We start from the raw sequence: 230,686 nt of genomic DNA, 5'->3' as shown, positions 1-230,686 counted from the left end.
AACGCCGTTTGGCGGGTCCCAAATCTTCTTCCGGATACATGGGCCGCAGCAAGGGGTCCGCGGCCACGCCGTCGTAGAACACGTCGATCAACTTCACAAAAGTGTCGTGACCGCCCACGGCGGCATAGAAGCTGTCGGTATACGTTGGCTGGCTGAAGGGGTCGTTCTGCATCAGCTGGCGGCGAGGGCCGGCCTGCGGAGCGGGGACCTGCCCTGGTGTCATGTCACTCATTGGACTTCTCCTCGGCTTTTACGGCACGCGGTGCGCCGGCAGTAACGGTTGCGGCTGCGGCACCGGGCGCCGGATCTGCGCCGTCGTCGGGTTCTTCAAGGGGCACGTAGTCGCCCTGGGAGCGGTTTCCCACCCGAAGGATTTCGCCGTTGCGCAGGTACCAGATTGCTCCGTCTTCGGCCCGGACGCGGGTGATGCGCAGGCCCACGGATTCCACAGTGCCAATCACTTCGCTGGTGACGATCACATCGCCAATGCCGTACTGGTCTTCGATGGTGATGAAGATCCCCGCAAGGAAATCACGGATCAACTGCTGGGCACCGAAGCCGATCGCGACACCCAAAATACCCACACTGGTCAGCAGCGGTGCCACGTCCACGTTCATGAACTTAAGGATGTAGATGATGACAATCACCACCACCACTACGCTGACAAGGCTGGTGAGCAGTGTGCCGATGGTCTCGGCGCGCTGCGAGCGGCGTTCATGGTCCAGGGCCCGAATGGCCGGTTGAACCCATTTGAAGTGCGCTTTTTTGAAGAGGGTGCTGCCGGCTGAAACGCGGCGGGTGATCCGGAGGATGACGAAACGGGCGATGGTCCACACCAACAGTCCCACTCCGATGGTGATGAGGATGGAGACGAAGTCGATTTTCTCTGGTTCCAAGGTAAGGGTTTCCGCTAGGGGGATGGAGATCAAGGTGTAGTGGCTCCTTGTCGTCGGCCCGTGTTCGCCGGGCGCGGAACACTCTGTCCACCTACAACCCTAGCGCCGTAGCGTGGCCGTATGCGCATCCTGGTCCTTGGCGGCACCGCCTTCCTGTCAGCCCGGATTGCCGGGCAGGCTGTTGCTGCCGGGCATGATGTCACGTGTTTTGCCCGGGGTTCTTCACAGGACCCGCCCGACGGCGTGACGTGGGTCAGGGGCGACCGCGCCATGGGTGCCGGGGCGTATTCGGTGCTTGGTGGCACTTGGGATTCCGTGGTGGAGGTCTCCCGGGACCCCGTGCAGGCGGGCGAAGCCTTGGAGGCTCTGGGAAAGCAAACGGCGCACTGGACTTTCGTGTCCAGGTGTTCGGTGTATGCGGATCATTCCGTGCCGGGCGACGACGAAAGCGCGGCCCTGCTGGCGCCGCTTCCCGCGGGACAACCCGGCACTCAGGAGACCTACGGTGAGTCCAAATCGGCCATTGAGCAGCTCACTGCAGCGATGGTGGGGGACAAAGCCCACATTGTCCGGGCGGGACTGATCAGCGGGCCGGGGGATGGCACTGATCGGTATGGGTATTGGCCTGCGCGTTTCGCGGCCACGGAGCGGGGACCGGCCATTGTGCCGGACATGGGAGATGCCGCCACTCAGATTATCGATGTCCGGGACCTGTCAGCGTGGATACTGGAGGCGGCCGGTGGAGGACTGACCGGTACGTACAACGCTTTGGGCGACGTGGTGGGATTTACCGATTTTCTGGCCGAGTGCAGGACCGTGGCGGGTGCCCACGATCTTGAGATGGTCGCTTGCAGCCCTGACTGGTTGCTTGAGCATGGCGTGAATCATTGGTCCGGCCCGGAGTCGCTGCCCTTGTGGCTGCCCCTGGACACGAGGGCTTCCAGGCAAGGTCCAACCATGCCGCGCGCTCTGCGGGCATGAACCTTCGGCCGTGGCAGGAAACGCTTGCGGCGACGCTGGCGGACGAAAGACGCCGTGGGCTGGACAGGGATCGAAAGGCCGGGCTCTCCGCCGGTACCGAAAAGCGCCTGGTTGCCCTCAAGGGCGGGCTGCCTGCCTAGGCTTGTTCCGCCGTCGTGCTGGGCTGGTGGGCAACGGGGAAATTGACGCTGCGGGCAATGAAGCAGACCTGGTTGGCCTCATGGTGGAGTTCCTCCATCAGGCCAAGATGCTGGGGGTCGGCAACCGTGACGTGCGGTTTGAGGGTCACGCCCTCAAACTGGCCGCTGCCATCCTTGTTGAGCTTCATGAGGCCCTCCGCATGGTCTTCGTAGGCGGTGACCACCACTCCCCGCTTCACGGCTACATGGAGGAAGGACAACATGTGGCACTGCGAAAGGGCGGCGAGCAGCAACTGTTCCGGGTTGTAACGGGTTCTGTCTCCGTGGAAAGTGGGGTCGGCGGAGCCCTTCAGGGCAGGCAGGCCATCGATCTCAATGTCATGGTCCCGGGAGTATGCCCTGTAGCCTGAGGTGCCGGCGCCCAGGTTGCCTGTCCACCGGACAGTCAGCGCGTAATGGTGCTCGTTGAGGCTCATGCGGACAGTCTAGCCAGCGGGCCAGGCTGTCCGCCTGAGCATCAATATGTGTACGGCTTACGCGTCGGCCGTCCTGGCGCGCAAAGCCCGCGCCACGCCGTCGCGGTTCTCCAGCATCATCCTGCGCAAGGCCGCACTTTCCTCCGGAAGCCCCGCAAGGAAGGCATCAGTGCGGTCAACGGTGGCCTGCGTGGTCAGCTGGGCGGGATACAGTCCCACCACAACCTGCTGCGCCAGGGCGTGGGTGCGCTCCTTGACGATTCCTGGAACCGCTTCGAAGTACTTTTCAGCGTAAGGCTCCAGCAACGAGGTGTCCGTGACGCGCATGAACCCGGCCACTGCCGATGATTGCAGCGCGTTGGACATCTCGCCCGTTTCCACGATCGCTTGCCATGCGGCAGCCTTGGCCCCGGGCGTCGGAATGGCGGCGGTGGCTTGGGCAGCAGCGTTTTGGCCGTTGGATGTGTTGTCCCGTGCCAGTTCCTCGTCGATCCGTTCCTGTCCCTGCCGGCCACCAACCACCAGTGACGTCAGGAGCTCCCAGCGCATGTCCTGGTCAACAGAGAGACCGTTGAGTGTCTCTGTCCCGTCCAGCAGGGCCTGGATGCGGTCAAGCTGGGCGCTGCTGCGTGCGAGCTGCGCGAAGGACTTCGCGAATTGGAGTTGGGCATCCGAGCCTGGCTCCACGGAGGAAGCGAGCTCCCACAAGCGATCCGCGGCGGTGACGAGGGTGGCCTGCTTGTGTTCGGCGGCCACGTAGTAGGTCAGGGTGGTGGCGAGCTGCCGCAACTGCACCAGGATCACCGAGGAATCCGTCTCATGGGCAATGTTGGACAGCACCAGGTCCACGTACCCGCGGGCCGGTGTTTCGCCGTCGCGCGCTGCATCCCAGGCCGAGCCCCACACCAGGGTGCGCGGCAGGCTGTTGGCGAAATCCTTCAGGTGGGCCGTGGCCGTAGCGAGGCTGTCCGCATCCAGGCGGACCTTTGCGTAGGCGAGGTCATCATCGTTGAGCAGGATGAGGTCCGCGCGTTGACGGCCAACCAGGGCCGGCACTTCCGTCAGCGCCCCGTCAACGTCCAGCTCCTCCCGGTGGGTCCGCTCCAGGAGGCCGCTTTCGGCGATGTCGTAGAAGCCAACGGCCAGGCGGTGCGGCCGGAGCGTGGGCTGTTCCGCGATGGCGGTCTGCCTGATGGCAAAGGCGGTGATGGTTCCTTCGGAATCCACGGTCAGCTCGGGGGCCAGCGTATTGACGCCGGCGGTCTCCAGCCATACCTTGCCCCACTGGTCCAGCTCGCGTCCGCTGGCGGCTTCCAGTTCCACCATGAGGTCGGAGAGCTCAGTGTTCTTCCACGCGTGTTTGGCGAAATAGCTGCGGACTCCGGCCATGAACTGTTCGGGTCCCACCCAGGCCACCAGCTGCCGCAGTACCGAAGCGCCCTTGGCGTAGGTAATGCCGTCGAAGTTCACTTCCACGTCTTCAAGATTGTTGATCTCCGCGAAGATCGGGTGTGTGGTGGGCAGCTGATCCTGCTTGTACGCCCAGGACTTCTCCACGGAAGCGAACGTTGTCCATGCGCGGTCGAATTCGGTGTTCTCCACCGCAGCCAGGTGCGACATGTATTCGGCGAAGGACTCGTTCAGCCAGAGATCGTTCCACCAGCGCATGGTCACCAGGTCGCCGAACCACATGTGCGCCAACTCGTGCAGGACGGTGATGGCACGGCGTTCAATCTGGGCACCCGTCACCTTTCCTCGGAAAACGTATCCCTCAAGGATGGTCACCGCGCCGGCGTTCTCCATGGCGCCAGCATTGAATTCGGGAACGAACAGCTGATCGTATTTTTCAAACGGATAGGGGCAACCGAACTGGGCCTCGAAAAACTCAAAACCCTGCCGCGTCAGTTCAAAGATATTGTCCGCGTCCAGGTACTGCATCAGGGACTTCCTGGCGAACACACCCAGCGGGATGACGCGCCCATCGGAGCTGGTGACCTCGGAACGGACGGACTGGTACGGGCCGGCAATCAGTGCCGTGACGTAGGAGGAAAGCCGCGGGGTGGGTGCGAAGTGCCACGTTGACCGGGCGGCGCCGTCGTCCCCGGCGGCAGCGTCCACGGGCTTGGGAGTGGGCGAGTTGGAAATGACATCCCAATGGGACGGCGCGGTCACCGTGAACGTGAAGCTGGCTTTCAGGTCCGGCTGCTCGAACACTGCAAACATGCGGCGGGAGTCCGGCACTTCGAACTGGGTGTAGAGGTAGGCCTCACCGTCCACGGGGTCCACAAACCGGTGCAGCCCCTCGCCCGTGTTCATGTACGGAGCGTCAGCCACCACCGTGAGCTCGTTGTCCGCTGCGAGATCGGGGAGTTGGATGCGGATACCGTCGGCCACGGTTGCCGGGTCCAAATCAACGCCGTTGAGAGTCACTTTATGAACGGCTGCGGTGATCGCGTCGATGAACGACGACGACCCGGGCTGTGCGGAGAACTTCACCACGGTGGTGGAACTGAAGACGTCCGGGCCCTTTGTCAGGTCCAAAGTGACGTCATATGACTCGACGTTGAGCAGTTCTGCGCGGTTCGCCGCTTCATCGCGCGTGAGATTCAGGCCTGGCAAGTGGAGCCTCCGAAAAGTGTGGATGACCGACCGGCCACGCCGGTCGCTGGTGTGAAGCCATTCTTTCACTCTGCGGCAGTATGGCAAGGAGCAATCGGCACAGTGTCGCACCACGGAGTAGCTTTGGATCATGGCACGCTTCAGGGAGACCCTCGATGTTCGCGCTTTGAGATTCGCAGTGGGTTTCCCCCTTGTTCTCGCCGCGGGTTTTGTCCTGTGCGCCTTCATGGTGCGGAACAGCCTGCCCAACCCTGTGGCCGTGATGTGGAATGCCGACGGCGGCAGTTCTTTTGCGCCGTTCGGCGCCTATGTGGGCGGTGGTGCAGCTCTCATAGTCCTCTGTGGCTGGGCCGGTTTCCTCCAAGCGGTGCCGCTGTCGCGGCCGGTGATCATGCGGCGGCTCATGATGGGGCTCGGCCTCATGCTGAGCCTCTTCATCACAACGGTCCTGGCCGCGGGCCTGGCCGGCCAGTCAGGTGCAGCCGACGCCAGGGTTTCCCACGTGGATCCAATTGTTCTGGCCATGGGAAGCGGTGCGGCGCTGGCCATGGGCGTCGTGATGATGTTCGCGTTCAAGCCCGATCCCCATTGGACTCCGGAGGACGACGCAGCTTTGCAGTCGGAGCTCCGGCTGCTGGAGGACCCGGACCTGCCCAATGACACACTAAGGATCTGGGTCCATGCCCGCAGCTCCGTGTTCGTCATGATCATTGTTTCGGCGTTGTTCCCCGCCGCCCTGATTGCGGTGGTGGTCCCATGGCTCGGAGCCCTGGTGGCAGCCGCTGCCTTGGTGGGAGCGGGATTCCTTTTCGCCAGGGTCCGTGCGGACAGGGCCGGCCTGCAGGTTTTTGCCGGTGGCGTCCTGCGCGTCCTGACCGTTCCCGCCGTCGAGATCGCCGCTGCGGCCCCGGCAGACGTCAAAGCTGCCGACTACGGCGGGTGGGGGTTGCGGCACCACGATGACGCAACCGCCATGCTGGTGAGCAGTGGACCTGCGGTGGTGGTCCGGAAGCAGAACGGAGGCCGGGTAGCGCTGAGCGCAGGTACGCGGTCTTCGGCAGACCGGTTGGCCGGAGTTCTGAACCGGGCAGCAAGCAGGGCGCACGACGACGGTCAACCCCAGCAACCCGGGTAGCGGTACCCTAGGTAGCGCATCCCCACACATCGCGCCCGGCCCATGCCGCATGAGCGCGCCAAAAGAATGGACTTCCTGTGACAACACCCCGCGTCCACATCGCCACTGACCACGCCGGCATGGAACTGAGCGCCCACTTGGTCAGCCACCTCAGCGCCAAGGGCTACGAAGTGGTGGATCACGGGCCCAGGGAATACGACGCCCTGGACGACTACCCGTCCTTCTGCATCAATGCCGCCGCAGCGGTGGTGGCTGACCAGGAAGCCGGTGTGCACGCTTTGGGAATCGTGCTGGGTGGATCCGGCAACGGCGAGCAGATTGCTGCCAACAAGGTCAGGGGCGTCCGTGCCGCCCTGGCATGGAACTTGTCCACAGCCAAGCTTGCCCGTGAGCATAACGACGCCAACGTTGTGGCAGTGGGCGGCCGTCAGCACACGGTGGAGGAAGCCACTGAGCTGATCGAGGCTTTCCTGTCTGAGCCGTTCAGCCAGGATGAGCGCCACGTCCGCCGGATCGGCAAGATTGCGGTCTACGAAACCACCGGCGAAATTGTCCAGTAGTGCCTGAGGGGCATTCGGTCCACAGGCTGGCCCGCCAATTCCAGGACGTTTTTGGCGGCCAGCTCCTGGAGGTCTCCAGCCCGCAGGGGCGGTTCACCGCCGGCGCTGCACAGCTGACCGGCCACACCATGGAACAGGCCATGGCCCACGGTAAGCAGTTCTTCCTCCGGTTTGACCATGGGTTGTTCCTGCACGTCCATCTGGGTTTGTACGGGGCGTGGAGCTTTGGTGGTGACAGCTCCTTCGTGGGTGCGTCCAGCATCGGGGCGCCCCGGCGCATGGGTGAAAACGAGACAGGGCCAGGCGACACCGCAGGGGAGTACGCAGGGCCTCCCCAACCGGTGGGTGCCGTGCGTGTTCGTCTGGTTTCCGCCCATGGATGGGCCGATCTGCGGGGTGCCACCACGTGCGCGGCCATCACCGGAGCCGAGGTTGAAGCAGTGCTGAACCGGTTGGGACCGGACCCCCTTCACAACCTGCCTGGTGACCGGGATGAATTTGTTGGGCGATTGCGGCGGCGCAAAACCCCCGTGGGCCTCCTGCTGATGGATCAATCCGTGCTGGCTGGCGTTGGAAACATTTACAGGGCAGAGGTTCTTTTTCGCCAAGCGATGAATCCCTGGACTCCAGGCAACGCCGTAGACGCAGAGGCGGCAGGCCGTCTGTGGGATGACACGGTGCTGACAATGCGGGACGGCGTCCGTGACGGACGGATTGTGACGACGCCGCGGTCACTGTGGAAGCCCGGTGCCGCAAGGGCGCATAAAGCTGATGCCCACTTTGTCTATAAACGTGAGGGGATGCCCTGCCGGGTGTGCGGCAGCACTGTGGCCGTCACCGAGGCAGCGGCCCGCAAGTTGTACTGGTGCCCTGGCTGCCAGGGGCCGGCGCGTTAGCTCCGGGTGGTCCAATCCAGCGGATGGTCCAGTCAGCCTTACACCGCATAGAGCCCTGTTCAATGCAAAGAACCCCGTTCAATGCAAAGAACCCCGGTCCGCGGACCGGGGTTCTTTTTCTGGAGGGGACGACGGGAATCGAACCCGCGTAATCAGTTTGGAAGACTGAGGCTTTACCATTAAGCTACGTCCCCAGGAGGACTTCCCGTTTCCGGGTTTCTTCCTGCTGGCTGTTCAAGCCGGGTATAACTAAACCTAATTCCGGCGGCGGTGTCAAATGTGCATTTCCGGCCCGCATGCCCGTAGACTGTCCTGTGCATTCGGGGTGTAGCTCAGCTTGGCTAGAGCACCTGCTTTGGGAGCAGGAAGTCGCAGGTTCAAATCCTGTCACCCCGACTCTGTGTTTGCGTCCGTAACTGGATACAACAGAAACCCATACCCACAAAATCAGGAGTACTTAGACTGTGAAGAGCGCTGTCGAGAACCTCACCGCAACGCGGGTCAAGCTCAACGTTGAGGTTCCCTTTGAGGAACTGAAGCCGAGCATCGATGCCGCGTACAAGACCGTTGCTTCGCAGATCCAGGTCCCCGGATTCCGCAAGGGCAAAGTTCCCTCCAAGCTCATTGACCAGCGCGTAGGCCGCGGTTACGTTCTGGAGACCGCCATCAACGATGGCCTCAACGGCTGGTACCAGGCTGCAGTTCAGGAAACAGGCGTACGCCCCCTGAGCCGTCCTGAGGTTGAAATCACCGAGGTTCCGGACCCGGCCTCCACTGATGGAGAGCTCAAGTTCCAGGTGGAGATCGATGTCCGCCCCGAAATCGAACTGCCGGAATACTCCGGTATCAAGGTTGAGGTAGCCGCTGCGGAGTCCTCCGACGCTGACATCGACAAGGCACTGGATGAGCTGCGTGGCCGCTTCGGCACGTTGAAGTCCGTTGAGCGCCCTGCGAAGAACGATGACTTCCTGACCATCGATATCACCGCAACCATTGACGGCGAAGAGATCGATTCGGCTGCAGGCCTCTCCTACCAGGTAGGCGCAGGCACCATGCTTGAGGGCCTCGACGAAGCCGTCACCGGCTTGTCCGCTGATGAAGAAGCCATCTTCGACACCAAGCTCGTCGGCGGCGACCACGCCGGCGAAGACGCCCAGGTGAAGGTTGCCGTCAAGGCAGTCAAGGAGCGCGAGCTTCCCGAGGCAAACGATGACTTCGCCCAGCTGGCTTCCGAGTTCGACACCATTGCAGAGCTCCGCGAGGACCTCGCCAAGCAGGCAGCTGACTCCAAGGTAGTGGAGCAGGGTGTAGAGGCCCGCGACAAGGTCCTGGACAAGCTCGTTGAACTGGTGGAGGTTCCGGTTCCGGACTCCGTGGTTGAAGAGCAGATCGAAGCGCACTTCAACCCGGAGAATGCCCACGGCGAAGGTGACCACGACACCGAGGAGCACCGCGCCGAGGTCAAGGCCAACACCGAGCGCGCTTTCCAGAACGAGATCATCCTTGACGCCATTGCGGACAAGGAAGAGGTTGATGTCAGCCAGAATGAGCTCATCGACTACATCGTCACCACGGCCAGCCAGTACGGCATGGACCCGAACCAGTTCGCTCAGATCATCGACCAGAGCGGTCAGGTTCCCATGATGGTTTCCGAGGTTCGCCGCCGCAAGGCACTGGCAGTGGTACTCGGCCAGGCTGAGGTTGTGGACTCCGAGGGCAACAAGGTTGATCTCACCGACTTCGTCCGCCCTGCAGGTGAAGCAGCAGTTGAAGAGCCCGCAGCCGGCGATGCCGCTGAGGACGCTGAGACCGCCGCGAACGATGACCCAGCAGCAGTGAAGTTCTAATAAGCATTCTCCAACCGGCCCCGGATCCCACGATCCGGGGCCGGTTTTGTTTTAAGCCCGGACCCGGGAGCCGGACACAGGCGTGCGCCGTCAGCGAACAGCGCGATTCCGGCGAACAAAACGCCCCTGAAAACGGTTAGTGTCCAAGTAGTGAAGTTCAGTGATGTCACTGGCACCAGCGAGAGGTAAGTACTTATGTCACAGCAATCAGAGGCTCCCCGGATGGCAACTGTCGATCCCGCAGCCCAGGACAACTACATCTACAACCGCCTGCTGAAAGAGCGCATCATCTGGCTCGGCTCTGAAGTTCGCGACGAGAATGCCAACGCCATCTGCTCGCAGCTCCTCCTGCTCTCGGCTGAAGACCCGGAGAAGGATATCTACCTGTACATCAACTCGCCGGGTGGCTCGGTCACAGCGGGCATGGCCATCTACGACACCATGCAGTTCATTCCCAACGATGTCGTGACGGTAGCAACGGGGCTCGCAGCCTCGATGGGCCAGTTCCTGTTGTCCTCCGGCACCAAGGGCAAGCGCTACGCGACGCCGAACGCCCGCATTCTGATGCACCAGCCGTCCGGTGGAATTGGCGGGACGGCCTCGGACATCAAGATCCAGGCTGAACTCATCCTGCACATGAAGAAGGTCATGGCTGAATTGACGGCCGAGCAGACGGGCCAGACCGTGGAGACCATCCTCAAGGACAATGACCGCGATAAGTGGTTCACTGCCGCTGAGGCCCTGGAATACGGCTTCTTTGACAAGATCTCCGCGCACGCAGGCTCCGTGGCAGGCGGCGGCGGAACTGCCAACCAGTCGAGCTCCGATAACTGACCGGCACCAAGAACCACTGAAACCCAGGAGTAATGAACATGAACTACAACTTCGGATGGTCTGCCGGTAATCTCCCGTCCAGCCGCTACGTCCTGCCCCAGTTCGAAGAGCGCACGCCCTATGGCTTCAAGCGCCAGGACCCCTACACCAAGCTGTTTGAGGACAGGATCATCTTCCTGGGCGTCCAGGTTGACGATGCCTCCGCGGACGACATCATGGCCCAGCTTCTGGTCCTTGAGTCGACGGACCCGGACCGCGACATCACCCTGTACATCAACTCGCCGGGTGGGTCCTTCACCGCGATGACTGCCATTTACGACACCATGCAGTACATCCGCCCGGAGATCCAGACTGTATGCCTCGGCCAGGCGGCCAGCGCTGCTGCAGTTCTCCTGGCAGCAGGCACTCCCGGCAAGCGTTTGGCCCTGCCGAACGCCCGTGTGTTGATCCACCAGCCCGCCCTCTCCGGTGGCCAGGGCGGTCAGGCCTCGGACTTGGAGATCCAGGCAGCCGAGGTCATGCGGATGCGCACCTGGTTGGAGGACACGCTGGCGCACCACTCCGGCCGTACCTCCGAACAGGTGAACAACGACATTGAGCGCGACAAGATCCTGACGGCCGCGGAAGCCCTGAACTACGGATTGATTGACCAGGTTCTTGATTCCCGCAAGATCAAGCCCCAGGCTATTGCCCGCTAGAACGTGAGAAATGGACGCCGGTGCGGTTCACGAAATATGAACCGCACCGGCGTTCGCTTTCCCCCCAAGCGGCTCATTGTGTCCTAGAGTGGATGGTGCCGCACCACCCGATTGCAACGAAGGGATTCCCACATGGCTCGGATAGGCGAGAGCACGGATCTGCTGAAGTGTTCTTTCTGTGGCAAGAGCCAGAAGCAGGTGCGGAAGCTGATCGCTGGTCCCGGTGTGTACATCTGCGACGAGTGCATCGAGCTGTGCAACGAGATCATTGAAGAGGAGCTGGCCGAGGTTTCCGATCTGGGCAGCTTCGAGTTGCCTAAGCCGCGCGAGATTTTCGATTTCCTTCAGGAATACGTCATTGGGCAAGAACCCGCCAAACGATCCTTGGCAGTGGCTGTTTACAACCACTACAAGCGCATCCAGGCAGGGCATTCGCCCAAACCAGGCAGCCTCGGCGAGGGCTCGCATCATGAGGATGTGGAGATCGCCAAGTCCAACATCCTGCTGATTGGACCCACGGGCTGCGGAAAGACCTACTTGGCCCAGACCCTGGCCCGGCGCCTCAATGTTCCCTTCGCTGTTGCCGACGCCACCGCCTTGACGGAAGCCGGCTACGTGGGGGAGGACGTGGAGAACATCCTCCTGAAGCTTATCCAGGCCGCCGACTACGACGTCAAGAAGGCCGAGCAGGGCATCATCTACATCGATGAGATCGACAAGATTTCCCGCAAGAGCGAGAACCCTTCCATCACCAGGGACGTCTCCGGCGAGGGCGTTCAACAAGCACTCTTGAAAATTCTTGAAGGCACTGTGGCATCGGTGCCGCCCCAAGGTGGCCGGAAGCACCCCCACCAGGAATTCATTCAAATCGACACCACCAATGTCCTCTTCATCGTGGCGGGCGCATTTGCCGGACTGGAGGAGATCATTGGATCCCGTTCCGGCCGCAAGGGCATCGGTTTTGGTGCGCCCCTGAACGAGGCACGCGACACCGTGGACAGTTACGGGGAGGTCATGCCCGAGGATCTGTTGAAGTTCGGTCTGATCCCGGAGTTCATCGGCCGCCTGCCGGTGATCACCACTGTGTCCCACTTGGACAGGCCGGCGCTGATCCAGATTCTTTCCACCCCCAAGAACGCGCTGGTGAAGCAGTACCAGAAGATGTTCCATCTGGATGGTGTGGAGCTGCAGTTCGACGACGACGCCCTGGATGCCATCGCGGACCAGGCCCTGGAACGGGGAACAGGTGCCCGTGGCCTCCGCGCCATCATGGAGGAAGTACTTCTTCCGGTGATGTTCGATCTCCCCAGCCGTGATGACATCGCTACCGTGGTCATCACTGCGGACGTCGTGGCAAAGAAAGCCCAGCCAACCATGATCGCCCACGATGTTGTTGCCAAACGACGGAATAAGTCCGCGTAGGCTCCCGTTTCCTTCAGGGAGAGCCACTTGTTGTGTGGGTGGCGCGCTAATCATCACCCCTTGCTTAGGAGACCCCTGTGACTGAACAAGACACGTCCGCACCCGTATCCAGCGTGAACAAGGCTGATTTCTGGTTTGACCCCGTATGCCCCTTCGCGTGGATCACTTCACGGTGGATCGGTGAAGTGGAGCAGGTCCGCGGCATTGAAACCGAATGGCACGTCATGAGCCTCTCGGTGCTCAACGAGGGCCGCGATCTTCCTGACGAATACCGGGCCATGATGGATGACAGCTGGGGACCGGTCCGGGTGATCATTGCGGCCCAGGAACTGCACGGCAGCAGCTACGTCAAGGCCCTGTACGACGCCATGGGTGAGCAGATCCACCATCAGGGCAACAAGGACCGTACGTCCGTCATCCAGAAGTCGCTGGCGGAGGTGGGCCTGCCCGCAGAGCTGGCCCGGTTCGCTGAGTCCGACGAGTACGACGCAAAGCTCCGCGCCAGCCATGAAGAGGGAATCTCCAAGGTGGGCCAGGATGTGGGGACACCCGTGGTTGCCTTCAACGGCACCGCATTCTTTGGTCCCGTGCTGACGCGCATTCCCCGCGGTGAGGATGCCGGAAGGCTGTGGGACGCCACGGTAACGTTGGCCGGTTTCCCGCACTTCTTTGAGCTCAAGAGGAGCCGCACGGAGAACCCGGAGTTCAGCTAAGGGGCTTGGCGGTTTCCCAATGAGCTACAGGTCCATTCCAGTCACGTGCTCATTTTAGGAACCGTGAGGTCCGTCGGTCCGCCAGGATTTTTCCGCCCGTCTGGCACGTAGCGCAGTACTGCAGGGAGGTGTCTGCGAAGGACACCTCCCTTACTGTGTCCCCGCATACCGGACAGGGTTGGCCCGTTCTTGCGTGGACGCGGAAATTGCTGCGCTTGGTGTCCTTCAACTCATTGGATGGTTTTCCCGCCGCAGCATTGACGGCGCCTACCAGTACTTCCTGCATTGCTTGATAGAGGAGTTCCACGGTCTGCCGGTCCAATGACTTGGCGCTGGCGAAGGGGGAAAGTTTGGCGGCATGCAGTATTTCGTCGCTGTAGGCGTTGCCTATGCCGGCTATGACGCCTTGGTTCCTCAACAGTCCCTTGATCTGCATGGAGCTTGAGGACAAAATCGACGCCAGAGACTCAACGTCGAAATCGGGGCTCAGAGGTTCCGGGCCGAGGCTCGCCAGGCCAGGCACTTCCTGGGGATCCCGGACAACGTAGATCGCCAGGCTCTTCTTGGTCCCCGCTTCAGTGAGGTCAATTCCAATGTGGGCGTCGTCGCTGGCGCGATGCAGCAGAATACGCGCCGAGATGTTGCTTTTGCCCATGCGCAGGCCGGCTGAGGACGGATGCTCGGTGTAGCGGACCCAACCGGCTTTTGCCAGATGAAAAACCAAAGAGAGGCCATCCAGGTCAATGCAGATGAACTTGCCGAAACGCTGCACGCCCTGGACTATGTGTCCTTCCAGGGCGCTGTAAGGCGGATCGGCTGTCTTGAGTGCCGAGAAGGAATTGATCTTCAGCTGGGTCACTGTGGCACCGCGGAGTTGGGTATCCAGGTACATGCACAGTCCGTGCACTTCGGGCAGTTCCGGCATGGTCAACACTCTGCCATAAAGAGCTTCCTGCGCGAAGGATAACTACAGGTTTGTAGTTCGCACGAAGCTCTTGTGCATGGCTTCCAGCAGGACAACAATGGTTCTTACCCACATCGAAAGGTGAGGGACACGGAAACCAAAGATCCAGTGATTGCAGACAACGGAGCCAACGGCAAAGTTGAAGGCAGGCTACCTGTGACGGGGTAGGAAGACCTGGAAGTCCAAGGATTCCGCCAGACTGTCAGGACGTCACCAGACAGCCGAAAAGTCGAAGCCCCACCAACGGCAAAACGCTGATGGGGCTTCCCCTTTGCCCTGAAACGGGCTGCCGGATTACAACTATGGGGCCGGGACTTCCTCGGCCGGTGCCAGCACGACGTCACTGACTGCCAGCTCACCATCTCCCGACTGGAGGGTGATGTCCTGGGCGTTCGCAGCAGCCTTCAAATCGCCGAGGCCCGCCTTCAGTTGTGACACCAGAACCTCCGGAGCCGTGATGGTAGCTGAGGTAACACCGGTGCGCTGCTTTACCTTGGCTTCGGACTTCGCTTTCCGGATGCCGCTGAGGGCCACGCCCACAGTACCGAGCATGGTGGTGTCGCCGTCGGTGATTTCCAGCGCAGCGGGCCACTGGGACCGGTGGACGGATCCCGTGCGCCACCAGCCCCAGACCTCTTCGGTTGCGAAGGGAAGGAACGGTGCAAAGAGGCGTAGGAGCGAGTCCAGCGTTGTCGCCAAGGCTGCCAGGACTGATGCTTGTTCGGTCTCGCCAGCGGCACCGTAGGCGCGGTCCTTGATGAGCTCCACATAGTCGTCCGTGAACTGCCAGAAGAAGGATTCTGTGATCTGCAGTGCACGGGCGTAGTCGTAGTTCTCGAACGCCTTGGTGGACTGGGCAACGACGTCGGACAGTTGCGCGAGCAGCGCACGGTCCAGGGGGTTGGTCAGCACCGAGAGGTCGCTGGACACCACCGAGTTCTCGGTGGCGCCGAGGTTCAGCACGAACTTCGAAGCGTTGAGCAGCTTGATGGCCAGACGGCGGCCGATCTTCATCTGGGCGATCTCGTAGGCTGTGTCCGCACCGAGCTTGGCCGAAGCGGCCCAGTAACGTACAGCGTCCGAGCCGAACTCCTTCAGCACATCCGTGGGGACAACCACATTGCCCTTGGACTTGGACATTTTCTTGCGGTCCGGGTCCAGGATCCAGCCGGAGATGGCTGCGTGCTTCCACGGGGCGCTCTTCTGGAGTGCGTCGGCGCGGACAGCGGAGGAGAACAGCCAGGTGCGGATGATGTCGTGGCCCTGCGGCCTGAGGTCGAACGGGTAAACCTTGGAGAACAGGTCCTCGTCACGGCTCCAGCCGCCCACAATCTGCGGTGTGAGTGAGGATGTAGCCCAGGTGTCCAGGACGTCTGCGTCACCCGTGAAGCCGTTGGCCTGGTCGCGCTGCGATTCCTCAAACCCAGGCGCAGCGTCTGCGGCAGGGTCAACGGGGAGCATCTCGTCGGAGGGAATGATCGGGTTGTCGTAGTCCGGGTTGCCCTGGGCGTCCAGCGGGTACCAGACGGGGATGGGAACGCCGAAGAAGCGCTGGCGGGATACCAGCCAGTCGCCGTTCAGGCCCGCGATCCAGTTCTCATAGCGTGAGCGCATGAAGGCCGGGTGGAACGTGATCTCCTGACCACGTCCGATCAGGCGTTCACGGCGTTCCTCGTCGCGGCCGCCGTTTCGGATGTACCACTGACGGGACGTGACAACTTCGAGGGGCTTGTCTCCCTTTTCGAAGAAGTTAACCGGGTGGGTGATCTTCTTGGGTTCGCCATCAAGCAGGTCCGCTGCCTTGAGCAGTTCAACCACGGCTTCCTTGGCGGAGAAGGCAGTCTTGCCGGCGATCGCGGCGTAAGCTTCCTTGCCGGCCTCGGTGGTGATCCACTCCGGGGCGTCGGCAATGATGCGTCCGTCGCGGCCCATGATGGCGCGGGTAGGCAGCTGGAGTTCGCGCCACCAGGTGACGTCGGTCAGGTCGCCGAACGTACACACCATGGCGATTCCTGAGCCCTTGTCCGCCTTGGCGAGCGGGTGGGCTTTAACCTCGAGTTCCACGTCGAACAGCGGGGACTTCACGGTCTTGCCGAACAACGGCTGGTACCGCTCGTCGTCGGGGTTTGCCACCAGGGCCGCGCATGCCGCGAGCAGTTCCGGACGCGTGGTCTCGATGAAAATCTTTTCGCCATCTTCAGTAAAGAAGGGATAGCGGTAGTAGGCGCCAGCGACTTCGCGGTCCTCAAGCTCAGCCTGCGCCACAGCGGTACGGAAGGTCACGTCCCACAAGGTGGGTGCCTCGGCCATGTAGGCGTCACCGGCAGACAGGTTGGCGAGGAAGGCGCGCTGGGATACCGCACGTGACGTGTCGTCAATGGTTCGGTAGGTCAGGTCCCAGTCCACCGACAGGCCAAGGGTCTGGAACAGGTTCTCGAAGACTTTCTCGTCCTCAACGGCGAGTTCCTCGCACAGTTCGATGAAGTTCTGGCGCGATACGACGTCGAAATCGCGCTGGTTCTTGGCCGGTTGTGCCGGGGGCGTGTAGTCGGCCTTGTAGGGGATGGCGGGATCGCAGCGGACACCGTAGTAGTTCTGCACCCGGCGCTCGGTGGGCAGGCCGTTGTCATCCCAGCCCATGGGGTAGAAGACGTTCTTTCCGGTCATACGCATGTAGCGCGCCTGGACGTCCGTCTGGGTGAAGGAGAACATGTGGCCCACGTGGAGCGAGCCCGAGGCAGTGGGAGGGGGAGTGTCGATCGAGTAGACCTGCTCCCGGGTGGTGTCCGGATCGAACTTGTAGGTTCCTTCCGCAAGCCAGCGCTGCGTCAGAGCAGCCTCCAGGCCCTCAAGGGCCGGCTTGTCGGGAACGTTGATGGGGGCGGTGGCGGGCGTGTCTGTACCCTGCGTTGATTCAGCCATGGACCAATTGTTTCATGGCCTGGCGTTACGCCCCGCCGCTCCGGCCTGTCCGCACGCCGGATATGGTGGTGCCATGACTTCCGGAGCAGAGAACACCCTGGCAGGACAGAACAACGCGGCAGTGGTTACCGGTGCCAGCACGGGCATCGGGGAAGCGACAGTGAAAGCGCTGGCGGCCGCAGGATGGAAGGTCTTCGCGGTGGCACGCAGGGCCGATCGGTTGGACGCACTCGCTGCCGCCACCGGCGCCGTCCCGTTCCCCGCTGATATCACGTCCGACGACGACGTTGCAGCGTTGCTGGCGGCCGTCACCGAAGGCGGCGGAGCCGGCACCCTCATCAACATTGCAGGGGGCGCCCGTGGAGCAGACACCATCGCCAATGCCGATACCGGGGACTGGGATTGGATGTACCAGGTGAACGTCCTGGGGACCATGAAGATCACCCGCGCGTTCCTTCCCATGCTTCGCGAGAACGGCGAGGGCACGGTCCTCAACCTGACCTCAACAGCCGGACTCAGCGCTTACGAGGGCGGAGCCGGCTACAACGCGGCCAAGTTTGCCCAGCACGCCATGAACAACGCGCTGCGGCTTGAAGAGGTAGGGAACAACGTCAGGGTCATTGAGGTGGCGCCCGGCCTGGTGCACACCGAGGAATTCGCGCTCAACCGCCTGGGTGACCAGGAAGCTGCCGCCAAGGTGTACGCCGGTGTGGAGAAGCCCTTGACTGCAGATGATGTGGCGGACGTCGTCAAGTACGCCGTGTCGTTGCCGCACCACATCAACCTGGACCACATCACGGTCCGCCCCGTGGCCCAGGCCGCCAACCACAAACTGGTCCGCAAGGAAGGCTAAAGCCGTTGCCAAGCCGCTGAACCGTCGCTGGCCGGCGACGGTACAGCGGCTTGGCAACGTGCTAACCGGCAGGAATGATCAGCCGGGCCATGATGGCTGCGTGATCGCTGCCGGGCACCCGGTGGACCGAGTAGTCGCTGCTGCTGATCCGGGACGACGTGACCACGTGATCAAGCACAATTCCGGGCAGCAGCGGACCCTCCATGGGCCACGTGGGCATGAACCTGCCAAAAGAAACCGTTCCCACATCCACAAGTTTCCGACCGTCCCCTCCGGAATCCAGGAATTCCCGGAACTCCGAATGGTCATAGGTGGCGTTGTAGTCACCCATCAGCAGGTGGTTGCCCGGACGGGAGCCCTGCCGGGCAAGCTTTTGCAAGTCACTGCGCCATTGCCCGATCCTCTCGTCAACCGGCGGCAGGGTGTGCACAGTGGTCAGGGTCAGGGTGGCCCGGGATCCGGTGCCGGAATCGGTGGCGAGGATCCTGGTCACGTCCATCCGGAACGGCGTGTCAGGGAGAAGGCCCTCCGCCTCCAGAGGAAAGACGGAATACACAGCGCCGCCGGAAGCGTCGTCGTTCGGGACGCTGATGACGTTCGGCAAGAGATCCTCCAAGCCCTCGGCCCGCAAACGATCCTGCAGGGACTGGGTGAACTCCTGTATGGCCAGCAATTGGACGCCGTTGCTGCGGACCAGGTCAACAATGCCGGCCGCATCCGCCTCGCCGTACTCGGAATTCAAACTCATGACCTTCACCGGAACCGTGCCCGTCCCAGGCGGCAACGTCTCCGCTTTTCCCGCATCGAAGGGAAAGAGCCAGAAGAGCTGCACAGCCAGGAGCGCCGCCGTCGCTGCCACCGCCCATCGGCGCCGCCCCACCAGAGCCAGGACGAACGCAACCGACGCCGGCAGCACCATCCAGGGTGTGAAGGACAACAACTGAACAACAAGCAACGGCCATTCAACAGGCACAGCCCGGAACATCGAAAAACCCGCCACTGGCAGCGCTGCCAACAACGCCAGCACCGTCCATGCCAAGGAAGCTTGGCCTCGTGCCGGGCGGGTTTGCGGCAGGGCTGGGGTGGGGTGCGTCATGGGGTCGAGTCTATTCACCGCAGAGCCCGCCGGGCCTCACCATGGGATGAACGTCCGGGTAGAGCGATCCGCTCAGCTGCCGCTAGACTTGGATCACCAGCTTTGACCCGGCCATCACCGGTGAGCTTCCGGAAGAACAGCACCGACTGCCTTGATGGGCACAAGTGACCCAGTAGAACCGGACGGGTACGCCCGTCACAGCAGTAATGAGCGGCCGGAGCGTCATGCCCCGGTAAGTGAGGTGGTACCGCGGTACCCGTGACGCTGACAAGCGTTACAGGAGCCGTCCTCGCATCCTGACAGTCAACCAGCTATCACAGGATATGAGATGACCCACTACCCCAAGGCCTCAGCGTCTCCTTCAGGCACGCGCGGCGTGTCCACCTCCGTGAAGTTCCCGGACATCGAAGAGCGCATCCTCAAATACTGGGATGAAGACGGTACCTTCCAGGCCAGCATCGACCAGCGCGTCAGCGACCTCCCCGGCGGCGCCCCCGGAAGCAACGAGTTCGTCTTTTATGACGGCCCTCCCTTCGCCAACGGGCTTCCCCACTACGGGCACCTGCTGACCGGTTACGCCAAAGACCTCGTGGGCCGCTACCAGACCCAGCGCGGCAAGCGCGTGGAGCGCCGCTTCGGCTGGGACACCCACGGACTTCCGGCAGAGCTTGAGGCCATGAAGCAGCTGGGTATGACGGACAAAACCCAGATCGAGGCCATGGGCATCGACAAATTCAATGACGCCTGCCGCGCCTCCGTCATGAAGTATGCCGACGAGTGGAAGGCCTACGTCACCCGCCAGGCACGCTGGGTGGACTTCGAGAACGACTACAAGACGCTCAACGTGGAGTACATGGAGTCCGTTCTCTGGGCCTTCAAGCAGCTCCATGAGAAGGGCCTCACCTACAACGGCTACCGCGTCCTTCCCTACTGCTGGAAGGACGAGACACCCCTCTCCAACCATGAACTCCGCATGGATGATGACGTTTACAAGAACCGCCAGGACCAGACCGTCACGGTGACGTTCCCCATCAAGGCGGGGGAGAGCCAGCTTTCCAAGGACCTCGACGGCGTCCAGGCCCTCGCCTGGACCACCACGCCGTGGACGCTGCCCACCAACGCTGCGCTCGCCGTCGGGCCTGACATCTCCTATGCCGTGCTGCCCGCAGGACCCAACGGAGTCAAGGCAGCGTCCGCTGAGGCTCCCGTGACGGGCAGCTTCCTGCTCGCGGCTGACCTGTTGGGGTCCTACGCCAAGGACCTGGGTTACGGCGACGGTGCCGACGGCGTTGCTGCCGCCGCTGCCGCCGTGGTGTCCACCTACACGGGCACCCAGTTGGAAGGCCTTGAGTACGAACCGCTGTGGGACGATTTCGCCGACGCTGAAAAGTACGGAACCCAGAATGCCTGGCGTGTCCTTGTGGCCGATTACGTCACCACCACCGACGGTACGGGCATCGTCCACCAGGCACCTGCCTACGGTGAAGATGACCAGAAAGTCTGTGAAGAAGCAGGCATTCCGGTGGTTCTTTCCGTGGATGAAGGTGCTAAATTCCTTCCGCTGTTCTCGCAAGGCCGCTTGGCGGACATCGTGGGTCTCCAGGTCTTCGAGGCCAACAAGCCGATCACGCAGGTGCTCCGCGCCGATGGCCGCCTGGTCCGCCAGGCAAGCTACGAGCACAGCTACCCGCACTGCTGGCGCTGCCGGAACCCCTTGATCTATCGTGCTGTCTCTTCCTGGTACGTGGAAGTGACCAAGTTCAAGGACCGTATGTCCGAGCTGAACCAGGAGATCAACTGGATCCCGGGCAACGTCAAGGACGGACAGTTCGGTAAGTGGCTGGACAACGCCCGCGACTGGTCCATCAGTCGCAACCGCTACTGGGGTTCGCCCATCCCGGTGTGGCAGTCGGACGACCCCGAGTACCCGCGCACGGACGTTTACGGTTCGCTGGCCGAGATGGAAGCCGACTTCGGCCGTCTGCCGGTCAACAACGAAGGACAGGTTGACCTGCACCGCCCGTTCATCGATGAGTTGACACGTCCCAACCCGGACGACCCCACAGGCAAATCCACCATGCGCCGCGTGGAGGATGTGCTGGACGTGTGGTTCGATTCCGGATCGATGCCGTACGGCCAGGTCCATTACCCGTTCCAGAACGAGGAATGGTTCGACACCCACAACCCCGCCGACTTCATTGTGGAGTACATCGGGCAGACCCGTGGCTGGTTCTACATGCTGCACATCCTGTCCACGGCACTTTTTGACCGCCCCGCATTCCGCAACGTCATCAGCCACGGCATCGTGCTTGGCTCGGACGGCCAAAAGATGTCAAAGAGCCTGCGCAACTACCCCGACGTTTCGGAAGTACTGGACCGTGACGGCTCGGACGCCATGCGCTGGTTCCTCATGTCCAGCCCCATCCTTCGTGGCGGCAACCTGATCGTCACCGAGCAGGGCATCCGCGATGGGGTCCGTCAGGTCATCCTGCCGTTGTGGAATGTGTACAGCTTCTTCACGCTGTACACGAATGCCGCCAACGGAGGGGAGGGGTACGAGGCGAAGCTGCGCTACGACGGTTACGCCGACACGTTGGATCAGTACCTCTTGGCCAACACCGGGGACCTGGTCCGGAACATCACCGCCAGCCTGGACAGCTACGACATCTCCGGCGCCTGCGATGAGCTGCGCAGCTACTTGGACATGCTCACCAACTGGTACGTCCGCCGGAGCCGCCAGCGCTTCTTTGACGAGAACGTTGACGCCTTCGACGCACTGTACACCGCCCTCGAAGCAGTGTGCCGCGTCTCGGCCTCCCTGTTGCCCTTGGTTACCGAGGAGATCTGGCGCGGACTCACGGGTGGCCGCTCCGTGCACCTGGCCGACTGGCCCGATGCAGATCTCTTCCCGGCCAATGCGCCCCTGGTGGAGGCCATGGACCGCGTCCAGCAGATCTGCTCCACGGGATCGAGCCTGCGGAAGGCAGCGAACCTGCGCGTCCGCTTGCCCCTGCAGGGACTGACTGTGGTGGCACCCGGTGCTGACGCGCTGGAAGGTTTTGCCGCCGTCGTCGCCGATGAGCTGAACCTGCGCTCGGTGCGGTTGCTGGACGCCGCCAAGGCGTCGCCGGAGGAATTCGGCATCGAGCAGAAGCTCGTGGTCAATGCACGTGCAGCAGGTCCCCGCCTGGGCAAGAACGTGCAGCAGGCCATCAAGGGCTCCAAGTCCGGCGACTGGTCAGTCAGCGACGCCGGCGTAGTGGTGGCCGGTGGACTCGAGCTTGAGCCGCAGGAATACACGCTGGAGACAGTGGTGGCACAAGCGGCCGACGGCGGTTCGGCTGCGGTTGCGGTGCTGCCCGGCGGCGGCTTCGTGGTCCTGAACACCGAAGTCACCCCGGAACTTGCGGCCGAGGGGCTGGCGCGCGACATGGTCCGCGCCATCCAGCAGGCACGCAAGGACGCCGGACTGAACGTCAGCGACCGTATCAAGACCACCGTGGAGGCGGCGCAGGACGTAGTGGATGCATTGAATGCCAATGCTGAGCTCGTCAAGACAGAAACACTGACACTGGAATTGGAAGTGCTGCTGGCCGGCGTTGACGAGCCCCAGGTAGCTGTGACCAAGGCAGGAGCCTGATGACTGACGAATTTTCGGTGGAGAGTGTTTACGCCGAGCTCCTGGGACGTGCCCCGGAGAACAAGATGGAACCGCGCCTGGCGCCGCTCTTCCGGGCCATGGACGTATTGGGCGAGCCCAACAAGGCTTTCCCGATCATCCACATCACCGGCACCAATGGAAAGACGTCCACTGCCAGGATGATCGAGGCCGGCTTGAGGGCCCACGGACTGAGCACCGGCCGGTACACCAGCCCGCACCTGTCCAAGGTCACCGAGCGCATCAGCATCAACGGTGAACCTGTGGCGGACGAGACCTTTGTGCGCATCTGGGATGAGATCCGGCCGTACCTCGAGATTGTGGACAGTGAACTCGTTGCCGACAACCAGCCGCGGTTGACCTACTTTGAGTGCGTCACGATCCTTGGATTCGCGATTTTTGCGGATCAGCCGGTTGATGTTGCCGTCATGGAAGTCGGCCTGGGCGGTATCACTGACGCCACCAACGTTGGAGACGGACAGGTCTCGGTCATCACCCCGATTTCCCTGGACCATACCGACCTACTGGGCGACACCACCGAGGACATCGCGTACGAGAAAGCGGGCATCATCAAGCCCGGGGGATTCCTGGTGAGCGCGGCCCAACCCGTGGACGCGGCACAGGTCCTGCTGGAGAAGGCCCGTGAAGTTGACGTGCCCTTCCGCTTTGAAGGTGTGGAGTTCGGAGTCGAGTCCCGCAGTGTTGCCGTAGGTGGCCAGGTCATCACCATCCAGGGGCTCGCCGGCCGCTACGAGGACCTGCTGCTTCCCCTGCATGGAGCACACCAAGCGGAGAACGCCGCCGTGGCGATCGCCGCTTTGGAGGCATTCTTTGGTGGCGGGGAGAAAGAACTCGACGCCGACGTCCTCAAGGAAGCTTTCGGCACCGTGACGTCGCCGGGCCGGCTTGAAGTAGTGCGCACTGCTCCCACCGTGGTGGTGGACGCAGCCCACAACCCCGACGGCATCCGCGTTTCCGCCGAAGCAATCCAGGAGGCTTTCAGCTTCAGTAAGCTCGTGGTGGTTGTAGGAGTCCTTAGGGAAAAGGACGCCGAAGAGATCCTGAAAACCCTGAAGGAATCCTTGGGTGGCTTGGCTGGAGAGTTCTGTTTCACCCAGTCAAACTCGGCCCGGGCAGTTCCCGCTGCGGAACTGGCCGAACTCGCCGTCGACCTCGGCTTCGGCGAGGACAACGTCCACATCGCGGAGAAGCTTGATGACGCCCTTGAATGGGCCGTGGAGCGCGCTGAATCCAATGACGACCTGGCCGGCGGCGTGTTGGTGACCGGTTCCATTACGGTGGTGGCCGAGGCCCGCATTCTCCTCGGAAAGGCGGGTGCTTGATCATGGCGAAGTTGACCAAGGCACAGCGCGAGTGGCGGCCCGGCATGCCCAAAAAGCGCCGGTCCACCAAAGTCATGTTCGCGTCCACGGTGCTGCTCCTTGAGGCGTTCGTTGCCTTCTTTGGCACCCTGGTGGTCTTCGGCCTGCGCCGTGGGGAAGTGGACCCGGTGATCATCCTGGGAATGGGCATCACCTTGAGCGTGGTGCTGGTCCTTGCCTGCGCGGTCCTGTCGAAGCCATGGGGCCTGGGCCTTGGCTGGGCTCTTCAGCTGGTGTTGATCCTGACCGGCCTGGCCGAGCCCACCATGTATGTGGTGGGCGTCCTGTTCGCTATCTGCTGGTGGTACGGCATCCGTGCGGGCATGAAGATTGACCGTGAGGTGGTTCAACGGGATCGCGAACAGGCTGAATGGAACGCGGCGCACGGTGACCAAGCCGGCCCGGAAACACCGTAAACTGGCTGGGAAAACCACCAACCCATCACATTGGAGCAACTGTGAGCATTGAACGGACCCTCGTCCTGGTCAAGCCCGACGGCGTCGCCCGCAACCTCAGCGGAAGCATCCTGGCCCGGATTGAAGCCAAGGGTTACACCTTGGCTGAGCTGAAGAAGGTCAACGCAACCCGGGAGCTGCTGGAGCAGCACTATGAGGAACACGTTGGCAAGCCGTTCTACGAACCGCTGGTTGAGTTCATGCTGAGCGGCCCGGTTGTGGCTGCAGTCTTCGAAGGTCACCGGGTCATTGAAGGGTTCCGTTCCCTGGCAGGAACCACGGATCCGACGACGGCGGCACCGGGCACGATCCGCGGCGACTTTGGCCGCGATTGGGGCACGAAGGTCCAGCAGAACCTCGTCCATGGCTCCGACTCCGTTGAGTCCGCCGAGCGTGAGATCGGCATCTGGTTCGCCGGCTAGGGAAGCTTCACCGTTTGACAGTTAAGGCCAATGTTCGACTCGAACATTGGCCTTAACTGTCATATTGCGATTGTCATCCCGCAGCGGTTGTTGGCTCCTAGTAGCCGGACGTCCCGGCGAAGACCTGGAGGAACGCGAAGAAGATGGTGGCTGCCACTGCCACGTACAGCAGGGCAACGATGATCCACCCGGAGTCACCCAGGACCTTGGTTACTCCCGGGGGAGCCTTGATGACCCCGTGGGTGATGTTCCTGATGGTGACCCAGACGAACATGGGAATCATCATGGCCCAGACCACCATGCAGAACGGGCACAGGACGTTGATGACATACAGGGCCTGGGACCAGAGCCACACCACGAAGGCAAAGCCCAGGGTGACTCCCGCCTGCAGGCCCAACCAGTAACCACGCGAGAATTTTGCCCCGGAGAGCAGTCCCATGGCCGTGGTGATGATGACCGCGAAGGCCACAATGCCGATGAACATGTTGGGGAAACCGAACACGGAGCTTTGGGCGGTCTGCATGACCTTCCCGCAGGAAACCCAGGGGTTCACGTCACAGACGGTGATGTGGTTGGGATCCTTCAACACTTCAAGCTTTTCCAGGACCAATGCGCCTGATGCCAGCCAGCCGATCATGCCGGTGATCAGCAGGAGCCATCCAAAGGGCTTGTCCCGCACGATCTTGGGCAGCACGGAATGCGCGGCGGGGGAGTCCTGCGCCGGTGTGGACGTTTGGTGGGCCAGGTTTTCCCTGGCGGTGCTCGGCATCGCGGATCTGATCCTTTTCGACTCGGTGCCCGGCTGGCCGGGAAGTGCTCTTGGGAGGATTGTAACGCCGCAGGCTGGGCGCGGGCCCTGATGCAGCCGCCGGAGCGCGACACAACCGCTTACCCGGCGAAAGCGCGGGGGTATGAGAGAATGGGCATGGCTGGAATTCGATCCACATTCGAAAACCGGTCCGGTGACTTGTTCCCAAGACCGCCAGTATGAGCTGGGCATGCCAGGATCACGTGATCCGCGGTAGGCCCGCCATCACAATGGACGGCACCTGGTTGTGGCAGCAGAACAACGGGTTTCAGAACAAACCGCCGGCTTTCCAGGGCTGCCGCACCCCAATGATGGTGCGAACCGGAAGGCATACAATCGACTTCCGTCAGAGCCTGCGGGTTCTGGCAATATTTGCCCCACAAGGCGCCGGATGTGGCGGTGTTCTTGGGGCAGGAGTGTCGCCACATATGGATAAAGACCAGGTTATAGCCGTTAATGAAGAGGCAGTTCCCGCAGAAACAGCGGAAGCGCCCAAGAAGACCACACGCACGCGTCGCAAGGTTGCGCCAAAAGCAGTTCCAGACGCCGGGACTGCGGTAACGGGGGAAAGTGCGGTCCCGGAAGAATCCGGTACTGCCGACGCTCCCGCCGCACCGGTCCGCCGCACCCGGGCCCGCAAAAAGGTGGAACCTGCTGCGACCCTGCCGGGTCTGGGCGAGGAAGCACCCGCGGAGGAAGCACCGCCGGTCGAGTCCGCCCCGAACGCAAACCAGGCTGAAGTGGCAGCCGAGCCTGTTCCCGAAAAGCCGGTCCGCCGTCGTCGCACCGCCAAGCCCAAGGTTGCTGCCGAGGAGTCGCCTGCAGCGCTTGAAACCGCTGACGTTGTCCAGTCGATTGTTGCCGTTGAAACGTCCGGAGACAGCGCCACAACCGAGGCCCCTTCCACGCCTGAGGCGATCGTTGAATCTCCAGCAGCCCCCGTTGCAGCCTCAGACACTGCTGAATCGACTGAAGATGCTGACGATTCCGCAGTTCCTTCGTTGTTCCTGGAGCCGGTGTCCATCACTTCCATGATCTTCCAGGCCCCGGACCTTACTACCGTTGCCCGCCCCGCCGTAGCGGAGGAAGTCGAAGAAGAAAGCGCTGACGAAACCGTCTCCGAAGCTGATGCTGAGGCGGACGACGCCGGAAGTCGCCGTCGGCGTCGCAGCCGCGGGCGCAGGGGTCGCCGTGGAAACGAACGTGACGAGAACGAGGGTGATGACAGCGCCGAGTCCGAGGACGAAGAAGCTGCGGCACCCGAGCCGTTGGAGGACGGTGTCACGTCGCGTCGTCGCCGCCGTCGCCGTCGTGGGGACCAGGATCTGGAGTTGACCGGCGGTACTGACGACGATCCGCCCAACACGGTGACCAGGGTCCGTGCTCCCAGGCCCATCGCGGAAACTGCCCCCTCCAACCGTGTCACCAGCGTCAAGGGTTCCACCCGGCTCGAAGCGAAGAAGCAGCGCCGCCGGGAATCCCGCGAAACGGGACGCCGCCGCCAAGTGATCACCGAGGCCGAGTTCCTGGCACGCCGTGAATCCGTGGACCGCCAAATGATCGTCCGCCAGCGCGACGACAGAATTCAGATCGGTGTTCTTGAAGACGGCGTGCTCGCCGAGCACTTCGTGTCCAAGACCCAGCAGGACTCCCTGATCGGCAACGTCTACCTGGGCAAGGTCCAGAACGTCCTGCCGTCCATGGAAGCTGCCTTCGTTGACATCGGACGTGGCCGCAATGCTGTGCTCTACGCCGGTGAAGTGAACTGGGATGCGGTGAACCTCCAGGGCCAGCCGCGCCGGATCGAGAACGCGCTCAAGTCCGGAGACTCGGTCCTTGTCCAGGTCACCAAGGATCCCGTGGGACACAAGGGTGCCCGCCTCACCAGCCAGATCTCCCTGCCCGGCCGCTACCTGGTGTACGTGCCCGGTGGTTCCATGACCGGAATCTCCCGTAAGCTTCCCGACGTCGAACGCAACCGCCTCAAGCGCATCCTCAAGGATCGTTTGCCGGAAAACGCGGGCGTCATTGTCCGCACCGCTGCGGAAGGCGCTTCCGAGGAAGAGCTGACCCACGACATCAACCGTTTGCGCGCCCAGTGGGAAGGCATTGAGGGACAGGTTTCCTCTACCAAGATCCTGGCTCCGGAACTGCTCTACGGGGAACCGGACCTCACCATCAAGGTTGTCCGTGACGTTTTCAATGAGGACTTCTCCAAGCTGATCGTTTCCGGTGACGACGCCTGGGACACCATTGAGGCCTATGTCACCTACGTTGCTCCCGACCTTGTTGGCCGCCTCGAAAAGTGGACCAAGGACCAGGACATCTTCTCTGCGTGGCGGATTGACGAGCAGATCCACAAGGCACTGGAACGCAAGGTGTTCCTGCCGTCCGGTGGTTCGCTGGTCATCGACCGCACCGAAGCCATGACGGTTGTTGACGTCAACACGGGCAAGTTCACCGGCAGCGGCGGCAACCTCGAGGAAACTGTTACCAAGAACAACCTTGAAGCAGCCGAGGAAGTAGTCCGTCAGCTGCGCCTGCGCGACATCGGCGGAATCATCGTTATCGACTTCATCGACATGGTCCTGGAGTCCAACCGCGATCTGGTCCTCCGGCGCATGGTGGAATGCCTGGGCCGTGACCGCACCAAGCACCAGGTGGCAGAGGTAACGTCCCTGGGCCTTGTCCAAATGACGCGCAAGCGTATGGGCACAGGGCTCCTTGAGGTCTTCGGCGAGCAGTGCGAGCACTGTGCAGGACGCGGTGTGGTCACCCATGACGAGCCCGTTGAACACCGCAGGGCCAACACGCCTACTGCCGACTCACACCGTCCCCACAGCGAGACGCAGCAACAGCAGCAGCAGCCTGCGGCCCGCACGGAACGCAAGCGTCGGCGCGGCAAGGGCGGCGGGCAACCCGGCGCTGAAACCGCTGCTCCTGTGAACGCCCAGCCTGCCGTCCAGCCTGCGCCGTCCGCGCCGGTTGAGCCTCAGGATCCGGCGCGCCAAGCCAAGGCCGAGGCAACCCGGGCTGCGTTGGCATCAATTGCAGCTGCCGCCCACGCCGCGCATCTCCACGATGACGAACTGCACCGCTCCGAGGAACTTGCCCGCACGGAACAGCCTGCTCCCGCGGCTCCGGCCGATACCCACGGCGGGGAACCGGCAGCCCATGAAGAGGCTGCCCGGGAAGACGCCGTCCGGGAATCGCGCTCCATGCCGGTTCTTCGGTTCGGTGGCGAAGAGGTTGCCCTCCCCATGGGTGAACACCATGAGGAACCAGCTGCCAAGCCCGCTATGAGCCTTGACCTGTTGGCTGAGGCGTTCTCCCACCTGGGAGCGGCTCCAGAGCCGGCAACGGCACCGAAGGCCAGTGAGGCGCAGCCGACCACGGCTGCTCCGGCCTCAGCTGCCGCGCCCGCAACTGCGACAGCCGACCCGGCCACGGCGTCGAAGAGTCGTCGTGGGCGCCGCAACCGCAGCGCCAGCCGCGCGCAGGGCGCAGCCAACGAAACCAGCGTGCAACACCACGAAGCGGCCCCGGCAGCACAGGGCACCTCACACGAGGCCAAGGCTCCGGCTGCACAGGCGGTGAAGGCTCCTGCGCAGGAACCGATCATCCTGGGCGTTGGGGTACCGGCATCAGAGCTCTGATCTTCAGGCGCTGAGGCGTCGTCTCAGATACACAAACAGGGGACCCCCGGAGGCTTAGGCCGCCGGGGGTCCTTTGTGTTTCCACAAGTAAGGGCGGGCGGGACCGGGGGAGTCATATCCAGGTGCGAAGGCGAAGCGGTTGTTCCCGGATGGCTGTTCACGGCTAGGCTGTGTGACTGACACGGGGTGCCGGGCGAGAGGTCCGGCTGAGATCCAAACCCGTTGAACCTGTCCGGTTAGCACCGGCGAAGGGATGTCCTCATGACCACATTGCCGTCTACCATTGCACCCCACTCCGCTCCGGAAACCCGGGGCTCTTCCGTTTACCCTGTGGCCGCTCGACGACGGCCCGTCCCCAGGGTGCTGAGCATCGCCGGTTCGGATCCCTCTGGAGGAGCGGGTATCCAGGCCGACCTGAAGAGCATTGCCGCTCACGGTGGCTATGGAATGGCCGCCATCACGGCGCTGACAGTCCAGAACACCCAAGGTGTTACAGCCCTCCACATCCCACCTGCAGGGTTCCTGCGCCAGCAGTTGGATGCCATCAGCGGCGACATCGGCATCGACGCCGTCAAGATCGGAATGCTGGGCGAGGCTGCCGTCATTGAGGAGGTCCGCGGCTGGCTCCAAACGGTGCGCCCCGCCGTCGTGGTCCTTGATCCTGTGATGGTTGCTACCAGCGGAGACCGTCTCCTGCGGGAGTCCGCCGAGCGGGCTTTGCGGACTTTGCTGCCACTTGCGGACCTCATCACTCCCAACATTCCGGAACTTGCCATGCTGCTGGGTGAGGACGAGGCCTCCGAATGGCAGGCCGCGTTGGACCAGGGCAAGCGCCTGGCCGCTGAATACGGCACCACAGTGCTGGTCAAAGGTGGTCACCTGTCGGGAGCCGGCTGCCCAGATGCGCTGGTTAACACCAGCGGGCTCCTGAGCAAGGACGTCATCGAGGTGTCCGGGCCGCGGGTGGACACCACAAACAGCCACGGAACAGGGTGTTCCCTGTCTTCGGCACTGGCAACGGTCCAAGCGTCCACCGGCGATTGGGAAGCATCCCTTCGGGAGGTGAAGCCGTGGCTTGTCAAAGCCCTTGAACAATCGGATCTCTTGGAGGCGGGGCGGGGAAGTGGCCCTATCCACCATTTCCACCACCTGCGCGGGACGAAGAACCAGGAGAGCTTCGCCACAATCATGTGGGCCCAGGCTGCCCGGGAACTGGAAGCCATCCATGATCTCAGCTTCATCAGGGAGCTGCAGACGGGGGATCTGGCGGAATCACGCTTCAACTACTACCTTGCGCAGGACGCGATCTACCTCAATGGATATTCACGGGTCCTGGCACGTGCCAGTGCTCTGGCGCCCACCGAAGAAGAGCAATTGTTCTGGGCACAGGGCGCCAGGACCTGCCTGGACGTCGAATCGGCCCTCCACCGCGACTGGCTCAGCACCCGTGACGTCCCCTCCGGAACCGGGCCGGTGACCAAGGCCTACGTGGACCACTTGCTGGCGGCGTCGACGGCGGGCAGTTACGCCGTGGTGGTTGCGGCTGTCCTCCCGTGCTATTGGCTCTACGCGGAAGTCGGGCAGCGGCTGCATGAGTCCTATCTCGAGGCGGGGGCGCCGGATGGCCACCCGTACGCCGCGTGGCTCCGCACCTACGCGGACCCGGACTTTGCCGCGGCCACCAGGACTGCCATCGCCTTCACTGAGGAAGCCGCGGCCAATGCTTCTGAACGTGAGCGGGCAGCAATGCTGGAAGCGTTCAGCGACTCCTGCCGCTACGAGACCGCCTTCTTTGATGCACCCCGGCACCACGCCTGAAAAGCGTGGTCGGGTAAATCCCGTGCCTCGCGGCGCGCGTCGATCCCGCGAACCCCGGCAAATACCTGTAGGCTGTATGGGCACGGTGCCGGGAGAGTCCGTTTCATCTGGTGGCGCAAGTCACTTGGTAGCCTCCGGACCCGGCCTCATTTGCGACCGAAGGTCAAACTAGCGTAATCTTGATCTTCGGTGCTTACGCCAACACTTGGGTTATGCCCCGTGGAATCGTTCATGGGATGACTCGCGGACTTCGAACCAGAAGTCCACGGCGTTGAGGCACAGCGAGAACCAAACCCGATTCCGGCTCAGGTTCAGCACGCAAATTTAGTAATAGACGTCGAGAGAAGTGAGTACCCAAGTGGTGTACGCGATTGTCCGCGCAGGCGGCCGCCAAGAAAAAGTTTCCGTTGGAGACTACGTAACGCTTAACCGCGTCCCCGGTGGAGCCGGCAGCACTCTTGAGCTGCCCGCCTTGCTCCTGGTTGACGGCGACAAGGTCACCTCCGCAGCAGCGGAACTGGCCAACGTCAAGGTAACGGCTGAGATCCTTGAGGACCTCCGTGGCCCCAAGATCGTCATCCAGAAGTTCAAGAACAAGACCGGTTACCGTAAGCGTCAGGGTCACCGTCAGGAACTGACCAAGATCAAGATCACCAGCATCGCGTAACTTTCGTTACCGCTGTTCAGGTTTTTTCGGTTTCCCCAGAAATTTTGAAGGCAGGCATTTCACATGGCACACAAAAAAGGCGCGAGCTCCACTCGCAACGGTCGTGACTCCAACGCTCAGTACCTTGGCGTCAAGCGCTTCGGCGGTCAGGTAGTCTCCGCAGGCGAAATCATCGTTCGCCAGCGTGGCACCCACTTCCACCCCGGTGCAGGCGTTGGCCGCGGTGGCGACGACACCCTGTTCGCCCTGCAGGCCGGTGCGGTTGAGTTTGGTACTCGCCGCGGCCGTCGCGTAGTGAACATCGTTGCTGCTGCAGCTGCAGAGTAACAACAAGTTCTGAACCGGTGGAGCGGGCCAAACGGCCCGCTCCACCGTTCTTTTAACCGCATTACAATCGACTGGGACGCCTAAGGGCGTTTTGGAGATGCAACAGCGCTGGCAACAGCAATAGAGGAGATCCACGTGGCTAGCTTTGTAGACCGGGTAGTACTGCACGTATCCGGCGGAACCGGCGGCCACGGATGTGTCTCCGTCAAGCGCGAGAAGTTCAAGCCGCTCGGCGGTCCCGACGGTGGCAACGGTGGCAACGGCGGCGACGTCATACTCCGGGTGTCCTCCCAGACCACGACGCTGCTGGATTACCACCACGCGCCGCACCGCCACGCCACCAATGGCGGTCCCGGCATGGGTGACTGGCGCGGGGGAAAGAACGGCGAAACCCTGATTCTTCCGGTACCCGACGGCACCGTGGTGAAAACCAAGGATGGCCAACTTCTTGCCGACCTGGTTGGAGAAGGCGCGGAGTACATTGCCGCAGCCGGCGGCCAGGGCGGTTTGGGAAATGCTTCGTTGTCATCCCAGAAGCGTCGCGCTCCCGGTTTTGCCCTGCTGGGCATCGAGGGCGAATCCAGCGACATTGTCCTGGAGCTCAAGTCCATTGCTGACATCGCCTTGGTCGGATTCCCTTCAGCGGGCAAATCAAGCCTTATTGCCGCGATGTCCGCTGCCCGCCCCAAAATTGCGGACTACCCCTTCACCACCCTCATTCCCAACCTGGGCGTCGTCCAGGCCGGCGACATCCGCTTTACCATCGCCGACGTCCCCGGACTCATCGAGGGCGCCAGCGACGGCAAGGGCCTGGGGCACAACTTCCTCCGTCACGTGGAACGCTGCGCTGCTTTGGTGCACGTTTTGGACTGCGGAACGTTGGAAGCCGACCGCGATCCCCTGTCCGATCTGGCCATCATTGAAGCTGAGCTGGACAAGTACGCCGTGGACATGAGCTACGCCGGCGTGGACGGCGAAGTGGTTCCCCTGAACCAACGGCCCAAGCTGGTTGTCCTGAACAAGGTGGATCTGCCCGACGGCAAGGACATGGCGGAGTTTGTCCGCCCCGACCTTGAAGAGCGTGGCTACCGCGTCTTCGAAGTCTCGGCCACCAGCCACGAGGGCCTGCGCCAGCTTGGATTTGCCATGGCCGAAATCGTCAAGGCTGCACGTGACGCAGTGGCAACTGCGCCTCCCAAGGTGGCACCGCCGGTGCTGCGTCCGCGCGCTGTCAACGAGTCCGGCTTCAAGATCCGCCGCGAGGAAAAGAACCTGGAGCCGTTGTTCCGCGTTCTGGGCGAAAAGCCGGTGCGCTGGGTCAAGCAGACCGATTTCACCAACGAAGAAGCCATTGGCTACCTTGCCGACCGCCTGGCAAAACTGGGTGTGGAAAATGAGCTGTTCAAGGTGGGTGCCAAGCCCGGCGATACCGTGGTCATCGGCGAGGACGATGGCGTGGTGTTCGATTGGGAGCCCACCATGATGGCCGGCGCAGAGCTTCTTGCCACCCCCAGGGGTACGGACATCCGTGTTGCCGACATCGGCGACCGGCCCACACGTACGCAGAAGCGTGAAGAGCAGATCGAGCGACGTGAAGCGAAAGCTGCTGCACGCGCCGAGCTTGAAGCCGAGCGCAAGGCGGGCATCTGGACGGAGTCCGTCAATGGCCGGCGTGCCCAGGCTCAGAAGGAAAGCACTGTGGACGCCGGTGATGACGACTAGTACTGCTGACGTTCCGGAAACTGCAGAGGCACGTGAGCGGCATGCTCTGACCTCTGCCAAACGGATAGTAGTCAAGGTTGGCTCGTCGTCGCTGACCAGCATCAAGGGTGGAATTTCCGAGAAATCCCTTGCCCGCCTGGTGGACGCACTGGCTGAGAAGCGCAATGCAGGTACCGAGATCATCCTGGTTTCCTCCGGAGCCATCGCGGCGGGCCTGGCTCCCTTGGGCCTTGCCAAACGGCCCAGGGATCTGGCAACGCAGCAAGCTGCGGCCAGCGTGGGTCAGGGCCTCCTGATGGCCCGGTACACCCAGGCCTTCAGCGCCCACGGCGTCACAGTGAGCCAAGTACTGCTCACTGCCGATGACCTCATGCGGCGCACCCAGCACACCAACGCCTTCAGGGCTTTGGACCGCCTGCTGAACCTTGGAGTGGTTCCCGTCGTCAATGAGAACGACACCGTGGCCACCCACGAGATCAGGTTCGGCGACAACGACAGGCTTGCTGCTTTGGTGGCACACCTGGTCCGCGCAGACGCGCTGGTGCTGCTGTCCGACGTTGACGCCCTGTACGACGGTCCGCCGTCGCAGGGTGCCACGCGGATTCCCCTGGTCCGCGGGCCTGAGGACCTGGCCGATGTGACCATTGGCAAGGCAGGCAAGGCCGGCGTCGGTACCGGGGGAATGACCACCAAGGTGGAGGCGGCGTCCATCGCCGCAGGTTCCGGTATCCATGCGCTGGTCACGTCCACCGCAAATGCCGCAGCTGCCTTGGCAGGTCAGGACGTGGGAACCTGGTTCGCCGTCAACGGCAACCGCAAGCCGGTCCGCCTTTTGTGGTTGGCCCACCTTGCCACCGTCCAAGGACGCCTGGTGCTCGACGACGGCGCGGTGAACGCCGTGCGCCACCGGCATCGCTCGCTCCTTCCAGCAGGGATATCGGAAATCAGTGGTGACTTCGAAGCCGGCGATCCGGTGGAAGTGGTGGCACTCGATGGCACAGTGGTAGCACGGGGCCTGGTGAATTACTCCTCGGAGGAGCTTCCGCGCATGTTGGGGAGAACCACGCAGGAGTTGGGCCAAACGCTGGGCCGTGGCTATGACCGGGAAGTTGTTCATGTTGACGACTTGGTGCTGGTCTGAACGTCCCGCTCAACTAAACTTGGAGCATGACTGAAGCGCTGACACCTGACGCCCCCGTGATCTCGGACGTTTCCGGTACTGCCGGCCAGACGCCGGCGACCCCAGCGGCCGGCAGTGTCCCGTTGTCGCCCGAGGACGTCCAGGCTGCCGTGCACTCGATTGCCGACCGTTCCCGGAAGGCCGCCCGACGTATGGGACAGGCAAACCGTGCTTGGAAGGACCGCGCCTTGCGCGCCATCGGCTCGGCCCTCCTGGAGAACCGGACCCACGTTCTGGAAGCCAATGCCAAGGACGTCGCTGCCGGCCGTGCCAACGGAACGTCCGTTGCCTTGCTTGACCGGTTGACCCTGACACCGGCACGCATCGATGGCCTCGTGGCTGCCTTGGAAAACCTCGCTGGACTGCCGGATCCTGTGGGCAACGTGGTCCGCGGACAGACGCTGCCCAATGGTTTGCGGCTCCGCCAGGTCAACGTGCCCATGGGAGTAGTGGCCGCCATCTACGAGGCCCGTCCCAACGTGACCGTGGACATCGCCGGGCTTGCGCTCAAGAGCGGCAACGCTGTGATTCTTCGTGGTGGTTCCGCCGCTGCGCACACCAACGCAGCCCTGGTGCAGATCCTCCGTGAAGCCTTGGATTCCGTGGGCTTGCCGGCCGACGCCGTGCAAAGCGTCGACCAGTACGGCCGTGAAGGCGGAAACGTGTTGATGCGTGCCCGCGGACGCGTGGATGTGCTGATTCCCCGTGGTGGACGCGACCTCATCCAAACAGTGGTCAACAACTCTTCTGTGCCTGTGATCGAGACGGGTGAAGGCAATGTCCACATCTTCATCGACGAGTCCGCCGGCGAGGAAATGGCGGTGGAGATCCTCCTGAACGCCAAGACGCAGCGGCCCAGCGTGTGCAACACCGTTGAGACACTGCTGGTGCACTCGGCTTCACCGGTACTGCCTGCCGTAGCGGCTGCCTTGCGTGCGGCCGGCGTGACACTGCATGTGGACGGCCGGGTCGCTGCTGCGCTGGGACCCTCTGTTGAGACGGTCCCCGCTGACGACGACGATTGGGCCACCGAATACATGGACCTGGATCTTGCCGTGGCCATGGTGGACAGCCTGGATGATGCCGTTCGACACATCCGGACCTGGACCACCGGACATACGGAAGCCATCCTGACGAACAACCTCGCCAACGCCGAGAAGTTCATCGCTGAGATCGACTCGGCCGCGGTGATTGTCAACGCTTCCACGCGTTTTACCGACGGCGGCGAGCTGGGTCTGGGGGCTGAGGTAGGAATCTCCACGCAGAAGCTGCACGCCCGTGGCCCCATGGGGCTGACCGAACTGACCACCACGAAGTGGATCGTGCAGGGCGAGGGCCAAGTCCGCAGCTAGCAACGCGGTAACATAGTACAGAAGTCCGATGGCGGCGGGGAGTCCCGCCGTCGAAATTTTGAGAACCAACTAGGGGAGAAGATGCTGTCTCAGCAGATCGCCACGTCCATTGCCGCTGCCACCGAAGGCGGGCACGAGGAACTTGCTCCGCTATGGGCCGAGCCGTGGGTCTTCGGTATCTGCATGTTCGTGCTTCTGCTGATCCTCATGTTCGTCACGCTCTCCTACACCAACCTGGGCAACCGCCACGAGGCAGTGGAAGAGCACGCGGATCCGCACCGCCAGCACCCGAACAAGCACACGCACGGCCAAGGCCACTGACATTATCGCCGCAATTCCACGCGGGGAGTCGGAGCGCAGGCTTCGACTGGGCGTGATGGGTGGAACGTTTGATCCCATCCATCACGGCCACCTTGTGGCTGCCAGTGAAGTGGCGGCCAAGTTCGACCTTGACGAAGTGGTTTTTGTACCCACTGGACAGCCATGGCAGAAGTCACACAAGCAGGTCAGTGAGCCCGAGCACCGGTACCTGATGACGGTGATTGCCACGGCTTCCAACCCCCGGTTTACCGTGAGCCGTGTGGACGTGGACCGGCCCGGCCCCACTTTCACCATCGATACCCTCCGTGATTTGAGGGCACTGCGCCCGGATGCGGATCTGTTCTTCATCACCGGCGCGGATGCCTTGGCGCAGATCCTGTCGTGGAAGGACGTCGACGAACTGTGGTCCCTGGCGCATTTTGTAGGTGTTACCCGTCCGGGACACGAGCTCAACGATCTGGGGAGGACTGACGACGTCAGCCTCCTTGAAGTTCCCGCCATGGCGATTTCGTCCACTGATTGCCGGGTTCGCGTGGCCGACGGGAATCCTGTGTGGTACTTGGTGCCGGACGGTGTTGTCCAGTACATCGCGAAGTATGGGCTCTACTCGCAACAGCAATCAACGGCGGAATTGTCCCCCGCATTATCCGGATCAGACGACCAAGCACGTACTGAGTGAGTTTTTAACATGAGCAGCCAGGAACAGCGACCTATCCGCAGCAGGCGTGAGCTTCGCCGTGCCCGCGAACAGCAGCCCGACGTTCAGCAAGAGCAGCAGCCAGGCCAGCAGGAGCCAGCCCAGCCGAAGCAGGAGCAGCTAAACCAGGAACCGGAACAGTCCGCCCAGGAGCCGGCGCGCGCCAACGGACGCAACCGCCGTGCAGCCAATGTTCCGGTGGATGCAGTTGGCCCGGCTGCGCAGGAACGGTCGTCGCAAACACGTGCCCGGGACCGTGCTGCATTGCGGACCATCAAGGACCTGGCTGATAAAGAGGAGCAGTTGTCCGGCGGTGGCCCGCCCACAAGGCGCCAGCTCCGACTCCAGCAGCTTCAGGCCGAAGTTGCCACGTCCATGAATCCGATCGTCCCTCCCGCGGCCACCAGCAACGTGCCCGTGGCAGGCAACAAAGCGGAGCCCGCCAAGCCCCAACCTGTTGCTTCGGGTGAGTCCGTGACGGACGCTCCCGCGAAGGACGCCACTGACGAAGCGGACATGTCCGTGGAGCAGGCCCTTGCCGTCCGGGAATTGATCGCGGCGCAGGTGCAGAATCAGACGGCAAAGTTGGAACACATAGCGGAGCAGGATCCGCTGGCTGTTGATCCGGAGGTCCTGGCGCAGCAGATCGCCCTTGCCGAACGGGCTGCTGTCCTGAACAAACGTGCCGCCGCGAAGCAAAAGCTTGCCGAGCAGACTGCTGCAAAACAGGGTAAGGATCCGGCCCGCAAGGCTCCTCCGGAAAACAAGCCCGTGGATCCTGTTCCGTCAGCGTCGTCCTCGGGACCGTCGACGGCCAACAACCTGGCCATGGTGACTCCGCTGGAGTTCGTCAAAATGCCAGGTGTTGAACGTCCCGTGATGAAGCGGCCGAGCACTACCTTCGTTCCAGTCATTACCTCTGCCGGACCAAAGCTTGATTCGGACGGCGCGACCGGCAGGAAAGCACCATCGCGTGGACGCTCCGGCGTCCTGGCCAGGGCAGAGGCTGCGGCCCGTTCCGCCCGAAAGAAACCCCTTCCTGCGGAAGCCCCGCGGGATCAGGACCAACGTCCTCCGATCTCCGCTATTGCCGCCTACGGTCTGGACCCCCTGGACGCAGGTACAGCGGGCTTGGCCAGGGCTCAGCGCAACCGGCTGGTGCAATACGGCGTTCTTGCCTTGGGCGTCGTTGCGCTCATTATCGGCATCATCATGATTACCAGCGGCTAGTACCGCCACACAACGGCCCACGCCACAACAGGCTTCAAGCCACTATGAGGAGTTCCCTTTGTCTGCACATGAACAATCAATCACCCTGGCCCGCCACGCTGCGCGTGCCGCATCCGACAAGCTTGCTGAGGACATCGTGGCCTTGGATGTCAGCGAACGCTTGGCCCTGACGGATATTTTCCTGATCGCTTCTGCTCCCACGGAGCGTCAGGTCAACGCCATCGTGGACGGCATCGAGGAAGAGCTGTTGAAGCAGGACCTTCGCCCTGTTCGCCGTGAAGGCAGGTCCGAGGGCCGTTGGGTCCTTCTTGATTACGCGGACATCGTCATCCACGTGCAGCATTCCGAGGACCGTGTCTTTTACGCTCTGGAGCGCCTGTGGAAGGACTGCCCCGTAGTGGACCTGCAGTTGGAAGATGAGGTTTCCACGGAAGCAGTCACGGCCGAAGATTCAGAGGTCTAGGCTCCTTCAACAGTAAATATGCCGGATTTGGAATTATCGGAAATGCTGTTCTAAGATATTTGAGTTGCTTCGGCGCGGAGGGCTGAAAAGCCTGGGGCGGAGCATCGCAAGTATGGGGCTGTGGCGCAGCTGGTAGCGCACCTGCATGGCATGCAGGGGGTCAGGGGTTCGAGTCCCCTCAGCTCCACTGAAAGACCCTGCTTCCCACGGATTCGTGGCGAGGCAGGGTCTCTTTCGTTTTAAGCGGCGCCGCCGGTTTCTTCGGTCAGCGGCGGCAAGTCCGTTGCGGCGAGTCCCAGGGCAGGCAGGAGGAACTCCCACATCTGATCGATGCGGGTCAGCACATCCCGGCGGGAGGTAAGTACCTCGGAAACCATTTGGACGCCGGTGAATGACGCAATCAGAAGCCGGGCAAAGGCTGCCGGATCCACATCCGCGCGGATGTGTCCCTCGTCTACGGCTTGCTTCAACAACTGCTCTGCGGTGTTGATCCAATCCGAATAGGGTCCTGAGACGTCGGCGTCAAAGGCGGAGGCTTCAAAAGTGAGGCGGATGCCGCCTTGGACGATTGGTTCCTCCAGCAGGAACCGGCCGAACATCCGGCACAGCGCAATGAGTTTTTCAAGTGGGGGCAAGCCCGACCCAATGATGTTCGAGCCGGATCTCAGCACCACGGCGTGCTGCTCGTCGATGACTGCCAACGCGAGTTCCCGCTTGGAGGCGAAGTGGAAGTAGAGGGCACCCTTGGTTACCCCTGAGCGTTTGGTGATGTCACTCAGGCTGGCGTTCCCGAAGCCAACCTCCGCGAAAACCTCTGCGGCTCCTGCGATCACTGCCAGCCGGGTCTCTTGGGCGCGCTGTTGCATCGAAGGGGATGGGCCTCTCGGTGTTGGGACAGGTGGCGATTTGGGTCCACTTGTACCAACACGTTATCACCGCGCCTGGTCAACATCTCATGAAAACCGGCCGCACGGTTTGGTTTGCAACGCAGGAGAACCTAGAATTTGTGAGGAGCCGGCGGGAAGCTGTCCGGCTCTCCGGCAGCCAGTTTGGGGGGAGGTGCGGCGGGTTCAACCCGGCGCACCTTGGCTGCTGTGAATTTCTGGTTGTGTCACTACGGCTATGGTGTGTGAGTCAGCTCACGCTGTGATGATTTCGCTTCGCGGTGGATTGTGGTTAGTATTGACGAGTTGCTTCGGCCGGTAGGGAAAATCCTTCCAGTTGGGGACAATGATTTGGGGCTGTGGCGCAGCTGGTAGCGCACCTGCATGGCATGCAGGGGGTCAGGGGTTCGAGTCCCCTCAGCTCCACTTCGGAAAAGACCTCGCTCGGTTGAGCGGGGTCTTTTTGTATGGAAGGCGGGAACCGGGAGTGAGCCTGATGGACCTTGATGACCTGTTCAACTCGTTGAGCAGGCTTCCCGATGTTGAAGCCGACAACCTGCAGGCATATGACGCGACTGATCGGCTGCTGCTGGAAACGGCCGTGGACCTGGCAGGACCCCACACCGACGTTGTGGTTATTGGCGACCGATATGGAGCGTTGACCCTGGGGGCCTTGGCTGGCCTGGGTGTTGAACGGATCCGTGTCCACCAGGACCTCTCTACCGGCCGCGCCGCGCTGCAACTCAATGCCGCCAGGGCAGGATTGGCAGGGCGTTTCAGACAGCACGAACTGAACGCTGAACTCCTTGGCGGTGCGGACCTGGTATTGATCCAGCTCCCCAAGTCCCTGGCCGAACTGGAAGAAACAGCTGACGCCATTGCGCGGCATGCGGGGCCGGGAACAGTGGTCCTTGCAGGCGGCAGGGTCAAACACATGTCCGTCGGGATGAACGCAGTCCTGGGGAAGTACTTCGCGGAGGTTCAGCCCCAATTGGCGCAGCGCAAGTCAAGGGTGCTGCTGGCCCGCAACCCCCGACCGGTGACGGCTGGGCCGCCGTTTCCCGTGCTGGAACCCAACCCCGAACTTGGTATCACGGTAGGTGCGCACGGCGCCGTGTTTTCCGGTTCCCGGCTCGATATAGGGACCCGCTTTCTTTTGACGTTCTTCGACCGTTTGCCGTCAGCACGGACAGTTGTTGACCTGGGGTGCGGAACGGGCATTCTAGCCGTGATGTATGCCCGGCTTCATGGCGACGCCCGTGTCGTCGCTACTGACCAATCGGCAGCAGCGGTCGCTTCGGCACGCGCGACGGCTGCGGCCAGCGGCTTGGGGGAGCACGTCCGGGTCATCCACGATGACGCCATGAGCACCCTTGAGCCACGCAGCGCCGACCTCATCCTGCTCAATCCGCCCTTCCATCTGGGTGCCAGCGTCCATGCAGGAGCGGGCTTGAAGATGTTCGAGGCGGCAGCCAGGGTACTTGCCCCGGAAGGAGAGTTGTGGACTGTTTTCAACAGCCATCTCCAGTACAGACCCGCCTTGGAACGGATCATCGGACCCACCGTGGAAGAAGGCAGGAACGCCAAGTTCACGGTGACCCGCAGCCGCAGGTCCTGACCGGGCTTTTCCTCCAGTGATCGCCAGCGCATGAAACGCCCCATTGTTGTCAAGCGATGACCCCTGCGCCAGCGTGGGGGCGTCCCTGAAGCGGCAGGGTGTCGTACGATTCACACAGAGACCAGTTTGACGACGTTGAGTTATGACGAGGGGCATCAGTGACCGAGATCCGGCAGCCAACACCCAGGCGCGGGACCAACCTTCCCCGTATGGGGGACTTCAATCTGACCGTCATCCTGGAGGCCATCAGGCGATCTCCCGGAGGACTCAGCCGTGTGGAGTTGGCTCAGATTGTTGGGCTTTCACCCCAGACGATTTCCAACATTTCCCGTCGTTTGCTGGATCAACACCTCATTGTGGAAGCGGGCAAGGAAGGTTCCGGGCCGGGAAAACCACGCACCATCCTCCGGTTGAATCCGGCCGGCATGTACGCCATCGGCGTCCACTTGGATCCTGCCGTGATCACCTTCGTGGTGTTGGATCTGGTGGGAGAGGTGGTCAAGCATTCACGGATGGCCACCCCGGGGGGAGACCCGGCAGGAGTCATCACCAGCATCGCTGCACAAATCGAGGTACTCATTGAGGAGTCCGGTGTAGATGCGTCCAAGATCGCCGGGCTGGGAGTTGCTGTTCCGGGCCCCATTGATCTTGATGAGGGCTCGGTGGTGGAACCCCCGCTGCTCACCCGGTGGAACCGCGTACGTATCCGGGAGGCGCTGACGGAAGCCACCGGCCTGGAAACACTGGTGGACAAGGACGTGACCAGCGCCGCGGTGGCTGAAACATGGGCCGGCGGTGCCAGTGGTGCCGGGAGTTTCGTGTTCATGTACATGGGTACCGGCATTGGCTGCGGCATTGTCCTCAATGACGAAGTTGTCCGGGGAACCTCAGGCAATGCGGGCGAGATCGGCCACATTGTGGTTGATCCCGATGGTCCTTTGTGCGATTGCGGGCAACGGGGCTGCGTCAAGTCCTCCTGTATCCCGCAAGTGGTTGTTGCCGAGGCTGAGGCTGCCGGCGTCCTGGGCAGTGGACGCCAGGGTGCCGATGGCCCTGAAGTTCAGGAACGCTTTGCCGAATTGTGCGACAAGGCCGATGCCGGGGACGCCGGGGCCATCGCCGTCCTGGATAAGTCCGCCACGCTGGTGTCACGTGCGGTCTCTGTAGTCACCAACACGCTGGACGTTGAGAGGGTGGTATTCGGTGGCCCGTTCTGGGGACGGATGGCTCCTTATTTCATGGATCGCGTTCCTGCGCTTTTGGATAAGAGCAACGCGGCCCGGGCCATCCATGGACTGGAAGTAGTGGGCAGTGGCGTGGGTGAGGACGTGGGAGCCATTGGTGCTGCGTGCCTGGTGCTCGAACACATGCTCGCGCCGCGGGCGCAGCGCTTGCTCCTGGAGGGTTAGTATTCCTTTCCGGAATCAGTCGATGTCTTCAACTATTTCTCCGTAGGGTATTGCTTCGTCCAAGTGTGCTTGGTGTCCGGTGGATCCGGTGTTGTAGATGATCCGGACACCATGGCGTTGGTCTGCAGCTGACTGCAGGAGCACCGGCCGGATGGCATCAATGACATGCGGATCCTGTGTTGCAAGGTAGTTCTGGTAGGCGGCTGGTAGTTGGTGCATGGCAAAAGGATAGACCTCCATTGACTGCATGGGGAGGCCTGCCCATTGCGGCATTCACGGGAGACGATTTGGATAGAGTGGCCATATAACGCCAGCGAGGAGACCCGAGTGCAACTCACCACCGTCACGGCAGGAATAGAAGCCCCGGACATGGCCAGGGCCCAGCAGTTGGTGGGCGGCATCTCACGGAGCTTCGAAGGCAAAGTGGTGGGACAATCCCGGCTTCGCGAGACCTTGCTGCTGGGTCTCCTCACCGGCGGACATGTCTTGCTGGAGAGCGTCCCAGGCCTGGCCAAGACCACCGCGGCGCAGGCAATCGCCGAGTCGGTGAGTGCGGAATTCCGCCGCATCCAATGCACGCCGGACCTTCTTCCCAGCGATATTGCCGGAACCCAGATCTTCGACGCCGCCAAAGGTACCTTCGTCACACAGTTGGGGCCGGTCCACGCCAACATTGTTCTCCTGGACGAGATCAACCGTTCCAGTGCCAAGACCCAGAGCGCCATGCTGGAAGCCATGCAGGAGAGGCAGACGTCCATTGGGGGCCAGTCCTATCCTTTGCCCAGCCCGTTCTTGGTGCTGGCTACCCAGAACCCTATTGAGCAGGAGGGAACGTACCGTCTTCCGGAAGCGCAGATGGACCGCTTCATGCTCAAGGACATCCTGGACTACCCCAGCCCGGCTGAGGAAGCGGAAGTGATCAGGCGGATGGATGCCGGCGTCTTCAGCCCGGACCAGAAGCAACCGGCGGCCGCCTCCCTCGATGCAGTGGTCCGGGTACAGGAACTGGTGCGCCGCGTCTATATTGATCCCGCGATCGTCCGGTACATCGTGGGATTGGCCTACGTCACCCGGAACGCCCAGCAGTACCTCGAACCTGAGTTGGCCTCCGTCATTGAGTTCGGCGCGAGCCCCAGGGCCAGTATCGCTTTCAGTCAGGCGTCCCGGGCCCTGGCGCTGCTCAATGGTCGTGACCACGTCATTCCGGAGGACATCAAGAGCCTGGCACACAGAATCCTCAGGCACCGGATCATTCTGGGCTTCGATGCCGTGGTTGAAGGCATCGCCGTGGAGACCGTTATTGACGCCGTCCTGGCGTCTGTCCAGACACCGTAGGGGCCTCGGTATGCCCAGCCTCCTTCGCCGGGTGAAGTCGAAGATGTTCATCGCTGCCCACCGCAGGACCCTCCGATTGCTCGACGGCGAGTACGGGTCTGTCTTCAAGGGCAGGAGCCTGGACTTCGATGAATTGCGGGCGTACGTACCCGGCGACGAAGTGAGGGACATCGACTGGAAGGCGACGGCCCGGCACGGCGCCCCGTTGGTCAAGCGCTATGTAGCCGTGAAGCGCCATTCCGTGCTCCTCCTGGTGGACACGGGGAGGAACATGGCAGCGCAGTCGCTCACGGGAGAGCCGAAGAAGGACATCGCAATCGACGCTGCCGGGGTACTTGGATTCCTGGCGTCCCGCCACGGTGACGACGTGGGGCTCGTGCACGGCTCGGCTGCGGCGTCGGTGTTCATGCGTCCCCGCAGCGGTGAGGAACATCTGGAGTTGATGCTCAGGTCCGTGGATTCCAGCGTTTCCCTGGACAGTCCGCCCAGCAGCATCTCGGGGCCTGTTGAATATGTGCTGAAGAACATCAGGCAGAGGATGCTGATTACTGTGGTGGCGGACGAGGTACTGCCGGACGCCCATACCCAGAACCTCCTGCGCCGGCTCCGGGCGCGCCACGAAGTGCTGTGGATGACAATCCGCGACGCAGAGCTGGCCCCCGAACCGGGAGCGCACCCCGGCGACAGCGAGGACGTGGGAACCGGCGGGAGCATACCCCGGTACCTGGCCACGGACAGCCGACTCCGCGAGGCATACGCCGCTGCCATGCATCAACGGAACCATCAGCGACTCGACGTCTTCCGTCGGCTGGGTATTGCCCACTCGGAAGTGGCAAGCACCCAGGACGTCTTGTCCGCGGTCCTTGAGCTCCTTGAAAAGCACCGCTCGGCCAGCCCCCGAGCCAAAGCGGCCGTCAGGGCGGGCCATGCAGGATAACTCCGGTTTCTACCTCCCCTTGAACTATCAAGCCCAATGGTTGTGGCTTGGGCTGGGGATCGTCCTGGCGGTGATTGCCTGGTACGCCTGGATACTGTGGCCCGTCCGCGCCCCAAAGAGTGCATCGAAGGAAAAACAGGTGCCTCCGTCCCTGGCCGGTTTGCGGTCGGCCTGCCTGGCCGCCATTGAGGCCACCGTGATGGATTCCGACGCCGGCCGTTTGCCTGAGCGCGCCGCTCACCAAAAGCTCAGTGCCTTAACCAGGGGTTTCGCCGGCAGCGCCACCGGCCTGCCCGTTACGTCAATGACCCTCGCGGAGCTGCGAGAGCACAAGATGGACCACCTGGCCTGGGCAATAGAGGGCATCTATCCCAATGAATTCGCGCCCGCCCCACCCCATACCGTGGCTGAGTCCGCTGATGCTGCACGCAAGGTGGTGCTCGAATGGAGCTGAGCTTCTGGTGGATACTCCCGCTCGCCGCAGCAGCGGTGGCGCTCAGCGCGTGGCTGTACCGCCGTCGTCGAGCGCCCGGCCGCCGTCCCATAGCGCACGGTGAACGCCTCACTGCCTTGCCCGAGTACCAACGGGCACTTCGTCAGTACCGCACCAGGTTGGCAATGGCGGTGGCCCTGGGCGCGCTGTTCCTGGCCGCCACGGCCGTTGCCGCGGCCAGGCCTACGGAACGCACCACCGTCCAGCCTGACATCCGCAACAGGGACATTGTGCTGTGCCTGGACGTCTCCGGATCCATGACGAGTACGGACGCTGCGTTGGCAGGTGTCTTCGAGCAACTGGCCAAAGAGTTCGACGGCGAGCGAATCGGCATGGTGATGTTCGACAACAGCGGTGTCCAACTGTTTCCCCTCACCGATGACTATGACTACGCTGCCGATCAGTTGTCCAAGGCCAAAGATGCTTTTGACAGCGGGGCGGGTTCCTTCTTCGACGGCACATGGAACGGGGAGGGCTCATCCCTCATAGGTGACGGGCTGGCTTCATGCGTCCAGAGTTTCCCGGACGATTCCATCGCCGGGGAAGGCCCCAGGTCCCGCACCGTGGTGCTCGCTACGGACAACTACCTGTCCGGGGAACCGATCTTCACCTTGAAAGAGGCAGCCGGCCTTGCCGCGGGCAAGGGAGTCAAAGTCTTCGCCCTCAACCCGGGGGATATGGATTACGGCAAGGGCGCCGACCAGCCTGGCGCGCAGCTGCGGGCAGCGGCTGAAGGCACCGGTGGCGCCTACTTCACGTTGGACGACGCGGGGGCCGTCCCGGGAATCGTGCAAAAAGTGCAGGACACGCAGGCAACCAGCTACCGGTCGGCGCCCCAGGCAGTGGTGGCGGATGTGCCCGGGATTGCTTTGGGCGTCGCGGTTCTGTCAGGCATGGGGATGATGGTCCTGGGATGGCGGTTGGAGCCATGACATTTATGCCGGTTGTGCCGTGGCCGGTCCTTGCCGTCCTCATGGTTGTCGTGGCCGTATTCACCGGGTGGCTCATCGCCAGGCCTGGTGGGGACCGATCCCACCGTCCAGTCCGCGCAACCGTCCTGCGGGGCGCCGCCGTCGTGGTTCTGCTCCTTGCACTTCTTCGTCCCGGGTTCCCCGGGGGCAACGCAGCCAGGGCCACAACGGACCTGGACGTCTTCTTTGTTGTGGACACCAGTACCAGCATGGCCGCAGAGGACTATCGCGGGAACGGTACGCGCCTGTCCGGGGTGAAGGAGGATGTCATGGCCATTGCCAAGGAGTTGGCGGGCGCCAAGTTCTCACTCATCACATTCGACAGCCAAGCAAGCGTCCGCATGCCACTGACCCGGGACTCGTCCGCCCTGCAAACGGCAATGACAACGCTGGAACCCCAGCGTGCCCGCTACGCCACCGGAAGCAGCGTGACGGCAGCTGCGAAGCTCATGAAGGAGCGGCTGCAGGCTGCACAGGACCAACATGCCGGACGGCCGGCACTGGTGTTCTACGCAGGTGACGGTGAAGCGACCAGCTCGGCACAGCCCGAACCCCTGTCCGCAGACAACGTGGCAGGGGGAGCGGTTCTGGGGTACGGAACCAGCCAAGGCGGGCGCATGAAGGAGTCTTCGGACAAGGACGCCAAGTACGTCCAGGACAGAACGTCCGGCAATCCCGCCGATGCGGTGTCCATCATCGATGAAAGCCGACTCCACACCATCGCCGATCAACTGCACCTGCCCTATGCCCACCGCACAGGGACGGAGCCCACCACGGATATGTTGGGCAAGGCTCAACCGGCGGCGGTGACCGCAACCGACGGTGAAGGGCCAGGCAGAGTGGAACTCTATTGGCTCTTGGCCTTGGCGGCCTTTGGCCTGGCCGTACCGGAAACGCTGGGACGCCTTCACACCCTCCGTGGCTTGGCGCGTCCCATCTCCCAGGGGAAGAGGCCATGAAAGAGGTGAATGCCCAGCGGTCCGGGGATGAACGCCGTGAGGGTCAACGCCGTGATGGTCGACGGCGGAAGGGGCGCCTTGCGCTGTGGTCCGCACTGCCAGCCATCGCTGCGCTCGCGGTTGCCACAAAGTTGATCAGCGTCGGGTTCCTTGGTTCCGCAGCAGTGGATGGGTACAGCGCTGGTCACGGAGACGATGTGGCCGCCGCTGCGTCGTGGCTGGGCGCGGCGAATGTTGTGGAGCCGTACAAAGCTGTTTTTGCCGCCGGGGACGCTCAGGTACTGGCAGGTGACTTCGCGTCGGCCAGGCGGGACTTCGAAGAAGCCCTGCGTTTGGGCGCCGGGGTGGATGAGTGCAAAGTACGGGTGAATCTGGTGCTGAGCGTGGAAAAGCTGGGGGAGGCGGCTGCAGACAAGGGCTCCGCTGATGCACTCTTCCGTGACGCGCTGGCAATGATCGAGTCAGCGCCCGCCACCTGCGGGGCACCGGGAAAAGCCAACGAAAATGGTGAAGGGGAAAGCCTGCAGGAGGCCAAGCACAGGCTGGAGGCGCAGCTGTCCGGGGGTGCGGACGGTGGCCAGAGCGGCGCCAAAGACCCCGGAGAGGCGGACCCGACCCCTGATGCCTCCCAGCTGAAGCAGCTCGAGCAGAGCTCCCAGCAGGCTGCCAAGGAACGGGCCGAGGGAATGAAGCGGGACGAGTATCTGCGCGGGCCCGATGAGGGGCCGCGCGTGGACAAGCCGTGGTGACTGCCGTCGTCGGCGTCTAAAACGTCGCTACTCCCAGAGGATCTCGTCATCCACTACGCCGTCTTCGTCGGCGGCCACCACCAGGAGCTCGTCCGTAAATTTGGAACCCAGGGTGAAGTCCAGCACAAAATAGCGTTCAGGCTGCCCCGGGTAGATGGCAACATGTCCCAGCTTGAGTGCTTTCAGGAAGACATCGTTGGTGAGCTGCTCCTTCTCCTTGACGCCGAAGACCGACTCCAGCTGCTCTTCCTTGAGCTGGGAGCAATGGAAGTGCAGGAACTGTTGTGGATTGGTGCCGTCCTGGTCGAGTTCCTCGGCGATCATTTCCCGCACTTGGTCCACCAGTTCGGGGAGGAACCGCAGGCGGTAGTCCACTTTGCGCAGGGCAACTTCATCGAAGTGGTCCTGCGCGGTGACATTGAGGTCAAGTTCCAGTTGATGGTCGCCCAATTCATGTTTGGCCACGAAGAAATGATCACGTCCGTGGTTGAGCTCGACTTCCCCAAAATGTTTGCTCGCTACCTTGCCCATGTGATCAATCTAACCCCAAGGACGGGCGGGTTCCAGCAAATGCGGAGAATCAGATGCGGCGTCCGGATCCCTTGACAGACGCGGTTTTCAGGGGGTGCAGCCCACTCTTGTCGGACGAATCCTTAAGGGTGTCCGCAAGCAACTGGTTGAACAATTGGACTTGGGCCGTGCGTTTTTCGTTGATCAGAAGGGCGAACACGTTGCGTGCCAGCCGAATGTCCGGCACGTCAAGAACCACGACGCCGGAGGGCCGGTTTCTCAGCGCAAGTTCCGGTACAAGCGAAGCACCCAGACCTGCCGCAGTCATCTCGAGGCTGGCATGAAAATCATCACTGTAGGCCACCACCCTGGGGTGGAGGTTGCAGCTGGCGAACAAGCGCTCAATCACCAGGGCGTCGCTGGTGCCGGGGTGGTGGATGATCCAGGGCATATCAGACAGGTGGGCCGCCTCTATTTCCGCATCCTCGCGGATTTTCCATGACGCCGGCAGGACCACCCGGAAGTCGTCATCACCGATCCATTGCCGCTCCAGGGAATGTGGCCACGCCAGGCCCGACTGCCCCACTTGGTACACCAAGGCCACATCAAGTTCGCCACCGCTGCGGAGGCCCTGAATGGTTTGGGCAGGTTCGGCCACTGAGACTTTCAACTCAATGCCCAGGCCCTTCCATCGGTGATCGCGCAGGATGTCGGGAAGGACGTAGGTGGCCAGGCTGGGGAAGATGCCCAACCGAAGTTCCTGGGCGGGGGAGTCGTTGGTCCTGGATGCGGCCGCCATCAATGCTTCAACGTCGGTGAGGACCTTGGAGGCGTGCCGTGTCATGGTCACCGCTGCCTCTGTGGGGACCACGCTGCGTGCCGAGCGGTGGAAGAGTTCGACGCCGGTATCGCGTTCCAGCGCAGCCATTTGTTGGGAGACTGCCGAGGCTGTGTAACCGAGTTGGGCCGCTGCTGCCGCGAAGGAGCCAAGCCGGGTCACCTCCATGAGGGTGCGGAGGTGCAGGAGGTTGACCATCAGCAAATTTTAGCTGTTCGCCACGCCACATTTTCAAACTGTCACGACACGCCGTACTCCGGCGACACGCTGGAGATTAAATGTGGCTAAGTAGTCCACAGGGTGTGGATGAGTGGACCAATTTTGCCGGAATCACGGACATTTTGAAGGCCTCCTCCTGTGGACGAGCAGTGGATTGAATGACATACTTGTAATACATCATCTTGGGGTTCCAGTTCGGCGCTTGCACTACATGTAGTATCGATTTACGGATTGAGCGGGAAACCAGCACAAGACAAAATCAGAGCGTGTTGGCTGTCACGGCAGCCCGCGGGCCGGTATCGGATTCAGTAGTTAGTTCCGGTTGAGCCCGCCAAATACGAAGAGAATCAGACTTCAACTTAGGGGACAGGGATCATGACCGTAACGGTTTACACAAAGCCGGCCTGTGTTCAGTGCAACGCAACCTACCGGGCACTCGACAAGAAGGGCATTGCCTACCAGAGTGTCGACATCTCCCAGGATGCCGAGGCCCTCGAGCGCCTCAAGGCACTGGGCTACATGCAGGCTCCCGTGGTTGTTACCGAGCAGGACCACTGGTCCGGGTTCCGTCCGGACAAGATCGAGGAACTGGCGCAGGCCGTTTCCTCCGTGGCCTGACCTTCCCTTCGAACCACGCCACCAACACGCCAACAAATTTTCTCAGTAGTTGAGGTGACTCCCATGACACCGCTGGCAGCGGCCACCGCGTACAAAGCGCCAGAGGCTGTCACTACCAGGAGTCACCTCATCTACTTTTCCTCCACGTCGGAGAACACCCAACGATTCGTGCGGAAACTGGGCAGGGATGCAGCCCGCATCCCCCTTTATGCCTACGAGGCCCCGCTTCAGGCCCTGGAACCCTTTGTCCTTGTGTTGCCAACATATGGCGGAACCAACGGCGAGGGATCAGTGCCCAAGCAGGTCATCAGATTTCTGAACGACCCTGGGAACAGGGAGCTGATCCGCGGTGTTATCGGAGCGGGGAACACAAATTTCGCGGACAACTACTGTGCAGCCGGAGACATTGTCTCCGTCAAGTGCAAGGTACCGCACCTCTATCGGTTCGAACTCATGGGAACTCCCGAAGACGTAGACCGAGTGAATCAAGGATTGGAAGAGTTTTGGACACAACTGTCGCAGAAACAGAAGTAGCCGGGGGCGCTGTGGACACGGTCAAAATGCCATTGCCGGAGGCCTATAAGGGCTTGGGTTACCACGAGTTGAACGCCATGCTGAATCTGTATGGGCCCAATGGTGAGATCCAGTTCGAGGCTGACCGCGAAGCTGCCCACCAGTACTTCCTGCAGCATGTGAACAACAACACCGTGTTCTTCCACGACTTGGAAGAGAAGCTCGATTACCTGGTGAAGAACCAGTACTACGAGCGCGAGACGCTTGACCAGTACACGATGAACTTCATCCGCGACCTCTTCAACCGCGCGTACAAGAAGAAGTTCCGCTTTGAGACCTTCCTTGGCGCCTTCAAGTTCTACACGTCCTACACGCTGAAGACTTTTGACGGCAAGCGTTTCCTGGAGCGCTACGAAGACCGCGTCTGCATGGTCGCCCTGCACCTGGCACGCGGCGACGAAGACCTGGCCAACCGCCTTGTCGATGAAATCATTGACGGCCGTTTCCAGCCTGCTACGCCCACGTTCCTCAATGCCGGCAAGGCACAGCGCGGCGAGCTCGTCTCCTGCTTCCTGCTCCGCATCGAAGACAACATGGAGTCGATCGCCCGCGCCATCAACTCTGCGCTCCAGCTTTCCAAGCGTGGCGGCGGTGTAGCGCTTTCGCTCACCAACATCCGCGAGCACGGCGCGCCGATCAAGCAGATCGAAAACCAGTCCTCCGGCGTCATCCCCGTGATGAAGCTCCTCGAAGACAGCTTCTCCTACGCCAACCAGCTCGGTGCCCGCCAGGGTGCAGGTGCGGTGTACTTGCACGCCCACCACCCGGACATCCACCGCTTCCTGGACACCAAGCGTGAGAACGCCGACGAGAAGATCCGCATCAAGACCCTCTCCTTGGGCGTTGTGGTTCCGGACATCACGTTCGAGCTCGCCAAGAAGAACGAGGACATGTACCTGTTCTCGCCGTATGACGTGGAAAAGGTCTACGGTGTTCCGTTCTCCGATATTTCGGTGACCGAGAAGTACTACGAGATGGTTGACGATTCGCGGATCAAGAAGACCAAGATCAGCGCCCGCGAGTTCTTCCAGACCCTCGCCGAGATCCAGTTCGAGTCCGGCTACCCATACATCATGTTCGAGGACACCGTGAACCGGGCCAACCCGATCGACGGCAAGATCACCATGAGCAACCTGTGCTCGGAGATCCTACAGGTTTCCTCGCCGTCCATTTACGCCGAGGACCTCAGCTACGAGACCGTGGGCAAGGACATTTCCTGCAACCTCGGTTCCATGAACATTGCCAAGACCATGGATTCGCCGGACTTTGGCCGCTCCATCGAGACGTCCATCCGCGCCCTCAGCGCTGTGTCCGACATGTCCTACATCAACTCGGTGCCGTCCATCGCCCAGGGCAACGCCCAGAGCCACGCGATTGGCCTCGGCCAGATGAACCTCCACGGCTACCTCGCCCGTGAGCACGTGCACTACGGCTCCGAAGAGGGCCTGGACTTCACCAACATCTATTTCTACACGGTGCTGTTCCACGCTCTGCGCGCTTCCAACCGCCTCGCTATCGAGACCGGCCAGAAGTTCGGCGGCTTCGAGAAGTCCACCTACGCTTCCGGTGAGTTCTTCGACAAGTACACCGAGCAGGAATGGGTCCCGGCAACGGAGCGCGTCAGCGAGCTCTTTGCTGGCCACCACATCCCTACCCAGGATGACTGGCGTGAGCTGAAGGCTTCCGTCATGGAGCACGGTATCTACAACCAGAACCTGCAGGCCGTACCGCCTACCGGTTCCATCAGCTACATCAACAACTCCACGTCCTCCATCCACCCGGTGGCCGCCAAGATCGAAATCCGCAAGGAAGGCAAGATCGGTCGCGTCTACTACCCGGCTCCGTACCTGACCAACGACAACCTGGAGTACTACCAGGATGCCTACGAAATCGGCTACGAGAAGATCATCGACACCTACGCAGCTGCTACGCAGCACGTGGACCAGGGCCTGTCCCTGACGCTGTTCTTCAAGGACACCGCCACCACGCGCGATATCAACAAGGCGCAGATCTACGCATGGCGCAAGGGCATCAAGACCCTCTACTACATCCGTCTCCGCCAGCTCGCGCTGGAGGGCACGGAGGTTGAGGGTTGCGTCAGCTGCATGCTCTGATCAGCTGATATCGGTTGATATTTTGCGGCTGTTGCCGCGCTGAAACCCAAGATTACGACGGCGGGCCACCACCCGCCGTCGTAGGCTTACCTCAAGAACTACCCACCGCTTAAGGGGATGACATGACCGAGAAGGTCAAGCTGCTGACACACGTCGAGGCCATCAACTGGAACAAGATCCAGGACGATAAGGACGTGGAAGTCTGGAACCGACTGGTCAACAACTTCTGGCTGCCGGAGAAGGTGCCGCTGTCCAACGACGTTCAGTCGTGGCACACGCTGACCCCGGAAGAGCAGCAGCTCACCATGCGCGTCTTCACGGGCCTCACCCTGTTGGACACCATCCAGGGTACCGTTGGCGCCGTCTCGCTGATCCCGGACGCGATCACCCCGCACGAAGAGGCGGTGTACACCAACATCGCCTTCATGGAGTCGGTGCACGCCAAGTCCTACTCGTCCATCTTCTCCACCCTGTGCTCCACCAAGGAGATTGACGACGCCTTCCGCTGGTCCCTCGAAAACGAGAACCTGCAGAAGAAGGCCCAGATCGTCATGGACTACTACCAGGGTGACGATCCCCTGAAGCGCAAGGTGGCCTCCACGCTGCTGGAGAGCTTCCTGTTCTACTCGGGCTTCTACCTGCCCATGTACTGGTCCTCACGCGCCAAGCTCACGAACACGGCTGACCTTATCCGCCTCATCATCCGCGACGAGGCCGTGCACGGCTACTACATCGGCTACAAGTTCCAGAAGGGCCTGGAGAAGGTTTCCGAGGCCCGCAAGCAGGAAATAAAGGACTACACCTTCGAGCTCCTCTTCGAGCTCTACGAAAACGAAGTCCAGTACACGCACGATCTCTATGACGGAGTCGGCCTGGCCGAGGACGTCAAGAAGTTCCTGCACTACAACGCCAACAAGGCGCTCATGAACCTTGGCTACGAGGCCATGTTCCCGGCATCCGTCACCGACGTGAACCCGGCCATCCTCTCCGCCCTGTCCCCGAACGCCGACGAGAACCACGACTTCTTCTCCGGCTCGGGCTCCTCCTACGTGATCGGCAAGGCTGTGAACACGGAAGACGAAGACTGGGAGTTCTAAGCGTCATCACGTCTCTGAAGAGGGCGGGCAGCGAGCAATCGCTGCCCGCCCTCTTTCTGTCGTAGCCCTATCCCTAGCCCCGCAACCGCGCCGCCTCGCTCGCCAGCTCTGCCTCCAAGGTCTGGATACTGGGCAAGCTCGACACCAAGTCCTCGGGCAAGGAATCCGCGAGCGAGGTCTTCCACTCGGCGATGCCCACCGGTGCATTGAACCCCCGCAGGGCGTACTCGGCCACCACACTGTTCTTTTCTTTGCACAGCAGCAATCCGATGGTGGGTTTGTCATCGGGGTGCGCCATGAGATCGTCAACAGCCGCCATGTACATGCCCAGTTGGCCCAGGAATCCGGGCTCAAACTTCACGGCCTTCAATTCGATGACCATGTAGCAGCGGAGCTTCAAGTGGTAGAAGAGGAGGTCGGCGAAGAACTCGTCACCGGCGATTTCCAGCCTGACCTGTTCGCCAACAAAGGCGAATCCCTGTCCCAGCTCCAGCAGGAACTTCTCCACATGCTTGACCAATTGCACCTCCAGGTCCCGTTCTGTGTGCCGCTCCGTCATTGCCAGGAAGTCGAACACGTATGGATCTTTGGTGGCCTGCTGTGCAAGGTCGGAATCGGCCGGGACCATGGTGGAGGCGAAGTTGGTGATGGCTTGCCCGGAACGTTCGTGCAAGCGTGTGGAGATCTGGTGCGTCAGGACGTTGCGCGACCATCCGTGCTGGGCAGCCGCCGCTGCGTACCAAAGCCGGGTGGCGGCGTCGTCGAGTTTTTCCAGCAAGGCGATCTGGTGGTACCAGGGCAATGTTGCAAGCGGTGCTTGCAACATTGGAAAGTCCGGCCATGCCTGGGCGAAGCTCTTCATGTACCGAAGGTTCCTGGGGGAGAACCCTTTGGCTTCAGGAAACCGGGTCCGGATGTCCGCAGACAAGCGGGTGACCACCTTGGCCCCCCACCCTTGGTGGGATTCGCGATCCACCAGCTGCCTTCCGATACTCCAATAGGAATTCAGGAGCTCGCTGTTGGCTGCTGCGGCCGCGCGGGTTCGCCCGGTACGCACTTCGCGGGCCACGGTGTCCAGCAGGCTTGGGTACCAGTCGGGCATGGACGACACTGCGGGCACCCCCGGGAAGGAGGCCTCGGCGGCGAGCTCGTGGGACGGCATGTTTCTCCTGTCGGTGGCTGGTGAAGCCACAGTATGGGCAGGCACTGACAAAATAGACGGGTGAGTGAAGCAGGCGAGTTTATCGATGACACGTTGCAGCGGGAGTCGTCCTGGGAGAAGGCGGCGGAAACCAGCGCCCGGCTCGGTGAAGGGGTAAAGGTGTATGGGGCATCAGTGGGCGCTGTCCGCGGAACAGTCCGTGACGCGCTGAGGAAGTTCAAGAACCTGGGGCACGATGACATCACTGCATTGAGTTCGGAGCTGTGGGCGGACGCGGTCTTTGAGCGCAGGCTCGCGGCTGTTGTCCTGCTGCAGAGCCGGGTGAAGATGTTGGTCAACACGGACCTCACCCGCATTGAGGGATTCATCCGCCAAGCCGGCACCCGGGAGTTGGTGGATCCGTTGGCCAGGGACGTTGTCCGTCCCTTGCTGGGTCAATTGGCTGGTTCTGCCAGGGACCGGGCGGATCGTGTCATGGACAGGTGGGCTGGGGACAGCGACCCGGAATTGAATCGTGCCGCGGCCCTCGCCGCGGCACCTGGCGGCAAGGAAGCGCCCTAGTTTAAGCGGTCGACGCGTCGCTGGGCCTGATCAGCGACGCGTCGAAGCTGGGTGGCTGCCCTCACGGCCAGCTTCTTTTCCGACTCCGCGGCCTCCTGGTCCCGGGTGATGCCGATGAGTTCAGCTTCCAGTGATGCCAGTTTCTTTCGGACGTCCTCGATGGCGTCCTGGACCCCGGAACGCCTGCGGGTCAGTTCGTGGACTGCGTTCCATGATGAGGACGCCGACTCCTCGGCCTGCCGGGCGGCATGGTCGGCGGCGGTGAATTCGGCCTCCGCTTCATCCAGCGCCGCTTTCTTCTTGGCCGCCCTTCTCGCAGCAAGGGAAGTGGCTTCACTCCTGGGACCACTGGGCGCTTCTTTTGCGGAAGCTGCCGGCCGCCTGACGGTGACCTGACGCTCAGGTTCACTGGTCCCGTTAGCTTGTCCGACCGCATCCGGACCTCCTGCGGCTATGGCGCCCGTGAGATCAACGGATTCGAAGCCGCTGCCACTCAATCCCTTCACCAATCGGCAGGTTCCCACGGCTTGCGCGGCACCGGCATCGGCCATGGCGGCCCGCATTGTCTGTTCCACCTCGGCCGTTGCTGCTGAGCTGAGGGCTGCTCCGAGCTGGTCCGACAACTCCTTGGCAGCATGTACTGCCGCGGCCAGATGGCCTTGACGTTGCTGTCCCAGTTCGCGGAGCGCATCACTGTCGCCGTCCACTTGCGCTGTGCGCAAGGAAGCGCCGAAACGAACGACGGCGTCAATCACCTCAGGTTGGTGGCTTGCCAGCATGTTGACCGCCCAAGCCCCTGCTGATGGTTTGGTGAGGGCGCCGATCTCCTTGGCCAGTTCCTTGCTGCCGGCGTCCTTGGCCCGGCGTACCAGCGAGGCGCGTTCGGAGGTGAAGTCCTTCGGAAGTACGGCGTACAACTCCCGGGCAGCGTCAAGGAGGTCCATGACTTCATCCTATGGTTTGGAGGCCACGCCTGGAGGGATCTTAGGATAGCCTAACTTGGTGGATCAGATCATGAGCTTGCCCTTCGGCGTCGCCTTGGCGGCGCTCTTTGCCATCGTCATGATCCGGGTCAACGTCACCTATTGGATTGGTCGGGGAGCCGTTGCCGGGTTTGCCCATACCCGGTTCGGTGCTGCACTCAGCCGCCCCAAAGCAGCCCGGGCCCAACTGCTGATCCAACGGTGGGGACCGTACGCCGTCGTTCTTTCCTTCCTGACCGTGGGACTTCAAACCGCCATCAATCTGGCGGCAGGCGCCGGGCGCATGCCTCTGCGCCGCTACCTTCCGGCCGCGGTTGCAGGCTCTGTATTGTGGGCCGTGTTGTACGCCACCATTGGTCTGGCAGCGTTGGAAGCCTGGCTGGCTGTGGCCGCGGCATCGCCTGTGGGCGCCGTCCTTGCAGCTGCTGCTGCGGCTGCAGTAATTGTTTGTTTGGTTGTGATCCGCAGGCGTCGGGCGGCAGCCAGATCAGCAGATACAGTGGTCTGAGTTTCACTGCTGGATCTGCGAAAGGCTCGGGTTGACTACTGCATTACCGGAACTGGCCGAAGGCCCTTTCTACTACGAACACCTGGGTGATGGCCGCTACCGTTCCACGATCCACGCCCAAGGTGCGTGGAATCCCCATGAGCAACACATGGCTCCCGCCTCGGGCATCATTGCCGATGCCCTGGTGCGCCATGAGCCCCGGGACGATGTGCGGCTTGCCCGTATCAGTTATGAAATCCTTGGGCTCATTCCCGGGGGCGAATTCCAGGTAAACACCTCAACGGTGAGGCCCGGGAGAACCATTGAACTGATCCAGGCGGAACTTTCCGCCGGGGGACGTGTGGCCATCAGGGCAAATGCCTGGCGGATGATCACCAGCGACACCAGTGCCGTCGCCGCCACCGAAGATGAGCCGATGCCTGGCCCGGACGAATGCAAACCCTGGGACGGCGCCACAGTCTGGCCCGGGGGCTACATCCGTTCCCTCGAAATGAGGCTGGCCGAGGGCCACCGGCCGGGTTCCGGACGAGTGTGGATCCGCACGTCCCATCCACTCACCGACCGCGAAGACAGCACCGACCTTGCCCGGCTGATGGGGCTGGTGGACACGGCCAACGGTATTGCGGCAAGGGTTCCTCCCGGTGAGGACAGCTACATCTTTCCCAACGTTGACCTGCAGATCCACATGTACAGGCAGCCGTCCGGCGAATGGCTGGGCTTGGACAACAAGGTGTCCTTCGGTTCGGATGGCATTGGCTTGACCTCCACCGTTCTTCACGATGTGGACGGCCCCTTCGGGCGGGCCGAACAGATCCTGACATTGAGGAAAAGCTGATGTCCGGTGGCTCGGGCCTCACGGTTTACCGCCAGCCCGAGTCGCTGGGGGCAGCTGAGGATCTCGATTTCGCGTTGGAACTCCTTCGGCGCGCACGCAGCGGCCGGCAGGGCGCCTGCCTGCGGTTGTATCGGCCCAGGCCGACTGTTGCTTTTGGCCAACGGGACGCCAACCTGTCCGGCTTTGCAGCGGCAGAAGCCGCCTGCCGGGAGCTCGGATTTGAACCCTTGGTTCGGAAGGCAGGGGGGCGTGCCGCGGCCTACCATGAGGGCTCCCTCATCATCGATCACATCGAGCCGCATCCCGATGCCATCGTCCGGGCCAAGGCACGCTTTTCCGAGTTCGGCGAGCTCCTTGCCGGTGCCCTCAGGACCATTGGTGTCCACGCTGCGGTAGGGGAGATCCCCGGAGAGTACTGCCCGGGCGAGTTCAGCGTCCACGGCGAGGATCCCGATTTCCCGGCTCACAGGGTCAAACTGATCGGTACAGCCCAGCGCGTGGTCTCAGGAGGCTGGCTTTTCAGCTCGGTAATTGTGGTGGAAAACTCAACTCCCATCAGGGAGGTCCTGACTGCCAGTTACTCCGCGCTGGGCCTTGAATGGGACCCGGCCACTGCAGGTTCAGTGAGTGACCTTGTTCCCCACCTGGATGTGGGGGCCGTGGAAGAAGCCGTGATTGATGCGTACCGCGGGTACGCGGATGTGGTGGAAGGCAACTTCAAGGACCTGTTGACTGGCGCATCCTGATCCTTGCCAGTGCTTACAGATGCGGCGGATACCTGTTCCCGGTATCCGCCGCATTTTTGTCCCTCAGGGCGCTGTTTAGTGCCCGCGTGCAATCCATTCGTCCAAGTGCGGTTTTTCTCCACCCACAGTGGTGGAGTCACCGTGGCCCGTCCGGACGATCGTCTCTTCCGGCAGCGTCAGGATGCGGGTCCGGATGGACTCGATGATGGTGGGGAAGTCGCTGTAGGAGCGGCCTGTTGCGCCCGGACCACCATTGAACAAGGTGTCTCCGCTGAAGAGGGTCCCTTCGCTGGGCAGGTGGAACGAGACGGACCCGGGTGAATGCCCCGGCGTGTGGAGGGCCTCCACAGTAGTTCCGGCAACGGTGAACTTCTCGCCGTCGGTTATTGCTGCATCCGGTTCAGCCTCGGGGAAGACGGCGTTCCACAGCATCCAGTCGTCCCGGTGAAGGTGAACGGGGGCTTTGACGGCGTCCGCGAAGGCCTTGGCTGAACTGATGTGATCGTCGTGGCCGTGTGTCAGGAGAATGGCCTTGACGTTGCGGCCTGCCACGGCTTCTTCGATGGCTGGCGGGTTGTGGGCAGGGTCGATGACTATGCAGTCGGTGTCATCGCCAATGATCCATACATTGTTGTCGACATCCCACGTTCCTCCGTCCAGGGAGAAAGTCCCGGATGTCACCACGTGGTCTATCCGCAGGCCGTTCCGGGTGCTCACAGTTCAACCACCGATCGCAGCACTGAGCCGTGGTGCATCTTGTCGAAGGCCTCTTCCACTTGGTCAATGGTGATCCGCTCCGTCACGAAGGCATCCAGGTCCAGCTTTCCCTGCTTGTACAGGTCCACCAGCATGGGGAAGTCGCGGGATGGGAGGCAGTCGCCGTACCAGGACGACTTGAGGGAACCGCCACGACCGAAGACGTCCAGCAGGGGAAGTTCCAGCGTCATTTCCGGTGTGGGTACACCCACCAGAACAACGGTGCCTGCGAGGTCACGCGCGTAGAAGGCCTGCTTGTAGGTTTCAGGACGTCCGACGGCGTCGATCACCACGTCAGCGCCGAAACCGTTGGTGAGGGCGCGGATTTCCTCCACGGGATCACCGGCGGAGGAATCGACGGTGTGCGTGGCGCCCAGGTCCTTGGCCCTTTCCAGCTTCTTCGCGTCGATGTCCACGGCAATGATGGTGGTGGCTCCTGCGAGCGCAGCGCCTGCAATGGCGGCAACGCCAACTCCACCACAGCCGATGACGGCAACGGAGTCGCCGCGCTTGACGCCACCGGTGTTGATGGCGGCGCCCAGTCCGGCCATGACGCCGCAGCCGAGCAGGCCGACGGCGGCGGGATCGGCGTCGGGGTCAACTTTGGTGCACTGTCCCGCGGCCACGAGTGTTTTTTCGATGAAGGCGCCGATTCCCAGTGCCGGGGAAAGCTCGGTGCCGTCCTCCAGCGTCATTTTCTGGGTGGCATTGTGGGTGTTGAAGCAGTATTGCGCCTGTCCGCGCTTGCAGGCCCGGCAGTTGCCGCACACTGCGCGCCAGTTCAGTACAACGCGGTCTCCGGGTGCCACGTCAGTGACGTCAGGGCCTACGGCGCTGACGACGCCCGTGGCCTCGTGGCCCAGCAGGAACGGGAAATCGTCGCTGATTCCGCCGAGCTTGTAGTGGAGATCAGTGTGGCAGACGCCGCTGGTGAGGATGTCCACCAGGGCTTCGCCCGGACCGGGCTCAGGAACGAGGACGGTTTCGAGGGTTGCGGGTGCGCCTTTGGATCGGACGACGACGCCTTTGACTGCGTGGACCATGGATGTGTTCCCTTCGTGACGGTTGTTTGGGCCGTTAAACACGGCAGGGCCTGCTACGGACTTCCAATCTGTCTATCACAGGTGTGTGACAGGGGACGGATGTTCCGGGCGGGCCCGCGTATATGTCGGTGACCTACGCTGCCAACCGGCTTTCAACCTCGGATGCCGAGGGATTGGTGGCTGCTGTGCCGTCGGGGAAGAGCACTGTGGGTACGGTGCGGTTTCCGCCGTTAAGCTGCTCCACGAGTTCGGCGGTGCCTTCCACCTCTTCGATATTGATTTCCGTGTACCCGATGCCCTTGGCATCAAGTTGCTTCTTCAATCGGTTGCAGTAGCCGCACCAGGTGGTTGAGAACATGGTGATGGTGCCGGAGTCGGGAGTGAAGTCCACAGAGCTCTCCTCAGGGTTGGGTCGCTTGCGCGGGGATGTTTCAATGCTGTCAACGGTAACGTGCCGGCAGATATTTCCTGGCTTGCGGTTGTTTCCGCTGAGCAGGGTTCCGCGCAGGGCTGTTCCGCTGGTGGCTTTGGGCTGGAAAGGGCAGACTGTTCGCATGTGCGGACGTTATGTGATGGCCAGGGCGGTGGGGGACTTGCTCGCTGAGTTCGATGCTGAGCTTGAAAACGAGATCCTAGTGGGGAAGTCATGGAACGTGGCCCCTACTGACGCTGTTCCGATTGTGCTGGAGCGCCTTGTTGAGGACGACACCAAGAGGCAACTTCACCTCGCCAAATGGGGTCTGGTTCCTTCATGGGCGAAGGATGCCAAGGCCGGCGCCCGGTTGATCAACGCCCGGAGCGAAACGGTCCTTGAAAAGCCGTCTTTCAGGAAAGCTGCCATCTCCCGGCGTTGCGCTGTTCCGGCTGACGGCTATTACGAGTGGAAAAAGGGCGATGGAAAGTCCAAGCAACCTTATTATGTCCACCCCGGAGACGGACATGGCCTGGTTTTTGCCGGTTTGTACGAGTGGTGGAAAGACCCGGCGGCTGCCAGTGACGATCCCGGCCGCTGGTTGCTGTCCATGTCCATTCTGACGGCGGACACCCCTACGGCAGAATCAGCCGGCACCCGACGCAGCGCTTCGGTCTTTGATGAGCTGACATCCCTGCATGATCGCGTCCCATTGCCCATGAATGCCGAGACCATGCAGGCTTGGCTGGATCCCCGCGAGAAGGATGCTGAAGGTCTGGTGGAGTTGGTCCGGTCCAGGGCCCATGAGACAGCCGCTGATTGGACGCTGGACCCAGTGGGCTCAGCCGTAGGGAACGTGCGGAACAACTCTCCCGAACTCATCGAACCTGTGGAGGGGCTCTTCTAGCCTCACAGCACCCTCCAAGTACTACAGGGCTTCGTGAACGGGAACCCCGGCCTGGAAGTCCCGGCCGTCGGCTTCACTGAAGGCGGTCATGACGTGGCCTTTGCTGAGCCCATGGATGGCTGAGAGGGGGAAATTGCCAGTAATGACGTTCCCCGAATGCTGCACTCCCTTGAGGTCGTAGTTCTCCTCGGCGCTGAGGGCATGGTTGAACGAATAGAAGGAAATCGCTTCACCGTTCATGAACTCAATGCCCAGCCTGCGCTGTGATGAGTAGTCTTCGCTGGCTGCCACCAGGCCAACAACGTACGCCCCGGAACCCGGGATGTTGCCGTCGATTTCAAAGTGCGCAACGAGCTGATCGTCCGCTGCGGAGATGTTGACCTTCTTCAAAAGTGCGTCATGGGTGCTCATGGCACAATCCTGCTCTGTGGCCCACCTGCCGTCCACCCCTTGACTTTCATCACTGAAGGATCAGGCCGGCGTCGGCTGGAACTTCGAAGTAGGTTTTGCCCCTGCCTCGGCGTAAACTGAATTTATTCGAACATACTTTCGAATGTATCCGGCTCGGTGTGATTGAGGTGTGAAATGGGGCTGTTCAGCGAGTCCGTCGGAGTGACCAGCGCGGAATCAGGCCAGCCGCACGAAGTCCAATGGAAAGGCACGCGCTACACAGTCATCAATGAACCCATCCGTTGGTACGAACGACGCCAATGGTGGATAGAAGAACACCGCGCCCCCATTGGCTCAGGCGCAGGAATGGTGGACCACGAAATCTGGCGGGTCCAGCTTCAACCGGTCCCCACCGACCCCAACCCCAGCGAATCCATCACCCTGGACCTGGTCCGGCACGTCAGCAGCGGCCGATGGCGGCTCCTCCGAATCCACGACGCCGCACCAGCACGCGCCGTCGAACCCGACGAAGCAGCGTGAACCGTTGAGCTTCACCCATCTGCACGTCTCAACAGCTTTCAGCGCCCACTACGGCGTTTCCTGGCCGGAGGAACTCGCCGGTTCAGCTGCAGCGGACGGCGCAACAGCGCTCGCCTGCACGGACCGTGACGGACTCTACGGAACCGTCAAACACATCAAAGCCTGCATGGACGCCGGTATAGACCCCATCGTGGGCGTGGACCTTGCGGTCTTTGACGACGACGGCGACCACCGCACCCAAGTGTCGGGCCGCGTCGTCGTTCTCGCCCACGGCAACACCAACGGAGCAGGCTACAAAGCACTCTGCCGCCTCATCTCCGACGCCCACGCCCGCACCTCCGGCAAAGCAGGGGGAGCAATACCAGTTGCTGTAACAAGGGGTGAGCTCGCCTCACGAACCTTGGATCCCCTCACCCTGAAACCGGTACTCACGGTCCTGATCGGCCCTGACTCGGACGTGGGACACGCAATGGGCGGCCATAAGTACCTCAGGCCAAGAACATTGTTCAAACAATGGATAGACGCCATGCCCCCAGGAACCATCGTGGCCGAAACCGTTTCCCACCTCAGCGCCCCCGGAGAACCACTGAGCACCCCGCACTCCGTGCGCATGCTGAAACTAGCCTTGGAATACAACATCCCGGCAATCCTCACCAACGCAGTCCGCTACTGCGCACAAGACGGAGCCGCAACTGCAGACGTTTTGGACTCGGCAAGAACACTCAAATCGCTGCCGGAACTCTTCAATGCCCCCAGCCTCCAACCCACAGGGCAGGGCTGGCTGAAAACAAAGCACCAGATGATCCAGCTGGGCAAAGAAATCATGAACGCCGCTGGCTTGGGAAAGAACGAGCTCAACAAACTCCTCGCCAATACCGAAGCGCTCGCCGATAAATGCCGTATCAACCCGGCTGTGGACATGGGATGGAAAAAGCCGGTGGTCCCGGAGGCATCCATCATCGGCATCGAGGGTGACCCCATGGAGGAATTGACCCAGCGCTGCGCTGCGGGGATCTACCGGAGGTTCCCGGGAATCCACGGCAGGGCAGAGGAGCAGCTAAGGTCCCGGCTGGACCATGAATTGGGCATCATCGGAAATCTTGGTTTTGGTTCCTACTTCCTGACCGTTGCCGAGGTGTCAAAAATGATCCTTGACATGGGGGTTCGTGTGGCTGCGCGTGGCTCGGGAGCTTCCAGCTTGGTCAACTACCTGATCGATATCAGCCAGGTGGATCCCATCCGCCACGACCTGATTTTCGAACGTTTCCTTTCCGGACGGCGGTCCACCCTCCCTGACATAGACATCGATGTTGAAAGCGCGGAGAGGCACAACGTCTACCGGAAGATTTTCGACCGTTTCGGAGCCGAGCGGGTCACCCTGATGAGCATGCAGAACGGGTACCGGGCACGCGGCGCAGTCCGGGATGCCGGTATGGCGTTGGGAATGGATGAAGGCGAAGTCAGTGACATTGCCAAGCAGCTGTGGCGGTTTTCTGCCAGGAAGTTTCGGGAAGCCTTGGTGGAGAAACCCGAGCTGAAGGAATTCGCAGGCCGGGTTGAGCGGGAGGCAGCTGACCAGAACCAGCAGTTGGATCTCCTGGTGGATCTCACCGAGAGGTTGGACCGCCTGCCCAGGCATATCTCGATGCACCCCTGTGGTGTGATCCTGGGTGACACCACCCTCCGCGACAGGACGCCGGTCCAGCCAAGCGGTTTGGGGCTGCCCATGAGCCAATTTGATAAGCACGACATGGACCCTATGGGCATGTTGAAACTTGATGTCCTGGGGGTCAGGATGCAAAGCGCCATGGCCTTTGCTGTCAGGGAGGTCATCAGGTTGCACCCTTCCAAGGAGGAAGTGGTGGCAGCGGGCAAGCATCCCGTGGGCTCTGACGGAAACGGGCCGGACTATATTGCGTCGGACGGAAGAATCGATCTCAACGCTGTGCCCTTTGACGATCAACCTACATATGATCTGATCCGAAGCACCCACACCCTTGGCTGCTTCCAGATCGAATCACCAGGGCAGCGGGAGCTGATAGGGAAGATGGCTCCCCGGGAGTTCAACGATCTCATCATCGACATTTCCCTGTTCAGGCCTGGACCCATGAAGTCGGATATGGTTCGGCCCTTCCTTGAGCACAGGCACGGTTTTGCTCCCGAAAGATATCCCCACCCGGACCTTAAGCCAGTACTTGAGGAAACCCATGGGGTGACGGTATTCCATGAACAAATCCTGAAGACGTTCAACGTGATGACCGGTTGCGGTTTGGACAGGGCAGACGAATTCCGCAGGGCTTTGGGGGATGAGGTCCACGAACCTGGGGTGGAGTCATTCTTCCGGCGTGAAGCCATCAGGAAGTATCCGGCGGACGTTGTGGACAAGGTATGGGGGACCTTGAAGGCGTTTGGCAGCTTTGGTTTCTGCAAAGCCCACGGTGCTGCCTTTGCTGTGCCCACCTACCAGTCTGCGTGGCTCAAAACCCACCATCCGGAAGCTTTCCTCGCGGGACTTTGGGAGCATGATCCCGGGATGTATCCCAAGAGGTTGTTGGTGGCAGAGGCCAGGAGGCTGGGTATTCCCATCCTTCCCTTGGACATCAACAGGAGCCAGGCTGAATACCGGGTAGAGAAAATCGCAGAAGGTCCCACCGTGGGAAAGCTTGGAATCCGTCTCAGCTTCACCGGTATCTACGGGCTATCCGGAGCTGAGCTCAAGAGGATCGTGGCTGGTCAGCCTTATGATTCCCTTGCTGACCTCAGGACCAGGGCCCGCGTCAGCAAACCCAATATCAAAAGGCTCGCCCAGCTCGGTGCCTTTGATGCCTTGCATCATGACTCCGGAGGCAAGGCCAACAGGGCTGATCTGGTCCAGCATTTGCAGGCGCTCCATTCCAAGCCCGCCAAGAAGACCCTGGATGTCATGGATGGCCAATTGTCATTCCCTTTGGGTGATGTGGAACTGAAGAATCTGGCTCCTGTGCTGCCTCCGCCAACCGTGGTGGAAAATGTCCGTGCAGAGTTGGATCTCATGGCTATGGATGTCAGCGAACACTTGATGGATAGTCACCGCCCATTGCTGGAGAAGCTTGGTGTCATTACTGCGGACAAGCTGTTACGCCTCCGGAACGGGACCGAAGTCCTGGTTGCCGGCGTCCGGGTGGCCACCCAAACCCCACCCATGCGGGGCGGGCGGCGGGTGGTGTTCATCAGCATCGATGACGGTACGGGGTGCGTAGACTCAGTGTTTTTCCATGAAGCCCAGGAAGATTCAGGCCCCCTCCTGTTTGGAACCCGGCTCCTGCTGATCCGCGGAACCACCAGGAGAACCGGACCCAAGGGGATAAGCCTGAGCGCCAGCAAAGCATGGGACCTCAGCAAACCTGAATCACTGCCTTTCGCCGATCTCCTGCCCACCGGCACGGGTTTGCCTCCCGAAGTAAGCCACCAAGGACCGCTGCATGGCATTTCCAGGAACCTGGCAATCACCGGGATGGGGAGCTGATTTCCATTTCGGAACGCCCCCTCAGCGGCTCCAGCCGATCACCGGCGCGCTGCTTTGGCCCCCTCCGCCCCAGCAGATAGCATTGACGATGGCTGGCTGTGGTCCCCGTACGCCACAAGCTATGAAGCTTCACTATGAATAGGAGACACCCGTGTCAGATGCCCAACAGATCACCCTCATCGTCGATGGCGAAGAGAAAAAGGTGACGGAAGGGACCACCGGCGCGGAGCTCTTCTTCGAGCGCCGCGATGTTGTTGTAGCCCGTGTCAACGGAGAGCTGAAAGACCTCGATCAGGTACTTCCCTCCGGTGCTGACATTGAAGGCGTCACCATCGATTCCCCCGACGGGCTCAACGTCCTCCGACACTCCACTGCACACGTCATGGCGCAGGCGGTCCAGCAGCTGCGTCCCGAGGCGAAGCTTGGCATTGGTCCCTACATCACGGATGGCTTCTATTTCGACTTTGACGTCGCCGAGCCCTTCACCCCTGAAGATCTCCGCCAGCTGGAAAAGATGATGCAGAAGATCATAAACCAGAACCAAAAGTTCGTCCGCCGCGTGGTTAATGAAGACGAAGCCCGCGCTGCCATGGCCAATGAGCCCTACAAGTTGGAGCTCCTGGGCAAGAAGAACGACGCCGCCGACGCCGGCGAAGGTGTCAACGTCGAGGTGGGCGCAGGCGACATCACCATCTACGACAACGTGGACAGGAAAAGCGGTGAAAGCGTTTGGTGCGATCTTTGCCGCGGCCCGCACCTGCCCAACACCAAGATCATTTCCAACGCTTTCGCATTGACCCGTTCGTCCGCGGCCTACTGGTTGGGAAACCAGAACAACCAGCAACTGCAGCGTATCTACGGCACCGCCTGGCCCACCAAGGAAGCCCTGAAGGCCTACCAGGAACGCATCGCCGAGGCCGAACGGCGCGACCACCGCAAGTTGGGCGTCGAGCTGGACCTGTTCTCCTTCCCGGACGAGCTGGGTTCCGGCCTGCCCGTCTTCCACCCCAAGGGCGGAATCATCCGCAAGGCGATGGAAGACTACTCACGCCAGCGGCACGTTGATGCCGGCTACGAGTTTGTCTACACCCCGCACATCACCAAGGGTCACCTTTATGAGGTTTCCGGCCACCTTGACTGGTACAAGGACGGCATGTTCCCGGCCATGCAGGTGGATGCCGAGTTCAACGACGACGGCACGGTCCGCAAGCCGGCCCAGGACTATTACCTGAAGCCGATGAACTGCCCCATGCACAACCTGATCTTCCGTTCGCGCGGCCGTTCCTACCGTGAACTTCCCTTGCGGCTGTTCGAATTTGGATCCGTGTACCGCTATGAGAAGTCCGGCGTGGTCCACGGCCTGACCCGTGTCCGCGGGATGACACAGGATGACGCCCACATCTACTGCACACGCGAGCAGATGAAGGACGAGCTGACCACCACCTTGAACTTTGTCCTGGGGCTGCTGAAGGACTACGGCCTGGACGACTTCTACTTGGAACTCTCCACCAAGAACGAAGAGAAGTTTGTGGGTGACGATGCCGCGTGGGAAGAGGCCACGCGCACTCTCTCCGAGGTTGCTGCGGCTTCCGGTTTGGAACTGGTCCCGGATCCGGGTGGAGCTGCCTTCTACGGCCCCAAGATCTCCGTCCAGGCAAAGGACGCTCTGGGCCGCACCTGGCAAATGTCCACCATCCAGCTGGACTTCAACCTGCCGGAACGGTTTGAACTCGAATACCAGGCGGCCGACGGTACGCGCCAGCGTCCCGTGATGATCCACCGGGCCCTCTTTGGTTCAGTGGAACGCTTCATGGGCGTCCTCACCGAACACTACGCCGGGGCCTTCCCTGCGTGGCTGGCACCTGTCCAAGTTGTCGGTATCCCGGTAGCAGAGGCTTTCAATGACTACATGTTCGATGTCGTTGGCCAGTTGAAGGCTGCAGGGATCAGGGCTGAAGTGGACATCTCCTCAGACCGCTTCCCCAAGAAGATCCGCACCGCCAGCAAGGACAAGATTCCGTTTGTCCTGATTGCCGGCGGTGAGGACGCTGAAGCCGGCGCCGTGTCCTTCCGCTTCCGGGATGGAAGCCAGGACAACGGAGTGCCGGTAGCCGAGGCGGTCCGCAGAATTGTGGATGCCGTCAAGAACCGCGAGAGCTGACGGAACGGACTGGTAACGGTGCAGGAGAACACAGGCGCGGCAGCAGGCTATTCCGGCGATGCCGACGTCACCGATGACTTCGGATTGGCAGGTGTCCCGGATTCCTTCCAACGCCTGTGGACTCCGCACCGCATGGCCTACATCAAGGGTGGGCAGGATCAGTTCAAAAACAAGGATGACTGCCCGTTCTGCGTAGGTCCCACCCGTTCCGATGACGAATCATTGATCGTTCACCGGGGCAAGACTTGCTATGTGGTGCTCAACTTGTTTCCCTACAATCCCGGGCATCTGCTGATCTGCCCCTACCGCCATGTCCCCGATTACACGGACATCACAGTGGAAGAGACGGCGGAGTTTGCGGACCTGACCCAAACAGCCATGCGTGTTCTGCGTAAGGTGTCCAACCCCAGTGGTTTCAACCTTGGCATGAACCAGGGAGTGACCGGTGGGGCCGGCATCGCTGCCCATCTCCACCAACACGTTGTTCCGCGGTGGGGTGGCGACGGTAACTTCTTCCCCATCATCGCCCAGACCAAAGCCATCACCCAGACCCTCGACGAGGTACGTCAACTGGTGGCCGACGCCTGGCCGGGGGAGTCGAATGCTCAATAAGCACGCGCGGGGCTTCTTCACATCACTTTTCACCCCGTTGGCGCGCCGGCTCCTCAAGATGGGTGTGTCTCCGGACGCAGTCACCATGGTGGGTACAGCCGGTGTGGTCGTCGGAGGCTTGGTCCTCTACCCCATGGGCCATTTGTGGTGGGGATCAGTGGTCATTGCGGTCTTTGCATTCTCTGATGTGGTGGACGGGATCATGGCCCGCATGCAGGGTCCGGGTGGGGGATGGGGCAACTTCCTTGATTCCACGCTGGACCGCTTGGCTGACGGAGCCATCTTTGCGGGCCTGACCATCTGGTTCTTCACCAAGGGTGGCGATTCAGCGATCGCTGCGGCGTCCGTCATATGCCTGGTCCTTGGAATGGTGGTTTCCTACGCCCGTGCCAAGGCTGAATCTTTGGGCTATCACGCCAGCGTGGGGATTGCTGAGCGTGCCGAACGCCTGGTGTCAGTACTGCTGGTCGCCGGTCTCACTGGCCTCGGACTTCCGCCGATCGTCCTGTTTGCCACCCTTATACTTCTGGCGCTGGCCAGCGTGGTCACCATCATTCAACGGATGGCCGCTGTTCGCCGCCAAGCCATGGCAGAGGCGAAGGGAACTGGCATCTGACCAGAGCTGCGCGGAGCCAATTGTGCAGTTGCCCTGCAAAGGCTCCGGTATTGCCATCAACGGCAGTAATGAAAGTACTTCCGCCCTGTGTCCTGCGACTACTATTACTTGTACTTGGTCACCTTGACCTGAAACCCGGTGTGCGCTGATTGCGGTCGTGTGGCTGCACGTGCCACCGGCATGAGGTCGCTTATCTACCCATAGGGGTTTTTGTGTCTACACCAGATGTAAGCAACGAAGCCGGTTCGTCCGCGAACAGCGTCACGGGCAGCAGCCGCGTCAAGCGCGGCATGGCGGAGATGCTCAAGGGCGGCGTCATCATGGACGTCGTCAACGTCGAGCAGGCCCGTATCGCCGAGGATGCCGGTGCAGTGGCCGTCATGGCACTGGAACGTGTGCCTGCCGATATCCGCGCCCAGGGTGGCGTGTCCCGCATGTCGGACCCGGACATGATCGATCAGATCATCGCCGCCGTGTCCATCCCGGTGATGGCCAAGGCACGCATCGGCCACTTCGTCGAAGCCCAGGTCCTGCAGTCCCTCGGTGTTGACTACATCGATGAGTCCGAGGTCCTGACCCCGGCCGACTACATCAACCACATCGACAAGTGGAACTTCACTGTGCCGTTCGTCTGTGGTGCCACCAACCTTGGTGAGGCTCTGCGCCGTATCAACGAGGGCGCGGCGATGATCCGTTCCAAGGGCGAGGCCGGGACCGGCGATGTTTCCAACGCCACCGGGCACATGCGCAAGATCCGCTCGGAAATTGCCAAGCTGGCCGCTCTTCCCGAGGACGAGCTGTATGTTGCGGCCAAAGAGCTGCAGGCCCCGTACGAGCTCGTGAAGGAAATCGCTTCAACGGGCAAGCTGCCGGTGGTGTTGTTCACCGCTGGCGGCATCGCGACCCCGGCTGATGCTGCGATGATGATGCAGCTGGGCGCCGACGGCGTGTTCGTTGGCTCCGGTATCTTCAAGTCCGGCAATCCGGCCGAGCGTGCCGCCGCCGTCGTGAAGGCCACCACCTTCTACGACGATCCCGATGTGATCGCCAAGGTCTCCCGCGGACTGGGCGAAGCCATGGTGGGCATCAACGTCGATGAAATCCCGCAGCCGCACCGCCTCGCAGAGCGCGGCTGGTAAAAGCAAAAGAAGCACGACGCCGGGCCGGTCACCTCACCAGGTGACCGGCCCGGCGTCGTATTACTCCAGTCCCCTCCGCTTCAGCAGAGGCCGTAGTTCGGCGTCCCGGCCACGGAACGCGCGGAACGACTCCAGTGGATCACGGCTGTTTCCGCGGGACAGCAGTTCGTTCCTGAAGTGTTCGCCGTTTGCCCTGGTCAGGCCACCGTTTTCCCTGAACCACTCGACGGTGTCCGCATCCAGGACCTCGCTCCAGATATAGGAGTAATACCCGGCGGCGTACCCGGCACCGGCGAAAATGTGCTGGAAATAGCCGGTCCGGTAACGCGGTGGGATCAGGGGATGGGCAACACCGGCGCCCGTCAGGGCTGTCGACTCGAAGGCGGGAACATCATCCGGTACCTCCGGTCCGGACACCACGTGCCATGCCAGGTCCAGGAGCGCAGCCCCCAAGTACTCTGTGGTTGCGAATCCCTCGCCCCACATCATGGACTCGTTGATCTTGTCCACGGTGTCCTGCGGCAGCGCCTCTCCGGTGGAGTAGTGCCGTGCATAGTTGGACAGAACTTCCGGCCACATGATCCACATCTCGTTCACCTGGGACGGGTATTCCACAAAGTCCCGCGGTACTGACGTTCCTGAGAACCTCGGGTAAGTGACGTTGGAGAACAGGCCGTGCAGCGCGTGGCCGAACTCGTGAAACACGGTCCGCACTTCATCCAGGGTCAACAGCGTTGGCTCGCCGTTCCCCGGCTTGGTGATGTTGAGGTTGTTGATGACAACGGATTGCGTTTCCAGCAGACCGGACTGCTCCACGAGCGAGTTCATCCAGGCACCCCCGCGTTTGGACTCCCGCGTGTAATAGTCGCCCAGGAAGAGCCCCAGGCCGCTGCCGTCGTCGTTCTTGACTTCCCAGATCCGGACGTCCGGATGGTATCCCTCGAGGTCGTGTCGTTCGGTGAATGTGACGCCGTACAGCTGGGTGGCAGCCGCGAACACCCCGTCAGCCAGGACGGACTCCAAGCTGAAGTATGGCTTCAGTGCCGACTCGTCCACCTGGAACTTTTCCCGGCGCACTTTGGCCGAATAGTAGGCCCAGTCCCAGGGTTCCAACTCATGACCTGCGGATTGGGCGAGGACGTCGGCTTCGGCTTCGGCGTTCTTCACTGCTGCCGGTGCCAGCCTGGTCAGCATGTCCTGGACCTTGCCAAAGTCCGGGGCGGTTTGCTGATCCACCACCAGTTCCGCGTAGTGGGCAAAGCCAAGCAACGCGGCCTTTTCGGCCCGCAACTTTGCGGTCTCTGTGACCACGTGGCGCACATCGAGGTCGTTGCCGTCGGTTCCCCGTGCAAGTGATGCTTCGAAGAGGCGACGCCGGATGGCCCGGTTTTCCAATGACGCCAACGCGGGCTGGTTGCTGGGCTGGATCAGGGTGAGGAGGTATTTGCCGGCGTGACCGGCCGCGGTGGCAGCCGCCCCGGCCCCTGCAACTGCATCCGGGGACAGTCCCGCCAATTCCTGGGGGTCGTCCACCAGCAGGGCAGCCCGCTTCATGGCCTCTTTGACCTTTTGACCGAATTCCGTGCCCAGGAGCGACAATTCTGCGTTGATCCCACGCAGTCGTTGCTGCCCGGCATCGTCCAACTGTATGCCGGACTGGCGGAATTCCTTGAGGTAGTCCTCCACCAGCCGTGCGGATTCGGAATCCAGGCCGGTGGTGTCGATCGCCGCGAAGCGTTCGTACAAGCGACGGTCCAGGAACACGGCATCCTGGTGGGCGGAAAGTTTGGGAGACAGCTCAGTCTCCAAGGAGCGTATGGCGTCTGAGGCATCAGCGGAGACCAGTGTGAAGAAGGAGGCAGCGGCCCTTGCCAGGAGCCGTCCGGATTTTTCCATGGCGACGGCGGTGTTGGCGAAGGTTGCAGGCTCCGGGTTCGCGGTGATCGTCCTGATTTCCCCCAGATGCGCGGACAGGCCCGCTTCGATGGCTTCGGCATAGTGCTCATCACGCAACGTGGCGAAGGGTGGCAGCCCGTAGGGCAGCCTGCTGGGACTCATGAGGGCATTGGTCATGAAGCGACTCTTTCATGTATGGGACACGGCCTCAAGGGTGCCGCGCCCGCGATAACCGGTCCTCCAGTCGTAGGATTGCGGGCATGGGGACTGTTGCTCAAAGAGCCAGAAGGTTGCATGGAACCATGCTGCTCCTCGCTGTGGCCGCGGTGTTGCCCTTGGGTTCCTGTGGACTCGTGGCTGAAAACGACAACAGGGTCTCCGGCAGTGCCGCGCCTGCGCCCACCCCGGGGACAGCCACGCCGCGGACGGCAACACCCACGCCAACACCAACTCCCACGCCGGGCAAGGGCCCGGCCTGTCCGGAGCTGAGGTGCACGTCCATCACGGTTACCGGGGACATGTTGGTCCACACGCAACTCTGGCAGCAGGCAAAAGTGGACGCCACTGCTGCGGGCAAGCCCGGATACGACTTCCTGCCCCTGCTGGAAGGCCAGCGGCGCTACATCGCCAACAGCGACCTCGCGATCTGCCATCAGGAAACCCCTGTAGCGGGCCCGGAAGGTCCCTTCTCCGCATACCCGTCCTTCAACGTACCGCCGCAGATCATCACCGCGTCCAAGGCTGTCGGCTACCAAGCCTGCACCACCGCAAGCAACCACACCATCGACAGGGGGACAGCGGGCCTGCTCCGCACGCTGGACGCCATGGATGCTGCGGGCCTCAAGCACACCGGTTCCTACCGCACGGAAGCGGCATCAGGGGAGATCCTGATGCTCCAAACGGAGGCGGCGAAGGTGGCGGTGATCATTGGCACTTACGGCCTCAACGGGCAAATCCCGGAGTACCCATGGCTGGTTGATGCCTTGGATCCTGCCGCGATGATCGCCAAAGCCACCAAAGCCAAGGCCTTGGGTGCCGACATCGTGCTGGGTGTCATGCACGCTGGTGATGAATATGCCAGCGAGCCCAATGCCCAGCAGCAGGAGGTGGCCCATGCCTTGGTGGACAGCGGCCAGTTCAGCATGATCTACGGACACCACACGCATTCGGTGTTGCCGATCGAAAAATACAAGGGCACCTGGATTGTCTATGGGCTGGGGAACGGCATCACGGAGCTGTCACCCTGGTACGTGGTCAACAATGAGGGTTTGCTGGTGCGCGCCGGTTTCAGCCAAAACGCTGCGGGTACCTGGACAGCGACGGACCTGGCGTGGGCGCCTTCCGTTATTGTGCGTGATCCCTACCGTTGGTGCTCGGTGGCCAGCGACGCACCCCAGGGAGTGTGCGCTACGCCGGCTGCGGACGCGGAAACTCACCAGCGGACCAAGGCCGTGGTTGAAGCCATGGGAGCGGCCACAGCCGGAGCGCACGAGCTCCTCATCACCAAGGAGAAGTAGCTTCTAGCGGGGCCTGCGGGCTGCGTGTTCGCGCGCCAGGTGGGCGTAGTCGTCGTCGGGCGTTCCCGGTACGAAAGTACCGAACTTCCGTTCGGCTGCGGTCCGGATCAGGAAGTCTGCGATAGCCGGGTTCTTCGGCAGCAGGGAACCGTGCAGGTAGCTGGCTACAACGTTGTTGTACCGGGCCCCTTCATGGCCGTCCTTGCTGTTGTTGCCCGCGCCCTTGGTCACGGAACCCAGGGGTTCGACGCCGGGTCCCAGGGTGGTCTGCCCGCTGTGGTTCTCGTACCCCATGATGTCGCCGAACTCGGCCGACTTCATGATCACGTTGCCGATCAGGCGTTCATCAGTGCCGTGGGTTTCCACGTCAAGGATGCCGATACCCGGAATGACCGGTCCGGCGCTGGTTTTGAAGTACTTTCCGAACAGTTGGTAGAGGCCGCAGATTACCAGCATGGGCGCCCCTTGGTCGGCGAGGTCCTTGAGGACTCCGGCCCGGCCCTGCAGGTCATCCTGGATCACCAGCTGCCCGCTGTCCTGTCCGCCGCCGCCCACAATGATGTCCACGTCGTCCGGGAATTCGTCGCCCACGTTGTATTCGAGCAATTCCGGGGTATAGCCGTGCCACTTGATGCGTTGCTTCAGCACCAGGGCGTTGCCCCAGTCCCCGTAGATGTTCATTTCCCGGGGGTACAGCTGGAGGACGCGCAGCGTTCCCTTGCTGGACTGCTGCGCGGGCTTGGAGGGGTCTGCCGGGGCGGATGGATTTTCGTGGGTCATGAGACCACCTCAACTATGGTGATTTTTGCCAGCTCGCGCCGGATGGCCAGCATGGAAGTGTAAGTGCAGAAAATGCGCTTGGGTTTCCCGCGCGAACCGTCAATGAAGGTTCGCAACGCCGAGGTGATGTCCGGCTCCACAGCGCCGAAGTTGACGTCGTCATACTGGAGCCGCAGCGCCATGTCATAGGCGCGGACTCCCGTCAGGACTTCCACACCGCCCTCCCGGAGCGAATCAAACTCGACATCCCACAGCCAGGACATGTCCCGGCCATCGGCGTAGTTGTCATTGATCGCAATCATGGTGGCGTAGCCGCCTGCAGGGAAGGATTTCAGGCCCAGCCTGAAGCCGCTGGGATTCTTCACCAGCACCAGCTCCAGGGGCTGCCCGTCAACCGTGAGGCTTTCCCCGCGGCCGAACGCCGGAGCAACCTCACCCAGGGCCTTGACCAGCTTGGGAGTATCCACTGAACCGGTTCCCAGGACTGCCCGGGCCAAGGACAGCGCGGCGGCAGCGTTGAAGATGTTGTACACCCCGCGCAGCTTCATGGTGGTGGTCACCGTCTTGCCGTCGAACTCGAAGTCCGCATCCTGGGCACCTACCCGGCGGAGAACGACGTCGGCTTCCGGAAGGTCCACCGAGTCACCCGTGGCTGCGGCAACGGAAGTGCCGGAGGGGGAGGGGCCGCTGCCTGTCCGCATTTCGTCGTCGTTGGGGAAAGTACTGCGGAGCGATTCGTCCAGGCCGAAGTACCTCACCGCAGGGTGGTTGACAGCCTTGACGTCATTAACGACGTCGGAAATCCGGGCCACGCGGGGGTCCTCACGGTTCAGGACAACCGTGTCAGTGGTCTTCGAGGCAATGTGCTCCAGGAGGCGTGCCGTCTTGTCGATCTCGCCGAAGCGGTCCAACTGGTCGCGAAGAACGTTCAGCAACAGGCTGTACCTGGGTTGGACCTTGTTCACAAAGTGGACGGCATGGGCTTCGTCCAGTTCAAGGATGGCAATGTCGGCATCAAGGTTGCCGCGCCAGTCCACGTCGCCCAGGAGGGAAGCAGCAACGCCCCGGGTGAAGTTGCTGCCGGAACGGTTGGTGAAAACCTTCAGTCCCTGGCTTTCCAGAAGTTCAACCACCATCTTCGTGGTGGTTGTTTTGCCGTTGGTTCCACTCACCACCGCCACTCCGTGCGGAAGGGATGCCAGTGTTCGCTGCATGAAGCCGGGGTCGATTTTTTCAACCACCAGCCCTGGAAACGCCGAGCCACCACCACGAAGCCGGGAGAGTGTTCGGACCAGCTTGCCGAGGGGGACGCTGTAGGAAAGCATGCTCTGTAATATATCCCAGTTACGGCATGGAACCGGGCGCTTTCAAGCACCGGGGAACGTTGCCGAAGCACGGGACCCTATGATGGTCCAATGACAAATCCCCTTTCCGACGCTTCGCTGCGCGTGGGTTCAGGGCTCCGGATCGGTGTCCTGGCCCTTCAGGGCGATTTCCGCGAGCACATCCAGGCCGTCGAGGCTGCCGGTGCTGCCGGCGTCGGTATCCGCAGGCCCTCAGAGCTGGACAGCATCGATGGACTGATCATCCCCGGTGGGGAATCCACCACCATCGACAAGCTTTCGCGGATCTTTGAACTCCGTGAACCACTGCAGCAGCGCATTGCCGGCGGACTCCCCGTTTATGGCTCCTGTGCGGGCATGATTCTGCTGGCGGACCAGATCGCCGATCCTGCCACCGATCTTGCGGGTAACCCGCAGCAGACATTCGGCGGCCTGGATATTACCGTCCGCAGGAACGCCTTTGGCCGCCAGCGGGAATCGTTCGAAACAGACCTGGACTTCAAGGGCCTGGAATTCAGTGCCGACGACAACGGAGTGGAGCCTGTCCACGCGGTGTTCATCCGTGGCCCCTGGGTTGAACGGGTCGGCCCGGACGTTGAAGTCCTGGCCCAAGTGGATCCTGACCACGCGGCCCATTCAGCCGCTTTGCAGGGAGTCGCTAGAATTGTTGCAGTGCGCTCCGGCCAGCTGCTGGCTACCTCCTTCCATCCGGAAGTGACGGGAGAGAAGCGTGTGCATGAACTCTTTATTCGAATGATCAGAGGAGAAGCGTAAAGCATGTCAGGCCACTCCAAATGGGCGACCACCAAGCACAAGAAAGCCATCATTGATAGCAGGCGTGCAAAGTCGTTCGCGAAGCTGATCAAGAACATCGAAGTTGCTGCCCGCATGGGTGGTCCGGACCTTGCCGGCAACCCGGGACTCGAACTGGCCGTCACCAAGGCCAAGAAGACGTCTGTTCCCAACGACAACATCGATCGCGCCATCAAGCGCGGAGCCGGTCTGACGGGCGAGGTTGTTGACTACACCGAGATCATGTACGAGGCCCGCGGGCCCCAGGGTTCGGCCTTGTTGATCGAATGTCTGACAGACAACAAGAACCGTGCCGCCTCGGAAGTGCGGTTGGCGATTTCCCGCAACGGCGGAACCATTGCCGATCCCGGTTCGGTCAGCTACCTCTTTGCCCGCAAGGGTGTTGTGGTCCTGCCGAAGAACGGCCTGAGCGAAGATGACATTCTCATGGCGGTTCTTGAGGCCGGCGCCGAGGAAGTCAAAGACAGCGGCGAGAACTGGGAGATCCACTCCGAGCCCTCCGATCTTCAGGCCATCCGCGATGCCCTCAAGGAAGCCGGAATCGACTACGAGACCGATGAAGCCGAGTTCGTCCCCTCCATGCAGGTTGACCTGGATGTTGACGGTGCCCGGAAGTTCATGAAGCTCGTCGATGCCCTGGAAGACCTGGACGACGTCCAGAACGTCTACAGCAACGCCGATCTCAGCGAGGAAGTCCAGGCTGCCCTCGACGCCGACTAGGCGCCATAAGCCCATTCATTGATACATCACAGGAAGGCCCGGAATTGACTCTTCGCGTATTGGGAGTTGATCCGGGCCTTACCCGTTGCGGGATCGGCGTAGTGGACATTGAACGGAACCGACGTGCCACCATGGTTGCCGTGGGAGTCGTCGGCACCTCGGCGGAACTCACACTGGACAAGCGACTGCTGGTCATTGCCCAGGCAATTGATGAATGGCTCGATCTTCATTCACCTGACGTGGTAGCGGTGGAACGCGTTTTCTCCCAAATGAACGTCAGCACAGTGATGGGCGTGGCCCAGGCGTCCGGCGTCGTCATCGCGGCAGCTGCCCGCAGGGGTATTCCGGTGGCCTTGCACACTCCCTCGGAGGTCAAGGCAGCGGTGACGGGCAGCGGCACCGCCAACAAGGATGCCGTGACAAAACTGGTTACCAAAATCCTTCGCCTGGACGCCCCGCCGAAGCCCGCGGATGCTGCCGATGCCTTGGCCCTGGCGCTCACCCACGCATGGCGGGCCGGCAGCGGCATGGGCGCCGGCGGTGGTGCCGGGGGCAAAGGGTCCCTCACTCCGGCCCAAAAGGCTTGGGCCGATGCCGAGGCCAAAGCGCGCCGCGGACGCTGAAAGAGCGCCGCCCTTGCTAGGCTGTTCGTAGATATGTTCGGATAAGCCTGCCGGTGCACATTCTTTCCGGTGGCAATGCCGGATGCTACAGCGAGCAGCAATACAGGAGTCGGGTCTTGATCAGTTTTCTTCGCGGGACAGTGGCACACGTGGGTTTGTCCACCGCCGTAATAGACCTCAACGGCGCCGGCATGAGTGTCTTCGCGACGCCGCAGACGCTGAGCCACCTTATCGTGGGATCCGAAGCGAAGCTCTTCACCTCATTGATTGTCAAGGAAGACTCCCTGACGCTGTTCGGCTTCGCTGACGACGACGAACGTGAAGTTTTCGATGTCCTGCTCAGTGTCAGCGGCGTCGGACCGCGTTTGGCCCTCGCGGTCCTGGCAGTCCACGAACCTGAAGCAATCCGGGTGGCGGCACATACCGGAGACGGCAAAGCATTCACCAAGGTCCCCGGAATCGGCCCAAAGGTTGCCGGCCGCATTGTGCTGGAACTGAAGGGAAAGCTGGTTCCGCATGGAACGGGAACCGCATCGGCTCCCTCTGCCGTGATCAAGGCAGAGTGGAAGCCCCAGGTCATCGCCGCGATGACCAGCCTGGGCTGGTCGGAGAAGGACGCCACAGGCAGCATCGACAAGGCCATGGCTGATTCACCGGAACTGGTGGAGGAGGGCAACGTTGCCCACATTCTCCGGGCAACCCTGCGGTGGCTCGGTCAAGACGGCGCACGCGCCGGCAACCGCGTAGGCAGCCGTGGCTGAGAACTCACTGGTGGCCGGGGGAGAGGAGCCGGAGGAGCGCGTCATCGAGGCGGCCCTTCGCCCCAAGAACCTCCACGACTTTGTAGGGCAGCACCGCGTCCGCAAGCAGTTGGCACTGGTGCTCGAGGCCTCCAAAATGCGGGGGCGCAGCGCCGATCACGTCCTGATGTCAGGGCCTCCCGGTCTGGGAAAAACCACCCTGGCCATGATCATCGCGGCGGAAATGAATGCACCGCTGCGGATCAGCAGCGGTCCCGCCATCCAGCATGCAGGCGATCTCGCCGCCATTCTCTCGTCCCTAACGGAGGGCGAGGTGCTCTTCCTCGACGAGATTCACCGCATGTCCCGTCCTGCGGAAGAAATGCTGTACATGGCCATGGAGGACTTCCGGGTGGACATTGTGGTTGGCAAGGGAGCCGGGGCCACCGCCATTCCACTGGAACTTCCGCCGTTTACCCTGGTAGGCGCCACCACCCGCGCCGGCCTCCTTCCGGGTCCATTGCGGGACAGGTTCGGGTTCACGGGACACCTCGAGTTTTACTCTGTTGCGGAGCTTGAGCTTGTTCTCCGCAGGTCTGCCGGCTTGTTGGATCTCAAGGTCAACTCGGCCGGGTTTACCGAGATTGCGGGCAGGTCCCGTGGAACACCGCGTATTGCCAACAGGTTGCTGCGGCGTGTGCGCGACTGGGCTCTTGTCCACGGCATCGACCAGATTGATGCCCGCTCGGCTTCAGCTGCACTGGACATGTATGAGGTGGACGAGCGGGGCCTGGACCGCCTGGACCGCTCGGTGTTGGAAGCACTGATCACCAAGTTCAATGGCGGCCCGGTGGGGTTGTCTACCCTGGCGATCGCGGTGGGGGAGGAACCAGAAACGGTGGAGACCGTGGCGGAACCATTCCTTGTGCGTGAGGGCCTGCTGGGCCGGACGCCCCGGGGCAGGATCGCCATGGCCTCTGCCTGGACACATTTGGGCTATGCGGTGCCTGCGGGCGTCTTTGGCCAGGAACAACTTGTCCTGTTCGGGGAAGACGAAAACCACGCCGAAAGCGTAGATACAGTCGGTTAAGACGCTGCGTTCAGCTTTTCCCTTTAGACTGGTATGACGCTCGGCACGTTCGGGTCCTTGATGCATGCGACCGCTTCGCGGATCCGCCAGGGACGTTGCCTTGACCCAAAACGTAAGTACAGAACGGAACTTCCCTGTGGATCCAATGACCATATTGCTGTTCGTCATGCTGGGACTCTTTGTCTTCATGATGTTCCGCCGCAACAAGAAGACCCAGCAGCAACAGGCTGAAATGCAGTCCAAGTTCGCTCCGGGCGTGGATGTCATGACGAGCTTTGGTCTCTTCGGTCGGATCGTTTCCATCGATGAGGCTGAGAACAAGGTTGTCATTGAGCTTTCCCCGGGCAACGAGGCCACGGTTCACCGCCAGGCTGTCACCAAGGTGGTGGATGCTCCCGTGGAGGAGGCCGCCGTTGTTCCCGACGATGCTTCTTCGCTGACCGCTTCCGACGCCGGCGCTCCCGCCGCTGTTGAGACGCCCGAAGAAACCATCGCGCGCCTGAACAAAGAGGGCAAGAAGGACATCTAGGACCGTTGTTCGCGCAGAGGCGCAACGCAACTTTCTACGGCAGCGGAGAGCCGCCGGCAGGCGCTGAAAAGCGCCCGCCGGCGGCTGTCCGGCGATAACAGGAAGATCACTAATGGCAAGGACCGGCCCCAAAAACTCAGCCCGCCGGGTGCTGACATGGCTAGGCGCAATATTCGTTGTACTCACAGTTGTCTTGGGCGGCGGGGTGTTGACTGGCCACGCCAGTTGGGCGCCCAAGCTTGCCCTGGACCTCGAAGGCGGAACCCAGATGATCCTGGCGCCCCGGGTTGAGGGCTCCGGTGAGATCAATGAGGAACAACTGAACCAGGCAGTCGCCATCATCCGGCAACGCGTGGATGGTTCAGGCGTTGCTGAAGCGGAAATCAGTACCCAGTCCGGGCGCAACGTGGTGGTGAGCCTCCCAGGTACACCGTCAAAGGAAACCAGGGACCTGATCCAGGCTTCTGCCGACATGAACTTCAGGCCGGTCATTGCTGCCGGCGATCCCGCAGCCATTCCGGTGGAATCACGAACCCCTGACGACCAGCTGCAAAAGCCCACGGCGGCTCCCGCGAATGCCAGTGACATCAACTGGGTAACCGCCGATGTCCAAAAAGAGTTCGAAGCACTCGATTGCGTCAACCCGTCCACGGAAAAGCGTGAGCGGTCCGACCCCGCCAAGCCCTTGGTCACCTGCGAGGCCGCCACTGCGGAAACTCCCGCAGTGAAGTACATCCTTGGACCGGTTGAGGTCAAGGGACAGGACATTACCGGTTCCTCCTTCGATCCCGTCCAGGGTGCCCAGGGCTCCGTGACGAACTCGTGGGGCGTCACCATCACGTTCAACTCCGAGGCGACCGCAAAGTTCAAGGAAGTCACGGAACGCCTCAACCAGTTCTACGTGGCAGCCCAAGCGCAGGGCACCAACGATCCGAAGTCGCAGTTTGCGATCGTCCTGGACGACAAAGTCATTTCCGCGCCGCGTTCCCTCGCAGTAATCACTGATGGCAAGCCGCAGATCACGGGCAACTTCACCCAGGCGTCCGCGAAGGCACTGTCCGACCAGCTCCGTTACGGCGCGCTGCCCATCAGCTTCGAGATCCAGTCGCAAGAGCAGATTTCCGCCACACTCGGTGGCGACCAGCTCCGCCTGGGCCTGCTGGCCGGCGTGATTGGCCTCCTGCTTGTGGTGGTGTATTCGCTCTTCCAATACCGGGCCCTGGGCTTCGTGACCATTGCCTCCCTGGTGGTGGCAGGTGCGCTCACGTACCTGGCCATCGCGATTCTTGGATGGACGGAAAATTACCGCCTTTCCCTTGCCGGCGTCGCCGGTTTGATCGTGGCCATTGGCCAGACCGCAGACTCGTTCATCGTCTACTTTGAACGTATCCGCGATGAACTGCGCGATGGGCGCGGACTGGTGTCCGCCGTCGAAAACGGCTGGAAGCGCGCCAAGCGCACGGTTCTTGCCTCGAAGGCCGTCAACCTCCTTGCCGCCCTAGTGCTTTACTTCGTAGCCGTTGGCAACGTCCGTGGCTTCGCTTTCACCCTGGGACTGACGGCACTTGCCGACCTCCTGGTGGTCTTCATGTTCACCCACCCGATGCTCCAGGTACTGGCCCGGACCAAGTTCTTCGGCGAGGGGCACCGGTTCTCCGGACTGTCCCCGGACCGTCTTGGTGCGGTTCCGCTGTACCGCGGCGCAGGCCGTTTGCGTACGCCTGAGGAGAAGCCGGCCCCTGCTCGGGGACGCAATGCGGGCGCCGCAGCCGAGGCTGAACGCCGTATGACCATTGCCGAGAGGCGCCTTGCCGAGAAGGGCCAACTGACAGGCTCCTCGAAGGCCACCAAGGAGGAGAAGTAAATGACAACGAGCTTCGCAACCTTTGGCCATGAGCTGTACACGGGCAAGCGCTCGTACAACTTCGTCAACTCCAAGAAGATCTGGTTCACCATCGCGGCAGTTGCCGTGGCGTTGTCAATCCTGATCCCGGTTCTCAAGGGCGGATTCAACCTCGGTATCGAATTCCGTGGCGGCTCCGAATTCACTGTGTCCAACGTCAGCACCACTGACCCGGCACTGGGTGAGAAGGCTGTCCACGATGTTGTGCCTGAGGCTGTACCCCGCGTTGCCAACGTGGCCGGCAACACCATGCGGATCCAAACGGATCAGCTCAGTGATGACGAGACCAACCGGATCAAGGATGGCCTCACCAGCGCCTACGGAGTCACCGACAACGAGGTGACTTCCAACTTTGTTGGACCCACCTGGGGGCAGGACGTCACACGGCAGGCCCTGATTGGCCTGGTGGTGTTTGTCGGTTTGGCAGCGGTTCTCATGGCCCTGTACTTCAGGACCTGGAAAATGTCGCTGTCAGCCCTGGTGGGCATGCTGGTCACCATGTTCACAACGGCCGGTGTGTACGCGCTCAGCGACTTCGAAGTGACGCCGTCCGCCATCATTGGCTTCCTCACAGTGCTCAGCTACTCGCTTTACGACACTGTGGTGGTGTTCGACAAGATCCGTGAGAACACAGCAGACATTTCCACGTCCACGCGCCGTACCTTTGGCGAGGAGGTCAACCTCGCGGTGAACCAAACCCTGGTGCGCTCCATCAACACCATGATGGTGGCGGTGCTGCCTGTTGCGGCCATCCTCTTCATCGGTGCCGGACTCCTGGGGGCCGGCACTTTGCGCGACCTTTCGCTGGCGCTGTTTGTCGGCATCCTGATTGGCACGGCGGCAACCATCTTCATCGCGGCCCCGCTGTACGCCTGGCTGCGGCAGGGTGAGCCCGAGCTCGCCAAGCAGGCAAAGAAGGTTACCCACCGCCGGGCTGAGGCCACGGTGTAGGGCTTCCCAGAGCTGTTTTCCATCAAAGAGCCGGCCTCCGCAGCAATGCGGAGGCCGGCTCTTTGACTTGCCCGGGAAATGCCCATGTGCTCCGGATTGCAGAAGCATTCACTGACGGGAATAGACTGGGATAATTAAACGGGTTGTGAGGGGTGCTTCTGTGGAAGAACGTGCGACGTCGGCACCACCGGCGGGCGGGGACGATGGCCGCAACGCTGTGGCCGTCCCGGCAACAAGCGTGTCCGAAAAGGCCGTTGAAGCAGTGCCGATCGACACTCCTGGCGTTCGCCCCACATTCCCGGGGCGAAGGGAACGCACGCGCTCACGCCTGGCCCGCCTGACCGGCCGGGGTGTAGCGCCGTATTCACCCATCCTTGAGCCGCTGCTCAGGACCGTCAGGGCCAACAATCCCAAAGAGGATTTTGACCTCATCCAACGTGCTTTCACGGTTGCGGAGCGCAGTCACCAAGGACAAAAGCGCAAGAGCGGTGACCCGTACATCACCCACCCGGTAGCGGTGGCCACCATCCTCGCCGAACTGGGAATGACCGGCACCACCCTGGCAGCAGCGTTGCTGCACGACACGGTTGAAGACACCCCCTACACCTTGAACGACCTCACCAGGGATTTCGGTCCCGAGGTAGCCATGTTGGTGGATGGCGTCACCAAGCTGGACAAGGTCAGCTTCGGCGAGGCAGCGCAATCGGAAACTGTCCGCAAAATGGTCGTGGCCATGGCCAAGGACATCCGGGTACTGATGATCAAGCTGGCCGACCGCCTCCACAATGCGCGGACATGGCGGTTCGTTTCCGCGGAGTCATCGTCTCGCAAGGCCCGTGAGACACTCGAAATTTTCGCCCCGCTGGCCCATCGATTGGGCATGAACACCATCAAGTGGGAACTCGAAGATCTTTCCTTCGCCGCTCTTTACCCCAAGGTGTATGAGGAAATCGTGCGGATGGTGGGCGACAGGACGCCCGAACGCGAGAAGAGCCTGAGCGTCATCCGGAACCAGATCGCCGATGACCTGCGCACGTCCCGGATCAAGGCCACCATCACCGGCCGGCCCAAGCATTATTACTCGATCTACCAAAAGATGATCGTCAGGGACAAGGACTTTGACGACATCAACGACCTCATGGGCGTCCGGGTGCTGGTGGACTCTGTCCGCGACTGCTACGCGGCACTTGGCACGCTCCACTCGCGGTGGAACCCCCTCCCCGGGCGGTTCAAGGACTACATCGCCATGCCCAAGTTCAACATGTACCAGTCGCTTCACACCACGGTGATTGGTCCCGGCGGCAAGCCTGTGGAAATCCAGATCCGCACGCATGAGATGCACCGGCGCGCTGAATACGGTGTGGCCGCGCACTGGAAGTACAAGGACCAGCCCAACCGGACGGCCCAGGGCCCCGGAAGCCCCCGCGACGGTGACATGGGGTGGCTGCGTTCACTGGTGGATTGGCAGCAGGAAACCTCTGATCCCGGAGAGTTCCTGGATTCCCTGCGCTATGAGATCAATGCGCGTGAGGTCTTCGTTTTCACCCCCAAGGGCGAGGTCATGGCCTTGCCAGCGGGATCCACGCCGGTGGACTTCGCCTATGCAGTCCACACCGAGGTGGGACATCGGACCATCGGTGCCCGCGTCAACGGCAAGCTGGTCCCGCTGAACAGTGAGCTCAACCATGGTGACTGGGTGGAGATCTTCACCTCCAAGGCCGAAGGTGCCGGCCCCAGCCAGGACTGGCAGCACTTCGTCAAGTCGGCCAGGGCCAGGAACAAGATCCGTCAGTGGTTCACCAAGGAGCGCCGCGAAGAAGCGATCGATCGTGGAAAGGACATGCTCACCCGCGCCATGCGGAAGCAGAACCTTCCCCTGCAGCGGCTGATGACCCACGATGCTTTGTCTGCTGTGGCCGAGGCCTTCCACTACGTTGACATCTCCGGCCTCTACGCCGGAGTGGGCGACGGGCACACGTCGGCCCAGTCCGTCATGGAGAAGCTCGTGGAGCACCTGGGCGGCCAAGAGACTCCGGATGAGGACCTGGAAGAGGTCAGCATCCCCACGCAGGTGGCCAAGTCGAAGTTCTCCGACTCCGGCGTCATCGTTCGCGGTGTAGGGGATGTGTGGGTCAAGTTGGCCCGCTGTTGCACCCCCGTTCCGCCGGATCCCATCCTGGGTTTCGTTACCCGCGGCTCGGGTGTCTCCGTGCACCGAACGGACTGCACCAACGTGTCCGGGCTCCGGGATCAACCGGACCGCATCGTTGAAGTCGAGTGGGCTCCCACCCAGTCCAGCGTGTTCCTGGTGGAAATCCAGGTGGAAGCATTGGACCGCAAGTCCCTCTTGTCCGACGTCACCCGGATCCTCTCCGAAAACCACGTCAACATCCTTGCTGCCTCTGTTCACACGTCCAGCGACCGGGTGGCGATTTCCAAGTTTGCCTTCGAGATGGGCGATCCAAAGTACCTGCACCACGTCCTTAACGCTGTCCGACGCATCGACGGAGTCTTTGACGTCTACCGGACAACAGGGAACAAGCGCCGCAGCTAGCCCTTGTCCTCGGCCAGCCGGGCCAGGGTGGCCAACGCCCGGTTCTTGTGTGGCAACCGTGGCGCCGCCTCCACTGCAAGGACCAGGAGACGGAGGCGGATTCCAAGGTCCTCCCTCGACAGCAGGCGCCTCAGCGCCGGGATGGCGCGCTCTGCATCCACGTGGAGTGCAATGTCCGCTGCCGTGCGGAGTGGGCTGCTCACCATGAGTCCGCCCATGCTGACCACGTCCATCTGGCCCAGGCGGACCTCGTGAAGGTTGCAGGGTGTGATGCCCCTGAGGCTGGATATCCTGTGCTTCGCATCCACCAGAAGGGACAGCCGCTCCGGCTGTTTCGCGCAGCCGTAGATCCAGGCAGCAGTCATCCTTCCAGCCACCACCTTGGGCCGTACCCGCTCGGGTACGTTCATTGCTGCCGCCCTGGCCCGGAGACGGTGCGTAACCGCTACCCCGGGAGCGGCGTAGCTCTTGCCGTAAACGGGGAGCAAAACGCCGTCGATTGCCATGCCCTGGAGCTCGTTCCAGGAAAAGATCCGGTTGGGGGAGTAGAGCTCGGATAATTCCGGCTCCAGCAAGGCGGAGGCTGTTGCGATGGAGACCATTTGTTGATCATTCCGTGCCGCCCGCATACGAGTACAGGCCCCCACCCGGTCATGTGGATAACCGGGTGGGAGCCTGCGGGAAAACCAAGCAGTACCTACGCGAGGTCGCTTGCTGAGCGCTGGATCTGGTCCAACCATGCCTGACGGGCGTCCAGGGCTTCCTGGGCGGCCTTGATGCGGCGTTGATCGCCGGCCTTCTCCGCCTTCGCCAGATCGTCCTTCAGCCCAGCAATGGCAGCTTCGAGCTGGGACAGGGCACTGTTGGTGCGTGCCTTGGTTTCAGGGTTGCTCCGGCGCCACTTCTCTTCCTCGGCTTCCCGGACGGCGTCCTCCACCTTTCGGAGCCCTGCCTCGATGCGACCCATGTCGGCCCGGGGAACCTTGCCTGCATCTTCCCAGCGGTCACGGATGGACTGCAGGCTCTTCTTGGCGGCGTTGAGGTCGTTGATGGGCAGGAGCGCCTGGGCCTCCGTGACCAACTGTTCCTTGACGGCAAGGTTGGCGGTGTATTCCTGGTCGATTTGCTCGTTGGCAGCCTGGCGGTTGCTGAAGAACACATCCTGCGCAGCCCGGAAACGGCCCCACAACGCGTCGTCATCCTTGCGGCTGGCCCGCGGTGTTGCCTTCCACTGGTCCATGAGCCGGCGGTACTCGCCCGCAGCGTAGCCCCAATCCGTGGAAGAGGAGAGTGCTTCGGCCTCGGCGATCAGCGCTTCCTTGGCAGATTTGGCAGCAGAGTTGTTGCTGTCCAGCTGGGAGAAGTACGCCCGGCGGTGACGGTCAAAAACAGTGCGGGCGGAGCGGAACCTCTTCCACAGGGCGTCCTCGTTGCTTCGTCCCAGACGTACGCCGCTCTTCTGGGCGGCCTTCCACGTCTCGAAGAGCTCGTTCATCCGTGCGCTGGAGGTCTTCCACTGGATGTGGGCAGGATCCTGGCCGGCAATGGTCTCGGCTTCGGCAACGATTGCTTCACGAGCGGCAAGCTCGTTTGCCCGCACCGCGTCGTGGGCGGCTTTCTCGGACTTCTCCAACTCCACAATCTGGCCGGAAAGTGCGTCCAGTCGTGCTTCCGCGGAGCGGATGTCGCCCACCATGTTGCGTTCCGCAAGCTGTTCACGCAGATGCGTCACGGTCTTCTGCATATCCGTTGCCGGCGCTTTGGACTCCACACGGTGTTCCAGGAGAACCACCTGCGCAATGATGTCGTCAAACTTGCGGGCGAAGTAACCCAAGGCCTCGTCAGGGCTGACGCCCGGGTACTGGCCCACGGCGATTTCTTCGCTGTCGATCGTCAGAAATACGTGTCCGTCGCCCTCTGCGCGGCCCCATTTGGCAGCTTCCGCCAACGAAGCGGCAGAGACCGCAGGCGCCGCAGGAACGACGGCGGCAGGGGTCTTGGGCCGGGCAGCGAAGGCCGCGGGGGAAGGAACCGCAGCCGGCGTCGGCCGGGGAGCGGAAGGAGCTGACTCAGCTGCGGGTGCGTCCTCGTGGGCTGCTGGTGTTTCTTCAGCTGCCGCTGGGGCATCGGCCGTAGTGGGCTCTGTGGCTGCTTCTTCTGCAGGGGTGGAACTGCCTGCTTCGGTTGCCTCGTGGTTGGCCACTGCTGCTGTTTCGTCGGATTTTTGACTGTCTGTCACCGCTAAAAGTCTTTCGCTTGGAGGGACTGCTAAGGTCATGCACCCCGCGCTGGGGCCCGAAGCTGGTTACTTCAGAGAAAACGAGTCTATCGTGACAGGTGCCACAGGGGCGCCGTCTCCCGTGGTTACGTCTGGTTTAAGGCCCGCAGCGGCGATCTTTGTCACAACATCGAGGCCGCTGGTGACTTTGCCAACCACTGTGTAGCCACCGGCTGAATCCGCTGGAATGGTGGTGTCCTTATAAACAATGAAGAACTGGTGGCCGTTTCCGTAGGCGTTGTTGCCGGACCGTGCTACTGCAATTGTTCCGGCCGGGTATTTGTTGTCCGCGGGCGTGTTTTCCAAGGGGCCCCAGCGGTAGTTGGCGTCATCGGCACCGTTCGCCGACTTGGCACCGCACTGCAGAAGACCGAATGTCTCGGACGTGGTCAGGCGGTGGCAGAGGGCTCCGGTGTAGTAACTGGAATCTGCCAGGGACTTGAAGACCGCTGCAGCCTGTGGAGCGGCGGTGCCATTAAGTTCGACGTCGAGCACGCCGCCGTTCAGGGACAGCTGGCCCGTAAAGGTTTTTCCGGCTGCGGTATCCGCGCTGGGGATGTCCGCGCTGTTGGAGGCAGCGGGGGAGGCGCTTGGCGAGCTCAGTCCGGCTTCCAACGCCGCGAACTCGGCCTCGGTGGGGTTGGAGCTGAAAACCGTCAGCTGCAGTGTGACCGCCAGGGCAACGGCAGTGGCCCCGGCGGCGATCGCCAAGGTGTTGTCGCGCGTGCGCCGCTTGCCCTGTTCCTGGCGCAGGGCGCGCTTGGCTTCCATCTGCCTGATGCGCCGTTTAGCTTCGCGGTCATCCCGCGACCTTGTTGCCAAGAGTCCTCCTGAGTGGTTCCACATTCACCGATGGCCTGCAGCAACCGGCACGCTGCATTGGTTGTGCACGCGCGGAAAGCATAAACTGACTGCCGCACATAGTTTATGCATGACCGGCTGGACGCTTGCCCCGGGACACCCTCACCGTGTTCTTTATGGCGATGCCGGAACCAGCATTGGCCTTTCTTTGAGGAGAACATTCCACCATGGCACGCACCGCCTCCCTGTCCGGATTCCCCGAGTGGCTTCCCCAGGAGCGGTTGGTGGAGCTTCATGTGCTGGACACCCTCCGCAAGATCTTCGAGCTCCACGGGTTTTCCTCCATTGAAACCAGGGCCGTGGAAACCGTCGGCCAGTTGCTCCGCAAGGGCGAGATCGACAAAGAGGTCTATGGCCTCAGCCGCCTGCAGGATGACGACGGCGATGCTGCGAAGTCTGATCCCAACGCCTTGGCCCTGCACTTTGACCTGACCGTCCCCTTCGCGCGGTATGTGGTGGAGAACGCCGGCTACCTTGCCTTCCCTTTCCGCCGGTACCAGATCCAAAAGGTGTGGCGTGGCGAGCGTCCCCAGGAGGGACGGGCCCGCGAGTTCACCCAGGCCGACATTGACGTAGTGGGAGACGGCGAACTGCCCTTCCGCTATGACGTTGAGATCGCCCTGGTGATCGCCGAGGCACTGAGCGCTTTGCCGATTCCGGACTTCCGCCTCCGGATCAACAACCGAAAGCTGGCCGAGGGTTTCTACCGCGGCATCGGCCTGACGGATACCGCTGGAGTACTGCGCAGCATCGACAAACTCGAGAAAATCGGTGAAGCGAAGGTCGCTGGGCTGCTCAAGAGCGAGCTCGGCGCCACTGATGAGCAAGCAGCCCTCGCCTTGAAGCTGGCCACCATCCGCACCGAGGACACGTCGTTTGTGGAGCAGGTGCGCGCACTGGGCGTGACGGACGATCTTCTGGAGGAGGGCCTCAGTGAGCTGCAGCAAGTGATCGAGGCTGCCGTCCAGCGGGCACCCGGGAAAGTAGTGGCAGACCTCAGCATCGCCCGGGGCCTGGACTACTACACGGGCACGGTTGTTGAGACTGTGCTGGTGGGGCACGAGCAGCTGGGCTCCATCTGTTCGGGAGGCCGGTACGACGCTTTGGCCAGCAAGGGCAACCGCAAGTTCCCCGGCGTCGGACTTTCCATTGGCGTTACCCGCCTGGTCTCCCGCATCCTCAGCCAGGAACTGGCGTCTGCCTCGCGCGCCGTACCCACAGCTGTCCTGGTGGCCCTCAACACCGACGACAGCTGGTCGGCCGCCCAGGACATTGCCGCGCAATTGCGTGGGCGCGGGATAGCCACCGAGGTGGCTGCGAAGGCTGAGAAGTTTGGAAAGCAGATCAAGTTCGCTGACCGACGGGGCATTCCGTTTGTTTGGTTTACCGATGACGACGGCAAACACCAAGTCAAGGACATCCGGTCCGGCGAACAGGTGGACGCCGATCCCGCCAGCTGGACACCGTCCGATGACGATCTCCATGTCAGGGTTACCACCGCCTGAGGCAACGCTTGCCAGTTCCGCCCCGTGGCGGAAGCCGCGACCGGGGCGGGTAAACTCGGACGGGATCGTTGCTGCAACGGTCTCCTTAGAATTCACGCTGAAAGGAATGCTGTGCTGCGCACACATGACCTCGGATCCCTGCGATCCGAGCACATTGGACAAACCGTTACCTTGGCCGGCTGGGTGGGCCGCCGCCGTGATCACGGTGGTGTTGCATTCGTTGACCTGCGTGACGCGTCCGGTGTCGCCCAGGTGGTTGTCCGCGAGGAAGAGGTCTTCCACGGGCTGCGGAACGAGTACGTCCTCCAGGTGACGGGCACCGTCAGCAAGCGTCCTGAAGGCAATGAGAACGCTGCCTTGGCAACCGGGGAGATCGAGGTCATCGCGGAAGACGTGGTGATCCTCAACACTTCCGAGCCGCTTCCCTTCCAGATCGACGAGCACGTTGAAGTCGGCGAGGAAGCACGCCTCAAGCACCGTTACCTGGACCTTCGCCGTCCCGGCCCCTCGCGGAACCTTCGCCTTCGCTCGGAGGCGAACCGCATTGCCCGCGACATCCTCCACCAGCGCGGTTACGTGGAAATCGAAACCCCCACGCTGACGCGTTCGACGCCGGAAGGCGCCCGCGACTTCGTTGTACCGGCACGCCTGGCCCCGGGTTCCTGGTATGCCCTGCCGCAGTCGCCGCAGCTTTTCAAGCAGCTCCTCCAGGTGGGCGGCTTCGAGAAGTACTACCAGATTGCGCGTTGCTACCGTGACGAAGACTTCCGGGCCGACCGCCAGCCCGAATTCACGCAGCTGGACATCGAGGCGAGCTTCGTGGACCAGGACGACGTCATTGAACTCGGCGAAGCCATTGTCAAAGCCCTGTGGCAGCTGATCGACGTCGAGATCCCCACTCCGATCCGCCGCATGACGTACTTGGACGCCATGGCCAAGTACGGATCGGACAAGCCGGACCTCCGGTTCGGTGTTGAGCTGACGGAGCTGACCGAATTCTTCAAGGACACCGACTTCGGCGTGTTCAAGGCTCCGTACGTGGGCGCCGTGGTGATGCCGGGCGGCGCTTCGCAGCCCCGCCGCACGCTGGATGGTTGGCAGGAATTCGCCAAGCAGCGCGGCCACAAGGGCCTGGCTTACGTTCTCTTCAAGGAGGACGGCGAACTTGCCGGCCCCGTTGCCAAGAACCTGACGGAAACCGAGCGTGCAGGCCTCGCCGATGCCGTCGGCGCCAAGCCTGGCGACTGCATCTTCTTCGCCGCCGGAGAGAAATCAGCGGCCCGGGCACTCCTCGGTGCCGCCCGCGTGGAGATCGGCCACCGGACGGGCCTGATCGATCCCAAGGACTGGGCGTTCGTCTGGATCGTGGACGCACCCATGTTCGAGCCGGCTGCAGCCGCTGTAGCCTCGGGCGACGTCGCGGTGGGTGGCGGCCAATGGACGGCTGTGCACCACGCATTCACCTCACCCAAGCCGGAGTTCCTGGACACCTTCGATCAGGACCCGGGATCTGCGTTGTCCTACGCGTACGACATCGTATGCAACGGCAACGAAATCGGCGGCGGTTCCATCCGTATCCACGACCGTGAGGTCCAGGAGCGCGTCTTCCAGCTGATGGGCCTGGACAAGGAAGAGGCCGAGACCAAGTTCGGCTTCCTCCTTGAGGGGTTCAAGTACGGCGCTCCTCCCCACGGCGGCATGGCCATGGGTTGGGACCGTGTGGTGGCCCTCCTCGCCGGGGTTGAGTCCATCCGCGACGTCATTGCCTTCCCCAAGACCGGCAACGGTTATGACCCCTTGACCGCTGCGCCGGCTCCGATTACATCCCAGCAGCGCAAGGAAGCAGGCGTGGACTTCAAGCCGGAAGCCAAGCCTGCTGCCACGCCGGAAACAAAGTCTGAGTAACACCCCGCCAATGGCCCTCCACTTCCGTGGAGGGCCATTGCTGTCTTTGCAGCAACTGATGCATTTCAGCCAGAAAGGAACGTCCGTGCTGGATCAGGAGCACTTGGAATTTCTCATGGACAGGGCGTGGCCTGCCGTGGAGTCGGAAGACACGGGGGAGTGGGTGCTCCGGGCGTCCAACGGTGTCACCCAACGGGCCAATTCAGTGTGGCCCCGGCACGCGGGGCAGACCACCGTGCAGCCCCACATCAGCCGGTCTGTGAAGGAAGCATCGGCTTGGTACCGCAAACGGCGGTTGCCGCTCATTTTCCAGATCGTCGAGGACCACAGGACGGCTGCGCTGAACGCCGTGTTGGACCTTCAGGGTTTCAGCCGGCAGTCGGAAACCAGCATCATGGTCAGGGGCATCACGGATCTTCCGGCGGACGGCCCGGGCGCGGGTGTTGAGCTCTCGGCCGATCCTTCGTCCGAGTGGATCGACGTGTGGTGGGCCGTCGATGGCCGTGGAGGCGACGCGGAACTCGCCGTCGCCCGCCGCATCCTGGCCGGCTGCCCTGCCGTGTATGCACTGGTGAGGGACGACGACGGCGTTCCCGCCGCCGTCGGACGCCTAGCCTTGGTGGACGGTTGGGGCGGTATCTATGGAATGGCTACCTCGCTACATCATCGGCGCCGCGGTTACGGCTCCCAGGTCCTGTCCGCACTCCTGCGGGAAAGCGCGGCGAGGAGGCTGGAGGGTCTGTGGCTTCTGGTGACCCAGGCGAATGACGGGGCCCGCAGCCTGTATGCCAATGCGGGTTTCGTGGACCACGGAAGCTACTTGTACCGCCAGGCACCGCTGACCCGGGGTCCAAGCGGCTGCTAGTTGCGTGGATCGCTGACCGTGATCCGCACTGAGCAGGCGTCGGCGGCAGCCTTGGCCAAATTGGCAGCTTTGGGTTCCTGGACGTCCAGCAGGGCCAGCCGGGTCCGTCCCGCGAAGGCCTTGAGCGCGGGGTGCGCCAGCACCTGATCCACCAAAGTACGGTCTCCGCCGGGCACAATGTACTCAATCCTGTTGCCGGCAAAAAGCGAAGCCGCTTGGCCGGCTGTGACCTTTGCCTCCTCATGCCGTTTCCCCGTGGCAGAGGCCAAAATCAGGGGCCCGCTCGCGGCTGCCAGGGCGAAACCGCCCCGCCGCACCAGCACCAGTCCCAGCCCGCGTTCCTGGCCCGCCATGGCGGCAAGGCGTTCAACGTCGTTGGAGCCCCGCCCCGGACGCCCATCAACCGGCCATGGTGCCTTCAGCAAGGCAGTGGTGCCGTCTGCAGCGGTCAACAACAGATTGTCTTCGTGAAAATCTGAGTGGACGGCACCGTGGCTGGTCCTGAAACGGTCAACCCACCCGGACAGCCGCGGGCCGGGAACCATCGCCATCCGCGAGGCTGTTGCTGGGCGGTTCACGGGAATGTCTCCTTTGCAGTAACTATGAGTAGCCTATCCATGTGGAAGATCTCTTTGGTGCCGGTGCAGTCGACGACGACGAGTCAGAGGATCTGCCTGCCGCCACGCAATCCCTCCGGGGACCCTCGGATGCCCACTGGATGGCCTCCCAGCGCAGCCCGTTGGCCGTTCGGATGCGGCCACGTACCCTGGACGACGTCGTGGGCCAACAGCATTTGCTGGGCATGGGCTCTCCACTCCGGCAACTGGCCGCCGGTGCTGAAGCGGCCGGACCCGCCGGCCCCAGTTCGGTGATCCTGTGGGGGCCACCAGGAACCGGAAAGACAACCCTGGCGCACGTGATCGCGCGGGGCCCCGGCAGGAAGTTCGTTGAATTGTCGGCTATCACGGCCGGGGTCAAGGACGTCCGGCGGGTCATGGACGAAGCCCTGACGGCACGCGACCTCTACAAGAAAACCACGGTGCTTTTCCTGGACGAGATCCATCGTTTCAACAAAGCACAACAGGACGCCTTGCTGCCCGGCGTTGAGAACCGCTGGGTGGTGCTGGTGGCCGCCACCACCGAGAACCCGTCGTTCTCGGTGGTGTCGCCCCTGCTGTCGCGGTCACTGCTGCTGACGCTGAAGCCACTGACGGATGAGGACATTTCGGGTTTGCTGCAGAAGGCCGTGGCGGACGCGCGGGGCCTTGCCGGACGGGTTTCCTTGAGCGAGGAAGCGCTGGATCATTTGGTCCGTTTGTCCGGAGGTGATGCACGCAGGGCATTGACGGCCTTGGAAGCCGCTGCGGGAGTCGCCTTCGGTGACGTTGACCAAGCCCCCGACGGCGGTGACGAAGCCCCCGACGGCGGTGACGGTGATGAAGCCCCCGACACTCCCGTGCTGGTGGAACTCCGCCACACGGAACGGGCCCTTGATGCTGCTGCTGTCCGCTATGACCGTGCCGGTGACCAGCATTATGACGTGGCCAGTGCGTTCATCAAGTCCATCAGGGGCTCGGACGTGGACGCCGCCCTGCACTACCTGGCCCGCATGCTCGAAGCCGGCGAGGACCCGAGGTTCGTGGCTCGGCGCATTGTGATTTCCGCGGCGGAGGACATTGGCATGGCCGATCCCACGGCTTTGCAGACCGCTGTGGCAGCGGCCCAGGCCGTGCAGCTGATCGGGATGCCGGAGGGCCGGATAGTGCTGGCCGAAGCCGTGGTCCATTTGGCCACCGCCCCCAAGTCCAATGCCGCCTATATGGGGCTGAACAAGGCAGTCGCAGATGTCCGGGCCGGTTTTGGTGGCGGCATCCCCATGCACTTACGCGATGCGCATTATCCGGGGGCCAAGCAATTGGGTCACGGCAAAAGCTACAAATACGCCCATGATGAGCCGCATGGAGTGGCCCAGCAGCAGTACCCGCCTGATGACCTTGTGGGCAAGGACTATTACGTGCCTACCAACAACGGTGCCGAACGGGACATTGCTGCCAGGCTGGACAGGCTTCGCAGGATCGTGCGCGGAGAGTAACGCCGGGTCTGAAGTCGGAGGCAAGCCACCACCGGTACGTGGTAAGCTGAATCCTTGTCTGGCATGGCCCGACGCACAATCCCTTGAAGATTTTCTCCATAGTGCTGTGCGCCCGGGCTAGTAGCAAGAGGCAGCGGTTGGCCGATGCTCTCCCTGATGGAGGCCAGTAACACTGACACACCGCAGTAATTGGAAGGACACAAGTGGCTAACAACACTCGTGCTCGCCGTACCGCACGCCTTTCGCGTGCACTCGGCATTGCTCTGACCCCCAAGGCCGCCAAGTACATGGAGCGCCGCCCGTACGGCCCCGGTGAGCATGGCCGTGCCCGCAAGAAGCAGGACTCCGACTACGCCGTACGTCTGCGCGAAAAGCAGCGTCTGCGCGCCCAGTACGGCATCCGTGAAGCACAGATGACCCGTGCCTTCGAAGAAGCACGCCGCACCAAGGGCCTCACCGGTGAAAACCTGGTTGAGCTGCTCGAGATGCGTCTGGACGCCCTGGTGCTCCGTGCAGGCTTCGCCCGCACCATCGCACAGGCACGCCAGCTTGTTGTCCACCGCCACATCATGGTTGACGGCGTCCGCGTGGACCGCCCGTCCTTCCGCGTCGGCGAAGGCCAGCTCATCCACGTTCACAGCCGCTCCGAGGTCATGCCCCCGTTCCAGGTGGCAGCCGCCGGCGCACACGTGCTGAATAACGTACCGGCTTACCTGGATGTCAAGATTGACGCCCTGCAGGCTCGCCTGGTTCGTCGCCCCAAGCGCTCTGAGGTCCCCGTGATCTGCGAAGAGCAGCTCGTCGTCGAATTCTACGCACGCTAAATAAAAGCAGCGCACAACGAAGAAGCCCGTGGCAACCGCCACGGGCTTCTTTGTCTGTAAGCTACCAGTCCTTCTGGGTAAGGTACTGGGGAGGCCTTGCCCAAATTCCGGACTACCCGGAGGGTGCAGGGCAGCGCAACGATCCTAGGAGAAGAGTTCTATGTCTGGTGGCGACATCGCCGGCCTCATCGCAGCGGGAGTGTTCGCGCTTCTTGTGGTGCTTTTGGCCGTGCCCATCCTTAAGCTGGGCGGCGTCTTTGATGAAGTCCGCACCTCCATCCGATCCATCAGCGACGGTGCCACGCCCCTGATGGACGAAGTGACCGCCACGGTCACCACCACCAACCAGCAGCTGAAAAAGGTCGATGGCATCGCCTCGAACGTTTCGGATGCTTCGGCCAACATCTCGGCCCTCTCGTCCTTGGTGGCTGCCACCGTTGGCTCGCCGCTGATCAAGGTTGCCGCTTTCAGTTACGGCGTCCGGACTGCGTTCGCCAACCGTCGCACACCTTCCTCCGGCCGCCGCAGCCGCTGAATCAACGGGAGAAACCCATGAAAAGAATTGTTTGGATGGGCATTGGCGTGGCCATTGGAGTCATCGCCTTCCGCAAGGTCAACCAGGCACAGGCCAATTTGGGTCCGGAAGGCCTGAACAGGGCAGTGGGCCGGATGGCCGATGGCCTGTTTGATTTTGCCGACGCCGTGCGCTCCGGTATGCACCAGCGCGAAGAAGATCTCAGGACCGCCCTGGGCATCGCTGACGACGCTGGAGCCGGCCGGCGGTAGCTGGAGCGGTTCGCCCCAGCGCCCTCAACAGGGCAGAATGGAAAGCTGCGGAACGGCATCAGCCGGTCCGCGCACATCGTGTGCAGTGAATTGAGAAGGGTAAGTAATCAGCTAATGAAGTCGCAGGAGATCACCAAACGCTGGGTGGACTTTTTTGTCAAGAAGGGCCACACCGCAGTTCCCTCCGCGTCGCTCGTTTCCAGCGACCCGTCCCTTCTCTTCACTGTGGCCGGTATGGTGCCGTTCATTCCCTACCTCACGGCGCGCGAAGAGCCTCCCTACAGCCGTGCCACCAGCGTGCAGAAATGCATCCGCACCGGTGATATCGAGGAAGTGGGAAAGACGGCCCGCCACGGAACGTTCTTCCAGATGTGCGGCAACTTCTCCTTTGGGGATTACTTCAAGGAAGACGCCATCAAGTTTGCTTTCGAACTGCTCACCAGCAGCGTCGACGACGGCGGTTACGGACTCCCTGCCGAGCGCCTGTGGGTGACGGTCTACGAGGAGGACGACGAAGCCAAGGACCTTTGGCTCAAGAACACCGGGATCCCGGCCGAGCGCATCCAGCGCATGGGGAAGTCGGACAACTACTGGCACACCGGCCAGCCGGGTCCCGCAGGTCCCTGCTCGGAGATCTACTATGACCGTGGACCGGCCTACGGCATTGAGGGTGGCCCCCTGGCCGACGAAACCCGCTACATCGAAATCTGGAACCTGGTGTTCATGCAGTACCAGATCGAAAATGTCCGGTCCAAGGTTGACTTCGACATCGTGGGCGAATTGCCCAACAAGAACATTGACACCGGCCTGGGCATGGAACGCCTTGCAATGATCCTGCAGGGTGTCGAGAACATGTACGAAACCGATCAGGTCCGTCCGGTGATCGACAAAGCAGCTGAATTGTCCGGTCGCGAGTACACCTCCGCCGAAACCCCTGAAGATCCCCACCACACCGATGACGTCCGCATGCGGGTAGTGGCCGACCATATCCGTTCGGCTTTGATGCTGATCGCCGATGGCGTGGCTCCCTCCAATGAAGGCCGTGGCTATGTTTTGCGCCGCCTGATCCGCCGTGCTGTTCGAGCAATGCGCCTTTTGGGCGTGGAGACCGCATGCCTGCCTGACCTCCTGCCGGCGTCCCGTGACGCCATGAAGGGCGTCTACCCGATTGTGGAGACCGACTTCGCCCGTATCAGCCGGATTGCCTACGCCGAAGAGAAGGCGTTCCTTCGCACCATTGCCTCGGGCACGGCCCGTCTTGAGGATGCAGTGGCCGAGTCCAAGGCTGCCGGAGTTCCGCTGTCCGGCGCCGATGCCTTCGCTCTCCACGATACGTACGGCTTCCCGATCGACCTCACGTTGGAAATGGCGGAAGAGGCCGGCCTCAAGGTTGACGAGGCAGGGTTCCGCTCCCTGATGCTTGAGCAGCGTCAGCGTGCCCAGGCCGATGCCAAGGGCAAGAAGGGTGGCCACGCCGATCTCAGCGCCTACCAGGAGCTGCTGGGCAAGGGCGAGACAGTCTTTACCGGCTACACCGAACTTGAAGGTGAAGCTAAGGTCCGCGGCATCGTCAGTGGCGGCCGGCCGGTAGCCCAGGCTTCCACCGGCGAGGAAATCGAGCTTGTCCTTAACGAGACCCCGTTCTACGCGGAGGCAGGCGGCCAGTCTGCTGACACCGGCCTCATCACCGGTGACGGGTTCGTGGTGGAGGTCCTGGACGTCCAGCGACCCATCAAGGGCCTGAGCGTGCACAAGGCGATTGTCCGCGAAGGTGAGATTGGTTCCGACGCGTTGGTGCGCGCCGCCGTCGACCGTGAACGTCGCCATGCTGCCGAGCAGGCGCACACCGGCACCCACATTGTCCACGCTGCCCTGCACCAGATCCTTGGCCCGGAAGCCACCCAGCGTGGCTCGTACAACAAGGCCGGTTACCTGCGCTTCGACTTCGCCTGGGGTGAAGGTTTGAGCACAGCCACCCGCTCGGAGGTTGAAGAGGTTGCCAACATCGCCATCCGGAACAACTTCCGGGTGGACACCAAGGTCATGGGCCTGGCGGAAGCGAAAGCCCTGGGAGCCATGGCGCTGTTCGGCGAGAACTACGGCAGCGAAGTCCGGGTCGTGGAGATCGACGGCGCCTGGTCCCGTGAGCTGTGTGGTGGAACCCACGTGTCCAACACGTCGTTGATCGGCAGCCTGTCGCTGTTGGGCGAACAGTCCGTTGGCTCAGGAAACCGCCGTGTTGAAGCTTTTGTTGGCTTGGATGCCTTCCGCCACCTTGCTGCCGAGCGTGCGTTGGTCAGCGAGCTGACGGACCTGCTGAAGGTGCCCTCCGGGCAACTGGCAGACCGCATCTCGAGCACGTTGAGCAAGCTCAAGGCCACTGAGAAGGAGCTGGATCGCCTCCGCAAGGAACAACTGGCAGCTGCGGCCGCCAACCTTGTGGGTACGGCAAAGGATGCTGCCGGTGTCCGGGTTGTGGCCCACGACGCCGGCCAGGTGGGAGGTGCCGATGACCTGCGGAACCTGGCCCTCGACCTGCGCAACCGCTTGGGTTCCGAAGCATCCACGGTGGCTGTTGCCGGTGTCAGCAATGATCGTCCGGTTATTCTGATCGCCACCAATGAAGCTGCCCGTGAAGCTGGAGTCAAGGCCGGTGCCTTGGTCCGCTTGGCCGCAGGCATCCTCGGCGGCGGCGGTGGCGGCAAGGACGACGTCGCCCAAGGCGGCGGCACCGACGCTGGGAAGGTCTCTGAGGCCCTCACAGCGGTGGTGGATGCGATAGCCAAGCGCTGACGGTGACCGACGGTACAAGCAGTGACGCCTACCCCCGGGGTATCAAACTGGGGGTAGACGTCGGCACCGTCAGGGTTGGCCTTGCCATCTGTGATCCTGACGGGATCCTGGCCACACCCTTCAAGACGGTGACCCGGAACGCCAAAAAGAATACCGACGTGCGGGTGGTCGTAAAGCATGCGCTGGAGCTCCCGGCAGTGCAGATCTTTGTGGGTCTGCCGCGCACCATGAAAGGTGAGGAGCGGGCCTCCGCGCGCATGGCCACGGAGTATGCAGAGCTGCTTGCCGACGAGCTCCTTCGCTCCGGAGCGAACGTCCCGGTTTTGCTGGTGGATGAGCGTTTAACAACCGTTACGGCGCACCGCAACCTTCACGAAGCTGGCATGAGCAGCAGGAATCACCGTAAAGTGGTTGATCAGGTTGCCGCTGCCGGAATACTCCAGCACGCAATTGAGATGCAAAAAGCCAGAGGTATGGACGTCGGACGCCTGGTCGAGGCGCCCGTGAAGTCCCATGGAACCAGCAGTGCCCCAACGCTGTTGGATGACTCCGGCCACCAATCCAATTCTTCAACGAGGGGACTGCAACAGTGAGCCCGGTCAACAACGACCCCTCCATCAGTGCCGCGGGCGGCGGCATGCCGCTGACCCGAAAGGAACTGCGGGCCCGGGAGCGATTCCTGTCCACGCAGAACCACAATGTGGTACCCGTTCCCGAAGCGACCCCCGGAGAAGATGTCCAGTCTGCCGCCGGGGCGACGGAACCTGACAAGGTGACTGAACCTGACGTGGCTACTGAACCTGACGTGGCTACTGAACCTGATTCGGCGCACGCGCACCTGCCCCGCCCGGTGCCGGCAGTTCCGCCAACTCCTTCAGCGCCACCCGTTCCCGCTTCACCGCCGGCTTCCGCCAGCCAGGTTCCTGACGCGGAAACGTCCTCCGTCCCGCTGACCGTTGACTCCGGGTCTCCGAAAAACGACGCGTCCCACGCTGATGTTCCCCATGAGGACGTTCACCTTGAGGAACACCCCGTCGAGGAACACCATGCCGGTGACCACCCTGTTGATGAACACTTCCAGGCTGGAGACCACCACGACCCGGCTTACGACGAGCACCTCCATGACGAGCACGTTTACGATGATCACCATCATGATGACCACTTCCACGACGACCACCATGATGATCACCACGATCTCATTACTCCCGTGGAGGTCCCGGGTGCCAAGGCAGCTGCGAAGAAAGCCCGGCGCAGGCGTCGCGTTGTCGCCCTGCTGATCACACTGGGCGTGTTCGTTGCAGCCATCGCCATCGGAGCCCAGTTCCTGAAACCGCTCCTGGGGATGGACAAGGTCACGGACTATCCGGGACCCGGCACCGGTTCGGTCAACATCACTGTGGCTGAGGGGTCGGGGCCCAAGATTGTGGCCACCACCCTCCAGCAAAACAAGATCATTGCCGATGCCGATTCCTTCGTGAAGGAATTCATGAGCGAAGGCGCGGAACTTTCGCCGGGAACCTTCACGTTCCGCACTGAAATGAAGAACTCCGATGCCGTGGCCGTTCTGGCCAACAAGGATTCCTCGAAAGTCATGTACTTCGCGTTGAGCGCCGGACTCCGGATCACTGAATCGCTGGAGGCAATCTCCAAGGGCTCGGGCATTCCATTGCAGCAACTGAACGCCTTGAACCAAGCACCTGCCCAGTTCGGTGTGCCGGCGAAGGCAAAGAACCTGGAAGGGTTCCTCGCCCCGGGGGAGTACCGCTTCGAGCTGGGTACCTCTGCCAACGACATCCTCCAGAAACTGGTGAACACCACCCTGGATGAACTCAAGTCGCAGGGCATCACCGATCCGGCAAAGCAGTACGACACCGTCACCATCGCCAGCATCGTTCAGGCCGAAGGCGGCCAGGCAGACTATGGAAATGTAGCCGGTGCCATCTACAACAGGCTCAAGCCCAACAACGTGGAGACCAGTGGATTGATCCAGTCCGATGCCACGGTAACGTACGGCCTGGGCCGGAAGTCCTTCCACGTCACAGAGGAAGAAAAGGCTGACAAGTCCAACCCGTACAACACCTACGCCAATGTGGGACTGCCGGTGGGGCCAATAGGTTCGCCGGGTAAGACCGCCATTGACGCTGCGGCCAAGCCAACGCCGAACGACTACATGTACTGGGTGACCATCAACCTGGACACCAAGGAAACCAAATTCTCCAAGACGCTGGCTGAGCACAACACCTACGTGGAGCAATACAACGCTTGGTGCCAGGCCAACGCTGGACGGTGTGTGTGACCCGTCGTGCCGCAGTCCTGGGGCATCCGATTTCACACTCGAAGTCCCCGGCACTGCACAGTTCGGCCTACGCCAAGCTCGGTGTCACCATTGACTACTCAGCCATTGACGTCACAGTCGGTGGGCTTCCAGGGTTCATGGCGTCCATCAGGGAGGATTCTTCGTGGTGCGGGCTGTCCGTGACCATGCCCTTGAAGTCGGCAATGGTGGCGGAAGTGGACGAAGTCCGCGGACCGGCAGCGGCGTTGGGTGTCATCAACACTGTTGTTTTCGAAAACGACGGCGGTTCTGTTCGGCGGGTCGGTTACAACACCGACGTGGCAGGGATTGTTGAAGCAGTCACCTACGCCGGCGTTGCATCAACCAACCATGCGGCCATCCTCGGCGGTGGAGGGACCTCTGCTGCCGCTGTAGCTGCGGCCAAGGAACTGGGTGCCCGGAGCGTCCATGTTTTTGTGCGGGATCCGCGGCGAGCCACTGATGCGGAAGCTGCCGCGTCCGCCGTCGGCATTTCCCTGACCGTCAGGCCGCTCAGCGAAGCGGTCGCGGCGATCGCCGGCCAGGAACTGGTGATCTCCACCTTTCCTCCCCGGGCCGCTGACGAGTTGGCGGACGAGCTTGCATCATTGTCCGCGTCCGGATCCGGTGTTCTGCTGGATGTGGCCTACGATCCGTGGCCCAGCCGCCTTGCGCACGTCTGGCATGGCCAAGGCGGGGTAGTGGTGCCCGGGCTGGAGATGTTGATGTACCAAGCGGCCGAGCAGATCAGGCGCTTCAGCGGCTGTGACGTTGATGCGGCCGTCATAGATGTGATGTGCGACTCAGTCGGGCTTCCCCGGCGGGTGTTCTAGAGGCCCTACATGGCAGGATTGGTTTTATGTTGCGTTGGTTGACTGCCGGTGAATCCCACGGTCCGGCTCTGATCGGAATTGTTGAAGGCGTGCCCGCCGGTGTTGAACTCACCAGCGGGCAAATACGCGACGCGTTGGCGCGTCGGCGGCTGGGCTATGGCCGCGGCGCCCGCATGAAATTCGAGCAGGACGAGGTCACCATCCTTGGTGGCGTCCGGCACGGCCTCACTCAGGGTGGCCCCGTTGCCATCCAAGTAGGCAACACCGAATGGCCCAAGTGGGAGCAGATCATGTCTGCCGACCCGGTGGATCCTGAGATCCTGGCCGACCAAGCCCGCAACGCTCCGTTGACCCGCCCGCGTCCCGGGCACGCAGACTTTACGGGCATGCAGAAGTACGGTTTCGACGAGGCACGCCCCGTCCTGGAACGTGCCAGCGCGCGCGAAACCGCCACCCGTGTGGCGTTGGGCACCGTTGCAGCGCAGTTCCTGAAACACCTCGGCATTGAGTTGGTCAGCCACACAGTATCCATTGCCAGCGTGACGGTTCCTGAGGGGAAGCCGCTGCCGCTGCCCCAGGACATCCTGGCACTTGACGCCGATCCTCTGCGGTGCTTTGACCGTGAAACCTCCGATGCCATGGTGGCCGAGGTTGACGCTGCCCACAAAGAAGGCGAAACCCTGGGCGGCGTGGTTGAAGTCCTCGCGTACGGTCTTCCCCCGGGACTGGGAAGCTACGTTCACTGGGACCGCAGGCTTGATGCCCGGCTTGCTGCTGCCCTCATGGGAATCCAGGCCATCAAGGGCGTTGAAGTGGGCGACGGTTTCCTGACCGCGGCCCGTCGTGGCTCAGCGGCGCACGATGAGATTCTTCGCGATCAGGACGGCCGCATTGTCCGCCAGACCAACCGCGCAGGCGGTATCGAGGGTGGCATGAGCATTGGCGAGGTCCTGCGCGTCCGTGCTGCCATGAAGCCGATTGCCACCGTGCCTCGTGCCCTGCGCACCATCGACGTGAGCACGGGTGAGCCCGCCAAAGCCCACCACCAGCGTTCCGACGTCTGCGCTGTACCTGCAGCGGGCGTGGTTGCCGAGGCTATGGTCGCATTGGTCCTGGCTGAAGCTGTTACCGAAAAGTTCGGCGGTGACTCCGTTGCAGAGACGCATCGGAACCTCCGCAACTACATCGACAGCATCCCGGCCACCCTGGACTCGGTTGGTCGATAGTGGTCAACGCTGTCCTGGACGGGCGTCCTGTTGTCCTGGTGGGCCCCATGGCTGTTGGAAAATCAGCCATTGGGCAGCAGCTGGCCCAACAGCTCGGCGTGGCGTTCGTGGATACCGATGCCGTGGTTGTTGCGGCCCACGGAAGCATTGCGGATATCTTCGCCTGCAGGGGCGAGCACGCCTTCCGTGAAATTGAAGCGAGGGCAGTGGCGAAGTCCGTCGAGTCCGCACGAACCCATCCGGCAGTCATTTCCTTGGGTGGCGGGGCCGTACTGGACTCCGGAACCCAGCAGTTGTTGGGGGAGTGCACTGTGGTCTACCTGGAGTGCGACGCAGGCACGGTAGCAGAGCGCATAGCACGCAATACCGCCCGGCCCCTGTTGCAGGGGGACGCCATGCAACGCTGGGAAACCCTTTTCGCCACCCGGCGACCCGTTTATGAGCGGCTCGCCGACATTGTGGTGGACGTTCGCGCAGGCACCATCACCGAAATCGGCCTCCGCGTGGAGGAGCGGCTGCGTGAGCATGCAGCCTTGACAGAGGAAGTTGAAAAGTGAGCACCGAAGCAACAGTCATCAAGGTGACCGGCCAGTCCGCAACGGAAAACTACGACGTCGTAGTGGGCCGGGGACTTCTCGACTCCTTGCCGGTGAAACTTGGTGAACGTGTCAGACGAGTCCTGGTGATCCACCCACGCGCACTGCGCCTGACGGGAGACACCGTCCGGGACGAGCTCGAATCAGCAGGTTTTACGGCCCTTACTGCCGAGATCCCGGATGCCGAAGAAGGCAAGCACATCCAGGTGGCGGCCTTCTGCTGGCAGGTCCTGGGTCAGAACGATTTCACCCGCTCGGATGCCATTGTGGCCGTGGGCGGTGGGGCTGTGACGGATTTGGCGGGCTTTGTGGCTGCCACCTGGCTGCGGGGTGTCAAAGTCATCCACATGCCCACCAGCTTGTTGGGCATGGTGGACGCCTCTGTAGGAGGCAAGACCGGCATCAATACGGCCGAGGGCAAGAACCTCGTGGGGTCATTCCATCCTCCGGCTGCCGTCCTTGCCGATCTGGATACGCTCAAGACCCTGCCGAAGAACGAACTGATTTCCGGGATGGCCGAGGTCATCAAATGCGGCTTTATCTCCGATCCCGTCATCCTTGACCTGATCGAGCGCAACCCGGATGCCGTGATGGACGCCGGGTCCGAAGTTGTCCGGGAACTCATTGAACGCGCCATCGCAGTTAAAGCCTCCGTGGTTTCCCAGGACCTCAAAGAATCCGGGCTCCGCGAAATTCTCAATTACGGCCACACGCTGGGACATGCCATTGAGCTGGTGGAGCGTTACTCCTGGCGGCACGGCGCAGCAGTTTCCGTGGGCATGATGTTCGCGGCGGAGTTGTCCAGGAGCGTTGGGAGGCTCTCCGACGCCGACGCCGACAGGCACCGTTCCATCCTCGAGAGCCTGGGGCTTCCCATCACGTACCGCCGCGACCGTTGGCAGGGATTGCTGGACGGGATGCGTCGCGACAAGAAATCCCGCGGCGACCTTCTTCGTTTTGTGGTCCTGGACGGAGTGGCGAAGCCGGGCATCCTCGACGTTCCGGACACGTCCCTCCTGTTTGCTGCCTACCAGGAGATTGCATCATGACCATCGCTTTGCAGGACGGCGTCAGCGATTGGCCCACGGCAGGCTTCCCGGGCGTGAGGACGAATCCGGACACCCTGCTTCCAGTGGTGGTCAATGACGAAGCAATGGACTCCGCCCTTGCGGCCTCAGAGGATCCTGCGGACCGCATCATGGCGCTGCTGCTGGAGAACCAGCCCAAAGAGGCGGCTGAGTTACTGGCCGAAGCCCGTTATAAAGATCCTGAATCCTTCCGGCTCCGCATTTTCGAAGCCGAAGTTCACCGGGCCACCAACCGGCATGATCGTGCCATCCAGTTGTTCCGGCACCTCCTTCACGATGTCCAGGGCAGCACCAAGGAAGCGATTGTCCGGCAGTATCTGGGCCGGGCGTACTTCGTTGGCGGCAACCCCTTGGCGGCCTCCGAAGAATTCGCAAAAGCTCTGGATCTCCGTGTGGCTATGGCCGCGGATGCGTCCTTGATTTACTCCTCAGCAGTGGCCCTTCAGCGGGCGCGCGACGTGTTGGAGTTGGCTTCCTGAACGCACCAGGAGGCATGGCCGCAAGACCTGCAACCGTTTTGCCGGTAGAATGGTTCTTGGATTTTTGATAAAGACGCGCTGGCGGGCCAATTGGCACGCTTGCTTGGCATAGACAGCTGGCAGCCGGAACCAGTGCGATTAACCAGAGGATACGAGTGGCAACCACAAACGACATCAAGAACGGGACCGTACTGAAGCTCGAGGGCCAGCTCTGGAACATCATTGAGTTCCAGCACGTCAAGCCGGGCAAGGGCGGCGCGTTTGTCCGCACCAAGATGCGCAACGTCATGTCAGGCAAGGTGGTCGACAAGACCTTCAACGCCGGACTGAAGATCGAGACCGCGACGGTGGATCGCCGCGATTACCAGTACCTGTACCAGGACGGCGAAGATTTCGTCTTCATGGACACCCAGGACTACGACCAAATTACGGTCTCCGGTGCCACGGTCGGCGATGCTACCAACTTCATGCTCGAAAACCAGATGGTGAACATCGCCATCCACGAGGGCACACCGCTGTACATCGAACTCCCCGCGAGCGTTGTCCTCGAAATCACCTACACCGAGCCCGGCCTCCAGGGTGACCGTTCCTCCGCTGGAACCAAGCCCGCAACTGTGGAAACCGGCTATGAGATCCAGGTTCCGTTGTTCGTTGAGCAAGGCACCAAGGTCAAGGTCGACACCCGTGATGGCAGCTACCTGGGCCGGGTCAGCGACTAGTGAGCGCACGCGGTAAAGCCCGTAGCAGGGCACTGGAAGTACTTTTCGAAGCGGAGCAGCGTTCCGTCTCGGCTTTCGATGCGATGTCAGCGCGTCGGGAGAAGACTGACCTGGTCATCAATCCCTACACGGTGGAAATCGTGGAGGGTGTTGTGTCCATGCAGGCAACCATCGATGAGTTCCTGCAGACGTATGCACAGGGCTGGACGCTGGAACGCATGCCGGCCGTTGACCGCATCATCCTGCGCATCGGTACGTGGGAGTTGCTGTACAACGACGAAGTCCCGGACGGCGTGGCTGTGAGCGAAGCCGTGGCACTTGCCAAGACCATGTCCACGGATGAGTCCCCGGCCTTCATCAACGGTTTGTTGGGCCGCTTGCAAAAGCTCAAGCCCTCACTGCTCGCCTAGCTGGCAACAAAACCACAAAGGACCCGCATTCCGTGACGGAATGTGGGTCCTTTTTTGTGCATGCGGGGGAGGCACTGGCCTTCACTGGAGCAACGCGGCCCTCAGGCCGGGAACGCTGCCCAGGTGTTCGCGTTCATCCTGTTGATGGACGGCCACGTCCCTGCCACTCAAAATACGTTGCCTTGTGAAAGCCAACGCTGTGGCGCTCTTGATGAATGCCCGCATTTGGGCGGCGCGGCCCCGCGACGAGGCCCAGCGGAGTGCCTGTCGCCTGCCTCTGGCAGTTCCCAGCATGTCTACCTCGGCGGGGCTGAACCAACCGGCGCGGGCGTACTCCAGTAGGCGCTGACGGGTCAGTTTTCCCTCGGCGACGCGGAGAAGGACGATGCCTGCGGCGGCTATCAGGAACAGCGGGACCTGGACCACGAAGTACTCCACCAGGAAGTTCTGGCCCATGCTGTTCCACCGGTTGTGAAGGAACATCGCGGGGATCAGCCCCAGGAAGAACGCCAGGACGGCCAGGCCGGAGTGCCATTTGCGGGCAGCAAAGCCCATGATCAGGCCTGTTGTTCCGGTGAAAAGTGCGTGCGCAAAAGGAGACATGACACCGCGAAGAATGAAAATGCGGACCAGATCAGTGCCGGGTTCGGTGGATGACGCAATCTCCCGGCCGAAGTACAGGATATTCTCCGTGAAGGCGAAGCCAGCTGCGATGGTGAAGGCGAAGACGACGCCGTCAACGGGGCCATCAAAGTACTTCCTGGCGGCCAGGATGAGGACCAGCAGGCCCAAGGACTTGGTGAATTCCTCCACGATGGGCGCCTGGACGGTGGCCATGAAGTACGTAAAGGCTTCTTCGCTGCTGGTGGGGGCGGCCAACGCGAAGATGGGCTGAATCAGCAGGGTTCCGGCAATGGAAACGGCAGCACCCCAGGTGAAGGCGAAGCACAGGAGCCGCTTGGGCTCCGGTTCCCAACGGTCTATCAGGCGAACGGCAAGCAGCACCAGCGTCAGGGGAATCAGGGAGGCGATGAAGCCAATGACGAATCCTGTGACGCCGGTATTGCCCAACAGGAACGGCAGAACCAGCAACAGACTCGCCAGCACCAGCACCCCGCCTCCAATGAGGAGCGGCAACGTGCCCCGCGATGGCCGTGGCGCAGCGGGGACCGGCCACGGTTGCCGGGGGAGCGCGCCCGGATTGGCGGGAGCCCTTTGGTAGTTTCCGGGCTGAACGTGGCCCATCCAGGTGGGGTTGGCATCCTGTGCTGGGGCGGGGAACCGGCGGGGTTGGCCGGGCGGGTCCAAGGTCATGGAATGAGCCTATTCCACGGTGTCGGATGTGAGCTTAAACTCAGCCGTTTGTCCACGGGCGGCCGCCGGCAATTCGTGGCGCTGTGGTAGCTTGGAAAAGCAATTATTCCTTTTTTAATTCCGTCCCGTGAGGCGGGGAAAGGGGAGACGAGCGTTGACTGAAGTCACTTCAGCGCACCTGCCGTCGCGGGTTGTCCTCAACCAGGCGGATATTGACCGTGCGCTCACTCGTATCGCCCACGAGATCCTCGAGGCCAACAAAGGCTCCCAGGATTTGGTTCTGTTGGGCATTCCCAGCCGGGGGTATCCCTTGGCAGTCAGGCTTGCAGGCAAAATAGCCGCCGCCGATCCCTCCGTCAATGCGGCCGCCATCGTTGGCCAGCTGGACGTCACCATGTTCCGTGACGATCTCTCGCACCAGCCCACCAGGCCCCCGCATCACACGCGGTTGCCGTTGTCCGGCATCGACAACAAAGTTGTTGTCCTGATTGACGACGTCCTCTACTCAGGCCGGACCATCCGTGCGGCCCTTGATGCCTTGGTGGATCTGGGCCGCCCCCGCATTGTCCGTTTGGCGGTGCTGGTGGACCGGGGACACCGTGAGCTCCCCATCCGGGCGGACCATGTGGGAAAGAACCTTCCCACCTCCTCTGTTGAGAAGGTCCGCGTCCACCTGGAAGAGATCGACACTGTGGACGGGCTCCCCGTCAACGAAGTAGTGATCGAGGCCGGAAAGTGAAGCATCTCCTCTCCACTGAGCAGCTGAGCGCTGCGGACGCTATCCGGATCCTGGATACCGCCGAAGAAATGTCCGCCGTCGGTGAACGTGAAGTCAAGAAACTTCCCGCACTGCGCGGCCGGACCGTGGTTAACCTCTTCTTTGAGGATTCCACACGTACCAGGATCTCCTTCGAAGCGGCGGCCAAGCGATTGTCGGCGGATGTGATCAACTTTGCCGCCAAGGGCTCCTCGGTGTCCAAGGGCGAATCCCTCAAGGACACGGCGCAGACCCTCGCCGCCATGGGAGCGGACGCGGTGGTTATCCGCCACTGGGCGTCAGGTGCCCCGCACCGGCTCGCCGCCACCGACTGGATTGACGCTGCCGTCATCAACGCGGGCGACGGTACGCACGAGCACCCGACGCAGGCGCTGCTGGACGCGTTTACCATGCGCCGGCACTGGTCCCGGATCAGTGGCACGGCGTCCACCGGTTCGGATCTGCAAGGCATGCGTGTCGCCATCGCCGGCGATGTCCTGCACTCCAGGGTGGCCCGGTCCAACGTCTGGTTGCTGAAAACCCTGGGCGCGGAAGTCACCTTGGTGGCGCCACCCACGTTGCTGCCCATCGGCGTCGAGCACTGGCCTTGCAAGGTCAGCTACAACCTCGACCAAACGCTGGAAGCCGGAACCGATGCCATGATGATGCTCCGCGTCCAAGGCGAGAGGATGAACGCTTCCTTCTTCCCATCCACCCGTGAGTATTCGCGGCGCTGGGGCTTCGATGATGCGCGGCTCAAGGCCCTTGATGACCTTGGAATGAAGGACACCATCATCATGCACCCCGGCCCCATGAACCGTGGCCTGGAGATTTCCTCGGCCGCTGCCGACTCGCCCCGCTCCACTGTGCTCGCACAGGTGCGGAACGGCGTGTCGGTCCGGATGGCCGCCCTGTACCTGTTGCTGTCCGGGGACACCCGGGAAGCCGCCCAGACCGCCGCCGCTGCGGCTGTCACCAGCCAGCCCAGCAAGGAGAGCAACTGATGGCCCGGAACACTTACCTTATTCGTGGTGCCGCCGTATTGGGCGGGGAACCCCAGGACCTGCTGATCCGGGACGGCTACATCGTGGCCCGCGGAAAGGGACTCGCCGATGAGGACGCGACGGTCATTGAGGCCGATGGCCTCGTAGCGCTTCCCGGCATGGTGGACGTCCATACCCACCTCCGCGAACCCGGCCGGGAAGATGCCGAGACGGTGGAGACCGGTACGCGTGCAGCTGCACTTGGAGGCTTCACCGCCGTCCACGCCATGGCCAACAGCAACCCGGTGGCCGATACCGCAGGCGTCGTGGAGCAGGTCCACAGCCTTGGCCGCGCGTCCGGTTGGGTGGACGTCCGCCCGGTGGGTGCCGTGACCGTGGGCTTGGCCGGCCAGCAGCTCGCCGAGCTGGGCGCCATGGCCGATTCCCGCGCCCAGGTCCGGATGTTCTCCGATGACGGCATCTGCGTCCATGACCCGGTTCTGATGCGCCGCGCGTTGGAGTACGTCAAAGCGTTCGACGGCGTGGTGGCCCAGCACGCGCAGGAACCGCGCCTGACCGCCGGGGCCCAAATGAATGAAGGCGCCGTGTCGGCTGTCCTTGGCCTTACCGGTTGGCCGGCAGTGGCCGAGGAAAGCATCATCGCCAGGGATGTCCTTCTGGCCCAGCACGTAGGGTCCAGGCTGCACGTCTGCCACGTCTCCACCGCCGGCTCCGTGGAAATCGTGCGGTGGGCGAAGGCCCGCGGCATCAACGTCACCGCCGAGGTCACCCCGCATCACTTGATGTTGACCGACGAGCTGGTCCGCAGCTACGACCCCGTCTACAAAGTCAATCCGCCCCTGCGCACCGATGCCGATGTCCACGCCTTGCGCCAGGGCCTCGCGGACGGCACCATCGACGTCGTGGGTACCGATCACGCCCCGCACCCCAGCGAGCACAAGGAATGCGAGTGGGCCCAGGCGGCCATGGGCATGACGGGGCTGGAAACCGCGTTGTCCGTTGTGCAGGAAACCATGATCGAGACCGGTTTGATCACCTGGGCGGACTTCGCGAGGGTCACCTCGTTCACGCCCGCGGTCATAGGACGCGTGGCGGACCAGGGCCGGCCGCTGGACGTTGGCGAGCCCGCCAACGTCATCTTGGTGGACCCGGCTGCGCGTTGGACCGTCGACCCCCATAAAATGGCAACCATGGGCCGCAATTCACCGTTCAAAGGCAGGGAACTGCCCGGAGCCGTGGTGGCGACCTTCTTCAAGGGCCACCCCACTGTCTTTGACGGCCAACTCAACACTCCCTACCGGTACCCCGCCACCCAGGACGCTTCCGGTCCGGCTGGAGCAGGTGGCGGCAACTAGTGGAGACCCAAACACTCACCGTGCTCATCACCGTGCCGCTGGTCATCGTCATTGTGGCGTTGCTGTGGCTGGGGTGGCGTAGCCGGAAAAGGCGGCAGGCCGACGTCGAACGCCTGCCCCTGGTGCCACAGCAGCTGACGCCCGCCACCGTGGTGGCGGAAGGGCAGTACGTGGCCACCACGTCCGCGGGCGACTGGTTGGACAGGATTGCCGTCCAGGGGATGGGCATCCGGACCAACGCCGAGCTGAGCGTCCATGACGAGGGCGTCCTGTTTGACCGGGCCGGAGCAGCCCCTGTTTTCATCCCGCGTTCCGACCTCCGGGAGGGCCGCCTGGCCTCGGGAATGGCAGGAAAGTTCGTGGAAAAGGACGGGCTGCTGGTCATCAGCTGGAAGCTCGGCGCCCGCGAACTGGATACCGGCTTCCGCTCCCGACAAGCAGCCGACAAAATGCTCCTTCTCGCAGCACTCCAAGAATTGATCTCCGCAGCCCCTCAGGCAGATGCCGATAGTGGAAAGTAATAAAGTGACGGATAGTAAAGCAGACACCACACCCACCTCCTCAGCAGCAGTGCTGGTGCTCGAAGACGGTCGCGTATTCCGCGGACGCAGCTACGGCGCCCAAGGCACCGCGCTCGGTGAGGCTGTGTTCGCCACCGGCATGACCGGTTACCAGGAGACCATCACCGATCCCTCCTACGCCCGCCAACTGGTGGTGCAAACCGCTCCCCATATCGGGAACACCGGGGTCAACAGCGAAGACGCAGAGTCTCGACGTATTTGGGTAGCCGGCTACATTGTGCGCGACGCTGCCCGCCGCCCGTCCAACTGGCGGTCCGAGCGAAGCCTTGACGACGAACTCGTCGAGCAGGGCATCGTGGGCATCCAGGGCGTTGATACGCGCGCCATCACCCGCCACCTCCGTGAACACAAAACCATGCGCGCCGGTATCTTCTCCGGGCAGGCTGCAGAGGCATCGGACAAGGAACTGGTGGACGCCGTCCTGGCCAGCGCCCCCATGGAGGGTGCAGCGCTGGCTGAGGAAGTCTCCATTGACGAGGCTTACGTGGTGGAACCCAAGGACCACGGCTGGGAAGGTGAACCGCGGTTCTCCATTGCCGCCGTGGACCTGGGCATCAAAGCCATGACCCCGATCCGCTTTGCCGAGCGCGGCGTGCGCGTCCACGTCCTCCCGGCAACGTCCACCGTGGACGACGTCAACGCCGTCAATCCTGATGGATTCTTCATGTCCAACGGTCCGGGCGACCCCGCGACGGCCGATCACCAGGTAAAGCTCCTGCGCTCAGTGCTGGATGAGAAGCTTCCGTACTTTGGAATCTGCTTCGGCAACCAGATCCTGGGCAGGGCACTTGGTTTTGGCACCTACAAGCTCCGCTATGGCCACCGCGGCATCAACCAGCCGGTCATGGACCGCCGCACCGGCAAGGTGGAAATCACCTCGCAAAACCATGGTTTCGCAGTGGATGCTCCGCTGGATGGGGCAACAGTTGCTCCTGAGGAGCGCTACGGCCGCGTGGAGGTCAGCCACGTTTCGCTGAACGACGACGTCGTTGAAGGACTCGCCTGCCTCGACATTCCCGCATTCTCGGTCCAGTACCACCCCGAGGCCGCAGCCGGACCGCACGACGCTGCGTACCTCTTTGACCGCTTCATCGACCTCATGGCCGACGCCAAGTCCAAGGCCACTGCCGATACCACCAACGACTCCAAGACTGAGGACAAGAAGTAATGCCCAAGCGTACAGATCTCAAGAGCGTCCTCGTCATTGGTTCGGGTCCGATCGTCATCGGCCAGGCCGCCGAGTTCGACTACTCCGGCACCCAGGCGCTTCGCGTCCTCAAGGAGGAAGGCCTCCGGGTCATCCTGGTCAACTCCAACCCGGCCACCATCATGACGGACCCGGAATTCGCGGATGCCACCTACGTTGAGCCCATTACCCCCGAGGTAGTGGAAAAGATCATCGCCAAGGAACGGCCTGACGCCATCCTGCCCACCCTGGGTGGCCAGACCGCATTGAACACGGCGATCGCACTGGACAAAAACGGAGTACTGCAGAAGTACAACGTGGAACTCATCGGTGCAAACATCGCTGCGATCGAGCTGGGGGAGGACCGCGAAAAGTTCAAGGGCGTCGTGGAGCGTTGCGGGGCTGAATCCGCCCGCAGCCACATCATCCACACCATGGATGAAGCCTTTGCAGCTGCCGAAGACCTGGGATACCCCATGGTTGTCCGCCCTTCCTTCACCATGGGCGGCCTGGGCTCAGGCTTGGCGTACAACGAGGACGACCTCCGCCGCATCGTCGGCCAGGGCCTGCAGTACAGCCCCACCACCGAGGTTCTGCTCGAAGAAAGCATCCTTGGCTGGAAAGAGTACGAGCTCGAGATGATGCGCGACAAGAACGACAACGTCGTTGTTGTGTGTTCCATCGAGAACTTCGATCCCGTGGGTGTCCACACCGGTGACTCCATCACGGTTGCTCCTGCCCTCACCCTGACCGACCGCGAGTACCAGAAGCTCCGCGACGTCTCCATCGCCGTCATCCGCGAAGTTGGCGTGGACACCGGTGGTTGCAACATCCAGTTCGCGATCGACCCCGCCACCGGTCGTGTGGTGGTCATCGAGATGAACCCCCGCGTGTCGCGCTCTTCGGCACTGGCTTCCAAGGCCACCGGCTTCGCCATCGCCAAGATCGCCACCAAGCTCTCACTTGGCTACACCCTGGACGAGATCCCCAACGACATCACCCAGAAGACGCCGGCCTCCTTCGAGCCGACGCTGGACTATGTTGTGGTCAAGGTTCCCCGTTTCGCCTTCGAGAAATTCCCGGCTGCTGACAACACGCTGACCACCACCATGAAGTCCGTGGGCGAAGCCATGGCCATGGGCCGCAACTTCACCGAAGCCCTGCAGAAGGCCCTGCGTTCACTGGAACAGAAGGGGTCGCAGCTGGACTTCAGCCCTGTTCCCGAATACGAAGTTCCTGAGCTGATCGAAAAGGCCAAGCGTCCCACCACGGACCGGCTGTACCAGGTCCAGCGTGCCCTGCTGGGCGGCGCCACCGTTGAGGACCTCTTCGAAGCCACCAAGATCGATCCCTGGTTCCTTGACCAGCTGCAGCTGCTCAACGAAACAGCTCAGGAAATCCGCAAGGCCGGGGTCCTCACCGAGGACATGCTCCGAAACGCCAAGCGCCACGGTTTTTCGGACGAGCAAATCGGTGCTTTGACGCACAACAACGAAGCAGTGGTCCGCGGCGTCCGCCAAGCCCTGGGTATCCGCCCCGTCTACAAGACGGTGGATACCTGCGCAGCCGAGTTCGCCGCCTACACGCCGTACCACTACTCGTCCTACGACGAGGAAGACGAGGTTGGCCTGCACGCCAAGCCCTCGGTGATCATCCTGGGCTCGGGGCCCAACCGTATCGGGCAGGGCATCGAGTTCGACTACTCCTGCGTCCACGCCTCCATGGCCCTGCGCAAAGCGGGCTATGAGACGGTCATGGTCAACTGCAACCCGGAGACAGTGTCCACGGACTACGACGTTTCCACCCGCCTCTATTTTGAGCCGTTGACCCTCGAGGATGTCCTTGAGGTCATTGCCGCGGAAGAGCGCACCGGTGGCGTCATGGGCGTCTTCGTGCAGCTTGGAGGACAGACCCCGCTGAAGCTGGCCCAGCAGTTGGCCGATGCCGGCGTCCCCATCCTGGGCACCTCGCCCGAGGCCATTGACCTTGCGGAACACCGTGGCGCCTTCGCCCGTGTCCTGGACGAGGCCGGACTGACGTCCCCGAAGAACGGCACCGCCGTCTCCTTCGAGGATGCCAAGAAGATCGCCGATGAGATCGGTTACCCGGTGCTGGTCCGTCCATCCTACGTACTGGGCGGCCGTGGCATGGAGATCGTCTACGACGAAGCAAACCTCTCCCGTTACATCGCCAACGCCACCGAAATCACCACGGATCACCCGGTGCTGATCGACCGCTTCCTCGAGGACGCAGTGGAGATTGACGTTGACGCCCTCTTTGACGGCACGGACATGTATCTGGGCGGAATCATGGAGCACATTGAGGAAGCCGGCATCCACTCCGGTGACTCAGCCTGCGTCCTGCCCCCGATCACCCTTGGCAACAACGTGATTGAGCGCGTGCGCACGGCGACGCGTGCCATCGCCGAAGGTGTGGGCGTCCGCGGCCTCATCAACATCCAGTTCGCCCTGGCCTCCGACGTCCTGTATGTCCTGGAAGCGAACCCCCGTGCCTCGCGGACCGTCCCGTTCGTCTCCAAGGCAACGGGCGTGCAGATGGCCAAGGCTGCAGCCCTTATTGGTACTGGGGTCACCATCAACCAGCTCCGCAGCGCCTACAAGATGCTGCCGGAGACCGGTGACGGTTCCACCCTGCCTTTGGACGCGCCGGTGGCGGTGAAGGAAGCAGTCCTGCCGTTCAGCCGTTTCCGCACCCCGGAGGGCAAGGTTGTGGACTCCCTGCTCGGCCCTGAAATGCGCTCCACCGGTGAAGTCATGGGCATCGACAAGCACTTCGATACCGCTTTCGCCAAGAGCCAGGCTGCGGCGAACAACGCGCTGCCCACCGAAGGAAAAATCTTCGTCTCCGTCGCCAACCGCGACAAGCGCTCAGTGATCATGGGCGTGAAGCGGCTTTCAGATCTCGGGTTCGAGATCGTCTCCACCGGTGGCACGGCCGACGTCCTGCGCCGCAACGGCATCCAGGCCACCCCCGTTCGCAAGGTGGCCGAGGGCAGCAGCGCCGAAGGTGAGGGGACCATCGCGGACCTGGTTATCGCCGGCGAAATCGACATGGTGTTCAACACACCTTCCGGCGGAGAAGCCCGCAGCGACGGATATGAACTCCGGGCAGCCGCAACGTCCATCGGTATCCCGTGCATCACCACGGTTGCCGAGTTCAACGCGGCCGTCCAAGCCATCGAGGCCCTGCGGACCTACCAGTGGTCCGTCACCAGCCTCCAGGAACACGCTGCAAACCTTCAGGCAGCCAAAGAGTCGGCCAATGCCTGACGGCGCAGTCTCTGACGGGACGCGGCAAGCCGTGGAGCCTTTTGGCGCCCGGCTTGCCGCCGCCATGGCCCACCGCGGCCCGCTGTGTGTGGGAATTGACCCGCACCCGCAGCTGCTGGCCGCGTGGGGGTTGAACGACGACGCCGCCGGCCTGGAGCGTTTCTCGCTGACGGTTATTGAGGCAGTGTCTTCCCTCGCTGCCGCGGTAAAGCCACAGGTGGCCCTCTACGAGCGGCACGGCTCGGCTGGAATGGCCGTGTTGGAGCGCACCCTTGCAGCGGCCGCAGAGGCGGGCGTGCTGAGTATTGCCGATGCAAAGCGGGGTGACATCGGCTCCACCATGGCGGCCTATGCGGATGCCTGGCTGCGTGACGGCTCGGCATTGGCGGCGGATTCCGTGACCCTCAGTCCCTACCTTGGTTTCGAGTCCCTCCGTCCTGCGCTGGATTTGGCAGCGCAGTACGGCAGGGGGGTCTTCGTCCTGGCGCTGACCTCCAATCCGGAGGGCAAGTCCGTCCAGCACGTGGGAGGCCACGCATCCGTAGCCCGCAGCATTGTGGAGGCGGCCGGCGTCGAAAACCAGCGCTACCGGGGTGATTTGGGAGCGGTGGGCTTGGTGGTGGGCGCCACCATCGGTTCGGCACTGAAGGATCTTGACATTGATCTGGGCGCTGTCCGCGGGGCCATCCTGGCACCGGGGCTCGGCGCGCAGGGAGCTACTCCGGCGGATCTCCGCAGCACCTTTGGCCCGGCCTACCCGCAGGTTTTGGCCACCTCCAGCCGGGGCATCCTGGCCGAGGGGCCGACGGTCCAGGGCATCAGGGCGGCGACGCTCCAAACATTGGATGGCCTGCGCGCGGAGTAACTATGCTGCCTGCATTGCGCTACGGGGTCCCTGCTAGTAGGTTCAGGATCAGTCCGCGTGATCCGGATCACAATTGCGATCTGACAGGGGTTTGGCTGTGGGCCTTAAAGAGCTGACACCGCAAGAACGTTCCGACGCGCTGGAAAAGGCCGCCAAGGCCCGTGCGGTGCGTGCCGCCGCAAAGGAAAGGCTCAAGCGCGGCGAGGTGAGCATCGCGGAGTTGATCACGTCGGGGGACACGGACGAGGCGATCGCGCGCATGCGGGTGGTGGAGCTGCTCGAGGCGTTGCCTGGCATCGGGCCGGTGCGTGCGGCCGGGATCATGGCGGACATTGGCATCGCTGGATCCCGGCGGATCCGTGGGTTGGGAATCCACCAGGCCCGGGCGCTGGTAGATTTTATGGATACCCAGCAAAGCGTTTGACGCATCTCCCCGAAGGAATCCGTGAGCAAGAATCCTGGACTGACTGTCCTTGCAGGCCCCACTGCCGTTGGCAAGGGAACCGTTTCCACCTACATCAGGGACAACTATCCGGAAGTTTGGCTCTCGGTATCCGCCACCACCAGGGCTGCGCGGCCCGGGGAAAAAGACGGAGTCCACTATTTCTTCAAGTCTGCCGAAGAATTCGATGCCCTGGTGGCCCAAGGCGAACTTCTGGAATGGGCTGTTGTCCACGGACACAACCGGTACGGAACTCTCCGCAGCACCGTGAACGCGGCAATTGCTGAAGGAAAGTCGGTGTTGCTCGAGATTGACCTGCAGGGTGCCCGGCAGGTGAAAGAGGCGGTCCCGGAAGCCAACTTCGTGTTCCTGGCGCCTCCCAGCTGGGACGAAATGGTCCGCCGCCTTGTGGGCCGTGGCACTGAAACTCCCGAAGAACAGCAGCGCAGGCTGGAAACCGCTAAACTGGAACTTGCTGCTGAGCCGGAGTTTGACCACACCGTTATCAATGACGACGTTTGCCGGGCAGCAGACGAGCTTGTTTCACTCATGGGGCTTACCCCGCACGGGCGCTGAACCGCCCGCATTGTTGGCCCGCTAGAATTTGGAGAATTCGTGTCCACGAACCTTGAAGGCATCATCAACCCGCCGATCGATTCGCTGCTTGAGGCTGCCGATTCCAAGTACGGCCTGGTGATCTTCGGCGCCAAGCGCGCCCGCCAGATCAACGCCTACTACGCACAGCTGCACGAGGGACTCTTCGAGTACGTCGGTCCGTTGGTTGACACCAAGCTGAACGAGAAGTCCCTCTCCATCGCACTGCGCGAAATCAACGAGGGCCTTCTGGTTTCCACGCCGATCGAGCCCACAGAATAACAACAGGCTGCCTGTTGACGGAGGTCACGTGCGCATAGTCCTCGGAGTCGGGGGAGGGATTGCGGCCTACAAGGTCGCATCGCTCCTCCGGCTTTTTACTGAAGCCGGCCATCAGGTAACGGTCATCCCCACGGAGTCCGCCACTCGGTTCGTCGGAGTGGCAACCTGGGAAGCCCTCTCCGGGAACCCGGTCAGCAACAGCGTTTTTGATGACGTGGACAAGGTCAACCATGTCCGTCTGGGCCATGAGGCGGACCTGATGGTGGTAGCTCCCGCAACCGCCGATCTTTTGGCCAAGGCGGCCACCGGCCAAGCCGGCGACCTGCTGACCAACACGTTGTTGATGGCGCACGGGCCCGTCCTCTTCGCGCCGGCCATGCACACTGAGATGTGGCTCAACAAGGCCACCCAGGCAAACGTGGAAACTCTGCGGAGCCGAGGGATCACTGTTCTGGAGCCGGCGTCCGGACGTTTGACCGGAGCGGATTCCGGTCCGGGCCGCTTGCCTGAACCGGATGCCATTTTTGCCGCTGCCATGGCATTGGTGGACGGCGGCGCGGACAAGCCGGCACCTGCCCAGTCCTTGGCGGGCCGCGTGGTGACCATTACGGCCGGGGGTACCCGGGAAGCCCTGGATCCCGTCCGGTTCCTCGGAAACCGCTCATCGGGCAAACAGGGTGCTGCGCTGGCCTCAGCCGCCATGGCCGCCGGTGCCACGGTCCGTTTCGTCGCCGCGCACATGGATGTCCAGCCGCCCGCAGGAGTGGAGTTGGTGCGCGTTGAGTCTGCCCTGGAACTCCGGGAGGCGACGCTGACAGCGGCGCTGGGCTCCGACGTCGTCATTATGGCAGCGGCTGTTGCAGACTTCCGTCCGGCAGACGTCTCGGATACCAAAATCAAAAAGGTCGACGGCGAGGAAGCACCCGTGGTGCGGTTGGTCCGGAACCCGGATATTCTCCGCGAATTGGTCGAGGTGCGAGGCGCAAGCCAGACCCGGCAGTTGATTGTGGGCTTTGCCGCTGAAACCGGTGACGCCCAGGGCGATGTCCTGGAGCACGCACAAGCCAAGCTCAAGCGAAAAGGCTGCGACCTCCTGGTGGTCAACCACGTGGGAGTTGGCAGGGTTTTTGGACAGGACGAGAACTCCGTTGTCATCCTGTCCAGTGCGGACCCGGAGCACCAGTCAGCAGCCGGCAGCAAGGCCGACGTGGCCGCAGCCGTGATCCACAGGGTGGGGACTGAGCTGGCCCGGACTGTTCCGGCGATGTAACGGATCCCACACCCCAATTCTTAGCAAAGGGACACAAGGCCGATGCCCCCGTCCCGCAACCCAGTAAGGTGGTCGAGTGACTTTACCGCTGCAGCATGAACCTCATGGCACCCCGTCGAAACTCCGGCTCTTCACGTCCGAGTCGGTCACCGAGGGGCACCCGGACAAGATTTGCGACCAGATCAGCGATTCCATCCTGGACGCGCTGCTGGCTGCCGACCCTGAATCCCGCGTGGCCGTGGAGACCATGGCAACCACAGGACTGGTGCACGTAGCCGGCGAGGTCACTACGGACGCGTACGTGGAGATCCCCCAAATCGTCCGCGAAACAATCCTCGGGATTGGTTACGACTCGTCGGCCAACGGCTTCGACGGTGCGCGCTGCGGTGTGTCGGTCTCCATCGGCCAACAGTCCAATGACATCGCCGGAGGCGTCTTCAATTCAATCGAGGCACGCGAAGGCCGCCAGGAGGACGATTACGACCTCCAAGGTGCGGGCGATCAGGGCATCATGTTCGGATACGCAAGCGACGAGACCGCGTCCTACATGCCAACTCCTATCTGGCTCGCGCACCGGCTCTCCGAGCGTCTGACGGAAGTCCGCAAGAACGGTGAGCTTTCCTACCTCCGCCCTGACGGCAAGACCCAGGTGACGGTGGGTTACGACGGCGACCGGCCGGTTTCCGTGGAAACCGTGGTGATTTCCAGCCAGCATGCCGAAGAATCCAGCCTGGAGCAGCTTCGCGCCGACCTGGCCAGCTACGTGATTGAGCCGGTCATGGCCGCGTCCAACCTGGACATTTCCCGCACGGCCAACATCCTCAACCCTGCGGGCGCCTTTGTGATCGGGGGCCCTGTGGGTGACGCTGGTCTGACCGGGCGCAAGATCATCGTGGATACCTACGGTGGATTTGCACGCCACGGCGGCGGCGCTTTCTCCGGCAAGGATCCGTCCAAGGTTGACCGTTCCGCAGCCTACGCCATGCGCTGGGTTGCCAAGAACGTGGTTGCGGCCGGATTGGCAAAGCGGGCTGAAATCCAGATCGCCTACGCGATTGGCCAAGCCCGCCCCGTGGGCACCTACGTGGAAACGTTCGGCACGGAGACCGTTGATCCTGCACGCATCAGCGAAGCGATCGACGAGCTTTTCGACCTGCGCCCGCGTGCCATCATCGACGCACTGGACCTCAAGAGGCCCATCTACGCCAAGACTGCGGCCCATGGCCACTTCGGCCGTGAAGATCCCGACTTCACCTGGGAGCGGCTGGACCGCGTGGCGGATCTGAAGGAATACTTCAACGCCTGATCAGGCGGAGGCCTGCCGGCCTTGCGGTTGCTTTAATGTCAGAGGCCCGTGGTTGGCTTGAACCCAAGAGATGCCCGCAGCGGGAGCCATCCCGTTGCGGGCATCCGTGGTTGATGATGCCCCGTGGGGCACGGTGGCGGGGGAGCGGAGGAGACGTTTGATGCACGGACATGAAGTCCAGCCGTCGCTGTTGCAACCCTCCCTGCTTCAAGGGTTCCCGGTCCGTCCACCAGTGGACTCCCTTCCGTTGGCAGCGCACCTCCCCGTAGCCCGCGTTGTGCTGGAGTCACCATTGCCGCACCTTGACAGGCCCTTCGACTACAGCGTTCCCGCCGAGCTCGCGGAGGCCGCCGTCCCTGGTGTCCGCGTCAAGGTGAAGTTCAATGGACAGGAGCTTGCCGGCTACATCCTGGAGCGCAGTGAATCCTCCGACGCCTCCGGAGCCCTCACGCCCCTTCACAAAGTGGTCTCGCCCGTAACTGTCCTGACTCCGGCGATCGCTGATCTTGCCGGCGCGGTAGCCGCCAGGTACGCCGGAACTCTCAGCGATGTCCTGCGGACGGCCATCCCGCCACGGATCGCCAAGGTGGAGAAAGAACTCCAAGGTGGCAGCATCCAGCCGGGACCGGAAACGCAGCAGGATCCAGTGGTGCCTGCCACCCACGGCGCCCAGGCTTGGGGGATGTACACCAACGGCACGGCCTACTTGCAGCACCTGATGTCCGGCGGCTCGCCCAAGGCCGTGCTCACGGCATTGCAGGGTTACGGGCCCGGAGGCTGGCCGGCTCTGGTAGCGGCAGCCGTAGCGTCCGTCCGAAGCTCCGGACGCGGCGCTGTGGTGGTTGTTCCTGACTATCGTGACCTGGACCGGGTGGAGCGTGCCCTGGAAGAGGTGCTCCCGCCGTCTGACATCGCGCGGCTGACGGCGGACGATGGCCAAACTCCCCGCTACAGGAATTTCCTGCGCGTACTCACCGGTTCCGCCGGGGTGGCAATCGGAACACGGTCGGCCGCCTACGCTCCCGTCCGTGACCTTGGATTGGTGGTCTGCTGGGACGACGGCGACGACCTCCACATTGAACAGCGCGCGCCATATGCCCACACCCGGGAAGTTCTTCTTCTGCGGGCAGAGCGGGAAAAGGCTGCTTGCCTCATGGCGGCCCACAGCCGCAGCACCGAGTTGCAGCGCTTGGTGGAATCCCACTGGGCAGTTCCCGTGGAGGCGCCCCGACCTTCTGTACGGTCCACAGTCCCGCGTGTCCTGAACACGGCCGACAGCTTTGAGCAAGAGCGTGATCCGTTGGCCAGGATCGCCCGTCTGCCCGGTGCGGCGTGGCGGGCAGCCAAGGAGGGCCTGGAACACGGTCCTGTGCTGGTCCAGGTCGCGCGGGCGGGTTACGCGCCGTCCTTGGTGTGCGAAACCTGCCGGGAACTCGCACGCTGCAATGCCTGCCAAGGTCCTTTGGCTGTTTCCAGCGGATCAGCCATGCCCACATGCCGGTGGTGTTCAACGCCTGCTCCCCAGTGGCGTTGCAGCCACTGCAGCGGAACAAGGCTGCGCCGGGGTGCGGCAGGGGTCATGCGCACGGCCGAGGAACTGGGCCGGGCGTTCCCCGGCAAACCGGTAGTAACGTCCTCCGGTGAGCACATCAAGGCGTCCGTTCCGGATACCCCTGCCTTGGTGGTGGCCACGGTGGGCGCTGAGCCCGTGACGGAGCACGGGTATGCCGCAGCTGTTTTGCTGGACGGGAATTCGCTCCTGCGGAGGGAAAACCTCAGGGCGGGCGAGGACGCCGTCCGCCGTTGGTTCAATGCATCCGCCTTGGTGAAGCCCGCCAGGGATGGTGGCCTGGTGGTGATCACGGCTGACGACACCGCCGGGACCGGCGCCCTGCTGCGGTGGGACCCGGCCGGTTTCGCTTCCCGGGAGCTGGCGCTGCGGAAGGAGCTCCAGCTGCCCCCTGCTGTCAGGGTTGCGTCGATCACCGGTGCCAGGGCCGACGTCGATCATTTTTCCGCGGCTGTGACCGCGGCGCTCCCGTCGGAGCCGGGCAAAGCACTGCGAACTGCCGGTCCTGCGCCGGTCCAGCTGGGGCAAGGACCCGCGCATGCGTCTGCCGCCGGTGAGGAACCGGATGTGAGGACACTGTTCTTCATTCCGTATGCGGAGGCAGCGGAAGCCACCCGCACCATGAGGTCTGTCCGGGCCGCCAGCGCCGCCAAAAGGATATCCGGTCCCGTCCAGCTTCGTTTGGACGGTGTGGACGTCCTCTAACGCCTGAGTGCGGCCACTTCGTTGGCTACGTCCAGGAGTTGCCGGGCCGATTGATCCCATGAGAAAAGGGCAGCACGTTCAGCGGATTGCCGGGACCGTTCCTTCCACAGCGCGTCATTGCCCAAAGCCGTGACGGCCTTCGCGAATTCCTGCGGCGATCCGGGGTCAACATAGCTCACTGCTTCGCCGCCGACTTCCCGGAAAATGGGGATATCGCTGGCGATGACGGGCGTGCCCAAGGCCATGGCCTCAACCAGCGGTAAGCCGTAGCCCTCGGCGCGGGAGAGGCTGATGAGCGCGGTTGCTCCGAGCAGCAGGTGATCGTACTCGGCGTCGGTGACCCCGTTGTGGAACTGGACGCTGGCCCCGGCAGGGACGATCGACTCCAGTTCAGCTTTTCGTGCCGGGTTGATCCTGCTCAGAAGATGCAGGGTGTAGCCGTCAAGACCAGCCATGCCCTTGATCATGGTTTCCACGTTTTTATAGGGCATGAAAGAGCCCATGTAGAGCAAGGCTTTGTTGGCTCCGGCGTCGGGATCGCGGGGCTGCTGGCCGGGCTGGGGTGCATTGCCGACAATCCTTACCGGCTTCTTCGTCAAGCGGTACTTGGCCATGAGCGCTTTGGTGGTTTGGCTGATGGTGGCCACTGCGTCGGCACGGTTCAGCAGGAGCCGTTGCGGCCAAAAAGCCTTGTGGTAAAGCCTCCACAGCACTCTGACGGGCGCAGGCAGGAAGCCCGGCGGCGTGGGGTGCTCGTAGTAGATGAGATCGTGCAGTGTCAGCACGAGGCCGTACCGCCTGCCCCAGGTACCCATGGTTTGCATGGGGCACACCACCACATCTGCACCCAACGGGTTGATCCTGTGGGCCACGAACAATTCCATGGGGGACAGGGGACTGTTGATGAGGACGTAGGGCACGTCAGGCAAGAGTGCCAACTGCCGTTTGTCACTGATGAGCATGGTGACGTCGGCAATCCGTGCTGTGGCGGCGATGAGGCTGGAACCATAGCGGCTGATGCCATCGTGATGGTCCGTTCTGGTGAAGCGGGCGTCGATGACGATTTTCACGCGGGATGTTCCTCCAGGAAAGTGCGGATTGCTGTGGCTGCGGGTGCGGGCGTTTCGTAGTGGATGAGGTGCCCGACGCCGGGTATCACCACCAGCGTTCCGTCCGGCAGCCGTTTCATCAGTTTGTGCTGGTCCGGCAGGGTGGCGATCTCATCCTTCTCTCCGGCAATCAGCAGGACAGGCAGGGTCAGGTGATCGGCAACCTCAGTGACATTTCCGGAAACAGAGGCCTTGAAGGATTCCAGCAAGCTCTTCCTGTCGGAGAAGGCACTGAAATAGGAGTCGTGTTGTCCGTGGATGAAGCGGCGCAGATTCTTGTCTTTGGTCTTGGCCATGGTGATGCTCATGACCCGGACAATGGCCCTGTTCCGCAGCAGCCCCTGTCCCACGGACTCGGGGAGCTTGGCGGACACTTGGTAATACAGCACGGCAAGTTTTGTCATGATGCCCTTGGGCCCCTCCAACGCGGGCGCGGCGATGGGGTTGATCAGGATCAGGGGGTTGACCACGCCGGGGTGGCCGGCCACGAAATGGCTCACCACAATGGACCCGAACGAATGGCCCAGCAAAACTGTCTGCGGCCCCAGGCCAAGGGCCGCCATGAAGCCGGCGAGGAACCGTCCGTAATTCTCCACGCTGTGGACGAGGCCCACAAAAGACTCGGAAGCTCCGAATGCGGGCAGGTCAGGCATGATGATCCGCATTTCAGGAAGCTGATCGGCCACGCGCAGCAAGCCATGGTGATCGCCCCTGAATCCGTGGACCACCAGAATGGTGCGGGTCGCCGCTGTCACGGTCACGGGTTCGTACGTCCAATAGGCGATGCTGCTGCCATCAACGTCCACGCGCGCGGAAACCGTACGGCCCTTCAGTGCGGGGCTGAAAAATTCCAGGGAATTCCCCGGAACGTCGGGGGATTGGTGGGTGTCCACTTTTGTCACGGCGGTACTCCCTAGTTCACATTGTCCGGGTGCGACCCGGTTCGATGATGGCGTTCAAGGCCGGACATGGCATCCATGTCGGCGGCATCCAAGGCGAAATCCGAGACTGAATGGTTTTCCTTGATGCGTTCCGCCGAGCTTGCTTTGGGGATGACGAGGTTCCCCAACTGGAGGTGCCAGCGGATGATGATCTGCGCCGGGGTCCGGCCATGTTTTTCAGCCAGCATAAGGATGGCGGGGTCCTTCAGGATTTGTCCGCGGCCCAGCGGACTCCACGCCTCTGTTGCGATGCCCAGTTGCTGATGCAGTGTCCTTAACCGGTTCTGCTGGAGCCAGGGGTGGAGTTCAATCTGGTTGACTGCGGGGACAACTTCCGCGTCCTGCATGAGGGCATCAAGGTGGGAGGGCTGGAAGTTGGAGACGCCGATGGCCCGCACTTTTCCCTCCCGGTAGAGGGTCTCCAGCGCTTTGTAGGTTTGGACGAAGAGTCCCTTGCCGGCGCAGGGCCAGTGAATGAGGTAGAGGTCCAGGTAGTCCAACCCGAGGTTGGACATGGAGGTGTTGAAGGCCCGGAGCGTGGCGTCGTAGCCGTGGTCGTCGTTCCACACCTTGGTGGTGACGAAGATGTCCTCCCGTGAAAGGACGTGCACCGATTCTCCGGATCCTCCCGAGCCAAGGTTTGTCTCTGCGGCGTCGCCCAGGGCCCCGCCCAAGGCCCGGCCCACCCCTGTTTCGTTTCCGTACATCGCCGCAGTGTCGAAGCGACGGTAGCCTTCGCCAAGCGCGGTGGTTACCAGGGTGCCGGCGTCTTCTGGAGGTACTTTGTAGAGCCCGTAGCCCAGTCGATCCATCTGGACGCCATTGTTCAAGGTCAGGTGGGCAGGCAATCTCATAGCAACGACTCTACCTACTCAGAGCACTATTACTTCAGGGGTGGCTGGTGAAACTGACGAGGCGTCGGGCCGAGGCTTCGTCAAGAATGAGGTCCGTGGCCAGGCCGGCAGCCAGTGCGCCCTGGAGCCCGTTGATCTTGGATGCCCCTGACACAACGCAGATCCGCCGCCGCACCTGCCGCAATTGCTCGTGGCTTGGCCCTGTGGACCTCTCGTTGAGGGTGATGCCATCCGATGATCCGTCGCTTCGGAAGAAGACGGTGGCCACATCGCCCACCACGTCATCGTCGGCGAGGACGGCGAGGTCATGTTCGTCGAGGTATCCGCCGGCGTAAACATGGCTGGGGTAGTCGGAGTGGACCGATCCAACACCAAAAATAGCGATGCTCATGCGGGCTTGCAGGTCCAGAATGCGTTGAACGCTGCGTTCATTCCACATGGCCGTCTTGGTGGACGCATGATCGAAAAAGGCCGGGACTGGAAACTGTTCAACACGGGCACCGTAGGCGTTGCCGAAGCGCCGCATGATGTCGCTGGCGTAGGTGATTCCCGTGGTCTGCATGTTTCCGGCGCCGTTGAGTTGGACCACGATGCTGTCGTGGGTGACTTTTCGGGTGAGGTGCCGGCTCACCGCGCTGAGGGTGGAACCCCAGGCCACTCCGATGATCGCATTCGAGTCCACCAGGGGGCCGATGGTCCGGGCGGCCTGCATTGCCACGCGGTCCAGGGTCTCTGCTTCGTTCAGCGTATCCAGGACAGGGACCACGTGGACGTCCACACCGTAGCGGGACCGGATCTGGCTTTCCAGTTCCGGTCCGGTGTCAAACGGGCTCCGGATCTGGACCTGGACCAACCCTGTTTCCCGGGCGGAAGAGAGCAGCCGGGAAACCGTTGACCGAGACGTTCGCAGCTCTCTTGCGATCGCGTCCATGGTCAGGTCCTGCAGGTAATACATCTGTGCAGCCCGGAGCGCATCCGAGTGGCGTGAGCGTGCCATCCCATTTCCTTCCTGCACGTTTGTGCAAATAGCTTGACTCCATTTTCCACCTTCGAAAGATTAGTTGTGAACAGTGCAGCAGCGAGCGGCGCGGCGCACGAACCAAGCCCAAGGGAGCAGTTTTGGGACACAACAGGAATTCCGGCAGTTCACATCAGGCGCAGCAGCGCGACCGCGTGGTCGCTTTGCAGGAACGCCCATCAGCCAAGGTGCTCATCATCGGCGGCGGCATTAACGGCGTTGGGACCTTCCGGGACCTGGCACTGCAAGGCGTGGACGTGGCTCTGGTGGAGCGCGGCGACTACTGCCAGGGCGCCAGCGGCGCTTCCTCACACATGATCCACGGCGGAATCCGCTACCTGGAAAACGGTGAGTTCCGCTTGGTCCAGGAATCTGTTGTGGAACGAAACCGCCTGCTTCGTATCGCACCCCACTACGTCAAGCCGCTGCAGACCACCATCCCCATTTTCAGTACGTTCTCCGGCATCCTCTCAGCACCCATGCGCTTCCTGACCCACAAGCAGGGCAAGCCCAAGGAGCGCGGGGCATTCTTGATCAAGGTTGGCCTGAGCATGTACGACTTCTTCTCCCGCGATGGCGGCACCGTTCCGCGCCACCAGTTCCGCGGAAAGACCAAGGCCCTGGCCGAGTTGCCCAAAATCCACCCCGGGATCAAATATGCGGCAACGTACTTTGATGCATCCGTTCACAACCCTGAGCGCCTGACCCTGGATGTCCTGCAGGACGGCGAGAAGGCTGGCCGCGGCGGCGGCTTGCCGGGAGGCAGCGCACGCGCCAGCAACTACGTATCGCTCGTCTCGATGAACGCTGATGGCGTACTGCTGCGGGACGAACTCACGGGCAAGGAATTCCAGTTCCAGGCAGACGTGATCGTCAACACCACAGGTGCCTGGGTGGACCTCACCAACGAGGCCATGGGAGCGGTCAGCAAGTACATGGGCGGAACCAAGGGTTCCCACATCGTTCTTGACCACCCCGAACTGCTCGCTGCCTGCAATGGCCGCGAGATCTTCTTCGAACACACCGACGGCCGCATCGTCCTGATCTACCCCATGGGTGACCGTGTGCTGGTGGGGACAACGGATGTGGACGCCGACATGTCCCAGGATGCCGTCTGCACTGACGAGGAAATCGACTACTTCTTTGATCTGGTAGGCCACGTCTTCCCCACCATCAAGGTGGAACGCGAACAGATCGTTTACAGCTTTGCCGGTGTCCGGCCGTTGCCACGTCACGATGCAACCCAGCCCGGGTTCGTCTCGCGCGATTACCGCATCGAACGCAGCGTCCGCAGCGGCAGCGGTGCGGTCGCGACGCCGGGCGGCAAGGCCGCCGTCGTCCTCAGCCTGGTGGGCGGCAAGTGGACCACCTTCCGCGCCCTCGCTGAGCACATGACCAACGACGTCCTCAAGGAACTGGGCGTGGAGCGTAAAGTCTCGACGGCGAAGCTCGCCATCGGCGGCGGCGCGGACTTCCCCGCCACTGACCAGGGCGAGCAGGAATGGATCAAGAAGCACATGGGTCCGGGCCTGGATGCAGACCGTGTGGCAGTGTTGCTGACCCGCTACGGAACACGTGCGGACGCCGTGATCGAGTACCTCAATGCAGGTCACGACGTCCCCCTTCGCTCCACCCGCGAGCTCAGCACCCGCGAACTCGCTTTCATGGCCGAGCATGAGCAGATCGGGCACTTGGTGGATGTTCTCATCCGCAGGACGTCGCTGGCTTTCCGTGGTTTGGTGACCGGCGAGCTGCTCAACGAGATCGCTGCGGCGCTGGCTGGCCCCCTCGGCTGGGACGCTGCCGCCCGTGAATCGGAAATCCGCCACGCCCAGGAAGTCCTGCAGCGGTTCCACAAGGTTGACGTGCACAGCCTCGTAGCCTGAGTCCAGCACGGCAATAACCAGGGAATGCAGCACAAAAAGCTCGGCCGTTCCGGAAGATGCCGGAACGGAATGGGGTAGGTGATCCCGCCAGGGGAGCACCATCCGGGACGGTTCCGGCAACGGAACCGTCCCAACGGCCACTTCACCCGCGAGGTGGTTGATAACAGAAAAATGAGGAGTCAAAGATGTCTCTTGGAATTGTTTTCCTTTCCGAAGTATTCGGAACCATGATGCTGACCCTGTTGGGTTGCGGCGTTGTGGCAAACGTTGCGCTCAAAGGCACCAAGGGCAATAACGCTGGATTCTTAATGGTCACGTGGGGTTGGGGAATCGCAGTCTTCGCGGGCGTTTTCGTGGCCGCCAAGTCCGGTGCCCACCTGAACCCCGCCGTCACCGTGGGCCTGCTGGTCAAGGGCAGCAAAGAATACGCTCCGGATGTTGCCGTCACCTTTGGATCAACACTCACGTACTTTGGTGGCGAGCTGCTGGGCGCCTTCCTTGGTGCCGTTGTCTGCTGGCTGGCGTACAAGCAGCACTTCGATGAAGAGCCCCTTGCGGCCAACAAGCTGGGCACCTTCTCCACCGGTCCCGCCATCCGTTCCACCCCGTGGAACCTCATCACCGAAATCATCGGCACGTTCGTTCTGGTGTTCGTCATCCTGACCTTCGGAGGGACTCCCTCCGGCCTCGGCCCGCTGGCTGTTGCCCTGCTCGTTGTCGGCATCGGCGTCTCCCTGGGTGGTCCCACCGGCTACGCCATCAACCCCGCACGTGACCTCGGTCCCCGCATTGCCCACGCAATCCTCCCCATCAAGGGCAAAGGCTCCAGTGACTGGTCCTATGCCTGGATCCCCGTTGTGGGACCGGTAGTCGGCGGTGCCCTGGCCGGCATCGTGGCCCTCCTGGTACCGGGGATCATGCCGGCAGTTGCCGGCTGATAACGCGCTTGGCCCTCACAGCACAAAACACCGTCATCACCACTGAGACAAGGACGTCACCATGAACCAATACGTCATCGCCATTGACCAAGGCACCACCAGCTCACGCGCCATTGTGTTTGACCACTCGGGCAACATCGTCTCCACCGGCCAGATGGAACACGAGCAAATCTTCCCGCAGGCAGGATGGGTTGAACACAACCCGGCCGAAATCTGGAACAACACCCGTGAGGTCATTGCCTCGGCGCTGTCCAAGGCGAACCTTACCCGTCACGATATCGCCGCCGTCGGCATCACCAACCAGCGCGAAACCGCCGTGGTCTGGGACAAGAACACGGGCGAAGCGGTTTACAACGCAATTGTCTGGCAGGACACCCGGACGCAGCCAATCGTGGATGAGCTCGCCAAGGACGGCGGCCTGGAACGCTTCAAGCAAAAAGTCGGCCTTCCCTTGGCCACTTACTTCTCCGGCACCAAGATCAAATGGATCCTGGACAACGTTGAGGGTGCACGCGAAAAAGCCGAAGCTGGGGACCTCATCTTCGGCAACACGGACGCCTGGGTCCTTTGGAACCTGACCGGTGGAACGGACGGCGGTGTCCACGTCACCGACGTCACCAACGCTTCACGCACCCTGTTCATGGATTTGGAAACGCTGGAGTGGGACCAGGAGATCCTGGACGTCTTCGGCGTGCCGGCCTCCATGATGCCCGCTATCAAGTCCTCCTCCGAGGTGTACGGCCACGTCCACACCTCCCAGTTGCTGCGCGAAACCCCGGTGGCCGGCATCCTGGGTGACCAGCAGGCCGCTACCTTCGGCCAGGCGGCCTTCCAGCCCGGCGAAGCCAAGAACACCTACGGCACCGGTTGCTTCCTGATCTTCAACACGGGTGAAGAGATTGTCCACTCCAAGAACGGGCTGCTCACCACCCTCGGCTACAAGTTGGGCGACCAGAAGCCGCACTATGCACTGGAAGGCTCCATTGCAGTCACCGGTTCGCTGATCCAATGGCTCCGCGACAACCTGGGAATGATCAGCTCCGCTCCCGAGGTTGAAACGCTTGCGGCCGGCGTCAAGGACAACGGCGGCGTGTACATCGTTCCTGCGTTCTCCGGTCTTTTCGCACCGTACTGGCGTGCAGACGCCCGCGGCGCGATCGTTGGTCTGACGCGTTTCGCCAACAAGGGCCACATTGCCCGCGCAGCCCTGGAAGCCACGGCTTTCCAGACACGCGAGGTCCTTGACGCAGTCAACGCGGACTCCGGCGTACCGCTGACCGAACTGAAGGTCGACGGCGGCATGGTTGCCAACGAGGCGCTGATGCAGTTCCAGGCAGACATCCTGGGCGTGCCCGTGGTCCGTCCGAAGGTGGTGGAAACCACCGCATTGGGTGCTGCCTACGCAGCAGGCCTGGCCGTTGGATTCTGGAAGGACCTGGGCGAACTGAGCGCCAACTGGAACGAAGACAAGCGCTGGGAGCCGCAGTTGCCCGCAGAGGAGCAGGAGCGGCAGATGCGTCTGTGGAAGAAGGCTGTGACAAAGTCCATGGATTGGGTCGACGAGGACGTTAAGTAGTCATCTCCCGACAGAGGTTCCGGGGACTCCCGCCCGCCCGCTTCGCGGTGCCCACCACACCATGGCGGGGAGTCCCCGGAACCTCTTTTCGCGTGCGGCCGTCTTACCCCACCAGCCCCATGGGTTTGGTGGGGTAAGGTATTGATATGTGTGAGATCCTTCTGCTTAGCTAGCCGCCCGGCAATACATAGCCGTGCGGCCGCCCCTCCATTGTTGAGGGGCTTTTGTGTGTCCGGGGGTTTCCCGGGCCGCAGCAGGAGGCAAAACCGCCATCGAAGAACAGAAGAGGGCAGCAGTGAGCGTTCAGCCGGAGACAGAGACCGGAACAGCACCAAAGGCCGCAGCAGAAGCGCCTGAAGAAGGCGTCTACAGCTTCGCTGCGATGGAAGCCAAATGGCCTCAGGTCTGGGAAGACCTCAAAGTCTTCACGCCTGCGGACGACGGCTCCAAGGAACGCCGCTACGTGCTGGACATGTTCCCTTACCCCTCCGGCGATCTTCACATGGGACACGCCGAAGCCTTCGCCATGGGTGACGTTGTTGCCCGCTACCTGCGCCAGCAAGGCTTCGACGTCCTGCACCCCATAGGGTGGGACTCGTTCGGCCTTCCCGCTGAGAATGCGGCCATCAAGCGCAACGCCCACCCCAGCGAGTGGACGTATGCCAACATCGAAACCCAGGCAGCTTCTTTCAAGCGGTACGCCATCTCCGCAGACTGGTCGCGACGCCTGCACACCTCCGATCCCGGGTACTACCGCTGGACCCAGTGGCTGTTCAAGCGCTTCTACGAGCGTGGACTTGCCTACCGCAAGGACTCACCCGTCAACTGGTGCCCCAAGGACCTCACCGTCCTGGCCAATGAGCAGGTAGTCAACGGCGCTTGCGAACGCTGCGGAACGCCGGTCACCAAGAAGTCGCTGAACCAGTGGTACTTCAAGATCACCGACTACGCCGATCGTCTGCTCGAGGACATGGAACAGCTCAAGGGCCACTGGCCTGAGCGGGTCCTGGCCATGCAGCGAAACTGGATCGGCCGGTCAGAAGGTGCCCACGTCCGCTTCGTCATCGAAGCTGCTGGGGACCAGGCCGAACGCGAAGTCACCGTCTTCACCACCCGCCCGGACACCCTGTACGGCGCAACATTCTTTGTAGTGGCCGCCGACGCCCACCTGGCGCTGGACCTGGTCACACCAGAGCAGCATGACTCCCTGATGGAGTACCGCGAAAAGGTCAAGGGACTCTCTGAAATCGAGCGCCAGTCCACTGAACGTGAGAAGACCGGCGTCTTCACGGGACGGTACGCCATCAACCCGCTCAACGGTGAGAAGCTGCCGGTGTGGGCAGCCGATTACGTGCTGGCCGATTACGGTACTGGAGCCATCATGGCAGTGCCGGCCCACGACCAGCGTGACCTGGACTTCGCGAAGGCATTCGACCTTCCGGTCCGGGCTGTATTGGAAACCGGGGCCGAGGATCCGGCAGAGACCGGCGTGGCTTCCACGGGTGAGGGAACGCTGAAGAACTCCGGCGACCTGGATGGCCTCTCCAAGACCGAAGGCATCCCTGCCGCCATCGAAATCCTGGAAAAGCTCGGCACGGGGGAGAAGTTCGTCAACTTCCGCCTCCGTGACTGGTTGCTTAGCCGTCAGCGTTTCTGGGGTGCTCCCATCCCGATCATCCACTGCGGCGAATGCGGCGAAGTGCCGGTTCCCGATGACCAGCTTCCCGTCAGGCTCCCGGACAACCTCCGGGGTGAGGCACTGGCTCCCAAGGGAACCTCGCCCTTGGCCGCTGCCGTTGAGTGGGTCAATGTTGAATGCCCGAATTGCGGCCGTGCAGCCCAGCGGGACACGGACACCATGGATACGTTCGTGGACTCCTCGTGGTACTTCCTGCGCTTCGTATCGCCGGACTACACAGAGGGCCCTTTCGACCCCGAAAAGGTCAATGACTGGATGCCCGTAGGCCAGTATGTGGGTGGAGTGGAGCATGCCATCCTTCACCTGCTCTACGCGCGGTTCTTCACCAAGGTCATCAAGGACATGGGCCTGATCGAAGCAAACGAGCCCTTTGCCGCCCTGCTCAACCAGGGCCAGGTGCTTAACGGTGGCAAGGCCATGAGCAAATCCCTTGGCAACGGTGTGGACCTCGGTGAGCAGCTGGATAAGTTCGGCGTGGACGCCGTACGCCTGACCATGATCTTTGCCTCCCCACCGGAAGACGACGTCGACTGGGCGGATGTATCGCCGTCGGGCTCTGCGAAGTTCCTTGCCCGGGCGTGGCGCCTGGGCCAGGATGTCAGCAGCGAGCCTGGTGTGGACCCCGCCACGGGCGATCGTGCCCTCCGGACGGTGACGCACAAGACCATCGCGGATGCAGCAGACCTGCTGGACAACAACAAGTTCAACGTTGTGGTGGCGCGGCTCATGGAATTGGTCAACGCTACCCGCAAGACCATCGACTCGGGTCCCGGTGCGGCAGATCCCGCTGTCCGTGAAGCAGTGGAAGCCGTCGCAGTCATCCTGAGCCTGTTTGCGCCGTACACCGCCGAGGACCTGTGGAACGCCCTTGGCCACCCGGCGTCGGTAGCCAATGCCGGCTGGCCCCGCCACGATGAAGCCCTGCTGGTGCAGGAGACCGTCACTGCAGTGGTCCAGGTCCAGGGCAAGGTCCGGGACCGGCTCGAAGTCTCGCCTGACATCAGTGAGGACGCGCTGCGTGAACTTGCTTTGGCAGCTGAGAACGTCCAGCGGGCCTTGGACGGCCGCGGCATCCGCACTGTGATCGTCCGTGCACCTAAACTGGTGAACATCGTTCCTGCCTAGCGGGAACCGAGCGGCCGCCGGCGTGGTGCCGGCGGCCGGTCATCACCTTTGGAGGATGCGTGCCTGAGCGCGAACCACCCGCCTGGATGTGGCTTAAGGAACGGGTTGCCCGGTTAAGGCAACCCGCCGTGCGGGCCGCGGAGGCGCCATTGGCCGCCGTCGTCAAAACCGCGGTGGTCACCGATTCTGCAGCTGCGTTGCCCCGCGACTGGGTGGCTGCTTTTATCCCTGACGGGCGCTTGACCGTTGTGCCCATGCCCGTAATGGTGGGTAGCGAAATTTACGGTGAGGGCGAAGACGACATCACTGGGACCCTGTCCTTGGCATTGGCCTCCGGGAAGTCAGTGAAAACCTCCCGCCCCTCACCCGGCCAGTTCGAACAGGCCTATATGGCGGCTCAGCGGCAGGGCTACGAAGCCGTGGTGTCGATCCACATCTCTTCGGATCTTTCCGGCACAGCTGACGCTGCCCGGTTGGCCGCGGCCCGGGTGTCCATCCCGGTTGAAGTTGTCGACTCGCGGACCGTCGGCATGGCACAGGGAATGGGCGTGCAAAGCGCTGTGGTGGCTGCGGCCGATGGCCAGGACGCGGCTGCGGTCCGGGGTTTCGCCGAAAAGCGGATGGAACGCACCAAAGTCTATTTCTATGTGCCCAGCCTTGAGCAGCTCAGGCGGGGCGGGCGCGTAGGCGCCGCAGCGTCACTCGTTGGAACAGTCCTCGCCATCAAGCCCATCCTGGGGGTCGACGGCGGCAAGATCGTCCCGGTTGAGAAGGTTCGTTCCGCGGTACGCGCCATAGCGCGGCTCGAGGAAATTGTTGCAGCGGATGTTGCCTCCCGGCCCGCGGGGCAGCAACGTTTGGCAGTCCACCACTTCGGCAACAGGAGTGAGGCCGAAGCCCTGGCGTCACGCCTGCATGTTTTGTGCCCCGACTGTCCCGCTCCTCAGATCAGCGCCTTGCCGGCCGTCCTGGCAGCCCATGCGGGGCTGGGGGTCCTGGCGGTGATCGTCGGAGAAAGCAGCACACCGGGCTGACGGGCCGTACTCCCGTCGGGCGGCTTTTCCACATAGCGCACTGGGCCCGGTGCCTGTTCTCTGCCGTGCTCATAGGCTCGGAGTATGCCGCGCTGGAACCAGGATGACGCCACGGATGCCGCAGCGGAAGCATACCGGCGGCGGTTTGCCGGCCGTTTGCCGCTTGGCCCGCGTTCATCCTCTGGCCCGCGTCTGTCGCAAAGTGCGGATGTTGCGCCGCTGCTGCCCCTGACCGAGGTAGATGAACCCGAATGCGTGAGCGAAGAACGGGCGGTCCACATCCGTGCGCGGTGGCGCTCTTCGTGGGGCGTTGCCGTCCTGGTAGCCTGCTTGGCTTTTGCCGCCATCGCCGTCGGCTGGTGGACCTCCGGATCGGCTGCACCACAGGCTGTACCCCTGGCCTCCCCGGGTCTCCCGGGCGCAGCAGAGTCACCCGTGGCAACGGCCCACGGGACAGAGACAGCCGGCTCTTTGTGGGTCCATGTGACCGGTGCCGTGCAGAAGCCCGGCGTCGTGAGGTTGCCGCAGGGGAGTCGCGTATACCAAGCCATTGATGCTGCAGGAGGCGCTGCGCCAGCGGCTGACCTCAACCAGCTCAACCTGGCAGAAGCGGTCAATGACGGTGTCAGGATTTATGTCCCGGCAGTGGGTGAGGATCCGCAAAGCACGGAATCCGCCGCCTCTCCAGGGGCCACGCTTCCGGGGGAGGGACAAGCCGCCGCCTCGTCCAAGGGTGCCATGAAAATCAACATCAACACGGCATCGGTGGAGGAGCTGGGCACCCTGCCGCGGGTGGGGCCCGTCATGGCACAACGCATTGCGGATTGGCGGAAGGAACACGGGCCGTTCGCCTCCGTGGAGGAGTTGGATGCCGTGGATGGGATCGGACCAAAACTCATGGAGACCCTGAAGGATCTTGTGGCGGTGACCGGTGGGTGAAAGCAAAGTCCCATCACGGAGGGTGGATCTGAGGCTGGTACCGGCGGCGCTGACATCATGGTTGGTTGCCTTGGCTGGCAGCAGCGTGGACGCGCAGGCGTCGTGGGTCCTGACCGGAGGATTGGCCTTGGCCGGGGCAGCGGCCCTCCTGGTTGGAACCCGGCGCCATCCGTCATTCCGCAGGAGCATCCGGGACACCATGGCCCTCGCATTCTTTGTGGGCGCCATGGTGGCCACACATTGTGCGGTATCCGCTGCGGCCCGGCAGGATGGTCCTGTGGCATCTGCTGCAGGCCACAGCGTTGCAGTGACAGTTACGGTCACAGGAAGCCCGGAATTGTCTCCTCTCCCTGGGAACAGTGGCAGCAGCCGTTGGATGGTTCCGGTAATTCTCCGGGAAATCATTGCTGCCGGGACTGTGAGTCCGGGGCCGGCGGACCTGCTGGTGACAGGCGGGGACGAGTGGGCGCAGGTGCGGCCGGGACAGCAACTGCGGACCACGGGCACCCTCAAGGAAGCCCAGCCAGGGCAACCAGGAACTGCGATTCTTTCGGCAGCCTCCGGACCGCTCATCCACGATGACTCTTTTGACATCCGTTCCACTGCGGGTGACTGGCGGAGGGCCTTTGTCACGGCAGCCAAGTGGCTGCCGGGGGATGCTGCGGGCCTCCTGCCGGGGATGGTCACCGGTGACATCAGTGGACTGCCGGAGGACTTGAACCAGGCCATGAAGGTAACGGGCATGACCCATCTGACAGCAGTGTCCGGCGCCAACTGCAGTCTTGTCCTGGGTGGATTCCTTGTCCTGGCACGGCGGATGAGGCTGCCACGGCCCATTGCCGGCGCCACCGCCCTGGCAGGGTTGGGTGCCTTTGTAGTGTTGGTGGGTTCCGAACCCAGTGTGCTCAGGGCTGCCGTTATGGGCTGCATTGGGGTGATTGCCTTGGCGGGCGGTTCAAGGGGACGGGCTTTGTCGTTCCTCTGCTGTGCAACCATCGCCCTGTTGTTGTTCGAACCCACGTTGGGTTCCAGTGTGGGTTTTCTCCTCTCCGTTCTTGCCACCCTGGGGATAGTCCTGCTGGCGGGTCGCATGGCCGGGTGGGCGCCTCCCGGTATGCCCGGGTGGCTGGCTGCCGGAGTGTCAGTACCCCTGTCCGCCCAACTGTTGTGCGGACCCGTCATCGCAGTCCTGCAGCCCCAGGTGGCAACCTACGCATTGGTGTCGAACGTTGTGGCCGGTCCGCTGGTGGCCCCGGTGACCATTTGCGGGACGGTGGCTGTTCCCCTGGCTGCGGTGGTACCCGCACTGGCGGTGGCGCCTGTTGCCGTCGCGGGTACCTGTGCAGGGGCCATAGCGTCAATGGCGCGGTTCTTTGCTTCAGCCCCCGGCGCCGCGTTGCCATGGGCCGAGGGGCCAACCGGGGCAGCTGCCATGGCGGCCCTTTCGGCGTTCACCTTCGTCGGCCTGTGGATGGGTCTTCACCCGGCAGAGGTGTGCCGGCGGGTACGGATACTTCACGCTCAACTGACCGTCCTGTTGGAAATGCTTGCGCGGCGGCTTGAGCGGCTATGCCGTGGCCCGGAAGAGTGCCAGGGCATGGCAGACTTTAAGGTGAATCCCAACCGCCGGAAGGACACCATCAGTGGCTGCTGCCCAGAACACCAGGGGCAAGGCTCCCGCCGCCAACGTCGTTGGTTGGCGCGATGCCCGGCCCGCTTCCGTCGTCCTCATCGTGGGTCCGGAAGAATACCTGGGAATCCGTGCCCTGGACCAGATCCGGGCCAATGTCAGGGAGGCGACTCCGGATGTTGAGCTGAGCCGCCTCAATGCAGGCTCTTATGAATCCGGGTCCTTGGCCATGGCAGTCACTCCCTCGTTGTTTGGCGAAGCAAAGCTCATTGAGGTGGACGGGCTCGAAGCCATGAACGACGCTTTCCTCGCGGATGGCCTTGCGTACTTGCAACACCCTGACCAGGACGTGGTGTTGGTCCTGCGCCATGCCGGGGGAGTCCGTGGCAAGAAGCTGCTCGACGCCGTGAAGGCTGCCGGGTGGCCAGTGGTCGATTGCCAGCCCCTCAAGAAAGATGCCGAGAAGACTGCTTTTGTGGTGTCCGAATTCAAGGCGGCCGGTCGCCGTATCGAGGGTGAAGCGGTCCAGGCCTTGGTCAATGCGGTGGGTGCAAACCTCTCCGAACTTGCTGCCGCCTGCAGCCAGCTCATTGCCGACGCCACCACCGCCGTCACCGCGGAGACAGTGGAGCGGTATTACGGTGGCCGCGTGGAGGCAACGGCCTTCAAGGTTGCCGATGCAGCCATGGCAGGCAACGGGGCCGGCGCTTTGTCCACGCTCCGCCACGCATTGGCAACGGGAGTGGATCCCGTTCCCCTGGTGGCGGCTTTGGCGGCCAAATTGCGCACCTTGGCAAAGGTGGCGGGTGCCAGCGGTTCCTCGGCGTCCATCGCCAGGAATCTGGGTATGCAGCCGTGGTTGGTGGAACAAGCCCAGCGTGATGTCCGCCGATGGACTCCGGAGGGCCTGATCCGATCCATCCAGGTCATTGCCGAAGCGGACGCGCAGGTCAAGGGTGAGTCGCGCGATCCCGTCTATGCAGTGGAGCACGCGGTCACCGTCATTGCGATGTCGTCAAGCCGCCGCTGACAGCGTCGGGCAACAGCCGACGGTGTGGCGTAGCAGCCAGGTGTAGTTAAACCCAAAGGCCGGCACCCCGCGGGGTGCCGGCCTTTTGATCAGCTCAGTCGAACTGGAAAACCTTAGAGTGCGCTGACCTTCTTGGAGATCGCAGACTTGCGGTTTGCAGCGTTGTTCTTGTGAATAACGCCCTTGCTGACAGCCTTGTCCAGCTTGCGGCTGGCAGCAGCAAGTGCAGATCCAGCAGCATCCTTGTCGGCAGACTCAACGGCGGTGTTGACGGCGCGGATGGCCGTCTTCAGCTCGGACTTGACTGCGTTGTTGCGCAGGCGAGCCTTCTCGTTGGTGAGGATGCGCTTCTTCTGGGACTTGATATTAGCCACGTATGAACTCTCTTTTTAATGCGGAAATGGTCTAGAGGGTTTTCAGGTTGGCCATCGACTGAGAGCGGCGTGGGGATGCCTATGGCAGCCAACCATGTGTGGACGTCGACCTGCACGCACACACAGCTATAAAGAATAGCAGAACGGTGCGTGATACGGCGACTCCGGATTCTCCGGACCCTAGCGTTGCCCCAGCGCCCGGGAAACTTCCTTGAAGCGGGGCCTGTCCAGCACCGCGCCCTCCCGGCGGATGGAGCGTGGATCAAGCCTGATGACGCGGTCGATCCTGACTTCGCTGGGCCGGCCCTGTCGGTCCCACGCGCCGGCACCGATATCCACATAATCGTCCGCACGCGCTCCGCGGTCATGGTCTTTGGACGTCAGCATGAGCCCCAGGAGCCACCGGCCATCGCTGCCCACCAACAGCACGGGACGGTCCTTGCCCTGTGAGTGGTCTTCCTCGTAGGGAACCCATCCCCACACAATTTCACCCGGGTCGGGTTGACCGTCCGGCTTGGGCGAGTAGTTGATGGCGAACTGGCCGCGGAAATCCCCGGGGTAGGCACTTGACTGCCCGACGCCGGATGGCCGGCGCCGGGTGGGTGATTGCTTTGCCGGGGCCACAGACCGGTTGCTGCGTCCACGCAGGAACCCGAGTGAACGCGCGATGAGTTTGCCGAGGGGGCCGACGTCGAAAGCCATGTGACAAAGCTACAACCCTGCAGTGGGGGAGTGTCCAAGTCGTGTACGTGATGTACGTGGAACGTCCGGTTCGTGGGAGACTAGAGGATCAGATGCGCGGCGTGTCCCCGCTGGCCTATGCCCAGCCGGAGGAACTGCCGTGTGAGTATCGACAGTAAGGATCCTGCGTGTCTCCCATGGCCCGCACCGCCCCGGTGCCCGCCGCAACAGATCCGGCCATCATCCGGAACTTCTGCATCATTGCGCACATTGACCACGGTAAGTCCACCCTGGCAGACCGCATGCTGCAGTACACCGGCGTCGTTCAACAACGCGACATGAAGGCCCAGTATCTGGACCGTATGGATATCGAACGTGAGCGCGGTATCACCATCAAGTCACAGGCTGTCCGTATGCCCTGGGAACTCGACGGCACCAGCTATGCACTGAACATGATCGACACTCCCGGCCACGTTGACTTCACTTACGAGGTCTCACGTTCACTTGCTGCCTGTGAAGGCGCGGTTCTTCTGGTGGACGCGGCCCAGGGTATCGAGGCGCAGACGCTTGCGAACCTCTACCTGGCCATGGAGAACAACCTCACCATCATCCCCGTGCTGAACAAGATCGATCTTCCGGCAGCGCAGCCGGAGAAGTACGCGGCGGAAATCGCAAACCTCATCGGTGGCGACCCCGAGGATGTCCTCAAGGTCTCAGGTAAAACCGGAATCGGCGTGGAGGCTTTGCTGGACAAGATTGTCCGCGATTTGCCTGCCCCGGTGGGCGATGCCGACGCTCCCGCCCGGGCCATGATCTTCGACTCTGTCTACGACACCTACCGCGGCGTGGTCACCTACGTCCGCGTGGTGGACGGCAAGCTGAACCCGCGTGAACGCATTCAGATGATGTCCACCAAGGCCAGCCACGAGCTCTTGGAGATCGGTGTCAGCTCGCCGGAACCCACGCCGTCCAAGGGACTCGGCGTAGGTGAGGTTGGCTACCTGATCACGGGTGTGAAGGATGTGCGCCAGTCCAAGGTCGGCGATACCGTCACCAACCTTGCCAAGCCCGCATCCCAGTCGCTGAGCGGCTATGCCGATGCCAAGCCCATGGTCTTCTCGGGACTGTATCCGCTGGACGGCACTGACTATCCCGTGCTCCGCGATGCCCTGGAAAAGCTGATGCTCAACGATGCCGCGCTGGTGTATGAGCCGGAGACGTCAGCGGCTCTGGGGTTCGGTTTCCGTGTGGGTTTCCTGGGTCTTCTGCACCTGGAAATCACCCGCGAGCGGCTCGAGCGCGAGTACAACCTGGACCTCATCTCCACTGCGCCCAACGTCGAATACGAAGTGACGCTGGAGGACAAAAAGGTTGTCCACGTGACCAACCCCAGCGAATACCCTGTTGGCAAGATCTCGGAAGTCCGCGAACCCATGGTCTCGGCGACCATTCTTGCGCCCAACGAGTTCGTCGGCGCCATCATGGAACTTTGCCAGAGCCGCCGTGGGCAGATGAAGGGCATGGACTACCTCTCGGAGGACCGGGTGGAGCTCCGCTACTGGATTCCCTTGGCCGAGATTGTGTTTGACTTCTTCGACCTCCTGAAGTCCAAGACCCGTGGCTATGCCTCCTTGGACTGGAAGGCCGATGGCGAGCAAGTGGCGGACCTCGTCAAGGTGGATATCCTGCTTCAAGGGGAGCAGGTTGATGCCTTCAGCGCCATCACCCACCGCGACAAGGCTTATGCCTACGGCGTGATGATGACCGGTAAGCTCCGTGAGCTCATTCCGCGTCAGCAGTTCGAGGTGCCCATCCAGGCGGCTATTGGATCGCGCATCATTGCCCGCGAGAGTATTCGCGCCATCCGCAAGGATGTCCTTGCCAAGTGCTACGGCGGTGACATCACCCGTAAGCGCAAACTGCTGGAAAAGCAGAAAGAAGGCAAGAAGCGCATGAAGATGGTGGGCCGCGTTGAAGTGCCGCAGGAGGCGTTCATTGCTGCCCTGACCACCGATGAATCCAAGGACAAGGCCAAGAAGTAAATGCCCAGCGTTCTCCCTCTGGGCGATCCGGCACCTGCGGACGGCGTTCTGCCCTCCCAGGTGCTGGATGGCATCGGACAGCGCAATTTCGGACTCTATGTCCACATCCCCTTCTGCGCTGTCAGGTGCGGTTATTGCGATTTCAATACCTACACCGCCAAGGAACTGGGTGGCGGAGCCTCGCAGGACGCGTACTCCGGTACGGCGATTTCAGAGCTCGGCTTTGCTTACTCGGCCCTGGATGCCTCGCGCGTTCCCCAGCGGCCCCTGGCCACGGTGTTCTTCGGTGGAGGAACTCCTACGTTGCTGCCGGCTGAGGACCTGGCCGACATCCTTCGTGAGGCTGTCAGGTTGTGGGGTCTTGAGCCGGGGGCCGAAGTCACCACCGAAGCCAACCCGGATTCCGTAACACCTGAATCGTTGAGGTTGCTTGCTGAGGCCGGATTCACCAGGGTCTCCTTCGGCATGCAGTCAGCGGTGCCCCATGTCCTGAAGGTATTGGACCGGACGCACGCGCCCAGCCGCGTGCCGCTGGCCGTCCAATGGGCACGGGAGGCCGGCCTGGCCGTCAGTTTGGACCTCATTTATGGCACCCCCGGGGAGTCCATGGAGGACTGGCGGACGTCATTGGAAACGGCGCTCTCTTACGGGCCGGACCACATCAGTGCCTATGCCCTGATTGTTGAGGCTGGCACCAAGCTGGCTGCGCAGATCCGGCGCGGCGAAGTGCCGGGAATTGACGACGACGATCACGCGGCCAAGTACGAGCTTGCGGATGAGCTGATCTCGGCGGCCGGCTTGGCGTGGTATGAAGTCAGCAATTGGTCGAAGACACCCGCTCAGGCCTGCCGTCACAACCTCGCCTACTGGCGCGGTGACGATTGGTGGGGAATTGGCCCGGGCGCCCACTCACACGTCGGCGGTGTGCGTTGGTGGAACGTCAAACACCCCACGGCGTATGCCTCCCGGCTGGCAGCGGGGCAATCCCCGGCGGCAGGCAGGGAAACCCTCGATGATGAAACCCGCGGTGTGGAGCGGATCATGTTGGAAGCAAGGCTTGGGACAGGACTGTCCGTGGAATCCCTCGATGCTGATGGCCGGCGCGCAATAGCGGGGCTTATTGCCGATGAACTGGTTGATCCGGTTCAGGCTTTCAAGGGACGTTTGGTCTTGACACTGAAAGGCCGGCTTTTGGCCGATGCCGTGGTGCGCAGGGTTCTCCCGGACTGACGGTCAGACCGCTACGGGGATTTCGCTGCTTACTTGATCCAGCGCAGATTCAGCTTGTAGCGGTGGGGCTGGCCGTGGTTGACGCGGATACCGGCGGATACTGAGAAGCACGTCAGAGCAACCCAAATTCCCGTGGCAATCACAGCGAAAATGTTGCCCACAACCGGGAGCATGACCAAGAGGTTGGCAAGCACGGCGGCGATGGTCGGAGGCAGCGTGAAGTTCAATGCCTCCCTGGATTCCTGCGCAGTGAAGGGGCCGCGGTCCCGGAAAATCAAGTAGATCAGCAGGGACGGCAGGCACCCGAGAATGCCGCCAAAGTGGGCCAGGGTTGCCCATTGCCGGTCCTCGCTTGCAGTCAGCGGCAGGGCGTTGGCAGGTGCGCCATGGTACTGGGGCCGCCCTGCGGCGCTGCCCGGTTCTTCAGGAGCGTTCTCTGCCACGGTGTCTTCCTTTTGCTGTAAAGATGCTGCTGTATTGCTGTCCCAGAATACCGGCATAAGGGCACAGCGCCGGACCACTCCCCGGTGGTTCGCCGGTTGGACCTTGGAAATGGGCGTCAGGGGGCGGTGAGGAAATCGATGACTTCCTCAACGCGCCCCAACAGTGATGCTTCCAGGTCCGCATAGCTGCGTACCGCGCCAAGCAGCCGCTGCCAGCCCAGACCGATGTCCTCTGCGGTCTCGTGTGGCCACCCGAAGGCGCGCAAAATCCCGGTCTTCCAGTCGACTCCGCGGGGAACCGTTGGCCACTGCTCGATGCCCAGGACCTTGGGTTTGATGGCCTGCCACACATCCACGTAGGGGTGGCCCACAATGAGGACGTTGCCTGCCGCTCCGGGGTAGGTCATGGCATCTGCGGCGATTCGCGATTCCTTGGAACCCGGGACAAGGTGGTCCACCAGGATTCCCAAGCGCCTGCTGGGGCCGGGGTTGAATTCCGCGATGGCCGACTTGAGGTCATCCACGCCGTGCAGGGGTTCCACCACGATGCCCTCCACGCGAAGGTCATCACCCCACACCTTCTCCACGAGCTCGGCATCGTGTTTGCCTTCCACCCAGACGCGGCTGGCCTTTGCCACCTGGGCGCGCTGCCCGTGGACCCTGACGGACCCCGAGGCGGTCCGTCCCGGCGTCGTAGCGGACGCGGCGGTCCGCGGCGCGGGAGGCATCAGCCGGATGGCCTGGCCCTCCAGGAGGAACCCGAAGCCCAGCTGGAATGACTTGGACTTGCCCCGGCGATCCTCCAGGCTGACGATGTGCATGCCCCCGGTTTTCTCCACCCGGGTGACTTCGCCCACCCAGCCTGATTGGACGTCTTCCAGGACCATCCCCCGCTGGACCGGCACTTCGGGAAGCTGTTGCTTGGCAGGGGCGGTCAGATCCCGGGGACCCCAGTCATTGAAAGCCAAAATGCTTCCTCTTTCTGCTGGCTGAATGTGGGCGGTTTCAATGCTAGCAACGAGGGTGGCCCATAATAGACTGTTAGCACTTGGGCATGTTGAGTGCTAAGACCTGGGATCCAGCCGCGGTCCCGCAGCGATGGGCCGGATGGCCCACGGCAGTTTGTCAGGAGGTGGATCGATGAGTGAGCCGCGCAAGTTGGAAGTACTGCGTGCCATTGTTGAGGACTACGTTCATTCCCGGGAGCCTGTTGGATCCAAGGCCCTCGTGGAGCGCCACCACCTTGGTGTTTCAAGCGCCACCATCCGGAATGACATGGCCGTGCTGGAAGAGGAAGGCCTCATCGCCGCGCCCCACACCAGCGCCGGTCGGATTCCCACGGACAAGGGTTATCGCCTCTTCGTGGACCGCATTTCCCAAGTGAAGCCACTGTCGGCCGCCGAACGACGCGCCATCCACTCATTGCTGGAAGGCCCGGATGACCTGGATGACGTACTGGAGCGGACCGTCAGGCTGCTGTCGCAACTGACCAACCAAGTCGCCGTCGTGCAGTATCCGCAAGCCAGCCGTGCCGTGGTCCGCCATGTCGAATTCGTACTGCTGGCCCCTCGGCAAGTCCTGTTGGTCCTGATCGCCGATACCGGCAGCGTTGGCCAGAAAGTCATCGACGCCGGCAGCGAAGTGGCCAATGAAGCCCTGATGATGCTGAGGTCGCGTTTCCTCGGGAGCATCGCGGGAACCCAGCTGGACCTTTTGCCGCAGGTTCTGCCCTCTGTTGTGGCCTTGTGCAAACCCGAGCTTCGAGGCTTGGCGCAAACCCTGGCCAATGGCCTCCAGTCACTGAGCGACAACAGCCGGGAAGAAAGAATTTTGATGGCCGGAACGGCCAACCTGGCCAGGTCCAACGTGGATTTCCCGTTGAGCATTGGGCCGGTTCTTGAAGCACTTGAGGAACAAGTAGTCATGCTTCGGTTGTTGTCCGATATGGGCGATGACCCTCGAGGCGTGACAGTGAGCATTGGCCGGGAGAATCCGTACGACGGGTTGGCCGAGGCTTCGGTAGTGGCTACGGGCTATGGATCCGGTGCGAAGGTAGGCATTCTGGGTCCCACCCGCATGGACTATCCCACCACCATGGCCGCGGTGCGCGCTGTTGCCCGCTACCTGTCCCGCATTCTGGGCGGCTAGATCCCGGCCTGAAAATTATCCGCAGTACAACAAGGAAGAGATACCGACTTTGAGCAGCCACTATGACGTTTTGGGAGTCTCGCCGGAAGCCACCGGGGAAGAGATCAAAAAGGCGTACCGCAAGTTGGCGCGCAAGCTCCACCCGGATGTCAATCCCGGCGAGGATGTTGCCGAGCAATTCAAGGCCGTCACACATGCCTACGAGGTATTGTCGGACCCCCAGAAACGCCGGGTGTACGACGCCACAGGCAACGAAAACGGAACCGAGAATGGTTTCGGAGGCGGCTACGCAGGTCAGGGCTTCGCATTCCAGGACATTTTCGACACCTTCTTCGGCGGCGGCGGTGGCCAGGGGGCACCGGCCTCGCGGGTACGCCGCGGCCAGGATGCGCTGATCAGCGTCCGCATCGACCTCAAGGATGCCGTCTTCGGCGTCAACAAGAAGCTCGAAGTGGACACTGCCGTGGTGTGCCCCACCTGTGACGGCAGCTGCTGCCGCCCGGGAACGCATCCCGAACGCTGTGACATCTGCGGTGGCAGCGGCCAGGTCCAGCGTGCCGTGCGTTCCATCCTGGGACAGGTCATGACCACCGCTCCTTGTGGTTCCTGTGAAGGCTTCGGCACTGTGATCAAGGACCCCTGTAACGAATGCAGCGGCCAGGGACGCATCCGCAGTCGTCGTTCACTGACCATCAAGGTTCCCGCGGGCGTTGCCACCGGCACGCGCATCCAGTTGTCAGGCCAGGGCGAAGCCGGTCCTGCCGGTGGTCCTGCAGGCGACCTTTACGTTGAGATCCGCGTTAACAACGATTCCATGTTCATGCGTGAAGGTGACGATCTGCATGCCACGCTGAGCGTGCCCATGACGGCAGCCGCGCTGGGAACAGAACTGCAGCTGGATACTTTCGACGGCGCCCAGGGCATTGACGTCAAATCAGGCACGCAGTCAGGTGAAGTCATCACCCTGCGTGGGCTCGGTGTGACGCACCTCCGGGGCTACGGCCGCGGAGACCTTAAAGTGCACCTGCACGTGGAGACGCCCAGCAAGCTGGACGCCGCCCAGGAGGAGCTGCTCCAGCAACTGGCCAAGTTGCGCGGTGAGCAGTTCACCGAGGGAAAGCTTGTTGCCAGCGGCGGCATGTTTGCGAAACTGCGGGACAGGCTCGGTAACCTGTAGCGGTGAGCAACCCAGTTTTCTTCGCCCCGCCTGGCAGCCTCGACGGCCTTGAGCCTGGTGCAGTGTTCGTTCTCGACGGGCCGGAGGCCCGCCATGCGGTCACCGTCAAGCGCCTGGCCGTCGGTGAGCCGGTGGATATTGCCGACGGCGCCGGAGGCAGGCTCACGGGTGTGGTGGCCGACGTCGGCTCCGGCACCTTGGCGGTTACTGCCGCCAGCGTTGGTTTCGAGGACCAGCCCCCCGTGCGGCTGGTCCTTGTCCAAGCCCTCGCCAAAGGCGACCGTGATGAGCTCGCTGTGGAAACGTCCACTGAATTGGGCATCGACTCGGTGGTTCCGTGGCAGTCCGAACGCTCCATCGTCCGGTGGAAGGGTGATCGGGCTGCCAAAGCCCACGCAAAGTGGCAGTCAGTAGTCACGGCGGCGGCCAAGCAAGCGCGCAGGGCCTACATTCCCGAGGTACGGCAGATTGTTGATACCGCTGCTTTGGCAGCTGAAGTCAGCAAAGCAGGCTTGGCCGTCATCCTGCACGAGGACGCCAAGCGGCCTTTGCGGACGGTGTTGGAACAGTGGGACGGCCCCCGCGGAGATCAGCCCGGTTCGTCGGAGATCCTGTTGATCGTGGGCCCTGAGGGTGGAATCTCGCCGCGCGAGGTGACCCGCCTCAGTGACGCTGGAGCCGTTACGGCCCTGTTGGGGCACCACGTGCTGCGATCGTCGACGGCGGGTCCTGCCGCTGTCGTGCTTGCCAGCGACGTTCTGGGCCGCTGGTAGGAGCTTCGTCAGCCGACAGTGAAGAGGCGCGTATCGGTGCTGGATTCGATGATCTTGCCCGCGCCGTCAAGCTGCGAAACCCGTAGTTCGTACTTGCCGGCCTTGAGGGTGGCGCCAATGGTGAACAATCCGTACTGGCCGGGTTCACCTGTGGCTTTGGCCTGGCCGTTGAGGAGGCTGGTCTTCTCGCCCTTGCCGTTCTCTTGGAGAACCTGCCAGGCAATCGTCTTGGAACTGTCCGTGCTGCGTCCGTTGAACTTGATGGTTCCAGGAGGCAGGGTCACGTCCTCCTGGGGATCTATGATCCACAGCGGCGCCACCAAGGAGGCGTCGCGGGCCATCGGTTGACCGAGCTTCACCTGGCCGAAGGCCATGTAGTCGGTGTGGCCATCCACAAGGATCACCACTTGGATCTGTTGTCCGGAGTTGATGAGGCCCGACGACGACGCTGCAGCGGTGGCGGTGTACACCAACTGTTGGACAGCCCTTTGAGCCATCACAGCGTCAAGGTTCGAGTTGAACGCATCGCGGGAGACGTCCACTGTAATGACGTTCTTGCCGGAGATGGACGTTGCCAGGCTGCCAGGCTGCTGCCATGGAGTAAAGAAGTCATGGTCAAGCGGCTTGTCCGACATCATGATGCGCAGGGCAGTGGTCACAGGGTTGGCATCCCCGGAAATATCCCTGAATTCGCGGTAGAGGTAGACCTCGTCCTTGCTGCGTCCGATCCAGTAAACCGGGATTTTGGTGGACGCCTGCGTGGTTTCCAGCGGAGCGTTGCTGGCCGGCGCGTCCAGGACGGTGGGCACGGGCGTGCCGGTGTTTACCTGTGTTCCCCCGCCATTGGCGATGCATCCCGTCAGCAACAGGGCAGCAAGCATCGCAGGCACAGCTGTCACGGAGCGTGTCCGTCTGCGTGCGCGATGATTTTCTGCCACTGATGTCCTGTTCCTGCTGATGCATTGGTCCCGGGTTTTGCTGACCCGGACTACAGGCGGGCATCCACCCGCCATGCCAGCTTGGCACATGCCCGACGGCGGTCGGCCGGGAATGAGGGGAGCGGGAGGCAACTGAAACGTGATTGATACCGGCTCGATGCCGAGTTGAGACAAAAGGCCGCATTTGTCCTGCGTGCCGGTGCGGACAGGCAGCACTATGCCTCTTCGGCGGCTGGCGTAGGATTAACCCATCAGAGATATTTACCCAGCAGGAGGAGAAAAGGCCCCAGGGCCGGCACTATGAGTGAATCGTTGAACGGGCGCCCCAAGGCCGGAAACGGCAATCGGCCGTCCACCGAGTTCCCGCACACGTTACCGGGCACGCGCACGGAAGTTGTCACTTTTGATGACTCCGACCAAATGGTTCACTCGCTGGGAAGCCACGATGAAGCCCTCCGCTATATCGAGGATCATTTTGAGGGCGTGAATTTCCACGTACGTGGAAACGAGTTGTCCATGACGGGCCCCACGGCAGATATCTCCCGTGTCATGCGCCTCCTGGAAGAAGTTCGTGGCCTGGTGGTCAAGGGCACTTTGGTGACTCCCGACGTCCTCCAGCAGCTCGTGTCGATGCTCCGCTCCCAATCCCTGCAGAACCCTGCTGAGGTCCTCACGCACAACATCCTCTCCAGCAGGGGCCGGACCATCCGGCCCAAGACGCTGAACCAGAAGAACTATGTTGATGCCATCGATGAGAACACTGTCATTTTCGGTATTGGGCCGGCGGGTACGGGAAAGACCTACCTGGCCATGGCCAAAGCTGTCCAGGCACTCCAAAACAAGGAAGTCAGCCGGATCATCCTGACCCGTCCCGCTGTGGAAGCGGGGGAGCGGCTGGGATTCCTGCCTGGCACCCTGAGCGACAAGATTGACCCGTACCTCCGGCCGCTGTACGACGCGCTGCACGACATGATGGATCCGGAGACCATCCCGCGACTCATGGCCGCCGGGACCATTGAGGTTGCACCGCTGGCCTACATGCGTGGCCGGACCCTGAACGACGCCTTCATCATCCTTGACGAAGCCCAGAACACCACTCCGGAACAGATGAAGATGTTCCTGACCCGGCTCGGCTTCGGGTCCAAGATGGTGGTCACCGGTGACGTGACCCAGGTGGACCTTCCCTTTGGGGCAACGTCCGGCCTGCGGATTGTCCGCGAGATCCTGACCGGCATCGACGACGTCAACTTCTCCATTCTTGAAGCGGCGGACGTGGTCCGGCACCGCCTTGTTGCCGATATCGTGTCGGCCTACAGCACTTGGGACGACGCTCACCGCGCAAATACAGACAGCAACAATCACCACCGTGGAGAGCGTAAATGAGCATTGAAGTCAACAACGAGTCCGGCGTGGAGGTGGACGAGGCCCAGTTGGTGACGCTGTCCCGTTTCATTTTTGAGCGGCTCTTCATCCATCCCCAAGCGGAGCTGTCCATTCTCCTGGTGGATGAACCGGCCATGGAGAAGCTTCATATAGAGCTGATGGACGAACCCGGCGCAACTGATGTTCTCTCAGTGCCCATGGATGAGTTGACGCCCGGGACACCGGGCAGGCCAACGCCGCAGGGCATGCTGGGTGACATCGCCATCTGCCCACAGGTGGCAGAGGTGCAGGCCCGGAACGCCGGGCACCCCACCCAGGATGAGATGCTGCTCCTCACCACCCACGGCATCCTGCACCTGCTGGGTTTCGACCACGCAGAGCCGGATGAAAAAGCGGAAATGTTTGGCCTTCAGCGTGAGCTGTTGTCCGAGTTCCTGGGCAAGGATGCCCCGATGGAGACCATGCAGTGACCTCGATCATCCTGGTCGGCATGGCGCTGGTATTTCTTAGCTTTGTTGCTTTGCTGACCGCAGCGGAAGCTGCTTTCAACTTCCTTCCCCGCCACGAAGCCGAACAATCCATCGTCCGCAGCAAGGGCAAGGCGCTGGGTGGGATCCTGAAGAATCCGGTCGCCCACATGCGCGCGCTGCGGTTCTGGCGCGTGTGGTTCGAAATGGCTGCGGCCGTGGCCGTGGCGGTCGTCCTCCACAGCCTCCTTGACAATGTCTGGCTGGCGGGTCTGGCGGCCACGGGCATCATGGCTGTTATCGGTTTCGTTCTGGTGGGCGTTTCACCCCGCCAGATTGGCAGGGCACACTCAGGCCCCGTGGTCCGGTTCACTGCTCCGCTGATCAGGTTCCTCTGCTGGATTCTTGGCCCCATCCCGGCCTGGCTTGTGGCGCTGGGCCAAGCTGTGGCGCCCGGTGCCCCGGCAGGTGATGACGCTTTCGTCAGCGAGGAAGAGTTCCGCGAATTCGTGGACCGCGCTGCGGAGTCGGACATGATCGAGGACAACGAGGCCGAGCTCATTCACTCGGTGTTCGATTTCGGAGACACCCTGGTCCGCTCAGTCATGGTTCCCCGGACGGACATCGTCAGTATCACCACCGGTTCCACCCTTGAATCGGCCATGGCGCTGTTCCTGCGTTCGGGCTACTCCCGCATTCCGGTGATTGGCGAGAACACGGACCAGATCCGCGGCATTTTGTACCTCAAGGACGTAGCGGCCGCCTTGCATCGCACCGAACCGGGGCTGCAGGCCCACGACGTCGATTCCCTGGCCAGGGAGGTGCGTTATGTTCCTGAATCGAAGCTGGTCAGCGACCTCCTTCGGGAGCTTCAACAGGAATCAACGCATGTGGCCATTGTCATCGACGAGTACGGCGGAACAGCCGGGTTGGTGACCCTCGAGGACATGATCGAAGAAATCGTCGGCGAGATCGTTGACGAATATGACGCCGCGGCCGAAGAAGCCATTGACTTGGGCGACGGCCAATTCAGGGTCAGTGCCCGGATGAGCATCGATGACCTTGGCGAACTCTTCGACATCGACCTCGACGACGACGAAGTGGACACGGTGGGTGGCCTCCTGGCCAAGGCCCTCGGACAGGTCCCCATCGTCGGGAGTTCAGTGGAGGTCGACGGTGTTTCCCTCAGAGCCGATAGGGTAGAGGGTCGCCGAAACAGGGTCAGCCATATCATTGCGGCAGCCATGCCAAAGGAAGACACTGACTTTGAGGACCTTCTCGAAGACGCCGACTCAACGCAACAGGGAGTTCCACGTGAGCAAGCTAAGTAACAAATTCGACGCCGACTCGGACTTCGGCGGCTTCCGCGCTGGCTTCTCGGTGCTGGTTGGACGGCCCAACGCGGGGAAATCAACGTTGACCAACGCGCTGGTGGGCCAAAAAGTGGCCATCACGTCAGCGAAACCGCAGACCACCCGCCACACCATCCGCGGCATCGTCCACCGCGACGATGCCCAGCTGATTCTGGTGGACACGCCGGGTCTCCACCGACCCCGCACACTCCTGGGAAAGCGCCTCAACGAGCTCGTCGCGGACACGCTTGCCGAAGTTGATGCGATCGGGTTTTGCTTGCCTGCCAATGAAAAGATCGGCCCTGGTGACAGGTTCATTGCAGCGCAACTCGCTGCCGTTGGACGGAAGCCTATCGTTGCCCTGGTGACAAAAACGGACTTGGTTGACCGCCAGGCCCTGACGGAACAACTGCTGGCCGTGGCTGCTCTGGGCCGCGAGGTCCTGGGCGAGCAGGGCTGGGCGGATATAGTTCCGGTGTCTGCCGCTGATGGCTTCCAGGTTTCCACAGTGGCCGATGTCCTGATCGGTCACATGCCGCCGTCGCCGCCCCTCTACCCCGATGGCGAACTCACCGATGAGCCTGAGGCAGTGATGATTGCCGAACTTATCCGGGAGGCGGCCTTGGAGGGCGTGCGCGACGAGCTCCCGCACTCCTTGGCAGTGGTCGTTGAGGAAATTGTGCCCCGTGAAGGGCGGACCGAGGACAATCCGTTGTTGGATGTCAGGGTAAATCTCTATGTTGAGCGTCCGTCCCAGAAAGCCATCATCATAGGCAAGGGCGGCAGCCGTTTGCGGGAGGTCGGCACCAACGCCCGCAAGGGTATCGAAACACTCCTTGGCACCAGGATCTACCTTGACCTCCACGTGAAGGTGGCCAAGGACTGGCAGCGCGATCCCAAGCAATTGGTCAAGCTGGGGTTCTGATCTCCCTTGATATTGTTCCCTTTACGTTGTAATTCGAAGGGGAATTTCCCAGTATTGGCCCGTATGATTGCGGGAATTGTGGTGTTCCAAGAAAGGTAAACCGAATAGTGCGACGTCGTGACGCCCGCCCGCAGGGCACCGGCACCGCCGGCCCCGTTGCGGGACGCCATGGGGAGGATGCCGACGGTACCCCCAGGCATATGAAGGAACGCCAGGGGTTTCCGCTGTGGCTGAAGATTGTTACAGGCGTCGTGTCCGTGACGTTGGTGGTCGGCGTCGCCTTTGCCGCTTTCTGGTTTATCAGATTGCAGTCGAATATCACCAAGGCTCCCTTGAGCGCGGCGGATAACCGCGATTCGGGCGAACCGTCTGCCAATGACAAGACCGACCGGTTGCAGATTCTCATCCTCGGTTCGGACACCCGTGACGGTAAGAATGCCGATTACGGAAGCAGCGAGGATTCCACCGGCTACGGTCACTCCGACGTCATGATGTTGTTGGATATCTCTGCGGACAACAAGCGGGTCAGCGTCATGAGCTTTCCCAGGGATCTCCTGGTGGATGTTCCGCAGTGCACCGATCGCACCAACAACCAGACTTTTCCCGCCCGCAGCGGTGTCATGATCAACGCCGCGATGGCCGAGGCTGGAATTGGGTGCGCCGTGGACACGGTCAACAAGCTCACCGGCCTGGAAATAGATCACTTCATGATGGCGGACTTCAACGCCGTCAAGGAACTTTCCAAGGCCGTCGGTGGCGTCAATGTGTGCGTCAGCGACCCCGTCTTCGATCCTGACTCCCGCCTTAGGCTGCCCAAGGGCGATTCCATGGTGGAGGGCGAACAAGCCCTCGCCTTCCTCAGGACGCGTCACGCGTTTGGCGACGGCGGCGACCTCGGCCGCATTAAGGGCCAGCAGGCTTTCCTTTCGTCCTTGACCCGCAAGTTGAAGGGCGAAGGCACCTTGGGCAATCCGCAGAGGCTCCTGCAGATAGCCGACGTCGTCACCCAGAACCTCACTGTTGACGAGGGGCTGGCATCCGTTCCTTCGCTGCTGACCATTGGCGGGCGGCTCAAGGACATTGATGTGTCAAAGGTCGCCTTCGTTGCCGTGCCCACGCAGGCCGCAGCGGTTGACCCCAACCGGCTTGAACTTGTTGAACCCCAGGCTTCACAGCTGTTCGCGGCGTTGCGGGCGGATCTGGACCTGACCACACCGGGTGCAACGTCCACTCCCACCGGCACACCCACGGCTGGTGCCACAGAGACCCAGGCCGCTCCGACGCCGAGCGCTCCTGCAGTCCCTGCCTACAACAAAGCCATCCAGCCTGTGGCAGTGGCAAATGGCAGCGGAGTAGACACCAGGGCCCAGGAAATTCTGGCAGTCCTCACCGGCAACGGCTTTACCCAGTCGGTCTCCTACCTCGCCAATCCGGTAGACAAGACCATGGTCTACTTCGGTGAGGGATTCGCCGACGTAGCAGCAGATGTTGCCACGCTCTACGGTATTCCTTCCGCGCAGGTCCAACAGGCCCAGGGAGTATCAGGGGTTCAGCTTTACGTGGGAACCGACTTTGGGACCGGGGCGGTCTATGGTGCGGCCTCTGTCCCCCCGGACGTGGTCAACCAGACTGCCAACGATGCCGTGTGCCAGCAGGTTAATCCGCTGTACATCGACCAGTAAGTCACCCAGCTGCCGCTTGCCGGGCAGGAAGCCACACAAAGCCGAGAAAAAGCCGGGCCACACCACGTGGCCCGGCTTATCCTTTACGGAATCCCGGACCTACCAGATGCTGACCCGTTCACCCGGTGACATCCACATGCCATCCCCTTCGGAGACATCGAACGCCTCGTGGAAGGGAGTCAGGTTCCGTGCAATCGCGTTGGTCCGGAATTCGTTGGGGGAGTGCGGGTCGGTGGCCAGCCGGCGGATTGCTTCTTCGGCGCGGATCACCTGGCGCCACCCCGCTGCCCAGGACATGAAGAACCGCTGTTGGCCGGTGAAGCCATCAATCACTTCGGGTTCAGCGCCGTTCAGGCTCAGGAGATACGCCTTGTAGGCGATCGTCAAGCCACCCAGATCCCCGATGTTCTCGCCAAGGGTCAGTTTGCCGTTGACTTTGTGGTCCGGGGCGGCGTAGGGCGACAGTGCGTCATACTGTGCCACCAGCTTTGCGGTCAGCGACTCGAACGCTTCTCTATCACCGTCTGTCCACCAGTTCCTCAGGGCCCCGCTTCCGTCGAACTGGGAGCCCTGGTCATCGAAGCCGTGGCCGATTTCGTGTCCAATGACGGCACCGATGCCACCGTAGTTCACAGCGTCGTCGGCGTCGGCGTTGAAGAAGGGCGGCTGGAGGATGGCCGCAGGGAACACGATCTCATTGAGCATGGGGTGATAGTAGGCGTTGACCGTCTGCGGAGTCATGAGCCATTTGGAGCGGTCAACCGGTTTGCCGATTTCGTCGAGGTGCCGGTCGACGTCGGCGTTGTGCGCCCTCTCAACGTTTCCCAGCAAATCGTGGGGGTCAATCACTACATCCGAGTAATCGATCCACTTGTCAGGGAACCCGATCTTGGGGCGGAAGGCCTGCAGTTTCTTCAGGGCTTCACTCTTTGTTTCTTCGCTCATCCACTCCAGGGAGGCAATGCTTTCCCTGTACGCCTCAATCAAGTTGGCTACCAGAGTCTCCATGCGGGCCTTGTGTCCAGGTGGGAAGTGGCGTTCCACGTAAATCTGGCCTACGGCTTCGCCCAAGGCGGCCTCCACCACTGATACGCCGCGCTTCCAGCGTTCCTTGTTTTGGGGAGTGCCGCTGAGTTTGGTGCCGTAGAAATCAAAGTTCGTGGTCACGAACTCCGAGGAGAGGTATGGTGCTGCTGAGCTGATGACCCGGAGGGTCAGCCACTCTTTCCAGGTTTCCAGCTGTTCATTGACCATCAGGGACGCGGCTTCGGCGAAGAAGTCCGGGGTGCTGACAACAATCTCCCCGCGTTTTGAGGGTTCAATGCCGGCCGCTTCGAACCAGGTTTCCAGCAGGGGGAAGAGCGCCTCCGCTTCCGCGGCCGTTTTCAGGTTGTATGTCTTCTGCGGGTTCCTCAAGGTCACGTTGTCCCAGTGGGAAGACGCCAGGGCGGTTTCGAGTGCAACAACGCGGACCGCAGCAGCGCCGGAGTCTTCAACACCTGCCAAGGTAAAAAGTTTGGAGATGTAGTCGCCATAAGCGGCAACGATGTCCGCGAACTTATCCTCACGGTAGTAGGACTCATCCGGCAGCCCCAGGCCACCCTGGCCGATATACAAGAGGATGCGCTCGGGATTTCCGGCGTCAGGTGCCGGGTAGATGGAGAAGAGTCCGGAGACATCGCAGCGAAAAAGCTTGCCCAGGAGGGCAACCAGTTCCTGGAGTGATGCGACATCCCGCACTTCCTGGAGCCGGGCGCGAAGGGGGTCAAGGCCCTTTCGCTCTGCCGCGGCCTCGTCCATGAAGCTGGCGTAGAGCGCCCCCACCTGCTGCTCAACACCGGTGGCATCCCCGGCCTTGCCTGCTGCCTCTTCAATGATTTCTTTGACAGCCAGCTCGGCCCCGTCCCGCAAAGCTGTGAAGGTCCCTTCCAGTGCACGGTCATCGGGGATCTTCGTGGTGCTGAGCCATGCGCCGTTGACGTGTTGGTAAAGGTCGTCCTGGGGCCGGACGTTGTGATCGATGTAGGAAAGAGAGATCCCCGACTGTGGCACTGTGGCTCCTTGTGTGGACGCTGCTGCCGGCTGTTCCACCGTTGCGGCGTCTGCATAGTGGACGTTGCGTGAGGTGTTGCACTGTCATCATACGCACCGTGTTACTGTGAATTTGTGCGTGCGGAAATGCTTCTTCTTAGCTGCCGCGGCGAGGCCTGAAAGCTATCTGACGCTGGGCCATCCTCGCCGCGGAGTTCCGTTGTGTCCGGCTAAGCTTTCACTTAGTTCTTAGAGAAAAGGCCACACCATGCGTAATGCACAAAAGCCCTCAGGTATGCCCGTTCACCGCTACCTGCCGTTCCAGGACCAGATCGCCGTAGACGTTCCGGACCGCACGTGGCCGGACAAGGTCATCACCAAAGCACCCCGCTGGTGTGCAGTGGACCTCCGTGATGGCAACCAGGCCCTGATCGATCCCATGAGCCCGGCCCGCAAACTGAAGATGTTCCAGCTGCTGGTAAAGATGGGTTACAAGGAAATCGAGGTCGGCTTCCCCTCGGCTTCCCAGACCGACTTTGATTTTGTTCGTCAGTTGATTGAGGGCGGCCACATTCCCGGGGACGTTACCATCCAGGTCCTGACCCAAGCCCGTGAACACCTGATCGAGCGGACCTACGAATCTTTGGTGGGCGCCAAGCAGGCTATCGTCCACCTCTACAACTCAACGTCTGTCCTGCAGCGTCGTGTGGTCTTCAACCAGGACGAGGACGGCATTCTGGACATCGCCATGCAGGGTGCACGCTTGTGCAAGAAATACGAAGAAACCCTCGAGGACACCCACATCACCTACGAGTACTCGCCGGAGTCCTTTACGGGAACCGAGCTGGAGTATGCAGCACGCGTATGCAACGCCATCGCCGATGTCTTTGAAGCATCTGCCGACAACCAGGTCATCATCAACCTGCCTGCCACCGTGGAGATGGCCACCCCCAATGTGTATGCGGACTCCATCGAGTGGATGCACCGTAATCTCCACCCCCGCGAGGGCATCATCATTTCCCTGCACCCGCACAATGACCGGGGCACCGGCGTGGCTGCAGCCGAGCTGGGTTACCTGGCCGGGGCTGACCGCATTGAGGGTTGCCTGTTTGGAAACGGTGAGCGGACCGGCAACGTTGACCTGGTGACACTCGGCTTGAACATGTTCGTCCAGGGCGTGGATCCCATGATCGATTTCTCCGATATCGACGAAGTCCGCCGCACCGTGGAGTATTGCAACCAGTTGCCCGTACCGGAGCGCTCCCCGTACGGTGGCGACCTCGTGTTCACCGCCTTCTCGGGATCCCACCAGGACGCCATCAAAAAGGGTTTCGAGGCACTGGAGAAGGACGCTGCGGCCGCCGGCAAGGACGTCAAGGACTTCACCTGGCAGGTACCGTACCTGCCGGTGGACCCCAAGGACCTGGGACGCAGCTATGAAGCTGTGATCAGGGTCAACTCCCAGTCCGGCAAGGGTGGCGTCGCCTACCTGCTGAAAAACGAGCACAACCTGGATCTGCCCCGCCGGGCACAGATTGAATTCTCGGGCGTCATCCAGCGACGCACGGATGCGGTGGGCGGCGAAGTCAGTGGCTCCCAGCTGTGGCAGATCTTCCAGGACGAGTACCTGCCGTCGGAGGAGGAACAGTCCCAGTGGGGCCGGTACACCTTGGGAAGCGTGAGCACGGAAACCGATGAATCCGGTGCCATGACCATGAACGCGAACCTGCGCATCGATGGAAATGAAGTTCGACGGACCGGGCACGGCAACGGTCCGATCGCCGCACTGCTGGACATCCTGCATCACGACGGCGTGGATGTCCGGGTACTCGACTACAGTGAGCACGCCTTGTCCGAAGGTGGCAGCGCAAGTGCGGCAGCCTATGTTGAATGCGCTGTAGGTGAACGTGTGCTCTGGGGTGTTGGTATTGATCCCAGCACCACGACCTCGTCGTTGAAGGCCCTGATCTCGGCAGTCAACCGGGCCGTTCGCGACGCCCAGGCCTGACACCTCCTCCGTGTGGTGACGGGATTTCCCGTCACCACACGGTCCGATTGTCGTGGCCGGCCCCCGCATAGTGGGAAGATGAGACGTGGCCAATCCATCGTTCGCAGCACGCTCCTACAGGGATGATGCCGTGGTGCTCCGTACCCACAAGCTGGGTGAGGCAGACCGGATCATCACCCTGCTGACAAAGCACCACGGACAAGTCCGGGCCGTGGCCAAGGGCGTCCGGAGAACCAGCAGCCGGTTTGGAGCGAGGCTCGAACCCTTCATGGTTGCTGACCTGCAGTTGGTGTCCGGAAGGACGCTGGATATCGTCACGCAGGCCGTGGCCAAGGGTGCCTACGGAAGCAGCATTGCCGCCGACTACGGCAGGTTCACTGTTGCGGCCGCGATGACGGAAACAGCTGAGAAGTTGACTGATGCTGACACCGAGTCCGGGACGGCCCAGTACAACCTGCTGGTGGGCGCGCTTGCAGCGTTGAGCCGATCAGACCATCCCCCTGAGCTCATCCTTGATTCGTATCTCCTCCGTGCTTTGGCCACGGGTGGTTGGGCTCCCAGTTTTACGGACTGCGCCCGTTGCGGCCGGCCGGGTCCCCACACAGCCTTCGCCGCACCGGTCGGTGGCATGGTGTGCAGTGACTGCAGGCCCCCTGGTTCACCGGCGCCCGCTCCGGAAACTGTCCGGTTGCTGGGTGCGCTGTTGACCGGAAACTGGGGCGTCGCCGATATTTCGGACCCACGCCACCGTCGCGAGGCGGCCGGTCTGGTGGCCAGCTACCTTCAATGGCACTTGGAACGCGCCCTGAAATCCCTCAAACACGTGGAGCGAAATTAACCGTGGCACTTGGTAAGAAGAACAGGCCCGCAACGCCTCGAAGCACGCCCGTGGTGGTTCCGTATGGGCACCCTTCCGGAGCCGTTCCACCCGTCATTCCACGCGAGCTCATTCCCCAGCACGTCGCCATTGTGATGGATGGGAACGGTCGATGGGCCAACCAGCGCGGACTTCCACGTGTGGAGGGGCACAAAGCGGGGGAACCCGCATTGCTGGATGTGATGGCCGGAGCCATCGAAATGGGAATCAAGTACGTCAGTGTCTACGCCTTCTCAACAGAGAACTGGCGGCGCTCCCCGGAGGAAGTCCGGTTCCTCATGGGATTTAACAAAGATGTGCTACGCCGGCAACGCAACCAGCTTGATGAGTGGGGTGTGAGGATCCGCTGGGCTGGCCGTCGTCCCCGCCTCTGGGGCTCGGTTATCAAAGAACTGGAAGAGGCAGAGGAATACACCCGGGCCAATGACACCTGCACACTAACCATGTGTGTTAATTACGGCGGACGTGCTGAAATTGCCGACGCCGTGGCAGCAATTGCCCGGGACGTGGCCGATGGGCGCCTGAAGCCCGGTGCTGTTTCGGAAAAAACCATCCAGAAGTATCTGGATGAGCCGGACCTCCCGGACGTTGACTTGTTCCTTCGCAGTTCGGGGGAGCAGCGGCTCTCAAACTTCCTTCTGTGGCAATCTGCCTACGCAGAATTCGTCTTCATGGATACCTTGTGGCCCGACGTCGATCGGCGGACCCTGTGGGATGCCGTCGAAATCTACGCAAAGCGCGATCGCCGCTATGGCGGAGCCGTGGACGCCGCTGCCACCACGAGTTAGCACATTCGTGCTGGTTCAATATGGGTAGGCCGCCAACCACGCAGCCACGTCACGGTAGGCCTGCTGGCGTACTGTCCGCCGGGACAGGAAGATGTCATGAAGGGCGCCGGGATATCGGAAGACCGCGGTTCTCCGGCCCAAACCGAGTGACCTTCTGGCGGTCTCTTCCACGTCAATCACTGCGTCGGCCCGCATCAGGTCCGGCGTCCATTCGCCTTGGATCCTGGTCCGACCGGAGAGGAGCACCAGGACAGGTGCATCGATGCTGAGCTTTCGCTCCACGGCAGCGTGCCCGGCCAGGACAGCTTTGGTCCAGCCAGCCCTGATGGGAAAAGATGCCCTGGGCCGCCAGACGGGATCAAGCATCCATTCTCCGTGCGCTTCATTGCTGACGCTCTGCCAGTAGGCGGGCATTTCGGGAAACCTGAAAGGACGTTTGGGGTCTGTGCGTGCGAACGGTTCCACCAAGTGCATGGCAATACTCCTGACCAGGCTGCTTCCCTGCAGCTCCAGCCACGGGGAATTCAAAACCAGGGTTCCCACCCTGCCGGGGTTTCGGTCCGCCCACAAGGCAGCGATGAGTCCTCCCAGGGAGTGGGCAATCATGTGAATGGTGGGTGCAGCGGTATTGTCACTCCGCTCAGCCACATCCCATTCTATCGCTGCCAATGCTGCCGCGAGGTCTTCGTCGTAGACTCCGAGGTCCGCGGCGTACCCGGGGGTTTGCCCGGGGGAGAGGCTACGCCCGAATTTCCTGAGGTCGACGGCATAAAAGTAGAAACCGGAGGCTGCCAAATACTCAGCCAACTCGGTCTGAAGGAAGTAGTCCGCCCAGCCATGCAAATAGAGGACAACCTTGGGCGCACCGCCGGGGTCTGCCGGCGCGGCCCGCCGTTTTCTCGTGGTGAATGAGGCAAGAAAGTCCAGCAGTCCATGCGGCGGTGGGTTGGCCGAGGGTGGAGCGTACCGGACAAGTGTCGCCTTGGCCGGACCTTCTTCATCCGGAGCCAGCGGCAGGTCGAGGTATTCATAGCCGTGGCCCAGGACGTCCGGCTGCCACTGTGGCGCGGGTAGCCCGGGATCAGTCATCATTCCCCTTGTTCAGCGTTCCTGGTGAAGTGTTCAGTGTGCCTGGTGAGGGTTTCATGAATCCACCAATCCACCGTTCCAACCTGCGGTAGGCGTCCTGCCGGACCTCCGGCGCGGATAAGAAGACATCATGAAGGGCGCCGTCGATTCTCTCCAAGGTCACGGTGCGTCCCAAGGACATGGCTCGCAAGGCAATGATGCTGACGTCCAGCACGGCATCAGCACGTCGCATGGACTCCTGCCAGACCATGCCGTTGGCGCTGTCGGCCGATGTCAGTACCAGGACCGGCATCTCCAGCTTCAAACCACGTGCCACCGCCGCGTGGCCGGCAAAGACGGCATTAAGCCAGCCTGCCCGGACGGGAAAAGCCAAGGGTGGCCGGTACCTCGAGTCCAAGGTCCATTCGCCTTCCTCAGTACTGCTGATACTGCGGAAGTAGAAGCCACGCTCGGGCAATCTCAACACGGCTTCCGGACGGAACCGCGCCAAGGGCGCCACCATGGCCTGCGCAGTCCGGCGCACCAGGGCGTTCCCGTGCATTTCCAACCAAGGGCTGTCCAGGATCAGATGGTGGACCTGACCTGAGTTGCGGCTTGCCCACAACGCGGCTACGAGGCCTCCGGTGGAATGCCCCATCAGCGCCAGACTCGCCGGCGGCGTCTTTCGATCTCCCCGGATAACGTCCACGGCCGCCTGGATCTCCGGATCGTAGAACGAAAGATCGGCAACGTAGCCCCCGGGGGAGTTATCCAGCAGGCTCCGTCCGTGGTTATGCATATCCAGGGCGTAGAAGTCATAGCCTTGTGCCGCCCAGAAGGTGGCGAGCTCGGTATTAAAGAAGTAGTCACTCCACCCGTGCAGGAACAGTACGGCACCGGTGTGTGGAATCTTGGATGGCTGGGTCCGCGACTGGTTGGTGCCCGATTCCCAGCACGCCCTGTGCCTGATCAACGTAGCGTGGCGGACCACGCCATCAGCACCTTCGGCATCTATGGCGCAGGATTGGAAGTCCGCCCCCAAAAAGTCATCCGTCCACTCCATGGCATTAGCTTAGACAGTTCCGGCGGCACTCTGTCCCGCGGATCTGCCGGTGAACATGCATCCTCCGAGGAACGTTCCTTCCAAAGCCCGGTAGCCATGGATGCCCCCACCGCCGAATCCAGCCGCTTCCCCTGCCGCGAAGAGTCCCGGGATCGGAGTGCCGTCGTCGCTGAGGACACGCGAGCCCGCGTCGGTCTGGAGTCCACCCAGGCTCTTCCTTGTCACCACGGAAAGCCGGATGGCAACCAACGGGCCATGGGCGGGGTCTGTGAGTCGGTGAGGGGGTGCAACCCTCATGATCTTGTCCGTGGCAAAGCGGCGGGCTGACCTGATGGCGGCGAGCTGGGGATCCTTGCCCAGCCCGGTCGCCACCTGCCGGTCCCGGTCAAGTATCAGGGCTTCCAGGGTGCCTGCATCGATCAGTGGATCGTCCACAAGCTGGTTCATGGCGTGGGCAAGGGCCGCCGGCTTTGCCGCCGAAACAAAATCAGCGCCGCGATCCAAAAATCTTTGGATCGGCGTGTCCATGCCGGGCCTGACGCGGGATAGCAGGAGCTTGACGTTCTTGTCCGTGAGGTCAGGATTCTGCTCCGAGCCGGACAAGGCCAGTTCCTTAAGTGCGATGGTTCGGTTCAGGACAAACCATGAATAGCTGTGCCCGGTTGCCACGATGTGCCGCAGCGCCCCTTGGGAATCAAAGCCCGGAAAGAGTGGAGCAGGCAGTTGTTTTCCCTCCGCATCCAACCACAGTGACGACGGCCCGGGGAGAATGCGGATGCCATGGCGTGGCCACACGGGATCCAGGCTCCTGATGCCTTCCGGGTAATGCCACATCCTCTGGCCGTTCACCAGGGCTCCGCCGGCTTTCTCTACCACCGACAGAAAGTCGCCATCAACCGAAGCAGGCACGCCGCTCAGCATGGATGCAGGTGCGTTACCGCCGGGCCACTGTCGGCGGACCTTTTCATGGTTGGCTCCGATTCCACCGGTGGTGACCACCACGGCTCCGGCGGATGCCTCGAAGTCACCAACAGCCAGCCGGGACGAAGCCTGGCCTCGGGCCGCCGTCGAACCTTCCAGCAAGTCACCGCTGACCCCGGTAACAGTGTCCCCGGTCATCACCAGGGCCCGGGCCCTATGGCGGAAATGCAGGGAGACCTTTCCCCGTTCGACGCCTTCCATGACCTTGGCAAGGAAGGGTTCGACGAGGCCCGGGCCGGTACCCCACGTGACGTGGAACCGCGGAACGCTGTTGCCGTGGCCTTGCGGCCCATAGCCACCACGCTCCGCCCATTGGACCAAGGGAAAAATGCCCACACCAAGGCTCTTGAGCCATGCCCGCTTCTCACCGGACGCGAAGTTCACGTAAGCCTCTGCCCATTGCCGGGCCTGCTTGTCCGTAGCCTGATCGAATGCGGCGGAGGCCAGCCAGTCGCTCAGCGCAAGTTCCGGGCTGTCCTTGACGCCGAGGCGGCGCTGCTCCGGGGTGTCCACCATGAACAAGCCACCGAACGACCAGTGGGCCTGCCCACCCAGGGAGGCTTCGGGTTCCTGATCCAATACGGCAACTGACTTGCCGGCGGCATAGGCCGTCGCTGCGGCAACCAATCCTGAGAGGCCAGCACCTACCACAAGAACGTCGGCGGTGATTTTCAGGCGTGCATGATGTGTGTCACCAGGATCCATGGGCATTGCTACATGGTAGCGGGCGGCATGGTCATGGGTTTGGTCCCTTGACCCGGAACAGGAAAACTAGGAACATGCGTTTCTACCCCACTTTCTTCAAGGTGGCCTTCTCCTGGATGGATGCCGAGAAGGCACACAAAATCGGCTTCCAAGGGATCCGGGCTGCCCACACGTCGGGCGCCGGAAAAATTCTGGCCCGGATGACCGCACCCCCGGAATCACTGCGCACAGAGGCGTTGGGTCTGACATTCCCTTCGCCTTTCGGCCTGGCAGCCGGCTTCGACAAGGAAGGTCACGGCATCGAGGCCCTGACTGAGCTCGGATTCGGGCACGTGGAGGTAGGCACCATCACCGGACAGGCCCAGCCTGGGAATGACAAACCCCGGTTGTTCCGCCTCATCGAAGACCGGGCGGTCATTAACCGTATGGGGTTCAACAACGACGGCGCTGCTGCTGTGGCGCCTCGGCTGAAGTCCGCCCGGGCTGCCTTGCAGCGGACCCATGGTGGGGTGCGGCCGATTATCGGCGTCAATATCGGCAAAACCAAAGCCGTGGATCTTGATGCTGCAACGCAGGACTACTTGGTCAGCGCACGGAGCCTGGCCCCGACAGCCGACTATCTTGTGGTCAATGTCAGCTCTCCGAACACCCCCGGCCTCAGGCTCCTGCAAAACGTAGAAACACTGCGGCCACTGTTGCGTGCGGTGGGCGACGCGGCCGACGAAGCCGCCGGCCGCCACGTTCCGTTGTTGGTCAAGATCGCGCCGGACCTGTCCGACGAAGATATCGACGACGTCGCGCGGCTCGCCTTGGACCTCAAGCTGGACGGCATTATTGCCACCAACACAACCATCTCCCGGACAGGCCTCGTTTCCGATGCCGGCAAAGTGGAGTCTCTGGGAGCAGGCGGTCTATCCGGCGCGCCCCTCAAGCAGCGATCCCTCGAAGTCCTGCGACGGCTCAAGGCGGCCGTGGGAGACCAATTGGTCCTCATCGCTGTAGGGGGAGTCGAAACCGGCCGCGACGTCCAGGATCGCCTGGACGCCGGCGCAACCCTGGTTCAGGGCTACACAGCATTTCTCTACGAGGGTCCGTTCTGGGCCTCCCGAATCAACAAGGACCTGGTGAAGTTGCGTCGGGGCTAGCCGGGCAGTGGATAATGCAGAACGGCAAAAGACCCCGGACCAATGGTCCGGGGTCTTTTTGGTCCAGGAGAATGTGGGTCAGGCCGGGTACTGGCCGCGGGAGACCTGCGGTTTGGGCAGGCGGAGCTTGCGGAACTGAAGGGACCGCATGCAGCCGTACCAAACAGTGCCCCGCTCCACGTCGCCGAACTTCTCGGTGAGCTTCTTCCGCAGCTTGCGGGAAAGAATGAAGACGTCGACAAACACGGCCAGGAACATGACCCAGAAGCCCACCAGGACGTAGCTGATGCCGGCGCTGGTGGTGGGGATGATCAGGGAAATGACCACGAACAGGAGTGCGCCAAACATCAGGTACTCGCCAAGGCTGAAGCGGGCGTCAACGTAATCGCGCACATACCGCTTCTGTGGGCCCTTGTCCCGGAGCGGAAGGTATTTCTCGTCGCCGGTATCCAGGGCCTGGCGCATTTTCTGCCGCTGGTCATTGATGGCCACCCGTTCAGCAGCCTTGGAGGCCTTCCGGTCGGTGGGTACCAGCGGGCGCTTGCGGGCTGCCTCCTGATCCTTCCGCTTGGGAGTGGGGGAACCCTTTCCGGGGCCGGCCTCCTGGGCAGCGGCGTAGGCCTGGTCAACTACTGATTGAGCGCTGGGCTCTTCCTTTTTGCGTCCGAACACCCATACAGAATACCCCGCAGAAGGGTGGCCCACGTTACGTGTCCGGATGCCGGAGGGGCCTGCTCCAGGCTTTTCCTTCCACACCCACCGCGCGCCCGGCGGTACAGTGTGGCCATGACTTCAGCACATGCGGAGATCCCGCAGGACAAGCACATTCATTCCGGCGACCTTCCCGTGGAGGCCCTTACCGAGGCCGTACGGGAGTCGTTCGCCAACACTTTGGGCTCACTGAAGGAACTCGTCGCCATTCCCGGCATCGCGTGGCCCAGCTTTGATCCCGCGGAACTGGATAAGAGCGCCGGCGCTGTTTCCGACCTTGTTAAGGCAGCGGGCATGGAGGACGTCCGGATCCTGCGGTGCGACAAAGCGGACGGTACTCCCGGTGGTCCGGCCGTCGTCGCCCGTCGTCCTGCAGCGGATGGCAAGCCAACCATCCTTTTGTACGCACACCACGATGTCCAGCCTCCCGGGGACCGGAGCCTCTGGGACTCGGAGCCGTTCGTCGCGGAAGAAAGGGACGGCCGGCTGTACGGGCGCGGCGCGGCGGACGACAAGGCAGGCATCATGGCCCACCTGGCTGCCTACAGCGCCGTGACGAAGGTGCTGGGGGATAGGTTCGGCCTCGGTGTGACGTTCTTCTTCGAGGGCGAAGAAGAAGCCGGCTCTCCCACGTTCCGCCCCTTCCTGGAAGAGCATCAGGAGCTTCTGCGGGCGGACGTGATCGTTGTGGCGGACTCCAGTAACTGGAAGGTTGGAGTGCCCGCGCTGACCACCAGCCTCAGGGGGCTGGTTGACGGTACGTTCGAGGTACGGGTCCTGGAGCACGCGGTGCATTCGGGGATGTTTGGCGGTCCCGTGCTGGACGCGCCCACCCTGCTGTCCCGTTTGATAGCCACACTGCATGATGACCAGGGAAACGTTGCTGTTTCCGGTCTGGTCAGCCGGGACGACGTCACCGTGGATCTCACCGAAGAGGAGTACCGGGCCGACGCTTCAGTGCTCGACGGCGTTCGGCTGGCCGGGAGCGGAAGCATTGCTTCGCGGATGTGGACCAAGCCCGCTCTTTCGATCATCGGTATGGACGTCCCCGCCGTCGACGTCGCCTCCAACACCCTGATCCCTTCGGCCAGGGCAAAGTTCAGCATGCGGTTGGCCCCCGGACAGGATCCTGAAGCCGCGATGGAGGCTCTCAGGAGCCACGTGCAGGCCCACGCTCCGTTTGGTGCAAAGGTGACGTTCACGCCGGGGGAGAGGGGCGACGCGTTCTCTACTGACACATCATCCGCTGCCGCCCGGGTGGCCCTGTGGGCCCTTGCTGAATCCTGGGGTGTCCAGCCCGTGGAGATGGGCATCGGCGGCTCAATCCCGTTCATTGCCGACCTCATGGAGGTCTATCCCGAAGTGCAGATTTTGGTCACGGGAGTCGAAGACCCTGATTCAAGGGCACACAGCGCCAACGAGTCTCTCCACATCGGCGACTTCCAGCATGCTGTGCTGGCCGAGGCCCTGATGCTGGCGCGCCTCGACGCTGAGGGCCTTCAGGACTGATATCCGGTCCATGCGGGAACAAGCAGTTGTTGTTCGGGGTTACGTCAGGAGTTACAGCTAAAGGTCTGCGCGACGTAGCATTGGCTGTAACCCGTAAGTAATTGGGTAAGGGCAGGCAGCGTCCAGGCGCGGCCGCCAAGAGCGTCATAAGAAGGTAGGCCAATGAGCACTGCAACCAACGAAAACAGCACCGGAGCACAGGTCGTCGACAACGATGGCCTCGCTGCACACGAGGTCAACTTGACCGACGTTGCCGCAGGCAAGGTCCGCAGCCTCCTCGAGCAGGAGGGCCGCACCGACCTTCGGCTGCGCGTCGCCGTCCAGCCCGGCGGCTGCTCAGGCTTGATCTACCAGCTCTACTTCGATGAGCGCCTCCTTGACGGAGACGCTGTCCGCGATTACGACGGCGTTGAAGTAGTGGTCGACAAGATGAGCGTCCCGTACCTCAGCGGTGCAAGCATCGACTTCGAGGACACCATCTCCAAGCAGGGGTTCACCATTGACAACCCCAACGCCGGCGGGTCCTGCGCCTGCGGAGATTCGTTCCACTGATATGAGCTTTCGCTGCACGTCGGCGCCACTTCAAGCGGAGTCAAAACCGTTTGGAGCCACGGCGCCGACATGTGCGCGAAAACCGCGCGATAGCGGTAAGCTCTACATCGGGTAGTAAAACGTTTAGTGTGCCCGGCGCGCCATAGGCATGCCGGGAGACAGCATCAAGAGGAAGGGCCGTCTGTGAGTTCGCAGAACCGAACCGGCAGCCGACGCATAAAGATCACCTCGATCACTGGCTTGGCAGTTGCCGGCGCGTTGGTTTTGACCGGATGTTCACCAGAGGTAGAGAAGGGTTGGTTGCCGACAGAGCGCGGCACGACCAACCACACTGACCGGATCATGGACCTCTGGGTCAACTCATGGATCGCCGCCTTGGCAGTCGGTATCATCACGTGGGGCCTCCTGGTCTGGTGCATCGTCGCTTACCGTCGCCGCAAGGGCACCACTGGTTTCCCCAAGCAGTTGAGCTACAACCTGCCGCTTGAGGTCTTTTACTTGACCATCCCGCTGTTCATGGTTTTGGTGTTCTTCTACTTCACCGACCAGGACCAGCGCGCGATTGATGACCGCTCACAGCCCGCTGACGTCGTCGTTGACGTCCGCGGAAAGCAGTGGGCGTGGGACTTCAACTACAAAAAGGGCGAGGTCATCAATGAAGACCTCCACGAAGCCGGCGTCCAGGCCCACCTGACCGGCAACGACGTCAACAAGGAACTCCTCCCCACCCTGTACCTGCCCGTTGGCAAGTCCGTGGACCTGGAGCTGAACTCCCGCGACGTCATCCACTCATTCTGGGTTCCCGCGTTCCTCCAGAAGCGCGACATGATCCCCGGCAAGACGAACTACATCAGGTTCACCCCCACCAAGGAAGGCACCTTCGATGGTAAGTGTGCCGAACTCTGCGGTGAATACCACTCCGAAATGCTCTTCCGCGTCAAGGTTGTCTCCGAGTCTGAATTCCAGGCCCACATGGACCAGCTCCGCCAAGAGGGCAACACGGGTCTCCTCGGTGCGGAATACGACCGCAACCCGAACCTGAACGAATCCAAGTAAGGGGAGCGACGTGGCTACGTACACTCAATCCGCGCCGGGGGTTCTTGAATCTCCGGTAGTACCCAAGTCCAAGGGGCGCATCGTCGTCAACTGGATCACCTCCACCGACCACAAGACCATCGGGTACATGTACCTCATTGCGTCCTTCGTGTTCTTCTGCCTCGGTGGCGTCATGGCGTTGTTGATCCGCGCCGAGCTCTTTGAGCCCGGCATGCAGATCCTGCAGACCAAAGAGCAGTACAACCAGATGTTCACCATGCATGGCACCGTCATGCTGCTGATGTTCGCTACGCCGCTGTTTGCCGGCTTCGCGAATGTCATCATGCCGCTGCAGATTGGTGCACCTGACGTTGCCTTCCCGCGTCTGAATGCCTTGGCTTTCTGGTTCTTCCTCTTCGGTTCCACCATTGCCGTCTCCGGATTCATCACCCCCCAGGGTGCCGCTTCCTTCGGTTGGTTCGCTTATGCGCCGTTGTCGAACACCACATTCAGCCCCGGCGTCGGTGGTGATTTGTGGGTCTTCGGCCTCGCACTGTCCGGCTTCGGAACAATCCTTGGTGCTGTCAACTTCATCACCACCATCATCTGCATGCGCGCACCGGGCATGACCATGTGGCGTATGCCGATCTTTACCTGGAACACGCTGGTTACGGCGATCCTGGTCCTTATGGCCTTCCCGCCGCTTGCTGCTGCTTTGTTCGCACTCGGTGCAGACCGACGCTTCGGTGCACACATCTTCGACCCCGAAAACGGCGGCGCAGTTCTGTGGCAGCACCTGTTCTGGTTCTTCGGTCACCCTGAGGTGTACATCATCGCCCTGCCGTTCTTCGGCATTGTTTCCGAGATCTTCCCGGTCTTCAGCCGCAAGCCGATCTTCGGCTACAAGGGCCTTGTTTACGCGACGATCGCCATTGCAGCCCTCTCCGTAACTGTGTGGGCACACCACATGTACGTCACGGGATCCGTGCTCCTTCCGTTCTTCGCCTTCATGACCATGCTGATCGCGGTCCCAACCGGTGTTAAGTTCTTCAACTGGATCGGAACCCTGTGGCAGGGATCCATCACCTTTGAAACCCCCATGCTGTGGAGTATCGGCTTCCTGGTCACGTTCCTCTTCGGTGGTCTCACGGGTATCATCCTGGCGTCCCCGCCGCTGGACTTCCACGTGTCCGACTCCTACTTCGTGGTGGCTCACTTCCACTACGTGGTGTTCGGTACCGTTGTGTTCGCGATGTTCGCAGGCTTCTACTTCTGGTGGCCCAAGTGGACCGGCAAGATGCTCAACGAGCGGCTTGGCAAGATCCACTTCTGGCTGCTGTTCCTCGGCTTCCACGGCACATTCCTGATCCAGCACTGGCTGGGCGTCGAAGGCATGCCGCGTCGTTACGCCGACTACATGCCGCAGGACAACTTCACCTGGATGAACCAGTTCTCGACAATTTCCTCGTTCGTACTGGGTGCCTCGCTGCTTCCGTTCTTCTGGAACGTCTACATCACCTGGCGCAGCAACAAGAAGGTTGAAGTTGACGATCCCTGGGGCTTCGGCGCCTCGCTTGAGTGGGCAACCTCCTGCCCGCCGCCGCGTCACAACTTCACTTCCTTGCCCCGTATCCGCTCCGAGCGCCCGGCACTGGACCTTCACCACCCTGAACTGGCACAGGTCCACACTGCCGAAGCTCCGTCACCCGCAGCAGCTGTTTTGGGTAATGCAGACCAGAGGGACGTCAGCAAATGAAAATTGAATCGTGGCTCTTCGGAGCCGGAGTCTTCTTCTTCATCCCCGTGACCATCATTTATGGTTTCCTGACGGAATGGACCGAATGGGTCGGCGTCCTGGGTATTCTCCTGGTGGGCGGCCTGGCAGGCATGATCGGTGCCTACCTCGGGTTTACCGGTAAGCGCATTGGTCTTCGGCCTGAAGACCGCCCCGACGCTGAAATCCACGAGGGTGCTGGAGAACAGGGCCACTTCAGCCCTTGGAGCTGGTGGCCGCTGGTACTTGGCCTCTCCTGTGCAGGCGGCTTCCTCGGCTTGGCCGTGGGTTTCTGGATCACCTACGTAGCCGGTGGCCTCGCGGTCATCGCCCTGGTTGGTTGGGTCTTCGAATACAGCCGCGGCGACCACGCTCACTAAGTTCCGAACAGTTTTTACGCTGACAGGTCCCACCTCCTGGTGGGGCCTGTTTGTGTTTAACGCTGCTTTGGTTTTGAAGTAGTGCGGATCAGGGTAGTCGGGGGTTGATGATACTCAGGGCGCTGGGGGCCACCAGAGGGGCTTCAAGGGCGCCAGAGGCTCCCAACGGGTTCCTGGAAGGGTTCCAGGAGGTCGGGCGTTTCCGACACGCAGGGAGGGGCTCCGGGGGGATCGAGGCAACAGAGGGAAGCGGGAGAGCACGATGCGTCCCTATGATGCATTGGGAAGGTGGTCTAGACCTGCCGCGGCGTTCAACTATCCTTGGACCATGACCTTGGACCCGAATCATGCCTGAGGCAGCGAACATCGAAGGGACCATAGACAGGTCCAGCCCCGTACCCATCTACGTCCAGCTTCGGGAGATCCTCAGGTCTTTCATCTCTACGTCGTGCCCTCCGGGATCCGCGTTGCCATCGGAACGCGATCTGTCGCTGAGGTTTGGCCTGGCTCGAATGACTGTCCGCCAGGCGATTGATGCCTTGGTGGGGGAGGAGGTCCTCGAACGCGTCGTCGGTTTGGGGACTTTCGTCCGAAAACCCAAGTTGGACCTCCAGGTAAAACTGACGTCCTACAGCGAGGAAATGCAACGTCGCGGCATGGTCCCGGCGGCGAAAGTCCTGAGCTTCGAGCAAATTGCCGCCAGTGCCTTTCTTGCGCGGGAACTGCAACTTGAAGAGGGAACGCCTCTTGTACGCTTTAGGCGATTGCTCTTGGCGGACAACGAACCGATGAGCGTTGATGAAAACTTCATACCGGCCCACAGGGTCCCTGGCTTGCTGGATGACGCACCGCCAACATCCCTGTACAACGTCCTCAATGAGCGGTACGGGCTGATCATGGAGTGGGGCGAAGACATGATCGAAGCAACTGCTGCGTCGCCGTCCACGGCGAGACTCCTCAACGTTGATGTGGGATCGCCACTGCTGAAGATCCAGCGGCACGCCTTCGTGGCCCGGGCTATGGTGGACTACTCAGTGTCTTACTACAGGGCGGATCGCTACAAGCTGTGGGTTCCTCTGCAACGTCCTGGCGTACGGCCAACCCGTAATTACTCAACCGGTTACCGAACGCAGTAGCCAGTCGTCGTTTGAGCTGCTTGCAACGATCAAAAAGAAAGCCCGGTCCGTGTGGACCGGGCTTTCTTTATGTCGGAGTATGAGCTGGTTAGTGGCTCAGGCTCTTCTGGTCTTCGCTTGAGATGATGGCCTCGTGGTGACCGTGCGCATGCGCGGCTTCCAGCTCGGCCGGCGTTGCCGGGGCAACACGGTCCTCGAAGAACCACTTGGAAAGTGCCGCACGGCGCTTTTCCTTACCGGTCACAACGCCATGCTCGTTCGGTTCGGCCGGAAGCGGAGCCGGGGATTCGAAGCCGACAAGCTTGTAGCGCTTGTAGTCGTCCAGGGGCGCGTGGACTTCAATGAACTCACCGTGCGGGAGGCGAACGATACGGCCCGTCTCGCGTCCGTGGAGGGCGATTTCACGGTCCTTGCGCTGCAGAGCCAAAGCGATGCGCTTCGTCACGATGAAGGCAATGATCGGGCCAATGAAGAACAGGGTCCGCAGCCAGTACGTGACGTCGTTCAGCGATACATGGAAGTGCGTGGCAATGAGGTCCGAACCAGCAGCGGCCCACATGACGCAATACCAGGTGAATCCGGCGACGCCAATCGCGGTACGGGTCGGAGCATTACGGGGACGATCAAGAACGTGGTGTTCCCGGTTGTCCTTGGTCACCCAGCGTTCAATCCACGGGTAGGTGAAGAGAACGGTGAAGATGATGCCAGCCGGTACAAGTGCCGGAAGAAGCACGTTCAATGTCAGCACGTGTCCGAAAATGACCCACTCGAAGTGGAAGTCATTGATGACACCAGGCATCAGGCGCAAAGCGCCATCCACGAATCCGATGTACCAGTCAGGCTGGGTGCCTGCAGATACCGGGGAAGGATCATAGGGACCGTAGTTCCAGATCGGGTTGATCGTGAAAGCGGCCGCCATGAGTGCAAGGACACCGAAGACGATGAAGAAGAAGCCGCCGGCCTTCGCTGCGTAAACAGGACCCAAGGGGTAGCCAACAACGTTTCCGTCATTGCGACCCGGACCGGGGTACTGGGTGTGCTTGTGGACAACCACCATGAAGAGGTGGATGACGATCATCAAGAGGATGAGCGCAGGAACAAGCAGGATGTGAAGAACGTAGAGCCGCCCGATGATGGCAGTTCCCGGGAATTCTCCGCCGAAGAGGAAGAACGAGATGTAGGTGCCGATCACGGGGATGGACTTGATAACGCCGTCGATGATGCGCAGGCCGTTGCCGGACAGCAGGTCATCGGGGAGCGAGTAGCCGGTGAAGCCGGCTGCCATGGCGAGGATCAGCAGAACACCGCCCACCACCCAGTTCATCTCACGCGGCTTGCGGAATGCACCCGTGAAGAACACACGGAGCATGTGGACACCCAGCGAGGCCACGAAGAGCAGTGCTGCCCAGTGGTGGACCTGGCGCATGAACAGACCGCCGCGCACATCGAAGGAGATGTGCAGCGATGAACTGTAAGCCACGGACATTTCGACGTTGTACAGCGGCGTGTAGGAACCCTGGTAGTGGGTTTCAGCCATTGAAGGATCGAAGAAGAATGTCAGGAAGGTTCCGGACATGAGCAAGATGACGAAGGAATACAGCGCCACCTCACCAAACATAAATGACCAGTGGTCCGGAAAGACTTTCCGGCCGAATTCGCGCAGGATGCCTGAGCCACCCACACGTTCGTCAACGAAGTTGGTGATGCCACCAACCTTGGTCTTCGGGACGAAGGGGGTTTCAGCTGTTGATGAAACGCTCATGCTCGTCACGCTCCCAGTAACTCGGTCCTACAGGTTCTCTGAAGTCGCTGGTGGCGACGAGGTAGCCTTCTGCGTCCACTGCGATGGGCAGCTGGGGGAGCGGACGGCTGGCCGGTCCAAAGATGACCTTGCATTCCTGCGTGAGGTCGAACGTGGACTGGTGGCAGGGGCACAGGAGGTGGTGCGTCTGCTGCTCATAGAGAGCAACCGGGCAACCAACGTGCGTGCAGATCTTGGAGTATGCAACGATTCCGTTGTAGCTCCAGTTTTCCCGGCCCTCTGAAGGGTTAAGGGAGTTCGGGTCCAGGCGCATGAGGAGAACCACGGCCTTGGCCTTTTCGTTCAGTTTTCCTTCATGCAGTTCGTTCAAGCCCTCGGGGATGACGTGGAATGCCGAGCCGATGGTGACATCCGATGCCTTGATGGGGGTGCCATCGGGGTCGCGGGTGAGTCGCTTGAGTTTGTCACCTTCCGGAGCCCACATGGTATGTGCCAGTGCCTTGTCCGGGCGGGGGCCCAGGTCTCCGAAGATTGCGAGTGCCGGGAGGGGAGCCAAAGCTACAGCTCCGAGCAGGGTGTTCCGGATGAGGGGACGGCGCTTGATACCCGTCTCTTCAACAATGTCATCCACGATCCGGACAGCTGCTTGGCGGTCTTCCTCGGTGCGGATTGCGTGGCGCTCTTCCGAGACCTCGTGGTCCGGCATCAAGGCCTTGGCCCAGTGCACGATGCCCGTTCCGATGCCCAGCATGGCGAATGCCGTGCCGAGACCCAGAAGGAGATTCTGGGTACGAATGGTCGCAATGCTGGTGTCGCCGCCCAAATCAATGGCAAAGTACGCCACCAGGAAGACCAAAGTACCAATGACGGAGGTGCCAAACAGAATGGCTACCTGACGCTCGGCGCGCTTTGCGGCTACCGGGTCCGTGTCAGCCAGGCGCAAACGGTGCGGAGGAAGTCCAGGATCCTGGAACTTCTCCACCTCATTCTGACCAGCCTTAGCTACGGTGCCCGAGGTGTTCGGACTGCCGTCACTATGGTTGCCCATAATTCGCCTCATCCTTCTCTCGTTGTCTCGACCGGGGTCGAGTTGTTATCAGTTTCAAACTGCTGACTGTGCAGCAGAAGTTTTTTCAAGCCTGCGGCTAGGACGTACGTGACGTCAGCCAGATGGTGAAGGCGATGATGACACCCAAGCCAGCCACCCACACGAACAGACCTTCCGATACCGGACCCAGGGATCCGAGCTCAGCACCACCTGGAGAGCCGTTGGCCTCGATGGTCTTCAGGAAGGTGATGATGTCGCGCTTGTCTTCAGGAGTGATGTTTGAATCGTTGAAGACCGGCATGTTCTGGGGGCCGGTGACCATGGCCTCGTAGATGTGGTCTGCGCTGACGCCAGCCAGTCCCGGAGCGAACTTGCCGCGGGTCAATGCACCGCCGGCAGCAGCGGCGTTGTGGCACATGGCGCAGTTCACGCGGAAGAGTTCGCCACCCTTGGCTGCGTCTCCCTTGCCGTCGAGGAGGCTTTCCTCGGGAATGGCAGGACCTGCGCCGAGTGATGCAACGTAGGCGGAGAGCTGCTTGGTCTGCTCTTCATTGAACTGGGCTGGCTTCTTCTGGGCTTGGGGGCCGCTCATCTGCATGGGCATACGGCCGGTACCAACCTGGAAATCAACAGCAGCAGCACCTACGCCGACCAGCGAGGGTCCGTCGTTGGTTCCGCTTGCACCCATTCCATGGCAGGTGGCGCAGTTGGCGGCAAACAGCTTGCCGCCCTCTTCAACATCACTGGCGCTGTAGCTGGTGGTGTCGGCCTTGGCCTGGTTGACGGTTGTGGCAACGGCGTAGAGCCCACCAGTGAGGAGGAGCCCCATCAACAGCAGCGCAATGGCTGCCAGTGGGTGACGTCGCTTCTGCGAGAGTGCCTTCACGTGGTGGTTCCTTTTTTCGATCCTGCGTCGGCTCCGAGAGCCGCTTCTATAAATTCTGCCTCTTGTAGAAAAAGAGTCAATGCTGGGTCACTTCAGGACGTAGATGACCAGGAAGAGGCCGATCCACACAACGTCCACGAAGTGCCAGTAGTAAGACGTGACAATCGCCGACGTCGCCTCAAAGTGTCCGAACTTCTTGGCAGCGAATGCGCGGCCGATGATGAAGAGGAACGCGATCAGACCACCGATGACGTGAAGGCCGTGGAAGCCCGTGGTCATGTAGAAGGCTGAGCCGTAGGCGTTGGACGACAAGGACACGTGCTCGGAGACGAGCATGGCGTATTCCGTGGTCTGGCCGGCAACGAAGAACGCACCCATGATGAAGGTGAGGACAAACCATTCGGTCATGCCCCAGCGGGTGAATTGCAGGAGCCGGCCTGTGCGGCGCGGTTCAAGCCGCTCGGCAGCGAAGACGCCCATCTGGCAAGTGAAAGAACTTGCCACAAGGACGATGGTGTTGACGAGCGCAAACGGGAAGTTGAGCTTGGCCGTCTCCTCGGCCCACATCAATCCTGATGTGGAGCGCAGGGTGAAGTACATGGCAAAAAGACCGGCGAAGAACATCAACTCACTGGACAGCCAAACTACGGTTCCAACAGAAACCAGGTTGGGGCGGTTCAGCGTCGGGTGCGCCGGGGTACTGGGGGCATGGGTCGCAGATGTCACAAGGACATTATGTCTGTAAAAGTCCAGAGTTCCCAATGCAAACCACCGATTCGGGAGACTTTTTCTACAAAGACGCGAAATCGCGCGGAAAAGTTCCCGACCCTGTTCACATTGGTCATCAGCGCGGCGGGGTGGATAGCATCAGTGGGTGACTTCTCCGGCAACGGCCAAAGCAGCCAGCAACACCTGGCCCGGCCTCATCTCAGCATTGATCAATGGCGATGACCTGTCCGTGGACAATACCGAGTGGGCCATGAACACCATCATGTCCGGAGAAGCGACTCCAGCCCAGATTGCCGGCTTCCTGGTTGCCTTGCGCGCCAAGGGGGAGACGGTGGAGGAGCTGGCCGGACTGGTAGCTGCAATGGTCCAGCATGCCAACCCCATCAGCATTTCCGGTGAAAAGCTGGACATTGTTGGAACGGGCGGTGATCGCCTCAACACGGTGAATATCTCCACCATGGCCGCGTTGGTAGCTGCCGGCGCCGGAGCGAAAGTGGTGAAGCACGGCAACAGGGCCGCTTCATCAACGTCGGGTTCCGCGGATGTCCTTGAAGCACTCGGGGTGCGTTTGGACCTGTCCATCGACCACGTTGCCCGGAACGCCGAAGAGGCGGGAATCACCTTTTGCTTTGCCCAGGTATTCCACCCTTCGTTCCGCCACACGGCGGTTCCGCGGCGTGAGTTGGCCGTACCCACAGCGTTCAACTTCCTGGGTCCCATGACCAACCCGGCTCATGTCCAGGCTTCCGCCGTAGGTGTTGCCAACAAGCGCATGGCGCCCCTGGTGGCGGGAGTGCTGGCACGGCGGGGAAGCCGTGGATTGGTCTTCCGGGGTGATGACGGTTTGGATGAACTGACCCCTACGGGCCCGTCAACAGTGTGGGAGTTCCGGAACGGAGCTGTGACGGAACAGGTATTTTCGCCCAGCGTTCTTGGTATTGGTCCTTCCACCGTGGGCGATCTTCGTGGAGGGGACGCCAGCGCCAACGCAGAGGTGGTCCGGCAAATTCTTGACGGTAAAACGGGTCCCGTCCGGGACGCTGTTCTTCTCAATGCAGCGGCTGGGCTGGTGTCGGCCGATCTCACCGCGGAAGGTTCATTGGTGGAACGCATGCAGGCCGCATACCAGCGGGCAGCAGAGTCCGTGGATTCCGGCAGGGCAGCGGCAGTCCTTGCCAAGTGGACGGCGCTGAGCCAGTCCTGATTCCGCTACGGCCGCCGGCTGGCAGCCGTTGCCTTCCTACTCGAAGCCGAGGGCGAAAGCGGCGTCCAGGTCGTGTTGCGAGTAAGCGCGGAACGCAATGTGGGTTGTCGTGTGGACCACTGAAGCAACCTTGGACAGCTTGTCGGCAATGACGTCCGCGAGCTCGTCGTGCTTGGAGACGCGTGCTACCGCGATCAGGTCCCACTCGCCGGTGACCGAGTAAACCTCGCTGATTCCCTGGATGGCGGAAATCTGTTCCGCGGTTTCCGGAATGCGGGAAGCATCGGTCTTGATCAGGACAAAAGCGGTGATCACAGGCGGCCTTTCCGAAAGCATCATCACAAACTACTTTCAGCCTAGTGCATCGGCCACGACGTGTGGTGGTGGCTGGTCAAGGGCTCAGCTGCTTCTCTGCGCTCAATTGCGTCCATTCCGCGAGGCGGACCAGCGCCTGATCAGAAGTATTAGGCCCCGGTAGCCCACCAGGAACAGTCCGAGGCTGATGGTTGCAACCACGACGAATGCCGGGACCACGGTCTGCCCAGTGATGCTCCGGAGGATCATTCCGAGGAGGACTGCCCCAATCCAAACGCCAACTCCGGCCGGCAAAAGACCAAGTGGGAAGCGCCACAGCCGAAGGGCCAGCCACGCCACTCCTGCGCCGGCGAGGAAGGGCCATGCTGTGGAAAACACCCCGGTGATGATGTCCCCTCGTGAGTGTGCATCCCGGCCAATGGCCGCAAAGAGAAGAATCAGGAGAAAGTCCGCCGCGGCAGCAGCAATCCAGTGTTTGGAAGTGAAAAGCATGCTTCGACAGTAGCCGGGCGGGTGCAGAGCCGGGCATTGTGTGAGAAAACTCACCGTACTAGCCTCGGATGGGGAACGTCCCGCTAACCGTGAGGGAGAGCCAGTGCAAAAAATATCCACGTGTTTGTGGTTTGACGGGCAGGCTGAGGAAGCCGCCTTGTTCTACACGGGCATTTTCGACAACTCGTCGATGGGACAAACGATGCCAGGTCCGGGCGGCGTGCCATTGACCGTTGAGTTCGACATTGAGGGCAGGCACTTCATGGGCCTTAATGGTGGCCCGGCCTTCAGTTTCAATGAGGCCGTCTCCATGGTGGTGAACTGTGAAACCCAGGAAGAGGTGGACCGCTACTGGGATGCCCTGCTGGAGGGAGGGCAGGAAAGCCAGTGCGGTTGGCTGAAGGATAAGTTCGGCCTCTCGTGGCAGGTTGTGCCGCAGGGGATGGGGGAGTTCCTGGGTGGTCCGGATCCCGAAGGATCCCAGCGGGCCATGGCGGCAATGATGAAAATGCGGAAGCTCGACATCAACGCCTTGCGCGCCGCGTACAACAGTGACCAGGTCACCGGGAATCAGCAGCAAGTGAAAGGACCAGGAGAATGACCATTCGACTCAATCCCTACATCTCGTTCAGGGATAACGCCCGTGATGCCATCACCTTCTATGAATCGGTATTTGGCGGTGAACTCACCATCAGCACCTTTGCCGACTATCAAGCCAGCGAGAATCCCGCCGAGGCCAACAAGGTGATGCATGCGATGCTGACCACCGCCGGAGGACTGACGCTCATGGCCGCCGATACGCCGGAGGGCATGGAATACAACCCGGGGGACAACGTGTCGGTCTCGCTCAGCGGCGAGGCGACGGATGACGCCGAGCTTCGGGGCTATTGGGACAAACTGGTCGACGGCGGTTCGGTCACCGTGCCGCTGGAGACTGCACCTTGGGGTGATGCCTTTGGCATGTGCGTCGACAAGTTCGGTATTGCCTGGCTGGTCAATATCGCCGGTGGACAGGGCTGAGCAGGCTCACATAAGCAGCCGGCCATCGGGCGTCAGCCTCTTTCCCATGTGTTTTGGCGTCCGCCACACGATGGAACGGTCCATGATCTCGGCGAAGGGGAGTCGTTCGCCCAATTGCCGCTCCAGCAGGGTCATGTCTTCGACGCGGCGCAGCCAGACCAGCATGAGGATCGAATAGTGACCAGCTGTGGTGGTGACCAAACGTACTTCCTGTAGGCCCACCAACCGACCGGCGACCGCTTCAACTTGAGTGACGGGCACCCTCAGGAAGTACCAGACAGCGATCGGCCAGGGGGTATAGAGGCGGGCCACTTCGGTGCGGACGATAAGCCGTTTTTCCGCCAAAATGGTGGCAAGCGACTCCCTGGCCCGGGTGGGGCTGATCGTTGCTTCCTCGGAAATGCGGGAGACTGAAGCCCTCGGATCTGATCTGAGGATGGCGGCAACCTTGCTTTCCGTCTCGGACGGGATGCCTCGACGGGCGGACGCCGGCTGGGGGAGTGCTGCTTCCAGCTGCTGGATTTCCCGTTCCAGAAGTGACCTGAGGCGCCATTGCTGGGCATCGGCCAGCAACTTGATGCCGCGGTGGGTCCGGGAGCTTGTGATCCCGGCAATGGCAGGAATCCTATCCAACACATACCGGCCAAGATCCGCGTCGTCGCGGCACAGCAGGGTGACTATGAGGTCCCGCGCGCCCGCTGTTTGGTCCACCGACAAGACTTCCGGATCGTTGGCGAGCTCCTCCGTGGCCGTTGCAATACTGGCGGGGGAGCAGGCGATCTCCATCAGGGCCCCGGCATACTTGGTGCCTGGTCCGGTGTAGGTGGTGATCCATGCCAGTCCCGCGGCCTGAAGGGCACTCCAGCGTCGGGCAAGTGTGACTGCGTCCGCGCCCACCACCGGCGCCAACGCCGCCCACGTCGCTCGTGGGCGAATTTGCAAAGCATGGAGGAGCCGGAGATCCCGCTCGTCGAATTCGTAATCCTGCATGGTTGGTGCTCTTTCCGGAGAAAGCCTGCATTTTGAGAGTATTCAACCACCAGTTGCCTATGTTGAGGGCTCACCCCTTCCAACGAGAGGCCGACATGTCCGGTATCGCCCTGATTCAGGAGCCCGTCACCACAACAGGCGTCCAATCCCAGGAATCCGAAACAGACCCGGATCTGGTGGATGCTGTTCGATCGGGGGATCTTGCGGCCTTCAGCCGGCTTTATCAGAGGCACCGTGCTTTGGCCGGCTATGTTGCTCGCGCCGAGTGCGACAACCGCAGTGACGCCGACGACGTTGTCGCGGACGCCTTCGCCTCTGTTCTGGACTCTCTGGTGGCAGGACACGGACCACGTGATTCCTTTCAGGCGTATCTCACAACAGCAGTGCGGCGGCTTGCCTATCGACGCAACGTCAAGAGCCGGCGTGCCCCCATACTCGGTTACGGCAGCGCGATGGATGCGCTGATCCTGGATGACGACCAAGGAATAATGGCCCTGGAATCAACGGTCTTGATGAAAGCCTTTCAGGCCCTGCCACTGCGGTGGAGGGCTGTCTTGTGGTGCGTGGAAGTTGAGGGCTTGAAGCCTGCGGCTACGGCGCGGGTGATGGAGTTGACTCCCAATGGGGTGTCATCGTTGTTGATCAGAGCCCGCGAGGGCCTTCGCCAGGCATATCTGCAGGAACATGTCCCGCCGCCAATAAGTGGCGCATGCACCGACATCTCCAAATACTTGGGAAAGTTCGTCAGAAATGCTGTCCGCCAAGCTGCCAAGGCGCGCGTGGATCAGCACTTGGCTGCTTGCACGCGCTGCACGGAAGCGTTGGTGGAGCTGAGGGAACTGCAGTCAGTGATGCCCGGCAGAAGCGCTACGGCGTAGCTTCCCACGCTTCGGGGGACCTCCGCTTTCGCATTACTTTACATAATGTAGATTATCGGCGTTATGGACAGGGTCCCGAAAGTGGTTGATCCAGCAGGATTTCAAGCACCTACGTAAGCTGCCAAGTGTTTACCCGTGAGCGTGGCTTTCCCTGCCACAAGATCAGCGGGAGTTCCGTCGAAAACTATTGCGCCGCCGTCGTGACCTGCGCCCGGACCCAGGTCAATGATCCAGTCAGCGTGTGCCATCACAGCCTGGTGGTGTTCGATCACAATGACCGATTTCCCTGAGTCGACAAGCCGGTCAAGCATTCCCAGCAGGTTCTGGACATCGGCCAGGTGGAGTCCAGTGGTTGGCTCGTCCAGGATGTAGATGTCGCCCTTTTCGGACATCTGCGTGGCAAGCTTCAGGCGTTGGCGTTCACCGCCGGACAACGTGGTGAGCGGCTGTCCGAGGGTCAGGTATCCGAGCCCAACGTCAGCAAGCCTGGTGAGGACTTTGTGTGCAGCGGGAGTCTTTGCGTCTCCTTCACTGAAGAACTTTCCAGCTTCGTCCACAGACATTGCAAGCACTTCTGCAATATTGCTGCCACCGAGCCTGTATTCAAGGACGGCCGCTTGAAAGCGCTTTCCATCGCATTCCTCGCACGTGGACTCCACCGTGGCCATGACGCCCAGATCGGTGTAGATCACGCCTGCGCCGTTACAAGTTGGGCAGGCGCCTTCCGAGTTGGAACTGAACAGGGCCGGCTTGACACCGTTGGCTTTGCCGAAAGCCTTTCGGACCGGCTCCAGCAAACCCGTATACGTCGCCGGATTGCTTCGCCGGGAACCACGGATGGCTCCCTGGTCTATCACCAGGACGCCCTCGCGTTTGGCCGCCGAGCCATGGATCAGTGAACTCTTGCCTGAACCAGCCACGCCGGTCAGGACACACAGAACGCCCAGCGGGATGTCGACGTCCACATTTTTCAAATTGTTCGTGGAGGCGCCCCTGATCTTCAGCTTTCCGTTGGCCGGACGCACGCTCGCCTTGATGGAGGCACGGTCATCCATATGGCGGCCGGTGGTGGTGCTGCTCCCCCGCAAACCTTCAACGTCGCCTTCAAAGCAGACTGACCCTCCGCCGCTGCCTGCGGCTGGTCCGAGATCCACCACGTGATCGGCGATGGCTATGGTTTCGGGTTTGTGTTCCACCACCAGGACAGTGTTTCCCTTGTCCCGCAATTGGAGCAGGAGTTGGTTCATCCGCTCGATGTCATGCGGGTGGAGCCCTATGGTGGGCTCATCAAAGACATACGTGATATCCGTCAGGGACGAGCCCAGGTGGCGGATCATTTTGGTCCGCTGGGCCTCTCCCCCGGACAACGTGCCGGCGGGGCGGTCCAGGGAAAGGTACCCCAGGCCGATGTCCGCAAAGGAATCCAGCAGGTGCTGGAGACCCGTGAGCAAGGGAGCCACAGAGGGCTCATCCAGCGTACGTATCCAGGCTGCGAGATCACTGATCTGCATGGAGCAGACGTCAGCAATACTCTTCCCGTTGATCTTGGAGGACCTGGCCTCGGGACTGAGCCGGGTGCCATCGCATTCGGGACATGTCGTAAAGGTGATGGCCCGCTCCACGAACGCGCGGATGTGGGGCTGCAGGGCATCCACGTCCTTGCTGAGCATGGACTTCTGGATCTTGGGGATCACCCCTTCGTACGTCAGGTTGATACCCTCAACCTTGATTTTGGTGGGCTCCCGGTACAGGAGATCGTGCATCTCCTTCTTGGTGAACTTGCCGAGGGGCTTGTCCATGCTGAAGAAGCCGGAGCCACTGAAAATCCGCCCGTACCAGCCATCCATGGTGTAGCCGGGAATGGTCAGCGCCCCCTCACTGAGGGATTTGCCCGCGTCAAAGAGGGCGGTGAGATCAAAGTCGTTGACGGAACCCATGCCCTCGCAACGGGAGCACATCCCGCCGAGGCGGTTGAAACTTGCCTTCTCCGTCTTGGTCTTGCCTTCGCCCCGCTCCACGGTGATGGCACCGCTGGCTTTCACCGTGGGGACGTTGAAGGAGTATGCATTGGGCGAGCCAATGTTTGGCTGGGCCAGGCGGCTGAAGAGAATGCGGAGCATCGCATTGGCGTCGGTTGCGGTTCCAACGGTGGACCGGGGGTTGGAGCCCATGCGCTCCTGGTCAACAATGATGGCCGTGGTGAGTCCTTCAAGCATGTCCACATCGGGGCGGGCAAGGCTGGGCATGAAGCCTTGGACGAACGCGCTGTACGTCTCGTTGATCATGCGCTGGGACTCTGCGGCGATGGTGGCGAACACCAGGGAACTCTTGCCTGAACCGGAGACGCCCGTGAAAACAGTCAGGCGCCTTTTCGGAATGTCCACGCTGACATTCTTCAGATTGTTCTCGCGGGCGCCTTGAACCCTGATGAGCTCATGAGTGTCGGCTACATGCGATGCCGGATTGTGCGTCGCCGGGTTCCGGACAGTACTCATGGTTGCTCCATCTATGCAGCGGCGGAACCGCAGTATCCTGACGGCTTTCGCCGGGCTCTCTCCAGCCACCTTCGGCCGGTAGGTACGATTCTGCCATTGTCATCCTTGGATTACTCGCTAAGAATGAAGCATGCCGGTATACATGAGGTCCCTCGAAACCGCAGTCCCGCCAACTATCCTCGTCCAGCAGCAGGCCCGCGACGTTTTCGCTTCCCAACCTAACCTGACCAGGCTGGGCACCCGACTCGTTTCCACCTGTTTCGACTCAGCCGCCATTGATACCCGCTACACGGCAGTTGCGGAACTGAGCCTCGATGCCCACCCGGAGACCCCGCTGTTCTTCGACCCCGCCACCAACCAGGTATTGAGCCCCAGCACGAAAGTCCGCAACGAAATTTTCGCCACGGAAGCCACCAAATTGTTTGTGGAAGCCGGCAAGACTGCCGTGGCCAGCGCTTCGGGGATCGACTTGGACGACATCACCCACGTCATCACCGTGAGTTGCACAGGCTTTTTCAACCCGGGACCTGACTACAAGGTGGTCCGCGCGCTCGGTTTGAGCCCCTCAGTCCAGCGCTACCACCTGGGGTTCATGGGTTGCTATGCCGCATTTCCTGCCATGAAAGCTGCCAAACAATTCTGCGTGGCGGATCCCCAAGCAGTGGTCCTGGTGATCTGTGTGGAACTGTGTTCGCTGCACGTCAGGACCTCCAACGACCCGGACACCATCATGGGTTCTGCGATCTTCGGCGACGGAGCGGCCGCAGCGATCATCACCGCCCGTGAACCCGAAAGCGATGAGCCCGTGATCCGCCTGGACCACTTCGAAACGGTCCTGACTCCGGTGGGCGAAGAAGCGATGGCCTGGAACATCGGCGATGAGGGGTTTGAAATGGTGCTGGGCACCTACGTTCCCCACATCATTGAGGAGCACATCACCGGTGCCCTTGAGCCCCTCCTTGCCAAGGATCCGCAGTTGTCGGGGGTCCCTTACCGGGACATCACCCACTGGGCCATCCACCCTGGGGGCCGGAGCATCCTGGACAAAGTTGAATCCAAATTGGAACTCACGGAGAAGCAGCTCATACCGGCCAGGGAGACGCTGAGGGAATACGGCAACATGAGCAGTGCAACGGTCCTGTTTGTCTTGAAATACATGCTGCAAAGGAAGGCTGAGCAACCGGAGGAACGGATCTGTTCCATGGCTTTCGGCCCCGGCCTGACCGTGGAAACCGGCCTCTTTACATTGGTCTCCCCCAGCTTGTGAGGCCTTGGGGCTCACTGGCCGGACGGGCTGCGGACGCAGAGGAGGAGATGGACAAGGCCGATTGCGATGCGCGGCGGCTTGACCGGACCTACATGCGGTTTCCAGTGGTCAACAGGCTCCTGTCCGGTTGGCACGCGGTTTATCGGGAACGGATCAAGCCCGTGCTTTCAAGGACAGGCGAGGCCACCCTGCTGGACATAGGCTGCGGCAGCGGCGATGTGGCCCGCAGCCTCGCGCAGTGGGCACAAAGGGACGGTTTCAGACTTGCCATCACAGCGGTTGATCCGGATGAGCGCGCCTTCCGCTTCGCTGCCGGTTCAACCGCCGTGGAGGGTGTTGCCTACCGCCAGGCCCACAGTTCGCAGCTTGTTTCCGAAGGACTCACCTACGACGTCGTCATTTCCAACCACATCCTCCATCACCTGGACAGCGGTCAGCTGGCGGAGGTTCTGCGCGACTCGGAACGCCTTAGCCGTGGCGTGGTCCTTCATAACGACCTGAGGCGCAGCAATGTCTCCTATGGTTTGTTCTGGCTGGGCTTCTGGCCGTTGGGCGTGGGGTCCTATATTTGGCGGGACGGTTTGACCTCCATCCGACGCAGCTTTACTCCCCAGGAGTTGACGGCCGTGGTCCCCGCTCGGTGGACGGTGGAGCGCAACGGTCCCTGGCATTCCTTGCTGACCCACTACGCAACGGAGGAAGCGGACCGTGCTTGACGTCGTCATCGTGGGAGCAGGTCCGGTAGGGCTGTTTATGGGAACACTGCTGCTCCAGCGAGGTCATTCAGTACGGATTTTGGAACGTCGCGTAGAGCGTAGTGAACGCTCAAGGGCCATAGGCATCCACCCGCCGTCGCTCAGGGAGTTGGCGAGGGCCGGTGTCGCCGAGACTTTGTCGGCTGCCGGCGTTCGGATCTCCCGTGGCCTCGCCTACAGTGGCGGCGAGCCCGTGGCGGCATTGCCGTTCGATGGTGCTCCCGACTTCCCTTACATCCTTGCCGTTCCGCAGCCTGTCACCGAAAGAGTCCTCGAGGAGGCTGTGAACAACCTGGACGCCGATGCTCTGGTGCGCGGAGCCGAGGTTCAGGAGCTGGTCCCTCATCCGTGGTCAGTGACGGTGCCGACCGCCGGGGGTGTGGAGTTCAGGGCCCGCCTGGTGATCGCTGCCGATGGCGCCCATTCGAGGATCAGACGTTCATTGTTGCCGCACCAGCCGTCGCGCGGCTATCCGGACAGCTACATCATGGGCGATTTCAAGGATCAGACCCCGCACGGCACCGATGCTGTTTTGTACCTTGAACCGGGCGGCATTGTTGAGTCTTTTCCCCTGCCTGACACCATACGGAGGTGGGTGGTGCGCTTGGCAGAACCGGACCGGGGCACGACGCCGGTTGGGTTGGCGGAGTTGGTCCAGCGGAGGACCGGTGAGGTGCTGGACGCCTCCAGCAACACGATGCTGAGTGCTTTTGAGGTTCAGTCACGGCTTGCGCGGAGGATGGTGCATGGCAGGGTTGTCCTCCTGGGGGACGCAGCGCATGAGATCAGTCCCATCGGAGGGCAGGGCATGAACCTTGGGTGGCTCGATGCCGCCGCCTTGGCTCCTATCATCACTTCATCACTCAGCGGAGCGGACGTTGGCCGCCAACTCAAGGATTTCGAGAAGTCCCGCCGTGGTTTCGCTGTCCGGGCGTCGCGCCAGGCGGGGTTGAACATGGCACTGGGGCGCCCTCTCCCCCGCCCTGTCTTGGCAGGCAGGAACAAGATCTTCGCCACTGTTCTTGGTGTTCCTGCCGTGTCCGCGTACGTTGAACGGCGCTTTACGATGCGCTAGCAGGGCTCTCCATTGGGCTGACGTCCACGGGCGTCGTGTAATAGCAGTCGTAGGTGTCCTGGCTGACGATCAGTCCGTCCCTCAGCTCAAAGACGGCAGTGCTCCGGGCGCGGATGGTATCGCCCCGGTCCCAATGCGGCAGATCCAGAAGCAAGGTGGCAGACCAGTTCATTTCCAACACCACTCTGTCGCCTTCGGTGGTGGACCGGACAACTTCGAAGCGCTGGTTCGCCACGATGTCCTTGCTGTGGTCTGCCCCGGACAACGTCTCCGCCAGATTCCGGGTTGAGCCGGTTTTTGAGAGCACATGCGGCCACTCGGTCAGCGTGAAATCCTCGGCCAGGAACGGCCGCAACTCGGCGGAGCCGCCACCGGCCTCCACGGTCCTGACGAAGCCAAGTACACAGTCCAAGGGTGTGGAATCACTCATTCACCGAGCCTAGTCCATGGGTCCCGGTGGTTCGCCGCGCTAGGCTCAAGCCATGACACATCAACCGGTTCACGAGGGGTCCATTCCTGCCACTGACTTCAACCCGATCCAGATCAGGGATGCTGTCCGGCGGCTGCTTGATGCGGAGGCGCTCCCGGCCATCGTCCAAGCGGGACACCCGGCACTGCGCCAGGTTTCGGCCCCTTTTGATGGGCAGGTTGACGACGTTGAGCTGATGGCCCTGGTGGACCGGATGCGTGATGTCATGCATGATGCGCCGGGTGTTGGCCTGGCCGCACCGCAGCTGGGCATCCCCTTGCAGCTGGCCGTTCTTGAGGACCAACACGCCGTGGACCCGGACTCAGCCGCAGTGCGCCACAGGGAACCCTTGGAGTTTTTCACCATCATCAATCCCGGCTACAGGCCGCTGGGGGCGGAAACTGCCTCGTTTTACGAAGGTTGTCTTTCCGTTGCCGGCTACCAGGCGGTGGTTAGGCGTCACCGGAATGTCGAGCTGAGGTACACCACCACAGCCGGTGAAGCAGTCGAAGAGTGGTTTTCGGGGTGGCAGGCCAGGATCGTCCAACATGAAACGGACCACTTGCACGGCACGCTGTACCTGGACCGTGCGGAACTGCGTTCCCTGACAACCAATGCCGAGCACTCTGCCCGTTGGTCTGCGCCAGACGTAACCGATGCCCGCATCTCCTTGGGATTCCTCCCAAAGGAACACTAACCCCGCGTCGGGTTGGCACCAGTCGGCAAATACTTGGACCACCAACCCAGCAGGTGCTCAAACCTCTGCTTTCGGTGGTGCGGCGTCCCGGCCCGGGACAGCTCATGGTTCTCGCCGGGAAAAACCAACAAAGCAGTTTCCACGCCCTGCGACGCCAGATGATGGTAGTACCTTTGCCCTTGTTCAAGAGGGCAGCGAAGGTCATTCTCGCTGTGAACCACCAGCGTAGGCGTCGTGACCTGCGATACGACGGCCATGGGGCTTTGTGCGGCCATTTGTTCCGCTGATCCGCCCGTGTACTCGGCACCGAAGAACCAGCCGATGTCCGCCGAACCGGCAAAGCTCACGGGATCCAGGAAACCGCGCTCAACAACAGCTGCCTTGAAGCGGTGTTCATGGGCAATGATCCACGCCGTCAAATACCCGCCGTAGGAGCCACCCATGATCCCTACGCGTTCCTTGTCCAGCCTGCTGGAGGATTCCAGCACGGCATCGAGGAAGAGAAGAACGTCTTCCATGTCCACCGTGCCCATGCGTTCCTTGATGGCCTGGGCGTGGGCCTGCCCATAACCGGCGGAACCGCGGGGATTGCACATCACCACCGCATATCCAGCGGCGGCATATACCTGTGCTTCATCGAAGAACGCGCCGGTGTACTGGGCGAACGGTCCGCCGTGGATGTTCAGCAGAACGGGGTGGGGGCCGGGTCCTTCGGGCAACACCAACCACCCGTGCACCTTGTGCCCATCGTCTTTTACCGCCTCAAAATCCAAGGGCTCGGAGACAGTGGAGTTGTTCCGCAATTCGCCGGAAAAGTCGGTGAGGAGGCGGACTTCCCCGCGTTCGAGTGCTGCCACATCACCAACAGTGGCGGCATCGGAATAGCTGATGGCCACCTCCCCGTTGGCGGCGACGCTGGCGCCGATCACCACCCGGGCCCCATGCACCAAAGGCGTGATTTCTCCTTCTGCCGGCACGTCCAGCAGTTCGACGCTTCCCAACGCTGTGTTCAGCACCAGCATGCTTGCAGGGCCGTTGGGCTCCAACGGACCGGAAACGTCCAGGAGTTCGACGTCGGTCAGGGCCAGCGCTTCTCCCCCATCGATCGGCATTGCGTAAAGGACACCGTTCCGGCCTACAAAGTCCAGCCCGGTGGTGCCCAGGCCCTGGGCTATGTAGAACAACCACCGGCCATCGGCCGACACGCGGACATCCGTGACCGTCTGAGGGACAAGATGTGAAGGCTCGACGGCGGCCGGCCGGCCTCCGCGCGCATCAACCCGGTAGACGGAGGTGACCAGGTCCTTGTCATGGCCTTCGTGGAGTGCGGCGATGAAATAGAGATGAGAGCCATCCGCTGAGAAACAGGGTGATTCGTGGTCCGAGTCCCCACAAGTGATCTGCTCAGCTGCGGGAACATCCGTAAAAGCGTTGCGGCCCTCTTCATTGGCAGCCCGTCCCTTGGGGGCCACTGCTGGCTCGCTTCCCAGCTCCGGCACTTCGACCACAAAAACCTGAAGCCGCTGATCCGCGGTGTAACCCAGGCCGTTCATCCTGTATTGATTGGCCGTGATCAGCCGTGGATCCTCCTGCCCGGACGCAACGCCGTCCACTGTTCCGTACCGGCCCTCCTCCGCAACGCGGGAGGTGAAGGCCAACCGGTGTGAATCGGGTGCCCAGGTGAAATCTTCCACCCCTGCATGTTGATGGGTGATCCGCTGGGGTTCGCCTCCCGCCGCTTCCACGACGTGGATTTGTGCCTTGCCGTCAGGGTCGCTGCGCAGGAAGGCCAGGACGAGGCCATCGGGCGAAAATGCCGGAGACGTATCCCTGAACCCGCGGGTGATGCGGCGGGGATGCTTGGTGGGGTCCATGGGAACGGACCACAACTGGCCGACGTAGCTGTCAGCAGCAAAGTCCGGCCTGGTAACAGCGACCACCGCCTTTGAGCCATCCGGGTGAATGGCCGGGGCGGATACGGAATTCAGCAGGGGCAGTTGCTCTGGTTTCACGTTGGTGAGCCTAGCCCGGCGTTTCCACAGCAAGTACCAGACACTCCGGCCGCCGTAGGATTGAAGCCATGTTGCTTGACGCCGTTGCTGCCCTCCGCTGTCCCGTATGCCGAGAGGCTTTACAGCTTCAGGATGAAGGGCAACAGGGGCTGGCTTGCCACAACGGACACGTCTTTGACGCCGCGAAGCAGGGGTACTTCAATCTGCTGACAGGCAAGGGCACGGCCTTCGAGGCAGATTCTTCGGACATGGTGGCAGCCCGGCATCGTTTCCTCGAGGCCGGTCACTACCGGCCGTTGGCTGAGAAGGTGGCTCAGTCGGTTGCCGGATCGTTGAGGGGACCCGACGCGCGGGTCCTCGATGCTGGGACTGGAACCGGGTACTACCTTCACGCCGTCCTGCAAGAGTCGTCGGCCAGCGCCATCGGACTGGATATCTCCAAATTCGCCCTGCGCCGCGCTGCCCGGAAAAACCCGCAAGCGGCGAACCTGGTGTGGGACATTTGGCGCGACCTCCCCCTGGCGGACAACACTGTTGACGCCATTGTTGTGGTCTTCGCGCCCCGGAACCCTCCGGAATTTGCCCGGGTCCTCCGCCCCGGCGGAAAGCTCACAGTCGTCACCCCGTTGCCCGGTCACTTGGCAGAGATTGCTCAACGCGCCGGGATGCTGTCCATTGAGGAGGGCAAGGCGGAGCGGTTGGCCGAAAGCATGCGGGGGCACTTCACGCCCGTTGGGGGATCTAACTTGGAGATCCCCCTGAAACTCAGCGGCCACGACGCACGGGACCTTGCCTTCATGGGGCCGGCCGGGCACCACCTCTTGCCTGAAGACCTTGATGGGCTGGCGGAAAGCAGCGGCACGGTGACCGCGACGGCGAGGTTCCGACTCTCCGAATTCATACTGTCCTGACGCTTCAAAGGCGGCGCGGGCTAGGATGGAAGAACAGCGACTGTGATCCTGCTCGCGGGATCCGGGACCAAGGGGGATCTGATGTTTGAATGGCTCGGCGAGAACTGGTGGGCTCTGTGGCTCACGGCTTTCCTCGCGTTCGCAGTGGTTGAGATGCTCACCCTGGACCTCTTCTTCATCATGCTTGGCGGAGGCGCCTTGGCCGGCCTGATCGCTGACTTCGCAGGTGCCGACTTCTGGCTCCAAATAGTCATTTTCTGCGTGGTCTCCCTCCTGATGGTGGTCTTCCTTCGGCCTGTTGCCCTGAAACACCTGCACAAAGGGCCGGAAGAACAACGCTCAAACATTGATCGTCTTATCGGGCAGCCGGCCCTGGTCATTGAAGCCGTGACGGGCACCAGCGGCTTGGTGAAAATCGGCGGTGACGTCTGGACCGCACGCAGCGTGGGCGGCGTTCTCGACGCAGGTGCCACGGTTCAGGTCACCAAAATTGACGGAGCGACGGCGGTAGTCGCCTCCTCCGCCGACAACAGCCCGCGCTGACGCAAAGCAACAAGATTTTAAGTCGGTTCCCGGGCCGGTGAGGCCCGGTACGGACGCATCAGACCACGCAATTGGGGAACGAAGGAGATGTATGAACGGCTTAGGAGGAACAGCAGCAGCAATCGTGCTGATTGTTCTTATTATTTTTGTGATCATAGTGTTGGTCCGCTCGGTAAGGATCATCCCGCAGGCGCGTGCCGGCGTCGTCGAGCGACTTGGTAAATACCAGCGCACGCTCAACCCCGGACTGACCATCCTGATCCCGTTTGTTGACCGGCTCCTGCCGTTGCTCGACCTTCGCGAGCAAGTAGTGTCCTTCCCGCCGCAGCCCGTCATCACCGAGGACAACCTGGTGGTGTCCATTGATACGGTGGTGTACTTCCAGGTCACAGACCCCCGGGCAGCCACCTATGAGATTGCCAACTACATCCAGGCTGTCGAACAGTTGACAACCACCACCCTGCGAAACGTAGTGGGTGGCTTGAACCTCGAAGAGGCACTGACATCACGTGACCAGATCAACGGCCAATTGCGCGGGGTGCTTGACGAAGCCACCGGCCGGTGGGGTATCAGGGTTTCCCGCGTTGAGCTCAAGGCTATTGATCCGCCCCACTCCATCCAGGATTCCATGGAGAAGCAGATGCGTGCAGAGCGTGATCGGCGTGCGGCCATCCTGACTGCGGAGGGCACCAAGCAGTCGCAGATTCTTACCGCGGAAGGTCAGCGGCAAGCCGCCATTCTGGCAGCAGAAGGTGATGCCAAGGCGGCCATCCTGAGGGCTGATGGTGAAGCCCAAGCCATCCAGAAGGTCTTCGATGCCATCCACAAGGGGAATCCTGACCAGAAGCTCCTGGCTTACCAGTACCTGCAAACCCTCCCCAAGCTTGCTGAAGGAAGTTCCAACAAGTTGTGGATCATCCCCAGCGAAGTCGGCGAAGCCTTGAAGGGCATCGGCGGTGCACTCGGCGGGACCACCACGGACTCGCCCGTGGCTGGCCTGTTTGGTGGCAATGGTTCCGGTAGCCACACGGAGTCGGCGTCGCCCGCGGAAAGCACCCGGACAACGGAATAACGCCAAGGACCACTCCAGCGGGTGGCCGGCCGAAACGGCTGGCCACCCGCTGTGCTGTAGCTGGGCAAGCTCGTGCTTTGGGCGATATGACGCCGTCAGCGTATAATGGGATATTTGTCCGGCCCGTTCACGGCGGATGGAACATAAAGGCTTTGCCAGGCGTTGCAATGAGTGATGCAAGGTGTGCAGAAGTAGTCCGTAGGGAACGTGAAAACGGCTTACGGTTAGCGCGGGGTCCAGCCCCGCGAACAGACAGAGGGAGTAATCATGAGCGATCGCAGCCTGCGGGGTATGCGTCTTGGCGCCCAAAGCATGGAAACTGAATCCGGCGTCGAGCCGGCACCGCGTCAGCGGGTCGAGTACCGTTGCGAGGACGGCGAGCAGGTCTTCGTCACCTTCTCCTCCGAAGCCGAAATTCCTCCGGTATGGGTGTCCAAAACGGGCAAGGAAGCGCTGCTGGTTGACGGTGAACGCCCCGTCGACGCCAACGAAAAGGCTGTCCGTACCCACTGGGACATGCTCTTGGAGCGCCGCAGCCTTCCCGAGCTGGAGCAGATCCTTGAGGATCGCTTGAACATCCTGCGTGAGCGCCGCGGAGAGCGCCGCTCCGCCTGAAAAACAGCGATCATACCGCCTGTACACAGAAAGGCCGGGCCGGGTTCCTTTGAACCCGGCCCGGCCTTTCTGTTTTCAAGAGCTTCGGAGTGCTAGCGCTTGGACTTGCCGGTGAGCTTTGCCCAGCGGGCGGCGAGTCCCCACTTAGTGACGTTGAGCATGGCCTCAACCACAATGTTGCCGCTCATCTTGGAAGCACCAAGTTCACGCTCGACGAAGGTGATGGGGCGCTCTTCGATGCGCAAACCAAGTTTGGCTACCCGCCAGGCAAGATCAACCTGGAAGCCGTACCCCACCGATTCGACTTCATCGAGCTTAAGGGCTTCGAGGGTGCTTCGACGGAAAGCCCTGTATCCGCCCGTGACGTCCTTGATTTTCACGCCAAGCATCAAACGGGCATACGTACTGCCTGTGCGCGAGATTGCCTGCCGGTACAGCGGCCAATTCACGACACTGCCGCCCGGGACCCAGCGGGAGCCCATGGCAAGATCGGCGCCATCCCTGACGGCATCGAGGAGCAATGGCAGCTGCTCCGGCTGGTGCGAGCCGTCCGCGTCCATCTCAACCAGTACGTCGTATCCGGCCGCCAGTCCCCACTTGAAGCCGGCGATGTAGGCCGCGCCGAGACCCTCTTTGCCCTTCCTGTGGAGGACATGGACGTTGCCGTCCTCTGCTGCGAAGCGATCCGCCAAGCGTCCCGTGCCGTCAGGGCTGTTGTCGTCAACCACCAGGACGTCGGAGTCAGGGACTGCCGCGCGGAGCCGTCCCAAAGTGACAGGGAGGGATTCGAGCTCGTTGTAGGTGGGAATGATCGTCAGGACACGCAAGAAGAGGCCTTTCCTTGATGGAGCGGTCAGTGTGCCGGACCAGCCAAGCAGCTGGGTTTCTGGCGCAACTCCCCATTATAGGGCGCTGCGGGAAGCGTTGTGGCTGGCTGTGGTCTGGGACACGGACCCGCGTCGGGGATCCGGTGCTGATCCCCTCTGCGCTACCGGAGGGAATCGTGGGCGAACAGCTCCCGGCCTTCATGTACCGTCTGCAGGCAGCGGGGATCGCTTCCTGTGTCCAGGGCCGGCAGCAAGGGGGTCCTCGCCCGCGGATCGGTGCTCCATGACTGCACCCGGCTGTCTGCCACCTGAACCATGAGTTCGTCAACTTCCCAGACCGCGAAACTGGCGGGTGCGCCGGGAACCAACTGGCCCATCAGTGGGTTCCTGCTCTTGGTGGCACGCCAGCCCGCACGGGTGTGGCCAAGGAAAGCCGCGCGCGCAGAAATCCGCTGGTCCGGGTTGTTGTGCTCCAGGCAACTGCGGACGCTGGACCACGGGCGCAAGGGAGTAACGGGGCTGTCACTGCCGAAGACAATCGGCACGCCGCTGGAATAGAAGGACGCCAGAGGATTCATGGAGAGGCTTCTGGCACCCACACGCTGTTCGTATAATCCGCCCGGTGAACCCCAGGCCGTGTCAAAGGCCGGCTGGGCACTGACGGTAACGGAGTATTTTGCCAACCGCTCGATGGCCCCTTGATCGGCCATTTCCACGTGTTCAAGCCTGTGTCCTGCTGCACGGATCCGTTGCTCCCCCACCTCAGCGGCGGCAGCATCCAGCGCATTGAGTACAGCGTCCAGTCCGGCGTCCCCAATAACGTGGAAACCGGCTTGGATGCCGAGTTGCGACGTTGCTGCCAGATGCTTCGCTGCATCGTCAACGCTCAAGTACAGGGTGCCCGTCTCCCCCGGCGCATCGGAATAGTCTTTCTTCAATGCGGCCGTTCGCGACCCCAGGGAGCCGTCCATGTTCAGGTCACCGGCGAGGCCCAGTACGGGCGTGCCCAGTGACTCAAGGATGCTTTCCGCGTGTTCAACTGACGAAGCGAGCTCACCCCAGTAGGGCAGAACCTGGGGCAGGTTCTGCTCATCGTTCCACGACGTCGCCATCCTCAAATCTTCTGGTCCGCAGATGTGGGGCGCCGACATCTCGGTCACGGCAACGTATCCGTTCCGTGCTGCTTCCTGGAGCGCCAATTCCTGGTAGCGGCCCCTGTCTGTCCAACTGAATTGGCGCGCCGCCAGGCGTGATGCTGTGTGGGCCGATCGGAGCACGTGGGCCGAGCCGGTGAACCCGTCCATGCCGTTGAGGGCGGCAGCAGCGGCCAGGGAGGCCGAGACCAGCGCGGAGTGGACGTCGATTCTGGACAGATAGACAAGACGCCCTGTGGCGGCACGTTCGAGTTCCTCGAGGGTTGGAAGCGTGGCATTGTTCCAACGGGTCTCATCCCAGCCATGGCCCAACACCGGTCCTGTGCCGGCCGAGGCCGCCACGGCGTCAAGAATATCGCCCGCGGAACGGGCTCGGCTGAGATCAAGGCCGTCCAGTGCCACACCCGTCTCCGTCAAGTGGACATGGGAATCAACGAATCCCGGCGCCAAAAGTGCACCCTTGAGGTCGATGATTTCCATGGAGGAATCCGCGATGGAGGTTGCGGCCTGCTCAGAGCCCACCCAGGCGACAGTGTCCCCATCAACCACCATGGCTGTCGCGAAGGGATCCGCAGCTGTGTAAATCGATCCGTTGCGGTAAAGAGTGACCTTCCGGCTGGCGCCGTTCCGGTCCTGGCCGGCTGTTGCGCCTGGCTGGTTCATGCTTTTGCGCTCCTTGAGCGTTGAAAGGGATAGGTGATTACTGGCTGGGCCTAGGAGACGGTGGAGTAGGCCACGACGCCCCGACGGACCAGCTCGATGGACTCGCGGCAGATCCTTGCCACCCGCGGGTCCAACTGAGGAATTTTGGCGAGTTGATCCAGCAGGTCCACCACTTGCTTGGCCCAGCGGACAAAGTCGCCGGCTGCGAGGTCGGTTCCATTCAGGACCTCCTGCAGATGCCGCCCCTTGGCCCATTTGTACATGGGCCACATCAGGCCGAGCTCAGGTTCGCCGGTCAGCGGAAGCCGATTGTGCTCCTCTGTATCCTCCAGCCGGGACCACTCCCGGACCACGATGTCGACGGCCGTCTCCAGCGACACGGAAGGCATCTTTGGCCTGAGGCCCCGGTCCTCCCGCTTGGCTTGGTACACCAGGGTGCTGGCGAAGGACGCCAGCTCGGCGGCATCAAGGCCGTCGATCGCACCTTGCCGGACTGATTGGGAGATGAGCAGGTCCTTTTCACCGTAAATCCGGCGCAACCGTTGGCCATCCGCGCTGATGGTGACCTGTCCGGCGTCGTTCATCTGCAAGTAGCCGTAACTGGAAAGGACTTCACACACCCGGTCGAAAGTCTTGGCAATGGTGTTGGTCCTCCCTTGGATCTGCCTGACCAATCCATCAGTTTCCTTCCGCAGCTTCCACCAGCGTTCGGACCAGCGGGCGTGGTCCTCCCTTTCGCTGCACCCATGGCAGGGATGCGCACGCAGGGCACGGCGGAGGTCCGCAATCTTTTTCTCCTGGTCCGGCAAGCGGGCGCCCAGGCCAAAGTCCTCGTGCCGGATGTTGCGCTTGTTGTTGGGCACGTCCTCGGATACAGCATGCCGCATTGCGGAAGCCAGATCCCGGCGCGCTTTGGGAACCTTTGAGTTGAAAGATTTGGGAATCCGGATCCTGGTCACGGGTGAGACGGGACCGTCGAGGTCATGAACACCGATGCGCCGCAGTTGGTTGTCCGATGTGAGTACAGAAGGTCTCGGTTCGCGGGCGTTCCTGTCCACTTCCAGGACCACTGCGTGCCCCGCCAGCCGCCCGCTGAATATGGCGATGACGTCGCCGGGTATCAGGCGGGTCAGTGAGTCAGCCACGTGGGATTTGCGCGCGCGCTGGTTGTCGCGGGCCGCAAACGTTTCAGCATCACCGAGTTCGCGCCGCAAGCGCGAGTATTCGGCGAAGTCGCCGAGGTGGCACTGCATGGACTTGGCATACCCCGCAAGTGATTCCTCGCGTCCACGCACCTGCCGGGCCAGGCCAACCACGGACCGGTCCGCCTGAAATTGGGCAAACGAAGATTCGAGAATTTCACGTGCGCGGACCCGGCCGAACTGGGCGATCAAGTTGATGCTCATGTTGTACGTAGGCCTGAAGCTGGAGTTCAGGGGGTAGGTCCGGCGTGAAGCCAGGCCCGCTACCGCTGTGGGATCTGTGCCCGGCTGCCATAACACCACGGCATGGCCTTCCACATCGATGCCACGCCGTCCGGCCCGCCCCGTCAGCTGCGTGTACTCCCCTGCCGTGATGTTGACGTGTGCTTCGCCGTTGAACTTCTCCAACTTTTCCAACACGACGCATCGCGCAGGCATATTCACGCCCAACGCCAGGGTTTCTGTTGCGAAGACTGCCTTTACCAGGCCATCGGCGAACAGCTTCTCCACCACTTCCTTGAAGGTGGGCAACATGCCGGCATGGTGGGCAGCAAAGCCGCGCACCAGCCCGTCCCTCCAGCCCCAGAAGCCCAGGACATCGAGGTCGTCGGCCGGGATTTCGTGGCTGGCTTCGTCCACCCGCTGCGCAATGATCTGTTGCTCGTGCTCGGTGGTCAACCACAGGCCGGAAGCGGCGCACTGCGCAACTGCTGCATCACAACCCGCCCGGGAAAAGATGAACGTGATGGCAGGGAGGAGATCCTGGCGCCGGAGGCTCTCGATCACCTGGGGCCTGCTGGCCTTGCGAACGGGGCTGCGTTGCTCGGTTTTTGAATGTTCGTCCCGGGAGCGGTCCTGGCGGCGGCGGCTTCTTCCTCCATGGCCGAACCGGCCTGCGGTGTTCATCCTGCTTTCGGAACGCGCCATGGCCAGGAGTTCCGGATTGACCTCGAATTCCTGGGTGGACGCCCGGGCAGTCACACTCTTTTGTGACACGCGGCCGGGCAGCGATTTCCGCTGGCGGGTATCCGCCGGTCCAGCGGAGACGTCGTCCGTTTCCGATAGATCCGGGGCTTCGGTTTCCACAGCATCCGGCACGGCGGGGGCAATTTCATCGAATGTGGTGTCCCCGGCAAAGAGATCAACTATCTGCCGTCCCACCATGACGTGCTGCCACAGGGGAACCGGGCGGTGCTCGGAGACGATCACATCCGTGTCGCCCCTGACAGTGTCCAACCAGGCACCAAACTCTTCGGCATTGGAAACCGTGGCACTCAGTGATGCAACCTGGACCTCGCTGGGCAGGTGGATGATGACTTCCTCCCACACAGCTCCCCGGAACCGGTCTGCCAGGTAGTGGACCTCATCCATGACCACGAAGCCCAGGTCTCCCAGGGTTTCCGAATCGGCATACAACATGTTCCGGAGAACCTCAGTGGTCATCACCACCACGGGTGCATCACCGTTGATGGTGGTGTCTCCGGTCAGCAAACCAACATTGGCTGCCCCGTACTTGGCGGCCAGTTCTGCGAACTTCTGGTTGCTCAAGGCTTTGATGGGCGTCGTGTAAAAGGCCTTCAGGCCCCGTTCAAGGGCCAGGAAGATTGCGAACTCGCCAACGATGGTTTTGCCGGCCCCCGTGGGAGCGGCAACCAGAACTCCGCGCCCCTCCTGAAGCGATCTGCACGCCTGCTTCTGGAAGTCATCGAGTTCAAAATCAAGCGACCTGGCAAACGCACCCAAATAGGTTCTGGACTCAGCTGCGCGCTGGGCTGCTGCCTGATAGCGATCCGACGGTGATGGAGACCCGGAGATGGAGGACATGTCTCCAGCCTAGTCCGCCAAACTCTAGAGATTCTCCAGATCAGAAGCAGAGGTGGCGGTATCCGCCATGGCCTCGGTCTCAGCGACGCGTTTCTGGTTCCTGCGCTCCCGGCGGCGGTCGTTCAGGATACAGATCCCGATCGCTGCGAAGAACAAAACAAGCAAAGGCCCAGCCAGCAGGAACATGGACAACGCATCTGCGCCCGGCGCTGCAACGGCAGCCAAAACGAAGACCAGGAACACCGTGAGGCGCCACGCTTTGAGGATCGTTTTGCCGGATACCAAGCCGGCCATGTTAACTCCGACAAGCACTACGGGCACCAGGAAGGCCAGTCCAAGGAAAAGGACCATGCGGGTCACGAAGTCGATGTAATCGCGTGCGTCGATGATGTTGGCAACACCGGAGGGGGTGAATTGCGTCAAGGCCCGCACCACCTGGGGTGTCACAAGCCAACCGACCCACACTCCGGCCAGGAACAGCGGAACTGCCGCTGCCATGAATCCAAGCGTGTAGCGGCGTTCCTTCTTTGTGAGGCCTGGCGTGATGAAGGCCCACAGCTGGTAGATCCAAATGGGACTGGAGATGACCAGGCCAATGAGGATTGATATCTGCAGCTTGAAGTCGAAAGGCGAAGCGATGCTGTTGAAGTTGATGGTGGCAATCGCGCCAGTGTGGCCACCGATGGAGTCCACCGGAGCCTTCAGCGCGTTGATCACCGGGTCGTACAGGAACCAGCCCGCGATTGCCGCAATAACAACGCCGATGGCGGCCTTGATCAGCCTGTTCTTCAGCTCCCTGAGATGGTCAAGAAGCGCCATCCGGGCTTCAGGATTGGCCTTGCGCCCCTTTGCTTGTGCCACTGCCTTCTACTAGAGGCGGGTTGAAGGCGGAACGTCGGTCTCGCCTTTGTTCTTGGCCTTCAGGTCCGGGTGTTCCACCACGCGGCCTTCGTATGCCTCGGAATTCTCGCCGGCATCCTTGGCTTCAGGCTTGCCGTCGTTCTTCATTTCCTTCACTTCGGACTTGATGATGCGCATTGACTGTCCAAGGCTGCGCGCCATCCCGGGAAGCTTGGGTGCTGCGAACAGCAGCAACGCAACGATGATGATAATGACGATCGGCCACGGCCCGTCAAATAGTCGTCCCATGTGGGGAAGTCCTTTCCTTTTGGATACATCCTACGTCTAACTGAATTCTATGTCGCGCAGGGATTGGGGCTGGCCCCGATCTGCCTTGCGCTGTATCCGCCGTTGGCGGCGGACATCCTGCCGCATGGCTTTGGCCGTCACGTAATCATGACGTATCTCATCCGGCGAGGCAAAGACGGCAGAGCCCGGAACAGGGCGGTCATCCGCCTCAGCGACGGCCGCAGCATCCGGAGCCGGAGGGAGGGTGCTGAAACGCTGCCCGGCCTCTCCCAACTCACGGACCGTCGTCATGAACTTCCGGAACAAGCGGTACCCCAGCGTCACATGGAGAAGCAACGCAAGGGCAATAAGCGCGATCCACAACAGGACCCAGAACCACCAAGGCATTTGAGTAGTCTAGCCAGCCGAAGCTGGAGTCGAAGAGTCGTAGGCGGCTAAAGCGCTGTCCAGCCAGGAACGTACCGCCTCTTTGACGGTCAGCGGTTCCAGGATCCGCGCGGAACCGCCGTGCTGGGAGATAAACATGGGAACCCAGTCCGCGTTGCCGAACCGCACCTCGGCGAGGAGGCCGCCGTCGGGCAGTCCAGCGGTTCTCTCTGCGTAGTAGTCGTCAGCCAATCCCGCACCCTGCCTGGTCAACTGCAGCACCACCACTGCGTCATCCTCTCCAGGGGTGAACAGTGCAGCCGGGAAGTCTCCCCCCACACTCGCCACACCCGAGGCCGGGCGGCCATTCGCCTCCAAGGACTCCACCCTGTCAAGACGGAAATTGCGGAGGCCGGACTTGCTGTGGCAGTAGGCCTCGAAGTACCACGTGTCGTCCATGGAGAACAAACGCAAGGGGTCGATGTCCCGTTCCGTGACCTCGTCGCGTTGTTGGGACAGGTATCGAAGCCGCAGTTGACGGCCATCCCGAATGGCGCTGGTGATGAGCGCAAAGTCCTTGGACTGCCGGGGTGCCACGGATTGTCCGGCCACGGCTCCTGCCAATCGACCGGCCGTACCCGCAGCGCCGGTGAGTTTGAGGGTGACCGATTCGAGAACGCTCCCCGGCTGCTCCTCCGGCATTCCGGCCAATTCCGGGAGGTCCCCCAGCATGGCCAACCCGGTCAACAGGGCCGCTGCTTCGTCCTCGCTGAAACGGACAGGCCGGTTCAGGTCAAGGTGCTCGGAGATGTACACGTGGTCGTTTTCCCACTGGATGTCCAGGAGGTCGTCCGGGTACCCCTCCGGGAGTCCGGAGCAGATCAGGATCTTGAGGTCATCAATCAGCGCTTTGCGGGTGATCCCGAAACGGTCCGCTACTTCCTGGATGTGCAGGCCCTGGTGGTGGACGAGGAAGGGCACCAACTGAAGCATCCTGGCCAGCTGGTCCTCGGAAGTGCGCTTGCGCGCCCGAGGGGCCGGTCCTGCCTCCGGGAAAGCCACGGGGACGGGTGGGGCAGAGTCGAAGTCGGCGGCGGCCCTCAGGCGGCGAACGACGGCGGCACGGAGGTCGGCGGGTCCAACGACCCTCACGTGGGGTCCGTAGGAGGCCAGCTCTTCGGCAAGCTGCTCCGGGTCGCGGAACTCAACGGTCACCACGTCGCGTCCACGTCCACGAGGATCGGGATCAACCGAGACGGCCCTTCGCCGCAGCGCCAACACCCTGTCCGGCTTGACCGCCAAGGAGGCCTGGCGAAGGGGCAGCTCGTTCAGTGCTGCCAGTTCAGCGCGGGCATCGAAGCCGGCGGGCGGTTCAAAGGTGGTGCCGGAGAGGACGGTCACGGCGGTGGTCATGCGGGTGAGCCTGAAGAGCCGCTTCGCTTTCCGCGCCGTATCGTGGCCCACCAGGTACCACTGGCCGAACCGGTTGCCCAAGCCCCACGGTTCCACCACGCGGACTTCTTCCTGCCCGGTACTGACGGCGAGGTAGCCGAAACTGACCGGATGTCTTCCGTGCATGGCGGCCACGACGTCGTCGAACGCCTGGCCGGGAGGCCTGACCCGCGGTTGCACCCCCGCGGGGAGTTCGACGTCGGTGAAGCCGCCGGCCGCTTGAAGCTTCCGCACGGCGTTGGCAGCTGCAGAGCCCAATGCCGCGCGTTCCCACAGCTGGGCGGCCAGGAGCAACACGGTGCTTTCGGCCGGTGTCAGCCTTACCTCGGGAAGCTTGTTGGAATCTTTGCCGATGCGGTACCGGGTGGAAGCGGGATCATCAGCGCCGAAGCTCCGGGGGTCGGTCAAGGTTTCAATTTCAAAGCCGAACTGCCGCAGGTCCACTTTGTCGCGCTCGAACATCCGCCCAAAAGCGACGTCGCTTTCCGCAGAATCATGGTAGACCTTCTCGCGCAAAACGGCGCGCGACAACCCCACCTTGGTGTTGAGCAGGGCCAGGAGGAGGTTCAAGAGCCGTTCAGTGCGGGATGCAGACACGGTTGCTACGTTACTAAAGTCCGGCCGGAAACCAGCAAGGCGCGTCACCGTCCGGTGTTCCGGACAGTGACGCGCCTTGTGCGTGGTTGTGCTGGTCCTAGCGGACGCCCACCAGATCCACAACGAAAATCAGGGCTTCGTTGGGCTTGATGGCTCCGCCGGCGCCACGGGAACCGTAGGCAAGCTCCGACGGGATTTCCAGGCGACGGCGGCCGCCCACCTTCATGCCCAGGAGGCCCTGGTCCCAGCCCTGGATGACCTGGCCAACGCCGACGCGGAAGTCCAGGGGCGCTCCGCGTCCCCAGGAAGCATCGAATTCTTCGCCGGTGGACCAGGCGACGCCAACGTAGTGGGTGGAGACGGTGTCTCCGGCCTTGGCCTCGGTGCCGGTGCCCTCGATGAGGTCGGTGATGACGAGTTCGGTGGGGACATCGCCCTCAGGGAAGTCGATTTCAGGCCTGGTGCGGTCAAAGTCACGCTGACCAAATGACATGGTTGCTCCTTTGGGAGGTAGAGGAAGAGTTGCCGGGAAACAGCCTATGACAGTGCCCGGACTCTTGCAGAAGTATTGGGAAGCTACTTGACGCCGAGGATGTCGACGACGAACACGAGATCGCCCTTCGCATCGCCCTGGCCGGCTGCACCGTAGGCAAGATCCTGCGGGATGACCAGAAGAACGCGCGAACCAACCGTCTTGCCTTCCAGCCCCTGGGTCCAGCCCTTGATGACGCCGGTGAGCGGGAAGCTGGTGGACTGGCCGCGATCGTAGCTGGAATCGAACTTGGTGCCGCCGGCCAAGGTGACGCCCACGTAGTTGACCGTCAGGGTGTCAGTGGCCTTGACGGCAGCGCCGGTGCCCTTGATCAGATCCTGGGAAATCAGTTCCTTGGGAGCTGCAACGCCGTCTACGGAGATCTGCGGGATTCCCTTGTCGTCTTCCTTGACAGTGGGCAACCCGGCCGGCGGGGTCACGGTTTCACCTTCGGGTTTCTGCAACACGGGTGCAGCGTCCTTGGCGGTTACCAGCTTGAAAACAATCAGCTTGGCCGAAGCTGCGGGAGACGCTGTTGCATCACCGGGAGCGGCAATAGCTATGTGGCTGCCAACCTTGGCTCCCACAATGGCGTTGTACATGGCGGCATTCTGGGTCTTCAGCTGATCGTTGATGTCCAACTTCTCAGGATCACCCGTGAATGTGTCTTCGAGCGATGAACCATCGTTCCCGTCCAGCACCACGTAGGAAAGCTCGACCGTCTGCCCGGCCTTGACGGCGTCGCCGCTTCCCTCGCTGACCATTTTCACGGTCGGCTGGGAGACAGTAAGGGGCTTGGCGAACTCGACACCGGGGGTCTTCTTGTCCCCATTGTCTGTCACCTTGACGGAGTCCAGCTTGGAAACATCACCCGTGGACTGGCTGGTGGGCTGGTTGGCCGGGGTTGCCTCTCCCCCACAAGCGGTGATGAGCAGCAGGGCAGGGAGAAGGATTGCTAGGAGTCGGCGCACAAAAAGACACTTTCGTCGGGGCAAGGGACACTCGGAAAGACGCGTCGCGCATCCAAGATCTGGGCCACTTTGGAAGAGACCGTTAATCAGGATAGCCCGTGAAGCTGGGAGTCAGCTCATAGAGTCAAGCAGTGCATCCACCCTCTCGTCCACGCTGCGGAAGGGGTCCTTGCAGAGAATTGTCTGGTGGGCGCGGTCATTGAGCTTCAAGTGCACCCAGTCCACCGTGTAGTCCCGGCCCAGCTCCTGGGCGCGCCGGACGAAGTCGCCGCGAAGCTTGGCCCGCGTGGTCTGGGGCGGGGCATCCACAGCATCCTTGACGTCCGTTTCATTGACCAGGCGGCGTGCTGCGCCCCTGGCCTGCAACAGGAAGAAGATGCCCCGTTGCCGCGAGATGTCGTGGTACGTCAGGTCGAGCTGGGCGATGCGGGGAGAGTCAAGGCTGAGGTCGTGCCGGCGCATGTACCCATCCATGAGCTTCTTCTTGATGGCCCAGTCAACCTCGGTGTCGATGCTGGTGGTGTCTTGGCTCTCGATCGCGTTCAGTGTCCGCTCCCACAGATCCAGGATCAGTGGCACGTGTGGGTTGTGTGCACCGTTGGCCGCGACGAACTCGGTGACCTTGGAGAGGTACTCGCGCTGGATGTCCAAGGCTGTGAGTTGCCGCCCGTTGGCCAACCGGACCAATGCGCGGCCGGTGAGGTCGTGTGAGATCTCCCTGATGCTTCGGATCGGGTTCTCCATGCGCATGTCCCGCATGATGACTCCGGCTTCGATCATGCGCAGGATGAGGTCCACTGTTCCCACTTTGAGAAGTGCAGTGGTCTCGGACATATTGGAGTCCCCCACGATCACGTGCAGTCTCCGGTAGAACTCGGCGTCTGCATGTGGTTCGTCGCGGGTGTTGATGATGGGCCGTGACCTGGTGGTGGCTGAGGAGACACCTTCCCAGATATGGTCTGCGCGCTGCGAGAACGCGAAGGTTGCACCATGCGGGGTCTTCAGGACCTTGCCCGCACCGGCCAGGAGCTGGCGGGTCACCAGGAAGGGAATCAGGATCTCTGCCAGCCGGGAGAACTCGCCCCGGCGTGGAATCAGGTAGTTTTCGTGGCTGCCGTACGAGTTGCCGGCAGAGTCCGTGTTGTTTTTGAACAGATACACCGTGCCGTTGAAACCTTCGGCAGCAAGCCTGGTCTGCGCTTCATCCACGAGGTCGTCCAGTATGAGCTCTCCGGCACGGTCGTGGGCAATGAGCTGTGCGAGGTCGTCGCACTCTGCCGTGGCGTACTCAGGGTGCGATCCCACGTCCAGGTACAACCGGGAGCCGTTGGTGAGGAAGACATTGGAGGACCTGCCCCAACTCACTACCTTGCGGAACAGGTAGCGGGCCACTTCCTCAGGGGCCAAAGGACGGGAATCCGGGCTGGAATAGGAGATGCCGAATTCCGTTTCGATACCAAATATCCGTTTGTCCATCTCAGATCTCCTCTGTGAGCAGCCGGGCAGTGTCTTCCGGCAACAATCGCCGGAACGCCCGGCGGGAGCCCAGGCTGCTTTCCGAATTCCGGTACAGGACAGCGGCCTCGACGGCTGTGGCCTGTAGCGGGCCTTGTTCCGGGTCCTTGGCCAGCGCCTGGAGCGCCAAGCGGATGGCGCCGGCAAAGGTAAGTTCCCGTTCCCAGGCCCCGTCAATGATTTCAGTAATTTGTTCGGCGAGACCGCCCATCACCACAAAGCCGTTTTCGTCGGCGATCGAGCCGTCGAAGGTCAGCCGGTACAGATGATCCTGTTCCTGCGTCCGGCCCACTTCGGCGACGGCCAGTTCCACTTCAAAGGGCTTCTGTTCCGCCGTGAAAACCGCGCCGAGGCTTTGGGCGTAGACGCTGGCGAGACCGCGCGCTGAAACGTCCTCGCGGTCATAGGAATAACCGCGAACATCTGCGTAGCGGACGCCGGCCTGCCTGAGGCTCTCGAATTCGTTGTATTTGCCAACCGCGGCGAAGGCAATTTTGTCGTAGATCTCACCCAATTTGTGCAGGGTGGGCGACGGATTCTCGGCAATGAGGGCAATACCCTCTGCGCAACTGATGACGATCACCGAACGGCCGCGGGCTATGCCTTTCCGCGCGAAGTCCGCACGGTCCTTCATCAGCTGTTCAGGAGATACATAGAACTGTTGTGTCATCTCAGGCCTCCCGTCCGGCGATTGCCCGTGATTCCACGATGTTTCCCGCTATGGCAGCGAGGTCGTGTTCGGGTACCCGGCGGTTCCCTGCCCGGTTGACTGTGTAGACCACCGGCCACAACTGCCGGACGGGATCCGGCCCGCCTGTTGCCGAATCGTCGTCGGCTGCGTCGTACAGTGCTTCAACTGCCACGGAAACGGCCGCCTCTTCCGTGAGGTTTGGTTTCCACAGTTTCTTCAGTGCGCCCCTGGCGAAGACCGATCCTGAACCTACGGAGTGATGTTCCTGCTCTTCGTAGCGGCCACCGGTGACATCGTAGGAGAAGAGGCGCCCGATGCCGGACGATTGGTCGAATCCGGCGAACAACGGCACCACGGCCATGCCCTGCATGGCCATGGGAAGGTTCCCGCGGATCATGGCGCCAAGCCGGTTGGCTTTGCCCACCAGGCTTAGGAGAGTTCCCTCAATTTTTTCGTAGTGTTCCAGTTCCACCTGGAAAAGCCGGGTGATATCTATGGCCAGGCCAGCGGTTCCGGCGATGCCAAGCACGGAATACTGGTCAGCCGGAAAGACCTTTTCAATGTGCCTGCTGGCGATGATGTTGCCCATGGTGGCCCGCCGGTCCCCTGCCATCAGGACGCCGCCTGCATAGGTCAAGGCCACGATGGTGGTGGCGTGGGGCGACGGTGGCACCATCCCGGCGGGAAGTGACTGGCTGAAAGGCAGAAGCTCGGGGCGCGAACGTTGGAGGTGTTCCGTAAAGGACGATGTCGCCTGATTGGCCAAGGGGCCAGTGGATGGTTCCTGCAATGGTTGCGCTCCTTCGACTCTGCTGTCAGCTGCCCGGCGGCCTCGCGCCGCCCAGGCATTACCTCCGTGGGTGGACGCTTATTGCCCACCCTTTTGTACAAAAGCCCTGACGAATTCCTCAGCGTTGGATTCCAGGACTCCGTCGATTTCATCCAAGAGGTCATCCACGCCCTGCGTTGCATCCGATGCTTGCGCTGCGGGTGCGGCCGGCGGTGCCTCGGGGATGTCCACGTCCGTGTCGGATTCCCGTGACTGCGGTTGTTGCTGCTCCTGACCTGCCATTTTCTTTCTCCCTACTTGTCAGCCTCCTTGGAGATGGAGACTTCCTACTGCCATACTGCCACGCTGCGCGCCGCCTGGTACGGCTTTGCGCAAGCATCGACACCCGCGTGCCGGAGGGCCCTCAGTTCTTGGCTTGCGGGGGGTTCTGTCCCATCAATTCGGACAGGAATGATCCCGCGTCCTGATGCCGGTCGAACAATGCGCCCGTTAACGTTTCCGTACCCCTGAGCGGTTCGCGGGTAGGAACTCTCTGGAGTTTCCCCAGCCCCGGAACATCGAAGATCACCGAATCCCAACTGGCGCCCACAACGTCCTTGCCGAACCTCGTCACACAGCGGCCGCGGAAGAACGCACGGGTGTCGGTTGGTGGTTCGCCAACTGCCCGGGCAATCTGTGCGTCATCGACTATGCGCTGCATGCGCTCCCTGGACAGCAGCTTGTAGTAGAGGCCCTTCTCGGGGCGGATGTCCGCCCACTGCAGATCGATCAGGCCAAGCCTGGCATCGTCCCAAGCCAACCCGTCGCGGTTCCGGTAGCCGTCCAACAATGACTTCTTTGCCACCCACTCCACTGACGAGGCTGCGGCCTGCACGTCCGTTCCCAAAGTGTTCAGCGTCGACTCCCAACGCGCCAGTACCTGGTACGTGTGGCCGTCACCGGTGACGGAGTCTGCCACCCCGGTTTCCTGGGCGAGCTTCGCAGCTGCCTCAAAATACATCCATTGCAGGTTCAGGGCTGTAACCCGCCGCCCGTCCATGAGCCTGACAGTCGCAGCCAGTGTTGGGTCGTGGCTGACTGTTTGCAGCCCCTGGACGGGTTCGTGAACCTCAATCCGCGGAGCCACACCCGCCTCGATAAGGCTCAGCACCATGGCCGTGGTCCCGAATTTCAGGTAGTTGGAAACCTGGCTCAGGTTGGCATCCCCAATAATGACGTGAAGGCGACGGTACTTGTCAGCAGTCGCGTGGGGTTCATCCCTGGTGTTGATGATGGGACGGCGGATGGTGGTCTCCAGGCCAACCTCGGCCTCAAAGAAATCCGCACGCTGGCTGATCTGGAACCCCGGCGTGGAACTGTCCTGGCCGAGTCCAAGGCGCCCTGCGCCACAGATCACTTGGCGGGACACAAAGAACGGCGTGAGCCCGCGGATGATATCCCCGAACGGAACACTGCGGGGCATGAGGTAGTTCTCGTGTGAACCGTAGGACACCGACTTGTTGTCAGTGTTGTTCTTGTAGAGGTTGATGGCAGGAAGGGTGGGGTCCGCGGCGACTTTGCGGACGGTTGCCAAGGCAACCAGGTCTCCCGCGGCATCCCACGCCACAGCGTCCCGTGGGTTGGTGACCTCCGGGCTGGAATATTCGGGGTGGGCGTGGTCCACATAGAGCCGGGCGCCGTTCCCCAAAACCATGTTCATCAACAGTGATCCCGACTCATCGGCACCATCGAGCTCCAACTCTTGGCGCCCGTATGCCAAGGCCACTGTCTCGGCGTCGAGGACAGGCGGTTGGTCCGTAAGCTGGCTGGGGTCCGCGGCGCCCCGGTCCATGGTCCAACCCCGGGCATCGTGGAGCGGTTCCTCGTCCGTGTAATCCCAACGGGTCTCCGCTCCACCCGCTGCCCGTTGCCTGGTCACGGCCGAATAGGCCTGGATGATCCTGGCGGACATCATGGTGGCGTTGGCCCCGGGTGCCGCAGGGGCATGGATCCCGTATTCAGTTTCCGACCCCATGACGCGCATGGCGCCACCAACAGGCAATGCCCCGGCGGGTGTTCCCTCGGTCCTTGCTGTCACAGGTACTGGCCCGTGTTGGCGGTGGTTTCAATCGACTTGCCGGGTTCTTGGCCCGCCTTGCCCTGCACGATGGTCCGGATGTAGGTGATGCGCTCACCCTTTTTACCGGAAATCCGTGCCCAGTCATCAGGGTTGGTGGTGTTCGGCATGTCCTCGTGCTCACGGAATTCGTCCACCACTGCCCGCAGCAGGTGATCGATCCTGAGGCCCTTCTGTTGCGTTGTCAGAAGGTCCTTGATGGCGTACTTCTTGGCGCGGTCCACCACGTTCTGGACCACAGCGCCGGAATTGAAATCCTTGAAGTAGAGCATTTCGGTGTCACCGTTGGCATAGGTGACTTCCAGGTACTCGTTGGACTTCTCCGTGGAGTACATGGCTTCGACTGTCCGCTGGACCATGGCGTCAACAGTCGCCTGAACGTCACCGCCATATTCGGCCAGATCCTGCGAATGGAACGGCAGGTCAGTGGTGATGTACTTGGCGAAAATGTCCGCGGCTGCCTCGGCGTCCGGCCGTTGGATCTTCACCTTCACGTCCAAGCGTCCAGGACGCAGGATGGCGGGGTCGATCATGTCCTCGCGGTTGGAGGCGCCGATCACAATGACGTTGTCCAGGCGCTCAACACCATCGATTTCGCTGAGGAGCTGCGGGACGATGGTGGTCTCGACGTCGGACGAGACACCTGTTCCACGTGTCCGGAACAGCGAGTCCATCTCGTCAAAGAACACCACCACGGGGCTGCCGTCCGAAGCTTTCTCGCGGGCACGGGCGAAAATCAGCCGGATATGGCGCTCGGTTTCGCCCACGTACTTGTCCAGGAGTTCCGGACCCTTGATATTCAGGAAGTAACTCTTGAGGTCGGTGTTTCCGGCACGTTCCGCGGCGCGTGCTGCCAGGGAATTTGCCACGGCCTTGGCAATGAGCGTCTTGCCACACCCCGGAGGGCCATACAGCAGGATGCCCTTGGGGGCCTTGAGCCCGTGCTCCCGGTACAACCCCGGATGCAGGAACGGCAGTTCAACGGCATCGCGGATCTGTTCAATCTGGGGACCCAGGCCACCGATGTCCTGGTATGTGATGTCCGGAACCTCTTCGAGGACCAGGTTCTCCACCTCGGCGCGGGGTACTTTCTCCAGGACGTAGCCGGTGCGGGAATCCAGCGAAAGGGCATCGCCAACCTTCAGGTGGAGACCCTGCAAGGCGCCGGAAAGCCTGACCACCCGTTCCTCATCGGCACGTCCCACCACCAGGGCCCGGTCCTTGCCCAGCATCTCTTTGAGAGTGACCAGCTCGCCTGCCCGCTCGTAGCCGAGGCCGGCCACCACCAGCAAGGCCTCGTTCAACAGGACTTCCTGGCCAACGGCCAACTGGTTGATGTTAACCAAGGGGCTGATGCCAACCCGCATCTTGCGGCCGGAGTTGAAGATGTCGATTGACTCTTCCGTGGCTGCCTGGCCTGAACTTCCGGCCGTGGCTTGCCTGCGGGGATTGATTTGGATCACGGTCCCGAAGCTGTAGGGCGGCTGGCCCTCCTGCTCCAAAGCGCCCTTGAGGCGAAGGATCTCTGCCTTGGCCGCCTCCAGCATGCTGACCAGCTTGCCGTTGTTCTGGGTGGCAGCGGCGAGCTGGCGGTCGATGTGGCGGAGCTTGTCCCGGAGGATGTTGATCTGCCGCTCAGCGACAGTTACCTCACTGGTGGATTCCGGTGGTTGTACCGGCTCGAGCCCCCGGCGTGCGGCCTCACCTGCTGCAGCGTGTGCTTCGTCCGGCATCTGCCGGCCACGGTCGTTGTTTGACGTATCCACGATTCATCAGCCCCTTCCTGCGCTTAACAAGACCTTAGTCCCGAAAAGCGCGGGGTGCCGGATGACATCCGGAATGCGGACCCTATTGTGACCTTGGTCAGTTTGTGACTGACGGACCATCCTGAACGTTGGTTCCAGCGATTGCGTCACGGGCGGCCCGCCTGAGCTTTTTGTCCGACACGGCACGCTCCCCCACTGCACCGGGGGTCCAGGCGTTGAGGTCTTCTTCCCTGAACTCGGTCTTGGAGGGGCGTCGTTTGACGGAAATGCCGGTGACGCCGTCAGCCAGCCGGCGGGTGACCAGCAGGAAGCCGGTGTGTGCCACCATGCGGTGGTCCGGCCGGACTGCCAGGCCTTCGAGGTGCCAGCCGCGGACCATGGATTCCCACGCGTCAGGCTCGGTGAACCGGCCGTCAGCGCGGATCGCTTCGGCAGTGCGGGACAGCTGGGTTACCGTTGCCACGTAGTTGATCCACACTCCACCGGGTGCCAGGACAGTTGCCACGGCATCAAGGCATTCCCAGGGAGCGAGCATGTCCAGGACCACTCGGTCAACGGATCCTGGAGCTTCAGCCTTGACCACTTCCTCCTGGAAGTCTCCCAGGGAGATCTGCCATGCCGGGTGGGGGCCACCGAAGATGGTTTCCACATTTCCGCGGGCGATGTCCGCGAATTCTTCCCGGCGCTCGAACGAGTGGAGGTAGCCGCCGTCGCCCACAGCACGGAGCAGGGAGATGGAGAGAGCACCGGAGCCCACGCCTGCTTCCACCACACGTGCCCCAGGGAAGATATCGGCCATGGTGACGATCTGGCCGGCATCCTTCGGGTACACCACAGCGGCACCTCGCGGCATGGACAGAACGAAGTCCGAGAGCAAGGGGCGGAGGGTCTGGTACTGCTGGCCCACGTTGTTGCTGACCACTGAGCCATCAACCTTGCCGATGATTTCATCATGGTTGAGGAAGCCGCGGTGAGTGTGGAACGCGCCGCCCACTTCCAAGGTGACGGTGTTCATCCGCCCGCGTTCGTCCGTGAGCTGGACCCGCTCGCCAACACGGAACGGACCACGCCGGCGCGCTGCACCGGTCGGCTGGACTGCCGGGGTTTGTGCCGGGTCATTGCCGTCGATTGCTTGGTGGGCGGCGGTTTCGCTGCTCATGTGGTGTTCCTCGCTCCTGTACGGCATAACCGCGACGTATTGCTGGCTGGGCGCCAAAAATTCAAGGTGTTCTGTAAAACCACCGGCAGTCACTCTACCGGCAATGGACTCAGGCGTGCCCGTTCCTGCGGGGTTCCTTGCCTGTAATGGCAGTCACCACGGCCTGTTGCCGCAGCAGACCGGTGACGGTTCCATTGTGGTCCACCACCGCATATTCGCCACCCTCCAGGCGTGAAAGGTACTGGATCAGCTCTTGGCCTTTGGACCACTCGGGCACATAGGCGCCAGCGGCCAGTGCGTGGGCGACTGCCACCACAGGCGTGCCGGCAGCAGCCGCGGCTGGGACTGAGGCAACAGCTGAATGGTCAACCACGCCTTGCGGCTTGCCATCCGGACCACAGGTCACGACGGCGGGACTCCCGGCCGGGGCGATGTCCAGGACGTCCGCCACGGAAGCCGAGTTGGGGATGCCCACAGCGCGTTCGGCCAGTCCAGCGGCGGTAACCAGATACAGCCGGCTGCGGAGTTTTGCGTGGTGGATGGAGCTGGACGCGCCCATCCACAGGAAGCCGCAGACCAGCACCGTAATGCTCAGGAACAACAGGTCAGGCAGTTCTCCGGTGGTCAGGGGCCGTACCACCAGCCAGAGAACCAAGGCGACGGCGATGATGCGGCCGGACCAGCCCGCGGCAACAGTGCCCTTGTCCTGGCTTCCCGTGGCTTTCCAGACGGCAGACTCAACCAGCCGGCCGCCGTCGAGCGGCATGCCGGGGAGGACATTGAAGATGCCAATCACCAGGTTGGCCAGCATGAGGATGTCCCCCAAAGCTCCCCAGATTCCGGTCAGGGCTCCTGTGGACTGGACCAGCCACATGACTCCGGCGATCACGAAGTTGGACGCCGGGCCGGCCAGCGCCACCACCACGGAGCGGCCCGGCGTCGCGGTGAAGTTCTCAAACTGGGTGTGCCCGCCCCAGAGATTCAGGACGATCTTTTCCGTGGGCCACTTGTAGGCGCGCGCGCTCAGGGCGTGCGCGAGTTCGTGGACCAGAACGGAGATTGCCAGTAAAAGCGCAATCGCAAAAGCGGCAACATAGGCCCAGATCCCCAGTTTGGGGAAGTATCCGGACAGGACGGGGCCGTAGGCGATCACGGTAAAGGCTGCGATGACAAACCACGAATAAGCGAGAAATACCGGGATGCCGGCGATCCTGCCGAGGGGAATGCCCTCTTTCTTGGCGACGGCGTGGTGCGGAGTGGACGGGCTGGTCACCTAGTTGGCCCCTTCAAGCAGTTCTTTGGCAGCAAAACGGTGATCCACCAAGCGCCTGAGGTCCGCTGCGGTCCGTCCCACCAAGGTGTCCCATTCGATCAAGCGGGGATCCTCAGGCAGGGGCACTTGATGCGGGACGCCCACTGTAACGACGCCGGAGGCCATTGCGGAGGTGGCACCAGGAATGGAGTCTTCCAGGGCCACGCAATGGTGGATGGTGAGTTCGTCGTCATCCGCGCGGAGGCGCTCAACAGCCGTGAGATATGCCTCTGGGTGCGGCTTGCCGTGGGTCACGGTGTCACCTGTGACCATGAACTCAAAGAATGGTTTGGCGAGGCTCTCCACCACAACTCCCGCCAGGGGCCCTTCGGACATGGTGACCAGGGCGCAGCGGATCCCTTCCTGGTGAAGGTCTTCCAGGAGCTCGCGTGCACCAGGCCGCCACGGAACCTCCCTGCGGACCTGCTGTATCACCTGGGCGCTGAGGGTGTCGACGATTTCGCGCGCCTCAAGGTCCACTCCGGCCTCTTGGAGGACACCGGCAGAGTGCATCAGTGACTGTCCCACCAACTGCATCGCTTGCTGGTGGGACCACGTGCCGCCATGGGACTCCACCAGGGCATGCTCAGCTGCGATCCAGTACGGCTCAGTATCCACAAGGGTGCCATCCATATCCCAGAGCACGGCTTTGAGGGAGGGCTGGCTGGGTGAAGAATGCATGGCTTCAAGTCTACGTGGAACGGAACCGGCAGCCGTCCGCGCATTGCGCTGTGGGCGAATACCGGCGGCGCACCGCCGTGAAATGCCATGCATCGGAAAGGGTCTTGGACGTAGGGTGAGTGGATGAACAGTGTGGAAGGGATCCCCGAAGGACAGGACAGTGCTGCGGAGCCCGAGCGTTTCCTCAAGGAACCAGCGGCGGGTCAGCGGGTGACCGTGATGATCGCGGCTTTCGAGGGCTGGAATGACGCCGGTGAAGCCGCAAGCGACGCGCTGCACTACCTGAACAAACTGTGGGACGGCAAGAAAGTGGCCACGGTGGATGCTGAGGAGTACTACGACTTCCAGTTCACCCGGCCAACAGTACGGCGGACATCGTCCGGCGTCCGGAAGGTCAAATGGCCGTCGACGCGGATGTACAAGGCGTCAGTGCCCGGCACCAACGTCGATGTGGTGCTGGTCATGGGCACGGAACCGTCCTACAGGTGGCGGGCCTACACCACCGAATTGCTGGTTCACGCCGAAGCCTTGAAGGTTGATTCCGTGATTCTGGTGGGCGCCTTGCTCGCAGACGTGCCTCACAGCCGGCCGATTCCCGTCAGTACCACAACGGAGGACAGCCCGCTGCGGGAACGGCTGAACCTGGAAGCTTCCCAGTACGAGGGCCCAGTGGGAATCGTGGGCGTGTTGGGCGAATTTGCCCTGCTGGCAGGTCTGCCCACTGTTTCGCTATGGGCCGCCGTGCCCCACTACGTTGCCCAGCCGCCCTCCCCCAAAGCCCAGCTGGCCATCCTGCACAAAATCGAGGACCTGCTCCAGGTTCCGGTGGACAGCCTGCCCCTGGCCGAGGAGTCGGAAGCCTGGGAGCGTGGCGTGGATGAGTTGGCCACGGAGGACCCGGAAATCGCTGCCTATGTGCGCCAGCTCGAGGAAGCCAAGGACACCGCGGATCTCCCCGAAGCCTCGGGGGAATCAATCGCCAGGGAGTTTGAGCGCTACTTGAAGAGGCGGGGAAAAGAGCGCCCGTAGCCTTGCGCACCATAAGAGAATGGCCCTGACGCGCAGTCAGGGCCATTCTTCGTTCATAAGGGTTTTCGCGGGTTCTAGAGCTCCACACCAAGCAAAGCATTGATGGCATCGCGGACACGCGCGGCATCCTGGGCCGAAGCCGGTGAGTCGTTCTTCTGCGCTTCGCCCGCCCAGCGATCCACGGCGGCTAAAGCCCCTGGGGCGTTCAGGTCATCGGAGAGCTCAGCACGCATGGCCTCAATCAGCGGCAGGGACGAGCCCTCGTGGGCAGTATCCAAGGCTGAGCGCCACTGGCGAAGGCGGGTTTTTGCTTCAGCGAAGCCTTCCCCGGTCCAGGACCAATCAGAACGGTAGTGGTGGGCGAGGATGGCCAGGCGGATGGCAGCAGGTTCCTCCCCCGCAGCCCGGAGCTTGGAGACCAGCACGAGGTTGCCCTTGGACTTGCTCATTTTTTCGCCGTCAAGCCCCACCATTCCTGCGTGGGCATAGTGGCGGGCCAAGGGAACTCCAGAGAGGGAGTACGCGTGTCCGGCGCCCATTTCATGGTGCGGGAATACCAGATCCGATCCCCCACCCTGGACGGTGAACGGAGCGGGAAGATACTTCTGGGCGATCACGGTGCACTCGATGTGCCAACCGGGCCGGCCGGCACCCAGGGTCGCGCCGGGCCATGAGGGTTCGCCGTCGCGGGCCACCCGCCACAGCAGGGGGTCCAACGCATTGCGCTTGCCTGACCTGGCAGGATCGCCGCCACGTTCAGCGAACAGCTCAAGCATGTCCGTCTCGCCCAATCCCGACACGTCGCCGAGCTTCCAGGCGTCAGAGGCATCTGACTTCTTACCGGCCGCTTCGACGTCAAAGTAGACGTCGCCGTCGGGTTCCCCGTTGGCGCCCTTCACGCGGTACGCCACGCCGTCTGCCACCAGTTGCTCAATGGCAGGGACAATATCCGGAATGGCTTCCACCGCACCGATGTAATGGTCCGGCGCCAGGACATTCAAGGCATCCATGTCGCCGTGGAACAGGTCGATCTGGCTTTGGGCCAGCTCCCGCCAGTCCACTCCGGTGGCGGTGGCGCGTTCCAAGAGGGGATCATCCACGTCCGTAACATTCTGGACGTAGGAGACGCGCAGGTGGGCATCCCGCCACGCACGGTTGAGGAGGTCGAACGCCACGTAGCTGGCGGCGTGGCCCATATGGGTTGCGTCGTAGGGGGTTATGCCGCACACGTACATCGACGGTTCCGGTTGCCCATGGACCTCCACCACCCGCCCAAGAGCGGTGTCGAAGAGACGGAGCGTCGGCATGGTGCCGGGCAGTTCGGGTACAGGGCGGGAGGTCCACGATTTCACGACTCAACCTTAGTGCTAGGCACTGATGACACCGAAACCGAGCAGGACATACAGCGCGAGGCCCAGCAGGATCCGGTACCAGACGAAGAGGCGGTAGCTGCGGGTTGAGACGAACTTCAGGAACCAGCCAATGATGACGTAACCCACTACGAAGGCGATGACCGTGGCCAACGCGATCTCAGGCAAACCGTAGGGTCCGGCCAGTCCTTCATTGGAGACGGTCTTGTACAGCTGGTAGAGCCCACTGCCGAACACGGCCGGGATGGCCAGGAGGAACGAGTAGCGTGCCGCGGCTTCACGGGTGTACCCCATCAGCAAGCCGGCCGTAATGGTGCCGCCGGAGCGGGACACTCCCGGAATCAAGGCCATGGCCTGCGCCAGCCCATAAAGGATGCCGTGCTTATAGGTCAGCTGGGTGAGATCCCGTTCCTGCCGTCCGATGGCGTCCGCAACGGCCAGGATCATGCCGAACACGATCAACATGGTGGCGACGATCCACATACTGCGCAGCACCGATTCGATCTGGTCCTGGAAGAGCAGGCCGAGCACGATGATGGGCAAGCTGCCCAGGATGACCAGCCACCCCATTCGGGCGTCGGGGTCGTTGCGCTCCACCTTCCCCGCCAGCGATCCAATCCACGCCTTGACGATCCGCACGATGTCCCGCCAGAAGTAGACGATGACGGCGGTTTCCGTTCCCAACTGCGTAATGGCAGTGAATGCTGCACCGGGATCGGAAGCGTTCGGCAGGAATGAGCCGACAATCCGCAGGTGCGCACTTGAGGAGATGGGGAGGAATTCGGTCAGGCCCTGCACAAGGCCCAGGAAAGCAGCTTCAAACCAGTTCACGTGAATAGACCCTACGTCATGAAGTCTGGAATCTGCCCGTAAGCTAGCAGCTATGCAGCAGCGTTATGTCGGAAACAGCGGGTTCCGCGTCTCCTCTTTGTCCCTTGGAACCATGTCTTGGGCACAGGAAACCGACGAACAGGATGCGGCTGAGGTCCTGCATGGCTTCATTGCCGGCGGCGGGACCGTCATTGATACCGCTGCTTCCTATGGCCAAGGCCGCGCCGAAGCCATGCTGGGCTCCATGCTTGGTGATGTGGTGGCCCGCTCCGAGGTGGTCATCTCCACTAAGGCAGGAGTGATGTCCACAGATTCCCGCCGGAGCGTCAATGCCTCCCGGGGCGCTATGTTGTCCGCCCTGGACGCCAGCCTGGCCAGGTTGGGAACGGACTACATCGATGTGTGGTTTGCCCACGAGTGGGATCCGAATGTACCCCTTGATGAGACCCTGTCCGCCCTTGAGCTGGCCCAAAGGAGTGGCCGTGCCCGCTATGTGGGCATCTCCAACTTCAACGGCTGGCAGACGGCCAAAGCCGCCGCGGTGGCGGGATTCACCCTGGTGGCAAACCAATCCGAATACTCCTTGGTCCAGCGCAGCGCGGAAACAGAACTGATTCCTGCCGTGGAAGATGCAGGACTTGGTCTGATGGCTTGGGCGCCGTTGGGGCGCGGGGTGTTGAGCGGCAAGTACCGGGGCCAGATTCCGGCTGACTCGAGGGCTGCCCAGGGCCGCTTGGCCGGCTACGTGGAGCCCTACCTTGAAGCCAGGCCCTCGCGGGTGGTGGAAGCCGTGGCAATGGCCGCGCGCGGTTTGGGACGTTCCCCCATGGACGTGTCATTGAGTTGGTTGCTGTCCCGCCCGGGGGTAGCCACGGCCGTGATCGGTCCACGGAACGCGGTCCAGCTCAAGGAGTTGCTGGATTCACAACTCACGGACCTGCCTGCCGAGATAGCGCGGGCGTTGGAAGACGTTTCGGCCGGCTGATCCAAGCCCGTCTGACGCATGTGGCTTCTAGCGGCGGTCCAGAATGTCCAAAAGGTACGTTCCGTACCCGCTCTTGGCCACCTTGGCAGCTTGTTGGCGCAGTTCGTCGTCCGTCAGATACCCCATGCGCCACGCCACCTCTTCCGGAGCCCCGATTTTGAGGCCCTGCCGGTTCTCGGTGGTCCGGACGTAGTTGGAGGCATCGTTGAGATCGCTGAACGTTCCTGTGTCCAGCCACGCAGTGCCCCGGGGAAACTTCTGCACGTGCAAGGTGCCGCGTTCCATGTACAGACGGTTGATGTCAGTGATTTCCAACTCCCCCCGTGGGGAGGGTTTCAGGGCCTTCGCCATGGCCACTACGTCGTTGTCGTAAAAGTACAACCCCGGGACGGCGTAATTGCTCTTGGGATTCTGTGGCTTCTCCTCAATGGAAACGGCCATGCCGTCGTCGTCGAATTCCACCACGCCGTAGGCCGACGGATCCTTTACCCAATATCCAAAAATCGCACCGCCTTCAACGTCCGCGTATTTCCGGAATTGGTTACCCATCCCGGGGCCGTTGAAAATATTGTCGCCGAGGATCAGGGATACTTTTCCGTTCCCGATGTGCTTCTCCCCCAGGATAAAAGCCTGCGCCAAGCCGTCGGGAGTGGGCTGTTCGGCGTAACTGAGGTTGATGCCGAACTGTGAGCCATCCCCCAGCAAACGTTGGAATTGGGCAGCATCTGCCGGGGTGGTGATCACCAGGATGTCCCTGATACCGGCCAGCATCAGGGTGCACAGCGGGTAATAGATCATGGGCTTGTCGAAGACGGGAACCAATTGTTTGCTGATTCCCAGCGTGATCGGATGAAGCCGCGAGCCCGTGCCACCTGCAAGAATAATTCCCCGCAAATCTGCTGTCCTCCTGTCTGCCCAGTCCAGCCGCGGACGGCTACTCTTGGGCCATGCAGAGAATCCTTGTCACCGGCGGGGCCGGATTCATCGGATGCAACTTTGTCCACTTCATCATGGAGCACACCCGCCTGCATGTCACGGTGCTGGACAAATTGACATACGCCGGGAACCGGGAATCGCTCAATGGCCTGCCCGGCCACCGCTGTGAATTCATCCATGGTGACATCTGTGATGCCGCCCTTGTGGAGGCATTAGTGGCCTCAGTGGATACGGTGGTCCATTTCGCCGCGGAGTCCCATAATGACAACTCCTTGGATGAGCCGCGGCCTTTTCTGGATACCAACCTCATGGGGACTTTTACCTTGATTGAAGCCGCCCGGAAACATGACACCCGGTTTCACCACATCTCCACTGACGAGGTTTACGGTGATCTGGACCTGGACGATCCCGCGCGGTTTACCGAAGACACTCCTTACCGGCCAACCAGCCCCTATTCGGCCACCAAGGCGGGATCGGACCTGTTGGTCCGGGCCTGGGTCCGGTCCTTCGGGCTGCGAGCCACCATCAGCAACTGCTCCAACAACTACGGCCCTTACCAACACGTGGAGAAGTTCATCCCCCGGCAAATCACCAACATCCTGGATGGCAGGCGCCCCCGCCTCTACGGTTCCGGGCGAAACGTGCGCGACTGGATCCATGTTGAGGATCATTCATCTGCGGTGGTGGCCATCCTGGAGCGTGGACGGATCGGGGAAACCTACCTTATTGGGGCGGACGGCGAACGGTCCAACCGCGACGTCGTGGAAAGGCTCCTGGCGCTCGCCGGCCAACCCCCCGGAGCTTTCGACACGGTCGGGGACCGCCCGGGCCATGATCTGCGCTACGCGATTGACTCCGGGAAATTGCGTCGTGAGTTGGGCTGGACGCCTGGTTTCCGGGATTTCGACGCCGGATTGGCTGACACAGTCCAGTGGTACAGGGACAACGAAGCGTGGTGGCGTCCGCACAAGACGGCCACGGAAACCAAGTACGCCGGCCAAGGCCACTGATCCATGGAACCTGCACCCGCGCTCAGCTCACGCACCACCTCCATTCCCGGCCTGCTGCTCTTCGAGCTGCCGGTCCACGGCGACCAGCGTGGTTGGTTCAAGGAGAACTGGCACCGGCAGAAGATGATGGACGCGGGTTTGCCGGACTTTGGCCCCGTTCAAAACAACATCTCGTTCAATGCTGCCCGCGGCACCACCAGAGGCATCCACGCCGAGCCCTGGGATAAGTTCATTTCCCTGGCCACCGGGCGGATCTTCGGTGCTTGGGTGGATCTGCGCCAGGGCCCCGGCTTTGGGCAGACCTTCTGCGCCGAACTGACGCCGGGCCAGGCGATATTTGTGCCCAGCGGCGTAGGCAACGCCTTCCAGACGCTCGAAGAGAATACGGCGTACACCTACCTGGTCAACAGCCACTGGAGCGCCGAGGCCCAAAAGGATTACACGTTCCTGAACCTGGCCGATGAGGGCGCAGCAATACCTTGGCCAATCCCCCTGGACCGGGCCACGGTTTCGCGGCAGGACATTGACCATCCCCGCCTCCCTGGGGTCAAGCCGGTTCCGGGCAGGGAGAGCCTCGGCGGACGCACCCTGGTGTTGGGTGCGGACGGTCAACTGGGGCGCGCGTTGAGGAAGGTCTACGCAGACTCCAGCACGGTGGACTTTGCCGGGCGGGCACAGTTCGACGTCGGCTCCGAGGCATCGTTTGGGGCGTTGGACTGGCGGAGGTACTCCACGGTCATCAACGCTGCTGCCTTCACTGCCGTTGACGCTGCGGAGACGGAGTCGGGACGGGCTGCCGCGTGGCGCATTAACGCAGCGGCCGTCGCACGGCTGGCGCGCGCCGCCGTCGACCATTCACTGACTCTGGTGCACATCTCCAGCGACTACGTTTTTGACGGAACAGCGGACGTGCACGCTGAGGACGAGCAGCCCACACCACTGGGTGTCTATGGCCAAAGCAAAGCTGCAGGCGACGCTGCAGCAGCCGTTGTGCCGCGGCACTACGTTGTCCGCACCAGTTGGGTTGTGGGCGACGGGGCCAATTTTGTCCGGACCATGGCCGGGCTTGCTTCCAAAGGCGCTGCTCCGTCCGTGGTGGCTGACCAATGGGGGCGGCTGAGCTTCACGGAAGACATCGCGGCGGGCATCAGGCATCTCCTGGAGTCCGGTGCAGCGTTTGGAACCTACAACATCACCAGTTCCGGGGAGCCGCGCTCCTGGGCCGATATTGCCCGCGAGGTGTACCGCTTCTGTGGTGCCAATCCCGGCGACATCAGCCCCATCAGCAGTTCGGCCTATGGTGGGCCAACAACAGCTCCACGCCCACGCAGCAGTGTCCTGGACCTGCGAAAGATCCAAGCCACTGGATTCCAGCCCCCGGCCATGACGGAGTGCTTGGAGACCTATGTTGCAGGCCTTGAACCATGGCGTCGGTGATCCAAAAGGAATAAAGTGACCCTACGGCAGCCCTTCAGAGGCAGGGCCGGGAGACAACTCAAGAAAATGCAGTAAGGGCAGCGACAAGCTGTCCGCGGCGATCCAGGCAGTGCAGCGGCCCCGGATCGCCGGTTGTTGTGCCAAGGCGTGCACTGAGCCTTGACCTGACACTCTGCCTTGACCTGAGTTGACCCTGAGCCTGGAGAGCCCCAATGCTGCTGCCGAAGACCGCGATCCGTCAACGCCCCGCGCCCCACCGCGTGCCTCGTCACCGGACATCACGTGGCACCCCGCCAGTGCAGCGGCCAGGATTCCCTCCACCACCGCCGCCGGCACCCAGTGGGGATCAGCATGTTCAGCTGGGCGGATCCCTGGTGGCCCTGATGGAGCAGGAAGACGCCATTGCACGCATCTGCACCAGGGCTTCGGACGGCGAAGGGAAACCGCTGGCTGTCTGTTCAGCCAACCTCGACCACATCCGTCATTTTGGTGCCGGCAGCCGCTGGGCCGGTGTGCTGGATCAGCCTCCGGGCCTGGAATGGATGACGTTAATTGATGGTGCGCCGCTGGCAGCGCAGGCAGCCCGGATGACCGGTCACGCCTGGCCACGGCTTGCAGGCAGCGACCTCATGGGGCCCTTGCTGGATGAGTTCGAGCGTCGGGGGCTGCGCGTGGGCTTCCTGGGTGGATCGCCCGGAGCCCAGGAACAACTCCGCCGCAGGCTTTCCGAGGAGCGGCCTGGGTTGGTGACGGCGGGATGGTGGTCTCCGGAACGCCCTGTGCTGACGGACAGGGATGCCTCCCTGCAGCTTGCAGCGGACGTGGCGGCCCGGCACATCGATGTCCTGGTGGTGGGGCTGGGCAAACCGAGGCAGGAGCTGTGGATTGCCGAATATGGAGAGCTGACAGGTGCCCGCGTCCTGCTGGCCTTTGGTGCCGCAGTTGATTTCCTTGCCGGCAGGATCAGGAGGGCGCCCGGCTGGGTCAGTTCCCACGGCCTGGAGTGGGCGTGGCGATTGATGCTGGAGCCCAGGCGTTTGGTTCGCCGCTACATCGTGGAAGGACCCGGGGCGTACGTGACCCTGCGAACCCACAGCACCGCCTCGGTGGAAACCGCCGCTGCCCCACGTCCGGCATCCGAGGGTGACGTCCCGGGTACCGCCTCGGGCACCGAACCGGGCCGCTTTGTACCCGCGACGGATACAGCCGACGTGGCGGTGATCGTGGTGACCTACAACAACGCCGAAGACATTGACGGTTTGGTGGCAGGGCTGCGTGGTGAGACCGCTGGCCAAACCATCAAGGTGGTGGTGGCTGACAATTCGCCGGACAACAGGACCCTGGACGAGCTGCGAAAGCACACTGACGTGATCGCTGTGCGGACCGGGGGGAACCTCGGTTACGCCGGCGGGATCAATAGGGCCATGCAGGCTGCAGGACCGGCGCGTTCCTACCTGATACTCAATCCGGACCTACGGGTGGAAGCAGGGGCGGTAGGCGCACTGCGCAGAAGAATGGCCGCCTCGGGGGCAGGCGTGGTGGTCCCTGTGCTGCTGGACGACGACGGAAGTGTCTACCCGTCCCTGCGGCGGGAACCGGGCATCCTGCGAGCGCTGGGGGACGGGGTGTGCGGTGGGCGGCTTCAGGGCAGGCCCGGGTGGTTGTCGGAGATGGATTTTGCTGCTGAAAGTTACTGTCATGCGCACGTGGTGGAGTGGGCTACGGGGGCTGCGTTGTTGATTGACGCCAGGGCGGTGGGCGAGGTTGGCGATTGGGATGAGCGGTTTTTCCTGTATTCGGAGGAGACGGATTTTTGCCGGCGGGTGCGGGAGGCCGGGTTTGCTGTGTGGTTTGAGCCGTTGGCGCGGATGTGGCATGAGCGTGGGGGGTCGGGGTCGTCGCCGCAGTTGACGGCGTTGATGGCGGTGAATCGTGTGAGGTATGCGGCGAAGTATTTCGGGCGTGGCTCGGTGGGGGTTTTTGCGTCAGTTGTGCTGGCGGCTGAGGTGGTGCGATCGGCTGATCCGGGGCATCGGGAAGCGGTGTGGTCTTTATTGAGGCCTGTGCGGCGGAGGGCTTTGCCGCGTGCGGTTCCGTATGGGGCAACCTTGCCTGTGGTGCCTCCCCCTGTGGGGGCTGTGATCATTCCTGCCCACAATGAGGAGTCGGTTATTGGCCGAACCCTGGACTCGTTGGTGGAGGTTGTTGGCTGGGGAACCGTGGAAGTGGTGGTGGCCTGCAATGGCTGTACTGACCGCACGGAAGAGATTGTGTCCGGCTACAGGGGTGTTCGTTGCCTGCATGTGGGGGCTGCGTCCAAGCCGGCGGCGTTGAACGCGGGCGATGCTGCTGTGGGGTTGTGGCCCCGTTTGTATCTCGACGCCGATATTGAGGTCAGTGCCGGTGCGGTGCGGCAGACGCTCGTGTCCCTGGCGGATGGTCCTTTGCTGGCTGCACGCCCTGCTTTCCGGTACGACACCCGTGGTGCCTCGTGGCTGGTGCGTTCCTATTACCGTGCGCGTTGCAGGGTGCCGTCCACGTCCCGGGCGCTGTGGGGGGCTGGTGTTTATGCTTTGAGCCGGTCCGGCCATGAGCGGTTGGGGGTGTTCCCGGAGTTGAGCGGGGATGACTATTTGGTGGACAACTTGTTTTCCGAGTGTGAGAAGGCGGTGTTGGCTGGTGGGGATGCGGTGGTGGTGAGGACGCCCCGCACCCGGGGTGCCTTGGTGGCTGTTCTCCGCCGTTCGTACAGGGGCAATGCGGAACAGGACTCCGCAAAGGGCGGCAGTTCGTCGTTGCGGACGCTTCGTGAGGTGGTCTTGTCCATCCGGGGGCCGTTCTCGGCAGTGGACGCCGCGGTGTACCTGGCCTTCGCGGCGGCAGGCCGTCGTCGTTCCTTCCGGCGTGGTGGGCCGGAAGCTGAACCGGTGTGGGAGCGCGATGACAGCAGCCGCTAGTCAGCGGCCGCAGCCGTCGCCGCCCTCCACACGGTAGAGGTGGACGGCGTTTCCGTCTGCGAAGGTATCTGTGAACCGACCATCCACTACGGGAATGGTCCGGTTTTCGTCGATGACGACGGCGGTGCTGCCGCCGCAGGTGAGCGTGAAGGTTGCGGTGCCTCCGGTGTACTTGTTCGCCCCGGCGAAGAGATAGACGGTGTGGTTGTGGATTTTGGTGGTGATGTCCACCGGGCCGGTGGCTGTGACGGCGCCGTCGAGGAAGGGGGCGTTGAGCACGGGGGCGAGCGTGGTGATTTGCTGGTTGAGGGCTTTGACGGTTGGCCGCACCTGGGTTCCGCAGTCACGCAGGACGTGTTGGGAGATGCAGTCGCCTCCGAAGTTGTGGTTGAAGTAGATGACGCCCCGTGCGCCGTGGATGAGGCTGCTCCATACTGCGGCACGGATTTGGGGTCCGGTGATGGTGCTGGCTCCTGGCGAATCCTTGAAGGGATGTCCGGCTTCCACGAACGCCCAGATGGGGGTGGCATGTCCTGATGGCTGGAGTCCCCTGAGGCGGTACACTGTCCAGCCGTAGTTGGCGGCCAGACGGCATTCGGGTTCGGTCAGGTCCCTGGTGTATCCGTTGAGGGCCCCTCCTTCTCCCTTGGCGCAGATGTTGGGGTCGGTGAACCAGTAGGTGTCGGCTGAGACCAGGTCCTGGGTGTTGCGGAAGAAGCCTTGGGATTCCTCGTCAGAGAGCCAGAAGGCCACACCTTTGCCATAGTTTGCGTAGAGCATGGACCCTTGTGGTGCCACTGCACGGCGTTCCTTTTGGACCGTGTAGCCGCACTTGCTTTCTTCCGGGACGCAAAGGGCCCCTTCCCCGGGGTATCTGCCAGTCCAGGGGGTACTGCCGGGCCCCGCCCACATGTCCACTTCGTCGCTGAGTGCGAATCCTGAGGCATCGGTGGATTCGAAGGTGGGGATGGCGTACATACCGGAGGCTTTGACCAGTTGCAGGTCCGAGTTGGCGGTCAGTTCCACGTAGGTGTTCAGTGCTGCGTCGGTGTCGAGCGCAATGTTGCCTTTGTCCAGGACGCTTTCGAACCAGACGGCAAGGGGAAAGTACGACGGGTCCGTTGGCAGGCCGTTGGTGAACTTGGCGTAGTAGTCCGGACCGCCGTCCACGGGGCGCACGGTGACTCCGTCATGGGGCGCCGGGGTTGAGGTGGACGTGGCGGGTTTCGGTGTGGGAGCAACGGCGTTGAGTGGCGGAACCCCGGTGGCCAAGGCTATTGCCATGGCAGCTGCCGCCACTGTGGAGGCTGCGAGGATGGCAGGGGTCTTCGATTTCACGGGTCACTTCTCACGATGTGGTCTCCTTGACGGTTTCCTTCCGTTTGCTGCGTGAATGCAGGGGTGCACTGAGTGGAGCCCCGAGGACGTCCTGGATGGTGAGTTCCGTTGTGGCCTCGCGGGCCTTCCGGCGGGATGTTTCCAGGCCACGGGCAATGGAGACAGCACCGAAGGTGAGGACCACTCCGGCCACGAGCACTACGATCAGGGATCTCAGCCGGCTGGAGAACTGCTCTGTGGCGTTGTCAGGGGCGGAGACCATCAGCGAGGTGTAAAGGTACCGTTCGTCGGCGCCATTGGTGCTTTGGATGTCCCGGAGGTCGTTTTCGAGGCGGGTGCCCAGGAATTTGACCGTGGCAATCGACGTGTCTTTACTTTCAGAGGCGGCCGTCAGCTCAATGAGGAAGGATGCGGGCGGGCGCTGGACCGTGAAGTCGGTGCTGAGCCCATCACGGAGCAGGGCGTCGCCGGTGGCATCATCGCTGAGCCTTGTTCCCACCACCTGGGCGATCAGCGAGGAATCCGCGGAGCGCAGGTAGGGGTTGTCACTGTTCAATGAGTTGAGTGCGGGATTCTTCTCCAGCTCTGCAGCGGTGGGAATCTTGGGGTTGACGATCGCGTACGTTGCTTTGGCTTCGTAGGACCTGGGCGCAAACGAGTACACGTACAGGGCTGCCAGGGCTGTGATCAAGAGGACCGGCAGAACGATCACTTTGTGGTGCCACAGAGTTTTGAAGACTGCTATCGGGTCCATGGGGTCGCCTCACTGTTTGAAGGGGTGGAGTCTTCCAGGTCGTTGCCGGGCAAATACGGTCCCGTCTGCCTCCGGGGGTCTGATTCCTTCCGGAGTTCAATTTCGCGGCGGATCATGATCCAGGTACCCCCTCCGAGGCCAACAATGAATGGGTAGGTCAAGGCAAAAACGGGGAAAGCCATGGAATCGAACGTCAGCGAGCAGGCTGCTGCCACCGCTCCCCCGGCTGCTATGGCTCCGGCGAGGGCCCGCAGGGGTGGGATCCGGGAGGCCCGGGCAGCGATGACTGACGACGCCGCCGGGAACACCAGGTAGGCCACCATGCCGATGAACCCCACCAAGCCCAGGGTCACCAGTGAGTTCAGGTATTGGTTGTCCAGGATGTACAACGCGTTGTCCGGGAGGTAGTTGCCGGGTCCCAAGCCCAGGAAAGGCAGCTCCCCGAACATTTTTGCCACCCGCGGGTAGTTGTTGGTCCGTGTGGTCAGTGAAGGGTCGGTTGAGCCTGCCGTGAAGGAGGACATCAGGGTTCCCACCAGGCCCGGGATGGCGACAAAAAGCGCTGCCATGGCTGCCGGAGCGGCCAGCACAGCCCAACGGCGTGCCACCTTGGGCAGGAACGGGATGAAGACCGCCATGCCGATGGCCAGGCCAAGGACACCTGAGCGCGAGACTGTTGACGCGATGGCCACCACAAGGAGGGCTGTTCCTCCCCAGTGGATCCACTTGCGGCCGCGGGGATCATAAATGGCGCGCCAGATGGACAGCGGCAACAGCATGGCGCACACCACAGCCAGTTCAATGGAGTGGAACGTGCTGCCCGCCACCCGGGTGAGGAACCCCCGGACCTGGAAGGCTGTGTTTCCGCCGTTGTCCGTAAAGCCGAGCATCGCGTCTTGGATCCACAGCATGGGATTGACCCTGAACACGAATTGCACCAAGGCAACCAGGCAACAGAAGAGCGCGCCGGCCAGGATTGCCCGGACCAGCGACATTGCGTTGTTGATGCTGCGCACCGCCTCAGTGGTGACCAGGACAATTCCTCCGCTGGCAAGGATAAGGATCAGCCACCGGTCCGCTGCCGCTTGAGCCGAGACGTTGGTGTCGCCCGTGAACCCGGAGAACAACGCAACATAGGAGGCGCACGTGCCCACCCACAGCAGCCCCAGGCCCAGGCGTCCCGGGTTGCTGGTGGCAAAAGGATTGCGGATCCCGAACATGGCGGTGCAGAGCCAGAAGGCCAACAGCATCACCGCGACCATGATGGGGACAGTTCCCACCGCTCCGATGGGTTTGATGATCATGTTGGAGGGAAAGAAGAATACGGCAAAGGCGGAGAACTTCAACAGCAGGCTGACGTTGCCGGGCTTGCTGGTGTCTACCTGAAGGTCCGTGGCTGTCACTGCCGCCGGAACGGAGAATGCCAGCAGCCGCCTGGATTTTCCCATCACAGGCCGCCTTCCCCGGAAGCGGGTGCCCATCCCCGGAGAGACGGTGTGCCACAGGCTTGCTCGATGAAGCCAGCGAACGCATCCTTCGACTCCGACCAGTCGGTTCTTCGCTTCCGGGATATCGCGGCCGCACGCCCCTGGACGTCGGAATGCTCCACGACCTTGGAGAGCGCCTCAGCGACGGCCGACGGGGTGGAATCCGCCCACACGGCCCCATCGTCCTGAAGCAGCCCGGAAGCAAAGGCAGCCCGGTTGAGAACCGGCACAGCGCCGGACGCCAGGAGTTCACCGGGCACCAGGGAGATGTTGGTGAAGGAGATCGCCAGCCCGGCAATCACTTTGTTGTACAGCCGGTTCAGGTCTCCGGGGGGAAGATTGCCGTGGTTGGTGACAGGAATGGACCAGCCCCTGATGACATCTCCATAAATATGGATCTCCTGGTCCGGATGGGAATGGTGGAACATC

Annotated in this window: 207 protein-coding genes, 4 tRNA genes, 1 pseudogene and 1 riboswitch (2 of these 213 only partly in view); of the genes and pseudogenes, 136 read left to right on the top strand and 76 right to left on the bottom strand. The window is 62.0% G+C overall.

Translation table 11 applies throughout. The features are described 5' to 3' along the window. Together JOE60_RS10435 and JOE60_RS10430 are read right to left on the bottom strand one after the other, a co-directional pair. Nucleotides 1-232: the 5' portion of a globin gene (locus JOE60_RS10435; RefSeq protein ID WP_167265839.1), read on the bottom strand. 251 nt of this gene lie to the left of the window's left edge; only the first 232 of its 483 coding nucleotides appear in the window; its start codon is at nt 230-232; its stop codon lies beyond the left edge, outside the window. Next, the gene (locus JOE60_RS10430; RefSeq protein WP_167265841.1) at nt 225-929 is read right to left on the bottom strand and encodes a mechanosensitive ion channel family protein; all 705 of its coding nucleotides are present in this window, start codon (nt 927-929) and stop codon (nt 225-227) included. Before JOE60_RS10430 ends, JOE60_RS10435 begins: the two co-directional genes overlap by 8 nt. A gap of 87 nt (nt 930-1,016) precedes the next feature. On the opposite strand from JOE60_RS10430, the pseudogene JOE60_RS10425 reads away from it, so the two are divergent. Then, nucleotides 1,017-2,017 (top strand): annotated as a pseudogene (locus JOE60_RS10425) (NAD-dependent epimerase/dehydratase family protein). Here JOE60_RS10425 and JOE60_RS10420 read toward each other — a convergent pair. Together JOE60_RS10420 and pepN are read right to left on the bottom strand one after the other, a co-directional pair. After that, entirely contained in the window at nt 2,014-2,493 is a 480-nt protein-coding gene (locus tag JOE60_RS10420) for an OsmC family protein (RefSeq protein WP_167265843.1), read from the bottom strand. The pseudogene JOE60_RS10425 and the gene JOE60_RS10420 sit on opposite strands and share 4 nt — an antisense overlap. A gap of 57 nt (nt 2,494-2,550) precedes the next feature. Then, complete coding sequence (gene pepN / locus JOE60_RS10415; RefSeq protein ID WP_167265845.1) at nt 2,551-5,112, bottom strand: aminopeptidase N; 2,562 nt, start codon at nt 5,110-5,112, stop codon at nt 2,551-2,553. Nucleotides 5,113-5,242: 130 nt separating this feature from the next. Between pepN and JOE60_RS10410 the strand changes: the two genes are divergently transcribed. The 3 genes from JOE60_RS10410 (at nt 5,243) to JOE60_RS10400 (ending at nt 7,703) form a co-directional block, all read left to right on the top strand. Further along, nucleotides 5,243-6,247, top strand: coding sequence for a hypothetical protein (locus JOE60_RS10410; protein WP_167265847.1), 1,005 nt, complete (start codon nt 5,243-5,245; stop codon nt 6,245-6,247). A 77-nt stretch (nt 6,248-6,324) separates the two neighbouring features. After that, on the top strand, nt 6,325-6,807 hold the full coding sequence (locus tag JOE60_RS10405) for a ribose-5-phosphate isomerase (RefSeq protein ID WP_167265849.1): 483 nt from the start codon (nt 6,325-6,327) through the stop codon (nt 6,805-6,807). After that, nucleotides 6,807-7,703, top strand: coding sequence for an Fpg/Nei family DNA glycosylase (locus JOE60_RS10400; RefSeq protein WP_167265851.1), 897 nt, complete (start codon nt 6,807-6,809; stop codon nt 7,701-7,703). The genes JOE60_RS10405 and JOE60_RS10400 overlap by 1 nt, the downstream gene beginning before the upstream one ends. A gap of 120 nt (nt 7,704-7,823) precedes the next feature. On the opposite strand, the gene JOE60_RS10395 is transcribed toward JOE60_RS10400, so the two are convergent. Then, nucleotides 7,824-7,897, bottom strand: a tRNA-Gly gene (locus tag JOE60_RS10395). 127 nt (nt 7,898-8,024) lie between these two features. On the opposite strand from JOE60_RS10395, the gene JOE60_RS10390 reads away from it, so the two are divergent. The 6 genes from JOE60_RS10390 (at nt 8,025) to JOE60_RS10365 (ending at nt 13,217) form a co-directional block, all read left to right on the top strand. Continuing rightward, nucleotides 8,025-8,099, top strand: a tRNA-Pro gene (locus tag JOE60_RS10390). Nucleotides 8,100-8,167: 68 nt separating this feature from the next. Further along, nucleotides 8,168-9,550, top strand: a complete 1,383-nt coding sequence (tig, locus tag JOE60_RS10385) for a trigger factor (protein WP_167265853.1) — start codon at nt 8,168-8,170, stop codon at nt 9,548-9,550. A 222-nt stretch (nt 9,551-9,772) separates the two neighbouring features. After that, nucleotides 9,773-10,384, top strand: coding sequence for an ATP-dependent Clp protease proteolytic subunit (locus JOE60_RS10380; protein ID WP_167265855.1), 612 nt, complete (start codon nt 9,773-9,775; stop codon nt 10,382-10,384). A gap of 38 nt (nt 10,385-10,422) precedes the next feature. Next, nucleotides 10,423-11,082, top strand: coding sequence for an ATP-dependent Clp protease proteolytic subunit (locus JOE60_RS10375; RefSeq protein WP_167267030.1), 660 nt, complete (start codon nt 10,423-10,425; stop codon nt 11,080-11,082). A gap of 132 nt (nt 11,083-11,214) precedes the next feature. Next, entirely contained in the window at nt 11,215-12,504 is a 1,290-nt protein-coding gene (clpX, locus tag JOE60_RS10370; protein WP_167265857.1) for an ATP-dependent Clp protease ATP-binding subunit ClpX, read from the top strand. Nucleotides 12,505-12,581: 77 nt separating this feature from the next. Next, complete coding sequence (locus JOE60_RS10365; RefSeq protein ID WP_167265859.1) at nt 12,582-13,217, top strand: mycothiol-dependent nitroreductase Rv2466c family protein; 636 nt, start codon at nt 12,582-12,584, stop codon at nt 13,215-13,217. 49 nt (nt 13,218-13,266) lie between these two features. Here the strand turns inward: JOE60_RS10365 and JOE60_RS10360 are convergent, their stop codons facing one another. Together JOE60_RS10360 and valS are read right to left on the bottom strand one after the other, a co-directional pair. Next, nucleotides 13,267-14,142 (bottom strand): Fpg/Nei family DNA glycosylase, encoded by an 876-nt coding sequence (locus JOE60_RS10360; RefSeq protein ID WP_167265861.1) that lies wholly within the window; start codon nt 14,140-14,142, stop codon nt 13,267-13,269. Nucleotides 14,143-14,481: 339 nt separating this feature from the next. Then, the gene (gene valS, locus JOE60_RS10355; RefSeq protein WP_167265862.1) at nt 14,482-17,103 is read right to left on the bottom strand and encodes a valine--tRNA ligase; all 2,622 of its coding nucleotides are present in this window, start codon (nt 17,101-17,103) and stop codon (nt 14,482-14,484) included. Nucleotides 17,104-17,176: 73 nt separating this feature from the next. Here valS and JOE60_RS10350 point away from each other — a divergent pair, with 73 nt between their 5' ends. Beyond that, entirely contained in the window at nt 17,177-17,956 is a 780-nt protein-coding gene (locus JOE60_RS10350) for an SDR family oxidoreductase (RefSeq protein ID WP_167265863.1), read from the top strand. Between the two features lie 61 nt (nt 17,957-18,017). Here the strand turns inward: JOE60_RS10350 and JOE60_RS10345 are convergent, their stop codons facing one another. Continuing rightward, nucleotides 18,018-19,052, bottom strand: a complete 1,035-nt coding sequence (locus JOE60_RS10345; RefSeq protein WP_167265864.1) for an endonuclease/exonuclease/phosphatase family protein — start codon at nt 19,050-19,052, stop codon at nt 18,018-18,020. 328 nt (nt 19,053-19,380) lie between these two features. On the opposite strand from JOE60_RS10345, the gene ileS reads away from it, so the two are divergent. From ileS to ndk, 4 genes are read left to right on the top strand one after another with little or no spacing between them, the layout of a single operon-like run. Then, nucleotides 19,381-22,692: an isoleucine--tRNA ligase gene (ileS, locus tag JOE60_RS10340; RefSeq protein ID WP_167265865.1), complete on the top strand. Its 3,312-nt coding sequence runs from the start codon at nt 19,381-19,383 to the stop codon at nt 22,690-22,692. After that, nucleotides 22,692-24,053, top strand: coding sequence for a bifunctional folylpolyglutamate synthase/dihydrofolate synthase (locus JOE60_RS10335; protein ID WP_167265866.1), 1,362 nt, complete (start codon nt 22,692-22,694; stop codon nt 24,051-24,053). The genes ileS and JOE60_RS10335 overlap by 1 nt, the downstream gene beginning before the upstream one ends. A 2-nt stretch (nt 24,054-24,055) precedes the next feature. After that, entirely contained in the window at nt 24,056-24,508 is a 453-nt protein-coding gene (locus JOE60_RS10330; protein ID WP_167265867.1) for a DUF4233 domain-containing protein, read from the top strand. Between the two features lie 41 nt (nt 24,509-24,549). After that, the gene (gene ndk, locus JOE60_RS10325; RefSeq protein WP_167265868.1) at nt 24,550-24,969 is read left to right on the top strand and encodes a nucleoside-diphosphate kinase; all 420 of its coding nucleotides are present in this window, start codon (nt 24,550-24,552) and stop codon (nt 24,967-24,969) included. 97 nt (nt 24,970-25,066) lie between these two features. Here ndk and JOE60_RS10320 read toward each other — a convergent pair whose 3' ends face one another. Continuing rightward, on the bottom strand, nt 25,067-25,738 hold the full coding sequence (locus tag JOE60_RS10320) for a vitamin K epoxide reductase family protein (protein ID WP_167265869.1): 672 nt from the start codon (nt 25,736-25,738) through the stop codon (nt 25,067-25,069). A 467-nt stretch (nt 25,739-26,205) separates the two neighbouring features. On the opposite strand from JOE60_RS10320, the gene JOE60_RS10315 reads away from it, so the two are divergent. The 12 genes from JOE60_RS10315 to JOE60_RS10260 all read left to right on the top strand — a co-directional run bounded on the left by JOE60_RS10315 (nt 26,206) and on the right by JOE60_RS10260 (nt 39,397). Then, nucleotides 26,206-29,433: a ribonuclease E/G gene (locus tag JOE60_RS10315; RefSeq protein ID WP_239528850.1), complete on the top strand. Its 3,228-nt coding sequence runs from the start codon at nt 26,206-26,208 to the stop codon at nt 29,431-29,433. A gap of 172 nt (nt 29,434-29,605) precedes the next feature. Beyond that, a riboswitch (TPP riboswitch) is annotated at nt 29,606-29,704 on the top strand. Then, the gene (gene thiD / locus JOE60_RS10310; RefSeq protein WP_167265873.1) at nt 29,695-31,251 is read left to right on the top strand and encodes a bifunctional hydroxymethylpyrimidine kinase/phosphomethylpyrimidine kinase; all 1,557 of its coding nucleotides are present in this window, start codon (nt 29,695-29,697) and stop codon (nt 31,249-31,251) included. (Overlaps the previous riboswitch by 10 nt.) A 358-nt stretch (nt 31,252-31,609) precedes the next feature. After that, a complete protein-coding gene (gene rplU / locus JOE60_RS10305; RefSeq protein WP_018777818.1) occupies nt 31,610-31,918 on the top strand; it encodes a 50S ribosomal protein L21 in 309 nt (102 codons plus the stop codon). 63 nt (nt 31,919-31,981) lie between these two features. Next, entirely contained in the window at nt 31,982-32,245 is a 264-nt protein-coding gene (gene rpmA, locus JOE60_RS10300) for a 50S ribosomal protein L27 (protein WP_003803426.1), read from the top strand. Between the two features lie 135 nt (nt 32,246-32,380). Then, the gene (obgE, locus tag JOE60_RS10295) at nt 32,381-33,967 is read left to right on the top strand and encodes a GTPase ObgE (protein ID WP_167265874.1); all 1,587 of its coding nucleotides are present in this window, start codon (nt 32,381-32,383) and stop codon (nt 33,965-33,967) included. Beyond that, on the top strand, nt 33,957-35,108 hold the full coding sequence (gene proB, locus JOE60_RS10290) for a glutamate 5-kinase (RefSeq protein WP_167265876.1): 1,152 nt from the start codon (nt 33,957-33,959) through the stop codon (nt 35,106-35,108). Before obgE ends, proB begins: the two co-directional genes overlap by 11 nt. Before the next feature lie 26 nt (nt 35,109-35,134). Further along, entirely contained in the window at nt 35,135-36,499 is a 1,365-nt protein-coding gene (locus JOE60_RS10285; protein WP_167265877.1) for a glutamate-5-semialdehyde dehydrogenase, read from the top strand. Nucleotides 36,500-36,580: 81 nt separating this feature from the next. Next, complete coding sequence (locus JOE60_RS10280) at nt 36,581-36,820, top strand: hypothetical protein (protein WP_167265879.1); 240 nt, start codon at nt 36,581-36,583, stop codon at nt 36,818-36,820. 55 nt (nt 36,821-36,875) lie between these two features. Next, a complete protein-coding gene (gene nadD, locus JOE60_RS10275) occupies nt 36,876-37,499 on the top strand; it encodes a nicotinate-nucleotide adenylyltransferase (RefSeq protein ID WP_208381433.1) in 624 nt (207 codons plus the stop codon). A 9-nt stretch (nt 37,500-37,508) separates the two neighbouring features. After that, a complete protein-coding gene (locus tag JOE60_RS10270) occupies nt 37,509-38,747 on the top strand; it encodes a hypothetical protein (RefSeq protein WP_167265881.1) in 1,239 nt (412 codons plus the stop codon). Nucleotides 38,748-38,805: 58 nt separating this feature from the next. Next, on the top strand, nt 38,806-39,210 hold the full coding sequence (rsfS, locus tag JOE60_RS10265) for a ribosome silencing factor (RefSeq protein WP_167265883.1): 405 nt from the start codon (nt 38,806-38,808) through the stop codon (nt 39,208-39,210). A 114-nt stretch (nt 39,211-39,324) separates the two neighbouring features. After that, nucleotides 39,325-39,397 (top strand) — tRNA-Ala (locus tag JOE60_RS10260). A 52-nt stretch (nt 39,398-39,449) separates the two neighbouring features. Here the strand turns inward: JOE60_RS10260 and JOE60_RS10255 are convergent. Beyond that, nucleotides 39,450-40,076, bottom strand: coding sequence for a ScbR family autoregulator-binding transcription factor (locus JOE60_RS10255; protein WP_167265885.1), 627 nt, complete (start codon nt 40,074-40,076; stop codon nt 39,450-39,452). A gap of 371 nt (nt 40,077-40,447) precedes the next feature. On the opposite strand from JOE60_RS10255, the gene JOE60_RS10250 reads away from it, so the two are divergent. The 3 genes from JOE60_RS10250 to JOE60_RS10240 all read left to right on the top strand — a co-directional run bounded on the left by JOE60_RS10250 (nt 40,448) and on the right by JOE60_RS10240 (nt 43,121). After that, a tRNA-Ala gene (locus JOE60_RS10250) sits at nt 40,448-40,520 on the top strand. Between the two features lie 70 nt (nt 40,521-40,590). Beyond that, on the top strand, nt 40,591-41,712 hold the full coding sequence (locus JOE60_RS10245; RefSeq protein WP_239529044.1) for a class I SAM-dependent methyltransferase: 1,122 nt from the start codon (nt 40,591-40,593) through the stop codon (nt 41,710-41,712). Between the two features lie 209 nt (nt 41,713-41,921). Beyond that, nucleotides 41,922-43,121 (top strand): ROK family transcriptional regulator, encoded by a 1,200-nt coding sequence (locus JOE60_RS10240; RefSeq protein WP_167265891.1) that lies wholly within the window; start codon nt 41,922-41,924, stop codon nt 43,119-43,121. A gap of 15 nt (nt 43,122-43,136) precedes the next feature. Here JOE60_RS10240 and JOE60_RS10235 read toward each other — a convergent pair whose 3' ends face one another. Then, entirely contained in the window at nt 43,137-43,370 is a 234-nt protein-coding gene (locus JOE60_RS10235) for a hypothetical protein (protein ID WP_167265894.1), read from the bottom strand. Nucleotides 43,371-43,490: 120 nt separating this feature from the next. Between JOE60_RS10235 and JOE60_RS10230 the strand changes: the two genes are divergently transcribed. Genes JOE60_RS10230 through JOE60_RS10205 form a run of 6 tightly spaced genes read left to right on the top strand, consistent with a single transcriptional unit; the run spans nt 43,491 to nt 48,565 of the window. Next, complete coding sequence (locus JOE60_RS10230; RefSeq protein WP_208381464.1) at nt 43,491-44,456, top strand: AAA family ATPase; 966 nt, start codon at nt 43,491-43,493, stop codon at nt 44,454-44,456. A gap of 10 nt (nt 44,457-44,466) precedes the next feature. Then, nucleotides 44,467-45,393 carry a DUF58 domain-containing protein gene (locus JOE60_RS10225; RefSeq protein WP_167265899.1) on the top strand — a complete coding sequence of 309 codons (927 nt, stop codon included), beginning with the start codon at nt 44,467-44,469 and terminating at the stop codon, nt 45,391-45,393. Next, on the top strand, nt 45,383-45,847 hold the full coding sequence (locus JOE60_RS10220; protein ID WP_167265902.1) for a hypothetical protein: 465 nt from the start codon (nt 45,383-45,385) through the stop codon (nt 45,845-45,847). The genes JOE60_RS10225 and JOE60_RS10220 overlap by 11 nt, the downstream gene beginning before the upstream one ends. Further along, entirely contained in the window at nt 45,838-46,818 is a 981-nt protein-coding gene (locus JOE60_RS10215; protein WP_167265905.1) for a vWA domain-containing protein, read from the top strand. The genes JOE60_RS10220 and JOE60_RS10215 overlap by 10 nt, the downstream gene beginning before the upstream one ends. Further along, on the top strand, nt 46,815-47,816 hold the full coding sequence (locus JOE60_RS10210; protein WP_239528849.1) for a vWA domain-containing protein: 1,002 nt from the start codon (nt 46,815-46,817) through the stop codon (nt 47,814-47,816). Before JOE60_RS10215 ends, JOE60_RS10210 begins: the two co-directional genes overlap by 4 nt. After that, nucleotides 47,813-48,565, top strand: a complete 753-nt coding sequence (locus JOE60_RS10205) for a hypothetical protein (protein WP_167265911.1) — start codon at nt 47,813-47,815, stop codon at nt 48,563-48,565. Before JOE60_RS10210 ends, JOE60_RS10205 begins: the two co-directional genes overlap by 4 nt. Before the next feature lie 27 nt (nt 48,566-48,592). Here JOE60_RS10205 and JOE60_RS10200 read toward each other — a convergent pair whose 3' ends face one another. Further along, nucleotides 48,593-49,096, bottom strand: a complete 504-nt coding sequence (locus tag JOE60_RS10200; protein ID WP_167265914.1) for a DUF2004 domain-containing protein — start codon at nt 49,094-49,096, stop codon at nt 48,593-48,595. 49 nt (nt 49,097-49,145) lie between these two features. Then, nucleotides 49,146-50,111 (bottom strand): LysR family transcriptional regulator, encoded by a 966-nt coding sequence (locus JOE60_RS10195; RefSeq protein WP_167265919.1) that lies wholly within the window; start codon nt 50,109-50,111, stop codon nt 49,146-49,148. Nucleotides 50,112-50,507: 396 nt separating this feature from the next. Between JOE60_RS10195 and nrdH the strand changes: the two genes are divergently transcribed. From nrdH to nrdF, 4 genes are all read left to right on the top strand, one after another. Continuing rightward, complete coding sequence (gene nrdH / locus JOE60_RS10190) at nt 50,508-50,750, top strand: glutaredoxin-like protein NrdH (protein ID WP_011775022.1); 243 nt, start codon at nt 50,508-50,510, stop codon at nt 50,748-50,750. Nucleotides 50,751-50,813: 63 nt separating this feature from the next. Then, nucleotides 50,814-51,284, top strand: a complete 471-nt coding sequence (gene nrdI, locus JOE60_RS10185) for a class Ib ribonucleoside-diphosphate reductase assembly flavoprotein NrdI (protein WP_167265922.1) — start codon at nt 50,814-50,816, stop codon at nt 51,282-51,284. A gap of 26 nt (nt 51,285-51,310) precedes the next feature. Next, nucleotides 51,311-53,437: a class 1b ribonucleoside-diphosphate reductase subunit alpha gene (nrdE, locus tag JOE60_RS10180; RefSeq protein WP_204814999.1), complete on the top strand. Its 2,127-nt coding sequence runs from the start codon at nt 51,311-51,313 to the stop codon at nt 53,435-53,437. 122 nt (nt 53,438-53,559) lie between these two features. Then, nucleotides 53,560-54,534 (top strand): class 1b ribonucleoside-diphosphate reductase subunit beta, encoded by a 975-nt coding sequence (nrdF, locus tag JOE60_RS10175; protein WP_166840537.1) that lies wholly within the window; start codon nt 53,560-53,562, stop codon nt 54,532-54,534. 73 nt (nt 54,535-54,607) lie between these two features. Here nrdF and JOE60_RS10170 read toward each other — a convergent pair whose 3' ends face one another. Next, nucleotides 54,608-55,696: a PDDEXK nuclease domain-containing protein gene (locus JOE60_RS10170; RefSeq protein ID WP_167265925.1), complete on the bottom strand. Its 1,089-nt coding sequence runs from the start codon at nt 55,694-55,696 to the stop codon at nt 54,608-54,610. Nucleotides 55,697-55,756: 60 nt separating this feature from the next. On the opposite strand from JOE60_RS10170, the gene JOE60_RS10165 reads away from it, so the two are divergent. Continuing rightward, on the top strand, nt 55,757-56,257 hold the full coding sequence (locus tag JOE60_RS10165; protein ID WP_167265928.1) for a DNA alkylation repair protein: 501 nt from the start codon (nt 55,757-55,759) through the stop codon (nt 56,255-56,257). Here the strand turns inward: JOE60_RS10165 and JOE60_RS10160 are convergent. After that, nucleotides 56,254-57,201 carry a hypothetical protein gene (locus tag JOE60_RS10160; protein WP_167265932.1) on the bottom strand — a complete coding sequence of 316 codons (948 nt, stop codon included), beginning with the start codon at nt 57,199-57,201 and terminating at the stop codon, nt 56,254-56,256. The two genes, JOE60_RS10165 and JOE60_RS10160, sit on opposite strands and share 4 nt — an antisense overlap. A 58-nt stretch (nt 57,202-57,259) precedes the next feature. Here JOE60_RS10160 and JOE60_RS10155 point away from each other — a divergent pair, with 58 nt between their 5' ends. From JOE60_RS10155 to JOE60_RS10145, 3 genes are read left to right on the top strand one after another with little or no spacing between them, the layout of a single operon-like run. Then, nucleotides 57,260-57,748 carry a VTT domain-containing protein gene (locus tag JOE60_RS10155; RefSeq protein ID WP_167265935.1) on the top strand — a complete coding sequence of 163 codons (489 nt, stop codon included), beginning with the start codon at nt 57,260-57,262 and terminating at the stop codon, nt 57,746-57,748. Between the two features lie 31 nt (nt 57,749-57,779). Further along, the gene (locus tag JOE60_RS10150) at nt 57,780-58,583 is read left to right on the top strand and encodes a thioesterase family protein (RefSeq protein WP_167265938.1); all 804 of its coding nucleotides are present in this window, start codon (nt 57,780-57,782) and stop codon (nt 58,581-58,583) included. Beyond that, nucleotides 58,583-59,329, top strand: a complete 747-nt coding sequence (locus JOE60_RS10145) for a lipoate--protein ligase family protein (RefSeq protein WP_204814907.1) — start codon at nt 58,583-58,585, stop codon at nt 59,327-59,329. The genes JOE60_RS10150 and JOE60_RS10145 overlap by 1 nt, the downstream gene beginning before the upstream one ends. Nucleotides 59,330-59,404: 75 nt before the next feature. Here JOE60_RS10145 and JOE60_RS10140 read toward each other — a convergent pair whose 3' ends face one another. The 3 genes from JOE60_RS10140 to JOE60_RS10130 all read right to left on the bottom strand — a co-directional run bounded on the left by JOE60_RS10140 (nt 59,405) and on the right by JOE60_RS10130 (nt 61,519). Further along, nucleotides 59,405-60,046, bottom strand: coding sequence for an MBL fold metallo-hydrolase (locus JOE60_RS10140; RefSeq protein ID WP_338112560.1), 642 nt, complete (start codon nt 60,044-60,046; stop codon nt 59,405-59,407). After that, complete coding sequence (locus JOE60_RS10135) at nt 60,043-61,128, bottom strand: S-(hydroxymethyl)mycothiol dehydrogenase (RefSeq protein ID WP_167265941.1); 1,086 nt, start codon at nt 61,126-61,128, stop codon at nt 60,043-60,045. The genes JOE60_RS10140 and JOE60_RS10135 overlap by 4 nt, the downstream gene beginning before the upstream one ends. Nucleotides 61,129-61,261: 133 nt before the next feature. Then, the gene (locus JOE60_RS10130) at nt 61,262-61,519 is read right to left on the bottom strand and encodes a mycoredoxin (protein WP_167267035.1); all 258 of its coding nucleotides are present in this window, start codon (nt 61,517-61,519) and stop codon (nt 61,262-61,264) included. A 181-nt stretch (nt 61,520-61,700) separates the two neighbouring features. On the opposite strand from JOE60_RS10130, the gene JOE60_RS10125 reads away from it, so the two are divergent. Beyond that, nucleotides 61,701-62,447: an SOS response-associated peptidase gene (locus tag JOE60_RS10125; RefSeq protein WP_239529043.1), complete on the top strand. Its 747-nt coding sequence runs from the start codon at nt 61,701-61,703 to the stop codon at nt 62,445-62,447. Nucleotides 62,448-62,468: 21 nt separating this feature from the next. Here JOE60_RS10125 and JOE60_RS10120 read toward each other — a convergent pair whose 3' ends face one another. Further along, nucleotides 62,469-62,858 carry a hypothetical protein gene (locus tag JOE60_RS10120; protein WP_167265946.1) on the bottom strand — a complete coding sequence of 130 codons (390 nt, stop codon included), beginning with the start codon at nt 62,856-62,858 and terminating at the stop codon, nt 62,469-62,471. A 174-nt stretch (nt 62,859-63,032) separates the two neighbouring features. Between JOE60_RS10120 and JOE60_RS10115 the strand changes: the two genes are divergently transcribed. From JOE60_RS10115 to pdxS, 6 genes are all read left to right on the top strand, one after another. Further along, nucleotides 63,033-63,377, top strand: a complete 345-nt coding sequence (locus JOE60_RS10115) for a DUF6504 family protein (protein ID WP_167265949.1) — start codon at nt 63,033-63,035, stop codon at nt 63,375-63,377. Nucleotides 63,378-63,381: 4 nt separating this feature from the next. Continuing rightward, nucleotides 63,382-66,882, top strand: coding sequence for a DNA polymerase III subunit alpha (locus tag JOE60_RS10110; protein ID WP_167265953.1), 3,501 nt, complete (start codon nt 63,382-63,384; stop codon nt 66,880-66,882). A gap of 151 nt (nt 66,883-67,033) precedes the next feature. Further along, the gene (gene thrS, locus JOE60_RS10105) at nt 67,034-69,043 is read left to right on the top strand and encodes a threonine--tRNA ligase (RefSeq protein ID WP_167265958.1); all 2,010 of its coding nucleotides are present in this window, start codon (nt 67,034-67,036) and stop codon (nt 69,041-69,043) included. Between the two features lie 18 nt (nt 69,044-69,061). Then, nucleotides 69,062-69,655 (top strand): HIT family protein, encoded by a 594-nt coding sequence (locus JOE60_RS10100; protein WP_167265961.1) that lies wholly within the window; start codon nt 69,062-69,064, stop codon nt 69,653-69,655. Further along, nucleotides 69,645-70,271 (top strand): phosphatidylinositol phosphate synthase, encoded by a 627-nt coding sequence (pgsA, locus tag JOE60_RS10095; protein ID WP_167265965.1) that lies wholly within the window; start codon nt 69,645-69,647, stop codon nt 70,269-70,271. Before JOE60_RS10100 ends, pgsA begins: the two co-directional genes overlap by 11 nt. 212 nt (nt 70,272-70,483) lie before the next feature. Continuing rightward, a complete protein-coding gene (gene pdxS, locus JOE60_RS10090; RefSeq protein WP_167265968.1) occupies nt 70,484-71,410 on the top strand; it encodes a pyridoxal 5'-phosphate synthase lyase subunit PdxS in 927 nt (308 codons plus the stop codon). A 60-nt stretch (nt 71,411-71,470) separates the two neighbouring features. Here pdxS and JOE60_RS10085 read toward each other — a convergent pair whose 3' ends face one another. Then, nucleotides 71,471-73,483, bottom strand: coding sequence for a M3 family metallopeptidase (locus JOE60_RS10085; protein ID WP_167265971.1), 2,013 nt, complete (start codon nt 73,481-73,483; stop codon nt 71,471-71,473). Nucleotides 73,484-73,608: 125 nt separating this feature from the next. On the opposite strand from JOE60_RS10085, the gene JOE60_RS10080 reads away from it, so the two are divergent. Then, nucleotides 73,609-74,823: a CapA family protein gene (locus JOE60_RS10080; RefSeq protein WP_239528848.1), complete on the top strand. Its 1,215-nt coding sequence runs from the start codon at nt 73,609-73,611 to the stop codon at nt 74,821-74,823. Nucleotides 74,824-74,826: 3 nt separating this feature from the next. Here the strand turns inward: JOE60_RS10080 and JOE60_RS10075 are convergent, their stop codons facing one another. Together JOE60_RS10075 and JOE60_RS10070 are read right to left on the bottom strand one after the other, a co-directional pair. Next, the gene (locus JOE60_RS10075; RefSeq protein ID WP_167265977.1) at nt 74,827-75,603 is read right to left on the bottom strand and encodes a type 1 glutamine amidotransferase; all 777 of its coding nucleotides are present in this window, start codon (nt 75,601-75,603) and stop codon (nt 74,827-74,829) included. Next, complete coding sequence (locus JOE60_RS10070) at nt 75,600-76,928, bottom strand: Mur ligase family protein (protein WP_167265980.1); 1,329 nt, start codon at nt 76,926-76,928, stop codon at nt 75,600-75,602. The genes JOE60_RS10075 and JOE60_RS10070 overlap by 4 nt, the downstream gene beginning before the upstream one ends. A 90-nt stretch (nt 76,929-77,018) precedes the next feature. On the opposite strand from JOE60_RS10070, the gene pdxT reads away from it, so the two are divergent. The 9 genes from pdxT (at nt 77,019) to JOE60_RS10025 (ending at nt 86,869) form a co-directional block, all read left to right on the top strand. Beyond that, on the top strand, nt 77,019-77,720 hold the full coding sequence (pdxT, locus tag JOE60_RS10065) for a pyridoxal 5'-phosphate synthase glutaminase subunit PdxT (RefSeq protein WP_167265983.1): 702 nt from the start codon (nt 77,019-77,021) through the stop codon (nt 77,718-77,720). A gap of 3 nt (nt 77,721-77,723) precedes the next feature. After that, nucleotides 77,724-78,479, top strand: a complete 756-nt coding sequence (locus JOE60_RS10060) for a YebC/PmpR family DNA-binding transcriptional regulator (RefSeq protein WP_167265987.1) — start codon at nt 77,724-77,726, stop codon at nt 78,477-78,479. A 44-nt stretch (nt 78,480-78,523) separates the two neighbouring features. After that, entirely contained in the window at nt 78,524-79,102 is a 579-nt protein-coding gene (gene ruvC, locus JOE60_RS10055; protein WP_167265990.1) for a crossover junction endodeoxyribonuclease RuvC, read from the top strand. Between the two features lie 116 nt (nt 79,103-79,218). Continuing rightward, nucleotides 79,219-79,863 (top strand): Holliday junction branch migration protein RuvA, encoded by a 645-nt coding sequence (gene ruvA, locus JOE60_RS10050; protein WP_167265993.1) that lies wholly within the window; start codon nt 79,219-79,221, stop codon nt 79,861-79,863. After that, nucleotides 79,856-80,932 carry a Holliday junction branch migration DNA helicase RuvB gene (ruvB, locus tag JOE60_RS10045; protein ID WP_167265996.1) on the top strand — a complete coding sequence of 359 codons (1,077 nt, stop codon included), beginning with the start codon at nt 79,856-79,858 and terminating at the stop codon, nt 80,930-80,932. Before ruvA ends, ruvB begins: the two co-directional genes overlap by 8 nt. A gap of 145 nt (nt 80,933-81,077) precedes the next feature. After that, a complete protein-coding gene (gene yajC / locus JOE60_RS10040; protein WP_204814906.1) occupies nt 81,078-81,461 on the top strand; it encodes a preprotein translocase subunit YajC in 384 nt (127 codons plus the stop codon). 112 nt (nt 81,462-81,573) lie between these two features. Next, complete coding sequence (secD, locus tag JOE60_RS10035) at nt 81,574-83,325, top strand: protein translocase subunit SecD (protein ID WP_167266003.1); 1,752 nt, start codon at nt 81,574-81,576, stop codon at nt 83,323-83,325. Continuing rightward, on the top strand, nt 83,326-84,315 hold the full coding sequence (gene secF, locus JOE60_RS10030; protein WP_167266006.1) for a protein translocase subunit SecF: 990 nt from the start codon (nt 83,326-83,328) through the stop codon (nt 84,313-84,315). A 160-nt stretch (nt 84,316-84,475) separates the two neighbouring features. Next, complete coding sequence (locus JOE60_RS10025) at nt 84,476-86,869, top strand: RelA/SpoT family protein (protein WP_167266009.1); 2,394 nt, start codon at nt 84,476-84,478, stop codon at nt 86,867-86,869. Here JOE60_RS10025 and JOE60_RS10020 read toward each other — a convergent pair. The 3 genes from JOE60_RS10020 to JOE60_RS10010 form a co-directional block, all read right to left on the bottom strand. Then, a complete protein-coding gene (locus JOE60_RS10020) occupies nt 86,866-87,471 on the bottom strand; it encodes a hypothetical protein (RefSeq protein ID WP_167266012.1) in 606 nt (201 codons plus the stop codon). The genes JOE60_RS10025 and JOE60_RS10020 overlap by 4 nt on opposite strands. A gap of 95 nt (nt 87,472-87,566) precedes the next feature. Then, complete coding sequence (locus tag JOE60_RS10015) at nt 87,567-89,108, bottom strand: DUF349 domain-containing protein (RefSeq protein WP_167266015.1); 1,542 nt, start codon at nt 89,106-89,108, stop codon at nt 87,567-87,569. Between the two features lie 66 nt (nt 89,109-89,174). Beyond that, nucleotides 89,175-89,969: a peptidylprolyl isomerase gene (locus JOE60_RS10010; RefSeq protein WP_204814905.1), complete on the bottom strand. Its 795-nt coding sequence runs from the start codon at nt 89,967-89,969 to the stop codon at nt 89,175-89,177. A gap of 206 nt (nt 89,970-90,175) precedes the next feature. Between JOE60_RS10010 and hisS the strand changes: the two genes are divergently transcribed. The 3 genes from hisS (at nt 90,176) to JOE60_RS09995 (ending at nt 94,283) form a co-directional block, all read left to right on the top strand. After that, entirely contained in the window at nt 90,176-91,513 is a 1,338-nt protein-coding gene (gene hisS, locus JOE60_RS10005) for a histidine--tRNA ligase (RefSeq protein WP_167266021.1), read from the top strand. Between the two features lie 111 nt (nt 91,514-91,624). Continuing rightward, on the top strand, nt 91,625-93,418 hold the full coding sequence (aspS, locus tag JOE60_RS10000) for an aspartate--tRNA ligase (protein WP_204814904.1): 1,794 nt from the start codon (nt 91,625-91,627) through the stop codon (nt 93,416-93,418). Between the two features lie 85 nt (nt 93,419-93,503). Continuing rightward, on the top strand, nt 93,504-94,283 hold the full coding sequence (locus JOE60_RS09995) for a GNAT family N-acetyltransferase (protein ID WP_167266029.1): 780 nt from the start codon (nt 93,504-93,506) through the stop codon (nt 94,281-94,283). Here JOE60_RS09995 and JOE60_RS09990 read toward each other — a convergent pair. Beyond that, nucleotides 94,280-94,834 carry a Vms1/Ankzf1 family peptidyl-tRNA hydrolase gene (locus JOE60_RS09990; RefSeq protein WP_167267037.1) on the bottom strand — a complete coding sequence of 185 codons (555 nt, stop codon included), beginning with the start codon at nt 94,832-94,834 and terminating at the stop codon, nt 94,280-94,282. The genes JOE60_RS09995 and JOE60_RS09990 overlap by 4 nt on opposite strands. A 68-nt stretch (nt 94,835-94,902) precedes the next feature. Here JOE60_RS09990 and JOE60_RS09985 point away from each other — a divergent pair, with 68 nt between their 5' ends. The 14 genes from JOE60_RS09985 (at nt 94,903) to nusB (ending at nt 108,443) form a co-directional block, all read left to right on the top strand. Further along, complete coding sequence (locus tag JOE60_RS09985) at nt 94,903-96,375, top strand: replication-associated recombination protein A (RefSeq protein WP_167266034.1); 1,473 nt, start codon at nt 94,903-94,905, stop codon at nt 96,373-96,375. A gap of 203 nt (nt 96,376-96,578) precedes the next feature. Next, nucleotides 96,579-97,199: a 30S ribosomal protein S4 gene (gene rpsD / locus JOE60_RS09980; RefSeq protein WP_142939071.1), complete on the top strand. Its 621-nt coding sequence runs from the start codon at nt 96,579-96,581 to the stop codon at nt 97,197-97,199. A gap of 160 nt (nt 97,200-97,359) precedes the next feature. After that, a complete protein-coding gene (locus tag JOE60_RS09975) occupies nt 97,360-97,734 on the top strand; it encodes a DUF948 domain-containing protein (RefSeq protein WP_167266038.1) in 375 nt (124 codons plus the stop codon). Nucleotides 97,735-97,751: 17 nt separating this feature from the next. After that, on the top strand, nt 97,752-97,985 hold the full coding sequence (locus JOE60_RS09970; RefSeq protein ID WP_204814903.1) for a hypothetical protein: 234 nt from the start codon (nt 97,752-97,754) through the stop codon (nt 97,983-97,985). Nucleotides 97,986-98,099: 114 nt separating this feature from the next. Continuing rightward, nucleotides 98,100-100,778, top strand: coding sequence for an alanine--tRNA ligase (gene alaS, locus JOE60_RS09965; protein WP_167266043.1), 2,679 nt, complete (start codon nt 98,100-98,102; stop codon nt 100,776-100,778). A gap of 2 nt (nt 100,779-100,780) precedes the next feature. Then, complete coding sequence (gene ruvX, locus JOE60_RS09960; RefSeq protein WP_167266047.1) at nt 100,781-101,371, top strand: Holliday junction resolvase RuvX; 591 nt, start codon at nt 100,781-100,783, stop codon at nt 101,369-101,371. After that, nucleotides 101,368-103,074: an endolytic transglycosylase MltG gene (gene mltG / locus JOE60_RS09955; protein ID WP_167266051.1), complete on the top strand. Its 1,707-nt coding sequence runs from the start codon at nt 101,368-101,370 to the stop codon at nt 103,072-103,074. The genes ruvX and mltG overlap by 4 nt, the downstream gene beginning before the upstream one ends. Then, entirely contained in the window at nt 103,071-103,925 is an 855-nt protein-coding gene (locus JOE60_RS09950; RefSeq protein ID WP_167266055.1) for an NAD(P)-binding domain-containing protein, read from the top strand. The genes mltG and JOE60_RS09950 overlap by 4 nt, the downstream gene beginning before the upstream one ends. 26 nt (nt 103,926-103,951) lie before the next feature. After that, nucleotides 103,952-105,151 carry a chorismate synthase gene (aroC, locus tag JOE60_RS09945; RefSeq protein WP_167266058.1) on the top strand — a complete coding sequence of 400 codons (1,200 nt, stop codon included), beginning with the start codon at nt 103,952-103,954 and terminating at the stop codon, nt 105,149-105,151. Further along, nucleotides 105,151-105,708, top strand: a complete 558-nt coding sequence (locus JOE60_RS09940; RefSeq protein WP_336112756.1) for a shikimate kinase — start codon at nt 105,151-105,153, stop codon at nt 105,706-105,708. Before aroC ends, JOE60_RS09940 begins: the two co-directional genes overlap by 1 nt. Beyond that, complete coding sequence (aroB, locus tag JOE60_RS09935) at nt 105,705-106,796, top strand: 3-dehydroquinate synthase (RefSeq protein WP_167266063.1); 1,092 nt, start codon at nt 105,705-105,707, stop codon at nt 106,794-106,796. Before JOE60_RS09940 ends, aroB begins: the two co-directional genes overlap by 4 nt. Beyond that, nucleotides 106,793-107,314 (top strand): tetratricopeptide repeat protein, encoded by a 522-nt coding sequence (locus JOE60_RS09930; protein WP_167266067.1) that lies wholly within the window; start codon nt 106,793-106,795, stop codon nt 107,312-107,314. The genes aroB and JOE60_RS09930 overlap by 4 nt, the downstream gene beginning before the upstream one ends. A 155-nt stretch (nt 107,315-107,469) precedes the next feature. Next, entirely contained in the window at nt 107,470-108,033 is a 564-nt protein-coding gene (efp, locus tag JOE60_RS09925) for an elongation factor P (RefSeq protein ID WP_167266070.1), read from the top strand. Beyond that, nucleotides 108,033-108,443 carry a transcription antitermination factor NusB gene (gene nusB / locus JOE60_RS09920; protein ID WP_167266074.1) on the top strand — a complete coding sequence of 137 codons (411 nt, stop codon included), beginning with the start codon at nt 108,033-108,035 and terminating at the stop codon, nt 108,441-108,443. Before efp ends, nusB begins: the two co-directional genes overlap by 1 nt. Before the next feature lie 81 nt (nt 108,444-108,524). Here nusB and JOE60_RS09915 read toward each other — a convergent pair whose 3' ends face one another. Continuing rightward, nucleotides 108,525-109,757 carry a PrsW family intramembrane metalloprotease gene (locus JOE60_RS09915; protein WP_239528847.1) on the bottom strand — a complete coding sequence of 411 codons (1,233 nt, stop codon included), beginning with the start codon at nt 109,755-109,757 and terminating at the stop codon, nt 108,525-108,527. A gap of 154 nt (nt 109,758-109,911) precedes the next feature. Here JOE60_RS09915 and pyrR point away from each other — a divergent pair, with 154 nt between their 5' ends. From pyrR to JOE60_RS09850, 13 genes are all read left to right on the top strand, one after another. Beyond that, nucleotides 109,912-110,496 (top strand): bifunctional pyr operon transcriptional regulator/uracil phosphoribosyltransferase PyrR, encoded by a 585-nt coding sequence (pyrR, locus tag JOE60_RS09910; RefSeq protein WP_167266078.1) that lies wholly within the window; start codon nt 109,912-109,914, stop codon nt 110,494-110,496. Further along, entirely contained in the window at nt 110,493-111,518 is a 1,026-nt protein-coding gene (locus JOE60_RS09905; protein WP_167266083.1) for an aspartate carbamoyltransferase catalytic subunit, read from the top strand. The genes pyrR and JOE60_RS09905 overlap by 4 nt, the downstream gene beginning before the upstream one ends. Further along, a complete protein-coding gene (locus JOE60_RS09900; protein WP_167266087.1) occupies nt 111,518-112,873 on the top strand; it encodes a dihydroorotase in 1,356 nt (451 codons plus the stop codon). The genes JOE60_RS09905 and JOE60_RS09900 overlap by 1 nt, the downstream gene beginning before the upstream one ends. Beyond that, on the top strand, nt 112,873-113,394 hold the full coding sequence (locus JOE60_RS09895) for a PH-like domain-containing protein (RefSeq protein ID WP_167266090.1): 522 nt from the start codon (nt 112,873-112,875) through the stop codon (nt 113,392-113,394). Before JOE60_RS09900 ends, JOE60_RS09895 begins: the two co-directional genes overlap by 1 nt. After that, the gene (gene carA / locus JOE60_RS09890) at nt 113,375-114,622 is read left to right on the top strand and encodes a glutamine-hydrolyzing carbamoyl-phosphate synthase small subunit (protein ID WP_167266094.1); all 1,248 of its coding nucleotides are present in this window, start codon (nt 113,375-113,377) and stop codon (nt 114,620-114,622) included. Before JOE60_RS09895 ends, carA begins: the two co-directional genes overlap by 20 nt. Continuing rightward, complete coding sequence (carB, locus tag JOE60_RS09885; RefSeq protein ID WP_167266099.1) at nt 114,622-117,930, top strand: carbamoyl-phosphate synthase large subunit; 3,309 nt, start codon at nt 114,622-114,624, stop codon at nt 117,928-117,930. Before carA ends, carB begins: the two co-directional genes overlap by 1 nt. Beyond that, complete coding sequence (gene pyrF, locus JOE60_RS09880) at nt 117,923-118,795, top strand: orotidine-5'-phosphate decarboxylase (protein WP_167266104.1); 873 nt, start codon at nt 117,923-117,925, stop codon at nt 118,793-118,795. Before carB ends, pyrF begins: the two co-directional genes overlap by 8 nt. A 97-nt stretch (nt 118,796-118,892) precedes the next feature. After that, complete coding sequence (mihF, locus tag JOE60_RS09875) at nt 118,893-119,219, top strand: integration host factor, actinobacterial type (protein ID WP_167266109.1); 327 nt, start codon at nt 118,893-118,895, stop codon at nt 119,217-119,219. 21 nt (nt 119,220-119,240) lie between these two features. Next, nucleotides 119,241-119,813, top strand: a complete 573-nt coding sequence (gmk, locus tag JOE60_RS09870; protein WP_167266113.1) for a guanylate kinase — start codon at nt 119,241-119,243, stop codon at nt 119,811-119,813. A 39-nt stretch (nt 119,814-119,852) separates the two neighbouring features. Next, nucleotides 119,853-120,113, top strand: a complete 261-nt coding sequence (rpoZ, locus tag JOE60_RS09865) for a DNA-directed RNA polymerase subunit omega (protein ID WP_011774945.1) — start codon at nt 119,853-119,855, stop codon at nt 120,111-120,113. A 28-nt stretch (nt 120,114-120,141) separates the two neighbouring features. Next, complete coding sequence (gene coaBC / locus JOE60_RS09860) at nt 120,142-121,383, top strand: bifunctional phosphopantothenoylcysteine decarboxylase/phosphopantothenate--cysteine ligase CoaBC (protein ID WP_167266117.1); 1,242 nt, start codon at nt 120,142-120,144, stop codon at nt 121,381-121,383. A gap of 76 nt (nt 121,384-121,459) precedes the next feature. Next, nucleotides 121,460-122,689, top strand: coding sequence for a methionine adenosyltransferase (metK, locus tag JOE60_RS09855; protein WP_167266121.1), 1,230 nt, complete (start codon nt 121,460-121,462; stop codon nt 122,687-122,689). 160 nt (nt 122,690-122,849) lie between these two features. Then, nucleotides 122,850-124,964, top strand: a complete 2,115-nt coding sequence (locus JOE60_RS09850; protein ID WP_167266125.1) for a primosomal protein N' — start codon at nt 122,850-122,852, stop codon at nt 124,962-124,964. Here the strand turns inward: JOE60_RS09850 and JOE60_RS09845 are convergent. From JOE60_RS09845 to JOE60_RS09830, 4 genes are read right to left on the bottom strand one after another with little or no spacing between them, the layout of a single operon-like run. After that, nucleotides 124,961-126,034, bottom strand: coding sequence for a glycosyltransferase (locus tag JOE60_RS09845; RefSeq protein WP_167266129.1), 1,074 nt, complete (start codon nt 126,032-126,034; stop codon nt 124,961-124,963). The genes JOE60_RS09850 and JOE60_RS09845 overlap by 4 nt on opposite strands. Beyond that, nucleotides 126,031-126,975: an alpha/beta fold hydrolase gene (locus JOE60_RS09840; RefSeq protein WP_420851381.1), complete on the bottom strand. Its 945-nt coding sequence runs from the start codon at nt 126,973-126,975 to the stop codon at nt 126,031-126,033. The genes JOE60_RS09845 and JOE60_RS09840 overlap by 4 nt, the downstream gene beginning before the upstream one ends. Before the next feature lie 11 nt (nt 126,976-126,986). Continuing rightward, nucleotides 126,987-127,868 carry an aldo/keto reductase gene (locus JOE60_RS09835; protein WP_167266133.1) on the bottom strand — a complete coding sequence of 294 codons (882 nt, stop codon included), beginning with the start codon at nt 127,866-127,868 and terminating at the stop codon, nt 126,987-126,989. Nucleotides 127,869-127,902: 34 nt separating this feature from the next. Further along, nucleotides 127,903-128,865: a sugar-binding transcriptional regulator gene (locus JOE60_RS09830; protein WP_167266138.1), complete on the bottom strand. Its 963-nt coding sequence runs from the start codon at nt 128,863-128,865 to the stop codon at nt 127,903-127,905. A 122-nt stretch (nt 128,866-128,987) separates the two neighbouring features. On the opposite strand from JOE60_RS09830, the gene JOE60_RS09825 reads away from it, so the two are divergent. The 8 genes from JOE60_RS09825 to holA all read left to right on the top strand — a co-directional run bounded on the left by JOE60_RS09825 (nt 128,988) and on the right by holA (nt 140,743). Continuing rightward, entirely contained in the window at nt 128,988-130,772 is a 1,785-nt protein-coding gene (locus JOE60_RS09825) for a glycerol-3-phosphate dehydrogenase/oxidase (protein ID WP_167266142.1), read from the top strand. A 185-nt stretch (nt 130,773-130,957) separates the two neighbouring features. Continuing rightward, nucleotides 130,958-131,710, top strand: a complete 753-nt coding sequence (locus tag JOE60_RS09820; RefSeq protein ID WP_167266146.1) for an MIP/aquaporin family protein — start codon at nt 130,958-130,960, stop codon at nt 131,708-131,710. 61 nt (nt 131,711-131,771) lie between these two features. Next, the gene (gene glpK / locus JOE60_RS09815) at nt 131,772-133,286 is read left to right on the top strand and encodes a glycerol kinase GlpK (protein WP_167266151.1); all 1,515 of its coding nucleotides are present in this window, start codon (nt 131,772-131,774) and stop codon (nt 133,284-133,286) included. A gap of 295 nt (nt 133,287-133,581) precedes the next feature. Continuing rightward, a complete protein-coding gene (gene leuS / locus JOE60_RS09810) occupies nt 133,582-136,110 on the top strand; it encodes a leucine--tRNA ligase (RefSeq protein ID WP_167266156.1) in 2,529 nt (842 codons plus the stop codon). Nucleotides 136,111-136,169: 59 nt separating this feature from the next. Continuing rightward, a complete protein-coding gene (locus JOE60_RS09805; RefSeq protein ID WP_167266159.1) occupies nt 136,170-137,144 on the top strand; it encodes a DegV family protein in 975 nt (324 codons plus the stop codon). A gap of 84 nt (nt 137,145-137,228) precedes the next feature. Continuing rightward, nucleotides 137,229-138,083, top strand: a complete 855-nt coding sequence (locus tag JOE60_RS09800) for a ComEA family DNA-binding protein (RefSeq protein ID WP_167266164.1) — start codon at nt 137,229-137,231, stop codon at nt 138,081-138,083. A 22-nt stretch (nt 138,084-138,105) separates the two neighbouring features. Continuing rightward, on the top strand, nt 138,106-139,896 hold the full coding sequence (locus JOE60_RS09795) for a ComEC/Rec2 family competence protein (protein WP_167266169.1): 1,791 nt from the start codon (nt 138,106-138,108) through the stop codon (nt 139,894-139,896). Beyond that, a complete protein-coding gene (holA, locus tag JOE60_RS18350) occupies nt 139,814-140,743 on the top strand; it encodes a DNA polymerase III subunit delta (RefSeq protein WP_314325338.1) in 930 nt (309 codons plus the stop codon). The genes JOE60_RS09795 and holA overlap by 83 nt, the downstream gene beginning before the upstream one ends. A gap of 113 nt (nt 140,744-140,856) precedes the next feature. Here the strand turns inward: holA and rpsT are convergent, their stop codons facing one another. Both rpsT and JOE60_RS09785 read right to left on the bottom strand, forming a co-directional pair. Then, on the bottom strand, nt 140,857-141,117 hold the full coding sequence (gene rpsT, locus JOE60_RS09790; RefSeq protein WP_167266173.1) for a 30S ribosomal protein S20: 261 nt from the start codon (nt 141,115-141,117) through the stop codon (nt 140,857-140,859). Between the two features lie 180 nt (nt 141,118-141,297). Then, on the bottom strand, nt 141,298-141,819 hold the full coding sequence (locus JOE60_RS09785; RefSeq protein ID WP_167266178.1) for a type II toxin-antitoxin system PemK/MazF family toxin: 522 nt from the start codon (nt 141,817-141,819) through the stop codon (nt 141,298-141,300). Nucleotides 141,820-141,986: 167 nt separating this feature from the next. On the opposite strand from JOE60_RS09785, the gene lepA reads away from it, so the two are divergent. Next, nucleotides 141,987-143,840 (top strand): translation elongation factor 4, encoded by a 1,854-nt coding sequence (lepA, locus tag JOE60_RS09780; RefSeq protein ID WP_204814902.1) that lies wholly within the window; start codon nt 141,987-141,989, stop codon nt 143,838-143,840. Further along, nucleotides 143,841-145,070, top strand: a complete 1,230-nt coding sequence (hemW, locus tag JOE60_RS09775; protein WP_167266181.1) for a radical SAM family heme chaperone HemW — start codon at nt 143,841-143,843, stop codon at nt 145,068-145,070. It abuts the gene before it with no gap. Between the two features lie 29 nt (nt 145,071-145,099). Here the strand turns inward: hemW and JOE60_RS09770 are convergent, their stop codons facing one another. Next, nucleotides 145,100-145,513 (bottom strand): DUF4870 domain-containing protein, encoded by a 414-nt coding sequence (locus JOE60_RS09770; RefSeq protein WP_167266184.1) that lies wholly within the window; start codon nt 145,511-145,513, stop codon nt 145,100-145,102. Between the two features lie 116 nt (nt 145,514-145,629). After that, nucleotides 145,630-146,481: a DUF3097 domain-containing protein gene (locus JOE60_RS09765; RefSeq protein WP_167266188.1), complete on the bottom strand. Its 852-nt coding sequence runs from the start codon at nt 146,479-146,481 to the stop codon at nt 145,630-145,632. Nucleotides 146,482-146,653: 172 nt separating this feature from the next. On the opposite strand from JOE60_RS09765, the gene hrcA reads away from it, so the two are divergent. From hrcA to JOE60_RS09750, 3 genes are read left to right on the top strand one after another with little or no spacing between them, the layout of a single operon-like run. After that, nucleotides 146,654-147,661: a heat-inducible transcriptional repressor HrcA gene (gene hrcA, locus JOE60_RS09760; RefSeq protein WP_167266191.1), complete on the top strand. Its 1,008-nt coding sequence runs from the start codon at nt 146,654-146,656 to the stop codon at nt 147,659-147,661. A 49-nt stretch (nt 147,662-147,710) separates the two neighbouring features. Continuing rightward, nucleotides 147,711-148,838 carry a molecular chaperone DnaJ gene (dnaJ, locus tag JOE60_RS09755; RefSeq protein WP_167266196.1) on the top strand — a complete coding sequence of 376 codons (1,128 nt, stop codon included), beginning with the start codon at nt 147,711-147,713 and terminating at the stop codon, nt 148,836-148,838. A gap of 2 nt (nt 148,839-148,840) precedes the next feature. Beyond that, on the top strand, nt 148,841-149,611 hold the full coding sequence (locus JOE60_RS09750; protein WP_167266199.1) for a 16S rRNA (uracil(1498)-N(3))-methyltransferase: 771 nt from the start codon (nt 148,841-148,843) through the stop codon (nt 149,609-149,611). Nucleotides 149,612-149,619: 8 nt separating this feature from the next. On the opposite strand, the gene JOE60_RS09745 is transcribed toward JOE60_RS09750, so the two are convergent. Then, on the bottom strand, nt 149,620-150,492 hold the full coding sequence (locus JOE60_RS09745) for a GerMN domain-containing protein (RefSeq protein WP_204814998.1): 873 nt from the start codon (nt 150,490-150,492) through the stop codon (nt 149,620-149,622). Between the two features lie 357 nt (nt 150,493-150,849). Between JOE60_RS09745 and JOE60_RS09740 the strand changes: the two genes are divergently transcribed. From JOE60_RS09740 to JOE60_RS09720, 5 genes are all read left to right on the top strand, one after another. After that, a complete protein-coding gene (locus tag JOE60_RS09740; protein ID WP_167266204.1) occupies nt 150,850-151,932 on the top strand; it encodes a PhoH family protein in 1,083 nt (360 codons plus the stop codon). Beyond that, nucleotides 151,929-152,402 (top strand): rRNA maturation RNase YbeY, encoded by a 474-nt coding sequence (ybeY, locus tag JOE60_RS09735; protein ID WP_167266212.1) that lies wholly within the window; start codon nt 151,929-151,931, stop codon nt 152,400-152,402. Before JOE60_RS09740 ends, ybeY begins: the two co-directional genes overlap by 4 nt. Further along, complete coding sequence (locus JOE60_RS09730; protein ID WP_167266216.1) at nt 152,399-153,730, top strand: hemolysin family protein; 1,332 nt, start codon at nt 152,399-152,401, stop codon at nt 153,728-153,730. Before ybeY ends, JOE60_RS09730 begins: the two co-directional genes overlap by 4 nt. Then, nucleotides 153,714-154,676, top strand: coding sequence for a GTPase Era (era, locus tag JOE60_RS09725; RefSeq protein ID WP_167266220.1), 963 nt, complete (start codon nt 153,714-153,716; stop codon nt 154,674-154,676). Before JOE60_RS09730 ends, era begins: the two co-directional genes overlap by 17 nt. 107 nt (nt 154,677-154,783) lie before the next feature. Next, on the top strand, nt 154,784-156,358 hold the full coding sequence (locus tag JOE60_RS09720) for an LCP family glycopolymer transferase (RefSeq protein WP_167266223.1): 1,575 nt from the start codon (nt 154,784-154,786) through the stop codon (nt 156,356-156,358). 99 nt (nt 156,359-156,457) lie between these two features. Here the strand turns inward: JOE60_RS09720 and JOE60_RS09715 are convergent, their stop codons facing one another. After that, a complete protein-coding gene (locus JOE60_RS09715) occupies nt 156,458-158,410 on the bottom strand; it encodes a M13-type metalloendopeptidase (RefSeq protein ID WP_167266227.1) in 1,953 nt (650 codons plus the stop codon). Nucleotides 158,411-158,657: 247 nt separating this feature from the next. Here JOE60_RS09715 and leuA point away from each other — a divergent pair, with 247 nt between their 5' ends. The 3 genes from leuA to JOE60_RS09700 all read left to right on the top strand — a co-directional run bounded on the left by leuA (nt 158,658) and on the right by JOE60_RS09700 (nt 162,062). Further along, entirely contained in the window at nt 158,658-160,397 is a 1,740-nt protein-coding gene (gene leuA / locus JOE60_RS09710) for a 2-isopropylmalate synthase (protein WP_167266231.1), read from the top strand. 85 nt (nt 160,398-160,482) lie between these two features. Next, nucleotides 160,483-161,235 (top strand): DNA repair protein RecO, encoded by a 753-nt coding sequence (gene recO, locus JOE60_RS09705; protein WP_167266235.1) that lies wholly within the window; start codon nt 160,483-160,485, stop codon nt 161,233-161,235. Between the two features lie 2 nt (nt 161,236-161,237). After that, nucleotides 161,238-162,062 (top strand): isoprenyl transferase, encoded by an 825-nt coding sequence (locus tag JOE60_RS09700; protein ID WP_167266240.1) that lies wholly within the window; start codon nt 161,238-161,240, stop codon nt 162,060-162,062. A gap of 15 nt (nt 162,063-162,077) precedes the next feature. Here JOE60_RS09700 and JOE60_RS09695 read toward each other — a convergent pair whose 3' ends face one another. The 3 genes from JOE60_RS09695 to JOE60_RS09685 are packed head-to-tail and all read right to left on the bottom strand — an operon-like array spanning nt 162,078 to nt 165,885. Then, a complete protein-coding gene (locus JOE60_RS09695; protein WP_167266244.1) occupies nt 162,078-163,151 on the bottom strand; it encodes an alpha/beta hydrolase in 1,074 nt (357 codons plus the stop codon). Next, nucleotides 163,144-164,193, bottom strand: coding sequence for an alpha/beta hydrolase (locus JOE60_RS09690; protein ID WP_167266248.1), 1,050 nt, complete (start codon nt 164,191-164,193; stop codon nt 163,144-163,146). Before JOE60_RS09690 ends, JOE60_RS09695 begins: the two co-directional genes overlap by 8 nt. Before the next feature lie 9 nt (nt 164,194-164,202). Further along, on the bottom strand, nt 164,203-165,885 hold the full coding sequence (locus tag JOE60_RS09685) for an FAD-binding dehydrogenase (RefSeq protein WP_167266252.1): 1,683 nt from the start codon (nt 165,883-165,885) through the stop codon (nt 164,203-164,205). Nucleotides 165,886-165,953: 68 nt separating this feature from the next. Here JOE60_RS09685 and JOE60_RS09680 point away from each other — a divergent pair, with 68 nt between their 5' ends. Beyond that, nucleotides 165,954-167,024: a quinone-dependent dihydroorotate dehydrogenase gene (locus JOE60_RS09680; RefSeq protein WP_167266257.1), complete on the top strand. Its 1,071-nt coding sequence runs from the start codon at nt 165,954-165,956 to the stop codon at nt 167,022-167,024. Between the two features lie 78 nt (nt 167,025-167,102). On the opposite strand, the gene JOE60_RS09675 is transcribed toward JOE60_RS09680, so the two are convergent. Further along, complete coding sequence (locus JOE60_RS09675; RefSeq protein WP_167266261.1) at nt 167,103-167,696, bottom strand: DUF3043 domain-containing protein; 594 nt, start codon at nt 167,694-167,696, stop codon at nt 167,103-167,105. 114 nt (nt 167,697-167,810) lie between these two features. Between JOE60_RS09675 and JOE60_RS09670 the strand changes: the two genes are divergently transcribed. The 6 genes from JOE60_RS09670 (at nt 167,811) to JOE60_RS09645 (ending at nt 174,121) form a co-directional block, all read left to right on the top strand. Next, entirely contained in the window at nt 167,811-169,244 is a 1,434-nt protein-coding gene (locus tag JOE60_RS09670; RefSeq protein WP_167266266.1) for a dipeptidase, read from the top strand. A gap of 162 nt (nt 169,245-169,406) precedes the next feature. Continuing rightward, nucleotides 169,407-169,796 carry a HesB/IscA family protein gene (locus JOE60_RS09665; protein WP_167266271.1) on the top strand — a complete coding sequence of 130 codons (390 nt, stop codon included), beginning with the start codon at nt 169,407-169,409 and terminating at the stop codon, nt 169,794-169,796. Between the two features lie 183 nt (nt 169,797-169,979). Next, nucleotides 169,980-170,852, top strand: coding sequence for an aa3-type cytochrome oxidase subunit II (gene ctaC, locus JOE60_RS09660; protein ID WP_167266274.1), 873 nt, complete (start codon nt 169,980-169,982; stop codon nt 170,850-170,852). 10 nt (nt 170,853-170,862) lie between these two features. Beyond that, nucleotides 170,863-172,587 (top strand): aa3-type cytochrome oxidase subunit I, encoded by a 1,725-nt coding sequence (gene ctaD, locus JOE60_RS09655; RefSeq protein ID WP_167266278.1) that lies wholly within the window; start codon nt 170,863-170,865, stop codon nt 172,585-172,587. Then, nucleotides 172,584-172,985, top strand: a complete 402-nt coding sequence (locus JOE60_RS09650; RefSeq protein WP_167266281.1) for a cytochrome c oxidase subunit 4 — start codon at nt 172,584-172,586, stop codon at nt 172,983-172,985. The genes ctaD and JOE60_RS09650 overlap by 4 nt, the downstream gene beginning before the upstream one ends. A gap of 347 nt (nt 172,986-173,332) precedes the next feature. Next, nucleotides 173,333-174,121, top strand: coding sequence for a GntR family transcriptional regulator (locus JOE60_RS09645; RefSeq protein ID WP_167266286.1), 789 nt, complete (start codon nt 173,333-173,335; stop codon nt 174,119-174,121). A gap of 88 nt (nt 174,122-174,209) precedes the next feature. Here the strand turns inward: JOE60_RS09645 and qcrB are convergent, their stop codons facing one another. The 4 genes from qcrB to ctaE form a co-directional block, all read right to left on the bottom strand. After that, nucleotides 174,210-175,883 carry a cytochrome bc1 complex cytochrome b subunit gene (gene qcrB, locus JOE60_RS09640; RefSeq protein ID WP_167266290.1) on the bottom strand — a complete coding sequence of 558 codons (1,674 nt, stop codon included), beginning with the start codon at nt 175,881-175,883 and terminating at the stop codon, nt 174,210-174,212. Then, complete coding sequence (qcrA, locus tag JOE60_RS09635) at nt 175,861-176,931, bottom strand: cytochrome bc1 complex Rieske iron-sulfur subunit (protein ID WP_167266294.1); 1,071 nt, start codon at nt 176,929-176,931, stop codon at nt 175,861-175,863. Before qcrA ends, qcrB begins: the two co-directional genes overlap by 23 nt. Nucleotides 176,932-177,028: 97 nt before the next feature. Further along, nucleotides 177,029-177,817: a cytochrome bc1 complex diheme cytochrome c subunit gene (gene qcrC / locus JOE60_RS09630; protein ID WP_167266298.1), complete on the bottom strand. Its 789-nt coding sequence runs from the start codon at nt 177,815-177,817 to the stop codon at nt 177,029-177,031. 87 nt (nt 177,818-177,904) lie between these two features. After that, on the bottom strand, nt 177,905-178,543 hold the full coding sequence (gene ctaE / locus JOE60_RS09625) for an aa3-type cytochrome oxidase subunit III (protein ID WP_167266302.1): 639 nt from the start codon (nt 178,541-178,543) through the stop codon (nt 177,905-177,907). A 148-nt stretch (nt 178,544-178,691) separates the two neighbouring features. Here ctaE and trpD point away from each other — a divergent pair, with 148 nt between their 5' ends. Continuing rightward, on the top strand, nt 178,692-179,750 hold the full coding sequence (gene trpD, locus JOE60_RS09620) for an anthranilate phosphoribosyltransferase (protein ID WP_167266307.1): 1,059 nt from the start codon (nt 178,692-178,694) through the stop codon (nt 179,748-179,750). A gap of 36 nt (nt 179,751-179,786) precedes the next feature. Here trpD and JOE60_RS09615 read toward each other — a convergent pair whose 3' ends face one another. Then, nucleotides 179,787-180,065: an Lrp/AsnC family transcriptional regulator gene (locus JOE60_RS09615; protein WP_167267055.1), complete on the bottom strand. Its 279-nt coding sequence runs from the start codon at nt 180,063-180,065 to the stop codon at nt 179,787-179,789. 102 nt (nt 180,066-180,167) lie between these two features. Then, nucleotides 180,168-180,557 (bottom strand): DUF3054 domain-containing protein, encoded by a 390-nt coding sequence (locus JOE60_RS09610; RefSeq protein WP_167266311.1) that lies wholly within the window; start codon nt 180,555-180,557, stop codon nt 180,168-180,170. 103 nt (nt 180,558-180,660) lie between these two features. Between JOE60_RS09610 and JOE60_RS09605 the strand changes: the two genes are divergently transcribed. Both JOE60_RS09605 and JOE60_RS09600 read left to right on the top strand, forming a co-directional pair. Beyond that, entirely contained in the window at nt 180,661-181,158 is a 498-nt protein-coding gene (locus JOE60_RS09605) for a VOC family protein (RefSeq protein ID WP_167266314.1), read from the top strand. Beyond that, nucleotides 181,155-181,577, top strand: coding sequence for a VOC family protein (locus JOE60_RS09600; RefSeq protein ID WP_167266317.1), 423 nt, complete (start codon nt 181,155-181,157; stop codon nt 181,575-181,577). Before JOE60_RS09605 ends, JOE60_RS09600 begins: the two co-directional genes overlap by 4 nt. A gap of 6 nt (nt 181,578-181,583) precedes the next feature. Here JOE60_RS09600 and JOE60_RS09595 read toward each other — a convergent pair whose 3' ends face one another. Next, complete coding sequence (locus tag JOE60_RS09595; protein ID WP_167266320.1) at nt 181,584-182,567, bottom strand: Lrp/AsnC family transcriptional regulator; 984 nt, start codon at nt 182,565-182,567, stop codon at nt 181,584-181,586. Nucleotides 182,568-182,662: 95 nt separating this feature from the next. Here JOE60_RS09595 and JOE60_RS09590 point away from each other — a divergent pair, with 95 nt between their 5' ends. Then, on the top strand, nt 182,663-183,445 hold the full coding sequence (locus tag JOE60_RS09590) for an RNA polymerase sigma factor (protein ID WP_167266323.1): 783 nt from the start codon (nt 182,663-182,665) through the stop codon (nt 183,443-183,445). 101 nt (nt 183,446-183,546) lie between these two features. On the opposite strand, the gene JOE60_RS09585 is transcribed toward JOE60_RS09590, so the two are convergent. After that, nucleotides 183,547-185,940, bottom strand: a complete 2,394-nt coding sequence (locus JOE60_RS09585) for an ATP-binding cassette domain-containing protein (RefSeq protein ID WP_167266327.1) — start codon at nt 185,938-185,940, stop codon at nt 183,547-183,549. A gap of 130 nt (nt 185,941-186,070) precedes the next feature. On the opposite strand from JOE60_RS09585, the gene JOE60_RS09580 reads away from it, so the two are divergent. The 3 genes from JOE60_RS09580 to JOE60_RS09570 are packed head-to-tail and all read left to right on the top strand — an operon-like array spanning nt 186,071 to nt 189,037. After that, a complete protein-coding gene (locus JOE60_RS09580; RefSeq protein ID WP_167266332.1) occupies nt 186,071-187,207 on the top strand; it encodes a type III polyketide synthase in 1,137 nt (378 codons plus the stop codon). Between the two features lie 47 nt (nt 187,208-187,254). Next, nucleotides 187,255-187,923, top strand: coding sequence for a class I SAM-dependent methyltransferase (locus JOE60_RS09575; protein WP_208381443.1), 669 nt, complete (start codon nt 187,255-187,257; stop codon nt 187,921-187,923). Continuing rightward, a complete protein-coding gene (locus JOE60_RS09570; protein ID WP_167266341.1) occupies nt 187,916-189,037 on the top strand; it encodes an FAD-dependent monooxygenase in 1,122 nt (373 codons plus the stop codon). The genes JOE60_RS09575 and JOE60_RS09570 overlap by 8 nt, the downstream gene beginning before the upstream one ends. Here JOE60_RS09570 and JOE60_RS09565 read toward each other — a convergent pair. Beyond that, nucleotides 189,024-189,467: a nuclear transport factor 2 family protein gene (locus JOE60_RS09565; protein WP_167266345.1), complete on the bottom strand. Its 444-nt coding sequence runs from the start codon at nt 189,465-189,467 to the stop codon at nt 189,024-189,026. The two genes, JOE60_RS09570 and JOE60_RS09565, sit on opposite strands and share 14 nt — an antisense overlap. Before the next feature lie 52 nt (nt 189,468-189,519). Here JOE60_RS09565 and JOE60_RS09560 point away from each other — a divergent pair, with 52 nt between their 5' ends. Further along, complete coding sequence (locus tag JOE60_RS09560) at nt 189,520-190,203, top strand: peptide deformylase (protein ID WP_167266349.1); 684 nt, start codon at nt 189,520-189,522, stop codon at nt 190,201-190,203. Here the strand turns inward: JOE60_RS09560 and JOE60_RS09555 are convergent. Further along, nucleotides 190,200-192,215: a prolyl oligopeptidase family serine peptidase gene (locus JOE60_RS09555; protein WP_167266353.1), complete on the bottom strand. Its 2,016-nt coding sequence runs from the start codon at nt 192,213-192,215 to the stop codon at nt 190,200-190,202. The two genes, JOE60_RS09560 and JOE60_RS09555, sit on opposite strands and share 4 nt — an antisense overlap. Before the next feature lie 68 nt (nt 192,216-192,283). Between JOE60_RS09555 and JOE60_RS09550 the strand changes: the two genes are divergently transcribed. From JOE60_RS09550 to JOE60_RS09535, 4 genes are all read left to right on the top strand, one after another. Then, the gene (locus tag JOE60_RS09550) at nt 192,284-193,126 is read left to right on the top strand and encodes a methyltransferase domain-containing protein (protein WP_167266357.1); all 843 of its coding nucleotides are present in this window, start codon (nt 192,284-192,286) and stop codon (nt 193,124-193,126) included. Between the two features lie 81 nt (nt 193,127-193,207). After that, nucleotides 193,208-193,669, top strand: coding sequence for an NfeD family protein (locus JOE60_RS09545; protein ID WP_167266361.1), 462 nt, complete (start codon nt 193,208-193,210; stop codon nt 193,667-193,669). Between the two features lie 91 nt (nt 193,670-193,760). Further along, on the top strand, nt 193,761-194,741 hold the full coding sequence (locus JOE60_RS09540) for an SPFH domain-containing protein (RefSeq protein WP_167266366.1): 981 nt from the start codon (nt 193,761-193,763) through the stop codon (nt 194,739-194,741). A 267-nt stretch (nt 194,742-195,008) separates the two neighbouring features. After that, on the top strand, nt 195,009-195,356 hold the full coding sequence (locus tag JOE60_RS09535; protein ID WP_011774875.1) for an RNA polymerase-binding protein RbpA: 348 nt from the start codon (nt 195,009-195,011) through the stop codon (nt 195,354-195,356). A gap of 92 nt (nt 195,357-195,448) precedes the next feature. Here JOE60_RS09535 and JOE60_RS09530 read toward each other — a convergent pair whose 3' ends face one another. The 18 genes from JOE60_RS09530 to JOE60_RS09445 all read right to left on the bottom strand — a co-directional run bounded on the left by JOE60_RS09530 (nt 195,449) and on the right by JOE60_RS09445 (nt 216,123). Continuing rightward, complete coding sequence (locus JOE60_RS09530) at nt 195,449-196,183, bottom strand: polyprenol monophosphomannose synthase (RefSeq protein ID WP_167266371.1); 735 nt, start codon at nt 196,181-196,183, stop codon at nt 195,449-195,451. Nucleotides 196,184-196,344: 161 nt separating this feature from the next. Next, on the bottom strand, nt 196,345-198,000 hold the full coding sequence (locus tag JOE60_RS09525) for an amidohydrolase (protein WP_167266374.1): 1,656 nt from the start codon (nt 197,998-198,000) through the stop codon (nt 196,345-196,347). A gap of 50 nt (nt 198,001-198,050) precedes the next feature. Continuing rightward, nucleotides 198,051-201,026: a DEAD/DEAH box helicase gene (locus JOE60_RS09520; protein WP_167266376.1), complete on the bottom strand. Its 2,976-nt coding sequence runs from the start codon at nt 201,024-201,026 to the stop codon at nt 198,051-198,053. A gap of 24 nt (nt 201,027-201,050) precedes the next feature. Beyond that, the gene (gene tatC / locus JOE60_RS09515; RefSeq protein ID WP_167267058.1) at nt 201,051-201,845 is read right to left on the bottom strand and encodes a twin-arginine translocase subunit TatC; all 795 of its coding nucleotides are present in this window, start codon (nt 201,843-201,845) and stop codon (nt 201,051-201,053) included. Between the two features lie 51 nt (nt 201,846-201,896). After that, nucleotides 201,897-202,175 (bottom strand): Sec-independent protein translocase subunit TatA, encoded by a 279-nt coding sequence (gene tatA / locus JOE60_RS09510; protein ID WP_167266379.1) that lies wholly within the window; start codon nt 202,173-202,175, stop codon nt 201,897-201,899. A 36-nt stretch (nt 202,176-202,211) separates the two neighbouring features. After that, entirely contained in the window at nt 202,212-202,562 is a 351-nt protein-coding gene (locus JOE60_RS09505; RefSeq protein ID WP_167266383.1) for a hypothetical protein, read from the bottom strand. A gap of 9 nt (nt 202,563-202,571) precedes the next feature. Next, nucleotides 202,572-204,590: a WYL domain-containing protein gene (locus tag JOE60_RS09500; RefSeq protein ID WP_204814900.1), complete on the bottom strand. Its 2,019-nt coding sequence runs from the start codon at nt 204,588-204,590 to the stop codon at nt 202,572-202,574. Nucleotides 204,591-204,687: 97 nt separating this feature from the next. After that, entirely contained in the window at nt 204,688-205,083 is a 396-nt protein-coding gene (locus JOE60_RS09495) for an FKBP-type peptidyl-prolyl cis-trans isomerase (protein WP_167266391.1), read from the bottom strand. Between the two features lie 83 nt (nt 205,084-205,166). Continuing rightward, entirely contained in the window at nt 205,167-206,093 is a 927-nt protein-coding gene (locus tag JOE60_RS09490; protein ID WP_167266395.1) for an FKBP-type peptidyl-prolyl cis-trans isomerase, read from the bottom strand. 111 nt (nt 206,094-206,204) lie between these two features. Next, nucleotides 206,205-207,569, bottom strand: a complete 1,365-nt coding sequence (pafA, locus tag JOE60_RS09485) for a Pup--protein ligase (RefSeq protein ID WP_167266398.1) — start codon at nt 207,567-207,569, stop codon at nt 206,205-206,207. Between the two features lies 1 nt (nt 207,570). Next, nucleotides 207,571-208,278, bottom strand: a complete 708-nt coding sequence (gene prcA / locus JOE60_RS09480) for a proteasome subunit alpha (protein WP_167266403.1) — start codon at nt 208,276-208,278, stop codon at nt 207,571-207,573. A gap of 1 nt (nt 208,279) precedes the next feature. After that, complete coding sequence (gene prcB / locus JOE60_RS09475; RefSeq protein WP_167266407.1) at nt 208,280-209,089, bottom strand: proteasome subunit beta; 810 nt, start codon at nt 209,087-209,089, stop codon at nt 208,280-208,282. A gap of 78 nt (nt 209,090-209,167) precedes the next feature. After that, nucleotides 209,168-209,371: a ubiquitin-like protein Pup gene (locus tag JOE60_RS09470; RefSeq protein WP_167266411.1), complete on the bottom strand. Its 204-nt coding sequence runs from the start codon at nt 209,369-209,371 to the stop codon at nt 209,168-209,170. 121 nt (nt 209,372-209,492) lie between these two features. Next, nucleotides 209,493-211,112 carry a depupylase/deamidase Dop gene (dop, locus tag JOE60_RS09465; RefSeq protein WP_204814997.1) on the bottom strand — a complete coding sequence of 540 codons (1,620 nt, stop codon included), beginning with the start codon at nt 211,110-211,112 and terminating at the stop codon, nt 209,493-209,495. A gap of 50 nt (nt 211,113-211,162) precedes the next feature. Then, entirely contained in the window at nt 211,163-212,971 is a 1,809-nt protein-coding gene (gene arc / locus JOE60_RS09460) for a proteasome ATPase (protein ID WP_167266419.1), read from the bottom strand. Nucleotides 212,972-213,068: 97 nt separating this feature from the next. After that, nucleotides 213,069-214,130 carry a tRNA (adenine-N1)-methyltransferase gene (locus JOE60_RS09455; protein ID WP_167266423.1) on the bottom strand — a complete coding sequence of 354 codons (1,062 nt, stop codon included), beginning with the start codon at nt 214,128-214,130 and terminating at the stop codon, nt 213,069-213,071. 109 nt (nt 214,131-214,239) lie between these two features. Further along, nucleotides 214,240-215,403, bottom strand: a complete 1,164-nt coding sequence (locus JOE60_RS09450; RefSeq protein WP_167266427.1) for a site-2 protease family protein — start codon at nt 215,401-215,403, stop codon at nt 214,240-214,242. Next, nucleotides 215,404-216,123: an HAD family hydrolase gene (locus JOE60_RS09445; RefSeq protein ID WP_239528846.1), complete on the bottom strand. Its 720-nt coding sequence runs from the start codon at nt 216,121-216,123 to the stop codon at nt 215,404-215,406. It abuts the gene before it with no gap. 123 nt (nt 216,124-216,246) lie between these two features. On the opposite strand from JOE60_RS09445, the gene JOE60_RS09440 reads away from it, so the two are divergent. Continuing rightward, on the top strand, nt 216,247-217,152 hold the full coding sequence (locus tag JOE60_RS09440) for a PAC2 family protein (RefSeq protein ID WP_167266435.1): 906 nt from the start codon (nt 216,247-216,249) through the stop codon (nt 217,150-217,152). Between the two features lie 74 nt (nt 217,153-217,226). Here JOE60_RS09440 and mshC read toward each other — a convergent pair whose 3' ends face one another. Continuing rightward, entirely contained in the window at nt 217,227-218,504 is a 1,278-nt protein-coding gene (gene mshC, locus JOE60_RS09435) for a cysteine--1-D-myo-inosityl 2-amino-2-deoxy-alpha-D-glucopyranoside ligase (RefSeq protein ID WP_167266439.1), read from the bottom strand. 15 nt (nt 218,505-218,519) lie between these two features. Continuing rightward, a complete protein-coding gene (locus tag JOE60_RS09430) occupies nt 218,520-219,353 on the bottom strand; it encodes an undecaprenyl-diphosphate phosphatase (protein ID WP_167266442.1) in 834 nt (277 codons plus the stop codon). A 52-nt stretch (nt 219,354-219,405) separates the two neighbouring features. On the opposite strand from JOE60_RS09430, the gene JOE60_RS09425 reads away from it, so the two are divergent. Further along, complete coding sequence (locus tag JOE60_RS09425; RefSeq protein WP_167266446.1) at nt 219,406-220,338, top strand: aldo/keto reductase; 933 nt, start codon at nt 219,406-219,408, stop codon at nt 220,336-220,338. Between the two features lie 27 nt (nt 220,339-220,365). Here the strand turns inward: JOE60_RS09425 and rfbA are convergent, their stop codons facing one another. After that, nucleotides 220,366-221,232, bottom strand: coding sequence for a glucose-1-phosphate thymidylyltransferase RfbA (gene rfbA / locus JOE60_RS09420; protein ID WP_167266450.1), 867 nt, complete (start codon nt 221,230-221,232; stop codon nt 220,366-220,368). A gap of 53 nt (nt 221,233-221,285) precedes the next feature. Here rfbA and rfbB point away from each other — a divergent pair, with 53 nt between their 5' ends. The 3 genes from rfbB (at nt 221,286) to JOE60_RS18345 (ending at nt 226,678) form a co-directional block, all read left to right on the top strand. Further along, nucleotides 221,286-222,284 (top strand): dTDP-glucose 4,6-dehydratase, encoded by a 999-nt coding sequence (gene rfbB, locus JOE60_RS09415; RefSeq protein WP_167266454.1) that lies wholly within the window; start codon nt 221,286-221,288, stop codon nt 222,282-222,284. A 3-nt stretch (nt 222,285-222,287) separates the two neighbouring features. Next, nucleotides 222,288-223,721 carry a sugar nucleotide-binding protein gene (locus JOE60_RS09410; protein ID WP_167266459.1) on the top strand — a complete coding sequence of 478 codons (1,434 nt, stop codon included), beginning with the start codon at nt 222,288-222,290 and terminating at the stop codon, nt 223,719-223,721. Between the two features lie 383 nt (nt 223,722-224,104). Further along, complete coding sequence (locus JOE60_RS18345; RefSeq protein ID WP_239528845.1) at nt 224,105-226,678, top strand: WecB/TagA/CpsF family glycosyltransferase; 2,574 nt, start codon at nt 224,105-224,107, stop codon at nt 226,676-226,678. Here the strand turns inward: JOE60_RS18345 and JOE60_RS09395 are convergent, their stop codons facing one another. The 4 genes in view from JOE60_RS09395 to JOE60_RS09380 are tightly spaced (at most 10 nt apart) and all read right to left on the bottom strand, a layout consistent with a single transcriptional unit that may run on beyond the window. Further along, complete coding sequence (locus JOE60_RS09395; protein ID WP_167266462.1) at nt 226,679-228,016, bottom strand: hypothetical protein; 1,338 nt, start codon at nt 228,014-228,016, stop codon at nt 226,679-226,681. 10 nt (nt 228,017-228,026) lie between these two features. Beyond that, nucleotides 228,027-228,770: a Wzz/FepE/Etk N-terminal domain-containing protein gene (locus tag JOE60_RS09390; RefSeq protein ID WP_167266467.1), complete on the bottom strand. Its 744-nt coding sequence runs from the start codon at nt 228,768-228,770 to the stop codon at nt 228,027-228,029. Then, entirely contained in the window at nt 228,758-230,218 is a 1,461-nt protein-coding gene (locus JOE60_RS09385; RefSeq protein WP_167266472.1) for an O-antigen ligase family protein, read from the bottom strand. Before JOE60_RS09385 ends, JOE60_RS09390 begins: the two co-directional genes overlap by 13 nt. Beyond that, nucleotides 230,218-230,686 carry the 3' portion of a glycosyltransferase family protein gene (locus JOE60_RS09380; RefSeq protein ID WP_167266477.1) on the bottom strand. The gene runs 875 nt beyond the window's last position, so the window shows 469 of its 1,344 coding nt (coding positions 876-1,344); the start codon falls outside the window, past its right edge; its stop codon occupies nt 230,218-230,220. Before JOE60_RS09380 ends, JOE60_RS09385 begins: the two co-directional genes overlap by 1 nt.

It is taken from the genome of Paenarthrobacter ilicis, from assembly GCF_016907545.1.
Taxonomy (GTDB): Bacteria; Actinomycetota; Actinomycetes; order Actinomycetales; family Micrococcaceae; genus Arthrobacter; species Arthrobacter ilicis.
Note: the sequence above shows the minus strand (reverse complement) of the source record. Positions and strands in the feature narration are given on the sequence as shown.

Excerpts from the sequence above, each read along its gene's own strand:
- JOE60_RS09930 (WP_167266067.1), top strand. The coding sequence starts at position 106,793 with ATGACCATCGCTTTGCAGGACGGCGTCAGCGATTGGCCCACGGCAGGC.
- JOE60_RS10115 (WP_167265949.1), top strand. The coding sequence starts at position 63,033 with ATGGGGCTGTTCAGCGAGTCCGTCGGAGTGACCAGCGCGGAATCAGGC.
- JOE60_RS10235 (WP_167265894.1), bottom strand. The coding sequence starts at position 43,370 with ATGCAGTCAATGGAGGTCTATCCTTTTGCCATGCACCAACTACCAGCC.
- pgsA (WP_167265965.1), top strand. The coding sequence starts at position 69,645 with ATGCTCAATAAGCACGCGCGGGGCTTCTTCACATCACTTTTCACCCCG.
- clpX (WP_167265857.1), top strand. The coding sequence starts at position 11,215 with ATGGCTCGGATAGGCGAGAGCACGGATCTGCTGAAGTGTTCTTTCTGT.
- hrcA (WP_167266191.1), top strand. The coding sequence starts at position 146,654 with ATGAGTGAGCCGCGCAAGTTGGAAGTACTGCGTGCCATTGTTGAGGAC.
- hisS (WP_167266021.1), top strand. The coding sequence starts at position 90,176 with ATGGCACGCACCGCCTCCCTGTCCGGATTCCCCGAGTGGCTTCCCCAG.
- JOE60_RS10200 (WP_167265914.1), bottom strand. The coding sequence starts at position 49,096 with ATGGGCAAGGTAGCGAGCAAACATTTTGGGGAAGTCGAGCTCAACCAC.
- JOE60_RS10220 (WP_167265902.1), top strand. The coding sequence starts at position 45,383 with ATGCAGGATAACTCCGGTTTCTACCTCCCCTTGAACTATCAAGCCCAA.
- JOE60_RS09820 (WP_167266146.1), top strand. The coding sequence starts at position 130,958 with ATGTCTCTTGGAATTGTTTTCCTTTCCGAAGTATTCGGAACCATGATG.
- JOE60_RS09455 (WP_167266423.1), bottom strand. The coding sequence starts at position 214,130 with ATGAGCAGCGAAACCGCCGCCCACCAAGCAATCGACGGCAATGACCCG.
- JOE60_RS09740 (WP_167266204.1), top strand. The coding sequence starts at position 150,850 with ATGAGTGAATCGTTGAACGGGCGCCCCAAGGCCGGAAACGGCAATCGG.
- yajC (WP_204814906.1), top strand. The coding sequence starts at position 81,078 with ATGACCATATTGCTGTTCGTCATGCTGGGACTCTTTGTCTTCATGATG.
- carA (WP_167266094.1), top strand. The coding sequence starts at position 113,375 with ATGCCGATAGTGGAAAGTAATAAAGTGACGGATAGTAAAGCAGACACC.
- JOE60_RS09650 (WP_167266281.1), top strand. The coding sequence starts at position 172,584 with ATGAAAATTGAATCGTGGCTCTTCGGAGCCGGAGTCTTCTTCTTCATC.
- JOE60_RS10170 (WP_167265925.1), bottom strand. The coding sequence starts at position 55,696 with ATGCCGTCCCACGAGCTCGCCGCCGAGGCCTCCTTCCCGGGGGTGCCC.
- JOE60_RS09575 (WP_208381443.1), top strand. The coding sequence starts at position 187,255 with ATGGACAAGGCCGATTGCGATGCGCGGCGGCTTGACCGGACCTACATG.
- JOE60_RS09535 (WP_011774875.1), top strand. The coding sequence starts at position 195,009 with ATGAGCGATCGCAGCCTGCGGGGTATGCGTCTTGGCGCCCAAAGCATG.
- JOE60_RS09690 (WP_167266248.1), bottom strand. The coding sequence starts at position 164,193 with ATGGAGTGGACGGATGACTTTTTGGGGGCGGACTTCCAATCCTGCGCC.
- JOE60_RS10330 (WP_167265867.1), top strand. The coding sequence starts at position 24,056 with ATGGCGAAGTTGACCAAGGCACAGCGCGAGTGGCGGCCCGGCATGCCC.
- valS (WP_167265862.1), bottom strand. The coding sequence starts at position 17,103 with ATGGCTGAATCAACGCAGGGTACAGACACGCCCGCCACCGCCCCCATC.
- JOE60_RS09970 (WP_204814903.1), top strand. The coding sequence starts at position 97,752 with ATGAAAAGAATTGTTTGGATGGGCATTGGCGTGGCCATTGGAGTCATC.
- JOE60_RS10420 (WP_167265843.1), bottom strand. The coding sequence starts at position 2,493 with ATGAGCCTCAACGAGCACCATTACGCGCTGACTGTCCGGTGGACAGGC.
- JOE60_RS09645 (WP_167266286.1), top strand. The coding sequence starts at position 173,333 with ATGCCTGAGGCAGCGAACATCGAAGGGACCATAGACAGGTCCAGCCCC.
- proB (WP_167265876.1), top strand. The coding sequence starts at position 33,957 with ATGACGACTAGTACTGCTGACGTTCCGGAAACTGCAGAGGCACGTGAG.
- thiD (WP_167265873.1), top strand. The coding sequence starts at position 29,695 with ATGACCACATTGCCGTCTACCATTGCACCCCACTCCGCTCCGGAAACC.
- JOE60_RS09580 (WP_167266332.1), top strand. The coding sequence starts at position 186,071 with ATGCCGGTATACATGAGGTCCCTCGAAACCGCAGTCCCGCCAACTATC.
- JOE60_RS09835 (WP_167266133.1), bottom strand. The coding sequence starts at position 127,868 with ATGAGATTGCCTGCCCACCTGACCTTGAACAATGGCGTCCAGATGGAT.
- pdxT (WP_167265983.1), top strand. The coding sequence starts at position 77,019 with ATGACAAATCCCCTTTCCGACGCTTCGCTGCGCGTGGGTTCAGGGCTC.
- JOE60_RS09565 (WP_167266345.1), bottom strand. The coding sequence starts at position 189,467 with ATGAGTGATTCCACACCCTTGGACTGTGTACTTGGCTTCGTCAGGACC.
- hemW (WP_167266181.1), top strand. The coding sequence starts at position 143,841 with ATGCCCAGCGTTCTCCCTCTGGGCGATCCGGCACCTGCGGACGGCGTT.
- JOE60_RS10075 (WP_167265977.1), bottom strand. The coding sequence starts at position 75,603 with ATGACCCACGAAAATCCATCCGCCCCGGCAGACCCCTCCAAGCCCGCG.
- JOE60_RS10345 (WP_167265864.1), bottom strand. The coding sequence starts at position 19,052 with ATGACGCACCCCACCCCAGCCCTGCCGCAAACCCGCCCGGCACGAGGC.
- JOE60_RS10380 (WP_167265855.1), top strand. The coding sequence starts at position 9,773 with ATGGCAACTGTCGATCCCGCAGCCCAGGACAACTACATCTACAACCGC.
- JOE60_RS10350 (WP_167265863.1), top strand. The coding sequence starts at position 17,177 with ATGACTTCCGGAGCAGAGAACACCCTGGCAGGACAGAACAACGCGGCA.
- JOE60_RS10230 (WP_208381464.1), top strand. The coding sequence starts at position 43,491 with ATGGCCAGGGCCCAGCAGTTGGTGGGCGGCATCTCACGGAGCTTCGAA.
- JOE60_RS09680 (WP_167266257.1), top strand. The coding sequence starts at position 165,954 with ATGCGTTTCTACCCCACTTTCTTCAAGGTGGCCTTCTCCTGGATGGAT.
- JOE60_RS09440 (WP_167266435.1), top strand. The coding sequence starts at position 216,247 with ATGAACAGTGTGGAAGGGATCCCCGAAGGACAGGACAGTGCTGCGGAG.
- dop (WP_204814997.1), bottom strand. The coding sequence starts at position 211,112 with ATGCGCGTCATGGGGTCGGAAACTGAATACGGGATCCATGCCCCTGCG.
- JOE60_RS10125 (WP_239529043.1), top strand. The coding sequence starts at position 61,701 with ATGGCCAGGGCGGTGGGGGACTTGCTCGCTGAGTTCGATGCTGAGCTT.
- JOE60_RS10245 (WP_239529044.1), top strand. The coding sequence starts at position 40,591 with ATGGACCTTGATGACCTGTTCAACTCGTTGAGCAGGCTTCCCGATGTT.
- JOE60_RS09390 (WP_167266467.1), bottom strand. The coding sequence starts at position 228,770 with ATGGACCCGATAGCAGTCTTCAAAACTCTGTGGCACCACAAAGTGATC.
- qcrA (WP_167266294.1), bottom strand. The coding sequence starts at position 176,931 with ATGGGCAACCATAGTGACGGCAGTCCGAACACCTCGGGCACCGTAGCT.
- JOE60_RS09520 (WP_167266376.1), bottom strand. The coding sequence starts at position 201,026 with ATGTCCTCCATCTCCGGGTCTCCATCACCGTCGGATCGCTATCAGGCA.
- JOE60_RS10195 (WP_167265919.1), bottom strand. The coding sequence starts at position 50,111 with ATGGTCAACCTCCTGCACCTCCGCACCCTCATGGAGGTGACCCGGCTT.
- nrdI (WP_167265922.1), top strand. The coding sequence starts at position 50,814 with ATGACACCGCTGGCAGCGGCCACCGCGTACAAAGCGCCAGAGGCTGTC.
- JOE60_RS10280 (WP_167265879.1), top strand. The coding sequence starts at position 36,581 with ATGCTGTCTCAGCAGATCGCCACGTCCATTGCCGCTGCCACCGAAGGC.
- JOE60_RS09850 (WP_167266125.1), top strand. The coding sequence starts at position 122,850 with ATGCACGGACATGAAGTCCAGCCGTCGCTGTTGCAACCCTCCCTGCTT.
- JOE60_RS09585 (WP_167266327.1), bottom strand. The coding sequence starts at position 185,940 with ATGAGTACTGTCCGGAACCCGGCGACGCACAATCCGGCATCGCATGTA.
- JOE60_RS09385 (WP_167266472.1), bottom strand. The coding sequence starts at position 230,218 with ATGGGAAAATCCAGGCGGCTGCTGGCATTCTCCGTTCCGGCGGCAGTG.
- JOE60_RS09550 (WP_167266357.1), top strand. The coding sequence starts at position 192,284 with ATGTTGCTTGACGCCGTTGCTGCCCTCCGCTGTCCCGTATGCCGAGAG.
- aroC (WP_167266058.1), top strand. The coding sequence starts at position 103,952 with ATGTTGCGTTGGTTGACTGCCGGTGAATCCCACGGTCCGGCTCTGATC.
- JOE60_RS09785 (WP_167266178.1), bottom strand. The coding sequence starts at position 141,819 with ATGGCTTTCGACGTCGGCCCCCTCGGCAAACTCATCGCGCGTTCACTC.
- JOE60_RS09470 (WP_167266411.1), bottom strand. The coding sequence starts at position 209,371 with ATGGCAGGTCAGGAGCAGCAACAACCGCAGTCACGGGAATCCGACACG.
- ileS (WP_167265865.1), top strand. The coding sequence starts at position 19,381 with ATGACCCACTACCCCAAGGCCTCAGCGTCTCCTTCAGGCACGCGCGGC.
- alaS (WP_167266043.1), top strand. The coding sequence starts at position 98,100 with ATGAAGTCGCAGGAGATCACCAAACGCTGGGTGGACTTTTTTGTCAAG.
- leuA (WP_167266231.1), top strand. The coding sequence starts at position 158,658 with ATGCGTAATGCACAAAAGCCCTCAGGTATGCCCGTTCACCGCTACCTG.
- JOE60_RS09745 (WP_204814998.1), bottom strand. The coding sequence starts at position 150,492 with ATGCTTGCTGCCCTGTTGCTGACGGGATGCATCGCCAATGGCGGGGGA.
- JOE60_RS09695 (WP_167266244.1), bottom strand. The coding sequence starts at position 163,151 with ATGACTGATCCCGGGCTACCCGCGCCACAGTGGCAGCCGGACGTCCTG.
- JOE60_RS09525 (WP_167266374.1), bottom strand. The coding sequence starts at position 198,000 with ATGAACCAGCCAGGCGCAACAGCCGGCCAGGACCGGAACGGCGCCAGC.
- JOE60_RS10360 (WP_167265861.1), bottom strand. The coding sequence starts at position 14,142 with ATGCCGGAACTGCCCGAAGTGCACGGACTGTGCATGTACCTGGATACC.
- JOE60_RS09425 (WP_167266446.1), top strand. The coding sequence starts at position 219,406 with ATGCAGCAGCGTTATGTCGGAAACAGCGGGTTCCGCGTCTCCTCTTTG.
- JOE60_RS10020 (WP_167266012.1), bottom strand. The coding sequence starts at position 87,471 with ATGGTCTCCATCGCAACAGCCTCCGCCTTGCTGGAGCCGGAATTATCC.
- JOE60_RS10080 (WP_239528848.1), top strand. The coding sequence starts at position 73,609 with ATGCTGCTCCTCGCTGTGGCCGCGGTGTTGCCCTTGGGTTCCTGTGGA.
- JOE60_RS10070 (WP_167265980.1), bottom strand. The coding sequence starts at position 76,928 with ATGCTTTCCTACAGCGTCCCCCTCGGCAAGCTGGTCCGAACACTCTCC.
- JOE60_RS10215 (WP_167265905.1), top strand. The coding sequence starts at position 45,838 with ATGGAGCTGAGCTTCTGGTGGATACTCCCGCTCGCCGCAGCAGCGGTG.
- JOE60_RS09990 (WP_167267037.1), bottom strand. The coding sequence starts at position 94,834 with ATGGCGATGGTTCCCGGCCCGCGGCTGTCCGGGTGGGTTGACCGTTTC.
- JOE60_RS09600 (WP_167266317.1), top strand. The coding sequence starts at position 181,155 with ATGACCATTCGACTCAATCCCTACATCTCGTTCAGGGATAACGCCCGT.
- JOE60_RS10225 (WP_167265899.1), top strand. The coding sequence starts at position 44,467 with ATGCCCAGCCTCCTTCGCCGGGTGAAGTCGAAGATGTTCATCGCTGCC.
- carB (WP_167266099.1), top strand. The coding sequence starts at position 114,622 with ATGCCCAAGCGTACAGATCTCAAGAGCGTCCTCGTCATTGGTTCGGGT.
- nrdH (WP_011775022.1), top strand. The coding sequence starts at position 50,508 with ATGACCGTAACGGTTTACACAAAGCCGGCCTGTGTTCAGTGCAACGCA.
- nadD (WP_208381433.1), top strand. The coding sequence starts at position 36,876 with ATGGGTGGAACGTTTGATCCCATCCATCACGGCCACCTTGTGGCTGCC.
- JOE60_RS09915 (WP_239528847.1), bottom strand. The coding sequence starts at position 109,757 with ATGACCTTGGACCCGCCCGGCCAACCCCGCCGGTTCCCCGCCCCAGCA.
- JOE60_RS10085 (WP_167265971.1), bottom strand. The coding sequence starts at position 73,483 with ATGACCAATGCCCTCATGAGTCCCAGCAGGCTGCCCTACGGGCTGCCA.
- JOE60_RS10205 (WP_167265911.1), top strand. The coding sequence starts at position 47,813 with ATGAAAGAGGTGAATGCCCAGCGGTCCGGGGATGAACGCCGTGAGGGT.
- JOE60_RS09900 (WP_167266087.1), top strand. The coding sequence starts at position 111,518 with ATGGCCCGGAACACTTACCTTATTCGTGGTGCCGCCGTATTGGGCGGG.
- JOE60_RS09800 (WP_167266164.1), top strand. The coding sequence starts at position 137,229 with ATGCCGCGCTGGAACCAGGATGACGCCACGGATGCCGCAGCGGAAGCA.
- JOE60_RS10210 (WP_239528849.1), top strand. The coding sequence starts at position 46,815 with ATGACATTTATGCCGGTTGTGCCGTGGCCGGTCCTTGCCGTCCTCATG.
- JOE60_RS10240 (WP_167265891.1), top strand. The coding sequence starts at position 41,922 with ATGGGGGACTTCAATCTGACCGTCATCCTGGAGGCCATCAGGCGATCT.
- glpK (WP_167266151.1), top strand. The coding sequence starts at position 131,772 with ATGAACCAATACGTCATCGCCATTGACCAAGGCACCACCAGCTCACGC.
- rpmA (WP_003803426.1), top strand. The coding sequence starts at position 31,982 with ATGGCACACAAAAAAGGCGCGAGCTCCACTCGCAACGGTCGTGACTCC.
- secD (WP_167266003.1), top strand. The coding sequence starts at position 81,574 with ATGGCAAGGACCGGCCCCAAAAACTCAGCCCGCCGGGTGCTGACATGG.
- prcA (WP_167266403.1), bottom strand. The coding sequence starts at position 208,278 with ATGACACAACAGTTCTATGTATCTCCTGAACAGCTGATGAAGGACCGT.
- JOE60_RS09545 (WP_167266361.1), top strand. The coding sequence starts at position 193,208 with ATGTTTGAATGGCTCGGCGAGAACTGGTGGGCTCTGTGGCTCACGGCT.
- qcrB (WP_167266290.1), bottom strand. The coding sequence starts at position 175,883 with ATGAGCGTTTCATCAACAGCTGAAACCCCCTTCGTCCCGAAGACCAAG.
- JOE60_RS09505 (WP_167266383.1), bottom strand. The coding sequence starts at position 202,562 with ATGCCTTGGTGGTTCTGGGTCCTGTTGTGGATCGCGCTTATTGCCCTT.
- ybeY (WP_167266212.1), top strand. The coding sequence starts at position 151,929 with ATGAGCATTGAAGTCAACAACGAGTCCGGCGTGGAGGTGGACGAGGCC.
- tatC (WP_167267058.1), bottom strand. The coding sequence starts at position 201,845 with ATGGCGCTTCTTGACCATCTCAGGGAGCTGAAGAACAGGCTGATCAAG.
- JOE60_RS10285 (WP_167265877.1), top strand. The coding sequence starts at position 35,135 with ATGACTGAAGCGCTGACACCTGACGCCCCCGTGATCTCGGACGTTTCC.
- JOE60_RS09670 (WP_167266266.1), top strand. The coding sequence starts at position 167,811 with ATGACTTCAGCACATGCGGAGATCCCGCAGGACAAGCACATTCATTCC.
- JOE60_RS18345 (WP_239528845.1), top strand. The coding sequence starts at position 224,105 with ATGGAGCAGGAAGACGCCATTGCACGCATCTGCACCAGGGCTTCGGAC.
- tatA (WP_167266379.1), bottom strand. The coding sequence starts at position 202,175 with ATGGGACGACTATTTGACGGGCCGTGGCCGATCGTCATTATCATCATC.
- JOE60_RS10375 (WP_167267030.1), top strand. The coding sequence starts at position 10,423 with ATGAACTACAACTTCGGATGGTCTGCCGGTAATCTCCCGTCCAGCCGC.
- pafA (WP_167266398.1), bottom strand. The coding sequence starts at position 207,569 with ATGGACAAACGGATATTTGGTATCGAAACGGAATTCGGCATCTCCTAT.
- pyrF (WP_167266104.1), top strand. The coding sequence starts at position 117,923 with ATGCCTGACGGCGCAGTCTCTGACGGGACGCGGCAAGCCGTGGAGCCT.
- JOE60_RS10410 (WP_167265847.1), top strand. The coding sequence starts at position 5,243 with ATGGCACGCTTCAGGGAGACCCTCGATGTTCGCGCTTTGAGATTCGCA.
- JOE60_RS09590 (WP_167266323.1), top strand. The coding sequence starts at position 182,663 with ATGTCCGGTATCGCCCTGATTCAGGAGCCCGTCACCACAACAGGCGTC.
- JOE60_RS10060 (WP_167265987.1), top strand. The coding sequence starts at position 77,724 with ATGTCAGGCCACTCCAAATGGGCGACCACCAAGCACAAGAAAGCCATC.
- JOE60_RS10145 (WP_204814907.1), top strand. The coding sequence starts at position 58,583 with ATGTCCGGTGGCTCGGGCCTCACGGTTTACCGCCAGCCCGAGTCGCTG.
- JOE60_RS10320 (WP_167265869.1), bottom strand. The coding sequence starts at position 25,738 with ATGCCGAGCACCGCCAGGGAAAACCTGGCCCACCAAACGTCCACACCG.
- JOE60_RS09540 (WP_167266366.1), top strand. The coding sequence starts at position 193,761 with ATGAACGGCTTAGGAGGAACAGCAGCAGCAATCGTGCTGATTGTTCTT.
- JOE60_RS10255 (WP_167265885.1), bottom strand. The coding sequence starts at position 40,076 with ATGCAACAGCGCGCCCAAGAGACCCGGCTGGCAGTGATCGCAGGAGCC.
- JOE60_RS09410 (WP_167266459.1), top strand. The coding sequence starts at position 222,288 with ATGGAACCTGCACCCGCGCTCAGCTCACGCACCACCTCCATTCCCGGC.
- nrdE (WP_204814999.1), top strand. The coding sequence starts at position 51,311 with ATGCCATTGCCGGAGGCCTATAAGGGCTTGGGTTACCACGAGTTGAAC.
- JOE60_RS09665 (WP_167266271.1), top strand. The coding sequence starts at position 169,407 with ATGAGCACTGCAACCAACGAAAACAGCACCGGAGCACAGGTCGTCGAC.
- JOE60_RS09975 (WP_167266038.1), top strand. The coding sequence starts at position 97,360 with ATGTCTGGTGGCGACATCGCCGGCCTCATCGCAGCGGGAGTGTTCGCG.
- nrdF (WP_166840537.1), top strand. The coding sequence starts at position 53,560 with ATGACCGAGAAGGTCAAGCTGCTGACACACGTCGAGGCCATCAACTGG.
- rfbB (WP_167266454.1), top strand. The coding sequence starts at position 221,286 with ATGCAGAGAATCCTTGTCACCGGCGGGGCCGGATTCATCGGATGCAAC.
- JOE60_RS09830 (WP_167266138.1), bottom strand. The coding sequence starts at position 128,865 with ATGGCACGCTCACGCCACTCGGATGCGCTCCGGGCTGCACAGATGTAT.
- JOE60_RS10315 (WP_239528850.1), top strand. The coding sequence starts at position 26,206 with ATGGATAAAGACCAGGTTATAGCCGTTAATGAAGAGGCAGTTCCCGCA.
- JOE60_RS09610 (WP_167266311.1), bottom strand. The coding sequence starts at position 180,557 with ATGCTTTTCACTTCCAAACACTGGATTGCTGCTGCCGCGGCGGACTTT.
- JOE60_RS10135 (WP_167265941.1), bottom strand. The coding sequence starts at position 61,128 with ATGGTCCACGCAGTCAAAGGCGTCGTCGTCCGATCCAAAGGCGCACCC.
- JOE60_RS09495 (WP_167266391.1), bottom strand. The coding sequence starts at position 205,083 with ATGTCATTTGGTCAGCGTGACTTTGACCGCACCAGGCCTGAAATCGAC.
- JOE60_RS10160 (WP_167265932.1), bottom strand. The coding sequence starts at position 57,201 with ATGGACCTCCTTGACGCTGCCCGGGAGTTGTACGCCGTACTTCCGAAG.
- JOE60_RS10120 (WP_167265946.1), bottom strand. The coding sequence starts at position 62,858 with ATGAGCACCCATGACGCACTTTTGAAGAAGGTCAACATCTCCGCAGCG.
- secF (WP_167266006.1), top strand. The coding sequence starts at position 83,326 with ATGACAACGAGCTTCGCAACCTTTGGCCATGAGCTGTACACGGGCAAG.
- JOE60_RS09685 (WP_167266252.1), bottom strand. The coding sequence starts at position 165,885 with ATGCCCATGGATCCTGGTGACACACATCATGCACGCCTGAAAATCACC.
- JOE60_RS09595 (WP_167266320.1), bottom strand. The coding sequence starts at position 182,567 with ATGCAGGATTACGAATTCGACGAGCGGGATCTCCGGCTCCTCCATGCT.
- JOE60_RS09445 (WP_239528846.1), bottom strand. The coding sequence starts at position 216,123 with ATGCATTCTTCACCCAGCCAGCCCTCCCTCAAAGCCGTGCTCTGGGAT.
- JOE60_RS10335 (WP_167265866.1), top strand. The coding sequence starts at position 22,692 with ATGACTGACGAATTTTCGGTGGAGAGTGTTTACGCCGAGCTCCTGGGA.
- JOE60_RS09560 (WP_167266349.1), top strand. The coding sequence starts at position 189,520 with ATGACACATCAACCGGTTCACGAGGGGTCCATTCCTGCCACTGACTTC.
- JOE60_RS10270 (WP_167265881.1), top strand. The coding sequence starts at position 37,509 with ATGAGCAGCCAGGAACAGCGACCTATCCGCAGCAGGCGTGAGCTTCGC.